Annotated in this window: 215 protein-coding genes, 1 tRNA gene and 7 pseudogenes (1 of these 223 only partly in view); 126 read left to right on the top strand and 97 right to left on the bottom strand. The window is 72.0% G+C overall.

The features are described 5' to 3' along the window. Positions 1–208: 208 nt before the first annotated feature. The 5 genes and pseudogenes from rbsK to ACIQK6_RS14350 all read right to left on the bottom strand — a co-directional run bounded on the left by rbsK (position 209) and on the right by ACIQK6_RS14350 (position 6,923). Positions 209–1,186 (bottom strand): ribokinase, encoded by a 978-nt coding sequence (rbsK, locus tag ACIQK6_RS14370; RefSeq protein ID WP_329102984.1) that lies wholly within the window; start codon positions 1,184–1,186, stop codon positions 209–211. Beyond that, positions 1,183–2,232 (bottom strand): annotated as a pseudogene (locus ACIQK6_RS14365) (ADP-ribosylglycohydrolase family protein); the annotation flags it as partial. The pseudogene ACIQK6_RS14365 and the gene rbsK, both read right to left, overlap by 4 nt. Before the next feature lie 950 nt (positions 2,233–3,182). After that, positions 3,183–4,328 carry an ADP-ribosylglycohydrolase family protein gene (locus tag ACIQK6_RS14360; protein WP_329102988.1) on the bottom strand — a complete coding sequence of 382 codons (1,146 nt, stop codon included), beginning with the start codon at positions 4,326–4,328 and terminating at the stop codon, positions 3,183–3,185. A gap of 7 nt (positions 4,329–4,335) precedes the next feature. Then, a complete protein-coding gene (locus ACIQK6_RS14355; protein WP_402694891.1) occupies positions 4,336–5,940 on the bottom strand; it encodes an ADP-ribosylglycohydrolase family protein in 1,605 nt (534 codons plus the stop codon). Beyond that, positions 5,937–6,923 carry an ADP-ribosylglycohydrolase family protein gene (locus tag ACIQK6_RS14350; RefSeq protein ID WP_329102990.1) on the bottom strand — a complete coding sequence of 329 codons (987 nt, stop codon included), beginning with the start codon at positions 6,921–6,923 and terminating at the stop codon, positions 5,937–5,939. The genes ACIQK6_RS14355 and ACIQK6_RS14350 overlap by 4 nt, the downstream gene beginning before the upstream one ends. 259 nt (positions 6,924–7,182) lie before the next feature. Between ACIQK6_RS14350 and ACIQK6_RS14345 the strand changes: the two genes are divergently transcribed. The 3 genes from ACIQK6_RS14345 (at position 7,183) to ACIQK6_RS14335 (ending at position 14,282) form a co-directional block, all read left to right on the top strand. Further along, positions 7,183–7,914 (top strand): VIT1/CCC1 transporter family protein, encoded by a 732-nt coding sequence (locus ACIQK6_RS14345; protein WP_329102992.1) that lies wholly within the window; start codon positions 7,183–7,185, stop codon positions 7,912–7,914. Between the two features lie 373 nt (positions 7,915–8,287). Then, complete coding sequence (gltB, locus tag ACIQK6_RS14340) at positions 8,288–12,829, top strand: glutamate synthase large subunit (protein WP_329108032.1); 4,542 nt, start codon at positions 8,288–8,290, stop codon at positions 12,827–12,829. Continuing rightward, positions 12,822–14,282 carry a glutamate synthase subunit beta gene (locus ACIQK6_RS14335; protein ID WP_329102994.1) on the top strand — a complete coding sequence of 487 codons (1,461 nt, stop codon included), beginning with the start codon at positions 12,822–12,824 and terminating at the stop codon, positions 14,280–14,282. Before gltB ends, ACIQK6_RS14335 begins: the two co-directional genes overlap by 8 nt. A gap of 129 nt (positions 14,283–14,411) precedes the next feature. Here ACIQK6_RS14335 and ACIQK6_RS14330 read toward each other — a convergent pair whose 3' ends face one another. Then, positions 14,412–15,194 (bottom strand): GntR family transcriptional regulator, encoded by a 783-nt coding sequence (locus ACIQK6_RS14330; protein WP_402694890.1) that lies wholly within the window; start codon positions 15,192–15,194, stop codon positions 14,412–14,414. Beyond that, entirely contained in the window at positions 15,191–15,733 is a 543-nt protein-coding gene (locus ACIQK6_RS14325; RefSeq protein ID WP_329102998.1) for a UTRA domain-containing protein, read from the bottom strand. The genes ACIQK6_RS14330 and ACIQK6_RS14325 overlap by 4 nt, the downstream gene beginning before the upstream one ends. Before the next feature lie 146 nt (positions 15,734–15,879). Between ACIQK6_RS14325 and ACIQK6_RS14320 the strand changes: the two genes are divergently transcribed. Beyond that, on the top strand, positions 15,880–16,269 hold the full coding sequence (locus ACIQK6_RS14320) for an ATP-binding protein (RefSeq protein ID WP_329103000.1): 390 nt from the start codon (positions 15,880–15,882) through the stop codon (positions 16,267–16,269). Between the two features lie 66 nt (positions 16,270–16,335). Here the strand turns inward: ACIQK6_RS14320 and ACIQK6_RS14315 are convergent, their stop codons facing one another. Continuing rightward, on the bottom strand, positions 16,336–16,767 hold the full coding sequence (locus tag ACIQK6_RS14315) for a hypothetical protein (RefSeq protein WP_329103002.1): 432 nt from the start codon (positions 16,765–16,767) through the stop codon (positions 16,336–16,338). Positions 16,768–17,021: 254 nt separating this feature from the next. On the opposite strand from ACIQK6_RS14315, the gene ACIQK6_RS14310 reads away from it, so the two are divergent. Then, complete coding sequence (locus tag ACIQK6_RS14310) at positions 17,022–17,744, top strand: dienelactone hydrolase family protein (RefSeq protein WP_402694889.1); 723 nt, start codon at positions 17,022–17,024, stop codon at positions 17,742–17,744. Positions 17,745–17,807: 63 nt separating this feature from the next. On the opposite strand, the gene ACIQK6_RS14305 is transcribed toward ACIQK6_RS14310, so the two are convergent. After that, positions 17,808–18,281: an HIT family protein gene (locus tag ACIQK6_RS14305; RefSeq protein WP_329103006.1), complete on the bottom strand. Its 474-nt coding sequence runs from the start codon at positions 18,279–18,281 to the stop codon at positions 17,808–17,810. A gap of 141 nt (positions 18,282–18,422) precedes the next feature. Between ACIQK6_RS14305 and ACIQK6_RS14300 the strand changes: the two genes are divergently transcribed. The 3 genes from ACIQK6_RS14300 to ACIQK6_RS14290 are packed head-to-tail and all read left to right on the top strand — an operon-like array spanning position 18,423 to position 20,763. Next, the gene (locus tag ACIQK6_RS14300; protein WP_402694888.1) at positions 18,423–18,836 is read left to right on the top strand and encodes a GntR family transcriptional regulator; all 414 of its coding nucleotides are present in this window, start codon (positions 18,423–18,425) and stop codon (positions 18,834–18,836) included. After that, on the top strand, positions 18,833–19,675 hold the full coding sequence (locus ACIQK6_RS14295) for an ABC transporter ATP-binding protein (protein WP_402694887.1): 843 nt from the start codon (positions 18,833–18,835) through the stop codon (positions 19,673–19,675). The genes ACIQK6_RS14300 and ACIQK6_RS14295 overlap by 4 nt, the downstream gene beginning before the upstream one ends. Positions 19,676–19,728: 53 nt before the next feature. After that, a complete protein-coding gene (locus ACIQK6_RS14290) occupies positions 19,729–20,763 on the top strand; it encodes an ABC transporter permease subunit (RefSeq protein ID WP_329103013.1) in 1,035 nt (344 codons plus the stop codon). A gap of 110 nt (positions 20,764–20,873) precedes the next feature. Here the strand turns inward: ACIQK6_RS14290 and ACIQK6_RS14285 are convergent, their stop codons facing one another. The 3 genes from ACIQK6_RS14285 to ACIQK6_RS14275 all read right to left on the bottom strand — a co-directional run bounded on the left by ACIQK6_RS14285 (position 20,874) and on the right by ACIQK6_RS14275 (position 22,868). Next, complete coding sequence (locus ACIQK6_RS14285; RefSeq protein ID WP_329103015.1) at positions 20,874–21,380, bottom strand: pyridoxamine 5'-phosphate oxidase family protein; 507 nt, start codon at positions 21,378–21,380, stop codon at positions 20,874–20,876. Positions 21,381–21,415: 35 nt separating this feature from the next. Then, the gene (locus ACIQK6_RS14280; RefSeq protein WP_329103018.1) at positions 21,416–22,144 is read right to left on the bottom strand and encodes a VWA domain-containing protein; all 729 of its coding nucleotides are present in this window, start codon (positions 22,142–22,144) and stop codon (positions 21,416–21,418) included. A gap of 139 nt (positions 22,145–22,283) precedes the next feature. Further along, on the bottom strand, positions 22,284–22,868 hold the full coding sequence (locus ACIQK6_RS14275) for a PadR family transcriptional regulator (RefSeq protein ID WP_329103021.1): 585 nt from the start codon (positions 22,866–22,868) through the stop codon (positions 22,284–22,286). A 118-nt stretch (positions 22,869–22,986) separates the two neighbouring features. Here ACIQK6_RS14275 and ACIQK6_RS14270 point away from each other — a divergent pair, with 118 nt between their 5' ends. The 3 genes from ACIQK6_RS14270 to ACIQK6_RS14260 are packed head-to-tail and all read left to right on the top strand — an operon-like array spanning position 22,987 to position 25,218. Continuing rightward, a complete protein-coding gene (locus ACIQK6_RS14270; RefSeq protein WP_402694886.1) occupies positions 22,987–23,718 on the top strand; it encodes an SDR family NAD(P)-dependent oxidoreductase in 732 nt (243 codons plus the stop codon). Continuing rightward, a complete protein-coding gene (locus ACIQK6_RS14265) occupies positions 23,715–24,662 on the top strand; it encodes an alpha/beta hydrolase (RefSeq protein ID WP_402694885.1) in 948 nt (315 codons plus the stop codon). The genes ACIQK6_RS14270 and ACIQK6_RS14265 overlap by 4 nt, the downstream gene beginning before the upstream one ends. Positions 24,663–24,669: 7 nt before the next feature. Further along, on the top strand, positions 24,670–25,218 hold the full coding sequence (locus ACIQK6_RS14260) for a hypothetical protein (protein WP_329103026.1): 549 nt from the start codon (positions 24,670–24,672) through the stop codon (positions 25,216–25,218). A 23-nt stretch (positions 25,219–25,241) separates the two neighbouring features. Here the strand turns inward: ACIQK6_RS14260 and ACIQK6_RS14255 are convergent, their stop codons facing one another. Then, the gene (locus ACIQK6_RS14255) at positions 25,242–25,658 is read right to left on the bottom strand and encodes an SMI1/KNR4 family protein (protein ID WP_329103028.1); all 417 of its coding nucleotides are present in this window, start codon (positions 25,656–25,658) and stop codon (positions 25,242–25,244) included. 212 nt (positions 25,659–25,870) lie between these two features. Here ACIQK6_RS14255 and ACIQK6_RS14250 point away from each other — a divergent pair, with 212 nt between their 5' ends. Further along, positions 25,871–26,596: a class I SAM-dependent methyltransferase gene (locus tag ACIQK6_RS14250; protein WP_329103030.1), complete on the top strand. Its 726-nt coding sequence runs from the start codon at positions 25,871–25,873 to the stop codon at positions 26,594–26,596. Here ACIQK6_RS14250 and ACIQK6_RS14245 read toward each other — a convergent pair. The 3 genes from ACIQK6_RS14245 to ACIQK6_RS14235 are packed head-to-tail and all read right to left on the bottom strand — an operon-like array spanning position 26,577 to position 28,896. After that, entirely contained in the window at positions 26,577–27,581 is a 1,005-nt protein-coding gene (locus ACIQK6_RS14245; protein ID WP_329103032.1) for an acyl-CoA dehydrogenase family protein, read from the bottom strand. The two genes, ACIQK6_RS14250 and ACIQK6_RS14245, sit on opposite strands and share 20 nt — an antisense overlap. Then, positions 27,581–28,726, bottom strand: a complete 1,146-nt coding sequence (locus tag ACIQK6_RS14240; RefSeq protein WP_329103035.1) for an acyl-CoA dehydrogenase family protein — start codon at positions 28,724–28,726, stop codon at positions 27,581–27,583. The genes ACIQK6_RS14245 and ACIQK6_RS14240 overlap by 1 nt, the downstream gene beginning before the upstream one ends. Further along, positions 28,726–28,896: a hypothetical protein gene (locus ACIQK6_RS14235; protein WP_402694884.1), complete on the bottom strand. Its 171-nt coding sequence runs from the start codon at positions 28,894–28,896 to the stop codon at positions 28,726–28,728. Before ACIQK6_RS14235 ends, ACIQK6_RS14240 begins: the two co-directional genes overlap by 1 nt. Positions 28,897–28,959: 63 nt before the next feature. Here ACIQK6_RS14235 and ACIQK6_RS14230 point away from each other — a divergent pair, with 63 nt between their 5' ends. From ACIQK6_RS14230 to ACIQK6_RS14205, 6 genes are all read left to right on the top strand, one after another. Continuing rightward, complete coding sequence (locus ACIQK6_RS14230; protein ID WP_402694938.1) at positions 28,960–29,124, top strand: hypothetical protein; 165 nt, start codon at positions 28,960–28,962, stop codon at positions 29,122–29,124. Beyond that, on the top strand, positions 29,121–29,903 hold the full coding sequence (locus ACIQK6_RS14225) for an SDR family oxidoreductase (protein WP_402694883.1): 783 nt from the start codon (positions 29,121–29,123) through the stop codon (positions 29,901–29,903). Before ACIQK6_RS14230 ends, ACIQK6_RS14225 begins: the two co-directional genes overlap by 4 nt. A gap of 47 nt (positions 29,904–29,950) precedes the next feature. Beyond that, positions 29,951–30,568 (top strand): TetR/AcrR family transcriptional regulator, encoded by a 618-nt coding sequence (locus tag ACIQK6_RS14220; protein WP_266602807.1) that lies wholly within the window; start codon positions 29,951–29,953, stop codon positions 30,566–30,568. A 27-nt stretch (positions 30,569–30,595) separates the two neighbouring features. Beyond that, the gene (locus ACIQK6_RS14215) at positions 30,596–31,753 is read left to right on the top strand and encodes an acetyl-CoA C-acetyltransferase (RefSeq protein WP_329103040.1); all 1,158 of its coding nucleotides are present in this window, start codon (positions 30,596–30,598) and stop codon (positions 31,751–31,753) included. 459 nt (positions 31,754–32,212) lie between these two features. Then, a complete protein-coding gene (locus ACIQK6_RS14210) occupies positions 32,213–32,416 on the top strand; it encodes a cold-shock protein (protein WP_030010141.1) in 204 nt (67 codons plus the stop codon). 101 nt (positions 32,417–32,517) lie between these two features. Then, a complete protein-coding gene (locus ACIQK6_RS14205) occupies positions 32,518–34,200 on the top strand; it encodes a DEAD/DEAH box helicase (RefSeq protein ID WP_402694882.1) in 1,683 nt (560 codons plus the stop codon). A 73-nt stretch (positions 34,201–34,273) separates the two neighbouring features. On the opposite strand, the gene ACIQK6_RS14200 is transcribed toward ACIQK6_RS14205, so the two are convergent. From ACIQK6_RS14200 to ACIQK6_RS14180, 5 genes are read right to left on the bottom strand one after another with little or no spacing between them, the layout of a single operon-like run. Continuing rightward, positions 34,274–35,215, bottom strand: coding sequence for a tyrosine-protein phosphatase (locus tag ACIQK6_RS14200; RefSeq protein ID WP_329103044.1), 942 nt, complete (start codon positions 35,213–35,215; stop codon positions 34,274–34,276). A gap of 30 nt (positions 35,216–35,245) precedes the next feature. Then, positions 35,246–36,328, bottom strand: coding sequence for a nitronate monooxygenase (locus ACIQK6_RS14195; protein WP_329103046.1), 1,083 nt, complete (start codon positions 36,326–36,328; stop codon positions 35,246–35,248). Positions 36,329–36,332: 4 nt separating this feature from the next. Next, positions 36,333–37,091 (bottom strand): CoA-transferase subunit beta, encoded by a 759-nt coding sequence (locus ACIQK6_RS14190; protein WP_402694881.1) that lies wholly within the window; start codon positions 37,089–37,091, stop codon positions 36,333–36,335. Beyond that, positions 37,088–37,960 (bottom strand): CoA-transferase, encoded by an 873-nt coding sequence (locus ACIQK6_RS14185; protein WP_329103048.1) that lies wholly within the window; start codon positions 37,958–37,960, stop codon positions 37,088–37,090. Before ACIQK6_RS14185 ends, ACIQK6_RS14190 begins: the two co-directional genes overlap by 4 nt. Then, positions 37,957–38,706, bottom strand: a complete 750-nt coding sequence (locus ACIQK6_RS14180) for an enoyl-CoA hydratase family protein (protein WP_329103050.1) — start codon at positions 38,704–38,706, stop codon at positions 37,957–37,959. The genes ACIQK6_RS14185 and ACIQK6_RS14180 overlap by 4 nt, the downstream gene beginning before the upstream one ends. A 56-nt stretch (positions 38,707–38,762) precedes the next feature. Between ACIQK6_RS14180 and ACIQK6_RS14175 the strand changes: the two genes are divergently transcribed. The 3 genes from ACIQK6_RS14175 to ACIQK6_RS14165 all read left to right on the top strand — a co-directional run bounded on the left by ACIQK6_RS14175 (position 38,763) and on the right by ACIQK6_RS14165 (position 40,967). Then, complete coding sequence (locus ACIQK6_RS14175; protein WP_329103052.1) at positions 38,763–39,545, top strand: SDR family oxidoreductase; 783 nt, start codon at positions 38,763–38,765, stop codon at positions 39,543–39,545. Continuing rightward, positions 39,529–40,440, top strand: a complete 912-nt coding sequence (locus ACIQK6_RS14170) for an SDR family oxidoreductase (protein WP_402694880.1) — start codon at positions 39,529–39,531, stop codon at positions 40,438–40,440. Before ACIQK6_RS14175 ends, ACIQK6_RS14170 begins: the two co-directional genes overlap by 17 nt. 80 nt (positions 40,441–40,520) lie before the next feature. Next, on the top strand, positions 40,521–40,967 hold the full coding sequence (locus ACIQK6_RS14165) for a VOC family protein (RefSeq protein ID WP_266597768.1): 447 nt from the start codon (positions 40,521–40,523) through the stop codon (positions 40,965–40,967). A gap of 119 nt (positions 40,968–41,086) precedes the next feature. Here ACIQK6_RS14165 and ACIQK6_RS14160 read toward each other — a convergent pair whose 3' ends face one another. After that, a complete protein-coding gene (locus ACIQK6_RS14160; RefSeq protein ID WP_329103056.1) occupies positions 41,087–42,277 on the bottom strand; it encodes an MFS transporter in 1,191 nt (396 codons plus the stop codon). Between the two features lie 129 nt (positions 42,278–42,406). Next, positions 42,407–43,000, bottom strand: coding sequence for a TetR/AcrR family transcriptional regulator (locus tag ACIQK6_RS14155; protein WP_402694879.1), 594 nt, complete (start codon positions 42,998–43,000; stop codon positions 42,407–42,409). 454 nt (positions 43,001–43,454) lie between these two features. On the opposite strand from ACIQK6_RS14155, the gene hsaD reads away from it, so the two are divergent. Both hsaD and ACIQK6_RS14145 read left to right on the top strand, forming a co-directional pair. Then, the gene (hsaD, locus tag ACIQK6_RS14150; protein ID WP_329103060.1) at positions 43,455–44,315 is read left to right on the top strand and encodes a 4,5:9,10-diseco-3-hydroxy-5,9,17-trioxoandrosta-1(10),2-diene-4-oate hydrolase; all 861 of its coding nucleotides are present in this window, start codon (positions 43,455–43,457) and stop codon (positions 44,313–44,315) included. After that, positions 44,312–44,455, top strand: coding sequence for a hypothetical protein (locus ACIQK6_RS14145; protein ID WP_329103061.1), 144 nt, complete (start codon positions 44,312–44,314; stop codon positions 44,453–44,455). Before hsaD ends, ACIQK6_RS14145 begins: the two co-directional genes overlap by 4 nt. Before the next feature lie 110 nt (positions 44,456–44,565). Here ACIQK6_RS14145 and ACIQK6_RS14140 read toward each other — a convergent pair whose 3' ends face one another. Together ACIQK6_RS14140 and ACIQK6_RS14135 are read right to left on the bottom strand one after the other, a co-directional pair. Next, complete coding sequence (locus tag ACIQK6_RS14140; RefSeq protein WP_329103063.1) at positions 44,566–45,255, bottom strand: HAD family acid phosphatase; 690 nt, start codon at positions 45,253–45,255, stop codon at positions 44,566–44,568. Positions 45,256–45,367: 112 nt separating this feature from the next. Next, positions 45,368–46,294, bottom strand: a pseudogene (locus ACIQK6_RS14135) (hypothetical protein). Between the two features lie 176 nt (positions 46,295–46,470). Here ACIQK6_RS14135 and ACIQK6_RS14130 point away from each other — a divergent pair. Then, positions 46,471–47,223, top strand: a complete 753-nt coding sequence (locus tag ACIQK6_RS14130; RefSeq protein ID WP_376163066.1) for a trypsin-like serine protease — start codon at positions 46,471–46,473, stop codon at positions 47,221–47,223. Positions 47,224–47,425: 202 nt separating this feature from the next. After that, positions 47,426–47,746: pseudogene (locus ACIQK6_RS14125) on the top strand (response regulator transcription factor); the annotation flags it as partial. 242 nt (positions 47,747–47,988) lie between these two features. Here the strand turns inward: ACIQK6_RS14125 and ACIQK6_RS14120 are convergent. Both ACIQK6_RS14120 and ACIQK6_RS14115 read right to left on the bottom strand, forming a co-directional pair. Then, on the bottom strand, positions 47,989–48,345 hold the full coding sequence (locus ACIQK6_RS14120) for a transcriptional regulator (protein ID WP_329103068.1): 357 nt from the start codon (positions 48,343–48,345) through the stop codon (positions 47,989–47,991). Next, positions 48,342–48,761 (bottom strand): hypothetical protein, encoded by a 420-nt coding sequence (locus ACIQK6_RS14115; RefSeq protein WP_329103071.1) that lies wholly within the window; start codon positions 48,759–48,761, stop codon positions 48,342–48,344. Before ACIQK6_RS14115 ends, ACIQK6_RS14120 begins: the two co-directional genes overlap by 4 nt. A gap of 146 nt (positions 48,762–48,907) precedes the next feature. On the opposite strand from ACIQK6_RS14115, the gene ACIQK6_RS14110 reads away from it, so the two are divergent. From ACIQK6_RS14110 to ACIQK6_RS14090, 5 genes are all read left to right on the top strand, one after another. Beyond that, positions 48,908–49,264, top strand: a complete 357-nt coding sequence (locus tag ACIQK6_RS14110; RefSeq protein ID WP_329103073.1) for a chorismate mutase — start codon at positions 48,908–48,910, stop codon at positions 49,262–49,264. A gap of 48 nt (positions 49,265–49,312) precedes the next feature. Continuing rightward, positions 49,313–51,853 (top strand): aminopeptidase N, encoded by a 2,541-nt coding sequence (gene pepN, locus ACIQK6_RS14105; protein WP_402694878.1) that lies wholly within the window; start codon positions 49,313–49,315, stop codon positions 51,851–51,853. Positions 51,854–52,684: 831 nt separating this feature from the next. Continuing rightward, positions 52,685–54,085 carry a pyridoxal phosphate-dependent decarboxylase family protein gene (locus tag ACIQK6_RS14100; RefSeq protein WP_402694877.1) on the top strand — a complete coding sequence of 467 codons (1,401 nt, stop codon included), beginning with the start codon at positions 52,685–52,687 and terminating at the stop codon, positions 54,083–54,085. After that, positions 54,082–55,491: a SidA/IucD/PvdA family monooxygenase gene (locus tag ACIQK6_RS14095; RefSeq protein ID WP_329103079.1), complete on the top strand. Its 1,410-nt coding sequence runs from the start codon at positions 54,082–54,084 to the stop codon at positions 55,489–55,491. The genes ACIQK6_RS14100 and ACIQK6_RS14095 overlap by 4 nt, the downstream gene beginning before the upstream one ends. A 138-nt stretch (positions 55,492–55,629) precedes the next feature. Beyond that, positions 55,630–56,799: an ALF repeat-containing protein gene (locus tag ACIQK6_RS14090; RefSeq protein ID WP_402694876.1), complete on the top strand. Its 1,170-nt coding sequence runs from the start codon at positions 55,630–55,632 to the stop codon at positions 56,797–56,799. A gap of 67 nt (positions 56,800–56,866) precedes the next feature. On the opposite strand, the gene ACIQK6_RS14085 is transcribed toward ACIQK6_RS14090, so the two are convergent. Beyond that, positions 56,867–58,687 carry a 5'-nucleotidase C-terminal domain-containing protein gene (locus ACIQK6_RS14085; RefSeq protein WP_329108037.1) on the bottom strand — a complete coding sequence of 607 codons (1,821 nt, stop codon included), beginning with the start codon at positions 58,685–58,687 and terminating at the stop codon, positions 56,867–56,869. Between the two features lie 127 nt (positions 58,688–58,814). On the opposite strand from ACIQK6_RS14085, the gene ACIQK6_RS14080 reads away from it, so the two are divergent. Both ACIQK6_RS14080 and pyk read left to right on the top strand, forming a co-directional pair. Beyond that, positions 58,815–59,525, top strand: coding sequence for an SIMPL domain-containing protein (locus tag ACIQK6_RS14080; RefSeq protein ID WP_329103083.1), 711 nt, complete (start codon positions 58,815–58,817; stop codon positions 59,523–59,525). Between the two features lie 145 nt (positions 59,526–59,670). Beyond that, complete coding sequence (gene pyk / locus ACIQK6_RS14075) at positions 59,671–61,098, top strand: pyruvate kinase (protein WP_329103085.1); 1,428 nt, start codon at positions 59,671–59,673, stop codon at positions 61,096–61,098. 49 nt (positions 61,099–61,147) lie between these two features. Here the strand turns inward: pyk and ACIQK6_RS14070 are convergent, their stop codons facing one another. Beyond that, complete coding sequence (locus ACIQK6_RS14070; protein ID WP_402694875.1) at positions 61,148–61,399, bottom strand: EF-hand domain-containing protein; 252 nt, start codon at positions 61,397–61,399, stop codon at positions 61,148–61,150. A 72-nt stretch (positions 61,400–61,471) separates the two neighbouring features. Between ACIQK6_RS14070 and ACIQK6_RS14065 the strand changes: the two genes are divergently transcribed. Then, complete coding sequence (locus ACIQK6_RS14065) at positions 61,472–61,936, top strand: MarR family transcriptional regulator (protein WP_329103089.1); 465 nt, start codon at positions 61,472–61,474, stop codon at positions 61,934–61,936. A gap of 10 nt (positions 61,937–61,946) precedes the next feature. On the opposite strand, the gene ACIQK6_RS14060 is transcribed toward ACIQK6_RS14065, so the two are convergent. From ACIQK6_RS14060 to ACIQK6_RS14045, 4 genes are all read right to left on the bottom strand, one after another. After that, positions 61,947–63,050 (bottom strand): hypothetical protein, encoded by a 1,104-nt coding sequence (locus ACIQK6_RS14060; protein ID WP_329103091.1) that lies wholly within the window; start codon positions 63,048–63,050, stop codon positions 61,947–61,949. 51 nt (positions 63,051–63,101) lie between these two features. Beyond that, complete coding sequence (locus ACIQK6_RS14055) at positions 63,102–63,608, bottom strand: DinB family protein (protein ID WP_329103093.1); 507 nt, start codon at positions 63,606–63,608, stop codon at positions 63,102–63,104. 74 nt (positions 63,609–63,682) lie between these two features. Then, on the bottom strand, positions 63,683–64,432 hold the full coding sequence (locus ACIQK6_RS14050) for a helix-turn-helix domain-containing protein (RefSeq protein ID WP_402694874.1): 750 nt from the start codon (positions 64,430–64,432) through the stop codon (positions 63,683–63,685). Between the two features lie 109 nt (positions 64,433–64,541). Continuing rightward, a tRNA-Leu gene (locus tag ACIQK6_RS14045) sits at positions 64,542–64,616 on the bottom strand. Positions 64,617–64,714: 98 nt separating this feature from the next. On the opposite strand from ACIQK6_RS14045, the gene ACIQK6_RS14040 reads away from it, so the two are divergent. Next, positions 64,715–65,368: an ANTAR domain-containing response regulator gene (locus tag ACIQK6_RS14040; protein WP_030008501.1), complete on the top strand. Its 654-nt coding sequence runs from the start codon at positions 64,715–64,717 to the stop codon at positions 65,366–65,368. Between the two features lie 62 nt (positions 65,369–65,430). On the opposite strand, the gene ACIQK6_RS14035 is transcribed toward ACIQK6_RS14040, so the two are convergent. From ACIQK6_RS14035 to ACIQK6_RS14010, 6 genes are all read right to left on the bottom strand, one after another. Next, positions 65,431–66,147: an ABC transporter ATP-binding protein gene (locus ACIQK6_RS14035; protein ID WP_329103097.1), complete on the bottom strand. Its 717-nt coding sequence runs from the start codon at positions 66,145–66,147 to the stop codon at positions 65,431–65,433. Then, entirely contained in the window at positions 66,144–67,175 is a 1,032-nt protein-coding gene (locus ACIQK6_RS14030; protein ID WP_329108039.1) for an ABC transporter ATP-binding protein, read from the bottom strand. Before ACIQK6_RS14030 ends, ACIQK6_RS14035 begins: the two co-directional genes overlap by 4 nt. A 5-nt stretch (positions 67,176–67,180) precedes the next feature. Further along, entirely contained in the window at positions 67,181–68,905 is a 1,725-nt protein-coding gene (locus ACIQK6_RS14025; RefSeq protein WP_329103099.1) for an ABC transporter permease subunit, read from the bottom strand. Positions 68,906–68,910: 5 nt separating this feature from the next. Continuing rightward, a complete protein-coding gene (locus ACIQK6_RS14020; protein ID WP_329103101.1) occupies positions 68,911–69,843 on the bottom strand; it encodes a branched-chain amino acid ABC transporter permease in 933 nt (310 codons plus the stop codon). A 108-nt stretch (positions 69,844–69,951) separates the two neighbouring features. Then, entirely contained in the window at positions 69,952–71,187 is a 1,236-nt protein-coding gene (locus ACIQK6_RS14015; RefSeq protein WP_329103103.1) for a branched-chain amino acid ABC transporter substrate-binding protein, read from the bottom strand. A gap of 566 nt (positions 71,188–71,753) precedes the next feature. Beyond that, positions 71,754–72,131, bottom strand: a complete 378-nt coding sequence (locus ACIQK6_RS14010) for a hypothetical protein (RefSeq protein ID WP_402694873.1) — start codon at positions 72,129–72,131, stop codon at positions 71,754–71,756. Between the two features lie 90 nt (positions 72,132–72,221). On the opposite strand from ACIQK6_RS14010, the gene ACIQK6_RS14005 reads away from it, so the two are divergent. After that, complete coding sequence (locus ACIQK6_RS14005; RefSeq protein WP_402694872.1) at positions 72,222–72,611, top strand: hypothetical protein; 390 nt, start codon at positions 72,222–72,224, stop codon at positions 72,609–72,611. 50 nt (positions 72,612–72,661) lie between these two features. Here ACIQK6_RS14005 and ACIQK6_RS14000 read toward each other — a convergent pair whose 3' ends face one another. Further along, complete coding sequence (locus ACIQK6_RS14000) at positions 72,662–73,135, bottom strand: PaaI family thioesterase (RefSeq protein ID WP_402694871.1); 474 nt, start codon at positions 73,133–73,135, stop codon at positions 72,662–72,664. 54 nt (positions 73,136–73,189) lie between these two features. Further along, the gene (locus tag ACIQK6_RS13995; RefSeq protein WP_402694870.1) at positions 73,190–75,475 is read right to left on the bottom strand and encodes an FdhF/YdeP family oxidoreductase; all 2,286 of its coding nucleotides are present in this window, start codon (positions 75,473–75,475) and stop codon (positions 73,190–73,192) included. 199 nt (positions 75,476–75,674) lie between these two features. Between ACIQK6_RS13995 and polA the strand changes: the two genes are divergently transcribed. Then, on the top strand, positions 75,675–78,395 hold the full coding sequence (gene polA, locus ACIQK6_RS13990) for a DNA polymerase I (protein ID WP_402694869.1): 2,721 nt from the start codon (positions 75,675–75,677) through the stop codon (positions 78,393–78,395). 36 nt (positions 78,396–78,431) lie between these two features. Here the strand turns inward: polA and ACIQK6_RS13985 are convergent, their stop codons facing one another. Beyond that, complete coding sequence (locus ACIQK6_RS13985; RefSeq protein WP_329103114.1) at positions 78,432–79,292, bottom strand: DUF4184 family protein; 861 nt, start codon at positions 79,290–79,292, stop codon at positions 78,432–78,434. 184 nt (positions 79,293–79,476) lie between these two features. Here ACIQK6_RS13985 and ACIQK6_RS13980 point away from each other — a divergent pair, with 184 nt between their 5' ends. Further along, positions 79,477–80,757, top strand: a complete 1,281-nt coding sequence (locus ACIQK6_RS13980; protein WP_402694868.1) for a lytic transglycosylase domain-containing protein — start codon at positions 79,477–79,479, stop codon at positions 80,755–80,757. Positions 80,758–80,840: 83 nt separating this feature from the next. Here the strand turns inward: ACIQK6_RS13980 and ACIQK6_RS13975 are convergent, their stop codons facing one another. Further along, positions 80,841–81,791 (bottom strand): right-handed parallel beta-helix repeat-containing protein, encoded by a 951-nt coding sequence (locus ACIQK6_RS13975; protein WP_402694867.1) that lies wholly within the window; start codon positions 81,789–81,791, stop codon positions 80,841–80,843. A gap of 260 nt (positions 81,792–82,051) precedes the next feature. On the opposite strand from ACIQK6_RS13975, the gene ACIQK6_RS13970 reads away from it, so the two are divergent. Together ACIQK6_RS13970 and ACIQK6_RS13965 are read left to right on the top strand one after the other, a co-directional pair. After that, positions 82,052–82,192, top strand: a complete 141-nt coding sequence (locus ACIQK6_RS13970; RefSeq protein ID WP_150256957.1) for an SPW_0924 family protein — start codon at positions 82,052–82,054, stop codon at positions 82,190–82,192. A gap of 14 nt (positions 82,193–82,206) precedes the next feature. Beyond that, the gene (locus ACIQK6_RS13965; RefSeq protein ID WP_329103121.1) at positions 82,207–83,166 is read left to right on the top strand and encodes a DUF3068 domain-containing protein; all 960 of its coding nucleotides are present in this window, start codon (positions 82,207–82,209) and stop codon (positions 83,164–83,166) included. Here the strand turns inward: ACIQK6_RS13965 and ACIQK6_RS13960 are convergent. Together ACIQK6_RS13960 and ACIQK6_RS13955 are read right to left on the bottom strand one after the other, a co-directional pair. Then, complete coding sequence (locus tag ACIQK6_RS13960; protein WP_402694866.1) at positions 83,156–85,885, bottom strand: ATP-dependent RNA helicase; 2,730 nt, start codon at positions 85,883–85,885, stop codon at positions 83,156–83,158. The genes ACIQK6_RS13965 and ACIQK6_RS13960 overlap by 11 nt on opposite strands. Before the next feature lies 1 nt (position 85,886). Continuing rightward, a complete protein-coding gene (locus tag ACIQK6_RS13955; protein ID WP_329103124.1) occupies positions 85,887–86,735 on the bottom strand; it encodes a class I SAM-dependent methyltransferase in 849 nt (282 codons plus the stop codon). A 353-nt stretch (positions 86,736–87,088) separates the two neighbouring features. On the opposite strand from ACIQK6_RS13955, the gene rpsA reads away from it, so the two are divergent. The 4 genes from rpsA (at position 87,089) to ACIQK6_RS13935 (ending at position 90,940) form a co-directional block, all read left to right on the top strand. Continuing rightward, positions 87,089–88,597, top strand: a complete 1,509-nt coding sequence (gene rpsA / locus ACIQK6_RS13950) for a 30S ribosomal protein S1 (RefSeq protein WP_030010959.1) — start codon at positions 87,089–87,091, stop codon at positions 88,595–88,597. A gap of 229 nt (positions 88,598–88,826) precedes the next feature. Further along, positions 88,827–89,765: a PAC2 family protein gene (locus tag ACIQK6_RS13945; RefSeq protein WP_329103126.1), complete on the top strand. Its 939-nt coding sequence runs from the start codon at positions 88,827–88,829 to the stop codon at positions 89,763–89,765. A 31-nt stretch (positions 89,766–89,796) separates the two neighbouring features. Then, positions 89,797–90,405 (top strand): dephospho-CoA kinase, encoded by a 609-nt coding sequence (gene coaE, locus ACIQK6_RS13940; RefSeq protein ID WP_329103129.1) that lies wholly within the window; start codon positions 89,797–89,799, stop codon positions 90,403–90,405. 118 nt (positions 90,406–90,523) lie between these two features. Then, positions 90,524–90,940 (top strand): tetratricopeptide repeat protein, encoded by a 417-nt coding sequence (locus ACIQK6_RS13935; RefSeq protein WP_329103131.1) that lies wholly within the window; start codon positions 90,524–90,526, stop codon positions 90,938–90,940. Between the two features lies 1 nt (position 90,941). On the opposite strand, the gene ACIQK6_RS13930 is transcribed toward ACIQK6_RS13935, so the two are convergent. Both ACIQK6_RS13930 and ACIQK6_RS13925 read right to left on the bottom strand, forming a co-directional pair. Continuing rightward, positions 90,942–91,202 carry a DUF6343 family protein gene (locus ACIQK6_RS13930; protein WP_327386053.1) on the bottom strand — a complete coding sequence of 87 codons (261 nt, stop codon included), beginning with the start codon at positions 91,200–91,202 and terminating at the stop codon, positions 90,942–90,944. Between the two features lie 42 nt (positions 91,203–91,244). After that, complete coding sequence (locus ACIQK6_RS13925) at positions 91,245–91,895, bottom strand: hypothetical protein (RefSeq protein ID WP_329103133.1); 651 nt, start codon at positions 91,893–91,895, stop codon at positions 91,245–91,247. Positions 91,896–92,083: 188 nt separating this feature from the next. Here ACIQK6_RS13925 and ACIQK6_RS13920 point away from each other — a divergent pair, with 188 nt between their 5' ends. The 4 genes from ACIQK6_RS13920 (at position 92,084) to ACIQK6_RS13905 (ending at position 102,708) form a co-directional block, all read left to right on the top strand. Next, a complete protein-coding gene (locus ACIQK6_RS13920) occupies positions 92,084–93,403 on the top strand; it encodes a helix-turn-helix domain-containing protein (protein ID WP_402694865.1) in 1,320 nt (439 codons plus the stop codon). A 98-nt stretch (positions 93,404–93,501) separates the two neighbouring features. Beyond that, the gene (locus ACIQK6_RS13915; RefSeq protein WP_402694864.1) at positions 93,502–96,366 is read left to right on the top strand and encodes a DEAD/DEAH box helicase; all 2,865 of its coding nucleotides are present in this window, start codon (positions 93,502–93,504) and stop codon (positions 96,364–96,366) included. Continuing rightward, entirely contained in the window at positions 96,363–97,580 is a 1,218-nt protein-coding gene (locus ACIQK6_RS13910) for an SWIM zinc finger family protein (RefSeq protein ID WP_402694863.1), read from the top strand. Before ACIQK6_RS13915 ends, ACIQK6_RS13910 begins: the two co-directional genes overlap by 4 nt. Before the next feature lie 220 nt (positions 97,581–97,800). Continuing rightward, the gene (locus ACIQK6_RS13905) at positions 97,801–102,708 is read left to right on the top strand and encodes a DUF3320 domain-containing protein (RefSeq protein WP_402694862.1); all 4,908 of its coding nucleotides are present in this window, start codon (positions 97,801–97,803) and stop codon (positions 102,706–102,708) included. On the opposite strand, the gene ACIQK6_RS13900 is transcribed toward ACIQK6_RS13905, so the two are convergent. Continuing rightward, positions 102,698–103,237 carry a hypothetical protein gene (locus ACIQK6_RS13900; RefSeq protein ID WP_329103143.1) on the bottom strand — a complete coding sequence of 180 codons (540 nt, stop codon included), beginning with the start codon at positions 103,235–103,237 and terminating at the stop codon, positions 102,698–102,700. The genes ACIQK6_RS13905 and ACIQK6_RS13900 overlap by 11 nt on opposite strands. 163 nt (positions 103,238–103,400) lie before the next feature. Between ACIQK6_RS13900 and ACIQK6_RS13895 the strand changes: the two genes are divergently transcribed. Continuing rightward, positions 103,401–104,084, top strand: a complete 684-nt coding sequence (locus ACIQK6_RS13895; RefSeq protein WP_329103145.1) for a chaplin — start codon at positions 103,401–103,403, stop codon at positions 104,082–104,084. A gap of 6 nt (positions 104,085–104,090) precedes the next feature. On the opposite strand, the gene ACIQK6_RS13890 is transcribed toward ACIQK6_RS13895, so the two are convergent. Further along, positions 104,091–104,783 carry a DUF2293 domain-containing protein gene (locus ACIQK6_RS13890; protein WP_329103147.1) on the bottom strand — a complete coding sequence of 231 codons (693 nt, stop codon included), beginning with the start codon at positions 104,781–104,783 and terminating at the stop codon, positions 104,091–104,093. A gap of 139 nt (positions 104,784–104,922) precedes the next feature. On the opposite strand from ACIQK6_RS13890, the gene ACIQK6_RS13885 reads away from it, so the two are divergent. Continuing rightward, the gene (locus ACIQK6_RS13885) at positions 104,923–105,327 is read left to right on the top strand and encodes a cupin domain-containing protein (protein WP_329103148.1); all 405 of its coding nucleotides are present in this window, start codon (positions 104,923–104,925) and stop codon (positions 105,325–105,327) included. Here ACIQK6_RS13885 and ACIQK6_RS13880 read toward each other — a convergent pair. Continuing rightward, positions 105,280–106,734: a WGR domain-containing protein gene (locus ACIQK6_RS13880; RefSeq protein ID WP_329103150.1), complete on the bottom strand. Its 1,455-nt coding sequence runs from the start codon at positions 106,732–106,734 to the stop codon at positions 105,280–105,282. The genes ACIQK6_RS13885 and ACIQK6_RS13880 overlap by 48 nt on opposite strands. Before the next feature lie 93 nt (positions 106,735–106,827). Between ACIQK6_RS13880 and ACIQK6_RS13875 the strand changes: the two genes are divergently transcribed. Then, entirely contained in the window at positions 106,828–107,475 is a 648-nt protein-coding gene (locus ACIQK6_RS13875; RefSeq protein ID WP_329103152.1) for a uridine kinase, read from the top strand. A gap of 44 nt (positions 107,476–107,519) precedes the next feature. Here ACIQK6_RS13875 and ACIQK6_RS13870 read toward each other — a convergent pair whose 3' ends face one another. Then, on the bottom strand, positions 107,520–108,419 hold the full coding sequence (locus ACIQK6_RS13870; protein ID WP_329103154.1) for a PfkB family carbohydrate kinase: 900 nt from the start codon (positions 108,417–108,419) through the stop codon (positions 107,520–107,522). Then, positions 108,416–109,348 (bottom strand): pseudouridine-5'-phosphate glycosidase, encoded by a 933-nt coding sequence (locus ACIQK6_RS13865; RefSeq protein ID WP_329103156.1) that lies wholly within the window; start codon positions 109,346–109,348, stop codon positions 108,416–108,418. The genes ACIQK6_RS13870 and ACIQK6_RS13865 overlap by 4 nt, the downstream gene beginning before the upstream one ends. A gap of 82 nt (positions 109,349–109,430) precedes the next feature. Here ACIQK6_RS13865 and ACIQK6_RS13860 point away from each other — a divergent pair, with 82 nt between their 5' ends. Both ACIQK6_RS13860 and ACIQK6_RS13855 read left to right on the top strand, forming a co-directional pair. Then, complete coding sequence (locus ACIQK6_RS13860; RefSeq protein ID WP_329103158.1) at positions 109,431–110,201, top strand: class I SAM-dependent methyltransferase; 771 nt, start codon at positions 109,431–109,433, stop codon at positions 110,199–110,201. Between the two features lie 97 nt (positions 110,202–110,298). After that, entirely contained in the window at positions 110,299–110,667 is a 369-nt protein-coding gene (locus ACIQK6_RS13855; protein ID WP_329103160.1) for a cupin domain-containing protein, read from the top strand. Here the strand turns inward: ACIQK6_RS13855 and ACIQK6_RS13850 are convergent. The 3 genes from ACIQK6_RS13850 to ACIQK6_RS13840 form a co-directional block, all read right to left on the bottom strand. After that, positions 110,657–111,994 carry an MFS transporter gene (locus ACIQK6_RS13850; protein WP_329103162.1) on the bottom strand — a complete coding sequence of 446 codons (1,338 nt, stop codon included), beginning with the start codon at positions 111,992–111,994 and terminating at the stop codon, positions 110,657–110,659. The genes ACIQK6_RS13855 and ACIQK6_RS13850 overlap by 11 nt on opposite strands. 193 nt (positions 111,995–112,187) lie before the next feature. Beyond that, entirely contained in the window at positions 112,188–112,751 is a 564-nt protein-coding gene (locus ACIQK6_RS13845; RefSeq protein ID WP_402694861.1) for a methylated-DNA--[protein]-cysteine S-methyltransferase, read from the bottom strand. A gap of 123 nt (positions 112,752–112,874) precedes the next feature. Beyond that, on the bottom strand, positions 112,875–113,819 hold the full coding sequence (locus ACIQK6_RS13840) for a glycerophosphodiester phosphodiesterase (protein WP_402694860.1): 945 nt from the start codon (positions 113,817–113,819) through the stop codon (positions 112,875–112,877). A 234-nt stretch (positions 113,820–114,053) separates the two neighbouring features. Here ACIQK6_RS13840 and uvrB point away from each other — a divergent pair, with 234 nt between their 5' ends. The 4 genes from uvrB to ACIQK6_RS13820 all read left to right on the top strand — a co-directional run bounded on the left by uvrB (position 114,054) and on the right by ACIQK6_RS13820 (position 120,103). After that, positions 114,054–116,210: an excinuclease ABC subunit UvrB gene (gene uvrB / locus ACIQK6_RS13835; RefSeq protein ID WP_329103169.1), complete on the top strand. Its 2,157-nt coding sequence runs from the start codon at positions 114,054–114,056 to the stop codon at positions 116,208–116,210. An 87-nt stretch (positions 116,211–116,297) separates the two neighbouring features. Next, positions 116,298–116,876: a TerD family protein gene (locus tag ACIQK6_RS13830; protein ID WP_329103171.1), complete on the top strand. Its 579-nt coding sequence runs from the start codon at positions 116,298–116,300 to the stop codon at positions 116,874–116,876. Between the two features lie 43 nt (positions 116,877–116,919). Next, positions 116,920–118,881: a TerD family protein gene (locus ACIQK6_RS13825; protein WP_329103173.1), complete on the top strand. Its 1,962-nt coding sequence runs from the start codon at positions 116,920–116,922 to the stop codon at positions 118,879–118,881. Positions 118,882–119,119: 238 nt separating this feature from the next. Further along, entirely contained in the window at positions 119,120–120,103 is a 984-nt protein-coding gene (locus ACIQK6_RS13820) for a TerC family protein (RefSeq protein ID WP_402694859.1), read from the top strand. A 14-nt stretch (positions 120,104–120,117) separates the two neighbouring features. Here ACIQK6_RS13820 and ACIQK6_RS13815 read toward each other — a convergent pair whose 3' ends face one another. Together ACIQK6_RS13815 and ACIQK6_RS13810 are read right to left on the bottom strand one after the other, a co-directional pair. Then, complete coding sequence (locus ACIQK6_RS13815; RefSeq protein WP_329108041.1) at positions 120,118–121,434, bottom strand: MFS transporter; 1,317 nt, start codon at positions 121,432–121,434, stop codon at positions 120,118–120,120. Between the two features lie 243 nt (positions 121,435–121,677). Next, positions 121,678–121,866 (bottom strand): annotated as a pseudogene (locus ACIQK6_RS13810) (MBL fold metallo-hydrolase); the annotation flags it as partial. Positions 121,867–121,881: 15 nt separating this feature from the next. Between ACIQK6_RS13810 and ACIQK6_RS13805 the strand changes: the two are divergent. Next, positions 121,882–123,396, top strand: coding sequence for a recombinase family protein (locus tag ACIQK6_RS13805; protein ID WP_402694858.1), 1,515 nt, complete (start codon positions 121,882–121,884; stop codon positions 123,394–123,396). Between the two features lie 86 nt (positions 123,397–123,482). Here ACIQK6_RS13805 and ACIQK6_RS13800 read toward each other — a convergent pair whose 3' ends face one another. Continuing rightward, positions 123,483–124,073, bottom strand: a complete 591-nt coding sequence (locus ACIQK6_RS13800) for a helix-turn-helix domain-containing protein (protein ID WP_402694857.1) — start codon at positions 124,071–124,073, stop codon at positions 123,483–123,485. A 146-nt stretch (positions 124,074–124,219) separates the two neighbouring features. Here ACIQK6_RS13800 and ACIQK6_RS13795 point away from each other — a divergent pair, with 146 nt between their 5' ends. The 7 genes and pseudogenes from ACIQK6_RS13795 to ACIQK6_RS13765 all read left to right on the top strand — a co-directional run. Then, positions 124,220–124,429, top strand: a complete 210-nt coding sequence (locus tag ACIQK6_RS13795) for a hypothetical protein (protein ID WP_402694856.1) — start codon at positions 124,220–124,222, stop codon at positions 124,427–124,429. Continuing rightward, a complete protein-coding gene (locus ACIQK6_RS13790) occupies positions 124,426–124,617 on the top strand; it encodes a hypothetical protein (RefSeq protein WP_402694855.1) in 192 nt (63 codons plus the stop codon). Before ACIQK6_RS13795 ends, ACIQK6_RS13790 begins: the two co-directional genes overlap by 4 nt. Before the next feature lie 273 nt (positions 124,618–124,890). Next, positions 124,891–125,667 (top strand): hypothetical protein, encoded by a 777-nt coding sequence (locus ACIQK6_RS13785; RefSeq protein WP_402694854.1) that lies wholly within the window; start codon positions 124,891–124,893, stop codon positions 125,665–125,667. A 185-nt stretch (positions 125,668–125,852) separates the two neighbouring features. Further along, the gene (locus ACIQK6_RS13780; RefSeq protein WP_402694853.1) at positions 125,853–126,548 is read left to right on the top strand and encodes a hypothetical protein; all 696 of its coding nucleotides are present in this window, start codon (positions 125,853–125,855) and stop codon (positions 126,546–126,548) included. A gap of 180 nt (positions 126,549–126,728) precedes the next feature. After that, positions 126,729–127,439 (top strand): hypothetical protein, encoded by a 711-nt coding sequence (locus tag ACIQK6_RS13775; protein WP_402694852.1) that lies wholly within the window; start codon positions 126,729–126,731, stop codon positions 127,437–127,439. Then, positions 127,436–127,765: a hypothetical protein gene (locus tag ACIQK6_RS13770; protein WP_402694851.1), complete on the top strand. Its 330-nt coding sequence runs from the start codon at positions 127,436–127,438 to the stop codon at positions 127,763–127,765. Before ACIQK6_RS13775 ends, ACIQK6_RS13770 begins: the two co-directional genes overlap by 4 nt. A gap of 39 nt (positions 127,766–127,804) precedes the next feature. After that, positions 127,805–127,879 (top strand): annotated as a pseudogene (locus tag ACIQK6_RS13765) (MBL fold metallo-hydrolase); the annotation flags it as partial. 60 nt (positions 127,880–127,939) lie between these two features. Here the strand turns inward: ACIQK6_RS13765 and ACIQK6_RS13760 are convergent. Together ACIQK6_RS13760 and ACIQK6_RS13755 are read right to left on the bottom strand one after the other, a co-directional pair. Continuing rightward, positions 127,940–129,424 carry a peptide deformylase gene (locus tag ACIQK6_RS13760; RefSeq protein ID WP_402694850.1) on the bottom strand — a complete coding sequence of 495 codons (1,485 nt, stop codon included), beginning with the start codon at positions 129,422–129,424 and terminating at the stop codon, positions 127,940–127,942. A 139-nt stretch (positions 129,425–129,563) separates the two neighbouring features. Then, positions 129,564–129,761 carry a type II toxin-antitoxin system Phd/YefM family antitoxin gene (locus tag ACIQK6_RS13755; protein ID WP_402694849.1) on the bottom strand — a complete coding sequence of 66 codons (198 nt, stop codon included), beginning with the start codon at positions 129,759–129,761 and terminating at the stop codon, positions 129,564–129,566. A 547-nt stretch (positions 129,762–130,308) separates the two neighbouring features. On the opposite strand from ACIQK6_RS13755, the gene ACIQK6_RS13750 reads away from it, so the two are divergent. The 18 genes from ACIQK6_RS13750 to ACIQK6_RS13665 all read left to right on the top strand — a co-directional run bounded on the left by ACIQK6_RS13750 (position 130,309) and on the right by ACIQK6_RS13665 (position 143,833). Next, positions 130,309–130,818 (top strand): hypothetical protein, encoded by a 510-nt coding sequence (locus ACIQK6_RS13750; RefSeq protein ID WP_402694848.1) that lies wholly within the window; start codon positions 130,309–130,311, stop codon positions 130,816–130,818. Continuing rightward, positions 130,815–131,006, top strand: coding sequence for a hypothetical protein (locus ACIQK6_RS13745; RefSeq protein ID WP_402694847.1), 192 nt, complete (start codon positions 130,815–130,817; stop codon positions 131,004–131,006). Before ACIQK6_RS13750 ends, ACIQK6_RS13745 begins: the two co-directional genes overlap by 4 nt. Before the next feature lie 130 nt (positions 131,007–131,136). After that, positions 131,137–131,319: a hypothetical protein gene (locus ACIQK6_RS13740; protein WP_402694846.1), complete on the top strand. Its 183-nt coding sequence runs from the start codon at positions 131,137–131,139 to the stop codon at positions 131,317–131,319. Positions 131,320–131,448: 129 nt separating this feature from the next. After that, a complete protein-coding gene (locus ACIQK6_RS13735; RefSeq protein WP_402694845.1) occupies positions 131,449–131,583 on the top strand; it encodes a hypothetical protein in 135 nt (44 codons plus the stop codon). Continuing rightward, a complete protein-coding gene (locus tag ACIQK6_RS13730) occupies positions 131,580–132,251 on the top strand; it encodes a hypothetical protein (protein ID WP_402694844.1) in 672 nt (223 codons plus the stop codon). The genes ACIQK6_RS13735 and ACIQK6_RS13730 overlap by 4 nt, the downstream gene beginning before the upstream one ends. Next, positions 132,248–132,577, top strand: coding sequence for a hypothetical protein (locus ACIQK6_RS13725; protein ID WP_402694843.1), 330 nt, complete (start codon positions 132,248–132,250; stop codon positions 132,575–132,577). Before ACIQK6_RS13730 ends, ACIQK6_RS13725 begins: the two co-directional genes overlap by 4 nt. Beyond that, positions 132,574–133,260, top strand: coding sequence for a hypothetical protein (locus ACIQK6_RS13720; protein ID WP_402694842.1), 687 nt, complete (start codon positions 132,574–132,576; stop codon positions 133,258–133,260). Before ACIQK6_RS13725 ends, ACIQK6_RS13720 begins: the two co-directional genes overlap by 4 nt. Positions 133,261–133,321: 61 nt before the next feature. Next, positions 133,322–134,761, top strand: coding sequence for a hypothetical protein (locus ACIQK6_RS13715; protein ID WP_402694841.1), 1,440 nt, complete (start codon positions 133,322–133,324; stop codon positions 134,759–134,761). A gap of 223 nt (positions 134,762–134,984) precedes the next feature. Beyond that, positions 134,985–135,509, top strand: a complete 525-nt coding sequence (locus ACIQK6_RS13710) for a hypothetical protein (RefSeq protein WP_402694840.1) — start codon at positions 134,985–134,987, stop codon at positions 135,507–135,509. A gap of 87 nt (positions 135,510–135,596) precedes the next feature. Then, positions 135,597–135,866 (top strand): hypothetical protein, encoded by a 270-nt coding sequence (locus ACIQK6_RS13705; protein ID WP_402694839.1) that lies wholly within the window; start codon positions 135,597–135,599, stop codon positions 135,864–135,866. 140 nt (positions 135,867–136,006) lie between these two features. Further along, complete coding sequence (locus ACIQK6_RS13700) at positions 136,007–138,556, top strand: hypothetical protein (RefSeq protein ID WP_402694838.1); 2,550 nt, start codon at positions 136,007–136,009, stop codon at positions 138,554–138,556. A 2-nt stretch (positions 138,557–138,558) separates the two neighbouring features. Continuing rightward, positions 138,559–138,975: a conjugal transfer protein TraB gene (locus ACIQK6_RS13695; protein WP_402694837.1), complete on the top strand. Its 417-nt coding sequence runs from the start codon at positions 138,559–138,561 to the stop codon at positions 138,973–138,975. Positions 138,976–139,080: 105 nt separating this feature from the next. Beyond that, positions 139,081–141,381, top strand: a complete 2,301-nt coding sequence (locus ACIQK6_RS13690) for a hypothetical protein (protein ID WP_402694836.1) — start codon at positions 139,081–139,083, stop codon at positions 141,379–141,381. Between the two features lie 93 nt (positions 141,382–141,474). Continuing rightward, positions 141,475–141,849 (top strand): hypothetical protein, encoded by a 375-nt coding sequence (locus tag ACIQK6_RS13685; RefSeq protein WP_402694835.1) that lies wholly within the window; start codon positions 141,475–141,477, stop codon positions 141,847–141,849. Between the two features lie 67 nt (positions 141,850–141,916). Then, complete coding sequence (locus ACIQK6_RS13680) at positions 141,917–142,333, top strand: NUDIX domain-containing protein (protein WP_402694834.1); 417 nt, start codon at positions 141,917–141,919, stop codon at positions 142,331–142,333. An 83-nt stretch (positions 142,334–142,416) separates the two neighbouring features. Beyond that, positions 142,417–143,001 (top strand): hypothetical protein, encoded by a 585-nt coding sequence (locus ACIQK6_RS13675; RefSeq protein WP_402694833.1) that lies wholly within the window; start codon positions 142,417–142,419, stop codon positions 142,999–143,001. 28 nt (positions 143,002–143,029) lie between these two features. Continuing rightward, positions 143,030–143,452, top strand: coding sequence for an ATPase (locus ACIQK6_RS13670; RefSeq protein WP_402694832.1), 423 nt, complete (start codon positions 143,030–143,032; stop codon positions 143,450–143,452). A 39-nt stretch (positions 143,453–143,491) separates the two neighbouring features. Continuing rightward, positions 143,492–143,833, top strand: coding sequence for a hypothetical protein (locus ACIQK6_RS13665; protein ID WP_402694831.1), 342 nt, complete (start codon positions 143,492–143,494; stop codon positions 143,831–143,833). A gap of 75 nt (positions 143,834–143,908) precedes the next feature. Here the strand turns inward: ACIQK6_RS13665 and ACIQK6_RS13660 are convergent, their stop codons facing one another. The 9 genes from ACIQK6_RS13660 to ACIQK6_RS13620 are packed head-to-tail and all read right to left on the bottom strand — an operon-like array spanning position 143,909 to position 147,597. Next, positions 143,909–144,442, bottom strand: a complete 534-nt coding sequence (locus ACIQK6_RS13660; protein WP_402694830.1) for a hypothetical protein — start codon at positions 144,440–144,442, stop codon at positions 143,909–143,911. After that, positions 144,439–144,780, bottom strand: coding sequence for a hypothetical protein (locus ACIQK6_RS13655; RefSeq protein WP_402694829.1), 342 nt, complete (start codon positions 144,778–144,780; stop codon positions 144,439–144,441). The genes ACIQK6_RS13660 and ACIQK6_RS13655 overlap by 4 nt, the downstream gene beginning before the upstream one ends. Next, entirely contained in the window at positions 144,770–145,537 is a 768-nt protein-coding gene (locus tag ACIQK6_RS13650) for a hypothetical protein (RefSeq protein ID WP_402694828.1), read from the bottom strand. Before ACIQK6_RS13650 ends, ACIQK6_RS13655 begins: the two co-directional genes overlap by 11 nt. After that, a complete protein-coding gene (locus ACIQK6_RS13645) occupies positions 145,534–145,893 on the bottom strand; it encodes a hypothetical protein (protein WP_402694827.1) in 360 nt (119 codons plus the stop codon). Before ACIQK6_RS13645 ends, ACIQK6_RS13650 begins: the two co-directional genes overlap by 4 nt. A 4-nt stretch (positions 145,894–145,897) precedes the next feature. Next, positions 145,898–146,071 carry a hypothetical protein gene (locus tag ACIQK6_RS13640; protein ID WP_402694826.1) on the bottom strand — a complete coding sequence of 58 codons (174 nt, stop codon included), beginning with the start codon at positions 146,069–146,071 and terminating at the stop codon, positions 145,898–145,900. Then, the gene (locus ACIQK6_RS13635) at positions 146,068–146,298 is read right to left on the bottom strand and encodes a hypothetical protein (protein WP_402694825.1); all 231 of its coding nucleotides are present in this window, start codon (positions 146,296–146,298) and stop codon (positions 146,068–146,070) included. The genes ACIQK6_RS13640 and ACIQK6_RS13635 overlap by 4 nt, the downstream gene beginning before the upstream one ends. Beyond that, the gene (locus ACIQK6_RS13630; protein ID WP_402694824.1) at positions 146,295–146,693 is read right to left on the bottom strand and encodes a helix-turn-helix domain-containing protein; all 399 of its coding nucleotides are present in this window, start codon (positions 146,691–146,693) and stop codon (positions 146,295–146,297) included. The genes ACIQK6_RS13635 and ACIQK6_RS13630 overlap by 4 nt, the downstream gene beginning before the upstream one ends. 52 nt (positions 146,694–146,745) lie before the next feature. Then, the gene (locus ACIQK6_RS13625; RefSeq protein WP_402694823.1) at positions 146,746–147,066 is read right to left on the bottom strand and encodes a hypothetical protein; all 321 of its coding nucleotides are present in this window, start codon (positions 147,064–147,066) and stop codon (positions 146,746–146,748) included. A gap of 36 nt (positions 147,067–147,102) precedes the next feature. Next, positions 147,103–147,597 carry a hypothetical protein gene (locus ACIQK6_RS13620; RefSeq protein ID WP_402694822.1) on the bottom strand — a complete coding sequence of 165 codons (495 nt, stop codon included), beginning with the start codon at positions 147,595–147,597 and terminating at the stop codon, positions 147,103–147,105. 251 nt (positions 147,598–147,848) lie between these two features. Between ACIQK6_RS13620 and ACIQK6_RS13615 the strand changes: the two genes are divergently transcribed. Continuing rightward, positions 147,849–148,151 (top strand): hypothetical protein, encoded by a 303-nt coding sequence (locus ACIQK6_RS13615; RefSeq protein ID WP_402694821.1) that lies wholly within the window; start codon positions 147,849–147,851, stop codon positions 148,149–148,151. 179 nt (positions 148,152–148,330) lie between these two features. On the opposite strand, the gene ACIQK6_RS13610 is transcribed toward ACIQK6_RS13615, so the two are convergent. After that, positions 148,331–148,894, bottom strand: coding sequence for a hypothetical protein (locus ACIQK6_RS13610; RefSeq protein WP_402694820.1), 564 nt, complete (start codon positions 148,892–148,894; stop codon positions 148,331–148,333). A 357-nt stretch (positions 148,895–149,251) separates the two neighbouring features. Next, positions 149,252–150,400: a zinc-ribbon domain-containing protein gene (locus ACIQK6_RS13605; protein ID WP_402694819.1), complete on the bottom strand. Its 1,149-nt coding sequence runs from the start codon at positions 150,398–150,400 to the stop codon at positions 149,252–149,254. Positions 150,401–150,593: 193 nt separating this feature from the next. Between ACIQK6_RS13605 and ACIQK6_RS13600 the strand changes: the two genes are divergently transcribed. The 4 genes from ACIQK6_RS13600 to ACIQK6_RS13585 all read left to right on the top strand — a co-directional run bounded on the left by ACIQK6_RS13600 (position 150,594) and on the right by ACIQK6_RS13585 (position 154,240). Then, a complete protein-coding gene (locus ACIQK6_RS13600) occupies positions 150,594–151,793 on the top strand; it encodes a tyrosine-type recombinase/integrase (RefSeq protein WP_402694818.1) in 1,200 nt (399 codons plus the stop codon). Further along, positions 151,790–153,397 (top strand): hypothetical protein, encoded by a 1,608-nt coding sequence (locus ACIQK6_RS13595; protein ID WP_402694817.1) that lies wholly within the window; start codon positions 151,790–151,792, stop codon positions 153,395–153,397. The genes ACIQK6_RS13600 and ACIQK6_RS13595 overlap by 4 nt, the downstream gene beginning before the upstream one ends. After that, positions 153,394–153,831 carry a hypothetical protein gene (locus tag ACIQK6_RS13590; protein WP_402694816.1) on the top strand — a complete coding sequence of 146 codons (438 nt, stop codon included), beginning with the start codon at positions 153,394–153,396 and terminating at the stop codon, positions 153,829–153,831. Before ACIQK6_RS13595 ends, ACIQK6_RS13590 begins: the two co-directional genes overlap by 4 nt. Positions 153,832–154,018: 187 nt before the next feature. Next, positions 154,019–154,240, top strand: a complete 222-nt coding sequence (locus ACIQK6_RS13585; RefSeq protein WP_402694815.1) for a hypothetical protein — start codon at positions 154,019–154,021, stop codon at positions 154,238–154,240. Between the two features lie 163 nt (positions 154,241–154,403). Here ACIQK6_RS13585 and ACIQK6_RS13580 read toward each other — a convergent pair whose 3' ends face one another. From ACIQK6_RS13580 to ACIQK6_RS13565, 4 genes and pseudogenes are all read right to left on the bottom strand, one after another. Further along, a complete protein-coding gene (locus tag ACIQK6_RS13580) occupies positions 154,404–154,802 on the bottom strand; it encodes a hypothetical protein (protein WP_402694814.1) in 399 nt (132 codons plus the stop codon). A 278-nt stretch (positions 154,803–155,080) separates the two neighbouring features. After that, positions 155,081–155,278, bottom strand: a pseudogene (locus ACIQK6_RS13575) (MBL fold metallo-hydrolase); the annotation flags it as partial. A gap of 320 nt (positions 155,279–155,598) precedes the next feature. Continuing rightward, positions 155,599–156,243, bottom strand: coding sequence for a hypothetical protein (locus tag ACIQK6_RS13570; RefSeq protein WP_402694813.1), 645 nt, complete (start codon positions 156,241–156,243; stop codon positions 155,599–155,601). Positions 156,244–156,255: 12 nt separating this feature from the next. Next, complete coding sequence (locus tag ACIQK6_RS13565) at positions 156,256–157,143, bottom strand: HAD family hydrolase (protein WP_361769456.1); 888 nt, start codon at positions 157,141–157,143, stop codon at positions 156,256–156,258. A 357-nt stretch (positions 157,144–157,500) separates the two neighbouring features. On the opposite strand from ACIQK6_RS13565, the pseudogene ACIQK6_RS13560 reads away from it, so the two are divergent. Continuing rightward, positions 157,501–157,740: pseudogene (locus tag ACIQK6_RS13560) on the top strand (UTRA domain-containing protein); the annotation flags it as partial. Positions 157,741–157,915: 175 nt separating this feature from the next. Here the strand turns inward: ACIQK6_RS13560 and ACIQK6_RS13555 are convergent. After that, the gene (locus tag ACIQK6_RS13555; RefSeq protein WP_402694812.1) at positions 157,916–158,569 is read right to left on the bottom strand and encodes an MBL fold metallo-hydrolase; all 654 of its coding nucleotides are present in this window, start codon (positions 158,567–158,569) and stop codon (positions 157,916–157,918) included. 9 nt (positions 158,570–158,578) lie between these two features. Further along, complete coding sequence (locus ACIQK6_RS13550; protein WP_329103274.1) at positions 158,579–159,271, bottom strand: maleylpyruvate isomerase family mycothiol-dependent enzyme; 693 nt, start codon at positions 159,269–159,271, stop codon at positions 158,579–158,581. Between the two features lie 197 nt (positions 159,272–159,468). Between ACIQK6_RS13550 and uvrA the strand changes: the two genes are divergently transcribed. Then, positions 159,469–162,462 (top strand): excinuclease ABC subunit UvrA, encoded by a 2,994-nt coding sequence (gene uvrA, locus ACIQK6_RS13545; RefSeq protein WP_329103276.1) that lies wholly within the window; start codon positions 159,469–159,471, stop codon positions 162,460–162,462. Positions 162,463–162,861: 399 nt separating this feature from the next. On the opposite strand, the gene ACIQK6_RS13540 is transcribed toward uvrA, so the two are convergent. Continuing rightward, complete coding sequence (locus ACIQK6_RS13540; protein ID WP_329103278.1) at positions 162,862–163,740, bottom strand: carbohydrate kinase; 879 nt, start codon at positions 163,738–163,740, stop codon at positions 162,862–162,864. 119 nt (positions 163,741–163,859) lie between these two features. On the opposite strand from ACIQK6_RS13540, the gene ACIQK6_RS13535 reads away from it, so the two are divergent. Next, a complete protein-coding gene (locus ACIQK6_RS13535) occupies positions 163,860–164,291 on the top strand; it encodes a Rieske (2Fe-2S) protein (RefSeq protein WP_329103281.1) in 432 nt (143 codons plus the stop codon). 26 nt (positions 164,292–164,317) lie between these two features. Here the strand turns inward: ACIQK6_RS13535 and ACIQK6_RS13530 are convergent, their stop codons facing one another. Continuing rightward, the gene (locus ACIQK6_RS13530; protein ID WP_329103283.1) at positions 164,318–165,250 is read right to left on the bottom strand and encodes a hypothetical protein; all 933 of its coding nucleotides are present in this window, start codon (positions 165,248–165,250) and stop codon (positions 164,318–164,320) included. A 229-nt stretch (positions 165,251–165,479) separates the two neighbouring features. On the opposite strand from ACIQK6_RS13530, the gene ACIQK6_RS13525 reads away from it, so the two are divergent. The 13 genes from ACIQK6_RS13525 (at position 165,480) to pgi (ending at position 181,303) form a co-directional block, all read left to right on the top strand. After that, positions 165,480–166,088: a papain-like cysteine protease family protein gene (locus ACIQK6_RS13525; protein ID WP_329103285.1), complete on the top strand. Its 609-nt coding sequence runs from the start codon at positions 165,480–165,482 to the stop codon at positions 166,086–166,088. Between the two features lie 5 nt (positions 166,089–166,093). Next, positions 166,094–166,897 carry a hypothetical protein gene (locus ACIQK6_RS13520; protein WP_329108045.1) on the top strand — a complete coding sequence of 268 codons (804 nt, stop codon included), beginning with the start codon at positions 166,094–166,096 and terminating at the stop codon, positions 166,895–166,897. A gap of 224 nt (positions 166,898–167,121) precedes the next feature. After that, a complete protein-coding gene (gene uvrC, locus ACIQK6_RS13515; RefSeq protein ID WP_402694811.1) occupies positions 167,122–169,155 on the top strand; it encodes an excinuclease ABC subunit UvrC in 2,034 nt (677 codons plus the stop codon). Continuing rightward, complete coding sequence (gene rapZ / locus ACIQK6_RS13510) at positions 169,152–170,099, top strand: RNase adapter RapZ (protein ID WP_329103290.1); 948 nt, start codon at positions 169,152–169,154, stop codon at positions 170,097–170,099. Before uvrC ends, rapZ begins: the two co-directional genes overlap by 4 nt. Beyond that, complete coding sequence (gene yvcK / locus ACIQK6_RS13505; RefSeq protein WP_329103292.1) at positions 170,096–171,151, top strand: uridine diphosphate-N-acetylglucosamine-binding protein YvcK; 1,056 nt, start codon at positions 170,096–170,098, stop codon at positions 171,149–171,151. The genes rapZ and yvcK overlap by 4 nt, the downstream gene beginning before the upstream one ends. Then, entirely contained in the window at positions 171,142–172,137 is a 996-nt protein-coding gene (gene whiA / locus ACIQK6_RS13500) for a DNA-binding protein WhiA (RefSeq protein ID WP_030009075.1), read from the top strand. Before yvcK ends, whiA begins: the two co-directional genes overlap by 10 nt. 138 nt (positions 172,138–172,275) lie before the next feature. Next, positions 172,276–175,236: a M14 family zinc carboxypeptidase gene (locus ACIQK6_RS13495; RefSeq protein WP_402694810.1), complete on the top strand. Its 2,961-nt coding sequence runs from the start codon at positions 172,276–172,278 to the stop codon at positions 175,234–175,236. A gap of 233 nt (positions 175,237–175,469) precedes the next feature. Then, positions 175,470–176,477 (top strand): type I glyceraldehyde-3-phosphate dehydrogenase, encoded by a 1,008-nt coding sequence (gene gap, locus ACIQK6_RS13490; protein WP_030762471.1) that lies wholly within the window; start codon positions 175,470–175,472, stop codon positions 176,475–176,477. Positions 176,478–176,608: 131 nt separating this feature from the next. Continuing rightward, complete coding sequence (locus tag ACIQK6_RS13485; protein WP_402694809.1) at positions 176,609–177,823, top strand: phosphoglycerate kinase; 1,215 nt, start codon at positions 176,609–176,611, stop codon at positions 177,821–177,823. Between the two features lie 6 nt (positions 177,824–177,829). Continuing rightward, positions 177,830–178,606: a triose-phosphate isomerase gene (gene tpiA / locus ACIQK6_RS13480; protein WP_329103299.1), complete on the top strand. Its 777-nt coding sequence runs from the start codon at positions 177,830–177,832 to the stop codon at positions 178,604–178,606. A 130-nt stretch (positions 178,607–178,736) separates the two neighbouring features. Continuing rightward, entirely contained in the window at positions 178,737–178,967 is a 231-nt protein-coding gene (gene secG / locus ACIQK6_RS13475) for a preprotein translocase subunit SecG (RefSeq protein ID WP_030720398.1), read from the top strand. A 194-nt stretch (positions 178,968–179,161) separates the two neighbouring features. Beyond that, a complete protein-coding gene (locus ACIQK6_RS13470) occupies positions 179,162–179,497 on the top strand; it encodes an RNA polymerase-binding protein RbpA (protein WP_010352468.1) in 336 nt (111 codons plus the stop codon). Positions 179,498–179,647: 150 nt separating this feature from the next. Continuing rightward, positions 179,648–181,303 (top strand): glucose-6-phosphate isomerase, encoded by a 1,656-nt coding sequence (gene pgi, locus ACIQK6_RS13465; RefSeq protein ID WP_329108047.1) that lies wholly within the window; start codon positions 179,648–179,650, stop codon positions 181,301–181,303. Between the two features lie 68 nt (positions 181,304–181,371). Here pgi and pgl read toward each other — a convergent pair whose 3' ends face one another. From pgl to tkt, 5 genes are all read right to left on the bottom strand, one after another. After that, positions 181,372–182,154 (bottom strand): 6-phosphogluconolactonase, encoded by a 783-nt coding sequence (pgl, locus tag ACIQK6_RS13460; RefSeq protein ID WP_329103301.1) that lies wholly within the window; start codon positions 182,152–182,154, stop codon positions 181,372–181,374. 231 nt (positions 182,155–182,385) lie between these two features. Then, the gene (opcA, locus tag ACIQK6_RS13455; RefSeq protein WP_329103302.1) at positions 182,386–183,417 is read right to left on the bottom strand and encodes a glucose-6-phosphate dehydrogenase assembly protein OpcA; all 1,032 of its coding nucleotides are present in this window, start codon (positions 183,415–183,417) and stop codon (positions 182,386–182,388) included. Continuing rightward, on the bottom strand, positions 183,414–184,940 hold the full coding sequence (gene zwf, locus ACIQK6_RS13450; protein ID WP_329103304.1) for a glucose-6-phosphate dehydrogenase: 1,527 nt from the start codon (positions 184,938–184,940) through the stop codon (positions 183,414–183,416). The genes opcA and zwf overlap by 4 nt, the downstream gene beginning before the upstream one ends. 5 nt (positions 184,941–184,945) lie before the next feature. Then, the gene (gene tal / locus ACIQK6_RS13445) at positions 184,946–186,064 is read right to left on the bottom strand and encodes a transaldolase (protein ID WP_402694808.1); all 1,119 of its coding nucleotides are present in this window, start codon (positions 186,062–186,064) and stop codon (positions 184,946–184,948) included. Positions 186,065–186,099: 35 nt separating this feature from the next. Beyond that, on the bottom strand, positions 186,100–188,187 hold the full coding sequence (tkt, locus tag ACIQK6_RS13440) for a transketolase (protein WP_329103308.1): 2,088 nt from the start codon (positions 188,185–188,187) through the stop codon (positions 186,100–186,102). A gap of 325 nt (positions 188,188–188,512) precedes the next feature. Between tkt and ACIQK6_RS13435 the strand changes: the two genes are divergently transcribed. The 3 genes from ACIQK6_RS13435 to ACIQK6_RS13425 all read left to right on the top strand — a co-directional run bounded on the left by ACIQK6_RS13435 (position 188,513) and on the right by ACIQK6_RS13425 (position 191,063). Continuing rightward, positions 188,513–189,460, top strand: coding sequence for a heme o synthase (locus ACIQK6_RS13435; RefSeq protein WP_329108049.1), 948 nt, complete (start codon positions 188,513–188,515; stop codon positions 189,458–189,460). 24 nt (positions 189,461–189,484) lie between these two features. Further along, complete coding sequence (locus ACIQK6_RS13430; protein ID WP_329103310.1) at positions 189,485–189,844, top strand: hypothetical protein; 360 nt, start codon at positions 189,485–189,487, stop codon at positions 189,842–189,844. A 127-nt stretch (positions 189,845–189,971) separates the two neighbouring features. Beyond that, positions 189,972–191,063, top strand: a complete 1,092-nt coding sequence (locus ACIQK6_RS13425) for an amidohydrolase (protein WP_329103312.1) — start codon at positions 189,972–189,974, stop codon at positions 191,061–191,063. Here the strand turns inward: ACIQK6_RS13425 and ACIQK6_RS13420 are convergent. From ACIQK6_RS13420 to ACIQK6_RS13405, 4 genes are all read right to left on the bottom strand, one after another. Then, a complete protein-coding gene (locus ACIQK6_RS13420) occupies positions 191,060–192,028 on the bottom strand; it encodes a heme A synthase (protein WP_402694936.1) in 969 nt (322 codons plus the stop codon). The genes ACIQK6_RS13425 and ACIQK6_RS13420 overlap by 4 nt on opposite strands. 25 nt (positions 192,029–192,053) lie before the next feature. Beyond that, a complete protein-coding gene (locus ACIQK6_RS13415; RefSeq protein ID WP_329103316.1) occupies positions 192,054–193,187 on the bottom strand; it encodes a hypothetical protein in 1,134 nt (377 codons plus the stop codon). Between the two features lie 67 nt (positions 193,188–193,254). Next, complete coding sequence (locus tag ACIQK6_RS13410) at positions 193,255–194,022, bottom strand: ABC transporter permease (protein WP_329103318.1); 768 nt, start codon at positions 194,020–194,022, stop codon at positions 193,255–193,257. After that, positions 194,019–194,945: an ABC transporter ATP-binding protein gene (locus ACIQK6_RS13405; protein ID WP_329103320.1), complete on the bottom strand. Its 927-nt coding sequence runs from the start codon at positions 194,943–194,945 to the stop codon at positions 194,019–194,021. The genes ACIQK6_RS13410 and ACIQK6_RS13405 overlap by 4 nt, the downstream gene beginning before the upstream one ends. Before the next feature lie 413 nt (positions 194,946–195,358). Between ACIQK6_RS13405 and ACIQK6_RS13400 the strand changes: the two genes are divergently transcribed. The 8 genes from ACIQK6_RS13400 to ACIQK6_RS13365 all read left to right on the top strand — a co-directional run bounded on the left by ACIQK6_RS13400 (position 195,359) and on the right by ACIQK6_RS13365 (position 201,991). Then, entirely contained in the window at positions 195,359–196,120 is a 762-nt protein-coding gene (locus tag ACIQK6_RS13400; protein ID WP_329103322.1) for a metalloregulator ArsR/SmtB family transcription factor, read from the top strand. Continuing rightward, positions 196,117–197,532 (top strand): Fe-S cluster assembly protein SufB, encoded by a 1,416-nt coding sequence (gene sufB / locus ACIQK6_RS13395; RefSeq protein WP_329103324.1) that lies wholly within the window; start codon positions 196,117–196,119, stop codon positions 197,530–197,532. Before ACIQK6_RS13400 ends, sufB begins: the two co-directional genes overlap by 4 nt. Before the next feature lie 71 nt (positions 197,533–197,603). After that, complete coding sequence (gene sufD / locus ACIQK6_RS13390; RefSeq protein WP_329103326.1) at positions 197,604–198,815, top strand: Fe-S cluster assembly protein SufD; 1,212 nt, start codon at positions 197,604–197,606, stop codon at positions 198,813–198,815. Continuing rightward, positions 198,815–199,132 (top strand): bifunctional 3-phenylpropionate/cinnamic acid dioxygenase ferredoxin subunit, encoded by a 318-nt coding sequence (locus ACIQK6_RS13385; protein WP_030388907.1) that lies wholly within the window; start codon positions 198,815–198,817, stop codon positions 199,130–199,132. Before sufD ends, ACIQK6_RS13385 begins: the two co-directional genes overlap by 1 nt. 7 nt (positions 199,133–199,139) lie before the next feature. After that, positions 199,140–199,913 (top strand): Fe-S cluster assembly ATPase SufC, encoded by a 774-nt coding sequence (gene sufC, locus ACIQK6_RS13380; RefSeq protein WP_329103328.1) that lies wholly within the window; start codon positions 199,140–199,142, stop codon positions 199,911–199,913. Further along, complete coding sequence (locus ACIQK6_RS13375; RefSeq protein WP_031149087.1) at positions 199,910–201,166, top strand: cysteine desulfurase; 1,257 nt, start codon at positions 199,910–199,912, stop codon at positions 201,164–201,166. Before sufC ends, ACIQK6_RS13375 begins: the two co-directional genes overlap by 4 nt. A 22-nt stretch (positions 201,167–201,188) precedes the next feature. Beyond that, a complete protein-coding gene (sufU, locus tag ACIQK6_RS13370; protein ID WP_150256905.1) occupies positions 201,189–201,650 on the top strand; it encodes a Fe-S cluster assembly sulfur transfer protein SufU in 462 nt (153 codons plus the stop codon). Beyond that, a complete protein-coding gene (locus ACIQK6_RS13365) occupies positions 201,647–201,991 on the top strand; it encodes a metal-sulfur cluster assembly factor (RefSeq protein WP_030009139.1) in 345 nt (114 codons plus the stop codon). Before sufU ends, ACIQK6_RS13365 begins: the two co-directional genes overlap by 4 nt. An 89-nt stretch (positions 201,992–202,080) precedes the next feature. Here ACIQK6_RS13365 and ACIQK6_RS13360 read toward each other — a convergent pair whose 3' ends face one another. Continuing rightward, complete coding sequence (locus ACIQK6_RS13360; protein WP_329103331.1) at positions 202,081–203,169, bottom strand: oxidoreductase; 1,089 nt, start codon at positions 203,167–203,169, stop codon at positions 202,081–202,083. Between the two features lie 245 nt (positions 203,170–203,414). Here ACIQK6_RS13360 and ACIQK6_RS13355 point away from each other — a divergent pair, with 245 nt between their 5' ends. Together ACIQK6_RS13355 and ACIQK6_RS13350 are read left to right on the top strand one after the other, a co-directional pair. Continuing rightward, on the top strand, positions 203,415–203,735 hold the full coding sequence (locus ACIQK6_RS13355) for a multidrug efflux SMR transporter (protein ID WP_030720338.1): 321 nt from the start codon (positions 203,415–203,417) through the stop codon (positions 203,733–203,735). Further along, on the top strand, positions 203,735–204,286 hold the full coding sequence (locus ACIQK6_RS13350; protein ID WP_329103333.1) for a TetR family transcriptional regulator: 552 nt from the start codon (positions 203,735–203,737) through the stop codon (positions 204,284–204,286). The genes ACIQK6_RS13355 and ACIQK6_RS13350 overlap by 1 nt, the downstream gene beginning before the upstream one ends. A gap of 71 nt (positions 204,287–204,357) precedes the next feature. Here ACIQK6_RS13350 and ACIQK6_RS13345 read toward each other — a convergent pair whose 3' ends face one another. Continuing rightward, a complete protein-coding gene (locus tag ACIQK6_RS13345; RefSeq protein ID WP_329103335.1) occupies positions 204,358–205,233 on the bottom strand; it encodes a winged helix-turn-helix transcriptional regulator in 876 nt (291 codons plus the stop codon). A 94-nt stretch (positions 205,234–205,327) separates the two neighbouring features. Here ACIQK6_RS13345 and ACIQK6_RS13340 point away from each other — a divergent pair, with 94 nt between their 5' ends. Both ACIQK6_RS13340 and dapD read left to right on the top strand, forming a co-directional pair. After that, entirely contained in the window at positions 205,328–206,575 is a 1,248-nt protein-coding gene (locus tag ACIQK6_RS13340) for an MFS transporter (protein ID WP_402694935.1), read from the top strand. A 9-nt stretch (positions 206,576–206,584) separates the two neighbouring features. Beyond that, on the top strand, positions 206,585–207,565 hold the full coding sequence (dapD, locus tag ACIQK6_RS13335) for a 2,3,4,5-tetrahydropyridine-2,6-dicarboxylate N-succinyltransferase (protein ID WP_329103337.1): 981 nt from the start codon (positions 206,585–206,587) through the stop codon (positions 207,563–207,565). A 228-nt stretch (positions 207,566–207,793) separates the two neighbouring features. On the opposite strand, the gene ACIQK6_RS13330 is transcribed toward dapD, so the two are convergent. From ACIQK6_RS13330 to ACIQK6_RS13320, 3 genes are all read right to left on the bottom strand, one after another. Further along, positions 207,794–208,045, bottom strand: coding sequence for a hypothetical protein (locus tag ACIQK6_RS13330; protein ID WP_329103339.1), 252 nt, complete (start codon positions 208,043–208,045; stop codon positions 207,794–207,796). Positions 208,046–208,191: 146 nt separating this feature from the next. Beyond that, positions 208,192–208,674 (bottom strand): GNAT family N-acetyltransferase, encoded by a 483-nt coding sequence (locus ACIQK6_RS13325; RefSeq protein WP_329103341.1) that lies wholly within the window; start codon positions 208,672–208,674, stop codon positions 208,192–208,194. A 69-nt stretch (positions 208,675–208,743) separates the two neighbouring features. Then, on the bottom strand, positions 208,744–210,585 hold the full coding sequence (locus ACIQK6_RS13320; protein ID WP_402694807.1) for an endonuclease/exonuclease/phosphatase family protein: 1,842 nt from the start codon (positions 210,583–210,585) through the stop codon (positions 208,744–208,746). 455 nt (positions 210,586–211,040) lie between these two features. Between ACIQK6_RS13320 and ACIQK6_RS13315 the strand changes: the two genes are divergently transcribed. After that, positions 211,041–212,519: a hypothetical protein gene (locus ACIQK6_RS13315; protein WP_329103345.1), complete on the top strand. Its 1,479-nt coding sequence runs from the start codon at positions 211,041–211,043 to the stop codon at positions 212,517–212,519. A gap of 154 nt (positions 212,520–212,673) precedes the next feature. Here the strand turns inward: ACIQK6_RS13315 and ACIQK6_RS13310 are convergent, their stop codons facing one another. Continuing rightward, positions 212,674–213,255, bottom strand: coding sequence for a hypothetical protein (locus ACIQK6_RS13310; RefSeq protein ID WP_402694806.1), 582 nt, complete (start codon positions 213,253–213,255; stop codon positions 212,674–212,676). Between the two features lie 235 nt (positions 213,256–213,490). Between ACIQK6_RS13310 and ACIQK6_RS13305 the strand changes: the two genes are divergently transcribed. Next, the gene (locus ACIQK6_RS13305; protein WP_402694805.1) at positions 213,491–214,930 is read left to right on the top strand and encodes an alkaline phosphatase PhoX; all 1,440 of its coding nucleotides are present in this window, start codon (positions 213,491–213,493) and stop codon (positions 214,928–214,930) included. A gap of 47 nt (positions 214,931–214,977) precedes the next feature. Here the strand turns inward: ACIQK6_RS13305 and ACIQK6_RS13300 are convergent, their stop codons facing one another. The 3 genes from ACIQK6_RS13300 to ACIQK6_RS13290 all read right to left on the bottom strand — a co-directional run bounded on the left by ACIQK6_RS13300 (position 214,978) and on the right by ACIQK6_RS13290 (position 218,268). Then, positions 214,978–215,154 carry a hypothetical protein gene (locus ACIQK6_RS13300; protein ID WP_329103351.1) on the bottom strand — a complete coding sequence of 59 codons (177 nt, stop codon included), beginning with the start codon at positions 215,152–215,154 and terminating at the stop codon, positions 214,978–214,980. 102 nt (positions 215,155–215,256) lie between these two features. Continuing rightward, on the bottom strand, positions 215,257–216,504 hold the full coding sequence (locus ACIQK6_RS13295; RefSeq protein ID WP_329103353.1) for a TerD family protein: 1,248 nt from the start codon (positions 216,502–216,504) through the stop codon (positions 215,257–215,259). 240 nt (positions 216,505–216,744) lie between these two features. Beyond that, the gene (locus ACIQK6_RS13290; protein WP_402694804.1) at positions 216,745–218,268 is read right to left on the bottom strand and encodes an aldehyde dehydrogenase (NADP(+)); all 1,524 of its coding nucleotides are present in this window, start codon (positions 218,266–218,268) and stop codon (positions 216,745–216,747) included. A gap of 127 nt (positions 218,269–218,395) precedes the next feature. Here ACIQK6_RS13290 and ACIQK6_RS13285 point away from each other — a divergent pair, with 127 nt between their 5' ends. The 6 genes from ACIQK6_RS13285 to ACIQK6_RS13260 form a co-directional block, all read left to right on the top strand. Beyond that, entirely contained in the window at positions 218,396–219,178 is a 783-nt protein-coding gene (locus tag ACIQK6_RS13285) for an IclR family transcriptional regulator (protein WP_030012952.1), read from the top strand. Positions 219,179–219,341: 163 nt separating this feature from the next. After that, positions 219,342–220,379 (top strand): hypothetical protein, encoded by a 1,038-nt coding sequence (locus ACIQK6_RS13280; RefSeq protein ID WP_402694803.1) that lies wholly within the window; start codon positions 219,342–219,344, stop codon positions 220,377–220,379. Beyond that, complete coding sequence (locus ACIQK6_RS13275; RefSeq protein WP_329103362.1) at positions 220,379–221,668, top strand: histidine kinase; 1,290 nt, start codon at positions 220,379–220,381, stop codon at positions 221,666–221,668. Before ACIQK6_RS13280 ends, ACIQK6_RS13275 begins: the two co-directional genes overlap by 1 nt. Positions 221,669–221,757: 89 nt before the next feature. Then, a complete protein-coding gene (locus ACIQK6_RS13270; RefSeq protein ID WP_329108053.1) occupies positions 221,758–222,408 on the top strand; it encodes a response regulator transcription factor in 651 nt (216 codons plus the stop codon). A gap of 62 nt (positions 222,409–222,470) precedes the next feature. Next, positions 222,471–223,919: a penicillin-binding protein 2 gene (locus ACIQK6_RS13265; protein WP_329103364.1), complete on the top strand. Its 1,449-nt coding sequence runs from the start codon at positions 222,471–222,473 to the stop codon at positions 223,917–223,919. A 63-nt stretch (positions 223,920–223,982) separates the two neighbouring features. After that, on the top strand, positions 223,983–224,473 hold the 5' portion of the coding sequence (locus ACIQK6_RS13260) for a GNAT family N-acetyltransferase (RefSeq protein ID WP_402694802.1). The gene runs 10 nt beyond the window's last position; the window shows 491 of its 501 coding nt (coding positions 1–491); it begins with the start codon at positions 223,983–223,985; its stop codon lies off the right edge, out of view.

Genomic DNA, 224,473 nt, shown 5'->3' with positions numbered 1-224,473 from the left:
CGATGCGGGCCTGCGTTCTGCCGCCCCGCGTTCTGCCACCCTGCGTTCTGCCGCCCTGCGGCTTCGCCGGGGGCGGCGGCTTCGGTGGGGCCGGGCGCGCGCCGGGGCGTCTCCTCGGGTGCCGAACGGTGCCCGGGGCCGGACGGTGCGGCGGCGGTGCGGTCGGCACCCTGCGGGGATCGCCCCGACACGCTCTCGTCCCCGGGGGTCACGAGGCGGCTCCGGTCACGGACTCGCCGGCGGCGGGACGGCGGTCGTCGGCGCGGCCCACCTGACCGTGCTCCGGCTCCCGCCTGGCCAGGGCGAAGGCGTCGGTTTCGGTGCGGGTCGGCATCGAGTCCTGGGCTCCCGGGCGCTGGACGGAGAGCGCGGCCGCCGCCGAGGCCCAGCGCAGGGCCTCGGGCATCGGCCGGCGCTCGCCCAGGGCCACGGCGAGGGCGCCGACGAAGGTGTCCCCGGCGGCGGTCGTGTCCATGGCCCGCACCCGGGGCGCGGGCACCGTCAGCGGCTCCATGCCGCGGGCGGCGTACAGCGCCCCGGCCGCTCCGAGGGTGATCACCACCTCGGGTACCTCGGCCAGCAGGGCTTCGGCTGCCCGGAGCGGGTCGGTGAGTCCGGTGAGGGCGGCCGCCTCGTGTTCGTTCGGGACGAGGAGGTCGGTGGCGGCGAGCAGATCGGCGGGCAGCGGCTGCGCCGGGGCCGGGGTGAGCACCGTACGGACGCCGTGCGCGCGGGCGGCGCGGGCCCCGGCGAGGACGGCGGAGAGGGGCAGTTCGAGTTGGAGGAGCAGGGATCCGGCGGCGGCGATCCGGGCCTCGTCCCCCGGCTCGAGGCCGGTGACCGCGGCGTTCGCGCCGGCGATGACGATGATGCTGTTGCCGCCCTCGTCGTCCACCGTGATGTGGGCGGTGCCGCTGGCGCCCTCGACGGTGCGCAGGCCCGCGGTGTCGACCCGGGCCGCGGTGAGCGCGGAGCGCAGCCGTACGCCGAACTCGTCGGCCCCGACCGCGCCGATCATCACCACCTCCCCGCCGGAGCGGGCGGCGGCGACGGCCTGGTTGGCGCCCTTGCCGCCGGGGACCGTGCGGAAGGCCCGGCCGGTGACGGTCTCCCCGAGGCGGGGAGCCTTGGGGACGTAGGCGACGAGGTCCATGTTCGTACTGCCGAGCACGGCAATGGCCGTCATGAGCGTGCTGCCTCCTGTGCGGTGAGGTGGGCGAGGGTGTCGAAGCCGATGCCGTCGAAGCCGGGGACGGTGGTGGCGAGGCGGTTCTTCAAGGGTGCGGTCCAGCGGTGCGGGAGCGCGTCCGGGGAGCCGGCGAGCAGCCCGGCGAGGGCGCCGGCGGTGGCTCCGTTGGAGTCGGTGTCCCAGCCGCCGGACACGGCGCGGCAGACGGAGCGGGAGAAGTCCCCGTCGGCGTGGGTGAGGGCGGCGGCGATCAGTGCGGTGTTGGGGACGGCGTGGACCCAGTGGTAGTGCCCGTAGTGGGCGTGCAGTCGGTCGACGACGAGGTCGAAGTCCGCCTCCTGCCCGGCGGCCCGGATTCCGAAGCGGACGGCCTCGGCGAGGCGCGAACGGGGCGGTACGAAGGCCAGCCCGGTCCGCAGCGCGGTGTGCACGTCCGACCGGCCGGTGGCGGCGGTGGCGGTGGCGGCCGCGACGAAGAGGGCGGCGTAGACGCCGTTGCCGGTGTGGGTCAGGGTGGCGTCCCGGTAGGCCTGGGCCGCGGCGGCGGCCGGATCGCCCGGATTGGTCCAGCCGTGGACGTCGGCGCGGATGAGGGCGCCGATCCACTCGCGGAAGGGGTTGTGGTGGGTGGCGGTGACGGGCGGCTCCAGGCCGAGAAGGAGATTGCGGTAGGCGATGCGCTCGGCGGTGAAGGTCCGCCCGGCCGGCAGCTCGTCGAGCCACAGGCGGGCCACGTCGGCGGTGGTGAAGCCCTTGCCGTGGCGCTGGAGCAGGAGCAGCCCGAGGAGGGGGTAGTTGAGGTCGTCGTCCTCGGGCATGCCGTCGATGTTCTCGGCGAGGGAGGTGGGGGCGGAGCGGCGGTTCCAGGGGTAGGCGGCCAGGACCTCCGGCAGGACGCCGCGTTCGCTGAACCAGTCGTCCAGCGGCCAGTTGCCGGCGGCGCGGGCGAGCGCCCGGATCCCCTCCAGGGGCAGCTTCTCGACGGGCTTCCCGAGCAGGCACCCGACGGCCCGCCCGAGCCAGGCGGCTTCCAGCCGGGCCCGCAGGGTGGCGTCCGGCCCGGTCTGCGGGGTGGCCTCCGGCCCGGTCTGCGGCACGGCTCCGGGCCCCGCGCCCGGCTGCCCCGCCGCGCGGGGCGGGGCAGCCCCGAGCGCGGAGGGCCGCACGTGTTCCCGCCCTGCGGGCGGTGTCCCTGCTGCGCGGTGCGGGACGCGGCCGGGGACCGGCCCCGTGCTCGTGGGCGCCTGCTCCGGGTGGGAGCGGACGTGGCCGTAGTCGCGGCCCGCGGGCCACGGCCGCTCCGCCGCGGGGGACGGTGCCGGGGCGGGCCCCGCGGGAGGCGGTCCGGGGTCCGGGGCGGTGCCCCGGACCCCGCCGCCTGCGGCCGGGCCTGCGGGCGGAGCCGCCTTCCTGCTGCCCGGATGCGGCTCGCGGGTTCGGCCGTCGGGGCGGGCGGGTGGCCGTGCCGCCGGGTGTTCGGGATCCCGATCGGGCCGAGTGCCCGCTGTGCCGTTCGGGGCAGCTCCCGGGATGGTGGGCCGCACGTGTTCCTGCCCTACCGGCGGCGCCCCTGCTGCGCCGGGCCGAGCCGTGACGTCGGGGTCGGGCCGTGGAGCCGGGGTCGGGAGTTCGACGGGTGGCTGGGAGGCTTTCGCGGCCGGGGGCCAGGTGGCCCGGATGTCGGGCCAGGATCCGGGCTCGTCGGGTGCGGAACGGGCCGGGAGCTGCGCCAGGTCGTCGAGGAGGCGGGAGGCCAGGGCGCGCAGCTCCGGCGGGACCGGGGTGGGGGAGGCGCCGGCGCGGTCGGGGGCGGGGTGGCCGCCCGCCGCGAGCCAGGCGCGGAGGGCGGCGGCCGGGTTCCGGCCGTCCTCCGCGGCCTGGCGCAGCTCGTGCCCGACGAGGTCCTCGGGCTGGGCCCAGGTCAGCCGGAGGGCTTCGCCCACCGGGTCCGGCGCGTACGTAGGTGCGGCCGGGGCGGGCCCGGTGGCGTCCGTCACCGGTCCGCCGCGATCGCGGTGAAGGCCGCCTCGTGGGAGCGGCGGCGGGAGCGGTCGAGCGCGAAGATCTCCCGGGCCACCGCGGCCAGCGCCTCGGCCGGGGCGTGCAGGTCGAGGCGGCTGGCCTCGGCGACCTGCTTGGCCCAGGCGGCCGGGACCGCGGCCTCGCCGCCCAGGGCTCCGGCGATCGCCCCCGCCATGGTGGCGATGGAGTCGCAGTCCCGGCCGTAGTTGACCGCGCCGAGCACCGCGGTCTCGTACCGTCCGTCCGCGACGAGCAGCATCCCGAGCGCGACCGGGAGTTCCTCGATGGCATGGAGGCGGGAGGGACGGCGGGCGTCGAGCGACGGGCTTCGGTAGTCCGGCCCGACCGAGTCGTACGGGGTCACCGCCGCCCGCAGCGGGGCCAGCGCCGACTCGAAGTCCCGGTGGCCGGCGGCCACTTCGCGGACGGCCGCGATCGCGTTGCGCGTGCCGTCCTTGGCCAGGGACAGGGCGGTGTCGACCACCGAGGCGGCCGTCGCCCCGGGCACGCACGCGGCCGCCACCGCCGCCGCGAACACGCCCGCAGCCTCCCGCCCGTACGAGGACTGGTGCGCACCGGCGACGTCCAGCGCCTCCGCGTACGCGCCCGCCGGATTGCCCGCGTTGGCGATCCCCACCGGGGCCATGTACATCGCCGCACCGCAGTTGACGATGTTGCCGCTGCCGGCCTCGCGGGGGTCGGCGTGCGCGTAGTGCAGCCGGGTCACGATCCACTTCTCGGCGAGGAAGATCCGCTGCAACGGCAGGGCCTCTGCCTCCAGTTCCGGGATCCAGCGGGGCGTGGACATCAGGTCGGGGACCAGGTGCTCGGCGATCGCGTAGGCGTCGAGGTGGTCCCGTACGGCCTCGTAGACCCGTACCAGCGCGTGCGTCATCAGGGTGTCGTCCGTGACGTGCCCGTCGCCCTTGTGGTACGGGGCGATGGGGCGGGCCGTGCGCCAGTCCTTGTACCAGGGGCCGACGATGCCGTGCACGCGACCGCCGTGCCGTTCCACGATCTGGTCCGGGGTCCAGCCCTCCACCGGGCCGCCGAGCGCATCGCCGACGGCGGCTCCGACGAGGGCGCCGCGGGCCCGGTCCTCCAACGTGAGCGTCATGTCCGAATCATCCCTTGGGTGAGGTGAGTTCCGTGGCCGCGAGGAGCGCGGCGAGTTCCACGAGGTCGGTGCCGGCGAGGCGGGGGAGGGCGCAGCCGGAGAGGGTGCGGCAGGCTTCGCGCCAGGCGGCGGGGATCGAGTCGCCGCCGCCGAGGACGCCGGTCAGCGCGCCGGCCAGGGCGGGGGCGGAGTCCGCGACGCGGGACAGGCAGGCGGCGGCCGGGACGGCCTCGGTCATCCTGCCGCGGGCGGCCGTGGCGAGGGCGAGGGCCACGGGGACGGTCTCGGCGGCGGCGATCCCGTAGCTGTAGACGTGGTCGACGATCTCGTGTTCGAGGGTGGGGACGATGCCGAAGGCGCCGCCGTCCTTGTGGGTACGGGCGAGGCGGACGGCGTGCCGGGCGTTGCGGCCGATCTCGGTGGCCGCGGGGAGCTGGGCGAGGGCGGCGTCCACGGCGGCGTCCACGGCGTCGGCGGCGTCGGCGGCGTCGGCGGCGGAGGGGGTGGTGAGGGCGGTGGCGATGGCGGCGGCCATGGCGCGGGCGCCGTGCACCCCGTCGCCGTCCTGGGTGTAGCGGGCGTCGAACTCGGCGAGGTCGGCGGCGGCGCGGGCGTCGCCGGGATGCACGACGGCGAGGACGCAGGCGCGGACGCAGGCGGCGTCGTCGAAGTAGTGCGGGTTGTCGTGGCCGGTGGCGGGCGGGCGCAGGCCGGTGGCGAGGTTGCCGAGGCCGGCGCGGACGGAGATCCGGGCGCGGAGGGGGAGGACGGCGGACTCGACCTCGGGCGCGCGTTCCGCTGCCGCGGCGACTTCGGAGGCCAGGGCGTTCCACGCGAGGTCGATGGCGGCGCGCATGCGACGGGACCGGGAGAGGTCACTGAGGAGGACGCCGGCGGCGGTGAGCACGGACTCGGCGACGAACGCAGCCCATTCGGCGTCGTCGGAGGGCCCGAGGCGAAGGGGTTCGGGGGGCTGGTTGAGGGCGATGGGGACGGGGAGGGTGGTGGTGGCGTTCTGCTCGGCGAAGGTGTCGAGTTCGCGGGTCAGGCGGCGGGTCCACTCGGGCATCCGGCTGGCGCGGTGGCGGGCGGCGGGCCACCCGGCCGCGTCGCCGGCGGCGAGCCCGAGGAGGAGCCCCTCGATCGGCCGCACCCCTGCCGGTTCCCCTGCGGGGGGCTCGGCGGGTCGTTCCGGGGTCCGGACCCCGGTCCCGGCCGGGGCCCTCTGCCCGGCCCGGACCACGATCCGGGACCCCGTCCCGGGGTGGGGTGCGAGGACGCTCCCCACCCCGCCGCCCTCCGCACCCGGGGGCAGCACCCCGGGCCGCTGCTCGGCCGGAGCCGGCCCGGCCCCCGTGACCAGCCGCATCGCGGGCAGCACCCGAGCCGACGCTCCGACCGGGGCCCGATCGTTCGGGGGCCGGCCTACCGGCTCGGCCGGGGCCGGGGCCGTACCGGGGGGCAGGTGCTCCAGCTCCCGGTCGGTCGGGGCCGTACCCGGGGCCGGGCAGCCGGGCTCCGGCGCGCGTGGGGCCGCACCCGGGGGCGGGCTCTCGGGGCCCCGGTCCGCCGGGGGTGGCGCCAGCGTTTGGTCGTCCGGCGAGGGGGTCATCGGACGGCCTCGCATTCCGGGGTGAGGAGGTCCGCGATGTCCAGGACGTGGTAGCCCCGCATCGAGGGGAGGCAGCTGCCGCGTACCGGGCCGATGGCCGAGGACCAGGCGGCGGGGATCGCACCGGCGCCCGACAGCGCGCCGGCCAGGGCGCCCGCCACCGCCGCGGTGGTGTCGGCGTCGCGGCCCATGTTCACGGCGGTGAGGACGGAGGACGGGAAGTCGCCCCGGCAGGCGGCGAAGGCCCCGAAGGCCAGGCCCACCGCCTCCGGGGCCAGGTCGGTCCACGGGTAGCCGCCGATGACCACCGCCGAGCGCACCGCCCGTTCGCCGCGCGGGGCGGCGGTGACCGCCCGGCGCAGGGAGCGGGCCGTCCAGGAGTCGGACGGGATGACGGACAGGGCCGCGGAGATCGCCGAGGCGGGGGAGCCGCCGGCCATGGCGGCGGCCACGCCCGCCGCGACCGCCTGGCCGCCGTAGATGCCCTCCCCGTCGTGGCTGACCGAGCCGTCGACGGCGACGAGCCGGGCCGCTTCCGCGGGCCGGCCCGCGGCGAAGACGCCGAACGGCGCGGCCCGCATGGCCAGGCCGTCCGACCACGCGTGCCGGTGTTGGGCGGAGATGGGTGCGGCCAGGCCCCGCCGGAGGTTCTCCAAGGTGCCGCGCTCGGAGAACCCGGCGCCCCGGAAGGGGCCTTCGTCGAGGTCGGCGATCCAGTGGTGCCAGGCCCGCTCCACGTGGGAGACGGTGAGCGCCGAGCCGTGCCGGGCCAGCAACAGCCCCGAGAAGATCGCGTACTCGGTGTCGTCCGTGCCCGCCGGGTCCTCCGACACGAAACCTTCGATGCGGCCCCATTTCGCCCGGATCTGCGAAGGCTTCATGTTCTCCGCGGGGGCGCCCAGCGCGTCACCCACGGCGAGTCCGAGAAGAGCGCCCCTGGCCCGTTCGAGGAGGACCTGCGGATTGCATGCAATCAGCTTCATCGGCTCCATGGCGCGCCTCTCCCACATCGGATGGGGCTCATCATGAGCCCTTGGGGGATTTGTGCCATGGCATGTGGTTTGTCGCCCACCGCGAAACACCCCGCGAACACCCCCGTCACCCGGTCGCCGACCCGCAAAAGCCCAGGTAAGTACGGCCTTCCTTGCTGGCGGGCGGCAGAAATCGTGCGTAGTTTCGAGGTGTTCAGGGGGAGCGGGGCGCGTTGTGGCGTCCGTTCGCAGATTTGGGGAGATTCCACGCATGTCCATCATCGACATCGAAGCACCGCTGCACACCGCGCACCGCGACAACCACACCCACCGCGACGTCAACGGTGGATGGCTGAGGCCGGCCGTCTTCGGCGCCATGGACGGACTCGTCTCGAACCTCGCCCTGATGACCGGTGTGGCCGGCGGCGCCGTCGCCCCGCAGACCGTCGTCATCACCGGGCTGGCGGGTCTCGCGGCCGGCGCCTTCTCGATGGCGGCCGGCGAATACACCTCCGTCGCCTCGCAGCGCGAACTGGTCCTCGCCGAACTGGACGTGGAGCGCCAGCAGTTGCGCAGGCACCCGGTCGACGAGATGGAGGAGCTCGCCGAGCTCTACGTCTCCCGCGGCGTCGAGCCGCCGCTCGCCCGCGAGGTCGCCATGCAGCTGTCGCGCGATCCCGAGCAGGCGCTGGAGATCCACGCCCGCGAGGAGCTCGGGATCGACCCCGACGACCTGCCCTCGCCGCTGGTCGCGGCGGTCTCGTCGTTCGGTTCCTTCGCGCTGGGCGCGCTGCTCCCCGTCCTGCCGTACCTGCTCGGCGCCACGACCCTGTGGCCCGCGGTGCTGCTCGCGCTGGTCGGTCTCTTCGCCTGCGGCGCGGTCGTCTCCCGGGTCACCGCCCGGTCCTGGTGGTACAGCGGCGTCCGTCAGCTGGCCCTGGGTGGCGCGGCCGCGGGTGTGACGTACATCCTGGGAACCTGGATCGGTGGAGCCGTAGGCTGACCGCGGCTGGAGTGAGACACTATGCAGTACCCAACATAAGTAGTTCATTACCCGGCGGTTTCAATTCCGTGTCCGCCGGGAATCAGACCAGGACTCCGGGCAACGATGCCCGTCCTGCATCCGGACCTCCGCCCCGCGAAGAACCCTTGGCGCGCCGCGGAAGTCCGCTCTTTCTGCCTCGTGCAGTGTCCGCATGCTGGAATGACGTATCCGCTTCTCGGGATTGTCGTCATCATGTAATCTGCACGAAATTTCGCAGAGGGCCAACGTCGTCCCTCGGCTATGCACATATGCCACGACGACGACGGGAGAGCCGATGCGTTCCGCATCCACGCACTCCGCGACCGGCTCCAGCACCACCGCCTGGTCGCCCATGGACGGTCGCCCCGCCCAGCAGGGCATGTACGACCCGCGCAACGAGAAGGACGCCTGTGGCGTCGGATTCGTGGCGAACCTCACCGGCGAGGCCACCCACACGCTCGTTGAGCAGGCCCTGACCGTATTGCGGAACCTCGAGCACCGTGGCGCGACCGGCTCCGAGCCGGACTCGGGCGACGGCGCCGGAATCCTCAGCCAGGTCCCCGACGCGTTCCTGCGCGAGGTGGCCGGCTTCGAGCTCCCCGAGGCCGGTGGCTACGCCGTCGGCATCGCCTTCCTCCCCGCCGACGGCACCGCACAGGCCGCCGCCGTGGAGCAGATCGAGGCCATCGCCGCCGAGGAGAACCTCACGGTCCTCGGCTGGCGCGGGGTCCCGGTCACCCCGGACCTGCTCGGCAACGGCGCCCGCGCCACCATGCCGGCCTTCCGCCAGCTCTTCGTCAGCAACGGGACGACCGGCATCGAGCTGGACCGCAAGGCGTTCGTGCTGCGCAAGCGCGCCGAGCGCGAGGCCGGCGTCTACTTCCCGTCGCTGTCCGCCCGCACCATCGTCTACAAGGGCATGCTGACCACCGGCCAGCTGGAGCCCTTCTTCCCGGACCTCTCCGACCGCCGCTTCGCCTCGGCCGTCGCCCTGGTCCACTCGCGCTTCTCCACGAACACCTTCCCGTCGTGGCCGCTCGCCCACCCGTACCGCTTCGTCGCGCACAACGGCGAGATCAACACGGTCAAGGGCAACCGCAACTGGATGAAGGCCCGCGAGTCCCAGCTGGCCTCCGAGGCCTTCGGCGACGGCGTGCTCGACCGGATCTTCCCGATCTGCACCCCGGACGCCTCCGACTCGGCCTCCTTCGACGAGGTCCTGGAGCTGCTCCACCTCGGCGGCCGTTCCCTCCCGCACAGCGTGCTGATGATGATCCCGGAGGCGTGGGAGAACCACACCTCCATGGACCCGGCCCGCCGCGCGTTCTACCAGTACCACTCCACGATGATGGAGCCCTGGGACGGCCCGGCCTGCGTCACCTTCACCGACGGCACCCAGGTCGGCGCGGTCCTCGACCGCAACGGTCTGCGCCCCGGCCGCTACTGGGTCACCGACGACGGCCTCGTCGTCCTCGGCTCCGAGGTCGGCGTGCTCGACATCGACCCGGCCAAGGTCGTCCGCAAGGGCCGCCTGCAGCCCGGCAAGATGTTCCTCGTCGACACCGCCCAGAAGCGGATCATCGAGGACGACGAGATCAAGAACGAGCTGGCCGCCGCCGCCCCCTACGCGGAGTGGCTGGAGACCGGCGAGATCGAACTGTCGGACCTGCCCGAGCGCGAGCACATCGTGCACACCCACGCCTCGGTCACCCGCCGCCAGCAGACCTTCGGCTACACCGAGGAAGAGCTGCGCGTCATCCTCGCGCCCATGGCCCGCACCGGCGGCGAGCCGCTCGGCTCCATGGGCACGGACTCCCCGATCGCGGCCCTGTCCGAGCGCCCGCGGCTGCTCTTCGACTACTTCACCCAGCTGTTCGCGCAGGTCACCAACCCGCCGCTGGACGCCATCCGCGAGGAGCTCGTCACCTCGCTGCTGTCCTCGATCGGCCCGCAGTCCAACCTGCTGGAGCCGACCGCCGCGTCCTGCCGCAGCGTCACCCTGACGTTCCCGGTGATCGACAACGACGAGCTGGCCAAGCTCATCCACATCAACGCCGACGGCGACATGCCCGGCATGAAGGCCGCCACGCTCTCCGGCCTCTACCGGGTCTCCGGCGGCGGCGAGGCCCTGGCCGCCCGCATCGAGGAGATCCGCGCCGAGGCCGACGCGGCCATCGCCAACGGCGCCCGCCTCATCGTCCTCTCGGACCGCCACTCGGACGCCGAGCACGCGCCGATCCCGTCGCTGCTGCTCACCTCCGCCGTGCACCACCACCTCATCGCCACCAAGCAGCGCACCCAGGTGGGTCTGCTGGTCGAGGCCGGTGACGTCCGCGAGGTCCACCACGTCGCCCTGCTCATCGGCTACGGCGCCGCCGCCGTCAACCCGTACCTGGCCATGGAGTCCGTCGAGGACCTGCTGCGCGCCGGTACCTTCCTGTCCGGCCTGGAGCCGGAGCTGGCCATCAAGAACCTGATCTACGCGCTCGGCAAGGGCGTCCTGAAGGTCATGTCCAAGATGGGCATCTCCACCGTCGCCTCCTACCGCGGCGCCCAGGTCTTCGAGGCCGTCGGCCTGAACGACGCCTTCGTCGAGACCTACTTCAACGGCACCGCCACCAAGATCGGCGGCGCCGGCCTGGACGTCATCGCCAAGGAGGTGGCCGCGCGCCACGCCAAGGCGTACCCCGCCTCCGGCATCGCGGCCACGCACCGCGCGCTGGAGATCGGCGGCGAGTACCAGTGGCGCCGCGAGGGCGAGCCGCACCTGTTCGACCCGGAGACGGTCTTCCGCCTCCAGCACGCCACCCGCAACCGCCGGTACGACATCTTCAAGCAGTACACGGCACGGGTGAACGAGCAGTCCGAGCGCCTGATGACGCTCCGCGGCCTGTTCGGCTTCACCTCCGAGCGCGAAGCCATCTCCATCGACGAGGTCGAGTCGGTCGAGGACATCGTCAAGCGCTTCTCCACCGGCGCCATGTCGTACGGCTCCATCTCCAAGGAGGCGCACGAGACCCTCGCCATCGCCATGAACCAGCTGGGCGCCAAGTCCAACACCGGTGAGGGCGGCGAGGACCCGGACCGCCTGTACGACCCGGCGCGCCGCTCGTCCATCAAGCAGGTCGCCTCCGGCCGCTTCGGTGTCACGAGCGAGTACCTGGTCAACGCGGACGACATCCAGATCAAGATGGCGCAGGGCGCCAAGCCCGGCGAGGGCGGCCAGCTGCCCGGCCACAAGGTGTACCCGTGGGTCGCCAAGACCCGCCACTCCACCCCGGGCGTCGGCCTGATCTCCCCGCCGCCGCACCACGACATCTACTCCATCGAGGACCTGGCCCAGCTGATCCACGACCTCAAGAACGCCAACCCGGTCGCCCGCATCCACGTGAAGCTGGTCTCCGAGGTCGGCGTGGGCACGGTCGCCGCCGGTGTCTCCAAGGCCCACGCGGACGTCGTCCTCATCTCCGGCCACGACGGCGGAACGGGCGCCTCCCCGCTCACCTCGCTCAAGCACGCGGGCGGCCCCTGGGAGCTCGGCCTCGCCGAGACCCAGCAGACCCTGCTGCTCAACGGGCTGCGCGACCGGATCGTCGTCCAGACCGACGGCCAGCTCAAGACCGGCCGCGACGTGGTCATCGCCGCGCTGCTCGGCGCCGAGGAGTTCGGTTTCGCGACCGCGCCGCTCGTCGTCTCCGGCTGCGTCATGATGCGCGTCTGCCACCTGGACACCTGCCCGGTCGGCATCGCCACCCAGAACCCGGTCCTGCGCGACCGCTTCTCCGGCAAGCCCGAGTTCGTCGTCAACTTCTTCGAGTACATCGCGGAGGAGGTGCGCGAGATCCTCGCCGAGCTGGGCTTCCGCACGATCGAGGAGGCCGTCGGCCACGCCGAGGTCCTCGACACCACCCAGGCCGTCACGCACTGGAAGGCGCAGGGTCTCGACCTGGAGCCGCTCTTCTACGTGCCGGAGCTGCCCGAGGGCGCGGTCCGCCACGCCCTGATCGAGCAGGACCACGGTCTGGAGAAGGCCCTCGACAACGAGCTGATCGAGCTCGCCGCCGACGCGCTGAACGCCGAGACCGCCGAGGCGGCCCAGCCGGTCCGCGCCCGGGTCGCGATCCGCAACATCAACCGGACCGTCGGCACCATGCTCGGCCACCACGTCACCAAGAAGTTCGGTGGCGCGGGCCTGCCCGACAACACCATCGACCTGACGTTCACCGGCAGCGCCGGCCAGTCCTTCGGCGCCTTCGTGCCGAAGGGCGTGACCCTCCGCCTGGAGGGCGACGCCAACGACTACGTCGGCAAGGGCCTCTCCGGCGGCCGCATCGTGGTCCGCCCGGACCGCGGCGCCGACCACCTCGCCGAGTACTCCACGATCGCGGGCAACACGATCGGCTACGGAGCCACCGGCGGCGAGATGTTCCTGCGCGGCCGCACCGGCGAGCGCTTCTGCGTCCGCAACTCCGGCGCGCTGGTCGTCTCGGAGGGCGTGGGCGACCACGGCTGCGAGTACATGACCGGCGGCCGGGCGGTCGTCCTGGGCGAGACGGGCCGCAACTTCGCGGCCGGCATGTCGGGCGGCGTCGCGTACGTCATCGACCTCGACCCGCACAACGTCAACGTCGGCAACGCGGGCGCGGTCGAGACCGTCCTGTCCGACACCGACAAGCAGTGGCTGCACGATGTGGTGCGCCGCCACGAGGAGGAGACCGGCTCGACCGTGGCCGCGAAGCTCCTGGCTGACTGGTCCGTCGCGGTGGACCGCTTCAGCAAGATCATCCCCACCACGTACAAGGCAGTGCTCGCCGCCAAGGACGCCGCTGAGCTCGCCGGACTCTCGGAATCCGAGACCACGGAGAAGATGATGGAGGCGGCGACCCATGGCTGACCCGAAGGGCTTCCTCACCACCCCGCGCGAGACCGCCTGTACCCGTCCCGTCGCCGATCGGCTGAAGGACTGGAACGAGGTCTACGTCCCGGGCTCGCTGCTGCCGATCATCAGCAAGCAGGCCGGCCGCTGCATGGACTGCGGCATCCCGTTCTGCCACAACGGGTGCCCGCTCGGGAACCTGATCCCGGAGTGGAACGACTTCTCGTACCGCGAGGACTGGACCGCCGCCTCCGAGCGCCTGCACGCGACGAACAACTTCCCGGAGTTCACCGGGCGGCTGTGCCCGGCCCCCTGCGAGTCGGCGTGCGTGCTCGGCATCAACCAGCCCGCCGTGACCATCAAGAACGTCGAAGTCTCGATCATCGACAAGGCGTGGGACAACGGCGACGTCACCCCGCAGGCGCCGGACCGGCTGTCCGGCAAGACGGCCGCCGTCATCGGCTCGGGCCCGGCCGGTCTCGCCGCCGCCCAGCAGCTGACCCGGGCCGGCCACACCGTGGTCGTGTACGAGCGCGCGGACCGCATCGGCGGCCTGCTGCGCTACGGCATCCCCGAGTTCAAGATGGAGAAGGTGCACATCAACCGCCGCATCGAGCAGATGCGCGCGGAGGGCACCAAGTTCCGCACCGGCATCGAGGTCGGCCGCGACATCACCGCCACCGACCTGCGCAAGCGGTTCGACGCGGTGGTCATCGCGGCGGGCGCGACCGTCTCCCGCGACCTGCCGGTCCCGGGCCGCGAGCTGAACGGCATCCACTTCGCGATGGAGTACCTGCCGCTCGCCAACAAGGTCCAGGAGGGCGACTTCATGGCGCCCCCCATCACGGCCGAGGGCAAGCACGTGATCGTCATCGGCGGCGGCGACACCGGCGCGGACTGCGTGGGCACCGCCCACCGCCAGGGCGCGGCCTCGGTCACGCAGCTGGAGATCATGCCCAAGCCGGGCGAGGACCGCAACGCGAACCAGCCCTGGCCGACCTTCCCGATGCTCTACAAGGTCACCTCGGCCCACGAGGAGGGCGGCGAGCGGGTCTACTCCGTCTCCACCACCCACTTCGAGGGCGACGAGGACGGCAACGTCCAGGCCCTCCACCTGGTCGAGGTCGCCTTCGAGGACGGCAAGCTCGTCCAGAAGCCCGGCACCGAGCGCGTTCTCCCCGCGCAGCTGGTCACCCTGGCGATGGGCTTCACGGGCACCGACCAGGCGAACGGCCTCACCCAGCAGTTCGGCCTGGAGATGGACGCCCGCGGCAACATCGACCGCGACGCCTCCTACGCGACCAACGTGGACGGCGTCTTCGTCGCCGGCGACGCGGGCCGCGGCCAGTCGCTCATCGTCTGGGCCATCGCGGAGGGCCGCTCGGCCGCCCGCGGCGTGGACCGCTTCCTGACCGGCAGCAGCGCCCTCCCGTACCCGGTCAAGCCGACGGACCGCTCGCTGACCGTCTGACCGCAGCAGTCCCCCTCCCCTTCGGGGGAGGGACCCCTCATACGGTCCGCACAATGACGTGCGGAACTCCCGACACCGCGCCCGCCACGTCCCCGACCAGGGGTGGCGGGCGCTGTGGCGTGTTCGGGGTCAGGTTTCGTGTGTGAACTCGTACCGAAGCTCATAGAGGTGGCCGGCCTTGACCATGACAGTGACTTCGACAGGCCGGTCGCCTTCGCCGTAGACGGTGCGGAGGGTACGCAGCACCGGCAGCTCACCGGGGAGGCGCAGGGCCGTGTACTGCTCCTGCGTCGCCACGCGGGCGGAGACCCGGTCCACGCTGTGGCGCGGCGGGAAGCCGAGTGCGGTCAGCAGGGTCGGTGTGCCACCCCGGATCCGACGCGGCTCGGCAAGTGCCGTGGCGCGCGCGATGCCCAGGGGGTAGTACGAGGCGACCAGCTCGGCCGGTTCACCGTCGATGGTGATCAGCTGTCGGCGGCGGACGGCCGTCTCCCCGCTCGGCAGGCCGAGGGCTTCGGCCACGTCGCCGGTGACCGGCACTTCCTCGACGGACAGCAGGACACTGCGCACGGAGGAGCGACGGTTCGTGACGTTCGCGAGCCACGGGTACGCCTCCCCGGAGCCCGCCGGAGTGAGGGATTCGGCCGGGCGGACGGTCCGCTGCCGGTTCGCCCGTACCGTCACTGCGGCTCCAGCCCGCCCGACCGCCAGTCCCTCGTCCTTGAGCAGCTGCACGGCCTTCTGGATGGTGGCATTGGAGGCGTCGAAGCGCTCCTTCAGCCGCGCGGTCGAGGGGAGCTTGGCACCCGCCGCCAGCTCGCCGCTCAGGATCTCCTCACGAAGATCGGCGGCGATGCGAGCATGCAGCGGCCGTGGGTCGGGTCCGTCGGCTTCGTGGCTGGGCAAGGTCATCCGATCGTGATCTCGTACCGAAGGCGCTGGCGGCCGGCGGGCATGATCATGATGTCCGCCTGGATGGCCCGATCCGTCGAGTCGTAAGTGGTACGGGCGAGTTGCAGAACCGGCTCCGTAGGGGCGAGGTCGAGCTGTGCGCACTCATGGGCGTCCGGCAGTCGTGCCGTCACGTCTTCGACGACGCGTACGCCGACGTGCCCCAGCGCGGCCAGCAGGGTGACGGCACCGCCGCGGATCTTTGCCGTGCCGGCGAGAGCGGTACCGGTGGCGATGTCCGGAGGGTAGTAGGTGTCCGTCAGCTCGGTTGCTTCGCCGTCGAGTTCGATGACCCTTCGACGCGTCACCACCGTGCTCCCGGCGGACAGGCCGAGCATCAGGGCTACGGCGTCGGGAGACGTCACCTCTCCCGCGTGCAGGACGCGCTGACCGCCCCGTCGGTCGGCTTCCCCGGCCTCGCCCGTCCAGGCGTCCGTCGCGCCGGTCGGGCGGGCCGTCAGGTACGGCATCGACCTGCTGGTCCACTTGCTGCCGCTCACAGTGCCTCCCACGCCTGAAGTCCGCTCCGTCGCTTCCACGTTATGCGACGGAGCCCGGAGCCCCCACAGTTTCCAATCTTGCTGGCTTTCGCGGAAAGCGATACGTTCTGTGCCGCCTTGGAAGCACAGAGTGAGGTGGCGGGTCCGTGTCCTCCTTCAGGGAACAGCGATTCCCGCGAGTTCGTGTTTCGGCACGTGCGGTCCGGCAGTTCGTCGGCGACACGCTTGCCGGGTGGTGCGTGTCGGAACGGCGGGACGACATACGCCTGTGCGCCTCCGAGTTGGCGGCGAACGCCGTGCTGCACGGGGCTCCGCCCGGACGTGAGTTCTCGGTGAGGCTGACGCGGGAGCGGGACGTGCTGTGGATCGAGGTGCGCGATAGCGGACCGGGATGCCCGGTGCTACGGCAGCCCGGTTCCGAGGCGGAGGGAGGGCGTGGCCTCTGGCTGGTCGGCGTGCTCGCTGACGAGCTGGAGGTCCGCGAGGAGGTGGTGGGCAAGACGGTCAGGGCCGGGTTCAGGTCGGTGCCCGCCTGACAGGAGGGCGACGCAGCACCCGCCACGTCCCCGACCAGGGGTGGCGGGCGCTGTGGCGCTTGCGGGTTACTCGGGCTGGACGACCGTGGCGCCCCAGCGGGTGGACGGGCCCGAGGCCGTCACCCAGGCCTGGAAGCCGCCCCGCAGGCCGGTGCCGAGGGGGACGGTGACGCGCGCCGGGTCGCTCTCGGGGCAGTCGACCGTGAAGGGCGCCGGGTCGCGGTCCGGGTGGTTCTCGAGGTGGAAGGCCACCTCTATGGTGCCGCCGCCCGCGCAGCCGAAGGTGATGAACGTGTCCAGCCGGGGCGAAAGGCCGCCCGAGACGAAGCCGCTGGAACCGGCCTGCTCGGGGATCCAGATCAGCCCGTCGGGTCCCGGGTAGCCGATGATCTCGTCCCCCGACGAGGCCCGGGCCGTACCGGCCGCGAGTGCCAGCGTGAGTGCGGCGGTCAGTGCGGTGACGGCGGCGGCCCGGCCGCGCCCGTGTGCCTGCTTCATGTGATCCCCCATGGTGACTTCGCTTCGGCAGAACACCGTTCACGCTAGCCAGCGGCACTGACAACGGTGCGCGAGAAATCCGTTGCGCAGACCGCCCTGGCCGCTGCTACGTTTCCGGTGGGCCGTGCGACAGCAGGAGGAGGTGGTACCCGTGAACGCAGTATCGACATGGGTGCTCCCCTTCGGGGTCACGGTCGGGCGGTAGACAGGTCGTCCGGGAGCGCCGTCAACGCGCATTCCCGAAAGGCACGACCATGCACGTCACCTCCGAACGCCGCCTCGACGACGGCGTCCTCGCCCGCGAATTCACCCTCGGCGAGATCCCCGGCACCCTGTGGACGCCCGAGTCCGCCGCCCCTGTCCCACTGATCCTGATGGCCCACAACAACGGCCTGCCCAAGAGTGCGGACCGGCTAGTGGCCCGGGCCCGGCACTGTGCGGCGGCCGGCTACGCGGTGGCGAGCATCGACGCCGCCGGGTGCGGCGACCGGCCCCGTTCCGCCGCCGACGAGCAGGTGCGCGCCGAGCTCCGCCGCGCGGTGCAGGCCGGCGAGCCGGTCGACGGGATCTTCGAGTCCCTGATCGGCCCGCTGGTCGAGAACGCGGTCCCGGAATGGCGGACCACCCTGGACGCCCTCCTCGAACTGCCCCAGATCGGCGGCCCGGTCGGGTACTCGGGGTGGACCGCCCTCGGCATCCGCCTCGCCGTGGCCGAGCCGCGCATCGCCGCCGCAGGCCTCTTCGCCGGGGGCTACGCGCCCCGCGCCCAGCGCGAGGAGGCCCGGCAGGTCACCGTACCGCTGCTGTTCCTGCTGCAGTGGGACGACGAAGGGAACCCCCGGCAACGGGCCCTGGACCTCTTCGACGCCTTCGGCACCGAGGAGAAGACGCTCCACGCGAACCTGGGCGGACACACGGGCACCCCGTGGTTCGAGGTGGAGGACGGGAACCGGTTCTTCGACCGCCACCTGAAGTAGGCGGCTTGCGCCGTCGGCCCCTGCCGGACTCCCGGCGGGGGCCGACGTGCCTTCCGTGACCGGTCACCCGGCGTTCGGGCCGCCGCGAAGCTCGGATCGCAGGGCGAGGGCCATCCGGTCCGCCTGCTCGGCCGTCACCCGTTCCCGCTCCGGTCGCCGGAGCAGCTCGAAAACGCCCGGTCCGCGATGTTCCGGGGGCAGATCGGCCATGCGCGGCACGATGTGGAAGTGGACGTGTGCGAAGCCCTTGGCTTCGGCGAACTGGACGACGTAGGTCTTGGCGCAACCCGTCACGCTCTGCAGGGCCCGGGAGAGCCGGACCTGCCACACGCCCAGGGTTGACGCCTCGGCATCGGTGAGTTCGTGAACGGCGGTGACGTGGCGCCGTGGCAGCAGCACCAGCCAGCCGGGCAACGCGGTGTTGAAGTCATGAGCCACTCGCCAATGCCGGTCCTGCACCACGCACTCGCGCGGCGGGAGGCCGTTCGACTCGGCTTCGGCTTCCTTGCCGCAGGAGTAGCAGTCGGGTGTCGTCATGAACCAAAAGCCTAGGGGCAGGTGTTGATGCTTCGAACCTCCAATTGGGCCTCGCCGTTGCGGTGTTGCGGCCCGGCTGCTTGACCTGTTGCACACCCATAGTCCTATAGTGCTAGGAAGCTAGATGAATAGAGGAGGACAGTGATCGAGTTCCACCTCGATGCCCGGTCCGGCGTCGCTCCGTACATGCAGCTCGTCCACCAGGTGCGTCAGGCCCTGCGGCTCGGGCTGCTGTCCGAGGGCGACCGGCTGCCGACCGTCAAGGACGTCGCGGCCGGCGTGGCGATCAACCCGAACACCGTGCTCAAGGCCTACCGGGAGCTGGAGTACGAGGGCCTGGTCGCGAAGAAGCCCGGGGTCGGCACCTTCATCTCCGGCACGCTCAGCGACGACTCGCTCGCCGAGCACGAGCCGCTGCGCCGGGAGCTGCAGCTGTGGCTCGACAGGGCGCGGGCCGCCGGGCTGGGCGAGGAGAGCATCGAGGCCCTGTTCCTGAGCACCTTCCGCGCCCGCACCGGCACGGACACGGATCCGCACACCGAAGAGGAGAAATGACCGCAACCGCAATATTGGAAGCCCGCGCGCTGGGCAAGCGGTACGGCCGCAAAGAGGCGCTGAGCGACTGCACCCTGAGCGTGCCGTCCGGGCGGGTCGTCGGACTGGTCGGGCCCAACGGGGCCGGCAAGTCAACCCTGCTGCAGCTGGCCTGCGGGCTGATCGGCCCGACCTCCGGCACCATCGAGGTACTCGGCGGCCGGCCCGCGTCCGGGCCCGAGCAGCTCGCCAAGGTCGGGTTCGTCGCCCAGGACACCCCCACCTACGCGGGGCTGTCCATCGCCGACCACCTGAAGCTGGGCAAGCGGCTCAACCCGGGCTGGGACGCACAGCTGGCCGAGGACCGGATCCGGCAGCTCGGCCTGGACCCCGCCCAGAAGGCGGGCAAGCTCTCCGGCGGCCAGCGCGCCCAGGTGGCCCTGACCCTCGCCGTCGCCAAACGGCCCGAGCTGCTGATCCTCGACGAGCCCGTCGCCGCCCTGGACCCGCTGGCCCGGCGGGAGTTCCTGCAGAGCCTGATGGAGGTCGTGGCAGAACACGGAACCACCGTCGTGCTCTCCTCGCACCTGGTCTCCGACCTGGAACGGGTCTGCGACCACCTGATCTCGCTGGTCGCCTCCCGGGTCCAGGTCGCGGGCGACGTCGACGACCTGCTCGCCACCCACTTCCGGCTCACCACCGCCCGCCGCGACGCGGCCACCCTGCCCCAGGGCATGCAGGTCATCCAGGAGACCCACACCGAGCGGCAGAGCACCTTCATCGTGCGCTCCGACAAGGCCGTCCAGGACACCTCCTGGGTCCTGGAGCCGCTCAACCTGGAGGACCTCGTCCTCACCTAAATGAGCCAGGCCACGGCCGGGACCGGCCCCCGACCCACCCGGGAGGACCAGCGATGATCTGGCTGACCTGGCGCCAGTACCGCGTCCAGACCCTCGCCGCGTTCGCCGTCCTGGCCGCGCTCGCAATATTCCTCGTGGTCACCGGCCTCCAGATGCGCGAGGCCTACGACACCACCGTCGCCGGCTGCGGCAGCGACTGCGAATCGGCGAAGAACGCCCTGGTCGTCGAGTACCAGACCCTGACCTACTACGTCACGAGCCTGCTGCTCGCCGCACCCGGCATCATCGGGATCTTCTGGGGCGCCCCGCTGATCGCCCGGGAACTGGAGACCGGCACCCACCGGCTCGTTTGGAACCAGAGCATCTCCCGCGGCCGCTGGCTCCTGGTCAAGCTCGGGGCCGTCGGCCTGATCGCCGTCGCCGTCACCGGCGTGCTCAGCCTCCTGGTGACCTGGTGGGCGAGTCCCATCGACCGGGTCAACCTGGACCGGTTCACCGCCCTGATGTTCAGCGGCCGCGGGGTCGTCCCCCTCGGCTACGCGGCGTTCGCCTTCACCCTCGGCGCCTCGGCCGGACTCCTGATCCGGCGCACCGTGCCCGCGATGGCCGCGACCCTCGCCGCCTTCCTCGCGGTGCAGGTCTTCGTGCCCTTCGTGATCCGCCCGCACTTCGTGGCGCCGGAGCACACCGATGTCGCGCTCAGCTCCCTCGTCATGGCGCCGGTCGGTGGCGGCGAGGAGTCCGGCGCGATGAAGGACGGCTGGAACGGGAACCACATCCAGCTGAAGGGTTCCGGAAACGACGCCCACCTGCGGATCGGGGTGCTCAAGCCCGGCGTTTGGGTCGTGTCCGACCTCGGTGCGGTGCTCGACGCCTCCGGCAAGGAGGTCCGCGGCGCCGCGGGCTGCGCGCAGCGCGAGAAGGAGCCCTTCGAGTGCTTCGCCACCTCGAAGCACCACGTAGCGGTCGACTACCAGCCCGCCGACCGCTACTGGACCTTCCAGTGGATCGAGACCGGGATCTTCCTCGCGCTCTCCGGACTGCTGGCCGGGTTCTGCTCCTGGTGGCTGCGCCGCCGGGCGGCCTGACCGGGACGAGGAGGAACGGGACGAGGAGGAAGGGGCGGCCGAAGCCAACGCAACTGGCTTCGGCCGCCCCCCTCGACCCTACTCGCCCCCGCGCGCCGGGCCCGACCCCGTCAGTCGGTGTCCTCGCGCGGCGGTTCGTCGTCGTCGCCCCTGCGCAGGGTGCGCAGGCCGTGCTCCGGGGTCCACGACCGGACCACCAGCTCCTCGCCCTGCACGCGGACGTGGACCACCTCCGTCAGATCGGCGTGGAAGAGGTGGAACGGGTGCGGGGTCTCGGTCTCTTCCGCGTACCGGTGCAGTTCGGGCGGGTCCACGAGCTCCACCGCGCGCCCGGAGATCCGTACGTCCCCGTAGGGCATCTCCTCGCCCGCGCCCGGGTTGGTGTGGAGGGCGAAGCGCGGGTCGTGCTGGAGGTCCCTGGCCTTCATCGAGCCGAACATCATGCCGAGCCACAGTTCCCCGCCCCGGATGTCGACGTTCAGCCCGGTCGCCCGGGGCGAGCCGTCCTTGCGGAGGGTGGCCAGGACGTGGTGGGGGTACTGCGCGAAGCGGGCCTGGACGGCCGCAGCGAACTCCGGTTCCGCCTTCTCGAAGACTGCCCAGCTGGTATGCGTCATGCGTCCATCAAAGCGTGGGCACCGGCGGGCGCAGGTCAGGCGCGCACGATGCCCGCACCGCGCGCCGCCGCCAGCCAGGCCGGGAACTCGCCGACAAGGCGGTCGTACAGTTCGTCGTCCGGTACCGCGCGCGGGTCCGCTCCCGCGTGGAAGTAGCCCGCGTTGTCCACGGCCCGCTGCGCCGGGACGGGCAGCTCGTCCAGCCGGCGCAGGAAGTCGAACTGCGTGCTGCGGGTGTTGCCGAAGCCGACGAACTGCCAGAAGAGCGGCAGCCGGGCCGCCTTGCACAGGTACCGCTCGGCCGCGAGCTTGTTGATCGGCCCGCCGTCGGTCTGGAAGACGACCAGGGCGGGGGCCGTCGACCCCGAGTCCAGGTAGTGGTCGATGACCGCGTCCATCGCCGCGTGGTAGGCCGTCTTGCCCATGTGGCCCAGCCGGGAGGCGATCTCGGTGACCCGGCCCTCGTGCCCGGCCAGGGAGATCTCCTCCACCGCGTCGACCTCGGTGGAGAAGAAGACCACCGGCACGCGGGCGTCGTCGTCCAGGTGCGCGGAGAGGCCCAGCACCCGGTCGGCGAGGGCCTGCACGCTGCCGTCCGCGTAGTACGGCTTCATCGACCCGGAGTAGTCCAGGACCAGGTAGACCGCGGCGCGCCCGCCCTCCATGCCGTACTTGCGCAGGGAGACCCCGGCGCTCTTGTAGAGGCTCACCAGTGCCGGAGCCGTCTCCTCCATCTTGCGGAGGCTGATCGCACTGCCCGTCATGGGGCGAGCGTACGGCAGCGCGCGGGCCCGTCGGCCCGCCGCGGTGAAACCGAGGTCGGCCGCCAGTCGCGCCCGGTGCGCGGTCGGCGCGCCGAGCGGTCGAAGTAGGCCGGCCGTTCCCGGTCCCCTTCCGACGCTCCTACGGCAGCTTGCCGCGCCCTTCGAGCTCGTTGATGTCTTCGAGCATGCGCGCCGCGAGGTCGCGCTCGGAGGCGTAGTAGCGTTCGGCCCACTTGAGGGTGAGCGTCGGGTACGCCCAGGCGCTCTCGTCCTTCGAGCCCTCCGCGTCGGCCATCGCGCGACGGCGCATGCCCTCCGCGAACTCCTGCTGCTGGACGAGGACTTCGCGCATCTGCTCCGGCTCCAGCAGGTGACCCAACCACAGGCGCAGCATCGGCCCGTGCTTGAGGACGGGCGGGTCGACTGGGGCCTCGCGGACCCATTCCCGTACGGCCGTCATGCCCTCGTCCGTGATCCGGTAGACCCGCTTGTCGCGCGTCCCGGTGTCCTGCGCGACCATCCGCGAGGACGCGTAGCCCGCCCTCTCCAGGCGCTTGAGCTCGCTGTAGATCTGACTGAACGACGGGCTCCAGTAGAAGAACCGCAGCGACCGGTCCGACCACTTCTTCAGGTCGTAACCGGAGAGCTCCTCTCCGAAGGAGAGCAGTCCGAGCACTGCCCAACTGGTCGCGGGGAGAGCGCGCTTGTTCGTCTCGTCTGCCACGCAGCGCAGTCTACGACCGGTCCGTACGGCACCCTTCCCCCTGCAAGACATGACTGCTAGAAGTATTCCTATTCGAAATGGCGATGCGAAATGCCGGGCGGACGGAGCGTGCTGAGCCGTGGGGGAGCAGCTCGACGGAAAGGTCGTCGTGATCACCGGCGCCGGGCGCGGCCAGGGCGCCGCCGAGGCCCGGCTGTGCGCGCGGGCGGGGGCCCGGGTCGTCGTCACCGATGTACGGGAGGACGAGGGCCGGGCGGTGGCCGCCGAACTCGGCGACCAAGGGCTGTACGTCCGCCACGACGTGGCCGACGCGGCGAGCTGGGCGAGCGTGATGCAGCGGTCGGTCCGCGCCTTCGGGACGGTCTCGGCGCTGGTCAACAACGCGGCCCTGTGGCGCACCGCCCACGTGGAACGGCAACGGCTGGAGGACTTCGAAGCGCTCCTGCGGGTCAACCTGCTCGGCCCGTTCCTCGGCATCCAGGCGGTCGCGCCGGTGCTGCGGGCGGGCGGGGGCGGTTCGATCGTCAACATCTCCTCCACCGCCGGACTGGTCGGAATACCGGGCCACGCCGCCTACGGATCAACCAAGTTCGGGCTGCGCGGACTGACCCGGTCGGCGGCGCTCGACCTCGCCGGGGACCGGATCCGGGTCAACTCGGTGCACCCGGGCGCCGTCGACACCCCGATGGTGGTCGGGGCGGTGGCGGGCCGGGACTGGTCGCACGTACCGCTGGGGCGCATCGGCCGCCCGGAGGAGGTCGGGGAGCTGGTCCTCTTCCTCTGCTCGGACGCGTCCTCGTACGTGACGGGCAGCGAGTTCACCGTGGACGGGGGGATGACGACGGCGTGAGCGACCACCTCCGTACACCCGATCCCCTCTCACCCCAGGCCAGGCGGCTGTGCGACGCGATGACCGCCGGCTTCCCGGGACCGGGCGACCTCCGCGCCCTCCGTGCGGCCGCGGCGTCCGGGGCGTCCGGGGCGTCCGGGGCCGGGTCCGGACGTACGGGCCCGGCCGTGGCCTCGGTGTCCGACACGCACGCGGGCGGGGTCCCGGTCCGCGTCTACGACCCCGCGCCCGGCCGCTCCGACCGCCCCCTGGTTGTCTTCCTGCACGGCGGCGGCTGGGTGATGTGCGGCCTGGACAGCCACGACGCGACGTGCCGCGCCCTGGCCGCGGCCGCGGGCGCGGTGGCCGTCTCGGCGGACTACCGGCTGGCCCCGGAACACCCCTGGCCGGCGGCGCCGGACGATGCGCTGACCGTCCTGCTCTGGGCGCGGGCGCGGGCCCGCGCGCTCGGCTGCGACCCCGGCCGGGTGGTGCTGGCGGGGGACTCCAGCGGCGGCAACCTCGCGGCCGTGACGGCCCTGCGCGCGCCCGAACTCGTAGCCGGACAGGTGCTGTTCTACCCACCGCTCGATGCCCGGATGGACTCCGCCTCCGTGGAGACGTACGCGGAGGGCTACTTCCACACCGCCGCCCACATGGCCTGGTACTGGGACAGCTACGGCGGCGACCCGGAGCACCCGCACGTCTCGCCGTTGCGCGCCCCCGACCTGTCGGGCCTGCCGCCCGCCCTGATCGTCCTCGCCGACTGCGACGTGCTGCGCGACGAGGGCCTCGCGTACGCCCGCCGGCTGGCGGCGGCCGGCGTCGACTGCACGCTCCAGCTCCACCCGGGGGTCTTCCACGGCTTCCTGGGCCTGCCGCTGCCGGCGGGCGCCACCGCGCTGCGGGCGGCCGCGGCCTGGGTGGCGGGGGCGGGAAGGGCGGGGTCGACCCCCCAGGCATGATGTGTCCATGGCTGAACTGATACGGAGACTGCCGGGCGCGACCTTGCGCAACTGCCTCCTTCTGGCAGTGGAGTTGGGTGCGATCTGGCTGCTCCGCGGACCCGGGGGAGCCTGGATCCCGGTCCTGCTGGCCGTCTTCGTCGTCGGCGCGGCGGTTCCGCACGGCACCGGCGCGGAGTTCGTCGCCCGCACCTCGGTCGCACTCCTCGCCGTCGGCATCGCCGTGGCCGGCGGGACCACCTGGGACCGGCACGCCCTCCACGAACGCGGCCGCGAGGAACGGGCGGTCGTCGCCGAACGGACCGCGGCAGGGGACGGCTCGACCTCGGTCCCCGCGCTACGGCTGCGCACGGAGGCCGGCCGGGACCTGCCCGGCCAGGTGGAGCAGGACCTCCCGGTCGGCGCCCGGCTCACCGTGACGGTGGACCCCGACGGCCCGGCCTGGGCCGTGGGCACCCGCCCGGACCGCCCCCTGTGGCCGGCGGCCGCCACCGGGGCCCTGCTCCTCCTCCAGACGATCCTCGTCGGCCGGCTCTCCCTGCGTCCCCGCACCTAGTGCCGTGCCCGCGGCTCCGGTGATCAGCGGTACCAATCCTCGCCGGGGTGGGAAAGCGCACGGTGGAGGTATCCCTCCAGATTGGCTGCCACCCAGGTGCGACTGTCGTTCTCGTGGTCCCAGACGAAGACATCGGAGCGCTGAGGGGTACGCACGAACGCGAACTGGTCCCCTCCGCCGTTGTCGCCGAAGAACATCAGCGCACCGAAGGGCATGTACAGAGCTCCGAAGTCTTCCCTGGTCCGGAATTCCGTGTTGCTCAGGCCGATGCGCGCAGCGCTCCAGACGACGTCCGTTCCGTCCTCGTCGAGGATCCCGTCGCATTCCAGGAGCAGTCCTCGCAGGGGCATCGGAAGCGGCTGCCCCAACCGGATCTCCAGGTCGCGCAGCTCCCGCTCGGACGCGGGGCTTCCCAGCCCGACATCTCCGTACTGTTCCACGAGCTCACGCCACATTCGTCCTCCAAGGCCGCATCGGTTCCGCGCCTACTTGATCGTGTAGGAGCAGCCCTTCGCGCCCCCGCGGCCGGTGAGCAGTACCGCCGCCGCGCACGCGGTCACGGCGGTCACGGCGGTCATGCAGGTCGTCGTCCTTCCCATGGTGCAAGTACCTCGATCTTGTTACCGATTGTGTGATCGAAAACAATGGACGCATGACCACACGTGCCCGTTCCTTCGACGCGGCGGCCGCTTCGTACGCGGCCCACCGCCCCAGCTACCCACCGGCCCTCTTGGACGCCGTCGAGTCCCTCACCGGGCGGCCGCTCGCCGGTGCCCGGGTGGCCGACGTGGGGGCCGGGACCGGGATCGCCACCGCGCTCCTGCACGAGCGCGGGGCCGAGGTCCTCGCCGTGGAGCCCGGGGACGGAATGGCCGCCGAGTTCCGCCGCACGCACCCCGGGATCCCGATCGTGCGCGGCGACGGGGACCGGCTGCCGCTGGCCACCGGCGCGTTCGACCTGCTCACCTACGCCCAGGCCTGGCACTGGACCGACCCGGCCCGCTCCGTGCCCGAGGCCCGCCGGGTGCTGCGGCCCGGCGGCGCGCTCGCGATCTGGTGGAACGACGCGGACGCCACCGTCCCGTGGATCGCCGAACAGGAGGAGCGGCTCCGGGTCTTCTTCGAGGTCAAGGGGGAGACCCACCGCACCCTGCCCGAAGGGCTCGGCGATTTCACCAGCCGGTCGGTGACGTGGACCCGCCGCATCACGCTGGACGACCACCTCGCCAACCTCGCCAGCCACTCCGCCTTCCTGGTCCTCGGCGAGGCCCGCACCCGCGAGTACTTCGAGGGGGAGCGCAAGCTGCTGGCCCCGCTCTTCCCGGACGGCACCGTCGAGGAGCAGTACGTCGTGAAACTCAGCGTCGCGGTGGTGTGAGGGACCGCAGGACCTCGGCCCGGCAGGCCGACGGCGTTCCCCAGGCGTCCCGCAAGGGGCGGGCCTTGCGCAGCCACAGGGACAGGTCCAGCTCCTCGGTGTAGCCCACCGCACCGTGGAACTGGAGGGCCGTCATGGCCGCCCGGTAGGACGCCTCGCCGGCCGCCAGCTTCGCCGCCGCCACCTCGCCCGGGCCCGGCGACAGCGCCGCCGCCCACACCAGCGGGCGGGCGAACTCCAGGTCGAGCAGCGTGTCCGCCAGCCGGTGCTTCACCGCCTGGAAGGCGCCTATCGGCGCCTTGAACTGCGTGCGCTGCTTCGCGTACTCCACTGTCCTGGCCAGCAGTGCCTCGCCGACGCCCAGGCACTGGGCGGCCGTCAGCAGCCGGGCCCAGCGCCCCGCCGCCCCGGCCGCCCGGACCACCGCCGGGCCCGCCGCCAGCAGTTCGCCCCCGCCGCCCGGGCCGGCCGGCGGGAGGGACAGCCGGCGTGCGGGGTCCGTCGACCGGACCGGTTCGCGCGCACCGCCCAGCAACCGAAGTTCGCCCGCCCGCGACACCGTGAAGCAGTACGTCGCCGCGTCCGCGTCCAGCGCGTAGGGGCTCCCGCCCGGCAGGGTCAGCGTGGCCGAGGTCTCGCCCCGGGCCAGCCCCGGCAGGAACCGCTCGGCGAGCGCCCCGTCCGCCAGCTCCGCCAGCAGCACCGACACCGCGGCGCTCTCCACCACCGGCCCCGGCACCCCGGCCCGGCCCAGCTCCACGAAACCGAGGGACAGCTCCAGCGGGAGCAGGCCCGCCCCCTCGTACGCCTCCGGGACGGCCAGCGCGAACAGACCCGTCCCCGCGAGCCGCGACCACAGGGCCCGACCGGGCACGGCATCGCCCGCCGCCCAGGCCCGTACCGCCGCCGGGACCTCGGCCGCGCCCAGCAGGGAGCGCAGCGTACGGGCGAAGTCCGACTGCTCGTCGGTCGGCAGGAAGCGCATCAGCGGCGGCCCTTCGGAAGACCGAGCAGCCGCTCGGCGATGATGTCGCGCTGGATCTCGTTCGTCCCGGCGTAGATCGGCCCGGCCAGGGAGAAGACCCACGGCTCGGCCCACTCGCCGTCCGCGAGCTCCGCGTCCGCGCCCAACAGGTCCAGCGCCGTCTCGTGCAGGGCGATGTCGTACTGCGACCAGAACACCTTGTTCAGGCTGGACTCGGCGCCGATCGCGGCGCCCGCAGCGAAGCGCGAGGCGTTCGCCCAGGTGAACAGCTCGTACGCGCGCGCCCCCACCACCGCGTCCGCGACCCGGTCGCGCAGCGCGGTGTCGGACGGGTCCCCGTGCGCGCGCCACAGCCCGACCAGCCGGTCCGCCGCGGCCAGGAAACGGCCGGGGGAGCGCAGGGTCAGCCCGCGCTCGTTGCCGGTCGTCGACATGGCGATCCGCCAGCCCTGCCCCGGCTCCCCGATCACGTCCTCGTCCGGTACGAAGACCCGGTCCAGGAAGAGCTCCGCGAAGGCGGGCTTGCCGTCGAGCCGGCCGATGGGCCGCACCGTCACCCCCGGCGCCCGCAGGTCGAACATCAGGTACGTCAGCCCCTGGTGGGGTTTGGGGGCGTCCGGGTCGGTGCGGAAGATCCCGAAGGCGCGGTCCGCGAAGGCCGCCCGCGAGGACCAGGTCTTCTGCCCGGTCAGCAGCCAGCCGCCCTCCGTGCGGACCGCCCGCGACGTCAGCGAGGCCAGGTCGGACCCCGACTCGGGTTCCGACCAGGCCTGCGCCCAGATCACCTCGCCGCTCGCCATCGACGGCAGCACCCGCGCCCGCTGCTGCGGGCTCGCGTGGTCGAAGAGGGTGGGGGCGAGGAGGTTGATGCCGTTCTGCGAGACCCGGCCGGGCGCGCCCGCGGCCCAGTACTCCTCCTCGAAGACCAGCCACTTGACGATGTCCACGCCCCGGCCCCCGTACTCCTCGGGCCACGAGACCACCGACCAGCGGTCCGCGTGCAGGAGCGCCTCCCACTCCCGGTGCGCCGCGAAGCCCTCGGCCGTCTCCAGGGAGGGCAGGGGCCGGGCCGGGACACGGGCGCGGAGCCAGGCGCGGGCCTCGGCCCGGAAGGCCTCCACGTCCGCCGTGTGCGCGAGTTCCATCAGGTGTTCGCCTCCTTCGGGGCGGCTGTGTCCACGCCGCCGAGCGGGTCCGCCGCCGTCTCCGCGTGGTGCGCGTGCGCCAGGTGGTGCAGGCCGAACGCCGAGTCCACGCCGGCGTGCGGGCCCTGGAGGTCCTCGGCCCGGTTGACGGCCCGCCGGTCGTCGGGCATGCGGCGCCCATCCTTCACGAGCGACGCTTCCCTAACAAGTGTTTGGTAGGTTAACGTACGGCCATGAGCAGCGTCGAGGAGTTCAACACCGAGGTCCGGGGACGGCTACGGGTCCACCTCACCGGCGAGCTCTCCCGCGCCGACACCGGCTGCGCGGGCTCGGACCAGATCCAGCGCACCCCCATCGCCGAGCGGATCCTCGGCCTTCCCAGGGAGGTACGGGCGTGACCACCCCCGACTACGTCGCCGGGCACGGACTGTTGAAGGACCGCACCGCCGTCGTCACCGCCGCCGCCGGGGCCGGGATCGGCGGAGCCACCGCCCGCCGCCTCCTGGAGGAGGGCGCCCGCATCGTCATCGGCGACGCCCACGCGCGCCGCCTGAAGGAGACCGAGGAGGCGCTCGCGGCCGAGTTCGGCGCGGACCGCGTCACCTCCCTGCCCTGCGACGTGACCGACGAGGGCCAGGTCCAGGCCCTCTTCGCGCTCGCCGAGCACACGCACGGCCGCCTCGACATCGTGGTGAACAACGCCGGCCTCGGCGGCACCGCCGCCCTCGTCGACATGACCGACACCCAGTGGTCCCGCGTCCTCGACGTCACCCTGAACGGAACCTTCCGCTGCACCCGCGCCGCCCTGCGCGCACTCAAGTCCTCCGGCGGCGGCGGAGTGATCGTCAACAACGCCTCCGTCATCGGCTGGCGCGCCCAGACCGGCCAGGCCCACTACGCCGCCGCCAAGGCGGGGGTGATGGCCCTGACCCGCTGTGCGGCCCTGGAGGCCGCGGAGTTCGGCGTGCGCGTCAACGCGGTCGCCCCGAGCCTGGCCATGCACCCGCACCTGGTGAAGGTCACCAGCGAGGAACTCCTGGCCGAACTCACCGCCCGCGAGGCCTTCGGCCGGTACGCCGAACCCTGGGAGGTCGCCAACGTCATCGTCTTCCTGGCCAGCGCCTACTCGTCCTACATGACCGGCGAGACGGTCTCCGTCAGCAGCCAGCACGCCTAAGGGGTGTCTTGGCCGAGAATGGGCGCGTGCCAACGAACAAGCCGACAGTGCCGACGACCAAGAAGAAGCCGCAGGTGACGGCCTCCCCCGAACGGCGTCGTGAACTCCTCGACACCGCCGCCGAGGTCTTCGCCGCGCAGGGCTACAACGCCACCACCGTACGCAAGATCGCCGACGCCGCCGGCATGCTCGCCGGCAGCCTCTACTACCACTTCGATTCCAAGGAATCGATGCTCGACGAGATCCTCTCGGCCTTCCTGACCGAGCTGTGGGACGGCTACGACACCGTCCTCGCCGCAGGTCTCGACCCCAGGCAGACCATCGAGGCCCTCGTCACCGAGTCCTTCCGGGAGATCGACCGGCACCGCGCCGCCGTCGCCATCTACCAGAAGGAGTCCCGCACCCTCTCCGCACAGCCCCGCTTCCACTACCTCTCCGACTCGCAGCAGAAGTTCGAGAAGGCCTGGCTCGGCACCCTGGAGCGAGGGGTCGCGGCCAAGGTCTTCCGCGCCGACCTCGACATCCGCCTCACCTACCGCTTCGTGCGCGACACGGTGTGGGTGGCGGCCTCCTGGTACCGGCCGGGCGGCCAGCACAGCCCCGAGGAGATCGCCCGCCAGTACCTGTCGATGGTGCTGGACGGGATCGCACTGCGCCCCACCTGAACCGACCCGACCGTCTGAGGAGACCCGATGCCCGAGGCCTACGTAGTCGATGCGGTACGCACCCCCGTGGGACGGCGGAACGGCGGCCTGTCCACCGTCCACCCGGCCGACCTCGGCGCACACGTCCTGAAGGCACTGATCGAGCGGTCCGGGGTGGACCCGGCCGCCGTGGAGGACGTGGTGTTCGGCTGCCTCGACACGGTGGGGCCGCAGGCCGGGGACATCGCCCGGACGGCCTGGCTGGCGGCCGGCCTGCCCGAGGAGGTGCCCGGGGTCACCGTCGACCGCCAGTGCGGGTCCTCGCAGCAGGCCGTGCACTTCGCGGCGCAGGGCGTCCTGTCCGGCACCCAGGACCTGGTGGTCGCGGGCGGCACCCAGAACATGTCGATGATCCCGATCGCCTTCGCCTCGCGGCAGGCGGCGGAGCCGCTCGGCCTCACCGAGGGGCCCTACGCGGGCTCGGCGGGCTGGCGGGCCCGGTACGGGGACGCCCCGGTGAACCAGTTCCACGGCGCCCAGCTGATCGCGCAGAAGTGGGGGATCTCCCGGCAGGACATGGAGGAGTTCGCCCTGCGCTCCCACCGGCGGGCGGTCCGGGCCATCGACGAGGGCCGCTTCGCGCGCGAGACGGTGGCGTACGGGGAGGTGCGCGTGGACGAGGGCCCGCGCCGGGACACCACCCTGGAGAAGATGGCCACCCTGAAGCCGGTGGTCGAGGGCGGCACCATCACGGCGGCCGTCTCCTCCCAGGTCTCGGACGGGGCGGCGGCCATGCTGATCGCCTCCGAGCGGGCGGTACGGGAACACGGCCTGCGGCCGCGCGCCCGCATCCACCACCTCTCCGTACGGGGCGAGGACCCCATCCGCATGCTGTCCGCGCCGATCCCCGCCACGGCGTACGCGTTGAAGAAGACCGGCATGTCGCTGGCCGACATCGACCTCGTGGAGATCAACGAGGCGTTCGCCCCGGTGGTGTTGGCCTGGCTGAAGGAGACCGGGGCCGACCCGGAGCGGGTCAACGTCAACGGCGGCGCGATCGCGCTCGGCCACCCGCTGGGGGCGACCGGGGTGAAGCTGATGACCACCCTCCTGCACGAACTGGAACGCACCGGCGGCCGCTTCGGCCTCCAGACGATGTGCGAGGGCGGCGGCCAGGCCAACGTGACGATCATCGAGCGGCTGTAGCCGCCCGGCGCCGGGCCTCGTCCCGCATGGCGGGCTTGCCCTCCACCTCGAACCGCACGGCGTCCACGCGGTTCGCGCCGGCTGTGACCGCGCCCTCACCCGCCGGCTCGGCCCGACCCGTAGGGGTGAATCTTTTCGCCGAGGGCGGAGACGGCCCGGCGGGCCGGGGCGGGTGTACGGAGGGCCCGGGAGCGGCCACGACCCAAGGGGGACGGGGGCTCCGGCCCGCTGACCGTCCCGTCGGGCCCGTCGGTACACCGCAGGTCGGCGGGGTGGAGGGCGCAGGTCACACTCCTCGCCCCGGGACTCCCCGCAGCGAGGTGTGCTAGCTTAGAGCTCGTTGCAGTTGTGGTACCCATGAACTTTATGTGCGCCTGACGGGAATGCTCCGCAGGCGCTTTTATTGTTTTGCCGGAATCTCCGGATGGGGCCCTTTGCCGCCTATTCAGGAGATTTAAAATGGCACTTGGCACCGTGAAGTGGTTCAACTCGGAAAAGGGCTTCGGCTTCATCGAGCAGGACGGTGGCGGCCCGGACGTCTTCGCCCACTACTCGAACATCGCCACCCAGGGCTTCCGTGAGCTCCAGGAGGGCCAGCGCGTGTCCTTCGACGTCACCCAGGGCCAGAAGGGCCCCCAGGCGGAGAACATCATCCCCGCCTAAGTTCTTCAGCATGCCGGGGTCCGCACCGCGAGGTGCGGGCCCCGGCTTGTCTGCTGTTTCGACCTTTGTTTTACCTGCCGGTTTCAGGAGGGCTTTCTCGCATGACCAGCTCCAGCTCCGCACGACCCAGCCGCCGCCCCACCGGGGGTCGAGGTGCGGCCCAGGGGCGTCCGAAGTCTGGCGCGGGACGGCAGAAGTCCGCGCCCGTCGCCCGGCCCCAGGAATTCACCATGCCCGAGCCGATCGCCCCGGCGCTGCCGCCGGTCGAGTCGTTCGGCGACATGGACATGCCCGAGGCGCTGCTGAAGACCCTCGCCGCCCAGGGTGTCACGGAGCCGTTCCCGATCCAGGCGGCGACGCTCCCGAACTCCCTCGCCGGCCGTGACCTGCTCGGCCGCGGCCGCACCGGCTCCGGCAAGACGCTGGCCTTCGGCCTGGCCCTGCTGGCCCGTACCGCCGGCCGCCGCGCGCAGCCGAAGGCACCGCTCGCGCTGGTCCTCGTACCGACCCGTGAGCTCGCGCAGCAGGTCACCGACGCCCTGGCCCCGTACGCCACGGCCGTCAACCTGCGCATCGCGACCGTCGTCGGTGGCATGTCGATCAACCGGCAGTCGGGCGCCCTGCGCCGCGGCGCCGAGGTGCTCGTCGCCACCCCCGGCCGCCTGAAGGACCTCATCGACCGCGGTGACGCCGACCTCTCGCAGGTCTCCATCACCGTCCTCGACGAGGCCGACCAAATGACCGACATGGGCTTCATGCCGCAGGTCACGGCGCTGCTCAAGCAGGTCGAGCCCGGCGGCCAGCGGATGCTGTTCTCGGCGACGCTGGACAAGAACATCGACAAGCTCGTCAAGATGTTCCTGACCGACCCGGTCGGCCACTCCGTCGACCCGTCGGCCGGTGCGGTTACCACCATGGAGCACCACGTCCTGTACGTCATGGACGAGACCGACAAGAAGGCCGTGGCGACGCGCATAGCCGCTCGCGACGGCCGGGTGATCATGTTCGTCGACACCAAGCGCGGGGTCGACCGCATGGTCAAGAAGCTCCTCGCCGACGGCGTGCGCGCCTCCGGCCTGCACGGCGGCCGCTCCCAGCCGCAGCGCAATCGCACCCTCGACTGGTTCAAGACGGGCGAGGTCACCGCGCTGGTCGCCACGAACGTCGCGGCGCGCGGCATCCACATCGACGACCTCGACCTCGTCGTCAACGTGGACCCGCCCACCGACCACAAGGACTACCTGCACCGCGGCGGCCGTACCGCCCGTGCCGGCGAGTCCGGCAGCGTGGTCACCCTGGTCCTCCCCGACCAGAAGCGGGACATGAGCCGTCTGATGTCGGACGCCGGTATCTCCCCGCGCACCGCGCAGATCAAGTCCTCCGACGAGGAACTGGCCCGGCTGACCGGCGCCAAGGAGCCCTCGGGCATCCCGGTCGTGCTGGAGGTTCCGCAGCCGACCGCGCCCAAGCCGCGCACCGGCTCCGGTTCGGGCTCCGGCTCGCGCCGCCGCTCGGGCGGCGGTCCGCGCACCGGTTCCGCCACGGGCGGCGCTCCGGCGGCCGGCGGTCGCGGCCGTCGTTCCGGTGGGGGCGCCTCCGGGCAGGCCCCGGCGGCCTCCGGTTCGGGCCAGGCCCGGCGCGGCGGCCAGGGCGGCGCGGCGGCCGGTGGCTCCGGCGAGCGCAGCCGGCGCACCGGTGGCGGTGCCCCCTCCGGCGGTGCGGCCGCGGCCTCGGCGCGCAGCCGCGTCGGAACGGGCGGCCAGGGCCGCCGCCGGTCGGTCTGACCGCACACGGTGACCACTACGCCGGGCAGTGCTTCACGCACTGCCCGGCGCAGTGCTGTCCGCCCCGCCTCCGTCAGCGGACCATCTTGTCCTGGAGCTTCGCCAGCGTCCGCAGATCCAGGCCGAGGCCCTGGGTCAGGTAGCCGTAGAAGCTCCCGTAGTCCGCTTCCAGTTGCGCCGTGGCCGAGTCCAGGTAGTCCTGGCGGACCTCCTGGAGCGGGATCAGCAGGTCCGGGTTCTGCATCCGGCCCGACTGCTTGAGGCCCGCCCGCACCCGGGCGTCGTAGGCGGCGCGGAAGGCGTTCGAAGCCAGGTAGTCGCGCTCCGCGGTGTCCTCGGGGACGGCGAGGGCGCGCAGCAGGACGTAACTCATCCAGCCGGTCCGGTCCTTGCCGGACGTGCAGTGGTACAGGACCGGGCCCTGCCGGCCGTCGGCGATCTCCCGCAGGGTCGCCGCGAACTGCGCCCGGTTCTCGGGGCTGCTCACGAAGGTGCGGTAGATGTCGCGCATGTAGGCCTCGGCTCGGCCACCGCCGAGCATCTGCTCCTGGACGACGGGATCGCCGCTGCCGATCGCGCCGACGAGGGTTCCGTAGAGGCCGAGGTCACTGACGGGGCGCGAAGTGGGGGAGAGCCCGGTGGGCAGCCGGTCGGCGCCGTCGTACTGGAGCTCCATCGGGATGCGGAAATCGACGACCTTCGTGAGGCCGAGACCGGAGACGGTGGTGACGTCGGCGTCGGTCAGCTTGCTCAGTGCGTCGGAGCGGTAGACCAGTCCCTGGCGGACCTGGCCGCCGGTCCACGAGCGGTAGCCGCCGATGTCCCGGAGGTTGACGGCGCCCTGGAGGGGGATCTGGCGAATCGTTTCGGCCTGCTGCTGCAGGTGGTGCTGGTGGTGCCGGGCACTGACCCCGGCTCCGGGCGCCGCCGACGCGTACGCGGCGGCGGGCAGGGTTCCGACGGCGAGGGCGGCGGCGGTCGCCGCGGTCACCAGGCGGATGCGGGCACGGCTCATGGGGGCGACTCCTGTGACGGAGAAGGGGGATCACCCTGGTGGTGGCAGGGTGCGGAGCGAGTGCAGTGCTTCGAGTGATTCCAGTGCCTGTTGTGCTTCGGCCATGACGCGGGAGACGAGCTCCGCACAGGACGGAAGATCGTCGATCACCCCCGCGACCTGGCCCGATGCCATGACGCCGAGGTCCGTACGGCCCTCGACCATGGACGCCTTGAGGAGCATCGGGGTGTTCGCGGCGAGCAGGACCTGGCTCCAGGACAGGTCCTTGCCGTGTTTCATCGCGAGGCCGTCGCGGACCATCTGCGGCCAGCTCAGCCCGGACAGCTTCCGGAAGGCGGCCGCGTGCCGCACCGCCCGGACCAGCGCCCGGGTACGGCCCGCCCGTTCCAGGGCATCGACCAGCTCCGTACGGAGCATGCGGTGCGGCAACCCGTCGACGGCCGTGGTGACGGTGACGTCCTTGACCGTGGCCTTCAGGTACTCGGCCTTCACGACGTCCGGAACGGTGGAGTCGGAGGTCAGCAGGAACCGGGTGCCCATGGCGATGCCCGCGGCCCCGTACGACAGCGCCGCGACCAGGCCGCGCCCGTCGCTGAAGCCGCCGGCCGCGATCACCGGGATGTCCACGGCGTCCACGACCTGCGGCAACAGCACCGTCGTGGCCACGTCACCCGTGTGACCGCCGCCCTCGCCGCCCTGCACGATCACCGCGTCGGCGCCCCACGCGGCCACCTTCTCGGCGTGCCGCCGGGCCCCGATCGACGGGATGACGACCACGCCCGCGTCCTTGAGCCGCCCGATCAGCTCCTTGGAGGGCGCCAACGCGAACGAGGCGACCCGCACCCCCTCGTCGATGATCAGTTGGGCGCGCTCGGCCGCGTCTGTGGCGTCGGCCCGCAGATTGACCCCGAAGGGGGTCCCGTCCGGGATGCGGGACGTGACCTCGCGGACCGCCGAACGCAGCTGGTCCAGCGTCATCGTGGCCGAGGCCAGGATGCCCAGTGCCCCCGCGTTGGCCGCGCCCGACACCAGGCGGGGTCCGGCGACCCAGCCCATGCCCGTCTGCACGACGGGGTGTTCGACGCCGACCAGCGCGGTGAAGGCCGTCTCCATCGGATCAGCCCCGCACTTCGCGGTCGCGCAGCCCCGCGGGGTCGATCACCTCGCGGATCAGCCGCAGCTCGTCGGGGGTCGGCTCCCGCGTGTACGGGACCTCCTCGGCGACGGTCAGCTCGAACCCGGTGGCCGCCCGGACCTCCCCGACGGTGACCCCGGGGTGCACGGAGACCAGCCGCATCGCGTGGCAGGGGCCGCCGAAGTCGAAGACGCCGAGATCACTGACCACCCGGGGAAGGTGGTGGAAGCGGGTCACTCCCGCCGCCTCCGCGCGGTCGTAACCGACGCCGCTGACCATGTCCACGCGCTCGACGAAGACCCGGGTGGAGTGCTTGGGGATCCAATAGCTCACCGGATTGTTCAGGGTGTTGACGGGAGCACCGCGCACCCCGAGGAGCTGGCGCGCCGGCCGCTCCCAGTCGCCGATGCAGGAGATGTTCTGGTTGCCGAAGCGGTCGATCTGGCTGGCGCCCATCATCACGTGCCGCCGGCCGCCGGTGACCATGGTCAGGTGGCGCCGGTACGGGAGCCAACCCTCGGCCGTGCCGTCCAGCCCGACGAGCAGCGCCTCGCCGTCGGTCAGCAGCAGGTCGGGGGAGAAGGTCCGCTTCGCGAGCCGGGCCCCGAAGGAAGGGATCAGGCCCATCGGGCTGGCGAGCACCTCGCCGTTGTCGCGCCAGGCCTCGGCGCAGGCGATCACGCAGTACTCGGCGCGCGTGACGGTCGCGGTGGTCGGTGTGCTGGCCGGTGTCGTGGTCACGGCTGCTGCTCCTCGTGCCAGGTCCGTACGGCGGACTGGTAGTCGTGCTCGCCCGCTCCGGAGAGGAAGCGCGCCGAGAACTCGGGCCAGGGGGTGGTCGCGTAGAGCTTCTGGAAGGGCTCGTCGCGGTCGTAGTCGGGGACGCAGGAGGTGAAGTGCGCGCCGTTCGGGGTCTCCACGACCCCGGTCACGGAGTGCCGGCTGACGAGGAGGGATTGCGGGGGGCCGGCCTTGGTGAGCTCGGCGGTCTCGACGAGGTGCTCGCAGGAGACGTAGGCGGCGTCGGCGGCCTCGCAGAAGAGGTCGTCGAAGTACGGGTCGGGCCCCAGGTACTGGGCGTTGCCGAGGCGGTCGGCGCGGTTGAGGTGCACCAGGGCCGCGTCCATGCGCAGGGCGGGGACGGCGACGAGCTCCTCGCCGTCGTCGTAGGGGGAGGTGACCGTGCGCAGCTCCGGGTTGACCCGCATGACGTCGGAGCCGAGGCCCGCGCGGACGGGGAGGAAGGGGAGCCGGTTGGCGGCGGCGTGCAGGCCCCACATGAACATGGCCTCGTCGAGCTCGGTGAGGGTGAAGGCGGCGCGCTCGCGGGCGGCCCGGAAGTGGGGCTCCAGCGGGACGGAGTCGAGGGTGACGAAGGGGGCGACCAGCTTGCGGATCCGGCCGGCGGCGGCCAGCAGGCCGACGTCGGGGCCACCGTACGAGATCACGGTGAGATCGGTGATCTCGGACCGGAGCAGTGCCCGCACCAGGGCCATGGGTTTGCGCCGGGACCCCCAGCCGCCGATGCCGATGGTCATCCCGCTGTGCAGCTGCCCGACCACCTCCTCGGGCGACAGGGTCTTGTCCGTCCTGTCCGTCCTGCCGGTCATGCGCGTTCTCCCTTCCCGAAGGTGTCGCGGACCCGGTCGGCCACCCCGCTGAGGTTGGCCTCGAAGGTGAAGCCCTGCTCGAAGCGGTAGCTGCGGCGCACGTCCACGGGGTCGATCCCGTTGATGGCCGCCTTGGCGAGCCGGATCAGATGGCCGTCCTTCTTCGCGATCTCGGCGGCCAGCTCCAGGGCGGCGGCGCGCAGCTCCGCGCGCGGGACCACCTTCCAAACCGAGCCGTGGGCGTGCAGTTCGGCGGCGGTCGCGGTGCGCGAGGTGTAGTACAGCGCGCGCATCAGGTGCTGCGGGACCAGCCGCGCCAGGTGGGTGGCGGCGCCGAGCGCACCCCGGTCCAGTTCGGGCAGCCCGAAGGTGGCGTCCTCGGAGGCGACGATCGCGTCGGCGTTGCCGACGAGCCCGATGCCGCCGCCCAGGCAGAACCCGTGCACGGCCGCGACGACCGGCACCTCGCACTCGTACACGGCGGCGAAGGCCTCGTAGCAGCCCCGGTTGGCGCCGACGAGCGCGGCGTGTCCGCTGTCGCGCTGCATCTCCTTGATGTCGACGCCGGCGTTGAAGCCGCGGCCCTCGGCGGCGAGGACGACGCACCGGACCTCGGGGTCGCGGCCGGCCGCCCGCAGGGCGTCGGCGAGTTCGTACCAGCCCTGCACCGGGAGCGCGTTGACGGGTGGGAAGTCGACTGTGACGAGTGCGATGCCCTTGTCGGGGCTTGAGGTGGAGACACCCATGAGCGGATCAGCTACCTTTCCACCAAACATTTGTTAGGTGAGGAAGGTAGCAGCCCATGGAGCTCGACGGGAGGGTGGTCGTCGTCACCGGAGGAACCCGGGGCGTCGGCGCCGGGATCGCCCGGTCGTTCCTCGCGGCCGGCGCGGACGTGGTCGTCTGCGCCCGGCGGCCACCGGAGCAGGAGGTGGTGGCGGACGGTCGGACGGCCGCGTTCACCCCGGTCGACCTGCGCGATCCCGCCGCCGTGCACGCGTTCTTCGGCGCGGTCGCGGCCCGGTACGGGCGACTCGACTGCCTGGTCAACAACGCGGGCGGCACCCCGTACCGGCTGCTGAGCGAGGGCGAGGCGCAGCGCCACGCGCGCGTCGTCGAGCTCAACCTGATCGCGCCGATGGCCGCCTCGCTCGCGGCGTATCCCTGGCTGCGGGAAGCGCGGGGCTCGGTGGTCATGATCGGCAGCGTCAGCGGGACCCGTCCCTCGCCGGGGACGGCCGCGTACGGCGCAGCCAAGGCGGGGCTGGAGAACCTGGCCCGGTCCATGGCCGTCGAATGGGCCCCCGAAGTGCGGGTCAACTCCCTGGTCCTCGGCATGGTGCGGACCGAACTGGCCCACCTGCACTACGGCGACGAGACCGGCATCGCCGCGGTCGGCGCCACCGTCCCGTTGGGGCGCCTCGCGGACCCCTCGGACGTGGGGGCGGCGGCGGTGTTCCTGGCCTCGGACCGGGCGGCGTACGTGAGCGGGGCGAGCCTGCTGGTGCACGGGGGCGGCGAGCGCCCGGCGTTCTTGGATGCGGCAACTGTCAACAAGGAGGACCGAGATGGCGGGACTGTGTGAAGGTCGGGTCGTGATCGTGACGGGCGCGGGGCGGGGGTTGGGGCGCGCCCATGCGCTGGCCTTCGCGGCGGAAGGGGCGAAGGTCGTCGTCAACGACCTCGGGGTCGGCCTCGACGGGTTGCCGGGGCCGGACGGCCCGGCGGCCCGGGTGGTCGCCGAGATCGAGGCGCTGGGCGGCGAGGCGGTCGCGCACGGCGGGGACGTCGCCACGTCGAAGGGCGCGGCCTCGCTGGTGGCGGCGGCCGTGGACGCCTTCGGGCGCCTGGACACCCTCGTCAACAACGCGGGCTTCCTGCGGGACCGGATGCTGGTCAACCTGGACGAGGACGACTGGGACGCGGTCATGCGGGTCCACCTCAAGGGCCACTTCCTGCCGCTGCGGTCGGCGGCCGCGTGGTGGCGGGCGGAGGCGAAGGCGGGCCGGCCGGTGGTCGCCCGGGTGGTCAACACCTCCTCCGGGGCCGGCCTGCTGGGCTCGGTCGGCCAGGGCAACTACAGTGCGGCCAAGGCCGGGATCCTCGCCCTCACGGCGGTCGCGGCGCAGGAGATGGGCCCCTACGGGGTCCAGGTCAACGCGATCGCCCCGGCGGCACGGACCCGGATGACGGAGCGGACCTTCGCCGAGACCATGGCCGCTCCCGCGGCGGGCGACTTCGACGCGATGGCCCCCGAGAACGTCTCCCCGCTGGTGGTGTGGCTGGGGGCGGAGGCTTCGGCGGGGGTCACGGGCCGGGTCTTCGAGACGGAGGGCGGCCGGATCACGGTGATGGAGGGCTGGCGGCCGGGCCCCACGGCGGACCGGGGCGCGCGCCGGACCCCGGCGGAGGCGGGGGAGGCGGCCCGGGAACTCCTCGCGGCGGCGCAGGCTCCGCTGCCGGTGTACGGCGCGCGGTAGCGGGCCCCGGTCCGGCCCCGGCGGCGGGGTCGGAGGCTAAGGTTCCTGGTCCGGGACAAGAGCCGAAGGGACACGAACCGATGATGGCCGTCACGCCGACCCCGCAGAAGATCACCACGTTCCTGATGTTCGAGGGGCGGGCGGAGGAGGCGATGACCTTCTACCTCTCGCTGTTCGACGACGCGGAGGTGGTCGCCATCAGCCGCTACGGCCCCGACGAGACCGGACCCGGAGCCGGACCCGAGGGGACCGTGCGCCACGCGACCTTCTCCCTGGCCGGACAGCAGTTCATGTGCATCGACAGCCCGGCCCAGCACGCGTTCGGCTTCACGCCCGCCGTGTCGCTGTACGTCCAGTGCGAGGACGAGGCCGAGATCGAACGCCTCTACGGAGCCCTCGCCGAGCAGGGCACCGAGCTGATGCCCCTGGGCTCGTACGGGTTCAGCCATCGGTTCGGCTGGGTGAACGACCGCTTCGGCGTCTCCTGGCAGCTGAACGTCGCGGCCCCGCCCAGCGCGGGCGGGTGACGCGCCGGCCCGGACCGGATTGTCCCGGACCGGATTGTCCCGGACCGGATTGGCCCGGCCCGGGCCGGTTCCTTTCGTGCCCTCCCCGTGGGGGCCGGGTGCAGGGGACGGGAGCGGGCTCAGGCCGCGGCGGGCGCTCGCTCGGGGGCGGCCGTGGCGCTGCCGCCGTCCTTCTCGGCCCGCAGGTCCGGCAGGAGGGTGAACAGGCCGAGGAAGGCCATGACCACGCCGAGGACGAGCGGGGCCCGGAGCCCGTATGCGTTGATGCCGACGCCGCCGAGCCAGGAGCCGATGACGATGCCGAGCGTGATGAAGGAGGAGTGCACGGTGTTGACCAGCGGGCGGGCGTTCGCGGTGCGCTGGACCCGGGTGATCATGCAGGGGTTCATCGTGACGCCGACCAGACCGATGCCCATCATGAAGATCAGCGCGGGTGCGGTGACCTCGGCGAAGACGGCGAAGCCGGCGAGGAAGACCATGTTGAGCCCGAGCCCGACGAGCTGGGTCACGATCGTGTGCCGGTCGGCGAAGCGGCCCACGACGTGGTTGCCGACGACGGTCGCTGCTCCGTAGGCGACCAGCAGCCACGGCACCGAGCCCTCGCTGAAGCCGGTGAGCTCGGTGAGGATCGGCGTGAAGTAGCTGAAGGCGGAGAAGGTGGCGCCGATGATCAGCGTGGAGGTGGAGAACACCAGCCACAGCCGCGGGTTCTCGAAGACGCGCACCTCCTCCTTGACGGAGGGTCCGCCCTCCCCCTCGGCGCCGGTCACGGAAGGGACGCCGACGATCGTGGCGAGGGCCGCGAGCACGGTCAGCCCCGAGATCGCCCAGAAGGCGGCCCGCCAGCCGAACTGGCCGCCGACGAAGGTGGAGAGGGGCAGCCCGAGCAGGGTGCCGAGCATCAGCCCGTTCATGGCGGCGCCGATCGCCTTGCCGCGCACCTCCGGCTCGGTGATCTCGGCGACGACCGAGAGCGAGACGCCGAAGAAGGCGGAGGAGGCGACACCCGTGACGACGCGCCCGATGGCCATCGTCACGTAGTCGGTGGACAGCGCGGCCACGACGTTGCCGCCGAGGAAGACCGCGAAGAGCACCATCAGGGCGCTCTTGTGCGGGAGTTTGAGCACGGCGGTGGCCAGGAAGGGCCCGCCGAGAGCCATGGCGACGGCGAACGCGGTGATCAGGTAGCCGACTCGGGGGACGGTGACCCCGAGCCCTTCGGAGATCTGGGGCATCAGGCCGGCCACCACGAATTCACTGGTGACCATGGCGAAGATGCCGAGGGCGAGGACGTACACGGCCTTGGGCACGGCCGTCACCACCTTTCTATAAGAAAACGATCGTTCCAGAATGCGGGTGGGCGGGACCCCGCCCCGGGTCAAGGGGATTGAGGGTCGGTCAGTGGGCCCGAGGGGTCGGAGCCGGACGTCGAGCGGGCGTCAGCCGGTACGCGACAGGCCCGTGAGGGCCTGGTCGACGACCTGGGTCAGGTAGTCCCGGTCCGCCGTCCGCTCCATGACGCGCAGCCCCTGGGTGAGGGTGACGAGGAACCGGGCGGTGATGCGCACGTCGACGCCGGGCGCCAGCTCCCCGGCCACCTCCGCGCGCAGCAGGAGGTAGGCGAAGGCCTCCTCCAGGGACCCCAGTGCCCCGCCGAGCCGTTCGGCGGCCTTCGCGTCCCCCGGTAGCCGCTCCAGCACGCCGTGGGTGACCATGCACCCGCCGCGGAGCGGATCGGCCAGCGCTGATTCGACGTAGGAGAGGAGGAAGGCGCGCAGGACCGGCAGGGTGGGGCCCTCGTCGGAAGGGGCGAGGGCCGTCCGGGCGCGGTCCGCCTCGACGGCGCAGTACAGGTCCAGCGCCTTGAGGTAGAGGTCGTGCTTGGAGCCGTAGGCGGCGTACATGCTGGAGCGGTTGATGCCCAGCGCGTCCACGAGGTCCTGGATCGAGGTGGCCTCGTACCCCTGGTGGCGGAACAGCTCCATGGCCTTCACCAGGGCGGACTGCGGGTCGAACTCCTTGGGCCTCGCCATGGACCTGAGGCTACCCCATTTCCAACCGATCGTTTCAGAAAGGAGGTGCAGTGGTCCGGCGTTCGCCGAAATTCGGCGGGAACCGTCCCGCACCCACACCTCCCGGCGTGCGGACCAGCAGCGGCTTCGCCATGTGCGGATCACCTGCGAGGGCTGAAACGGAAGCGGGCCCGGCCCCCTGGCGAGGGGTCGGGTCCGAGTCTTCAGCGGTGCGTTGTCCTATGACTACCCGCTACATCCACTCGCTGAACCGCAACCGGCCCATCATGTTGCCCATTTCCTGTTCCGAGACCTTCGGCCGCGGATCCCGCGGGTCCCGGGGGGCCTTGCGGTCCCGGCGGGCCTGGCACGCCGTTCGCGCCGGCCGTGGCCGCGCCACCGACGACCCCGAGCGGACGCCGGTCCCTTTCGGCCAGGGTGCGATCGGCCTCGACATGCAGGCCACGATGTTGTGATGATCACTTACGAGAGCACCTCGCGCACGGCCAAGGCTGGAAACCTCAACCTCCACTTCCACGAGGCAGGACCGGACCGCACCGACGCCCCCGTCCTCGTCCTCCTCCACGGCGGCGGACCCGGCGCCTCGGCCTGGTCCAACTTCGGGCCCAACATGCCCTTCCTCGCCGAGCGGTTCCGCACCCTGCTCATCGACCAGCCCTGCTACGGCCGCTCCGACAAGCCCGAACCCGACCGCGACTACTTCAGCTTCAGCGCCGCTGCGACCGCCGCCCTCATGAACGAACTCGGCATCGAGAAGGCCCACTTCATCGGCAACTCCCTCGGCGGCGGCACCGCCGTCCGGATGTCGCTGAACCACCCGGACAAGGTGGGCAAGCTGCTGCTCATGAGCCCCGGTGGAATTTCGGTCAATCTCTTCTCGGCCGACCCCACCGAAGGCATCCGGCGGCTCTTCGCGTTCGCCGCGGCCGCCGAGCCCACCCGCGAGCAGATGCGCGCCTTCCTCACGACGCTCGTCCACGACCCCTCGCTCATCACCGACGAACTCGTCGAAGAGCGCTACGCCCGGGCCATGGACCCGGACGCGCGGATCGGAAGCGCCCGCATGGGCGCCTCCTTCGCCAACCCCGCCTGGCAGCAGGACACCCTGCTCTGGCGCGAGGCCCACCGCATCAGCCACCCCACCCTGCTCACCTGGGGGCGCGAGGACCGGGTCAACCCGCTCGACGGCGCGCTGTTCGCCCTCAAGGCCGTCCCCGACGCTCGCCTGCACGTCTTCCCGCGCTGCGGCCACTGGGCGCAGACCGAGGCCTTCGACGACTTCAACCGCCTCGCCGCGGACTTCTTCGCACATTGACGCCGAACCTCGCACCGGTCGGCGAGGGCTGCTCGGCGGCGGTGACGGGGGAGGCCTACCCCGGACCGGGCGCGACGATCGGCCCGGCCGCGGCCTTCGGCCGGGCGGCCAGGGGCGCCATCGCCGCGGGGCTCGGCTGACGGAGGCGGGGCCCCGGCGGTGCGGTGGGGCGGCGGGCTCGCACTGCCCGCCGCCCCGGGGCAGATCGGGTCGGGTCAGGTCGGGTCAGGTCGGATCGGCTCGGCTCGGTTCAGGAGAGCTTGCCGTTGTAGTCCGGCAGCTTGACGGTGCGCTCCGCGTGACCGCCGACGAGGTCGGTCGGGCTGTTGCCGATGTTGGCGATGATCGTGTAGCCGCGCGCCTCGATCTCCGCCCGCTTGCCCGTCTTGTAGGCGCTGACCTCATCGAACAGGTCGGGCAGGTCGCGGACGTAGAGCCCCGAGATCGGGTAGCCCACGGCCTTGAGGTTGCGCTCGGTGAGGGAGTGGATGATCCCGGGGCGGGCGGTGACGAAGAAGATCGCGACGCCGCGCTCGTGCGCGTACTGGGTCAGCGCGCGGACCTTGGCGATCGCGGGGGTCGGGAAGGTCCAGAACCAGTGGAAGTCCGTCTCCAACGAGGTGTTGTCGATGTCCAGGACGAGGGCGGGCTTCTCGCCGGCGGGCGAGGCGGCGATGCGGGCCTCGATGGCGGGCCGGGCCGCGTCGATCACGGCGGCGACGTCCCGCTGCCAGGTGGCGTAGTCGATGCCGAGGATCGCGGCGTTGCCGCCGGGCGCGGAGGCGGCCGGAGCCGCGGCCGCGGCCACGGGTGCGGGAGCCGGTGCCGGGACGGGCGCGGCCTGGGCCGCGGTGGCCGGAACCAGCGTCAGGACGGCGGCGGCCGCGGCCACGCCGATGGCGGCGGTACGGGGCGTACGGGTGCGGCGGGTGCTGCGCATGGGGGGCGCTCCCTCGGTCACGGAGTTGGCATGTACGTGACCAGAGTTGGCGAGAACCGACCCTATGTCTACTGGCCGGTAGGAAACTTTTTGTGGCCGCGTGATGAATGATCTACGTGGTGCAGTCGAGCACGGTGCGGCACAGCCCGCAACGGGCCCGCAGCCGCCCGCGCACCGGCACCCGCAGTCGCTGCGCGCACACCGGACACGGGAAGCTCACCCGCAACCCGGCGCCGGTCCCCTCCGGTTCGAAGCGGTAGGCGGAGCCGTCGGCGGGACCCGCACCGGCGGGACCCGCACCGGCGGGACCCGCACCGGCGCGGCGCGCCTTCGCGTACCGCCGCCGCGCCAGTGGCCCGGCGGCCGTCAGTGGGGCCCTGCGGTGGTCGCGCTCGGCCAGCGCGCGCCCGTGCACGTAGGCCTCGTACGCCTGCGGGCTGGTGAACCAGGGGGCGGGGTCCTCGCCGAACAGGGCGCCGCGCTTGGCGAGGACGTAACCGAACTCCTCCGGCGTGAGGTAGCCGAACCTCTGGTGGGTCAGGGCGTCCTCGCGGTACGCGTTCAGGAGCAGCCAGCCCGCCCCCAGGTAGGCGGCGGTGGTGTCGGTCAGGATCTCGTTCTCCGCGGTGCCGGGGAAGCGCAGGTCCAGCCGGTGCAGGAGGACGTGGGCCACCTCGTGCGCGAGGGCGGCCGCCAGGTCGCGGCGGTGGGTGCGGAAGCGGTCGTTGACCTCGACGAAGTACTCGGGGCCCGCGACCAGTTCCACGGTGGCGGCCTGCTCCATCGCCCGGAAGGAGACCACCATGCGCGCGTCGGGCAGTCGGAGCGTGCGCACCGTCGCGGCGGCCACCCGTTGTGCGCCCAGGTGGAGGTCATCGGCGTCGTCGAAAGCGGCGTCGACGGGGGCGAAGCTCGTGTCTTAGGCCCGGATCCCGTCGGCCGACAGTCGGCGGAAGAGCGCGGTGATCGAGGCGCGGACGGTCGCCAGATGCGGAAATCCGTGCTCGACGGGGCTGCGCGACCCCCTGTTCTCCGTCATCGGGCCCTCCTTACCGCAATCTCTGCCGCCGCGGCGGGAGTTGGCCGAAATTGCCTTCTTGATGTCCACCACACGCCTGTTGTGTCATGGACCCGTCATTCACCCGATGACGCGCACGCACAGCCCAACCCCCCACGAAAGGCAGTGTGTTGACTGTGACCACCCTTGTGCAGTTGATGAAGCGCACCCTCGCCGTCGGCGCGGTCGCCCTCGCCGCCGTCAGCCTCCAGCCCGGCACCGCCACCGCCGGCCCGGCACCCGTCGTCGGCGGCACCCGCGCCGCCCAGGGCGAGTTCCCCTTCATGGTGCGCCTCTCCATGGGCTGCGGCGGAGCCCTCTACACCCAGCAGATCGTCCTTACCGCCGCCCACTGCGTGAGCGGCTCCGGCAACAACACCTCCATCACCGCCACCGCCGGGGTCGTCGACCTCAACAGCTCCAGCGCCATCAAGGTCAAGTCCACCAAGGTCCTCCAGGCCCCCGGCTACAACGGCAAGGGCAAGGACTGGGCCCTCATCAAGCTCGCCAAGCCCATCAACCTGCCCACCCTCAAGATCGCCGACACCAAGGCCTACGACAGCGGCACCTTCACCGTCGCAGGCTGGGGAGCCGCCCGCGAGGGCGGCGGCCAGCAGCGCTACCTCCTGAAGGCCAACGTCCCCTTCGTCTCCGACGCCAGCTGCCAGAGCTCGTACGGCAGCGACCTCGTCCCCGGCGAGGAGATCTGCGCCGGCCTGCCGCAGGGCGGCGTCGACACCTGTCAGGGCGACTCCGGCGGCCCCATGTTCCGCCGCGACAACAACAACGCCTGGATCCAGGTCGGCATCGTCAGCTGGGGCGAGGGCTGCGCCCGACCGAACTACCCCGGCGTCTACACCGAGGTCTCCACCTTCGCCGCCGCGATCAAGAGCGCCGCGGCCGGCATGTAGCTCGCCCTGCTCCGCCCGCTCCTCCCGCCCACCCTTCCGGCCGGTCACGCACCGGCCGGAAGGGCGGTCTCCGGTTCCACGGCGGGCGACGGGTGGCGGCAGCGGGCGAGCGGTCACCGCTGGCGACCGTGGCACGGCCGGAACCTGCTTCCGGACGACCCTCGAAAGCCGGCCGGACACCGAGGTCGTCACCGCCGCCGCCTTCACCGCCACCGCCGCCGGACACCGGCCGGACCTCCTGCTCCTCGACGTCCGCATGCCGGGACTCGACGGCCTCGAAGTCACCCGCCGCCTCTCCGGCAACCCGGCCACGACCGACACACCGCACATCGTCATCGGCATCGTCACCACCTTCGACCTCGACGAGTACGCCCATGCGGCGCTCCGCGGCGGAGCGCCCGCCTTCCTCCTGAAGGACACCGGCCCCGCCGTGCTGGTTGAAGCGGTCCGGGCGGCAGTCGCCGGAGCCCCCTCGTCCCGCCCGCCGCCCGCCGCCCGCCGCCCGCCGCCCGCCGCCCGGTGATCGTGCCGGGCCCGGGCGATCCAGCGCTGCCGGGGGCGCCACCCAGTGGTAGCCGGAGGAGTTCGAGGCGCGGGGTCGGGGTCGGGATCGGGCCGGCTGCCCCGGGAGGTCCCGGCGCAGCCGGCCCGATCCCGATCCCGATCCCGATCCCGAGCTCGAGCCCGATTCCGCGCCCGGGCGCCCTCGCCCGCCAGCGCCGGCGGCCAGAGGTCACCGGGGCCACCCGCCGGCCCCTGGGCGTCCTAGCCCAGCGCGATGGCCCGCAGTGCGGCCAGGTGTCGCTCGTAGACCGCCCGCCCCTCGGCGGTCAGCGAGACCCAGGTGCGCGGACGCCGCCCGACCCGGCCCTTCTGGACCTGCACCCAGCCCGCCTCCTCCAGCGCCGCCACCTGTTTCGACAGTACCGAGTCCGAGACCTCGACCAGGTCCCGTACGAAAGCGAACTCGGCCTTGTCCAGCGGAGCCAGCGCCGCCACCACCGAAAGCCGTACGGGGGCGTTCAGCAGCGGCGCGAGGTCGTGCCGCGGATGCCCGCCCCGCTTCACGTCCGCCCCGGTGTCCGCGTCCGCCCCGGTGTCCGGGGTCGGCCCGTCCGTCATGCCGTCCTCCGCATCTCGGTCCAGGCGCCGACGGCCAGGGGCAGCGCACACACCGCCGCGGCCACCGCCGCGAACGGCACGCCGTGCCCGAACAGCGCGGTGCCGAGGGTGACCGTCAGGGCGAACAACGTCGCCCAGGACGCCACCAGCAGCACGTGCTTCTTCCCGAACCCCCGCCGCATCGCGCGCTGCCGCGCCGCGTACACGCTCAGCCCGGCCACCAGCAGCCCATTGGTCACCGAGAACGTCACCGCCGAGATCGGCCCGTGCCACAGCACGGCCATCGGTACGAGCACCAGCTGCCCGGCCGCGAACACCCACAGGTAGCGCGCGTACCAGCCGCTGCGCTGCCGCGCCGCCCGCTCCAGACCGGCCGCCCGACCCAACGCCCCGACCGCCTTCGCCGTCTCCTCCATGGTTCCCCCTCGCTCGCACACGGATGATCGCTCCTAGTCGATTTCCACTATGGCGAGTACTTTCCACTCTGGCAAGTGTCTGGCGGCCGTCTCACAGGCCGATTGCCCGAGGAACCGACGGCCGCCGCCACGTATTCTCGGGAACCATGAACATCAGCGACCTCGACAACGGCACCGGCACGGGCGCGGCCGACGACTCCGCAGGCATCGACGAGAGCGTCACCGCCGAACTCGCCCGCCTGCGCGACAGCATCGACAACATCGACGCCGCCGTCGTCCACATGCTCGCCGAACGCTTCAAGTGCACCCAGCAGGTCGGCCACCTCAAGGCCAGGCACCAGCTGCCCCCCGCCGACCCGGGCCGCGAAGCCAGCCAGATCGCCCGCCTGCGCCAGCTCGCCGAGAACGCCAAACTCGACCCCGCCTTCGCCGAGAAGCTCCTCAACTTCATCATCGCCGAGGTCATCCGCCACCACGAGACGATCGCTGCGGGCGAAGAGTAGAAGGGAGAAGCCGGGGGTCCGGCCGCCCACTGGGGCAGCATGGGCCCCATGTCCGCACTGACGCGCAACGAAGCGCAGCTCCGAGCCCAGCTCCTCGACGTCCAGCACTACGCCGTCACCCTCGACCTCACCGGCGACGACGAGACCTTCGACTCCGCCACCGTCGTCCGGTTCACCGCACGCACCGCCGCAGACACCTTCATCGAGCTGAAGCCCGCCGAATTGCGCTCGGCCACCCTCGACGGCATCCCCCTCGACCTGGCCACCCTCGCCGACGACCGGCTGCCGCTCACCGGCCTCACCGAAGGCCCCCACGAGCTGCACCTCGACACCCGCATGCGCTACTCGCGCACCGGCGAGGGCCTGCACCGCTTCACCGACCCGGCCGACAACCAGACGTACGTCTACAGCCAGATGTTCCTGGACGACGTCCAGCGGGTCTTCCCGGCCTTCGACCAGCCCGACCTCAAGGCCGTCTTCGAATTCACCGTCACCGCCCCCGCCCACTGGACCGTCCTCGCCAACGGCATCACCACCCGCACCGGCGCCGCCCCCGACAACAGCGGCGCAGCCATCTGGCAGTCCGCCCCCACCCCCCTCATCTCCACCTACCTCGCCGCCGTCGCCGCCGGCCCCTGGCACAGCATCCGCACCGAACACGCCGGACTGCCCTTCGGCATCCACTGCCGCCAGTCCCTCGCACCCCACATGGACGTCGACGCCGAAGAAATCCTTTCCATCACCAAGGCCTGCTTCGACCGGTACCAGGAGAAGTTCACCGAGCCCTACCCCTTCGACTCCTACGACCAGGCCTTCGTGCCCGAGTTCAACGCCGGCGCCATGGAGAACCCCGGACTCGTCACCTTCCGCGACGAGTTCATCTTCCGATCCGCCGTCACCGACACCGAACGCCAGTCCCGCGCCATGGTCATCGCCCACGAGATGGCCCACATGTGGTTCGGCGACCTCGTCACCCTCGCCTGGTTCGACGACATCTGGCTCAACGAATCCTTCGCCGAATACATGGGCTACCAGACCCTCACCGAAGCCACCCGCTTCACCGACACCTGGACCGACTTCGGCGTCACCCGCAAGCCCTGGGGCTACGACGCCGACCAGCGCCCCTCCACCCACCCCGTCGCCCCCGCCCCCGAAGACGTCCCCGACACCGCCTCCGCCCTCCTCAACTTCGACGGCATCTCCTACGCCAAGGGCGCCTCCGCCCTGCGCCAGCTCGTCGCCTGGCTCGGCGAGAAGGACTTCCTGGCCGGCATCAACACCCACTTCGCCCGCCACAAGTTCGCCAACGCCTCCCTCGCCGACTTCATCGACTCCCTCGCCGCCCACACCGAACGCGACATCCGCGCCTGGGCCGACATCTGGCTGCGCACCACCGGCATCGACACCCTCACCTCCCGCATCGAGGAATCCGAGGGCCGCCCCGACACCGCCACCGGCTGGACCCTCGCCGTCGACCGCCGCGGCAGCCGCCCCCACCACATCGCCGTCGGCGTCTACGACCGCGACCCCGCCGACGACCGCTTCCTCGAACTGCGCGAACTCCTCGACCTCGACGTCCCCTCCGACGAGATCATCTCCGTGACCGGAGCCCGCCCGGCCCTCCTCGTCCTCAACGACGTCGACCTCACCTACGCCAAGGTCCGGCTCGACGAAACCTCCGTCGAAACGGTCCTGCGCAGCCTCTCCGGCATCCCCGAGGCACTCACCCGCGCCGTCGTCTGGAACGCCCTGCGCGACATGGTCCGCGACGGCGAACTCGACCCCCACGCCTACCTGGCCACCGCCGCCGCGCACCTGCCCGAAGAGGACGACCTCGCCATCGTCCAAGGCGTCCTCGCCTTCGCCCGCACCCAGGTTGCCGTGCGCTACCTCGCCCCCGAAGAGCAGACCGCGGCCCTCGCCACCCTCACCACCATCGCCCGCGACCTGCTCCGGCGCACCGAGGACGGCTCCGAGCCCGGCATGCGGCTGACCGCCGTACGCACCCTCGTCGACAGCGCCACCCAGCCCGACACCATCGCCGCCTGGCTCACCGACGACACCGTCCCCGGCGGCCCCGCACTCGACCCCGAACTGCGCTGGCGCATCCTCGGCCGCCTCGCCGTCCTCGGCGCCGTCGGGGAAGCCGAGATCGACGCCGCCCTCGCCGCAGACACCAGCGCCACCGGCCAGGAAGGCGCCGCCCGCTGCCGCGCCGCCCTCCCCACCATCGAGGCCAAGGCCGCCGCCTGGGACCGCCTCTTCCACGACGACAGCCTGTCCAACTACCTCTTCAGCGCCACCGCCCAGGGCTTCTGGCAGCCCGAACAGGCCGAACTGCTCACGCCGTACGTCACCCGCTACTACCCGGAGGCCGTCGCCCTCGGCGCCCGCCGCGGCCCGGCCATCGGCGAAGCCGCTGGCCGCTGGGCGTTCCCCGCGTACGCCGTCGACGAGTCCAACCTCCAGGCCGGCCACACCTGCCTCACGAACCCGGACGTCATCCCCCTCCTGCGCCGCAAACTGGTCGACCAACTCGACGACCTCGCCCGCGCCCTCAAGGTCCGCCGAGCCTCTGCCGAGAGCTAGCCGGAAGCCGGCGAACGGGGCCCGAGCCAGGCCCGGGCCCCCGACCGGCCCCTTGGCCCAGGCCGGCCCCGCAGCCCCCGACCCGGCCCCGGGCCCCGGCTGTGGTTCCCGACCCGGGCCCCGGGCTCGGGCCCCCGACCCGGTCCCTGGCCCGGTCACGGGCTCGGCCCCCGAGCCGGCCCCGGGCTCGGCCCCTGGTCCCGGCTGTGGCCGCCGGCCTGGCCTCTGGTCCCGTTCCAGCCTCTGGTCCCTGCCCAGCTCCTGGTTCCGTTCCGGCCCGTGGCCCCGCCCCCGGCTGAACCCGGGCTCGGCCCCTGGTCCCGGCTGTGGCCCCCAGCCTGGCCTCCGGTCCCGTTCCGGCTCCCGGTCCCGGCACTCCCTCCGGCTGTGCCCGGGCTCCGGCCCTTGGTCTCGGGCTCTGGCCCCGGGCCCGGCCCCTGTCCGGCTCCTGGTCCCGTCCCGGCGCCTGGCCCGACCTCTGGCCCCTGGACCCGTTCCGGCCCATAACGCCGGCCCCCGCCACCGGGCCCCGGCTTCCGGGGCTGGGCCCCCGGGCTCCGGCCCGGGTCCGGTCCCCGGCTTGGCCTCTGGTCCCGTTCCGGCTCCCGGTCCCGGCACCCCCGGCTGCGCCCGGGCTCCGGCCCCCCCCGGGCCCCGCCCCTGCCCCCGCTCCGGCCGGCCCTCGGCCGGGGCTTGGTCGGGGCTTGGTCGGTCGGTTTCTCGACTCCGGACAAACCCCGGCGGTTACCCCATTCGGGTCTGATCGTTGTACCGGCCGGGTGCGGTGCCCGCCCCGCCCGCCCCGCACCCGGCCAGCCCCGGAGGACCCCGATGACCGCGCCGCCCGGCCCACGCGCAACACCCCCGCTCGCCGGAGGCCCCGACGGGCCCACCGCCCTGCGCCCCCTCCTCGACACCGTCCTCGACGCCCTCACCACCGGCGCCCACGACCGCGGCGGCCCCCTCCCCGCCGGCGGCCCGACCACCGTCACCGCCCGCGTCCACGCCGCCCTCGGCGACGCCGGCGTACTCCCCGCCCACGGCACCGGCGCCCACGAAGCCCTCCGCACCCTCGTCCACACCCTGGCCGCCGGCGCCGCCGACCCCGCCGACCCCCTCTGCGCAGCCCACCTGCACTGCCCCCCGCTCGCCGTCGCGGCCGCCGCCGACCTCGCCGCCTCCGCCCTGAACCCCTCCCTCGACTCCTGGGACCAGGCCCCCGCCGCCTCCGCCGTCGAAGCCCTCCTCACCCGCACGCTCGCCGCCGAGTTCTACGACACCCCCCACGCCGACGCCCTCGTCACCACCGGCGGCACCGAAGCCAACCAACTCGCCGTCCTCCTCGCCCGCGAACGCCACGGCCCCGCCCTCACCGTCCTCCACGGAGCCAACGCCCACCACTCCGTACCCCGCGCCGCCTGGCTCCTCGGCCTGCCCCCGGCCACCGAACTCCCCACCCCCGCCGGCACCCTCGACCCCGCCCGCCTCGCCGAAGCCCTCGCCGCCACCCCCGGCCCCACCCTCGTCACCGCCACCGCCGGCACCACCGACGCAGGCCTCATCGACCCGCTCCACCGCATCGCCGACCTCTGCGACCGCTACGGCGCCGACCTCCACATCGACGCCGCCTACGGCGGCCTCCTCGCCCTCAGCCCCCGTCACCGCGACCAACTCGCCGGACTCGGCCGCGCCCACTCCCTCACCATCGACCTGCACAAACTCGGCTGGCAGCCCGTCGCCGCAGGCCTCCTCGCCGTCCCCGACACCGCCCTCCTGGCCCCCCTCGCCCACCAGGCCGACTACCTCAACGCCACCGACGACACCGAAGCGGGCCTGCCCGACCTCCTCGGCCGCTCCCTGCGCACCACCCGCCGCCCCGACGCCCTCAAGATCGCCACCACCCTCCGCGCCCTCGGCCGCGACGGCCTCACCGCGCTCATCGACCGCACCGTCGACACCGCACACCACCTCGCCCGACTCCTCGACGCCCACCCCGGCTTCGAACTCCACGCACCCCCCACCCTCACCACCGTCCTCTTCCGGCCCACCCACGCCGACGACGACCACCTCGCCACCCTGCGCCGCACCCTCCTGCACCAAGGCCGCGCCGTCCTCGGCCGCACCCACGCCGACGGCCGCCTCTGGCTCAAAGCCACCCTGCTCAACCCGCACACCACAGCGGGGGACCTGGACCAGCTCATTTCCCTCCTGGAAGGCAGCACCCACCGATGACCGCCCAGCTCGACGCCCCCCACGACCTCGTCGGAATCGGGATCGGCCCCTTCAACCTGTCCCTCGCAGCGCTCGCCCACGGCCTGCCCCAACAAGGAGCCGGCGAACTCGCCACCGCCTTCTACGACCAGCGCCGCGACTTCCGCTGGCACCCCGGACTCCTCATCGAAGGAGCCACCCTCCAGGTCCCCTTCCTCGCCGACCTGGTCACCCTCGCCGACCCGGCCAGCCCCTGGAGCTTCCTCAGCTACCTCAGGCACAAGGAACGGCTCTTCCCCTTCTACTTCGCCGAGCAGTTCCACATCCACCGCGCCGAATACGACGCCTACTGCCGCTGGGTCGCCGGCCGCGTCCCCGGACTCCACTTCGGCCACCAGGTCGACGCCGTCCGCTGGAACCCCGAACGCGACCTCTTCGAAGTCGACTTCACCCAACTCGACGCCACCGGCGAAGCCGAAGCCCTCGGCCGCACCCACGCCCGTAACCTCGCCCTCGGCATCGGCACCGCCCCCTACGTCCCCGAACCCCTGCGCCCCCTCGCCGACGCCCCCACCGTCCCCGTCATCCACTCCGCCGACTACCTCGACAACCGCCAACGCATCCTCGGCGCCGAACACGTCACCGTCATCGGATCGGGCCAGTCCGGCGCCGAAGTCTTCCTCGACCTCCTGCGCGCCCGCCCCGCCGGCCGCGAACGCCTCACCTGGCTCGCCCGCACCCCCTCCTTCGCCCCCATGGAGTACTCCAAGCTCGGCCTCGAACACTTCACCCCCGACTACACCCGCTACTTCCACTCCCTCCCCGAACCCGTACGCGACCAACTCGTCCCCACCCAATGGCAACTCCACAAGGGCATCGACACCGACACCATCGCCGCCATCCACTCCGAGCTCTACCGCCGCACCCTCCACGGAGGCTGGCCCGACGCCGTCCTCACCCCCGGAGTCAGCGTCCGCACCGCCGGTCGCGTCGCCACCACCAAGGTCGAACTCCACCTCGAACACGTCGAGCAGGGCACCCGCTCCCGCCTCACCACCGACGCCGTCGTCCTCGCCACCGGATACCGGGAGCGACCGCTGGGCAGCCTCCTCGCCGGCCTCGACCCGTACCTGCGCAAGGACTCCTCCGGCCGCCCCCGCATCGACGACCGCTACCGGATGATCCTCGACCCCACCGTCACCGGCAGCGTCTTCGTCCAGAACGGCGAACGCCACTCCCACGGTGTCGGCGCCCCCGACCTCGGCCTCGCCGCCTGGCGCAGCGCCGCCATCCTCAACACCCTCACCGGCAAGGAGCCCTACCCCCAGCCGGCCCGCACCGCCTTCACGACCTTCGGCCTCGACCAGCGCGAACACAGCCGACCCCGCCCCGCCGGCGAACTCCGCCCCCTCGTCGACCACCCCTGAGAGGTCCGCGTCCGGTGATCGAGATCCCGCCCCCACCGCCCCGGGCCGCCACGAGGGGCGGGAACGTGACCGGATACAACTATCTGCGCAGACCGAACGTCCCTTCTGTCGAAGAAACGTTTCCAGGGGGTTTTGTCTGTGAAGTTTTCCCGGATCGCCGCAGCGGTGACCACCGCTGCCCTTGCTCCGGCCGTCCTCATCGCGTCACCGGCCTTCGCCGCCGGCCACGACGCCCCGGCCACCGGCAACCAGCCGGCACCGACCACGCCGGACCAGGCCGTGCCCGACCAGGCCGCGCCCGACCGGGCCGAAGAGGACCGCAAGACCATCCTCGCGATCATCGCCCACCCGATGGCCAGCGAGTTCATGAAGGAAGCCGGCCGCAAGGCCATCGCCGACGGCCCCAAGGCCATGCGCAAGTTCATCGAAGTCGACCAGCACAACATCCGCATGGACGACTACCGCATCGCGATCCTGCGCCTCCTCCCGGGCGCCGGCCCCGGCCTGAAGGAAGGCGTCAACAAGGTCCTCAGCAGCAACCCGACCATCGACCAGCTCCGCCACTTCTACGACGCCACCCAGCACGAGCTGCGCGACGACGACAACAAGGTCGAGATCTCCCGGCTCATCAGCACCGGCGGCACCGGCGTGAAGGAAGCCGGCAAGAAGGCCCTGAAGGGCACCCCCGCCGACCGCGCGGAGTTCCTCAAGACCGGCCGCCACCACGCCCAGGCCCAGGACGATCTGGTCGAACTGGCCCGCATCGACGAGGGCTGGGACGGCCCGATCCTCACCGAGGCGATCGGCAAGCTCATGAACGGATCGCCGACCCCGGCCGAGTTGCGCCACTTCCTGGAAGTGACCCAGTACCAGCTCCGCGACCAGGACAACCGCGTCGCCATCGCGAAGACCATCGACGGCGGCGGCCCGGAACTCGTCAAGGCCGGCCGCGCCGCCCTCGCCGGCACCCCCGCCGACCGGACCGAGTTCCTCAAGACGGGCCAGCACGAGGCCCGCGCCAAGGACCAGGCCGCCAAGGACAAGGAAAAGCCCGCCCCCGACAAGGACGGTCAGGAACAGGGCAACGGCGCCGGCACGGGCTCCGGTACCGACAACACGAACACCGGCACCGGCACCGGCAACATCGCCGTCACCGCCCAGGGCCACAACGGATCCCCCCTCGCCACCACCGGCGCGGGCGACCACACCACCCTGATCGCCGGCGGCGCGGGCACCGCGATCGCCGCGGGCGCCGGACTGCTCCTCGCCGCCCGCATGCGCCGCGCCGGCGCCGGCGCCGCACGCTGACCGAACCCGCACCACCAGGGGTGGCCGACCGCAGCACACCACGGCCGGCCACCCCACCGGGCCCCGCCTAGAACACCGCGACCCCGGCCCGCGTCAGCCGCCAGTCCACCGAAGCGAACTGCGCCGGATCCACCGTCCCCTTCGCCTTCACCCACTGGATGATCGTGTTGCGGATCTCGTCCGAGTTCGCCCACACCTGCTTCGCCTGCGGAACGTGCGGGAAGTTACCGCCACCCGAAGCCCGGTAGTTGTTCACCGCCAACACGAACTGCCCGGCCGGATCCACCGGCTTCCCCTGGAACGACAACCCCGTGATCCGCGAACCCACCGGCTGCGCGATGTCGATGTCGTACACCAACCCGTACACCGCGTCGTAGTTGTAGTCCGGCACGCCCTCCGCGTTCGTCAGCTTCGCCGGATCCACCGGAGCACCCGGAGCCGTCTGCACGTAGTACCGCGCCGAGTACTCCAGGTAGTCCTTCACCTGCGCACCCGTCAGCAGCCGCGCCTCCATCGTGTTCTCGAACGGATACAGACCCGCCGCATCCCTGATCGTCACCTGACCCGACGGGATCGCCGCCGTCCGCGAGAAGCACGACGCCTGCGACAACACCGGCAGCGCCGCCCACTCCGAACCGGCCAACGCCCCCTTCACCGTCTCCGCCTGCACATGGTTGATCAGATCGATGATCGCGACGTCCTTGACCGGCCCCTCCGCCGACGACATCGCCTGCGTCGACGTACCGATCACCTGGTTCACGTACGCCACGACCTTGCGGTGCTCGTCCGACAACAACCCCGTGATCTTCGGGTCCTCCGCTACCGTGTTCGAGTTCAGCACCTTCGCCGCGACCTTCGCCACCGACCAACGGCCCTTCACCCACGCCAGCTCGAAGTCGAACAGCGTCAGCCGCTGCCCCCACTTCAGCGGCTCCGACAGCACCACGTCCTTGCCGGTCGCCTTGTTCTTCACCCGGTACTCCGGGATCTCCGTGTGCGCGTGCCCCACCAGGATCGCGTCGATCCCCGGCACCTGCTCCGCCACCAGCGCCGCCGCGTTCTCGACGTACGGCAACTGGTCACCGTACGACGACGTACCGCTCGACCCCGAGTGCGCCGACACGATCACCACGTCCGCACCCATCGACCGCAGCTTCGGCACGTACTTCGCCGCCTGCTCCTCCAACCCCGGGAACGTCATCTTCCCCTGCACGTTCGCCTTGTCCCACAACGCGATCCCCGGGTTCGTCAGCCCCAGCACCGCCACCTTCACGTCCCGCCCGCAGGGCGTGCGCAACTTGTGCATGCTGTACGGCGCGAACGCCGGCCGCAGCGTCCGCGCATCCAGCGCGTTCGCCCCCAACAGCGGGAAACGACACTGCTCCTCGAACTTCCGCAGCACCGGTATCCCGTAATTGAACTCGTGGTTCCCCAGCGCCGCCGCGTCATAACCGATCGCGTTCATCGCCTGCGCCATCGGGTGCACCGGACCCCGCCGCGCAGTGATCGGATCCACCTTCGCGTAGTAGTACGACAACTGCGTGCCCTGGATCGTGTCACCCGCGTCTATCAGCAGCGTGTTGCGCCGCCCCTTCTCCGCCCGCACCTGCTCCACCAACGTCGAAATCTTCGCCAGACCGACGTCGTTGTGCGCCTTGTCGTCGAACTCCTTGTCCGTGAAGTAGTCCCAGTTGAAGACGTTCCCGTGCAAGTCGGTCGTACCCATCACCGTGAACGCGTACGTCCGCGCCCCGGAACCGGACCCGGACCCGGCCCCCTTCACCTCCTGCACGGCCGCCGCGGCCGGGGAGCCCGCGGCCCCCGCCAACGCCACGGCCGCACCCGTCGCCGCCGTGCTACCCAGGAAAGTCCTACGGTCGAACGCCATGCCATCTCCCTTTTGAGGCCTGAACAACGCGCGTAGATTCTGACCCACCAGTAACAAGCCGCAACACCCCCACCAGGTTTCGATCCGATGACCGCACCCGAACGAGCGACAGTGCGACAGTGAAACCATGACCCAGGACGCAGCGCACGCATCCCACCAGCCCTACGGAACCCCCGAAGTACCCCGCGTAGCAGTCCGCGGCGAAGCCCGCATCGAAGTCGACCCCGAGATCGCCCGCATCGGAATCACCGTCAGCGCCCGCGGCACCGACCGCCGCGCCGCACTCGAAGACCTCACCCGGCGCAACAACACCGCCCTCGACCTCATCAAGAGCTACGGCGACCCCGTCGAAAAGCTCGAAACCGGCGCCTTCTCCATCACCCCCGAACTCACCCGCCACGGCCGCGCCGAACGCATCCGCGCCTACCACGGCCGCGTCCACATCACCGCCGAACTCAGCGACTTCACCACCCTCGGCGAACTCACCACCCGCCTCGCCGACCTCGAACTCACCCAGATCGACGGCCCCTGGTGGGCCCTGCGCCCCACCTCACCCGCCCACGGTCAAGCCCGCCGCCAAGCCGTGCTCGAAGCCGTCCAACGCGCCCGCGAATACGCCGAAGCCCTCGGCGCGAACCTCGCGGCCCTCGTCGAACTCGCCGACCTCGGCGCCGAGAACGCCGCCCCCTTCACCGCCGCCCCCGGCGCCGGCATGCGCACCATGGCCTTCAGCGCCAACGAAGACGCCGGCCCCCCGCCCCTCGACCTCGAACCCCAGCGCCAGACCGTCTACGCACAGGTGAACGCCCGCTTCACCATGACCCCTCCACAACTCTGAAGAACCCACAAATGCCGCCCCGGGGGTGCTCATCAGAGCACCCCCGTGCACATTCAACAGTTGTCAACAACCTTTTGCCCAACGGTTGTTGATTGGACATCCGGAAGCGATTACCTACCCGCAGGTAGGGGAATACGCTCGCCTCATGCGCCGAGCGAAAATCGTATGTACCCTGGGCCCCGCCACCGACTCATACGACCAGATCAAAGCACTGGTCGAAGCCGGAATGGACATCGCCCGCCTCAACCTCAGCCACGGCACCACCGCCGAACACGAGGAGCGCTACCAACGCGTACGCAAGGCCTCCGACGAGACCGGCCGCAGCGTCGGCATCCTCGCCGACCTTCAAGGCCCGAAGATCCGACTCGGCCGATTCCACGAAGGCCCCGTACTCCTTGAACGCGGCGACGAATTCACCATCACCGTCGAAGACCACCAAGGCGACCGCCACACCTGCGGCACCACCTACAAAGGCCTCGCCACCGACGTCACCACCGGCGAACTCATCCTCGTCGACGACGGCCGCGTCACCCTCGAAGTCACCGCAGTCGACGGCCCCCGCGTCCACACCCGCGTCATCGAAGGCGGCATGGTCTCCGACCACAAAGGCCTCAACCTCCCCGGCGTAGCCGTCTCCGTCCCCGCCCTCTCCGAAAAGGACATCGAAGACCTCCGCTGGGCCCTGCGCACCGGCGCCGACGTCATCGCCCTCTCCTTCGTCCGCAGCGGCCGCGACATCGAAGACGTCCACCGCATCATGGACGAAGAAGGCCGACGCCTCCCCGTCATCGCCAAGATCGAAAAGCCCCAAGCCGTCGAAAACATCGACGACATCGTCGCCGCCTTCGACGGCATCATGGTCGCCCGCGGCGACCTCGGCGTCGAAATGCCCCTCGAACAAGTCCCCATCGTCCAAAAGCGCGCCATCAAACTCGCCAAGCGCAACGCCAAACCCGTCATCGTCGCCACCCAAATGCTCGACTCGATGATCGACAACTCCCGCCCCACCCGAGCCGAAGCCAGCGACGTCGCCAACGCCATCATCGACGGCACCGACGCCGTCATGCTCTCCGGCGAAACCAGCGTCGGCAAATACCCCATCGAAACCGTCCGCACCATGTCACGCATCGTCGAAGCAGCCGAAGAAGACATCCTCGCCAAGGGCCTCCCCCCACTCACCGACCGCAACAAACCCCGCACCCAAGGCGGAGCCGTCGCCCGCGCAGCCGCCGAAATGGGCGACTTCCTCGACGCCAAATTCCTCGTCGCCTTCACCCAGAGCGGCGACACCGTCCGCCGACTCTCCCGCTACCGCTCACCCATCCCCCTCCTCGCCTTCACCCCCGACCCCGCCACCCGCTCCCAACTCAACCTCACCTGGGGCGTCGAAACCTTCCTCGGCCCCCACGTCGGCTCCACCGACGCCATGATCGCCCAAGTCGAAGAAGAACTCCTGCGCATCGGCCGCTGCGTACCCGGCGACACCGTCGTCATCACCGCCGGCTCACCCCCCGGCGTCACCGGCTCCACCAACCTCGTCCGCATCCACCACATCGGCGACGCGGTCCACTGACCCACACACCACACCGCGTCGGGCGCCGCGCCCGACGCGGCCACCCGCACTACCAGCCGAACCGCCGATCCACCACGGCCGCGAACTCCTCGAACGTCAACACCGCATCCCCGGCCGCATCAGCCTCATCGAACAACGCCGACGACGCCTCCGCATCCCCCACACCCCAGAACGGCAGATCCCCCCGCGCCGCCAAGGTCGGCCCCTTCGACCGCAGGGCCGAGATCACCTCCGCCCGCGTCAGCTCCCCGTCCTCATCCAGGTCGAGCGCACCGAACAACTGCCGGGCCTTCTCACTCATCGCGCACTCCCTCGTCGAACCAGCACAACCAGCGCTTGACCTCAACCTAACCTGAGGTCATACGGTCACCACATGACCACCGAGGAATACACACAGCAGCAGCTCGCCGCCCAGCCCATCGGCTACTGGACCCGCGAAGCCGCACACCTCGTCATCGGCGGCCTCCGCACCGCCCTCGCCGAGGAACACCTCACCCAGCCCCACTGGTGGACCCTGAACCACATAGCCGGCGCCCCCGGCACGTGGACCCGCGAGGCCCTCACCGCGAAGCTCGCCCCCTTCGACGACCAGCACACCGACTTCGAGGCCCTCTACGCCGACCTCACCACCCGCGGCTGGCTCACCGAAGCCGACGACCACCTCACCCTCACCCTCACCGAAGCCGGAGAGGCCGGCCGCCTCCGCGCCCACGACCGCAACGCGAAGGTCCACACCCGGATGCGCGAGGGCATCGACGACGCCACCTACGCCGCCACGATCGACACCCTCCGCCGCCTGGTCGCCAACCTCGGCGGCAACGGCGACCTCCCCGCCTAGGACACGCACCTCACCCGTCGAAGCGGGACCAGCGGAACCCGTGCGCCAGCAGCGGTGTGAGGGTCGCACGGTGCAGAGCGCCGAAGCACGCGGTCGCCTCGTCCTCATCAGCACTGATCATGGCCAGCAATCCCGGAGCCACGAAGAACCTGTTGGCCGAGTAGGTCGGGAGGAACGGACTCAAGGGCACCGGACGCAACACGCTCCACAAGCCGTCGAGGCTCGCGACCGGCATGCAGAAGGTCGCCGCCTTGTAGGGAGAGGCGAGCAAGGCTCCGTGCAGCGTGAACTGCAGGAGGAAACGGCTCAGCGGCTCACGCTCGACGATCGTCTCCGGGGCCTCGCGGGGGTCCTCGGTGTGCCACACGAGAGGATCCGCCGCACCCCCACCCCCCGGCGGCCACGGGACGGACCAGTCCATGGAGCCCTCGTTCCACTCGGCGAAGACCAGCCGGTCGCCGAGCGGCCCGGCAGCACGCTCGGGCCGCCGCAACACGGGATCGTGGAACCGGTGGATCGCCGGACGGCGGCGGGCCAGACGGTGGAAGGAAGCCAACGCCTCCGGCAGATCACCCGGTTCCTCCGCCGACCCCGCCGCCTCGTCCTCGCCATCGCCCTCGGCAGGGAACCAGCCGAGGACGAACGACTCCAGGGCCCGGACCGGGTCCCCCTCCACGCCGTCCACCCAGTCCACCCCCGGCACCGGCCCGGGCGCCGGAACCGGCCGTACGGCATCCAGCATCACGCGGCTCATCGGACGGTCCAGCTCCAACTTGGCGTGGTCGAAGTGGGCCGCGGCCCAGCTCCTCCCCCTGCACCACGCCCTCCCGAGCGGCAGGTGGCCCTGCTCCAAACGGGCGAACACATGGATGGGCGGGGAATCATGGAAGTCGAACCGCGAGTGGAGCTCCGGAATCCTGTCCCCGCGGAGCAGCACCTGGGTGGAATCCTGCACCCCGCTGCCCCCGGGATCGTCCCCGGGCACGACCACGACCACGGTCGCCTCCGACCCCACCCCGATCAGCGCCGGACCCATCTCGTACCGCCGAACCAGAGCCCCCGCGACGGACAGCGCCGCCGCCTCGGTGACCAGGGGCGGAAGCATGTGCGACATGCGGCCACCCTATCCAGCAGGCACCCAGGGCCAGTCCGGCCCGCTCCGGCTCTAGTCGCCGGTCGTGCCGTCGAGCATCTCGCGCAGGATGTCCAAGTGACCGTTGTGGCGCGCCGTCTCCTCCGTGAGGTGAAGGAGGATCCAGCGCAGGTCGACGTGCAGGCCGTCGCGGACCGCCCGCTTCGCCCGGTCGCCCAGGCCGCTCCCGGCGACCAGCTCGCGGTACCCGGCACTCTGCTCGGCGTACTCGTCGAGCAACTGCGCGAGCGGGAAGTCGACGGCCACGCGCATCTCGCGGTCGGGGTCCTCCTCCGTCCAGGGTCCCCGGTCCTCCTCACCGAGGAAGACCACCTGGAACCAGTAGTACTCGACCCAGCGGAGGTGGTTGATCAAACCGCTCATCGTCATCAGCGGTGAGCCCGGCAGGAGCGCCTTGCGGGCGTTCTCCGCGGAGACGCCGTCGCACTTGGCGCGGGCGGTGTCACGGGCATAGTCGAGGAACGTGGTGAGCTGCGTGCGCTCGTCCCACGCGGGCGGTGTGTCGTCGATTCTGGTCATCACGCGAAGCGTCCCCGATGAACACGACCGCTGTCGAGGCGTTTTACCGTCCGGCGGGGTCCGCCGGACGGGCCCTAGTACTTCGGCCCGATGTGGGCGTCCATGAGGGCGACGGAGTCCTTCCGCGCGACGGAGACGTTTAACGGATCGCTGCCCCGGGCCAACACGGTCCACCGGACCCCGACCTTGGTGAGGGTGTCGGTACAGAGCCTGCGGATGTCGTCGGACTTGTTGGTGAAGAAGTACCGCGGGTACTCGTAGCGCTTGCCGTTGCGGACCGTCCAGTTGGTGATCCGACACCCGTCGGAGTGGATCAGCCCCCGCAGGAAGTCCCACGGATGGGCGTCCACGATCTCCTGCTGCCAGCCCTCAAGGATGATCCGCCGCTCGTGTTTCCGTCCGGGCCCGTGCTGCGGAAACAGGCATGTCCAGTGCCGCCCGTAGCTGGTGACGGCCACGCAGCCCTGGCGCTGCAGGACGTAGACCTTGTCCCCTGGGCGGACGGCCAGGATCGCTGCACGGCACAGCTCGATGAGGCCGGGCCATGCGTCCGCACACGCGATGCGGAGGTACTGGCCGCCACGCGGGTGGGGGCTGATGCAGCCGTCGCCGAGATAGAGGCCGAGGAGGTACGCGTACGAGGCGGTGTCGGCGGGTCCTGCGCAGGGTGCGGCCTGATTAAGCAAGCGGGGTAGTGGCTCCACCCGGGAACGCCACGCACGGATGGCGGACCGGGATATCCCGGTTTCCTTGCTGACGGAGTTCACGCTGCGCCCGTTGGCGAGCAGGTCCAGGGCGCGCATGCGCGTGTCCACGTCGTACATGTGGCCGATGCTGCCGGGCGAAATCGGCGCACGTAGTGCAATTCGCTGGGCTTCGCCGAAACGAGTCATGGTCACGCGAAGATCGCGTGACCATGGAATCCAAGATATGTGCCCCAGGTGGGATTCGAACCCACACTGTCCGCTGTTTGAGAGCGGCCTCTCTGACCAGTTGGAGTACTGGGGCCTAAGAAACGAAGGCCCGGAGGAGCCCTACGCGAGACCACCATACCGTAGCTAGGTAGGCTCAGGGGAGCTTGTTATGCCCCGTAAAGAGGAGCCTTCGTGACCGCCGAGCACGAGTCGACGCCCACGCCCGACGCCGACCAGTCGCACGTTCCGCCGCTGACGACCCGGGTCGTCATCGCCGAGGACGAGGCGCTCATCCGTCTCGATCTCAAAGAGATGCTCGAAGAAGAGGGCTATTCCGTCGTCGGCGAGGCCGGCGACGGCCAGACGGCGGTCGAGCTCGCGCGCGAGCACCGTCCCGACCTGGTGATCCTCGACGTGAAGATGCCCGTCCTGGACGGGATCTCCGCGGCCGAGAAGATCGCGGAGGAGTCCATCGCCCCCGTCCTGATGCTCACCGCGTTCTCGCAGCGCGACCTCGTCGAGCGGGCCCGGGACGCCGGGGCCATGGCCTACCTCGTGAAGCCGTTCAGCAAGAGCGACGTGGTGCCGGCCATCGAGATGGCCGTCTCCCGCTTCGCGGAGCTGCGCGCCCTGGAGCAGGAGGTCGCCGACCTCTCGCAGCGGCTGGAGACCCGCAAGCTGGTGGACCGGGCGAAGAGCATCCTGCAGACGCAGTACGGGCTGACCGAGCCCGCCGCCTTCCGCTGGATCCAGAAGTCGTCCATGGACCGCCGGATGTCCATGCAGCAGGTCGCCGAGGTGGTCATCGAGGACGCCGAGGCGAAGAAGAAGGAGAGCGGCAAGTAGCCGCCCCCGGACATGCGTGAGGCCCGCCTCCCCCCGAGGGGAGGCGGGCCTCACACGTTGTGTCAGTCCTCGCCGAGGTAGGCCTTGCGGACGTCCTCGTTGTGGAGGAGGTCGCGGCCGGTGCCCGAGAGAACGATCTTGCCGATCTCCATCACGTGCGCGCTGTCGGAGAGCGAGAGCGCCGCCTGGGCGTTCTGCTCGACGAGCAGGATGGTCATGCCCGAAGCCTTGAGCTCCTTGATGGTCGCCATGATCTTCTGCATCATCAGCGGGGACAGGCCCATGGAGGGCTCGTCCAGCATCAGGAGCTTGGGGCGGGACATGAGCGCGCGGCCCATGGCGAGCATCTGCTGCTCACCGCCCGAGAGGGTGCCGGCGGCCTGCTTGCGACGCTCGCCCAGGATGGGGAACATCTCGTAGGCGCGCTGGACGTCCTGCTCGATGCCCTCCTTGTCGGTGCGCAGGAAGGCGCCGAGCTGGAGGTTTTCGGCGATCGTCAGCCGGGGGAAGATGTGGCGCCCCTCGGGGGAGTGGGCGAGGCCCAGGGAGACGATCTTGTGGGCGGGGACGGTGCCGAGGGGCTGGCCGTCGAAGGTGACGCTGCCGCTCTTGGGCTTGATGAGCCCGGAGAGGGTGCGCAGGGTGGTCGTCTTGCCGGCGCCGTTGGTGCCGACGAGGCAGACGATTTCGCCTTCGTTGACTTCGAAGGAGATTCCCTTGACGGCTTCGATCTTGCCGTAGGCGACCTTGAGGTCTTCGACCTTGAGCAGTGCGGTCACTTGGCCTCTCCTTCCGTGCTGGTGGTGCTGGTGGTGCTGTCCGAGTCGGTGTCGGCCGGGGCGTCGGTGTCGCCGTCGGCGTCCGCCTCCGCGTCGGGCGCGGCGTCGGCCTCGGTGGCTTCGGCTTCGACGGCCTCCGTCTCGGCTTCGGCCTCAGCCTCGGCCTCGGCCGGTGCTGCGGCTTCGGCGGCGGCTTCGGCAGCCTCGACCGCGGCGTCGTCGGCGGCGCCCGGGTCGCCCTCGAAGGGCTCGCCGAGGTAGGCGGCGATGACGCGCTCGTCGCCCTGGACCTCGGACGCGGTGCCTTCGATGAGCTTTTCGCCCTGGACGAGGCAGGCGACGCGGTCGCAGAGGTTGAAGATGAAGCGCATGTCGTGCTCGATGACGAGGACGGCGATGCCCATGTCGCGGATGGCGAAGATGAGTTCTTCGGCAGCGCGGGTTTCCTGCGGGTTCATGCCGGCGGTGGGCTCGTCCAGGAGGATGAGGCCGGGGTCGCTGGCGAGGGCGCGGGCGATTTCCAGCTTGCGCTGTTCGCCGTAGGGGAGGTTCTTGGCCAGGTGCTGGGCCTTGTTCTCCAGGCCGATGAACTCGAGGAGTTCCATGGCGCGCGCTTCGCTGGCGGCTTCGGCCTTCTTGAAGCCGGGGCCGCGCAGCAGTGCGGACCAGAGGCCTTCCTTGGTGCGGGTGTGGCGTCCGACGAGGACGTTCTCCAGCACGGTCATGTTGTGGAAGAGCCGGATGTTCTGGAAGGTGCGGGCGATGCCGGCCTCGGTGACCTTGTGGGGCTTGGGAGGCAGGACGGTGCCCTTGTAGCTGACGGATCCCTCGGTGGGGACGTACAGCCCGGTGAGGCAGTTGAAGAAGGTGGTCTTGCCGGCGCCGTTGGGGCCGATGAGTCCGACGATCTCGCCCGAGTTGACCTGGAGGTCGACGTTCTTGACGGCGGTGAGGCCGCCGAAGCGCATCGTGACGCCCTTGGCTTCGAGAACCGTGGTCTTGGTGGTGGTGTCCGTGGTGGTCGTCATGTTGTTCACGCCCCCGCCTTGGCGGTGGCCAGGTCCGCGGGGGCCTGGTCAGCGGTGTCGTCGTGGAACTCGAGCTGCGCGCGCTTGTTGGCGATGAGGCCTTCGGGGCGGAAGCGCATGAGCAGGATGAGGGCGATGCCGAACGCGAGGAGCTGGTAGTCCTGGAGGAAGGCCAGCTTCGCGGGGATCAGGAAGAGCAGTGCGGCGCCGAGGATGGGGCCGCGGATGGTGCCCATGCCGCCGAGGATGACGGCGGCGAGGAGGAACGCGGAGTTCGGCGGGACGGGCCCGGCGAAGACGTAGTTCTCGGGGACCACCGTGCTGTTGACGTGTGCCTGGACGGTGCCGGCGAGGCCGGCGAGGGTGGCACCGAGGGCGAAGGCGATGAGCTTGACCTTGAAGCCGTTGATGCCCATGGCTTCGGCGGCGGTCTCGTCCTCGCGGATGGCGACCCAGGCGCGGCCGATGCGGCTGCTGCCGGCGCGGGCGAAGACCACGACGACGAGGGCCATGACGAGCAGCATCAGGAAGTAGTAGTTGGCGTAGGCGCCGAGGGTGATGCCGCCGACCACGTGGGATTCCCCGAAGTTCCACCCGAAGAGTTCGAGGTGGGGGATGTTGGGGATGCCGTTGGGGCCGTTGGTGATGTCGGGGCCGGAGGTGCCGTCGAGGTTGCCCATGGCGATGCGGAAGATTTCTCCGAAGCCGAGGGTGACGATGGCGAGGTAGTCGCCGCGCAGGCGCAGGGTCGGGGCTCCGATGACCACGCCGAAGATGAGTGAGGCGAGGGCGCCGACGATGACCGCTGCCCAGAAGGGCAGGTGGATGCCGAAGGCGGATGCGGTGCTTCCGGAGACCAGGGCGGCGGCGTAGGCGCCGACGCCGAGGAAGGCGACGTAGCCGAGGTCGAGGAGGCCGGCGAGGCCGACGACGACGTTGAGGCCGAGGGCGACGGTCGCGAAGATCAGGATGTTGACCGCGATCAGCGTGTAGGTGTCGCCGCTCTGCTGGATGAACGGGAAGGCGATGGCGGCGGCCGCGGTGCCGATCAGGGTGACCTGGCGGTACTTGGCGGTGAGGCCGCCGAGGCGGGCGAAGAGGCCGGACTTGTTCAGCGCGAAGGCCGCGAGGCCGACGGTGATCAGGTAGGCGACGAAGAGCTGCGGTTCCTTGTCATCGGTGTCGATGCCGTAGGTGATGACGAAGAGGCCGATGGCGAAGACGGCGGTGATGATGAGGATTTCGGCCCAGGAGGGCAGCTGCTTGGCGGGGGCCGCCTTGCGGGTGTCGTCGGGGAGCTTGTTCACGGCGAGGGCCGGGATGAGCGAGCCGACGAGGGCGACGTAGGCGCCGGGTTCCAGGTTGACGACTCCGCCGAGGACGACGGTGATGGCGATGACCGTGAACCAGGTGGCGGCGAGGTTGCCGAGGGTGAGGAAGAAGAGGGCCTTGCGGGAGCCGTTGGGGGTGAGCCAGCCGAGGCCCTTGACGCCGAGTGCGGAGAGCGCGTGGGCGAGGGTGAGGGCGGCTCCGGCGAGGGTGACGTACTGGAGGCCCGCGGGGCTGCCGTAGTAGGTCAGGTCGCCGGGGAAGTCGGCGGTCCAGGTCCACGCGAGGAAGGCGCTGACGATGGTCAGGAGGCTGCCTGCGATGACCGCGTAGAGGAGGGTGGTGGGCGCGGGGCCCTGCTTCACCGTGTCTGCGGTCTGCGGGGTGGTGTTGGTGGTCATGGTTCTCACGCCCGATCCGCGACGCGCTCGCCGAGCAGGCCTTGTGGCCGCACGAGGAGGACGACGATGAGGAGTACGAAGGCCCAGACGTTGGACCAGGCGCCACCGCCGAGCTGCGACATGCCGGGGATGTCTTCGATGTAGGCGATCGAGAGGGCTTCGGCGAGTCCGAGGACGACGCCGCCGACCATGGCTCCGTAGATGTTGCCGATGCCGCCGAGGACGGCTGCGGTGAAGGCCTTGAGGCCGAGGATGAAGCCCATCTCGAAGTTGATCTGGCCCTTGTCGAGGCCGTAGGCGACGGCGGCAACGGCGGCGAACGCGGCACCGATGGCGAAGGCCATGACGATGATGCGGTCGGTGTTGATGCCCATCAGCTTCGCGGTGTCGGGGTCCTGCGCGGTGGCCTGCATGGCGCGGCCGCTGCGGCTCTTCTGGACGAAGACGCCGAGGGCGAGCATGCAGAGCGGGGCGAGGATGAGGACGAAGAGGTCCGCGCGCTGGATGGAGAGGCTGTCGGTGAGCTTGAAGGCGGCGCCCTTGAACTCAGGGAAGCTGACGGCCTTCTTGGCGTCCGGGTAGAACTGCCAGACGAGCTGCTGGAGCGCGATCGAGAGGCCGATTGCGGTGATGAGGGGTGCGAGCCGGGGGGCGCTGCGCAGTGGGCGGTAGGCGAAGCGTTCGGCTGCGCAGGCCACGGCGACGGAGGTGGCGGCACCTCCGATGATCATGACGGGTATCGCGATCAGCAGGGAGGTGCCGGTCGGGAGGATGGCGTAGGCGCTGAGCGCGCCGAAGCCGCCGATCATGAAGATCTCGCCGTGGGCGAAGTTGATGAGCTGGACGATGCCGTAGACCATGGTGTACCCGATGGCGATGAGACCATAGAGAGCACCGAGGGCCAGGCCGTTGGCCAGCTGTTGCGGCAGTTCGTGCACCGCAGGGCCTCCGATGAGCGTGTCGGATAAGACTCCGCGCGAGGGCGCTGTTTGCGCCCTCGCGCGGCGTTGGTTCAGGTGGTACGGGTGTTGCTGGGGACTACGGGCTTACTGGTTGAAGGTGTCGCTCTTGACGTCGACCCACTTGCCGCCCTCGACCTTGTAGACGGTGAGCTGCTTGTTGGTGGTGTCGCCGTACTCGTCGAAGGCGACCTTGCCGGTCACGCCCTCGAAGGAGACCTTGCCGAGTGCCTCGACGACCTTGGCGCGGGCGTCGGTGGGCAGCTTGCCGTTGTTGGCGGCGGCGACGGCCTTGACGGCCTGGATGACGGCCCAGCCGGCGTCGTAGGAGTAGCCACCGTAGGCGGCGTACGGGTCCTTGTAGCCCTCGGTCTTGTAGTCCTCGATGAACTTCTTGGCGGTGTCCAGCTTCTCGACCGGGTAGCCGATGGAGGTGGCGAGGTCGCCCTCGTTGGCCTCACCGGAGGCGCTGATGAAGGCCGGGTCCTGGATGCCGTCGCCGCCCATGAGGGGGACGACCGCGCCGGTCTTCTTGATCTGGTCGGCGAGCAGGCCGCCCTCGGGGTACTGGCCGCCGAAGTAGACGGAGTCGGCGCCGGAGGACTTGACCTTGTCGGCGGTGGAGGAGAAGTCGGTCTCCTTCACGGTGACGTGGTCGGTGCCGACGACCTCGCCGCCGAGCTTCTTGAACTCGTCGGCGAAGATGGCGGCGAGGCCGGCGCCGTAGGTCTGCTTGTCGTCGACGATGAAGACCTTCTTCTTGCCGGCGTCGCGGAAGAGGTACTGGGCGGCGAACTTGCCCTGGACCACGTCGGTGGCGGCGGTGCGGAAGTAGGTCTTGAAGCCGCGCTTGAACTCGCCCTTGCCCCAGTTGTCGCCCTGGCTGAGCGCGGGGTTGGTGTTGGCGGGGGAGACCTGCGCCAGGTTGGCGGAGTTGAAGACGCCCTGCATCTGCTGGGCGACGCCGGAGTTCAGCGGGCCGACGACGCCGAGGACGTCCTTGTTGCCGACGAGCTTGGTGGCGTTGGCCTGGCCGGAGGCGGGGACGGCCTGGTCGTCGAGGGCCTCGACCTTGAACTCGATGCCCGGGACCTCGTTGTTCTTGTTGGCCGTCTTGGCCGCGAGGTCGACGGAGTTCTTGATGCCCTGACCGAGCGCGGAGAGCGAGCCGGTGAGCGGGGCGTCCACACCGATGACGACGGTGGTCTTCTTGCCGCCGCCGTTGTCCTTGGAGTCTCCGCCGTCGCGCGATCCGCAAGCGGTGAGGGTCAGTGCTCCCGTGGTGATCACGGTGGTGAGGACGAGCAAAGAACGGTGTCGCACGATTCTTCCTTTCCCTGGCGCGGCTCTCTCGTGGAGAGGTGCCGTTAGGTCGCCGGGCCGCACTGGGAGGTCCACGGCCGTGCTGATTGCGCCCTGCGGCGCGGTGACTGGCCGTGACTCTAGGCCCGAGGTGGCGAGCACGGGGAGCAGGGAAAGGAGGATGTGACGCTCTTGTTATGCCAAGGCCAAGAATGTGTAGCGGGAGTGTGGACAAATCGGACGTTTTCTTACCTTAGGGGGTGTCCGCATCCTGAGAATTGCCTGCTCTCCTAAGGGGCTTGAGGCCTTCATGCTCCTGTCTTAGATCATTTTCGGCCGAATGTGGCTGCGCGTGCCCAAAGGAACCCTCCGAGTGGTCTTTCTTAAGGGAAAAGGCGGATTCCAACCCTTGCGTGCATTACGCAGGGTGACCGTCAAGAGGGCACTTTCGAATCCGGATGGATCTTGTTCGGATGGCGGCACGGCCTTTCACCTGCGCTTCGGTCCTACGGGGGGATGTGCCCGGAAGCCGGACAGTGCGCTCGGGAATGCGGTGACCTCGGTCACGTCGGCGGGCGCCAGTTCTCCTAACTGCGCATCGCGCCGCCCTCGTCGGCGCAGCGCTGGGCCACGAACCGGTCGATCAACTCAAGTACCTTGTCCCGCCCGGCAGTTCGCTCCTCGGTGCGCCCTGCGGCCACGGCGTCCTCGTGGATCGCGTACTGGTCGTTGGACAGGCCCTTCTGCTCCCAGTCGAGACCGGACCACTTCGTGCCCATGAGGGTCTCCTTCGCCCAGTAGGACACGAGGCTCGTGCACACCTGTACGGGCGAGGGGGGAGCGGTGGTGGAAGGGCTCGCGGAGCCCGCCGCGGGGGGTGGCGCGGAGGATGAGCATCCGGTCAGGGCGAGCGCCGCGAGGAGGATGTGGGCGGCGTACCGGGCCGTGCGCGGCATGGTCCCCATGGGGGGACGGTAGGCCGTGACCATCGGTGACACAACAGATGTCACCGCCAAGCGTGCGGACTGGCGGATTCCGGGCGGTTGGCGGGCGCGGTGCCGTCCGGGAACGCGCGCAGACCCGGGTCCGCCGCCGCAGCGCAGGACGACGCGGTATGGGTCGTCGAGCGCCTCGTCGCGGTCGCGGTCGCGCTCTCGGTCGAGGGGTACGAGCTGCGGGAGTCCGCGCTGCACGCCATCTGCACGGCCGCCGCGTCCTACGAGCTCCCCCATCGGGTGGTCGCGCCGCTCGCTGCCGCGGACGGCATGGAACCCGTCCTGCTGGAGTACGTCCTGGGCGTCCTCGGTGCCACGGGCGACCGGGCGGCGCTCCCGGCCGTCGGGCGCTTCCTGCGCCACCACGATTCGGGGGTGCGCCGGGAGGCGGCGGACGCGGTGAAGGAGCTGCGCTGGCGCCTGCATCCCGCCCGGGAAGGGACCGCCTGAGCCCCGGGGCCCGGGCGGTCCTGCGTCACGGCACCCAAACCGGTCGGGGGTCAGGCCCCCGCGGCCACCTGGTCGGCGTCGCGCAGCAGGCAGGTCAGGCGGGCGGTGCAGATCCGCTTGTCCTGCTCGTCGGTGATGACGATCTCGAAGGTGGTGGTCGAGCGGCCGCGGTGCACCGGGGTGGCGACGCCGGTGACGATGCCGGAGCGGGCGCCCCGGTGGTGGGTGCAGTTCAGGTCCACGCCGACGGCGATCTTGGTGATGCCGCCGTGCATCATGGCGCCGACCGAGCCGAGGGTTTCCGCCAGCACGGCCGAGGCCCCGCCGTGCAGCAGCCCGTACGGCTGGGTGTTGCCCTCGACGGGCATGGTGCCGACGACGCGGTCGGCCGAGGCCTCCAGGATGCGGATGTCCATCCGCTCGCCCAGGTGTCCCGCCGAGAACAGCGAGGGCAGGTCGATGCCCAGGGCCGCGTACTCGTCGAGCACCTCCTGCGGGAACTTCACTGCGTGCCGCTCGCCCATGGTCAGGCTCCGTTCGTCAACGATCGTTAACCATCTTGTCCTGAGGTCGTTCTATCAGGCCGGTTCGAAGCGCACGACGACGGACTTGCTGGCCGGGGTGTTGCTGATGTCGGCGGTCGAGTCAAGCGGGACCAGCACGTTGGTCTCCGGGTAGTACGCGGCCGCACAGCCGCGGGCGGTCGGGTAGTGCACGACGCGGAAGCCGGGCGCGCGCCGTTCCACGCCGTCCTTCCACTCGCTCACCAGGTCCGTGTACGAACCGTCGGCCAGACCCAGCTCGGCCGCGTCGGCCGGGTTCACCATGACCACGCGGCGGCCGCCGGTGATGCCGCGGTAGCGGTCGTCGAGGCCGTAGATCGTGGTGTTGTACTGGTCGTGGCTGCGCAGGGTCTGCAGGAGCAGCCGGCCCGCCGGGACCCGCGGGTACTCGACGGGCGCGGCGGTGAAATTGGCCTTGCCGGTCTTCGTCGGGAAGCGGCGCTCGTCGCGCGGGGCGTGCGGGAGCTGGAAGCCGCCGGGGTGGGCGACGCGGGCGTTGAAGTCCTCGAAGCCGGGGATCACGCGGGAGATCCGCTCGCGGATCGAGGCGTAGTCGCGCTCGAACTCCTCCCACGGGGTGGCGGAGGCCGCTCCGAGGACCGCGCGGGCCATGCGGGCCACGATGGCGGGCTCGGACAGCAGGTGCGGGGAGGCGGGGGCGAGGTTGCCGCGGGAGGCGTGGACCATGCCCATGGAGTCCTCGACGGTCACGAACTGCTTGCCGCTCGCCTGTACGTCCTTGTCGGTACGGCCGAGGGTGGGCAGGATCAGGGCCCGCCGGCCGGTGACCGCGTGGGAGCGGTTGAGTTTGGTGGAGACGTGCACGGTCAGGGAGGCCCTCCGGATGGCGGCCTCGGTGACCTCGGTGTCGGGGGTGGCGCCGACGAAGTTGCCGCCCATCGCGAAGAGGACCTTGGCCTTGCCGTCGCGCAGGGCCTGGATGGAGCGGACCACGTCGTAGCCGTGCCCGCGCGGCGAGGTGATCTGGAATTCGCGGTCGAGTGCGTCGAGGAAGGCGGGCGCGGGACGTTCGAAGATGCCCATGGTGCGGTCGCCCTGGACGTTGGAGTGGCCGCGGACGGGGCAGACACCGGCGCCGGGGCGGCCGATGTTGCCGCGCAGCAGGAGGAGGTTGACGACCTCGCGGATGGTGGCGACGGCGTGCTTGTGCTGGGTGAGGCCCATGGCCCAGCAGACGATGGTGCGCTGGGAGGCCAGGACCATGGCCAGGGCCTGCTCGATCTCGGGGCGGGTCAGGCCCGTCGCGGTGAGGGTCTCGTCCCAGTCGGCTTCCTTCGCGGCGGCCGCGAGTTCCTCGTAGCCGTGGGTGTGCTCGCGTATGAAGGCCTCGTCGGTGGCGCCCTCCGTCTCGATGACGAGCTTGTTGAGGAGCCGGAAGAGGGCCTGGTCGCCGCCGATGCGGATCTGTAGGAAGAGGTCGGTGAGGGCGGTGCCCTTGAACATGCCGATGGGGGTCTGCGGGTTCTTGAACCGTTCCGTGCCGGCCTCGGGCAGCGGGTTCACCGAGATGATCTTCGCGCCGGACGTCTTGGCCTTCTCCAGGGCGGAGAGCATGCGCGGGTGGTTGGTGCCCGGGTTCTGTCCGGCGACGATGATCAGGTCGGCCTGGTGGAGGTCTTCGAGGGAGACGCTGCCCTTGCCGATGCCGATGGTCTCGGTCAGTGCGGAGCCCGAGGACTCGTGGCACATGTTGGAGCAGTCGGGCAGGTTGTTGGTGCCGAACTCGCGGGCGAAGAGCTGGAAGAGGAACGCGGCCTCGTTGCTGGTGCGGCCCGAGGTGTAGAAGAGGGCCTCGTCGGGGGAGTCGAGGGCGGTCAGCTCTTCGGCGATGATCGCGAAGGCTCGTTCCCAGCTGACCGGCTCGTACCGGTCGTCGCCGCCGGGCGCGGCCCCGGTCTCCAGGAGCATGGGCTGCGTGATGCGGCCCTGCTGGCCCAGCCAGTAGCCGGAACGCGTGGCGAGGTCGGCCAGCGGGTGCGCGGCGAAGAACTCGGGGGTGACCCGGCGCAGCGTGGCCTCCTCCGCGACGGCCTTGGCGCCGTTCTCGCAGAATTCGGCCGTGTGCCGCTTGTCGCCCTCGGGCCAGGCGCAGCCCGGGCAGTCGAAGCCGTCCTTCTGGTTGACCTTGAGGAGGGTGCGGGCGGTCCGGGCCACGCCCATCTGCTGCTGGGCGATCCGCAGGGTGTGGCCGATCGCCGGCAGCCCTGCGGCCGCGTGCTTGGGCGGTGTGACCTGCGGTGCGTCCTGTACCGGATCACCTGTGGGCGGCTTGGTCGCCATCGCGCTCCCCTTCGAGCGTACGTACGTATGCAGCACAAGTAGCCGCGTCCTTCGATCCTTGCACGGACCACGGAATCAGGGGAGGGCGGTCCGGTGCTCACCGCACCCCGGTCGGGTGCGCCGGGGGCGTCCGGTGGGGAGGATGCGCCGGGGGAGGCGACGGGCCGGAATTGTCGGTGGGGGCGCCTAGGATCGGTGCGTGGCAGATTCAGCATCGAAGAAGACGGACCAGACGACCGCAGGGGACCGCCCCCGCCTGATGCTCATGGACGGGCACTCCCTGGCCTACCGGGCGTTCTTCGCGCTGCCCGCGGAGAACTTCACGACCGCGACGGGGCAGCCGACCAACGCAATCTACGGTTTCGCGTCGATGCTGGCGAACACGCTGCGCGACGAGGCCCCTACGCATTTCGCGGTGGCGTTCGACGTCTCCCGCAAGACGTGGCGTTCGACGGAGTTCCCCGAGTACAAGGCGAACCGCTCCAAGACCCCCGACGAGTTCAAGGGGCAGGTCGAGCTGATCGGCGAGCTGCTCGACACGATGCACGTGCCGCGGTTCGCGGTCGACGGCTTCGAGGCCGACGACGTGATCGCGACGCTGGCGACGCAGGCCGAGGCGGCCGGCTTCGACGTGCTGATCGTCACCGGCGACCGCGACTCCTTCCAGCTCGTCTCCGAGCACACCACCGTGCTCTACCCGACCAAGGGCGTCTCCGAGCTCACCCGGTTCACCCCGGAGAAGGTCGAGGAGAAGTACGGCCTCACCCCGCAGCAGTACCCGGACTTCGCGGCGCTGCGCGGCGACCCGTCCGACAACCTGCCGGGCATTCCGGGCGTCGGCGAGAAGACCGCAGCCAAGTGGATCACCCAGTTCGGGTCGTTCGCGGAGCTCGTGGAGCGCGCCGACGAGGTCAAGGGCAAGGCCGGGCAGAACTTCCGGGACCACCTGGAAGCCGTCAAGCTCAACCGGGTCCTGACCGAGATGGTCAAGGACGTCGAGCTGCCCAAGACCCCGGCCGACCTGGTCCGCGCCCCCTACGACCGGACCGCGATGCTCGGCGTGCTGGACGTGCTGGAGATCCGCAACGCCTCGCTGCGCGAGCGGCTGCTCGCCGTGGACCCGGGCGCGGCCGTGGAAGAGGCCCCGGCTCCGGCGGCCGGCGTGGAACTGGACGCGTCCGTGCTGGGTACGGGCGAGCTCGCGCCGTGGCTGGAGGGCCACGCGGGCGGCCCGCTGGGCATCGCGACCGTCGACAGCTGGGCGCTGGGCCAGGGCAACGTCACCGAGATCGCGCTGGCCGCGGCCGGCGGCGCCGCCGCCTGGTTCACGCCCGCCGAGCTGGACGAGGCCGACGAGCGGGCCTTCGCGGCCTGGGCCGCCGACGCGACGAAGCCCAAGGTCGTGCACAACGCCAAGGGCCTGATGCGGGTCTTCCCCGAGCACGGCTGGACCCTCGCCGGCGTCTCCATGGACACCGCGCTCGCCGCCTACCTGGTCAAGCCGGGCCGCCGGTCCTTCGCCCTGGACGCCCTGTCCATGGAGTACCTGCACCGTGAGCTGGCGCCCGCCGCCGCCGACGGGCAGCTGGCCTTCGGCGCCGACGAGACCGCCGAGGCCGAGGCCCTGATGGCGCAGGCCCGCGCGGTCCTGGACCTGGGCGACGCCTTCACCGACAAGCTCGCCGAGGTCGGCGCCGCGGAGCTGCTCCACGACATGGAGCTGCCCACCTCCGAACTCCTCGCCCGGATGGAGCGCTCCGGCATCGCCGCCGACCGCGACCACCTGGAGGCCATGGAGCAGCAGTTCGCCGGGGCCGTGCAGCAGGCCGTCAAGGAAGCGCACGCCACCGTCGGCCACGAGTTCAACCTCGGCTCGCCCAAGCAGCTCCAGGAGGTCTTCTTCGGCGAGCTGGACCTGCCGAAGACGAAGAAGACCAAGACCGGCTACACGACGGACGCGGACGCGCTGGCCTGGCTGGCCACGCAGACCGACCACGAACTCCCGGTGATCATGCTGCGGCACCGGGAGCAGGCCAAGCTGCGCGTCACCGTCGAGGGCCTGGTCAAGACCATCGCCGCCGACGGCCGGGTGCACACCAGCTTCAGCCAGACCGTCGCCGCGACCGGCCGGCTGTCCTCCACCGACCCCAACCTGCAGAACGTGCCGGTGCGCACCGACGAAGGCCGTGCCATCCGCCGCGGCTTCGTCGTCGGCGAGGGCTTCGAGTCCCTGATGACGGCCGACTACAGCCAGATCGAGCTGCGCGTCATGGCCCACCTCTCCGAGGACGAGGGCCTGATCGAGGCGTTCGCGACCGGCGAGGACCTGCACACCACCGTCGCCTCCCAGGTGTTCGGGGTGGAGCGGTCCGAGGTCGACGCCGAGATGCGCCGCAAGATCAAGGCCATGTCGTACGGACTCGCCTACGGGCTCTCCGCGTTCGGCCTCGCCCAGCAGCTGAACATCGAGCCCGCCGAGGCGCGCGGCCTGATGGAGACCTTCTTCGAGCGGTTCGGCGGGGTCCGCGACTACCTCGGCCGGGTCGTCGACGAGGCCCGCGCCACCGGATACACGGCGACGATCTTCGGCCGCCGCCGGTACCTGCCCGACCTCAACAGCGACAACCGCCAGCGCCGCGAGGCCGCCGAGCGGATGGCGCTCAACGCCCCCATCCAGGGCACCGCCGCCGACATCGTCAAGGTCGCGATGCTGCGCGTGGACAAGGCGATCGCCGGGGCCGGTCTGCGCTCGCGGATGCTGCTCCAGGTCCACGACGAAATCGTGCTGGAGATCGCCCCGGGCGAGCGCGAGCAGGTCGAGGAGCTGGTGCGGCGCGAGATGGGCGCCGCCGTCGAGCTCCGGGCCCCGCTGGACGTGTCGGTGGGCGTCGGCCCGGACTGGGAGTCCGCCGCGCACTGATCGCCGTACGGCCCGCCCGGCGCCCGTCCCCGCTGCTCAGGCGGTGGGGACGGGCGTCCGCGTTTCCTCGTCCGCGGGGCGCCCGGTCCGGTCGCGGCGCTGCCGCAGCCGCACGAGGACCCCGTAGACCAGCAGCGCGACGGTCAGTCCGGCGCCCGCGCCGAAGCAGATGGTCGGGATGATGTCGAGCGGCGTACGGATCCGGTCGAAGAAGTCGAAGAAGCGCAGCACGCGCCGGGTGACCCCGGCCGCCACGCACACCACGAGCAGGGCGAGGGCACCCCAGAGCTCCGCGCGGGAGAGCACCGGCACGGACGCGGGGGCCGGGAGCGTGGGAAGCCGGCGCAGGGCGGTCACCGCGAACCAGAGCAGGGCGCATGCGGCGACGGCCGAAGTGCCGTACTGGAGGAAGGAGTAGCCCGGCAGGCCGTAGGCGAGCGGCTCGGCGAGATCGGGCAGCGCGTTCGTGCCCCAGCGGTCGTGGTGCGTGAAGCTGTCCCAGAGCACGTGGGTGAGGGACCCGAGGGCCGCCGAGACGTAGAACCAGCCGACGAGCACGGCCGGCCGGGGACGCTCGCGCCATGCCTCGCCCCGCACGAAGGCGTACGCCCTGCCCCGCCAGGCGCGCGGCAGGAGCGCGATCAGCGGCTCGCGCAGCAGGAGCCAGAACCCCACCAGGACGGCCGTCAGCACGGCGTCCAGCGTGAGGACGCCCGGCAGCGAGTGCGTGAAGGCCCCGTACGTCAGGACGCCTTCGACGATCGCGTCCGTGAAGTAGAAGGTGTCCGGCGCGAACGACCCGAGGACGAGCGCCGAGGCGACGAGGGGGCCCCGCGCACGCCCGGTCCGACGGATGGCCGGAAGTACGGCGGCCGCGTGGCTGAGAGTGAACGGCATGACACCTCTCCTGTGACGTGCTGTGGACGTTCCTTACTTCGGGCCAATGCTCCCGAAGGGTCCAGACAGTATCCGTGACCTGCCTCGGAACGTGGGGATGTGGTGAATTCCCGCCCTCCTTGCGTGCTGTGTGCAGGGAGTTGACGTAGGGTCACGCGGACGTCGAGGGGGAGGGGTCCGGCTCATGTCGGCTCGAATAATCGGACGCAGGCTGCGCAGGGGAACGACGGCCGCCTTGGTCTCCGCTCTGGTGGTCGCCGCGGTGACGGCGTCCCAGGGCCCGGCGGGCGGGAGCACCGACCGGCTCTCCGCCGCCGGGGAGTCAGCCGCGCAGCCGAGGCCGCAGTCGCCGCCGGCCGCGGACACGGCCGGCGGCGACTCCGCGTACTTCACCGAACTCCCGCCGCTGGTGAGCCCGCAGCCACCGGACGTACTGCTGCCGGAGGAGGGGGCGGCGCCGCAGCCACAACCACAGGCCCAGGCCCCGACGGGCCCGCAGGCCGCACCGGCGTCGGTCGTGACCGGGCCGGCGGAAGGGGCGCAGGGGATACCGGCGAGCGTGCTCGCGGCGTACCAGGGCGCGGAGCAGAAGGTCGGGCGGAGCGCCCCGGGCTGCGGACTGCGCTGGCAACTCCTCGCGGCGATCGGCAAGGTGGAGTCCGGGCAGGCGCGGGGCGGGCAGGTCGACGCGGCCGGGACCACGCTGCGGCCGATCCTGGGGCCGGTGCTCGACGGCAACGGCTTCGCGAACATCTCGGACACGGACGGCGGAGCGTACGACGGGGACTCCCGCTACGACCGGGCGGTCGGGCCGATGCAGTTCATCCCCTCCACGTGGGCGGCGTGGGGCCAGGACGCGGACGGCGACGGCCGGCGCAACCCGAACAACGTGCACGACGCGGCCCTGGCGGCCGCCCGTTACCTGTGCGCGGGCAGCCGCGACCTGCGGGTGGACGCGGACCTGGACCGGGCCGTGCTCTCCTACAACCGCTCCACGGAGTACCTGCGCACGGTGCGGTCCTGGTTCACGTACTACCTGAAGGGGACGCACGAAGTCCCGGACCGGCCCGCTACGGGACCGGGCACACCCACGACGCAGCCCCCGAGCCCCACGCCGAAGCCGACGCCGACTCCCACGCCGAAGCCCACGCCGACGCCGACGCCGACGCCGAGCCCCACCCCGACGCCGGACCCGAAGCCGACCCCGACCCCGACGCCGGACCCGAAGCCCACCCCGACTCCCACCCCTACGCCTACGCCTACACCCACGCCGACGCCGACACCTACCCCGGACCCGAAGCCCTCGCCGACCCCGACGCCCACACCCACGCCGACCCCGACCCCGAAGCCTTCGCCGACCCCGACGGCCAGCCCGACGCCCAGCTCGTCACGCACGCCGAAGCCCACCGCGTCTCCGGCCTCCGCTCCGACGGTGCCCCGGCCGACCCCGGGGCAACACACGTAGTGCTGTGACCGGGAAGGTTCCCCGGGTCACAGCACCAGGCCGCGCCTTGTGGATCAAGCCGGGCTCGCGGATCGAGTCTGGGGTCAGTTCGTGCAGCCGGGAACCGCCCCGACGGGCCGGCAGTTGTTGGGCGTGTTCTCGACGATCCGGCTCCTGACGAGGGTCAGGGAGCCGCCAGAGGGTCCTTGCCAGACGCCGCCGCCGTTGAGCGCGATGTTGCGCCGCACCTTTGTGTCCGTCAGCGTGGTGGTGCCGTCATTGGCGATGCCGCCACCCGTTTGGCCCGCGCGGTTGTCCGCGATGGTCGTCGAGGAGATGTCCATCGGAGAGCGGTCGTTGTAGATTCCGCCGCCCTGCTGGAAGGCGCGGTTGCCTTCGATGTGCGAGTTCTTGATGGTCAGGGAGACCCCGGCGGTGAAGATGCCGCCTCCCAGCTCCGTGGCCTGGTTCCGCACCACTTTGGTCTTCTTCAGCAGGGTGGTGCTTCCCGGCCCGTTGTAGATGGCGCCACCCCGCTGGGCAGCACTGTCCCGCACGACGCTGTCGTGGATCTCAAGGGTGCTGCTCTGGTTCACATAGATGGCGCCCCCCTGGTTCGCCGTGCTGTTGGTCACGGTGCTGTGCTTGAGGATGAGCGTCCCGCCGTCCGTGGGCAGGTAGGTGCCGGCGTAGTCGAGATAGCCGCCACCGGTCGCGGTGATGCCCTCGACCGTCAGGCGCCCGCCGGGGCCGTCGATCTCCGCGATGCGGAAGCCCTCGGTCGCGTCGGGATCCCGTCGGATGGTGGTCTTGTCTCCCAGCAGCGTGACGGTGCCCGTGATCCTGGGCAGGGCGTTGGGGCCGAGGCCGCCGGTCGACGCGGGAAGTGAGGACGTTGTAGACGCATTTGGGTGCGAGCCGGATGGTGTGCGGTCCGGTGTTGTTGTTCGCGGCGTCGATCGCGTTGTTGAGTGCGGTGACGTCGCAGGGAATGGCCGCCAGGGAGGTCGCGTCCGCGGTGTTGCCGAGACTGAGCGCGGCCACGACCGGTACAACCAGGGCCGCTGCCTTGAGTCGACGTCTCTGCATCACTTCTCCGATCATCGTGTGCAATCGTTTGATTACTTTCCGTTGATGATCAGTGTTCCATGGGGTGGGTGTCCCGCCGCGTGCAACGCGGGGGCGGGCGTGCCGGCGGGCGCCGAGATCCCCCGGGCGGCCCAGTGGTGATCTGTGGCCCGAACGGTTCTCATCTCGCCCCCGCGTTGCTACGGTGCCCCATCTCTGACGCCTCATCAGATTTCGGAGCCCCGGCATGCGCGCATTCGTCGCCGCCGCCATCGGCCTCGCGGCCGCGCTGGCCCTCGTGTTCGCCATCACGGCGTTCGGGGTGCCCGAAGGCGAGACCTCACCCAAGCCCCTGCTCACCACCGCGCCCCCCGCGCCCGGAAAGTAGAGGAGGGCCCGGCCGTGCGACGCAGAGCGAGCCTTGTCCTGCTGGCCCTCGCCGTGTTCTGCGCGGCCCTCGCGCCGCTGCTGCGCTGGTACGCGTACCCCCGCCTCGCCAAGATCCCGCCGAACCAGTACCAGGAGATGGTCCTGGAGGCGAAGGACGCCACGCTCCTCGACTACACCGGCGGCATGCAGCCGAAGAAGGTCGACAAGGTCACCATCGTCCAAACCCTCAAGGGCAACGTCGAGGCGTCGAAGGAGATAGAGGCGAGCGCGGGCAAGGACGTCGTCGTCTGGGACACCCTGTCCTACATCATCGGCCCGGACGGGAAGATGGTCTCCCAGATCCCCGAGCGCTACATCTTCGACGCGCACACCCAGGACCCGGTCCACGCCACCGGGGAGACGGTCGACGGGGACCCGGTCAAGCGCGAGGGCATCGAGTTCAAGTGGCCCTTCTTCACCGAGCCGCGCGACTACCTCTACTTCGACGCGCAGACCCGCACCTCCTCGCCGATCCACTACGTCGGGCCGCGCACGTTCAAGGGCATGGACGTCTACTACTTCGAGCAGACCGTCCCGTGGACCAAGGTCCCCATGCCCAAGAAGATGCCGATCGAGGGCATCGACCCGTCGACGATCGAGGCGGCCACCGGCACCACCCTCTGGTACACGGTCAAGGCGAGGTTCTGGGTCGACCCGGTGACCGGCGCGCCCGTCAACGCCGAGCAGGACATCCAGCAGGAGATGCGCGGCGGCATCGCGGCCGGCGGCCCCGACGGCAAGCTGACCGCCTTCGCCGGACACGTCACCATGCGCGAGGACTACTCCGACTACACGGTCGACCTCGTCAGGTCGAACCGTACGAAGGTCCTCGCCCTGCATACCTACGCGCCGATCGGCCTGGCCGCCGGCGGGCTCGTACTGCTCGGCGTGGCGCTGTGGCTGGAGGCCCGCGGCCGCCGCGTCAGCGCCTGAGCCGGGCGTTCGTGTGCCGGGTGGGCTCGGCGGTGGCCGGGTCCTCGGGCCAGGGGTGCTTGGGATAGCGCCCGCGCAGTTCCGCGCGCACGGCCCGGTAGCCGCCCTGCCAGAAGGAGGCGAGGTCGGCGGTGACCGCGGCGGGCCGGCCGGCCGGCGACAGCAGGTGCACCAGCACCGGTACGCCCGCCACCCGCGGGGTCTCGGCCAGCCCGAACAGCTCCTGCAGCTTCACCGCGAGCACCGGCTGGCCGTGTTCGGCGGCGTAGTCCACCCGGATCCGGGATCCGCTGGGCACCTCCAGGCGTTCCGGAGCCAGCTCGTCCAGTCGGACGGCCTCCCCGGTGGCCCACGGCAGCAGCCGGTTCAGGGCCTGCCCGGCGTCGATCCGCCCGAGGTCGGCGCGGCGCCGGGCCCGGGACAGTTCGGGCTCCAACCAGTCGTCGGCCCGCTCCAGCAGGGCCCGGTCGTCGGCCACGTCGGGCCAGGCTCCGCCGAGCGTGCGGTGCAGGAAGCCGAGGCGGGCCCGGAGGGTCAGCGCGTCCGGGGACCAGCGCAGCAGGCCGAGTCCCTCGGCGCGCAGCCCGTCGAGGAGAGCGGCCCGGACGAGCGCGGGGTCGGGGGTGCGCAGCGGACGTGCGGACAGTTCGATCGCCCCGAGGCGCTCGGCGGCGCGGGCGATGAGGTCGCCGTCCTCCCAGCGGACCTCTTCCCCCGCGGTGAGCAGGTGCGAGGCGGCGGCGCGGGCGGTGTCCTCGTCGATGACGGCGCCGAGCCGGACCCGGGCGGACGCGGCATGCGGGGGCCTGTCGGCGACGGCGACGGCCAGCCAGGGCGCGCTGCGCAGCCGGGAGCCGTCGCCGAGCTCGGCCGCGGTGCCGTTGGCCATGAGGAGGGCCCCCTCGCCCCTGGCTTTCGCCACCCGCTCGGGGAACCCGAGGGCGGCGATGAGCCCGGCGGCGAGGTCATCGGGTGCGGCTGCGCCGCCGGGGCTCCGCCCCGCACCCCGCGCCTCAAACGCAGGCGAGGCTGAAAGATCGGGGCTCCGCCCCGGACCCCGCGGCTCGGACGCCGGAGGGGCTGAAGAATCAGCCTCGCCGGCGTTTGAGGCGCGGGGGTCCGGGGGCTGGCCCCCGGCAGCGGTGCCGCACCCGAGCGGGGTGCGGGGTGCAGCCCCGGCCCCGGTTCCGGCGGTGCGCCCCGCAGGGGAAACGGCGCGCTCCAGGCGGCGGGCCTCCGCGCGCCAGCGGGCCGCGTAGCCGTCGCCGCCCGCCCGGGCCCGCCGCCAGGCGCCGGCCAGGTCGTCCCCGTACTCCCGCGGCGGCTCCTCGCTCAGCAGGGCCACCACCTCCGCCGCCCGGCGGGCACCGAGCGCGGCGGAGCCGTCCAGCAGGGCCCGGGCCAGCCGCGGGTGCAGTCCGAGCCGGGCCATCCGCTGCCCGCGCGCGGTGACCGCACCGGCCGGGGACACCGCGCCGACGGCCACCAGCACCTCCCGCGCCGCGGCCATGGCCCCGGCCGGCGGCGGATCCAGCAGGGCCAGCCCGGTCGCGTCCGGGTCGCCCCAGCAGGCGGCCTGCAGGGCGAACTGCGCCAGGTCGGCGATGCGGATCTCCGGCGAGGGGAACGCGGCCAGCCGGCCGTCCTCCGCCTCGGCCCAGCAGCGGTACACCGTGCCCGGCGCCTCGCGCCCGGCCCGGCCCGCCCGCTGGCGCCCCGCCGCGCGGGACGCCCGTACGGTCGCCAGTGCGCCCAGCCCCCGCGCGTGGTCCACGCGGGGCTCGCGGGCCAGCCCGGAGTCCACCACCACGCGCACCCCGGGAACGGTCAGGCTCGACTCCGCCACGGCGGTGGAAAGGATCACCCTGCGGTGATCGGCGACGGAGAGCGCCGCGTCCTGGACCGCAGCCGGGGCCCGGCCGTGGATCTGGAGCACCTCGGCGTCCACTCCGGCCAGCTGCCCGGCGACCCGGGCGATCTCGCCGACCCCGGGCAGGAAGCACAGGACGTCGCCGTCGCGCTCGGCCAGCGCCCGCCGCACCACCGAGGCCACGTGCGCCAGCTGCGCCGGGTCCACCCGCATTCCGTGCGGGGGCCGCACCGGCTTGGCCGGCGGGGCCCAGACCGTCTCCACGGGGTACGAGACACCCGCCGCCTCCACCACCGGCGCACCGCCCGGGCCTCCCTGGCCGAGAACGTGCGCCCAGCCGGCCGAGTCCGTCGTCGCCGAGGCCGCCACCAGCCGCAGCTCCGGGCGCAGGGTCTCCCGTACGTCGAGGAGGAAGGCGGCGACCGTGTCGGCGTCCAGGTGCCGCTCGTGGCACTCGTCCAGGACCACCACGTCCACCCCGGTCAGCTCCTGGTCGCGCTGGAGGCGCTGGAGCAGCACTCCGGTGGTCACCACCTCCACCACGGTGTCCGGACCCGCCACCCGTTCCCCGCGCACGGTGAAGCCGACCGCGCCGCCGACCTGCTCGCCCAGCAGCCAGGCCATCCGGCGCGCCGCGGCCCGGGCGGCGATCCGCCGGGGCTCGGCGACGACCACCCGGCGCCGCGGGCCGCCGCCCACCAGTCCGGCCAGCACCAGCGGCACCAGCGTGGTCTTGCCGGTGCCGGGCGGGGCGCAGAGCACCGCAGTGCCGTGGCCGTCCAGCGCTGAGACGAGCGCGGGCACGGCCTCCCGCACGGGCAGGGAGTCGAGGGCGGCGGTACGGATCACGTCAGTCGCGCTCGCAGACGAAGATCGCGGTGCCCGGGATCAGGTTGCCGCGCAGCGGGGACCAGCCGCCCCACTCCTGGCTGTTCCACTCCGGCCACTCGGGCTCGACCAGGTCGAGCAGGCGGAAGCCGCCCGCCACCACGTCGCGCACCCGGTCGCCGATCGTGCGGTGGTGCTCCACGTATACGGCGCGGCCCTGCTCGTCCTGTTCCACGTACGCGGTGCGGTCGAAGTAGGAGGCGGCGACGGACAGCCCCTCGGGTCCGGGCTCGTCGGGGAAGGCCCAGCGGACGGGGTGGGTCACGGAGAACACCCAGCGGCCGCCGGGGCGCAGCACGCGGTGCACCTCGCGCATGACGTTGACCGGGTCGGCGACGAAGGGCACGGCTCCGTAGGCGGAGCAGGCCAGGTCGAAGGAGCCGGCGCGGAAGGGCAGCCGTCCGGCGTCGGCCTCGACCAGGGGGACGTCGTCGCCGATGCGCAGGGCGTGCTGGAGCTGGCGGTGGGAGAGGTCGAGGGCGACCGGGCGGGCGCCCTGGGCGGCCAGCCAGCGCGAGCACTGGGCGGCGCCGGCGCCGATCTCCAGGACGTCCTTGTCCCTGAGGGAGGCGGCGGGGCCGAGGAGGGCCGCCTCCGCCTCGTCCAGCCCCTCGGGTCCCCACACGAAGCGGTCGTCGCCGAGGAAGGCGCCGTGGTCGCTCTGGTACTCGTCGGCGTTGCGGTCCCACCAGCTGCGGCTCGCCCGGCTGCTCTCCGCTTCCCCCGCGTCACGCCGTGTGGCCTCGGGGTCTTCCACGGAGACCGGATCGGCCTCGGACGCTACTTCGGAGGCGTAGTCCTCTTGGTTCATGGGGCCCGTCGTCGTAGTCTGCGAATGTCTTCTGAATGTGGCAGGAAGCGCCAGGAGGGGCTTCCCGCCCATGAATTGTGCCGGTTGTGCGGCGATCCGCCCGGGGTGTGCGCCTTCGCGCATTGACCCTGTCCGGCTGCCCCCGTATGCTACAAGTTGCGCTGCGAGCCTGTGCTCCTCAGACCTAGCAGGCTGCGCTTGCATCTGTTGATGTCCCCTCGGTTTTCGAGGCCCCGCCGCTCTTCGCGGAAGGGGGTCTCCTTGGCTGTCCGGCTTCTTCGGCAGATGCCGATAAGGGCTCCCGGCGTAGCAGTACCTACGACTTTCTGTCCGTAACCGGAGCCCTTTCCCACATGACGAGCAGCACCGAGACCACCTCTACCACTCCGCAGGTAGCGGTCAACGACATCGGTAACGAGGAAGCCTTCCTCGCCGCGATCGACGAGACGATCAAGTACTTCAACGACGGCGACATCGTCGACGGCGTCATCGTGAAGGTCGACCGGGACGAGGTCCTGCTCGACATCGGTTACAAGACCGAAGGCGTGATCCCGAGCCGTGAGCTCTCGATCAAGCACGACGTCGACCCGAACGAGGTCGTCAAGGTCGGCGACGAGATCGAGGCCCTGGTTCTCCAGAAGGAGGACAAGGAAGGCCGTCTGATCCTGTCCAAGAAGCGCGCTCAGTACGAGCGTGCCTGGGGCACGATCGAGAAGATCAAGGAAGAAGACGGCATCGTCACCGGTACCGTCATCGAGGTCGTCAAGGGTGGTCTCATCCTCGACATCGGCCTCCGCGGCTTCCTGCCGGCCTCTCTCGTCGAGATGCGTCGTGTCCGCGACCTCCAGCCCTACGTGGGCAAGGAGCTCGAGGCGAAGATCATCGAGCTGGACAAGAACCGCAACAACGTGGTCCTGTCCCGCCGTGCCTGGCTGGAGCAGACCCAGTCCGAGGTCCGCCAGACGTTCCTCACCACCCTGCAGAAGGGTCAGGTCCGCTCCGGCGTCGTTTCCTCGATCGTCAACTTCGGTGCCTTCGTGGACCTGGGTGGCGTCGACGGTCTCGTCCACGTTTCCGAGCTGTCCTGGAAGCACATCGACCACCCGTCCGAGGTCGTCGAGGTCGGTCAGGAAGTCACCGTCGAGGTCCTCGACGTGGACATGGACCGCGAGCGCGTCTCCCTGTCGCTGAAGGCGACGCAGGAGGACCCGTGGCAGCAGTTCGCCCGGACCCACCAGATCGGTCAGGTCGTCCCGGGTAAGGTCACCAAGCTGGTTCCGTTCGGTGCGTTCGTCCGCGTGGACGAGGGCATCGAGGGTCTGGTCCACATCTCCGAGCTGGCCGAGCGCCACGTGGAGATCCCGGAGCAGGTCGTCCAGGTCAACGACGAGATCTTCGTCAAGGTCATCGACATCGACCTCGAGCGTCGCCGGATCTCGCTGTCCCTGAAGCAGGCCAACGAGTCCTTCGGTGCCGACCCGGCGTCGGTCGAGTTCGACCCGACCCTGTACGGCATGGCCGCGTCTTACGACGACCAGGGCAACTACATCTACCCCGAGGGCTTCGACCCCGAGACCAACGACTGGCTCGAGGGCTTCGACAAGCAGCGCGAGGCCTGGGAGACCCAGTACGCCGAGGCGCAGCAGCGCTTCGAGCAGCACCAGGCTCAGGTCATCAAGAGCCGCGAGGCCGACGAGGCCGCTGCCGCCGAGGGCGCTGCCGCCCCGGCCGCCGGTGGCAACGCCGGTGCGGGCATCTCGGGTGGTTCGTACTCCTCGGAGTCGGACGAGACCTCCGGCGCCCTGGCGTCGGACGAGGCCCTGGCCGCGCTCCGCGAGAAGCTGGCCGGCGGCCAGAGCTGATCGCAGCGCGCATCACACTCCGGTGTGAGCCGAGCTGAACTGCGTTGAACGGTAAGGCCCGTCCCCTTCGGGGGCGGGCCTTACCGCGTTTCCCGCCGCGTTCCCCACGGCCGCTCCCCGTCCGGTCCCCTCGTGATCCGTTGCGTTCCTGTGAATGCGGCCAACTGGGGAATGGCCGGACCGCCTTGGACGTTCTTGGCTGAGAACGAGGCGAGGAGGAGTGGTGACGGTGCTTGATCCACAGGGTTTGTACGAATGGGACGCCAAGGGCCTGGCGGTGGCCGACCTGGCGGTCGCCCAGGACTCGGCCGGGCTGGTCATGCTGTACCACTTCGAGGGGTACATCGACGCGGGTGAGGCCGGCGAGCAGATCGTCGAGAGGCTGCTGGACACCCTGCCCCACCAGGTGGTCGCCCGGTTCGACGCGGACCGGCTGGTGGACTACCGGGCGCGGCGCCCGCTGCTGACCTTCCAGCGCGACCACTGGACGGAGTTCGAGGAGCCGCGACTGGAGGTCCGGCTGGTCCAGGACGCCACCGGAGCGCCCTTCCTGCTGCTGTCCGGCCCGGAGCCGGACGTGGAGTGGGAGCGCTTCGCCGTCGCCGTCCGGCAGATCGTCGAGCGCCTCGGCGTGCGGCTCTCGGTCAACTTCCACGGCATCCCGATGGGCGTCCCCCACACCCGGCCGGTGGGCATCACCCCGCACGGCAACCGCACCGACCTCATGCCGGGCCACCGCAGCCCCTTCGACGAGGCCCAGGTACCGGGCAGCGCGGAGTCCCTGGTGGAGTTCCGCCTGAGCCAGGCCGGGCACGACGTACTGGGTGTGGCCGCGCACGTACCGCACTACGTCGCGCGCTCCGCGTACCCGGACGCCGCGCTGACGGTGCTGGAGGCGATCACGGCGGCGACCGGGCTGGTGCTCCCGGCCGTGGCGCACGCCCTGCGGACCGAGGCGCACCGCACGCAGACGGAGATCGACCGGCAGATCAGGGAGGGCGACGAGGAGCTGGTCAGCCTGGTGCAGGGGCTGGAGCACCAGTACGACGCGGCCGCCGGGGCCGAGACCCGGGGCAACATGATCGCCGAGCCGGCGGAGCTGCCGTCGGCGGACGAGATCGGCCGCGAGTTCGAGCGGTTCCTGGCGGAGCGCGAGGGCGAGAACTGACGTACGGGCGGGGCCCCCTATGCTGCGGGGCATGCTGAAAGTAGGCCTGACGGGCGGAATCGGTGCCGGCAAGAGCGAGGTCTCGCGACTGCTGGCGGGGTACGGGGCGATCGTCGTCGACGCCGATCGGATCGCGCGCGAGGTCGTGGAGCCCGGTACGCCGGGGCTCGCGGCCGTCGTGGCGGCCTTCGGGGAGTCGGTGCTGACCGCGGAGGGGACGCTGGACCGGCCGAAGCTGGGGTCCATCGTGTTCGCGGACCCGGCGAAGCTCCAGACCCTCAACGCGATCGTGCACCCCCTGGTGGGGGCCCGGTCGGCGGAGCTGGAAGCCGCCGCGGGGACCGACGCGATCGTGGTGCACGACGTACCGCTGCTCGCCGAGAACGGCCTGGCACCCCTCTACGACCTGGTCGTGGTCGTGGACGCGGCCCCGGCGACCCAGCTGGCACGGCTGACCGCGCTGCGCGGGATGGTCGAGGAGGAAGCGCGGGCCCGGATGGCCGCACAGGCGACCCGGGAGCAGCGGCTCGCGGTGGCGACCCTCGTGATCGACAACGACGGGCCGCTGGAGGCGTTGGAGCCGCAGGTGCGCACGGTGTGGGACGAGCTCAGGGCGCGGGCGGCGGGCGGGGCCGCCTGACGGGTCCTGCTGACGGGTCCTGCTGACGTGTCCGCCTGACGTGTGCTTCTGACGTGTGCATGGAATAGCGGGTGGGGCGGGGGCGTTGAACGCGCCCGGAGAGGGAAGGATTTCGAACGTGTCCGAGACCACGCGCCCCACCCCGTCCAGCCCGGAAACCCACGTCATCGACTACAGGGCCGCCGAGCAGCTGCTCGCCGCCCGGGACCCGCGCGGCGCGGTCAAGCTGCTCGACTCGGTCATAGCCGCCCACCCGGAGAACACGGCGGCGCGGCTGCTGCGCGCCCGGGCCTTCTTCGCGGCCGCGCAACTGCGGCCGGCCGAGCTGGAGTTCGAGCTGGTCCTGGAGCGTGAGCCGGACAACGCCTTCGCCCACTTCGCGCTGGCCCGTACGTTCGAACGCTCGGGCCGGCCCGAGCAGGCGCGCAAGCACTTCCGCCTCGCCGCGGCCCTCGACCCGCGGCCCGACTACCTGGCGGCGGCCCGGTTCGACGGCCCGGCCGCAGAGGGCCCGGCCGGAGCCGACCCGGCCTGAGTCACCGGCTGCGAGGCGGCACGTACGGAGGGATGTCCGGGCCGGGCTGGTAGTGGGGCCCCTGGTGGATGTGGCGCACGATCATGCACAGGTCCACGACCACGACCACCGCCAGCGCCCCGCAGGCGGCCGCCCATCCGGGACGGCCCACCAGCGAGAACAGGGCCGTGCCGGCGGCAGCCCAGACCAGGCCCCAGACACCCAGCCAGAACCGCAGCCGCAGCGGACTGCGCGCGGTCACCGGCTCATTCCCGGAACGCATGGCCATCGCCTCTCCTCCGTCCATGGTCCCACCCCGGCCCGGTCAGGGGTTGAGCTTGTTCACGGCCTTGGTGGTCGTCTTCTTGAAGGCGGCGACCGGGGCGTGGGACAGGTCGCCCATCTCGCCCCACTGCACGACGGTCACGGTGGAGCCGTCGCGCCCGATCCCGTACAGGTGCACGCCCGGCTCGGATTCGGGGATCGAGGTGTGGACCCCGTAGACGTGCGCGCCCTCCTCGACGGGGAGGGCGCCGTAGTCCTGCCAGGAGGCGGTGCCGCCCGGAGTCGCCCGCAGCCAGTCGGCGGCGCAGGCGGCGACCTTGCGCTCCAGGACGCCGGCGAGCTTGGCCGCCGCGGAGGGCGAGGAGGACCGTACGGAGACCTGCACGGCGCCGGTGTCGTACTCGGTGCCGAAGACGCGGTGCCAGCTGCCCGCGGCCGGGAGCACGCCCTCCAGGCAGAACGGCGCGGACTCGGGCAGCCCCGCGGTGACCGCCCCGGGGTACCAGGGCGAGGTGGGGTGCGGCGGAAGGTCGGTGCCGGCCAGGAAACCGGGCGCGGTGGCGGCCGCGGCGGAGGTGGAGGTGGAGGCGGTCAGGACGAGTGCGGCTGCCGCCGCGACGAGTGCGGTGGTGAGCGCGGTGGCGGTGGCGGTGGCGGTGGCGGTGCCGGAACGTCGGACACGTCGGAACATGGTCGGTTCTCCCCGTGAGTGCCGTGGTGGTGTGTGCCTGACGAGCCTGTTCCCCGGACGGCGTGGCGGGCGACGGATCACGGCGAATCCGGGACGCTGGAACGGCCGTACGCGCCGTCACCTGGGGGAACACCTCATGCATGGAACGCGGTCGCGGGACGCGGTACGCGCAATGGGGGGGAGAGAGCGTGAGCGAGGCCGAGGATTTCGCACGGCTGATGCGGGAGCTGAAGGAGCGTGCCGGGCTCAGCTACGGCGCCTTGGCGCGCCGGCTCCACACGAGTACGTCGACGCTGCACCGGTACTGCAAGGGGGAGGCGCTGCCGGCGGAGTTCGCGGTGGTGGACCGCTTCGCGCGGGCCTGCGGGGCGACGCGGGAGGAGGCACTGGACCTGCACCGGGCGTGGCTGCTGGCGGACGCGCGGCGGCGCGCGGGGGCCGGGCCGGTGGCGGAGCCGCAGCCGGTCCCTGAGCCCGTGCCGGAATCGGAGTCGGAGCCGGAGCCGGAGCCGACCGTGGTGGTGACGCCGGACCCCGAGCCGGGGCCGGTGGCCCGGGGTGCCTGGTACCGGCGGCGGGCGGCCGTGGTCACCGCCGCGGGGATGACGGCCGGGGCGGTGGCGGTGGCGCTGCTGGCCGCGGCCGGCCCCGGTCCCGGCGCACCGCATGCGGGCGGGAGCACGGGGACGGGCTCGGGTACGAGTGCGCGTACGAGTGCGCCGCCGTCCGCGGGATCGGGGTCCGCCCCAGCACCGGCATCGACGGGGGAACCGGAACCGACACCACCGGCTGAGGCGGCAGGGGCGGCAGGGGCGACCGATTCGGCCGGGGCGACGGCCGCGGCGCCCGGCCAGTCCTCCGCGTCACCGCCGGCGTCCGCCCCGGGCCGGGGCCCGGTCGTGCCCCTCAAGGCGGCGGTGCGGTCGCACGTGTGGACCGCGGGCTGTGATCACGCCTACCTCTCCGAGCGCGGTCCGGGATCGGTGCCCCCGCCACCCGTGGAGGCGGACGCACCCGCCTGGGCGACGGCGCAGCACGCCGTGCACGCCGGGACGCAGATCGTCGAGGTCACCCTGCACGGTACGGGCGGGGGCGCCGTGGTCCTGGAGGACCTGGAAGTACGGGTGGCCGCCCGTCGCAAGCCGCCGGCCTGGAACGTCTACCAGATGTCGCAGGGCTGCGGCGGCGGGCTCACCCCTGCCGCGTTCGCCGTCAATCTGGACGCGCCGCGCCCGCAGGCCCGGCCCGTCGCCGGGAACGACGGCGGCAACACGCTGCCCGCCCCCTCCTTCCCCCTGCGCGTCTCGGCGGCCGAACCGGCCGTCCTGCGGGTGGCGGCGGCCACCACGGGATGCGACTGCGACTGGTACCTCGACCTGCGGTGGACCGGCCCGTCCGGGTCGGGCACCCTGCGGATCGACGAGGGCGGGCGGCCGCTGCGCACGAGCGCCGCCACCGGCCGGCCCGTGTACGGGTACGCGCTGGAACAGGGCCGCTGGGCCCGCTGAACCGCAGGTCAGGGGCCGTTGTCGGTGGTCGCGCCTAAACTCGTCGGCAGAGGGGACCGGCAGATGTGCAGGGACACCGACGGGGAGGGGGACGCACCATGACACCGCAGCCGCAGCCGCAGCCGCAGCCGCAGCGCCCGTTGCTGCCGCAGGCCATCGCGTTGCTCCGCCATGCCGCGGTCTTCCTGCCCGCCGCCGTCCCCCGCGAAGGGCGGGTCGCCTTCTGGGCGCCCGACGGGGACGCCCTGCCCGAGGCGGGAGCGGCGGCGGCGCTCACCGTCGTACGCCCGCACGGTGACGGGGTCCGCAGCCGGACCGTGCCCGCGGTGACCTTCTCGGTCGCCGCCGCCCTGCCCCTGCTCGCACGGGCGCCCCACAGCCCCGCCGCGCATCCCGCCACCCGCGCCTGGGGCACCGCCGCCCGGCAGGCGCTCGCCCTCGCCGCCCGTGGCCGGCTCCTCCCCGGGCTCACCCCCGAGGGCGTCGACGCCTGGCGGGCCGGACCGCTCGACGCCGCCGACGTCGATCACCTCCGCGCGGTCGCCGCCGCACTGCCGCACGAGGGGTACGCGACGCCCCTGGCCGGCCGCCGTCCGCTCCAGCTGCCCGAACCGGAGGCACTGGTCCGGGCGTTCCTCGACGCCGTCGCCGACGGCCTGCCGCGCACCCCGGCCGCGGCCGTGGCCGCCGGGCGGCCGTTCGCCGCGCAGGAACCGCAGCCGGTGCCGGGGATACAGGACTGGGCCGCGCAGGTCGCGGCCGGCTCCGACACCGGCGTCGGGATCTCGCTCCGCCTCGACCTGTCCTCCTTCCGGCTCTTCGACGAGGCCGAAGAAGCCGACACCCGGCGCGCCGGAGCCGCCGTCGTCCAGGTGCACAGCCTCGCCGACCCGACCCTGATCACCGACGCCGGGCAGCTGTGGGCGGGCGCGGCGGCGGCCGGGTTCGGCCCGCGCGCCCGGATCGACGCCGTGCTCGCGCTGCGCCGGGCCGCGCGGGTCTGGCCCCCGCTGCTGCGCCTACTGGACCAGCCCGTGCCCGATGCGCTGGCCCTGTCCGACCCGGAACTGGAGGACCTGCTGGGGGTGGCCGGGAGCCGGCTGGCCGCCGCCGGGGTCCTGGTCCACTGGCCGCGCGAGCTGGCCCGCACGCTGTCGGCGACCGCCGTCGTACGGTCCACCGCCCCGGGTTCGGCGATCGACGGGACCGCCTTCTTCGACGCCGAGCACCTCTTCGCCTTCTCCTGGGAACTGGCGCTGGGCGGCGACCGGCTCACCCCGGGGGAGATGGACGCGCTGGCCCTGGCGCACCGGCCCGTCGTCCGGCTGCGCGACCAGTGGGTGCGGGTCGATCCGGAGCTGGTGCGCAAGGCGCGCAAGCGGGAGCTGGGCGTCCTGGACCCGGTCGACGCGCTGGCCACCGTACTGTCCGGGACGGCCGAGATCGACGGTGCGACGGTCGAGGCGGTGCCCGTGGGAGCGCTCGCCGCCCTGCGGGACCGACTGACGGGGGAGCAGACCCCGCTGCCGCAGCCCGCCGCCCTCAAGGCCACCCTGCGCGACTACCAGGCGCGCGGCCTGGCCTGGCTGGACCTGATGACCTCGCTCGGTCTCGGCGGCTGCCTCGCCGACGACATGGGCCTCGGCAAGACGGTCACGTTGATCGCGCTGCACCTGCACCGGGACCGGCCGGAGCCCACCCTCGTGGTGTGTCCTGCGTCCCTCCTCGGCAACTGGCAGCGGGAGATCGAGAAGTTCGCCCCCGGCACGCCCGTCCGCCGTTTCCACGGCAACAGCCGCGGCATCGAGGACCTGACGTCCTGCGCCGGCGGGTTCGTCCTCACCACGTACGGGACGATGCGCGCCAGCGCCGCCCTGCTCGCCGAACAGAGCTGGGGCCTGGTCGTCGCCGATGAGGCACAGCACGTCAAGAACCCGCATTCGGCGACCGCGAAGGCACTGCGCACGGTGCCCGCGCCGGCCCGGGTGGCGCTGACCGGAACGCCGGTGGAGAACAACCTCTCCGAGCTGTGGGCGCTCCTCGACTGGACCACGCCGGGGCTGCTGGGCCCGCTCACGACCTTCCGGGCCCGCCACGCCCGCCCGGTGGAGCACCAGCAGGAGGAGGACGGCGGCAACGAAGCGGCGGTCGCCCGGCTGTCCGCGCTGGTGCGGCCGTTCCTGCTGCGCCGCAAGAAGTCCGACCCCGGCATCGCGCCCGAGCTGCCGCCGAAGACGGAGACCGACCATCCGGTCTCCCTCACCCGGGAGCAGGCCTCGCTCTACCGGGCGGCGGTGGACGAGGCGATGGCCGTGATCGAGTCGAGCGAGGGCATGGAACGGCGCGGAATGATCATGAAGCTGTTGGCCTCGCTCAAGCAGATCTGCAACCACCCCGCGCAGTACCTGAAGGAGGAGCAGCCCCGGATCCCGCACCGCTCGGGCAAGCTCGCGCTGCTGGACGAGCTGCTGGACACGATCCTGGCCGAGGGCGGTTCGGTGCTGGTCTTCACCCAGTACGTGACGATGGCCCGCCTGATCGAACGGCACCTGCAAGCCCGTGGGATCAGCTCGCAGCTGCTGCACGGCGGGACGCCGGTGCCGCGCCGCGAGGAGCTCGTCGACCGCTTCCAGGCGGGCGAGGTCCCCGTCTTCCTGCTGTCCCTGAAGGCGGCGGGCACCGGGCTGAACCTCACCCGGGCCGGACACGTCATCCACTTCGACCGTTGGTGGAACCCGGCCGTCGAGGAACAGGCCACCGACCGCGCCTACCGCATCGGCCAGACCCAGCCCGTACAGGTCCACCGGATCATCGCCGAGGGCACCGTCGAGGACCGGATCGCCGAGATGCTGGAGGCGAAGCGGGCCCTGGCCGACGCCGTCCTGGGCTCCGGCGAGTCGGCGCTGACCGAGCTGACCGACCGCGAGCTGGCCGACCTCGTTTCCCTGCGGAGGCCCGGATGATCACCGCGCGGGACGACCGCCGTCGCACCTTCGAGACCGTGCCCGCCGGGGCCGAGGCGGTGAGTTGGTGGGGCCGGGCCTGGGTTTCGGCGCTGGAGGAGGTCTCCCACGACCCGGCCCGCCTGGCCCGGGGACGTACGTACGCCGACGGAGGACGCGTCAGCGCGGTCACCGTCACCCCCGGTCGGATCGTGGCGTACGTCCGGGGCAGCCGGCCCCGCCCGTACCGCACCGAGCTGACCCTGCCCGCCTTCGCCGACCCGGAGTGGGAGGACCTGCTGGAGACGGTCGCGGCCGACCCCGCGGCGCTCGCCGCCCTGCTGGAACGAGAGGTCCCGCAGTCGCTCGCGGGGGCCGTCCTGCCCGGCGCCGGCGAGCTGGTCCCGCACTGCTCCTGCCCGGACTTCGGGCGTCCGCCGTGCAAGCACGCGGCGGCCCTGTGCTACCGGGCGGCCCGGCTCCTGGACGAGGACCCCTTCGTCCTGCTGCTCCTGCGCGGCCGGGGGGAGCGGGAGCTGCTCGACGAACTCTCCCGTCGCAACGCCGCCCACGCCGCGCGCGAACAGCCCGACACGGCACCCGGCTTCCCCGGGGTTCCGGCCCGGGCGGCGCTCGCCCGCCCGAGCCTGCCTCCGCTGCCCGCGCCGCTGCCCGTGCCCGCCGCCGTGGGCCTTCCGCCCGCCTACCCGGCCGACCCGGCGGCGCCGGACCCGCTGGCCCTCGACCAGCTCGCCTCCGACGCGGCCGCCCGCGCCCTGGCCCTGCTGGCCACCGGCGAGGATCCGATCGCCGGGCTCACCCTGTGGCAGGACGCCGTCCGGTTGGCCTCCGCGCACCCCACGGCGGGGCTGACGGGCGCGGCCCGCGTCCTGTACCGGGACCTGGCCCGCGCCACCGGCCGCAGCACCACCGATCTCGCCCGGGCCGCGGCGGCCTGGCGCCAGGGCGGGCGCCCGGCCCTCGACGCCCTCGAAGAACCCTGGGACCCGCCGGCAGGGCCCTTCGACCGGGCCCGCCCGGCCCTCCTCGCCGCAGGCCAGGGTTCCTCCCGCCCCGACCGCAACCGCCTGACGATCCACACCCGGCAATTGCGCCTCGGCCGCGACGGCCTTTGGTACTCCTACGAGGACCGCCACGGCGATCAGGACTGGTGGCCGGTGGGCCGCCCCTCCACGGATCCCGTCGCCGCTCTCGCCCCGCGTGCAGATGCGTGAGCGGCTCCGGAACGGTCCGGACGTGCGGGGCCGAACGACCTGATCCGTGAGATCAGGACGTTCCGCGTGCCGGGGTGTGATTGGGTGATCCGGAACGTGACAAGCGCCGGGCTCTTCTGCCCGGTCCTGTCGATTTCTGCCCCGGAGGTACCCCCAGATGCACGGCCGGACGGCGCATGCCCAGCCTTTCGACACAGGTGCCGACCCGGGACAGGAGAGGTTGAGGGCCGTACTGGGTGGCTGGCGCGAGTCGCTCATCGACCTGGGCGGCCGCAACCGGCTGCTGAACTTCCGCCACACCAGGTCCTCCACGTTGGAGATCACCGCGCCCAGCGCCGGCCCCCTGTTGGCGCAGTTGGACCGCGGGTGGGACTTCGCTCCCGTCGAGGACGCCGAGGACGCCGAGCGGTTCGGGGAAGGGCCGTCCGGCGTCACCCTGGACAAGGCGCCGCGGGGGTCGGCCCGAGCCCGGTCGGCGGGCGGGATCCTCACGCAGAAGCAGACCCAGCAGGCCCTGGACAGTGTCCTGCGGCAGCTGCGCCAGAAGTCGAACCAGACCTTCAACGACTTCGGGCTGTGGGTGCTCTGGGTCGGCGTCGGAATGCTCGACTGGCGTGAAGAGGGAGCCCACGAGAGCAGCTCGGCGCCCCTCGTGCTGGTCCCGGTGCAGCTCGTGCGCGACCGGACGGGCAAGATCCGGCTGCAGGAAGCCGAGGAGCAGGACGCGGTGCACAATCCGGCGCTCGCCGTGAAGCTCGCCCAGCTCGGCGTCGACTGGACGCCCGTGGCGGACACCGACTGCCTCGACGCGGCCGCCGTGCTGGCCCGGGCCCGGACGGCCGCCGCGGGCCAGACCGGCTGGGTGGTCCGTGACAGCGTCGTCCTATCCATGTTCGCCGCTCACAAGGAGGCCATGTACCAGGACCTCAAGGAGAACGAGGCGGCGATCCTCGCCAGCCCGCTCATCCGGGCGATCGGGCTGGGACCGGATTCGGGCCTCCCGGACGACGTCATCGGTTTTGATCCGCCCGCGATCGAGCGGATCGACGAGGTCCAGCTGCCCGAGCGGACCCCGCTGGTCCTGGACGCCGACGCCTCGCAGCGCCAGTGCATCGCGGCCGCCATGGCGAACCGGTCGTTCGTGATGAGCGGCCCGCCCGGTACCGGCAAGAGCCAGACGATCACCAACATGATCGCGGCCCTGATGCACTCCGGCCGCACCGTCCTGTTCGTCAGTGAGAAGGCCGCGGCCCTGGACGTCGTACGCAACCGGCTGACCGACGTCGGCCTCGGGGACTTCGTCCTGGCCCTGCACAGCAGCGACACCAGCAAGAAGGCCGTGGCCCAAGAACTGGACCGTGCGCTGACGACCGAAGTGCGGGCCTCCGGGGCAGCCGAACACGAGCTCGACGAGGCCAGGCGGCTGCGCGAGGAACTGTCCGCCTACGCCGCCGCGATGAACGAGGAGCGGCAGCCGCTCGGCCGGACGCTGCACGACGTGTTGGGCCGGCTCGCACTGCTCGGCCAGCAGGAGGTTCCGCAGCTGACGCTCACCTCCGGGGTGGCCGCCGTCACCGACACGCTCAGCGCCGCCGCACTGCACGAGGTGCTCGCGGCCGCCCGCTCGGTCGCCCGGTCCTGGCGGCCCGTCGCGGAAGGCGACTCCTTCGCCTGGTGGGGGCTGCGTGACCCCGAGGCGACGGGAGGAGGCTCGGCGACCACGGCGCTCGCCGCTGCCGACGATGCCCTGCAGTCGCTCCGGGCGGCCGCGGAGCACAGGCCCCTCGCTGCCGACACACCCCTTCCCAAGACGGTCCGGGACGTCCGGCGGATCGCGGACGGCCTCCGCGCGGGGCTGCCCGTACGCACCTCGGGCTCGACGAACGCTCCGTTCGAGGACCACTCGCCCGTCATCGCACAGCTCGCCGAGGGCTTCGGCCTGGGTGCACCGCGGGACATCGGGTCCCTGCTCGCGCTGTTCGAGCTCATCGACCTGGAGGGTGCCGAGCACCGGCCCCTGCCGCACTGGTTCGACGCGGCGAACCTGCGTCAGGCGCAGGCCGCGGCGGAGCAGCTCAAGGCGGCTCTCGACGAGGAGGACGTGGCGCGCGGCGCGGCGCAGGACGTGTTCGGACCCCAGGTCCTGACCTACGGGGCCCTCGCCGATCTGGTGCGCCGGTTCGCCGAGGACCACCACGGGCTCACCGCCCGCTTCAAGGGGCAGTACCGGGCAGACCGGGAGGCGGCGACCGCCCTCACGGTGACCGGGGCCTGGGACAAGCGCCTGCCCGGCAGACTGGCAGAGGCGCTCGCCTGGCAGCAGGCACGTGACCGGGTGCTGCTGCTGACCGAGGAGCACCGGGAGCTGCTGGGCCCCTACCTGCCCGGTGGCGCCGACGGATTCGCGGCGCTCGACGAGGCTCTGGCCAACGCCGCCCGGATCGCGGAGCTCACCGCGGAAAGCAACGAACGCGGCGCCGTGTCCGACCGCCTCGCGCACGGAGCGGACACGGAGCACGGATACGCCGGGCTACAGGTCCAGGCCGTCCGCGGTGCCCTCGCCGACTGGTGCGATGCCGTGGACCTGCGCGCAGCACGGTGGACCGAGACTTCGGCGCGGCTCGCCGCGATGTTCGAGGACGGGCGCCGGCTGAAGCTGTTGCCGGCCCTGGGCGGCACGTTGGAGGAGGCCGCCCGCGCCCTCGCCGTCCTGGCGGCGGATCCGTCGGGCCCGGGGGAATGGCAGACGTACCGCAGTGCACTCTCGGTGCTGAGGGGCCGCGGGCTCGACGACCTCGTCTCCCGGGCCGCGGAGCGGGGCATCGACGCGGAGGACTTCCCCCCGGTCGTGGAGCGCGCCCTGCTCCAGCTCTGGGCCGACACGCTGCTCGCCGCCGACGGCAGGCTGCGTACGGCGCGTGCCGCGGAGCTCGACGCCCGGGTACGGAGCTTCCGCGAGGCCGACCGGATGCTGGTGGCCGCGGCGAGCGGCGCCGTCATCGCGTCGTGCAACAGCCGCAAGCCCAAGGCCTTTGGTGCGGGCGGGGCCTCGCTGATCCGCCGTGAGGCGGAGAAGAAGACCCGCCACCTGGCCGTGCGGGAACTCCTCGGCAAGGCACGGGAGGTGGTCCAGGCGGTCAAGCCCTGTTTCATGATGAACCCGCTCTCGGTGAGCCAGTACCTGCCGGCCGACTACCGCTTCGACGTGGTGATCTTCGATGAGGCTTCGCAGGTCAGGCCCGGTGACGCGGTCAACTGCGTGTACCGGGGCCGCTCCTTGGTCGTCGCCGGCGACGAGAAGCAGCTGCCGCCCACCTCGTTCTTCGACTCGGCCGTCGGCGACGAGGGCGATGAGTACGACGAGGAACTGCCGGACGCCTTCGAATCGCTGCTCCATGCGTGCAAGGCGGGCGCGATGCGCGAGCTTGCGCTGCGCTGGCACTATCGGAGCCGCCACGAGGACCTGATCGCCTTCAGCAACCGGTCCTTCTACGGCAACAGCATGGTGACCTTCCCGGGGGCGCTGGAACGCGGCCCCGACATCGGCGTGGAGTTCTTCAAGGCGGACGGCTGCTACGACAGGGGCGGGCGCCGGGACAACCGGCGTGAGGCGGAGGCCGTGGCGCAGCGCGTGCTGCACCACTTCGACACCCGGCCGGGCCGCAGCCTCGGTGTGGTGGCGCTCTCCCAGGCCCAGGCGACCGCGATCGACGAATGCGTGCAGCAGGCCCGGCTGGCCCGCCCGGACCTCGATCACTGCTTCACCGAGGACCGCCTCGACGGATTCTTCGTGAAGAACCTTGAGTCGGTCCAGGGCGACGAGCGGGACGTCATGATCATGTCGCTCGGTTACGGGCCGGACGAGCGGGGGGTGCTGGGGCTCAACTTCGGCCCCATCAACAAGGAAGGCGGCTGGCGACGACTCAACGTCGCCGTCACCCGCGCCCGGTTCCGCGTGGAGGTGGTCGCCTCGTTCCACGGATCCCAGCTCAAGGACGGCCCCAACGAGAGCGTGCAGCACCTCAAGCGCTACCTCGAATACGCGGAGAACGGGCCCGCGGTCCTCGCCAGGGACACCGTGGTGGCGGACGCCGAGCCGGACAGCCCCTTCGAGGAGTCGGTGCTGGCGGTGCTGCGCGACTGGGGGTACGAGGTGCAGCCGCAGGTGGGCGTCGCGGGCTACCGGATCGACCTGGGCCTGCGGCACCCGGCGGCGCAGGGCTCGTTCGCGCTCGGCATCGAGTGCGACGGGGCGATGTACCACTCGTCACGTGCGGCCCGCGACCGCGACCGGCTGCGCCAGCAGGTACTGGAAGGCCTCGGCTGGACCCTGCACCGGATCTGGGGCACCGACTGGTACCGCAACCGTCCGGAGGCGGAGCGCAGGCTGAAGGAAGCGGTCGATGCGGCGGTGGCGATCGACCCCTTCGCACGACCGGAGGCGGTTCGGGTACCTCAGGGCGGCACCCTCGGCGCGGAGGCGACGCCCGCGGTGACGGCGCCCGCGGAGACGCGAATCCCGGTACCCCGACCGGAGCCGGAGCGGATCTTCTTGGTGGACCGGGCGCCGGTGCGCGACTGGAGCACGCGGTACGTGCTCGCGGAGGTCCGCGTGGACGCCTGGGCGGTTCCGGAGTTTCACACGCCGGAAGCGCGTCCCGTACTGCGGAGGGTGCTGGCGCAGATCATCGAGGTGGAGGGGCCCATCCATCAGGACCTCCTGGTCCAGCGTGCGCGGGAGGCCTGGGGGCTCGGCAAGTCGGGCAGGCGGATGGTGGAGAACGCCCAGCAGGTGCTGGAGGCCCTGGTACGTGCCGGGATCGCGGAGTACGAGAGCGGCTTCGCGGACGTCGTCGGTCGGCAGCTGCGGGGTGCCCGCACACCGCTGGACGACCAACCGCGCAAGATCGCCCATGTTTCACCGGCCGAGCGGCAGCTGGCGATGAGGGAGCTGGCCCTGGAATGCCCGGGGATGACCACGGAGGAACTGCTCCAGCAGACTCGGGAGCTCTTCGGCTGGAAGCGCATGGGGTCCGACATCCGCAGCGCGCTCGAAGCGGACGTCAGGGACCTCCTCACCGGCGGCGGGCTCACGGGGACGCCGGACCGGCTGGTCGCTACGCGCTGAGCCCGGCGGCCCAGCGGGTCAGGGTGGTGAAGTCCCGGTCGCGCAGTCCGTGGCGCGGGTGGATGCGCAGCAGCAGGGCGGGGGCCGGATGGTGTGCGGCGACCCAGGCGCGGTCGCGCGGGGTGATCATGTCGTCGACCCAGGCGAAGGGCCGGCCGGCCGCCCAGTCGCGGAGGTGTCGGGTCTTCCACGAGAGGCCGTCGGGGTCATCGGCGAAGAGTTCGGGCCACTCGACGACGGTGAGGTCACCCGGCAACCCGATGTGCGGGGAGATCATCGTATTGGCCTGGTGGGTCCAGGCGGTGGCCCAGGTGAGCTCGAACGGCAGGGCCAGCAGCCGGGCGCCGTGGGACGGGTGGAGGCGCACCCGGGCACCGCGCCGGGCCCTGCGGGACTCCGGGTCGCGGTAGGAGAGCCAGACGTCGGGCCACATCCGGTGGCTCCGGTATCCGCGCAAACCGGCGAGGGGCGAGCGGAACGGGTTGAGGGGGCCGTCCACGTCGAGGAGGAGCAGCGGGCGATCGGTCATGAAGTGACCATTACCCAGTACACGATTGAGTGAAATGTCTACTGCCCCTATAACTCGAATGGGGTCAGAGCGTTGTTTCCGGTGCGGGGGCATTACCCGCGAACTCATCCGGAAGGCAGGGAAACTGATGCGTCACAGTCGTCGGAATGGCTTCATCGCGGCAGTGGTTGCGGGAGGCGGACTGGCGGTCGCGGGTGTGGGCGGGTTCGCCCACGCCGACGCGGACGCGAGTGGCGGGGCGGAGCGCTCGCCGGGACTGCTGTCCGGAAACCTCGTGCAACTGCCGGTGAACCTCCCGGTGAACGCGTGCGGGAACACCGTGAACGTGGTCGGCCTGCTCAACCCGGCCGCCGGGAACCGCTGTAGCAACGCGTCGTCGGGGGGCGGTGGTGGCCGGCAGTCCGGCGCCAGCTCGACGCATTCTTCGAAACCGGCAGGCGCCAACGGGGGCGGGGCGCACGCCCAGGGAAGCGGAAAGGATTCTCCCGGAGTGCTCTCCGGCAACGGGCTCCAGCTTCCGGTCGACCTCCCGCTGAACGTCAGCGGCAACTCCGTGAACGTGGTCGGCATCGGCAACCCCTCGCTGGGCAACACGTCCGTCAACGGCGAGCAGCCCACGGGCGGCAAGCCCGTCCAGCCGCCCGTCGTCGAGAAGCCGGTGACCCCGGTCGTCCCGGCCGTGCCCACCAAGCCGGTCACGCAGGTCACGCGGGTCACCCCGCCCGAGGCCCCGCGGCACGAGGCTCTCGCCCACACCGGGGCCGATGGCGTCGGATACCTGGTCCCCGGCGCGGGCGCGCTCCTCCTCGGCGGAGTACTCCTCTACCGCCGCTTCCGCCTCAACTGACCGGGGTCAGGCCGACAGGTCCGGATCCGGCGGGGCCGCGGGCCCCGGGGGCGGCGTACGCCACCCGTCCAGGATGGCGTCGATCCGCGGGGCCAGCCGGGCCCGGGCCGCGAACCGGTGGACACCCGCCATCAGCAGGGCGTCGTACTCGGTGTCGGTGTGCCGCACCGCCGCCCGGACCGCGACGGACACCGCCAGTTCGTTGAGGGCGCGGCCGGCCGCGGTGCGGCCCACCCGGCCGCTGCCGCGCACCGAGGCGTGGGTGGCGATCGCCACGGCCCGGTCGGCCGGACAACCGGGGAACAGCCGTACGATCTCGGCGGCGAAGGCCGCAGTGAAGCGGATGTCCTCGGCCGAACGCCGCCGCCGGTCGCGCTCCCGGCGGCGCGCCCGCGCCTCGGAGTCCGCGAGGCAGGCGCGCTCCGCGCGCGCCAGCGCGGCCTCCTCGACGAGGAGGCCCAGGCGCTCGTAGCGGTGCCGGCGCTTGTTGAAGCGCACGACGACGGCGCAGAGCGAACTGGCCTCGCGGGAGCGGCGGGTGAGCGCCGTGTCCCCCCGCGGGAGATAGACGAGATGGCCGAGATCCGTGCAGTCCAGGCAGCGGGGTACACCGGACTCGCGGACGAGGTGCCGGAGTGGGCCCTGCCGGCAGTCGGCGCAGTGGATCTGCTTCAGCGACTCAAAAACCACCAGGCTCATGGAGGTGTGATACCGCTGTATGACCCTCATATCACCTGGTGAAGAAGGTATGTTGATGTTTCGTTGACCGTTCCTGGATGCCCGGCGGCCCTTTTGCCGTGGGGCGGTGGACCGCAGGCGGTCCGTAGAGGGGGGTCACATGGGTGGGCAGCTGAAGATGACGGCACGTCCGGGCGGAGCAAGCGTCGCCACGGCCGCGACTGGCCGGGAGATAGTCATACCGCCGGGCGGCTGCACCGGCTGGCACTTCCACCGGGTCAGACTCGAGGCGGTGGTCATAGCCGGGACCCTGACCCGGGTCCTGCACGACCGCACCGTCGTGGTGCACACGACCGGGACCACCTTCGTGGAGCCCGCGGGCATAGGCCACCTCCACCTGGGCCACAACCTCGGCACCGAGCCGGTCGTGCTCCACGTCACGCCCGCGCTCCCGGTGGGGGTTCCCTTCGCGATACCCACCCCGGCACCGGCCGGTGCCACGCAGGCGGCCTGTCGCTCACACAAGCCGACGTATTTCTCCGCGGACCCGGTAGAAGCCCCCTGAGGCGGCGTGCAGCCCCTCGACCACGTACCGGGCGCCGGGCTCCCGTATCCCGCGCGGGAACTGGACGTTCCAGGAGGACTCAAAGCCCTCCGACACCACCTGCACCCGCATCCGGCCGCCCTGCTGGACGCACTCCACCACCACACCGCCAGCCGGTGAAGCGGCCACCGAGGCCATCGAAACCGTCGCCACCGCCGAGGCCGACGCGGCCGGGGTGAACACCGGGAGCGCCGCCGCCGACTTCACGTCCATGGGCGCGGGCACCGAGCCCTGCTGGGCCGCCGCGATCGCCTGCTCGGTCGCGTCCACGCAGACCAGCGACCCGTCCGTGGTGACGAGGTACAGCCGCCCGTCCAGGTACTGCATGGACAGCGCCGACCCGCCGCCCGTCCCCAGCTTCCACAGCCGTCGGCCGTCGGCGTCGAAGCAGTAGACCGAGGAGGAGGAGTCGCCGGCGAAGACGTGCCGCCCGTCGGGCGAGGTCGCACACGAGTACACCGCGGCGTCGCACGCGTAGGAGGCCTCCACCGCCCCCGTCGCCTTCGAGAGCCGCTGCACCGTGTTGCGGGCCGTACCCGCGTACACCGCCTGCTCCTCCTGCCAGCCGAACAGCACCCCGCCGGGGGTCTTGGTGTGCCACAACTGCCCGCTGCCGTCGGCCGCGTACGCCGTCACACCACCGCTGTGCCCGTGGAAGACCGCCCGCTCGTCCGCCCGGACCATCCAGGCGCCCGTCCCGCCGGACTTCCGCGACCACTGGTGCTCGTCCTCGTGGTCGATGACGGTCAGGCCGCCGTTCGCATCGGAGACGTTGAGCACGCCCTCGTGGATGTCGAGCCAGTAGATGTCCACGTCCGCCGCGATCGCGTAGGCCCCGAAGGGCACCTTCGACGACAGGTCGTACACCGTGCCGTCGTCACAGCCCGCGTATATCCAGAACTCGTCCGCCACCAGGCACTTCACCCCGTCCGGAAGCGAATACCGGGCGAGCACCTCACCGCCGTGGCTCAGCGTGTACACGTCGCCCGCCTGGTTGCCCACCCAGCAGCGGTCCTCGTCCACATGGATGCCGAAGGCCGACGAACCGGTCCGGAAGCGCCACAGCACCGGAGCCACCGCGCGCGCCGTCGAGGGCGCCGAGGCCACCTGGCGGCGGGTCACCGACCGGGCGGCGCGCTGCCCCTGCACGGCCGGGGCGTACCCCTTGCGCACCTTCTCCCCGATCTTCTTCGCAGCGGCCGCGCGGGCCTTCTCGGCGCTCGGGAAACCGGAGGTCTGCAGCTGGCCGTCCGCGCCGATGCGCCCGTACCGCACGGACACGGACGCGCCGTCGACCGTCACCTCGTAGAACTTGTGTGCCGCGCCGTCGTCCTGCGACAGCTCCAGATACGTCGTCTCCCGAGCCATGACAAACCCCTCCCCAAAGGCAGCGCCGCCGGCTCCCTTTCGGCCGGTGATCCCTCGTGAAAAACTCTAAGGCCCACCACTGACAATGGGCCCGTGCAGTGGGAAGCGATCACATGGCAGCGGATGGCCGAGCGGCTCGCCGGTCACCTCGACGACCCCGGCCGGGCCCCCGCGCCGGGCAGTTGGCAGCGGGTGGGCATCGACGGCGCCCCCGCCGCCGGGACCGGCGTGCTCGCCGGCGAGCTCGCCGAAGCACTGCGCCTGCGCGGCCACCCGTCCCTGGTGGTGCCGGCCGACGGTTTCCTGCGACCGGCCTCCCTCCGCTTCGAGTTCGGCCGGCAGGACGTGGACTCCTACCTCGGCGCCTGGTACGACACGGCCGCGCTCTGGCGGGAGGTCTTCGGCCCGACCGACCCCGGCGGCAGCGGGCGGGTCCTCCCGGACCTCTGGGACCCGGTGACCGACCGGGCGACCCGCAGTCCCTACGTGACCCTCCCGCCCGGCGGCGTGCTGCTCGTACACGGCCCGCTGCTGCTGGGCCACTGGTTCCCCTTCGACCTGAGCGTCCACATCCGGCTCTCCGCCGGCGCGCTCGCCCGCCGCACCGAGGAATCCGCGCGCTGGACACTGCCCGCCTTCGCGCGCTACGAGGCCGACACCGACCCGGGGTCGGCCGCCGACGCGGCGGTCCGGGCCGACGACCCCCGCCACCCCGCCTGGACCGGCATCCGGAGCCGCTGACGGGCCGGGACGGGCCGACCGACGGGCCGACCGGCGGGACGCCCCTACGGCCGACCGCCCGGCCGGGTCACCGCCAGGGCCGCCGCCCGGCATCCGGCACGGGCGGCCCCGGCCGGGTCCGCGCCCTCCAGCCGGGCCGCGAGGAAGCCCCCGGTGAAGGCGTCGCCGGCGCCCGTGGAGTCCACCGCCAGGGCCGGCTCCGCCGCGACCTCTGCGGTGACCCGGCCGCGTTCGGCGATCAGCGCCCCGGCCGCGCCGCGGGTCACCACCACCAGCGGCACCCGCCGGCTGAGCTCCGCGGCCGCCCGGGCCACCCCCGTCGGCTCCGGCAATCCGGCCAGCAGTCGGGCCTCGTCCTCGTTCGGCAGCAGCACGTCCACCCCCGCCACGGCGTCCAGGAAGCGCTGCGGCCCCAGCGCCGCCAGGAATCCGGCCGAGGCGGGGTCCACGCTCACCTGCACCCCCCGGGTCCGGGCCGCCCGCAGCGCGATCACGGCCAGCTCCCGGCTGCTGTCGGCGAAGAACAGGTAACCGGACAGGTGGAGATGGGCCGCCCCGTCCAGCAGGGAGGGGCTCCAGTCGGCCGGACACAGCCGCAGCGAGGCCCCGCTGTCGGTCAGGAACGTCCGCTCCGCGTCCTTGCCGACCAGCGCGATCACCGTCCCGGTCGGCTCCTGCGCGTCGACCACCAGCCTCGGCCGCACCCCCGCGTCCACCAGTGCCCGCTCGTGCCAGCGCGCCGACTCGGCGCCCACCCGCGCCAGGAGCCGTACCTCGGCGGTCCCCGTACGGGCCGCCCAGCAGGCCGCGTTGGCCCCGGCCCCGCCCGGCAGGGTCCGGATGCGGGCAGCCGTGTCGGTGGCCGGAGCAAGTGGCTCCGGATGTATGGCCACCACGTCCGTCACCACGTCCCCGACGACGAGCAGCGCCCCCGGCCCGGTCACGCCCGTGCCGCCCAGGCCCCCGCGATCCGGGCACCGAGCCGCACGTTGCCGCGCACCGCCGCCAGGTTCGCCTCCAGCGAGGCCCCGGCCGTCGCCCGTGCCAAGAACCCCAGCAGGAACGGCGTCACCGCCTGACCCGTGATCCCGCGCTCGTGGCACTCGGCGAGCGCCTGCGCCAGTACCCGGTCGTGCAGCTCGGGATCCAGCTGCTCCTCCCGCGCCACCGGATTGGCCACCAGCAGCGCCGAATCCGCACCGCCCAGCGCGTCCTGAGCGGCCATCACCGCGGCGACCTCCTCGGGCCCGTGCACCGTCCAGTCCACCGGCTCGCCGGAGTCGGCCAGATAGAACCCGGGGAAGCGGTCCGTTCCGTAGCCGAGCACCCCCACCCCCAGCGTCTCCAGCCGCTGCAACGTGCCCGGCACGTCCAGGATCGACTTCACCCCCGCGCACACCACGGTGATCCGCGTCCGCGCCAGCAGCGCCAGGTCCGCCGACTCGTCCTGCGTCTGCGCCCACTCCCGGTGCACGCCGCCCAGCCCGCCTGTCGCGAAGACCCGCAGGCCCGCCCGGGCGGCGAGGAAGGCCGTCGCGGACACCGTCGTCGCACCGGTCGCCCCCGTCGCCAGCGCGGGAGCCAGATCCCGGTGGCCGAGCTTGCGTACGCCCTCGCCGCCCGCGATCCGCTCCAGCTGCGCCTTGTCCAGGCCCGCGTGCGCCACCCCTTCCAGGACCGCGATCGTCGCCGGAACCGCGCCTTCCGCGCGCACCAGGGCCTCCAGTTCGAGGCCCACCGCCAGGTTGCGGGGGCGGGGCAGACCGTGCGCGATGATCGTCGACTCCAGGGCCACCACGGGCCTACCCCGGGCCAGCGCCTCGCGTACCTCTGCCGACAGGACCGGGATCTCAGATGCTCTGTGCTGTGACATGTCCCCATCCATGGCACGGGATTGGCGCCCCCAAACTCTCACCCGTCACACCCGTCCCAACCTGTCCGAGTAGCGTTCCCCCATGGACACGCGCGCCTTCTACGACGAGCTGGCCGACCGCTACGACCTCATCTACGCCGACTGGGAGGCGAGCACCGCCCGCCAGGGCCGGGCCCTCGACGCCCTGCTCACCGCCGCACTGGGGCCGGGACCGCACACCGTGCTCGACAACGCCTGCGGCATCGGAACCCAATCGCTGGGCCTTGCGGCGCTGGGCCATCGGGTCACCGGGACCGACCTCAGCCCCGCCTCCGTCGCCCGTGCCGCCCGCGAGGCCGCACAGCGTTCGCTCACGCTCCCCGCGGCCGTCGCCGACATGCGGGCCCTCCCCTTCGCGGACGCCTCCTTCGACGCCGTGGTCTGCGCCGACAACGCGCTGCCGCACCTGCTCACCGCCGAGGACGTGCGCGCCGCACTGGCCGAAACCCGGCGGGTGCTGCGGCCCGGCGGGCTGCTGCTGCTCTCCACCCGTCCGTACGGCGAGCTGCTCCGGGCCCGCCCGCAGAGCGAGGCCCCACGCGTCCGCACCGGCCCCGACGGGCGGACCATCACCTTCCAGCTGTGGCACTGGCACGCCGACGGGGAGCGGTACGACGTGGAGCTCTTCCAGCTCCTGCCGACAGGCGACACCTGGACCGCGCGGACGTCGAGCGCCACGTACTGGGCGCTGCCGGAGGAGGAGACGACCGGGTACGTCCGACGGTCCGGGTTCGCCGACCCGCTCTGGCACGCACCGGCGGACACCGGCTTCCACCAGCCGGTACTCGCCGCCAGGCGCCCGGCAGGGCCGTGAACGGGGCGGGCGCTGGACACGATGACTCTTCCGGCGGGCCGTTCCTGGACGCTGTGGTCACCGCTTCGCGCGGCGGGCCGCACTAGGCTGGCGCGGCATGAGCACCAGTGATCACCCCACCGCCCCCGCCTCCTTCTCCGTCTCCGTCGCGGACGTCGAACTGGAGGCGGACGACCTCGACCCCGAGCAGATCGTCTCCGGCGACCCCGTCGTGACGGGCAAGGTCCTGTGGGAGTCGGCCGACGGCAAGCAGGTGCGCGGGATCTGGCAGATCACCCCCGGTGTCGTCACCGACATCGAGGCGAACGAGCTCTTCGTGGTGGTCAGCGGCCGCGCCACCGTCGAGGTCGAGGGCGGCGGGACCCTGGAGGTTGGCCCCGGCTCCGCCTGCGTGCTCCGGGAGGGCGACCGGACCACCTGGACCGTGCACGAGACGCTGCGCAAGGCCTACCACATCAGCTACTGACGCCCTTCGCGGACGCGGACCCGGACGCGGGCGCGGGCGTGGACGCGGCCCCGGGCAGGGGGTGGCGGCGCGCGGTGAACAGTGCGAGCGCCGCCATCGGCAACAGCAGCGCGGCGCCGACGGCGTTCAGCCAGCCGTAGCCCGCCCCGGACATGATGAGCCCGGCGGCCGCTCCGCCCACGCCGGCGGCCGCGTTCATCGTGAGGTCGCTCAGCCCCTGTACGGCGGCCCGCGCGGGCTGCGGCACCGAGTCCGTCAGCAGGGCCGAGCCGGACACCATCCCGGCGGACCAGCCGAGGCCGAGCAGGAAGAGGCCGAGCGCGCTCCGGCCGTGGCTGGGCCCGGCCGTTCCGGCGAGCAGCGCGGCGACGGACAGGAGCCCGGCGGCCAGTCCGATCACGGAGAGCCGACCGAGCCGGTCCGCGAGCCAGCCCATCACGGGGGAGAAGGCGAACATGCCCGCGATGTGACCGCTGATCACCAGCCCGATGAGCTCCAGGCCGGCCCCGTGGTGACCCAGGTCCATCGGGGTCATCACCATGATCGAGACCATGGTGGTGTGCGACACGGCGACGGTGAGCAGGGCGAGCCGGGCCCGCGGCGAGGCCTTCACTGCGGCGAAGCCGGCCCGCAGCGAGCGCCCTTCGCGGGTCTGCTCCTCGGGCGCGGCCAGCGCCCGGGCCGTCAGCAGCGGGTCGGGGCGCAGGAGCACGCCGATCAGCGTGCCGGTGAGCAGGAAGACGACGGCGGCCCAGACGAACGGGCCGGCCGTCTCGGGTATCGCGGTGCCGGCGAAGCTGTGGCTGGCCGGTGCGGACAGGTTGGGCCCGAGCACCGCGCCGACGGTCGACGCCCAGACCACGACCGAGATGGCGCGGGCGCGGTGGTCCGGGGCCGCGAGGTCCGCAGCGGCGAACCGGGCCTGCAGGTTGGCGGAGGAGGCGGCGCCGAAGGCGGCCATGCCGAGCAGCAGCAGCGGGAAGCTCGCGATCGTGGCGGCGAGGACGACCAGTCCCGCGCCGACGGCGCCGATCCCGTAGGCCAGGACCAGCCCGGGGCGCCGGCCGCGCGCGTTCATCAGCGCGGCGAGCGGCAGCGAGACGAGGGCGGTACCGATCACCGCGGCGGTGGAGGCGACGCCGGACAGTGCCTCGGTACCACTGACCTCGGTGGCGAGTACGGGGGCCAGGGCGATGCTGATCGGCACGCCGAGGCCGCCGAGGACCTGGCCGGCCATGAGCACCCGGGAGGTGCGGCGCTGCAGCCGGGCCAGCTCGGGCGGGCCGAGGGGACGCACGGGCCGGTCGGTGTCGGGCGAGGCGGTCACGGCGTACACCGGCCGCGCGGGTGCGTGGCACGGGGCGCGGGGGACGCGGGGAGGCCGGGTGCGGCGGCAGGAGTAGTCACCGCCGCAGTGTGCCAGCCCTTACCGTCCGGCGGAACCGTGCCGGAGCCCGGCCGGTCCGCGGTCCGGTCCGCAGCCCGCTCCGCGAGCCAGATCCGCAGCTCAGGGCCCCGCATCAGAACAGCGGCTGCGGGAGCACGCCCTCCAGTGCGAGCAGCTGCCGCTTGGTCTCCACCCCGCCGCCGAATCCGCCGATGCCCCCGTCGTTCTCCACGACCCGGTGGCAGGCCACCACCAGCGGCAGCGGGTTCGAGCCCATGGCGTTGCCCACGGCCTGGGCGGCGCCGGGCTGTCCGGCGCGGGCGGCCAGCTCCCCGTATCCGACGACCGCTCCGTAGGGCACGGAGCGGTCCAGCTCCTGGAGCACCTGTCGGTTGAAGCCGGAGCTCAGGCGCCAGTCCAGTGGCAGCTCGAAGCGGCGCAGCGACCCCGCGAAGTATGCGGTGAGCTGGCGTATCGGTTCGGCCAGCAGCACTTCCTCGCTCGGCGCGGGACGCCGGGCGTCGGCGCCGAGCCGGGAGACGAGCGAGCGGATCATCCTGTCGACCCGGTCCGGCTCGGCATGGAATTCGACCCGGACCAGCCCTTCCGGGGTCGCGGCCAGGAGCAGGGGCCCGATGTCGCTGGCGACGACGGTCCATTCGAGGTGCGGCCCGCGGGGCCGCTCGGTGCTGTCCACGCTTTTACGGTACGACCACGCACCGACGGAGCGGTCACGGTTGTGGATGTTGGCCACATCGCCTGTCCGCGCGCCCGTCCGTCCGCCCGCCTGCCCGTCCGTCCGTCCGGACGGGGCCTGGGGTCAGAACCCGCCGACCGCGTCCTGGACCACGTCCGGGGCGTTGGTGATGATCCCGTCCACCCCCATGGCCTGCACCTTCCGGGCGGTGGCCGCGTCGTCCACGATCCAGGTGTCCACCTCCATGGCCTTGCCGTGGGCGCCGCGCAGGTCGTGCACGGCCGAGACCCAGTCGGCCGAGATCGTCGTGTGCCACGGATTGATGCGGTCGGTGAACTCCGCGTAGCGCGGCAGGTCCGCCACGGTGGGGGTGCCCAGGAAGGCCGTCACCAGGTCCGGTCGCAGCCCGTGCACGATGCGCACGGAGTCCGCGCTGAAGCTCTGCACCACCAGGCGCTGCGCGACGTGGCGCGCGTCGAGCCAGCCGGCTTCGTCCAACACCTTCAGGATCTGCTCCTCGATCCCCGGGTACAGCTCCGGCTTCTTGATCTCCAGCAGCAGCCGCTGCCGGTTGCGCTGTACCCGGTCGAGGTACTGCCGCAGGCTGGGCACGGAGGCGCCCGCGTACTCGTCGCCGAACCAGCGGCCCGCGTCCAGCACGGAGATCTCGGCCCAGGTGAAGTCCTTGACCTTCCAGGGCGCCCGGTCCGGGAACCGCTGCTCGACGTCGGTGGTCCGGGCCAGGGTGTCGTCGTGGATCACCACCAGCACGCCGTCCTTGGTGCGCTGCACGTCGTTCTCGACCCAGTCGAAGCCCATCTGCATCGCCAGGTCGATCGCGTCGAGGGTGTTCTCCGGGGCGTACGCGGAGGCCCCCCGGTGGGCGTACACGACGGGACCCCCCAGCGCGGCGCGGCCGGCTCCGGCGCCGGTGTCGATTCCCGTGCCGGTGCCGGTGCCGGTGCCGGTGGCGGGTCCGGCGGCGGCGTACGAAGCCGTCCCGCCCAGCAGGGTGAGGGTGAAGCCCAGGAATGCGGCGGCGGCCGCGGCGGCGGGTCGGACGTACATGTGCGTTCTCCTCGGGTCGTGAGCCCTGTTCCTGCGTCAGACGGGTGCGGAGCGGCAGACGTTGTGGCGATGCACTTCACGGCGATCATGGGGTTGAAGATCACCGAGCCGCCACCGAACTACGACAAACGGACCAGAACGAATGACAGCGGTTCGGGCGGCCGGCAGCGGCCGGAGCGCGCCGCCGACCCGCGGGGGCGCGTGAGTGTCAGTGGGGGGTCGTACGGTTGACCCATGCGGCCCGTATCGAAGATCGAACGCACGGTGGCGCCTTTCGAGGTCGTCAGCCCCTACCAGCCCAGCGGCGACCAGCCGGCGGCCATCGCCGAGCTGGAAAAGCGCATCCGTGCAGGTGAGAAGGACGTCGTCCTGCTGGGTGCGACCGGCACCGGTAAGTCGGCGACGACCGCCTGGATGATCGAGAAGCTCCAGCGCCCCACCTTGGTCATGGCGCCGAACAAGACGCTCGCCGCCCAGCTGGCGAACGAGTTCCGCGAGCTCCTGCCGAACAACGCCGTCGAGTACTTCGTCTCGTACTACGACTACTACCAGCCCGAGGCCTACGTACCGCAGTCGGACACGTACATCGAGAAGGACTCCTCGATCAACGAAGAGGTGGAGCGGCTGCGCCACTCCGCGACCAACTCGTTGCTGACCCGGCGCGACGTGATCGTCGTCGCCTCCGTGTCCTGCATCTACGGTCTCGGTACCCCGCAGGAGTACGTCGACCGGATGGTCTCCCTCAAGGTGGGCGAGGAGATTGACCGGGACCAGCTGCTGCGCCGTTTCGTGGACATCCAGTACACGCGCAACGACGTCGCCTTCACCCGCGGCACCTTCCGGGTGCGCGGGGACACGATCGAGATCTTCCCGGTCTACGAGGAACTGGCCGTCCGCATCGAAATGTTCGGCGACGAGATCGAGGCCCTCTCCACCCTGCACCCGCTGACCGGCGAGGTCATCAGCGAGGACCGCGAGCTGTACGTCTTCCCCGCCAGCCACTACGTCGCCGGCCCCGAGCGCATGGAGAAGGCGGTCCGCGGCATCGAGGCGGAGCTGACCGAGCGCCTAGCCGAGCTGGAGAAGCAGGGCAAGATGCTGGAGGCGCAGCGCTTGCGCATGCGCACCACGTACGACCTGGAGATGATGCGCCAGATCGGGTCCTGCTCCGGCATCGAGAACTACTCGCTGCACATGGACGACCGCGAGCGCGGCTCCGCGCCCAACACCCTCATCGACTACTTCCCGGAGGACTTCCTCCTGGTCATCGACGAGTCGCACGTCACCGTGCCGCAGATCGGCGCCATGTACGAGGGCGACGCCTCCCGCAAGCGCACCCTGGTCGACCACGGGTTCCGGTTGCCGTCCGCGCTGGACAACCGGCCGCTGAAGTGGGAGGAGTTCCAGGAGCGCATCGGCCAGACCGTCTACCTGTCGGCGACCCCCGGAAAGTACGAGCTCTCGCGCGGCGACGGCTTCGTCGAACAGATCATCCGCCCCACCGGCCTCATCGATCCCGAGGTCGTGGTCAAGCCCACCGAGGGGCAGATCGACGACCTGGTCCACGAGATTCGGCAGCGGGTCGAGAAGGACGAGCGGATCCTCGTCACCACCCTCACCAAGAAGATGGCCGAGGACCTCACGGACTACTTCCTGGAGCTCGGCATCCAGGTGCGGTACCTGCACAGCGACGTGGACACCCTGCGCCGCATCGAGCTGCTGCGCGAGCTGCGGGCCGGCGAGTACGACGTGCTGGTCGGCATCAACCTGCTCCGCGAGGGCCTCGACCTGCCCGAGGTGTCGCTGGTGGCGATCCTCGACGCCGACAAGGAGGGCTTCCTGCGCTCCGGGACCTCCCTGATCCAGACCATCGGCCGTGCCGCGCGCAACGTGTCCGGCCAGGTCCACATGTACGCGGACAAGATGACCCCGGCGATGGAGAAGGCCATCGAGGAGACCAACCGGCGCCGCGAGAAGCAGATCGCCTACAACACGGCGAACGGGATCGATCCGCAGCCGCTGCGCAAGAAGATCAACGACATCGTCGCCACCATCGCCCGCGAGGAACTGGACACCGAGGAGCTGCTCGGCACCGGATACCGGCAGGCGAAGGACGGCAAGGGCGCCAAGGCCCCGGTGCCGGCGCTCGGCGGCCGGTCGGCCGCGGGCAAGACGGGTGGAAAGGGTGCGAAGGGCGCGAAGGGGGCGGCGGGCGCCGAGGTGCTCACCGACCGGCCCGCAGCCGAACTGGCCGCCCTCATCGAGCAGATGACCGAACGCATGCGCGGGGCCGCCGCCGAGCTCCAGTTCGAGGTCGCCGCCCGGATCCGGGACGAGGTGGGCGAGCTGAAGAAGGAGTTGCGGCAGATGAAGGAAGCGGGCCTCGCCTGACCGGGGGCCGGTCAGTAGGGTTGGGTCACAGCCACAGGTACATGCTGCACACCCGTCATCGGGCGGGCCAGGGAGAGGGGACAGTACGTGACGGTCAACATGACCAAGGGTCAGGCCATCAGTCTGCAGAAGGCGGACGGAGGCACGCTGACCGCGGTCCGGATGGGCCTCGGCTGGCAGGCGGCGAAGCGTCGCGGACTGTTCGGCTCGCGGACGCGGGAGATCGACCTCGACGCCTCGGCGGTGCTCTTCGCCGACAAGCAGCCCGTCGACGTGGTCTTCTTCCGGCACCTGCAGAGCGACGACGGCTCGGTGCGCCACACCGGTGACAACCTCGTCGGCGGCGTCGGCCAGGGCGGGGACGACGAGGCGATCCTCGTCGACCTCCAGCGCGTGCCGGTGCACATCGACCAGATCGTCTTCACGGTGAACTCCTTCACCGGCCAGACGTTCCAGGAAGTGCAGAACGCGTTCTGCCGCATCGTCGACGAGACCAACGGCCAGGAGCTGGCCCGCTACACCCTCGACGGCGGCGGTCAGTACACCGCGCAGATCATGGCCAAGGTGTCCCGCGTGGGCTCCGGCTGGCAGATGACGGCCCTCGGGAACCCGGCCAACGGCCGCACCTTCCAGGACCTCATGCCGGCGATCCTGCCGCACCTGTAGCAGTACCGGACAAGAGAAGAAGGCACGGGGGAGGGGCTGCACGATGACGGCCGAACTGGTCCGGGGGCAGAACCACCCCGTGTCCCAGAGTCGGGTGGAGATCAGGGTTTCGGCGGGCACGCCCGTGCTCGCCCTGGCCTCTCTCGCCGACGAGCAGGGCCGGTTCGCCGGCAACGGGACACTCGCCCACCCGGGCGCCAGGTCCCTTCCCGGCGTCGAATCGCCGGGCGAGCTCGCCGAGCGGCACACCTTCGCCGTTGACCTCGACGAGGTCGCGGCGGACGTCCACCGGCTCGGCGTACTCCTCGTCCTCCCGCCCGGCGGCCCGGTCCGCTTCGGCGCGGTACCGGCCTCCTACGTGGCCGTGGCCGACCCGGACGGCGGCGAGCTCGCCGGCTACACCCTGACGGGGCTCGACGCCGAGACGGCCGTCGTCGCCCTGGAGCTGTACCGGCGCCAGGGTGCCTGGAAGGTCCGCGCCGTGGGCCAGGGCTACGCCGAGGGCCTCGGCGCCCTGCTCGCCGACGGCGGGCTGTCCGCCCCGGCCGCCGCGGAGCTGGCAGCCGCCGTGCTTGGCACGACCCCGCGCACCGCGGGGGCCGACGCCACCCTGGCGACCATGCCGACCCACGTCGGCGACCTGTGCGCCCCGCAGACCCCGCCGCAGGCCCCCGCGCCCGCCCCCGAACCGCCGGACCCCGTTCCGGTCACCGGACACCCGTACGCCGGTGCGCCCGGACCAGCGTCCGGTGGCGACACCGCGGGCTCCCCGCCCACCATCAGCTACGCCCACCCGCGCCGCCGCCGCACCAGTGCCGAGCCGCCCGAGCCCGCGCCGCGGGCCGCCGCACCGGAGGAACCCGGACAGCACCCGCGGCCCGTCGCCGGCGACGCCAGCGGCTGGTCCATGGAGGAGCGGCTCTACAACCAGGTCTGGGGGATGTTCGAGGACCTGGCCCGCACGGTCGCCGCCTACCGCAGCGCCGTCGAGTTCGCCGACTCCCGCATGGACCGCGAGCTCGACGAGGCTCTGTCCGACCCGCGCCACCGCCTCGGCGGCTCCGGGAACGCGGCCCGCGACACCGCGCGGGCCCGCCGCGACGAGCTCGTCGCCCAGGCCCAAGCCGTCCTCGACCGGGACCTGGCCCAGCTGATCGCCGAGTCGGAGGTGGTCGAGCCCGCACTGCCGGCCGCGTACGCCCGCTGGGACAACCCCGTCTGGCACGGTCACCGCGCGCCCGAGGAGAGCCCGCTGGCCCTGCGCCTGGGGGACCTGCACCTGCCCGAGCGGCCCGATCTGCGCGTCCCCATGCTGACCCGGGTCCCGCTGGAGCGCGGGCTCTGGATCGACAACGGCCGCACCGGATCCGAGGCCGCGATGACCATGGACACCGACCGGTTGCGCCGGGCCGCCATGGACATGGCCGTCGCCTTGGCGGTCCGCTTGCTCGCCGTCCATCCCGCGGACCGGTTCTCCGTGCACGTCATCGATGCGGCCGGGGCCGGAACCGCCTCCCTGGCGCCGCTCGTACGCGCCGGGGTGCTGGCCGGCCCGCCCGCCGCCGGGGCCACCGGGGTCACCCAGACCCTGGCGCTGCTGACCCGACGGGTGGACCTCGTACAGATGGCGCTGCGGGCCGGCGCCCCCGAGGACCTGCCGCCGGACGTGGACACGTCCGACCAGCTGCTGATCGTGCACGACTTCCCGCACGGCTTCGACGACCGCGCCGTCACTCAGCTGCGCTACCTCGCCGACGAGGGCGCGGCGGTCGGCGTGCACCTGCTGATGGTCGCGGACCGCGACGAGGCTTCGGCCTACGGGCCGCTGCTCGATCCATTGTGGCGCTCCCTGATGCGGCTCTCGCCGGTGCCCGACAACCACCTCGCCGACCCCTGGGTCCATCACGCCTGGACCTTCGAACCGGACCTGCCCCCGCAGGGCAGCAGGGTCCTCGACCAGGCACTGGACCGGGTGGCGGAGGCCCGGCGCACTACCCGTCCGTGACCATTCTTTGGTGTTCCCTTTACCTTTACCGCTTCCGGCGGGTAAGCTCGTACGTGCGGAGGGGAGTATTCCTGCTTTCCTGCTACGACGTACCCGTCAATACGGACCACTGCGGCCACACGTGCGCAGTCGGTCCCGGGGCGTCGGCCCACGGCCTCCAGGCCGTCCGGGTGGAAGAGACCTCCGGCAGCGATGACGCTGACGAAGTGCTGAGCCATCCGCCGGAGGCGTGTTCACCATGGAAGTTTCCTGGGCCCTTTGGGTCGCGACCATTCTTGGTCTGTCCCTCCTCATCGGTGCCGATTTCTTCATCGGCCGCAAGCCGCACGACGTGTCGATCAAGGAGGCCGGCACCTGGACGGTCGTCTGGATCGTCCTCGCCGCACTCTTCGGCCTCGGCCTGTGGTTCTTCGGCAACCCCCAGGCGTCCCAGGAGTTCTTCGCGGGCTTCATCACCGAGAAGTCGCTGAGCGTCGACAACCTCTTCGTCTTCGTCCTGATCATGGCGAAGTTCGCGGTGCCGTCCCACCTCCAGCAGCGCGTGCTGCTCATCGGCGTTCTGATCGCCCTGGTCCTGCGCGCGGTCTTCATCGCCGCCGGCGCCGCGATCATCGCCAGCTTCTCCTGGGTCTTCTACATCTTCGGCGCGTTCCTGATCTACACCGCTTGGAAGCTGATCCAGGAGGCCCGCAAGGACGAGGACGACGAGGAGTTCGAGGAGAACCGTCTCCTCAAGTCCGTCGAGAAGAAGTTCGGCGTCGCCGACCAGTACCACGGCACCAAGCTCTTCATCGTCAACAACGGCAAGCGCGTGCTGACCCCCCTGATGGTCGTCATGCTCGCCATCGGCACCACCGACGTGCTGTTCGCCCTGGACTCCATCCCGGCGATCTTCGGCCTCACCCAGGACCCGTACATCGTCTTCACGGCCAACGCCTTCGCCCTCATGGGCCTGCGCCAGCTGTACTTCCTCATCGGCGGCCTGCTGAAGAAGCTGGTCCACCTCAGCTACGGCCTCTCCATCATCCTGGGCTTCATCGGCATCAAGCTGGTGCTGCACGCCCTGCACGAGAGCGGCGTCCACGTTCCGGTGATCTCGATCCCGGTCTCCCTCGGCGTCATCTGCGGTGTCCTGGTCATCACCACGATCACCAGCCTGATCGCCTCCAAGAAGCAGGCGGCGGCCGAGGCCGCCGCCCGCCCGGAGAACGTCGACGCGTAACCTGATCGAAGGACCTAAGCGGGGGCGGCCGTTTCGGCCGCCCCCGTTTCCGTTGCCCGACCCGCGGCCGTCCGCTTCGACACGGCCGCCGGACCGGTCTCCGGCAGCACCGCGAAACAGACCAGGCTCACCAGGGCGATCCCGGTCAGGTACAGCGCGACGCCCCACGGCGGACCGGAACCGTCCGCCAGCGCCGTCGCCACGATCGGGGTCAGCGCCCCGCCCAGTACCCCGCCCAGGTTGTAGCCGACGGCCGCGCCCGTGCAGCGGATCCGCGGCGCGTACAGCTCGGGCAGGTACGCGGCCACCACCGAGAACATCGTCACCATGCCCACCAGAGCACCGACGAAGCCCACCGTCATCAGCAGCGGATCGGCCGTCCGCAACAGCGCCACCAGCGGGAACATCCACACCACGCAGATCGTGCACCCGATCAGGCACAGCGGCCGCCGTCCGTAACGGTCGCCGAGCACCGCGACCACCGGGGTCACCAGACCCATCACCGCGACCGCGACCATGATGCAGGCCAGCATCGCCGTGCGGCCCACCGCGAGGTGATCGGCTGCATAGGCGAGGGACCAGGTGGTGACCGCGTAGAAGACGGCGTACCCGATCGCGAGCGCCCCGCCGGTCAGCAGGAGCAACCGCCAGTGGCCTCGGAAGACCTCGGCCAGTGGGGCCTCGGCCCGCCGGTCCGTCGCGGCGAGCGCCCGGAACTGCGGGGTCTCCTCCACCGAGCGGCGCAGCCACAGCCCGGCCAGCGCCAGCACCCCGGCCGCCCAGAACGGCACCCGCCACCCCCAGGCGGTGAACTGGGCATCGGTCAGTGACGCGGACAGCCCCAGCATCAGGCCGTTGGCGAGCAGGAAGCCCACCGGCGGGCCCATCTGCGGGAAGCTCGACCACAGTCCGCGCCGCTGCTCAGGGGCGTGTTCGGCGGTCAGCAGGACGGCGCCGCCCCACTCCCCGCCCAGTCCGAGGCCCTGCAGGAAGCGCAGCAGGAGCAGGAGTACCGGCGCGGCCGTGCCGATCGAGCCATACGAGGGCACGCAGCCGACGGCCACCGTGGCGAGGCCGGTGAGCAGGAGGGAGGCGAGCAGCACCGGGCGCCTGCCGTAGCGGTCGCCGATGTGGCCGAAGACCACCGAGCCGAGCGGGCGGGCCAGGAAGCCGACGCCGAAGGTGCCGAAGGCGGCGAGGGTACCGGCGAGCGGGGAGAAGGAGGGGAAGAAGAGCGGGCCGAGCACGAGGGCGGCGGCCGTCCCGTACACGAAGAAGTCGTAGAACTCGATCGCCGTCCCGGCGAGCGAGGCCGTGGCCAGGCGCAGCATGCCGGGCCCGGCGGAGTCGTCGGCCACGGCGGGCGGGGGCTCCGGCCGCGTGGCGGAGGAAGGCACGGAGGGAGGTGCGGGGGAAGGGGTGGGGGAGGCCTCGGGGGCGGCGGAGGCCAGGGGCGGGGACGGGTCGTGTGGCATGCCGCACCAGATACCCGTTCCCCGCCGCTCAGGGCGTGGGTTCGGCCGCAAGCGACCGGAAGGAGTGCGTCGCGCCGGGAAGTTGGCGCGTTGCGGTGCCTACCAGCCCCGCTCGCGCCATTCGGCCAGGTGCGGGCGCTCGGCGCCGAGGGCGGTGTCGTTGCCGTGGCCCGGGTAGACCCAGGTCTCGTCCGGCAGCTGCTCGAAGAGCTTGTGCTGCACGTCGTCGATCAGGCTCGCGAAGGCCTTCGGGTCGTCGTGGGTGTTGCCCACGCCGCCCGGGAACCCATAGGGTTCTCTACCGTGAACACTCAGACGCTCCCGCGCCGTACCGTTGCCTTCCTGTACGCGCGGATCTCCGAGGATCCGCGCGACCGCCGACGGGGCGTCAACCGGCAGATGAGCGACCTCAGGACGTTCTCCGAGGAGAACGCCTGGGAGGTCGGCGGCGAGTACGTCGAGAACGATGTCTCCGCCCACTCGGGTGAGGAACGCCCCGAGTATGACCGGCTGATGGCCGACGCTATCGAGGCCGCCCGGGAGCCGGGGGTTCGCGTCATCGTGGTCGGATACCACCCGTCTCGCGTCTGGCGGCGCCGCGTCGAGCGCGCCCAGGCGATCGAGGACCTGCGTCACGCGAAGTGCTGGGTCGCCTTCGAGTCCGGCGGCCTGTTCAACATGGCGAAGGCGTCGGACCGGTCGCAGCTCGCCAACCTCGGGGAGTCGGACACCGCCGAGTCAGAAGTGAAGTCGGAACGCGTCGCCCGCGCCGCCCTGGAGCGCGCGCAGGAGGGCCGGGCGAACGGGCCGGTTGCATACGGGTGGAGGCGTCAGTACGAGTACGACGCCCGCGGCCAGGTCGACGGGTTCCATGACGTCGAGGACCCCGAACAGGCCGCCGTCGTCCGCGACATCGTCACCCGCCTGTTGTCCGGGGCGAGCCTGATCGGCATCACGGCCGACCTGAACGCGCGCGGGGTGCCGGCGCCCGGTGCGGGGATGCGACTCAAGCGGCGGGCGGTCGGGCAGAACGCTGACGGGTCGCTGTGGAACAAGACCTCCGTCAAGAAATTGGCGCTGCGCCCGGCGAACGTGGGGCTGCGCGTCCACCAGGGCGTGGAGTACAAGGCGGCTTGGCCGGCGCTCGTCACGGACGAGCAGCACGCGCAGCTGCGAAACCTGTTCGCGGAGCGGGCCGTCGTGCGGGAACTGCCGGGGGCGAGGAAACACCTGCTGACGTGGGGTGAGGTCGCGACGTGCGGGCCGTGCGGGTCGGTGCTCCGGGTCGCGATGAAGGGGAACGCGTCGCGGGGCCGGAAGCAGCCGACGTACGTCTGTGACGCGGGTGGCTGCGTCGGCCGGAATGAGGAGGCTCTCGACCGCTACGTGGGGCGCGTCGTCGTGGGGGTGCTGACCCGGCCGGAGGCGGCGGAGGTGTTCCGCGGGGACGACTCGGCGGCCCTGGCGGCCCTGGAGCGGGCGGAGGGGTTGAAGGCACGTCAGGAGGCGGCGGCGGACGATTACGCGGACGGGATCATCACCCGCGAGCAGTTGCGGCGGATCACGGCGAAGCTGGCGAAGCGGATCACGGAGGCACAGACCGAGGCGCGGCGGTTGCGGCCGGCCTTCGACCTCGGCGCGTTCGACGGCCTCGTGGGCCCGAAGGCCGGGGAGGCATGGGAGGCACTCGCGGTGCCGCAGCAGAGGCGGGTCCTGGACGGCTTGGGGCTGCGGGTGAAGGTCCACCCGGCGGCGCGGCGCGGCCCGGGGTTCGACGAGACCACCATTGCACTCCGTTGGGAGCGCGCGGGCGTCTGACCCGGGCGGGGCACGGGTGCGGCCTCCGGGGTGTCCCGGGGGCCGCATTGCCGTTCCGGCGGGCGCGGGGAGGGTGGTCGGGCCGGTCAGTCGTCGTGGTTGCCGTGCTGGTCGAATTCGACCGGCTCACCGGTGCCGACCTCGACCAGCTTCCCGTCCGGGCCGCGCTGGTAGTACCCGCGGCCGCCGGAGTCCTCGATGTGCGCCGCCCTGCTGGCCGCTGACCGGCTGTAGCTCCGGATCCCAAGGGGCCGGGCGTAGCGCTGGAAGTCGGCGTTCGCGGTCCCGTCGTCGCCCTCGGGGACGGTGAGCGGGCGCCGGCCCTCGGCCCACCCCCATACGAACGTCGCGTCGACCGTGCCGGCGCCCGTCAGGCTGATGCTCCCGGATCCCTGGTGGGGGAGCAGCAGGGCGTTCGGGTTCACGCCCAGCGCCGCGGCGAGGGCGGTCAGGTCGTCGACGTCGATACGGCGGACGTTCTTCGGTGGCTCGGCGCCGGCCTCGGGGGTCCGCCCGTTCTCGATCTTGTTGAGGGCGTCGGCGCTGAGGCTGTGCCCGCGCCGCTTGAGGTCGGCTGAGAGTGCGCGGAGGCTCAGCCCTCGCGCCTCGCGCAGCCTGCGGAGATTGTCCGCGACGGCCCGGGAGGTCGGGCCGAGGTCCATGGGTCCTGTCGCCATAACCGCGACAGTAGCTGTCGAGATTTCCGAGACACACGCTTGCGTTGTTGCGACACATCAAGATCGCCGCTAATGTCGCCGACGTTACGACACTTACCGGTTCTACCGAGTGAGCTGTCTTGATTACGTCGACAGGAGTCTCGGAAATGTCGCAGCTTCCCACGCCTCAGGCGCTCCGGTCCGGCGAGTGGATGACGCCCCGCCAGGTGTCGGTGGTGACCCACTACGCCCTCCAGACGCTCGCGAACAACCGCAACCTCGGGATCGGCCTGCCGTACGTCAAGCTCCTGACCGGCCGCATCTGGTACCGGCGCGCGGACGTCGAGGCCCTCATCAGCGGGGCGGCCGCCGCGTGAACACCGACCCGGACGGCTGGTGCTCACCGGCCGCAGGACAGGGCGTCGAGGCATTCATCGCCGAGTTCGTCGCGTCTCGGCCGCCGCTCACCGGAGCGGAGATCGCCGAGCTGCGCACCGTCTTCCGTCCCGCCGTGGTCGAGGCCGCGCGCCGGGCGGTCCCTGAGGCGAGCACCGATGCCGCCTAACCGCCTCCAGACATGCGAAAGACCCGGCTCCCTCTCACAGTCGCCGGGCCTCTCTCAGCACCCCACAGGAGCGCCTTCGATGCGCCACACCCTAGCGGGCCCTGCGGCCCGCGCCAACACTCCGGGCTGGTTCTGGGCCGCCGGGTCGCACGCCGCCCGGCCTCGTGCCGCCAGCACGCCGGGCGTTCTCCACACGGAGGCCATGGTGCCCCACCTGTCCGCTCCCCGTCCCGCCGCGCGCCACGCCGGCATCCCCGCCGCCGGGGGTGCCCGATGAGCCGTCGGCCCTCGAACACCCACCGCCCGACCGTCAGCCGCCCCGGCGCGGGCGGCCTCCGCTGGGGCATGGTCGCCACCTGCGTGGTCCGGGATTCCGACCCCGTCCTGAACGCGGGGAAGGGGAAGGCCCTCTATCCGCTGCTGATGACCTACGCGGATGTCAGCTCCCGCGACACGGAGCAGGGCTACCCGTACCGGGCCGCCCTCGCCGACTCGCTCGACTGCACGAAGGACACCGTGGACAACGCCACGAAGTGCCTTGAGCGCGGGCTGGGACTGATCACCGTTACCCGCCGGAAGGTGGACGGAAGGCCCGATGAGAACGACGCGAACCTGTACGTCATCCATGACGCGTGGCTGATCCACGGGATTGTGCCGCCGGCCGACACCCCGCCGCAGCTTGTGGCCCGGTACGGGGCGACGCTCCCCGGCTTCGACATCGACCGGTGGGTGGCCGAGCACGCGCCGGCCTTCGACCTGGCGGCGTGGCGCGACGCGCGGGAGGCGACGATCAGCGCTCAGGAGGCGAAGCGGGAAGCGCAGCGCCGGAAGGAGCGGGAGCGCCGGAAGCCGAAGAAGAAGGAGGGTAGCGGAACTGATTCCGCCACCCCTGAGAGTGAGGCGTCCGAGGGGGGTAGCGGAACTGATTCCGCCACCCGTAGCGGAATGGGTGCCGCCATCGGTAGCGGAATGGGTGCCGCCCTTTCTACAGCCGTAACTCCAGACCCCTCTTCAACAGAGAACAAGCCCCCCGTCCGTCCGTATCTGTAGGTAGTAGCGAGCGCGCGGAAGAAACGGATGGACGGACGGACGGAAGCGGCGGAGTCATCGAGGGGGAGCCGGTGCGGCCGCGGGCCGTCGAGGCGGAACCGGCAGCGGCTGACGCCGCGCCGGACAACAGCGCAGCAGCAGCGGAGGCCGTCCCGGGCGGAGGTCCGGCCGCTGACAGCCCGCCGGTGTCGGACACCCATGGGGAGAGGCTGCTCCGCGAGATCGGCGCATGGCACCCGGAGTTCTTGTTGACCGGCAAGACCTTTACCGATCAGGGCCGGATGGTGACCGGCATGCTCGCCAGCGGCTGGAAGGAGGCCACCCTCCGACAGGTCATCGTCGGGCGGCCGCTTCCGGAACCGCTGACCCACACCGTCGGCGCGATCGTCTCCGGACGCCTCAAGGAGGCCGCGAAGAACCTGCCGCCGTCGCCCACGGCCACGTGGGGCCCCGTCCCGGCACAGAGCCGCGCGGAGGACAGCCCGGTGGATCACTACAGCACCGCCGTGGCCGGCCGCACCGTCGAGGAGGCCGTGAACCTCCGGGTGCACTACGAGTGCGCCGTGTGCTCCCGTCCGCCTGTCCCCGGGTGGGACCTGTGCGAGGACTGCGCCGAGCTGCCGGGCTGCGCCACCGGTTGCGGACGCCGCGTCCCCGACGAGGGCGAGATGTGCGACTCCTGCACCGAGGCACGCACCGCCGCCGGGGTCAATAGGTGGCCCACAGCGGACGGCAAGTGCCCCGGCCGCAGGGACGCGCCGTGCGACGGCCGGGCACAGCCCGGGACCGCCCTCGGCCTGTGCGGCCGGTGCCGGATCGCCGCAGAGAAGGAACGCCGGGCCGTAGCCGCCGGCGAAATCGTGGACCTCGGCTACTTCTAACCCGCCCCTAGTCCACCCCGCCCGGCACCCCCCGGCCGGAGGTGCCGGGCGCCCTCGCCCCGTAACCACTCGTAGGCGGCCGCACACGGCCCGCACGGCGACGATCACCCCGCCCTGGACCCCGAAGACTCACCCACCCCTGCGCGGCCCGCACGCGGCCGTTCAACGAAGGAGCATCACGTGGCCATCCCGACCCCTACCGCCGACCTGCACCGCTGGCAGGCCCGCGCGCACCAACTCCTGGGCGAGCTGCTCGCCGCCGGCCGCCGCGCCGACCTCCCGCCGCTGGTCTGGACGCTGGCCACCAGCGGGGCCCTGACCGGCGAGGCGGACAACCTGAGTTACAGCGGCGCCGAGCAGCAGGAGGCCGTGCGTCGATGGGCGGCGCACCTCGACGCCGAGGTGGACGCCCGCACCGACGCGGACGGCGCCCTGCACCTGTACGCCGGGTGGAAGGCCGGCGCGGACGGCCTCGTGCGCGGGTGCCTCCGCGCCACTGTCCGCCCCGCCCTGGCCGCCGAAGAGCCGCGGCCGGCCTCCGCCCCCGCGCCGGTCGTACGGCCCGAGGCCGCGCGGTACGCCGAGGAACTCCGGGCGAACCCCGGCACTGCCTCCAGCGACGGCCACGCCGGGTGGGAGTGCACGGCGGGCGCCTCGCTGCATGTGGAGGCGACAACGCCCGGGCCCGGCTGCCTCGGGACGCTGCACGGCGTGATCTACGTGTGCCCCGAGCACCGGGCCGCGGCGGAGGAGCGGGTGCAGGCCGGCGGGTACGGGCCGGAGGTGAACCCGGCACCGCCGTCCCACCGGTGGGACCCGTGGCCGTGCGGACACGTCACCGCGTACAAGACGGCGGCCCTGACCGCCCTCACCGCCCAGGAGCAGCGATGACCGACCCCACCCGTGACGACCTCCTCGCCGAGATTGAGCGGCTCAAGGCCGAGTTGGCGCGGGCCAGGGAACTGGCGGCCGGGGCCACCGAATACCGCATCCCCGTACCGGAGGGCGGAGGAACGAACCTCGTCCTCCGGCGCCAGGCCCTCGTCCATGGCACCGGATGGGCCGCCAGCACCACCGGATACGGCGGCGGACTCGCCTTCACCACCGAGGGGTTGCAGGACGCAATCGGCGCCATGTCCGTGGACCGCCTGTTCTGCTGGCCAGACGCCGCCACCGCCCTGGCCGCGGCCCGGACCGCCCTCGCCGACAGCTCCTGAAACCCGTCCGTGAAGCCGCAGCATGGCAGCGCCCCCGTCCCGGGCCACGGCAACGCCATCACCCTCGGCGCCGAGCGCCCCCACCTCGTCGAATGGCGTGCAAGGGGCTGGTAGGCGCCAACGACAGGGCCCCTCGTTCCACTGCGGAGCGAGGGGCCCTGTCGTTGCCGGGCTCTACCTCTCGTCGCCAGCCCGGTACTGCCAGCTGCTGCCGGTACCGCGGTACTCCGACACGGGGATGGGCTGGACGCCGTCCCGCATACGCGAGCGGTACAGGAGGCCGTGGAGGTGGTCGACCTCGTGGGCGACGAGCCGGGCCATGCCTCGCTCGAAGATGGTGATGCGCTGCGTGCCGTCGACGTCCTGGTGCTCGACGCTGATCGCGAGCGGCCGGGGCACCTTGCCTCGGACGTCGAAGAACGACAAGCAGCCCTCGTACTGCTCGTCCGTCTCGGGCGACTCCTCCACGATGCTGGGGTTGAACAGGGTGATCAGCTCGCCCTCGGGTGAGCGGACGATGGCCGCGGCGCGGTCGATGCCGATCTGTGGAGCGGCTACTCCCATTCCCTTGCCGAAGACGTGGACGGCGGAGGCGCGCTCGGCGGCGGACAGCAGCTCGGCGACGACACGGCGCGCGTCTTCGGCCTCGTCGGGCAGGGCGAACGGGCGCGCGGCCTTGATCAGGATCGGGTCGCCCTCCTGAACGATGCCGATCGAGCGCATCCTGTCGCTGGCGGTCTGCATGGCGTGCGGGTTCTCCTCGTCGTGTCGGGCGCGGAACTTCCACTCCAGGCGGAAGCGGGTATGCAGGGGCGGATCTTCCGTGGACCAGGAGTAGATGCGCCGGCCTTCTTCCTCGCTGCGCCGAATCGCTGTACGGAACGGCAGGGCGGCGGCGGTCATGGACGTCTCAAGGCCCCACACGGTGGGGTTCATCTCGGCCGGGAAGTCCAGGCGGACGCTCATCCGGCGGGTGGGTAGGCGCACCGCGCGCTGGAACCAGGTGCCCCACTTCGTGTCGTCGACAGAGTAGGTGTACTCCAGCCATGCCGACTCGCCCGGGTAGAGCGGGTATTGCGCGTCCTCGTTCTCGAACAGCAGCCACAGTTCCTTGAACGCGTCCCGGTCGTGCTGCACCCGCCAGGTCAGGGGCTCGCCGTCGAGGTTCGCCCGCAGGCTGATCTCGTGCCACGTGAGCGGGTTCCGCCGATAGTGCTGGTTGGAGCGCTCGGGGTCACCCGGGTAGCGATCGACGCTGATGCGGATCAGGTATCGGGTGACCGGGTCGGGGCTGTCGTTCCTGAGCTTGCGCCGCTGCGTGGCCCGGTAGACGTTGCCGTCGTAGTAGAGGGTCGTGTCCTCGTGATCAACCAGCAGGCTCGCGGCGTGAGGCTCGTCAGGGGCCGGCTGGTGCGGGACGTCGGGGCGGCCTGCGGCCTCGAGGTCACGGTACGCCCGGACGATGGCGCCGCCGGCGCGAAGGACGTCGTCGGCTAAGCGGCCGAACGACGCCGAGGGCATGAGCTGCCCACCCTCGACCTTGGACACGTACGACGGTGTGTAGCCGACCCGGAGGGCGAGGGCGGACTGAGAGAAGCCGCGGACGTCGCGCCAGCGTTTCAGCTCCGCCACGAAGGCCTCGCCCGGCTCGGTGGTCATCGTTCTCCCTGTGCGTCGCTGTGATCTGTGAGTGATCGGGATTCACGCTCCCGTCATGCCCTGAGCCCGCGGTTTGGTCGTGGCGACAACCCACCAAACCGAAGGGGGTGGAGCGATGTTCGAACTTAGTCGCTGCTGGCTACTGGCCGGTCCCCATCTCGGCGAGGGCGGCGAGCATCCGCTCCCACATGTCAGCCGGGACGAGCACAGCGACCGGCTTCCCGTAGCGGGTGATGGCGGTCTCCTCGCCCTTGACCTCGGCGTTGTTCAGCAGCTCGCGGAACTTCTCCCGCGCGGCCTGTGCGCTGACCTGCGGCATCTGCTCGATCTCCTTCATGCGCGAAGCGTACGGGGCGTAAGGGCTGTCGGTTTTGGTAGGTCGACGGTACGTCAAACCTTACAGAACTAGCAATCCTTGCAAACCTTACAAACCTCCGCTAATGTCGTTCCCGTACCGAAGGAACAGGCCCGCAAGGGCCGGTCTCGGGAGAGCCCGGACGGCGCCCACGCCCCGCGTGGATCACGTCGAAAGGAAGCGGTCGTTCCTTGAGAACTCCATATGCGTGCAGCCCAACCCGACACCCGGCCTTACCGGTCGTGGCACCGCTCACCGCAAGGTGCGTGGACGTGAGGGACGTAGGGAGGAAGGCGTGCACGAGAACGGCACCTGCGACAAGCCGGCCCCCGCACCGCCTGACGGTGATGGGGCGAACATCGCGCTTGACCTTTGATTCGACGGCGCCGAGCCGTCGCCTTCCAGCACCCCCCGGCTTCACGCGGCGGGTGCCGGTCGGCGGCCCCTCGGCCACCAGGCCCCCGACGGCGCTACCAACGCCCCGGGGGCCTTCGCACGCACCAGGCACAGCGCAACCACGGAGGCCCGCATGTTCCGTACCGCTCTCCAGCTCGCCCGCCTCGCCACCGCCGCCGTCACCGGCGTCGTGGAGGCCACCGTCTCCACCATCACCGGCACCACCACCACCGACGAGGCGCCCACCGTGGCCGACCCGGCGGACGTCTTCGCCGAGGACGAGATGCCGGCCGCCGAGGACATCGCCGCGGCGGCCGCACAGTACGCCGCCGCCGCCGACCTGGCCCGTGCCGGCGCCCGGGGGAAGAACGCCGCCAAGAAGGTTCTCTCCCGCCTCCCCGCTGGCCGGTACGGCCTGTGGCTGGTGGAGCGGGTGGCCACCAGCCGCGAGACCGTCGACCTCGACGGGGTGAGGGCGCTCCTCAAGGCCCACGGCTACACGGGCCCGGTGCCCATGAAGTCCGTCGCCCCGTCGTTGAAGGTCTCGAAGGCGCCGGCCGACATGGCCGACCTCGGCCCGGCCGCTGACGCCCACATGACCGCGCTCGCCGCCGAGCACCCCGCCGCCCTGGTCGCGGCGTGACGGCCGCCCGGCCCGCCCTTGGCGGGAACGACGGCGAGCAGCGCCCGGTGCTCGTGATCCGGGTCTCCCGAGACGGCGGCGCCTCGTACGGGCCGCCGGTCACGGTCGACCCCGACCGGGACGTGGTCCCCGAGATCAAGTCGGCGTGGCCGCCCTGCCGGTGCCCGCTGCACTGCCCGGCCCCCTGACCCTCCAGAGCTCCACCGTGCAAGAGGAAGGCCCGTCCGGAGGCGCTACCAACGCCTTAAGCCCGGACGGGCCTTCCTACGCACGCGCACAGCCCCCTCGACGACATCACCCGCACGAGAGGACCAGCACGTGAGCGACCGTACCAGCGCCCGCCCGGCGCCCCGCACCTACCCCGCCGACCCCTGCATGGACGAGATGCTGCGCCGGGTCCGCGCGTTCGACGCCACACGGAAGACGGCCGCCGTGCCGGCCTCCCGGCCCGCCGACCCCTGCATGGACGAGGCCCTGCGCCGCGTGAGGGCGGGCCGGTAGCGGCCTCCGCCCCCCTGGCCATCCCGCCCCGGCCCCGCCCTGACCCGGCGGCGGCCGGGGCGTTCCTTCGCCCCCATTCACCCGCCCCGCCCGCGCGGCGGGGCGACCTCGAGAACGGGAAACCGACGCATGGACGCGAACAGCAGCCCGGAAGAGATCCAGGCCGCGTTGGTCAAGCAGATGGAGGAGCTGGCCGCGGCCTCGCAGCGGCTCGCCGAGACGATCGCCACCCCGCCGCCCGCGAGCACGGGTGGCCAGCAGTGAGCGCCCGTACCGCGCTCCGCACCGCCGGGGCCCGAGTCGAGGACGGCGTCACGGTCGCCCTGACCTCCCCGGTGTCCCCGGCCCTCGCGGCCGTCGTCGCCGTCGGCTGCATGGTCACCGGCAGGCACCTCGACGGGGCGGCCGCGCTGATGACCGCGGCCGGCCTGACCGGCACGTGGGCCTCTGAGCGGCTCGGCCGCCGCCGGGACGCCCAGGACCGCCCCGCGGGCGGCTTCCCGGCCTCCGGGGCGGTCCCGTTGCCCCGGGCCCTCACCGGGCCACTGAGGGGCCCGGACGGGCGGCCGGTGTCCATCCCGCAACAGCGGACCGTGCCCGGCCCTGTGACCGCTACCCCGGGCGGCCCGGGCGGGCGCCTGTTCCTGCGCCCCGCCCTGAACGGCCCGACCCCCACCACCCCGGAGGAACCGCCCGTGTCCCGCTGGACCCTGACCGCCTGCCACATCGACGTCGACACGTGGGGTTGGGAGTTGGAGGGCGACGCCTACGGCTGTCACACCACGTTCGACGAGGCCGACGCCGACGCGGACATCTCGGCCGCCCTGCACTGGGCGGAGGGCGTCATCGGCCGCGGCCTCCTGCCATGGGTCCACACCCGCGTCGAGGGCTTCGACCGGTGGGACGCCTCCGCCCCGGACCGGCCGGAGTGACGACCCGCTACCTGCCGCACCCCGACTCGACCGCCCCGGCCTCGGCGAACGCCGTGTTCGGGGCGGTCGTCCGCCGTCAGGGCCGTCTCTGCCGCGCCGCCCCGGCGTGCTGGGAGCTCGCGACGGCCCTGGTCCCGGCGGACCCGGCCGTGCGTCTTGCTGACGCCGTCCGCCTCGCCCCGGCCGACCTGCTCGCCGTCTGCGGCCCGCACGCCGACGCCGCCGACCGGGCCGGCCGCCGGATCCGCGAGGAGGCCGCCGCGGCCGCCCTCGCCTCCGCACAGCTCGGCCTGTTCACCACCCGACCCGAGGGAGACACCCCGTGATCCGCATCATCACCGCCAGCACGCACGCCGCCCTGATCTCCGACCGCGACGAGCTCGGCCGGACCCGTGCCGCCCTGGACACCGCCCGCCGGGCCACGGACGAGGCGGAGGCGTTTGTCGAGGACCACCGGAGGACGAACCTGTTCCTCGCCCAGGAGCTGCGCGACCCCCAGCGAGACACCGCCGGGCAGCTCCTGGACGTCGAGAAGGTCGTGCGGCAGCTGACCGACGACCGGGACACCGCCTGCGAGGAGGCCGGCGCGCTGGACGAGGTCCGGCAGGACGTGATCCGCCTCCGGGACCACGCCGCCGACCCCGCCAACGGCAACGCGGTCCGCGGCGCCATCGCGTACGGGGTCCTGCGGGACCTGATCACCCGGGCCCGCCAGGAGCGGGCGGCGGCCGGCGAGACCGGCGGTCTCCCGCGCCCCTTCGACGTCGTCGCCCTGGTCCTCGGCCTCGACGTTGACCAGGACGACGCGGACGCCTCCGCCCCGGTCCGGGAGGACACGGCCGCGGACTGCATGGGCGGCACCTGCTCCTGCGCCGACCGCAGCGACGAGGAGGCGGCCGCCCCGGCCGGCACCCGGGAGTGCGCCGCGTGCGGGGCCCGGCGCCCCGCCCAGGACTTCAACCACGGCGCCATCTGCCGGAACTGCCCGGCGATGACCGCCAGCCACTGACCCCGCCCCTCCGGCTCCGCTCCTCCCCGGCGGGGCCGGCCTGCATGACCAGGAGGACCCTGTGACGCTCACGGATCCCGACATGACCACCCGCACCTACTACAGCCCCGGGGACGTCCCGGGCCCGTCCGGCCGCCGCCAGGAACGGCGCCTCGACCGTCGCGAGGACCGGCAGCAGGACCGCGAGGACAAGCGCGAGACCCGGGAGCAGGACCGGGAGGACCGCCGGGCGGCGGCCGCGCAGAAGCGTCTCGACATCGAGACCGAGGAGGCCCGCCGGGCCGCGCGGAAGGAGGCAGCCGCAGCGGCCCGCACAGCGCGCCGGGAGGGACGCCGGAAGGCGTGGGCCGACCGGCGCGCCGCGTTCCACACGGCGGTCACGGCGCACATGCCCGCGACCGGTATCCCCGTGGTCGCCGTCTCCCTCGCGATGGGAGCCACCGGCCAGATCGACGCCGCCCAGCACCAGGGCATGGGGTTCTGGTCGCTCGGCGTCCCGGTCCTCACCGAGGGCATGACGCTGACCCTGGCCACGCTCACCGCGGCCGCCCTGGCCGCCGGGCAGCCGCACCGATTCCTCCTCCGCGCCACCTGGGCGTCGGCCCTGTTCGCCGCCGGGGTGAACGCTTATGGCCACTACGCCGAGGCCCCCGGCGCGGCTGGCCTGTACCGCGCGCTGATCTTCGCCGTGGCGTCCCTGGCCGGGCTGGTCATGTGGGCGATCATCCTGCGCCGTCAGCGGCAGGCACGGGGCGACGACGCGAGCACCCTCGCCCGGCGGCGTCGCCTCACCCGCCGTTTCCCGCTGATCGCCGCGCAGGCCCGGCTGCACCGGGACGTCACCGGCTGCTCCTGGGAGGAGGGGTGGGAGACCGCGTGGGAGCGCCGGCACGGGGCGCCCACGCATGAGCTGTCCATCCGGGACATCAGGCGCGAGCGGCGCACGGCACACAAGCGGCGCGAGGCCGAGGCGTGGGACGGGCGGCGCCGCCTCGACCGGTTCCGCGGTGTCGACGCTGCGGGCGTCGAGGTCGTCGACGCCGAGGTGGTCGACGACGTGGAGGAGGCACTCGACGTCGAGCCGGAGCCGGTCCTCGACGTGGCTCCCGCACCGGCTCCCGAGGTGACCGCCGGGCCCGCCTTCCTGCCCTCCACGCTGCTGGTCCCCACCGGCCGCTACGGGTGGGCGGAACGCCCCGTTCCCGCCCTCCCCGCAACCGGTTCCCAGACCCCGATGGAACCGGCCCCGGAACCGCCTACAACCCGCTTCCCGCAAGGGCGGGGCCCGCTTCCCGAACTCCCCCGGGAAGCGGTCGCAGACGAGCGTCTGGAGGCCGTCCGGAGCATGGTCACCGCCGTCGTCGCGAAGGGCGGGAACCTCCTCCGGGAACCGTCGGTCAGGGCGGTCCGCAAGCACCTGTCGTGCCGGAGCGAGACCGCCAGTGAACTCCTCGACGTCGCCCTCGCCGAGCACGGCGTGAAGCGGTCGGGAACCGCGTAACCCTCCCCGCACCGGCACGCACAACGGCCCGCCCCCGAACGAAGCGGGGGCGGGCCTGCTGCTGACCGTACCGCCAACCACACCCCGGGCGGGGGCGACCGGCACAACCGGCCGCCCCCGCCTCGCGTCTGGCGCTCGCCCTGCCGGCCCCGGCCTCTCCGCCGGGTCCGTTGCGTGACCACCAGCCCGCCCCACCACTCCCCCCGAGCACGAGGAGCCCGCCGTGGACCGTACGCCCGCCCCCAACAACAACACCGACACCGTCAACCGCGTCGAGGCGTACGCCCGCCTCCTGACCGTCCCGGCGGTCACCTCCTGGACCGCCGACCGGGAGGCCGTGCACGGCGGCGACGCCTTCGAGTACCGGGCGTTCCTCGCCGCCATGGAGGGCGAGTTGCGGTCGCAGCACGTGTCCGGTGACGGCCGGTGGGCCGCCGGACGCCGCACCCGCCGCGCCACCCGGGGACTCAAGAAGATGGTCAAGGGGTCCGACCTCGCCGCCGAGGGGGCCCGGGAGCTCCGGCAGGAGTTCGCCGACCACGTCCGGCACGTCAACGCCCTGCCCGGCCAGCGCCAGGCCAAGGCCGCCCGCAGCGCGGACCGGCGCGCGTCGGTCGGCGCGTTCACCGCCAAGGCCCTGAACAAGTCGGTGACGGCGGCCGCCCCGGCCCCGGAGGCACCGGCCGCCGAGCAGCAGGGCGCGCAGGTACGCGGGATCACCGAGCTGTGGGACCGCCGCGGCGCCTGACCCGTCCCGGCCGGGCCGACCTCGCACTGGACGCCCCCGTGCGCGGCCGGTCCGGCCCTTACCCCGAGCATCCGGAAGGACACCGACATGAGCGAGGACCTGACGCCCGAGGAGCGCCGGGCCGAGAACAGGGCGCGGCACTGGGCGCAGCGCCAGCAGGCGAACGTCGACCGCGGCCCCAGCGGGGTCACGGCGACGTGGTGGGACCACGCTCGCGCCCTCGCGCGGGACGTCGACCGCGACGGGTACCCGGCGATCTGGGAGGAGCTGACCGCCGCTCTCCAGGGCTGGTGTGCCGCCGTCGAGCAGCGCCGCCAGGAGGCCGACGACCAGCGCGACGCCGCTGACGTTGCGTAGCCGAATTCATCATCATCACCAGCGGCCCGGCCGGGCCCCTCGCGCATGCGCAAATGCGGGCGCACGACGTGTGCGCCCGCGGGCGCGCGAGGATGCCCGGCTCGGTGACTGTCTGTCAACCCTGGAAAGGGCCCTCGACCATGGCCGATGACGACACGAACGTGATCCAACTCCGGCCGGGGCAGCAGTCGCCGCCCTCGCCGCCGACCCCCGCACTGCCTCCGCTCCCGCCCCGCCGCCGGGGCCGGGCAACTCCTCCGCCGCCGGCCTCGACGCCCTCGCCGCCCACCGCGGCGAACCCGCCCTCGACCCCCGCGCCCCCGTCGACTCCGGCGGGGGCGCCGGCGTCCCCGCCCCCGGCCGCGGCGCCGGCGCAGGTGTCGCCCGCCCGCCCCCGGCGGTCCGCCGCCGAGTCCCTCGCCGCTGCCGCTCCGCCCGCCCCGGCGCTGCCTCCGCTCCCGCCCCGCTCCGCGACCGCCGCCGTCCCGGCCACGTTCCGGGCGGAGGGCAACGACGACCAGGGCGACGGGCTCGGGGCGCTGTCGCTCTCGGCGGTCCTCGCCATCGCCCTGGCCGCGCTGCGCGGCACGGTCACCGTGGTCGCCGACTGGAAACAGCGCCGGATGGAGCGCGCCGCCGAGGAGGCGGTGTGGCGCGAGGCGAAGGTGAAGCGGAAGGCCGCCGAGGAGGACGCCCGGGCTCGCCTCACGAAGGTGCCGACCACGGCGGAGTTCGGGAAGGCCGCCGCGGGCGGTGGCTCCAGCGGCGGCCACTCCTCGTCGGGCGGTGGCTCCGGTGGCGGAGGCGGGTCCCGCAGGAGCGGAGGCACGGGCGGCGGGACGTCGTCCGGCGGCGGCCGCGGCGGTACCGGCACCGGGCCGGGGAGCAGCGGCGGCGGGAAGCCCGGCCCGCAGCGCACCGGCAACGGCAGTACCGGCACCGGAGGGAGCGGCGGGAAGCCGTCCGGCGGTACCGGCTCCGGCGGGCCGGGGAAGGCCGGCCCCACCGGCAGCGGGAAGGGCGGCGCCGGGTCCTCCGGGTCGGGCGCAGGGTCCGGCTCGGGCTCGTCCGGCGGGAAGCCGTCGGCGGGCGTCCAGTCGCCGAGCCGGGGCAAGACCCCCGGCGCCGGGGGCGGGTCCGGCAGCGGCACCCTCCAGAAGATCCGCGACCGCAAGAACGGCGGCGGCGGGTCGGGAGGAGGCACCGGTAACGGGTCGGCCGGCGGCGGCTCGGGCGGAGGCAAGGGCAAGGGGAAGGGGAAGGGCGGCGGCGCGCAGCCCTCCGGCAGGTCCGGGCCGACCGGCAACGGCGGCGGGGCCACCGGTCAGGGCGGTCGGCAGACCCCGCAGCGCCCGGGCCGCCAGCGCAAGCCGCGACAGCAGCAGCCGGGGCAGCCCGGCCAGCCGCAGCCGCAGGCGCCCGGCACCGGCCCGCAGCAGCAGTCGACCGGCTCGAACCCGGCGGCGCCGAAGAACCGGCGGCGCCGGATGAGGAGGAGGCGTCAGCAGCCGGGGCAGGGACCGCAGCAGCCCGGGCAGCAGCAGACCCCGCAGACGCAGGGCCAGGGCCCGCAGCAGCCGACCGGCACCGGACCCGGCAACCCGCCGGCGGCCGGGCCGACCACGCCCCCGTCGAAGCCGCGTCGGCGGTGGCGGTGGAGGAAGCGCCGGAGCCAGACCGTGCCGCAGCCGCAGCAGCCGACAGCGCCGCCGAGGCCGAACTACCCGCCCCCGCCGAACTACCCGCCGAGGCCGCCGCACCCGCCGACGCCCCCGACGGGAACTCCGCCGGGCGGTCAGCAGCAGACGCCCCAGAGCGGCCCCCAGGGCCCGCAGGGCGGACCGCAGCAACCCCCGCCGTCCGGAGGCCCGCAGGCACCGCCCGGCGGCCCGCAGGGCCATCCCCACCCGCCCGGGCAGGGGCCGGGCCAGACCGGCCCCGGGAGCCGGCGCGGGACCTGGAGGCGCCGCTCCACCCCCGGCGGGCAGCAGCAGCCGCCCCCGAGGACGGGCGGCCCGTGGCGCACCCACGGCCACGGCACCACCGCCCCGCCGGGGGCCGGCCGTACCCGCCGCTCCGCCGCCGACTCCGCGCAGCACGTCATGGACGAGCAGGAGCGGGTGACGGTCACGTACGAGTGGCTCGCCCGACCGGCCCGCCCGCCCCGTATGCCCGCCGGTTCGCTCCCCGCGGCCGGCACCGCCAGCACCACCGTGAAGGAGCCGCCCGTGAAGTCCTCCGCGCCCGCCCGATCCTCGACCGGATCCGCGCTCCCCAGCTACGCCCGGCCGCCGCAGCCCTCCGCCCGGCACATGACGGAGGTCACCCTCGACGACGTCCTGAACGGCCTCGGGAAGTCCCGGCGCCGGTGCTTCGCCACCTACGACGAGTGCAGCGTCCTCGCCGGGAACGCCCGCAAACTGCGGGACGCCCTCGCGGACCTGGCCGACGACCTCGCCGAGTACAACAACGTGATCGGCCGCCGGACGTCGGCCGGGATGGCGCGGCTGTCCGAGTTCATGGACACCCTCGCCCGCCGGGCGGACGCCATGCAGACCGAGTCACTGACCGCGGCCGAGCTCGTCGAGTCCGCCCACGACGAGATGCATGACGCGTACAAGCCGCTCCAGCAGGCCACGGCAGACGCCGGCCTTTCCACGCCCTCCGCCCGCGCCCACAACGAGGACTGACCGTGACCGAACTCGTGCCCCGTACCGCCTCCCTGCCCGCCACCCGAGGGGCCGGCGTCCCCGGGTTCCTCGCCCTCGCCGGACGCGTCGCCGCGCTCGCCGCGTCCGCCGCGCACCTCGCCGAGGGCCTGTGGCGGCTGCGCCGTCAGATGGACCAGGACGCCAATCACGCTGACCTCCTCGCCGAGTTGTGCGCGAAGGCCGAGGTGGAACCCCGGTACACCACGATGATCCGCAACGCGGCGACCGCGCTGCGCAACGTCGCCAAGGCGGCCGCCGACGTCGCCCGGACCGCGTCCGAGATGAGCACCGCCGCCGACAACCTCAACAGCGAGCACCGCGCCGAGTACGGCGGGATCTACGAGACCTCCCGCAACGGCCCGCAGCAGGCCATCCCGGGGTTCTACCGCACCCGCTGACATCGCATCACCCTGTACGGCCCTGTGAGGGGCCCGGCCGCCGCGCCGGGCCCCTCACCCCTTCCCGCCCCCCGAACGCCCGCACCGTCCGCCATGGAGGCCCCCGTGACCACTGCCGCGCTCCCGCCCGCAGCCCCCGCCGAACCGGCCGCGTCGACCGCCACGCACGCCGGCCTCGCCCCCGCGACCGCACGGCGCCTCGCCACTGCCGAGCGCGTGCTGTACGGCGCGGGCGGGGTCCTCACCGCCGTGGGCCCGCAGACCGACGTCGCCGGGCTGCACGTCGCCGTCCTCGCCGCCGGGGCCGGAGCGATCGGCGTGCTGTGGCGGCGCACCCGCACGGGCGGGGCCGGCCTCCTCCTCGCCTGCACCCGCGCCCTTCCCCTCCTCGGGTTGTCCGGCACGTACGCGGCCGCGCTGATCGCCCCGGGCTACTCCTGGTGGGAGACCGTCGCGCCCGTCGCCGTGGCAGCCGCCGCCGGTCTCGCCGCCCCGATGACCCGGGCCGCCGGGATCAGCCGGGCGATCGAGAACCTGCCCGCCGTCGTCGAGGCCCCCGTGCAGCAGGACGCCGGGGACTACCTGTCCGGGGTACGCGTCCTCTGGACGGCCGCCGCTGTGACGAACGGGACCGACCTGACCGCCCTCCACCAGCCCGACCCGAACCGCCCGGCCTTCGCCGCCGTGATCCTCGCCGCGCCCGGTGAGGCGGTCTCCTCCCGCCTCGACACCCGCGCGGTCGCCGCGGTCTTCGACGTCCCGGAGGCGGCCGTGACCCTGACCTCCATCCCGGGCAGCGGGCCCGGGCGCCTGGCGCTCCTCGTCGACCCCGCCCGGGCCGAGGAACAGGCCGCCCTGGACCAGGACCCCGTACGGCTCTGGTGGGGACAGAAGGTGTCCGGGCCGGGCGGAGCCGCCCCCGGAATGAACCTCGCCGCCTACCGGATCGAGGCCGAGGAAGGCCGGGCGACGTTCCGCGTCGAGGCCGCCGAGGACGTGGAACTCGTCCTGCCCCGCCGCAAGCTGGCCCGGGCACTCGGCATCGAGGACCCCGACCTCCTGATGATCGGGGCCGCCGGGCTGTCCGGCGCGGTCATCACGATCTACCGGGACCACCCGCTGATCCACGTCCGCGAGGCGACCGCCGAGGACCTTACGATGCGCGAGGACGGCACGATCGCCCTCGGCCTCCGCCACGACGGCCGCCCCGCCCGCATGCCGCTGTACGACACCGACCTCGGCGGCCTGACCGACCTGTTCGTGGGCGCCCCCGGCTCCGGGAAGTCCGTCGCCCTGCTGCACGTCATCACCGCTGAACGGCTGTCCGGCATCGTCAGCATCGTCGCGGACGCGCAGGGCGGCATGAGCCTGCCGGAGGCGAAGGGCAGGGTGTACGCCTTCGGGGCCGGCCTGGCCGAGTTCGGGGCAACCCTCGCCGGGGCCTGCGCCCTCGCCGACTACCGGGAGCAGATCAGCACAGCCAACGGCTGGGGGTCCTTCGCCCTCGGCGACCCGTGGGCCCTGGTGAACATCAGCCTTGACGAGATCAACCGCGTGATCGCCAACGACGCGGAGGCACCCGACGACTTCAAGGCGTGGGTCGTCGCGATGATCACCCGGGCGCAGCTCACGTTCCGCAAGCTCGGCATGGGCATCAGGTACGCCGGTCAGTCCGTGCACCTCGAAGACCTCGGCGACGCCGAGAAGATCCGCGCCAACGCCAAGCAGGGCAGCGTCTGGCTCGGCCGGGTCAACAGCACCATGACCAAGCGCCTCGCCTCCGACATGACGTCAGGGGAGGTCGAGATCACCCCCATTCCCCGGCACTTCGGCGGCGGCGGTGACGCCGAGGTCGAGGCCGCGTGGAACGGGGAGGAGGCCCCGACCGGCCCGGTGACCGCAGGCGTCGCCTGGCACATCTGCGGCGGCATCCCCGCCCTGATGCGCGTCTGGCTCGCCGTCAAGGAGAACCGGACGTACCCGAACCTCATCCGGCTCATGGAGTCCGCGGTCATGCCGGTGCTGACCCCCGCAGAGGACGCCGCGTTCCGCGCCGGGTACGCGGAGGCCCTTCCCCTCGCCATGGACCTCCTCGCCGGAGGGGACGGCAGCGGCGGCGCCGACGGCCACCAGGAGCACGACGGCGAGGCCGGGGCCGTCGCGGTGCGGATCCCTCGCCCCGCGGTCAAGGCCAAGCCCGCCAACCTGGAGGCCCAGATCCTGACCGTCCTCGCCGCCGGAGTCATGCGTAACCGGGACATCAGGGCCGCGCTCGGCGCCGACACCCCCGGCGGCCCGAAAGCCGGTTCCGTCGACAACGCCCTGTCGGCTCTGTTCGACGCCGGAAAGGTGATCAAGCCGGGCCACGGCAAGTGGGCGCCCCTGGGCTGGACCCCCGAGGACTGACCGGCCCGACCCGTACAGCACCCGTCCTCGAGGTCGGCCCCGCCCGGGGCCGGCCTTTCCCCTTGCATGACGACCACGACCAGGAGCACCGCCATGACGACGTCGAACCTCGACCCCGCCCGCCTCTACCGGCACGCCCCCGACATCCTCGTGGAGGCCCACGAACTGCTGACGCTCTCCTCCCAGTTCCTGGCGCAGACCCTCGCCGGTGAGCAGAACGACCCCGAGGAGCTGCGCGCCTACCTGCTGCGCCGCGCCGTCCAGTCGGACCGGGTGGAGGCCGGCGCGATGTTCGGCGAGGCGGCATCGCGGGCGCAGGCCGAGGAGTCGTTCCGGCTCCTCGCCGACCTCGACCGCGCGCACTCCTGGCTCGTCCCGGCCGGGCTGACGACCCCCGCCGCCGCAGCGCCGTACGAGGAGCTGCGCGCCTACGTCCGCGAGTGCTACGACGCCGCCCCCTGGACCTGACCGCCCCCGGGCTGCTGCACCCCGCGGCGGTCCGCCCCTGCTCACCGGAACCCGAGAGGACCCTGCCATGACCGACATCGAGACCTTCGAGACGATCCGCTACGCCGCCGACGTCGTGTGCATCCGAGGCGGTGACGTCCTCCTGATCGAACGTGGATGGGACCCGCACAAGGGCCTCCTTGCCCTCCCCGGCGGGCACGTGGACCCGGGCGAGACGTCCCGCGCCGCCGCGGCGAGGGAGCTGGAGGAGGAGACCGGGGTACGCGTGGACCCGGCGGCCCTGGTCCTCGTCGGCGTGTACGACGAGCCCGGCCGGGACGCGCGCGGCCGGTACGTCAGCGCCGCGTACCGGGTGACCGTGCCGGAGGGCACCGAGGCCTGCGCCGGGGACGACGCCACCGCCGTGCGCTGGGTGCCGCTCGCCGAGCCGGGCGTCCTCGCCTTCGACCACGGCGCGATCCTCGCCGACGCCCGCCGGTCCTGACCCCGAGCCCGGACATGACGGCGGGGGCCGGCACGCCCGCCGACCCCCGCCACCTGACCCGCCCCCGAAGGAGCACGCCCAGCATGCACCAGCACCCCGCCCGGCACGCTGAACCCGCCCCGGCCTACACCGTCCAGGCACCCGCCGCCGCGCCCCTCGTTCACCAGCCCCGCCCCTGCGCCGCCGAGGTGCTGCTCCCCGCGCCGGCCGCCGAGCGCCGCGCCCTGGTCCAGCTCGATGACGGGTCGTGGGTCGCCGCGTACGTACCGGCCGCGCCTCCGGTCATAGTGCCCGCGGCCCCCGAGGCCGCCCCCGCCCGCCGGGGCCTGACCCCCTTCGAGCGGACCGCCGTCACCCTCGTCGGGAGCATCTGCGCCCTGACCCTCTGCACCGGGGGAGCCCTCGCCATGGCCGGACCCGCCGCCCTCGCCGCCGCCGCCGAACTCGCGATCGGCGCCGCCGCGCTCCTGGGGACCGCCGCCGTCGGGTGGGTCGTCCTCCGGTTCACCGGCGCCCTGTCCCGCGCCTCCGGGGAGCAGGCCGCGGCCGCACCCGCCCCGGCGCCCGTCACGGTCAACGTCACCGGGACCGGCGGACAGGGCGGCCGGTGGGGCTCCCGCAGCGGCACGGGCGTCCACATCGACCGAATCAACATCAGCCAGCGCTGACCGCCTCGACCACGACCAGGAGCAGCAGATGACCCACACCGCCCCGGCCTCCGGCCCCGCGCTCACGATCACCTCCTTCGGGTACAGCCACCAGCCCGGCGAGGTCGCCCCGGCCGCGCACCTGACGCTCGACCTCCGGGCGCACTTCCGGGATCCGCACGTGGACCCCTCGATGCGGGAGCTGACCGGCCGGGACCAGGAGGTGATCACGGCGGTGCTCAGCACCCCGGGGATCCCGGCCCTGATCGCCGCCACCGTCGCGGCCGCCCGGGCGTTCTGCAGCGGCCCGTCCGCCGGCCCGCTGCACATCGCGGCGGGGTGCGTCGGAGGCCGGCACCGCTCATACGTCGTCGCCTCCGCCCTCGCCACCCTGCTCGCCGACCTCGACCCCGCCGTGGTCCACCTCCACGTCGACCGGCCCGTGATCCGCCGCCCCGCACCCCGGAACTGACCGCCCGTCCTGCCCGACCCGCACCATTGGAGGATCCCCATGGACCCGCTCGCCCGTACCGGCGCCGACCACCTCGCCGCCGTGCTGCGCCTCGCCTTCCCCGAGGCCATCGCCGCCTATCACCGCATGCTCGGCGTCCGCCTCCGGCACGCCACCCTCCCCGGCCCGCTCGTCGACGGACTGCGGTGGCTCCACCAGGAGGACCAGGAGGCCGCGCTCCGCGTCACCGCGGCCGTCCTCGCGGACGTCGGCGCCCAGCGCAACGGGCCGCCCGTCGACTACGCGGCCCGCGCCCTGGCCCTCTCCCTGCACCTGACCGAACCGGCATGGACCGAGGCGGACGCCGACGCGTTCGTGGCGGCCGCGATGCCCGCCGCCTGACCCGCACGACCAGGCCCCGGCCGCCCCTCGCTTCGGTGAGCAGGGTGGCCGGGGCCTTTTTGCGTTCCGGGCCGGTCAGCCAGCGGCGGCGGTGATCTCCTCCACCAGGGCGTCGACGTCCTCACCGGCCGTCACCGCGGCCAGGAGCTGACCGAGGAGGAGATCCCGCTCATACAGCACCGTGAACGCGGCCCCGGCCGGGAGCGCCGGCCCAGGGAACACGGCGATGCCGTACCCGTCGAGGACCTGCATGTGGGTGCGCACCGTGTGCCCACCCTCCGGGTCCCGTTCCGCGGTCCGCATGTCCTCGCGCATGGTCGCGGCGAGGTGCCGGCGAACGAGGTTGGAGGACACCGACAGGAACCCGCCGGCGCTACTGACGTCGATGATCAGCTCATGGGTGAGGTGCGTCGGGTCGAGGCGGTGCGTGCGGACCGGGCGGCCGCATCGCTGCTGGAGCGCGGAGGCCGCGGCCGAGATCTGGACCGTCTGCGGGGCCCCGGCGCGGGCCTCACCGGCCAGGGTCAGCAGGCGGGCGAGGAGCGGCCCGGTGGGCACGCCCTGGGCGACGTCCAGCGGGGTACGGGCCACGGTCGTGGTGGGGGTCATCGTGAGTTCCTCTCAGTGGGACGGGTCTTGGGTTGGTCAGCGGTGAGGCAACAGCCACAGGTGCGCAGCAGCACCTCGACCCCGCCGACGCGGGCTTTCGTCAGCCCGGCGCGGGCCGGGTGCTCGCACATCAGGCACCAGAACGTGAGCAGCAGGTCCCGGGCCGCCTCGTCGCCGCAGCCGGGGCACCACACCCCGGCGGCCGGGTAGAGCGCGGAGACGAACGAGGCGTCGGGGTGGCCGCAGGTGCCGGCCGGGAACGCCTCCACGGCGGCGGCCTCGGCCCGGGCCCGGATGAGCTGGCCGAGGCGTACGGCCGTGATCCGCTCACCGGCCACGGGCCCGCGTCCGGGGCCGCCGCGCCCGCTGATGCGCCGAGGCCCGGGCGATCACCTGCGCGGCCGTCATCTCCGGTGTCAGCCACTCTTCCGCGCCCTGGGCGAACGCCTCCGCCTGCGTCTCGTCCCGGCACCGGACGGCGTCCGCCCACGCCTCCGGCCCGCCGGCCGCCCGCAGCCGGGCGATCTCGTCCGCGACGTGCGCCAGTTCATGCCTGACGGTTCGGACCGGGGTCGGGCCGGTCGCCGTGGTGTCGACGGTGACGACCGCCCACAGGTCCCCGTCGGGGGACCGGCGGAGCACCATCTCGCCGACGTCGCCGCCGCACGGTCCGGGCCGGGCGTGCAGGGACCGCAGGCCGCCCGCGGCCGCCAGACCGAGGGCGAGGCGCCCCCACGTGTCGCCGCCGAGCCCGGGTTCCACCAGCGCCCAGCACCAGCGGCCGCCGGGGTCCACGGCCCACGTCGCGCCGGGCGGGGCTTGCGGGGGCCATTCCGCCGCCGCCGCGGCCTCCCGGGCCCGGCGCACCGCCCCGACGTTGAGCGTCCGCGTACGGGGCGCCTCCGCCTGCACAGGGGCCCGCCGGTCAGTGTCGGCCTGCGCTCGGGCGGCGGCCCGCTGCGCCCGGACCGGGGCGAGGTTCAGCGGCGGGCGTACGGGCGGCCGCCAATCCGGGTCGAGGGAGGCGAGCAGCCGGGCGTGCCCGGCGTCCGAGGTCCTGGCGGCGTAGGCGCGGGCCGCCGCAAAGTCGATCACCGTCCAGCCTCCGCCCTGTCGGGGTTCGCCCGGATCATGCGCATCAGGTCCTCCGCCGTGACCGTGCCGCCGGTCTCCTCCTGCGCGGCCCGGGTGAGGCCGAGGAGGTCGGCCTGACGGTCCAGGAGGCGCACGGCCAGCCCGGCCGCCGCGACGTCGCCCCCCATCGCCTTCGGCCACACCCGGGCGAGCAGGGCCTCCAGCCGGGCGTTCATCAGCGCGCGTTGCTCGGTGTCGGTCGCGTCCGGGGCGTCCATCAGCGCGCCGAGCGTCGCCATCTCCGGCAACGGTGGGAGGTCGGTACAGCCCGGGGCGCCGGCCTCCAGCCGGTTCAGCCGGGCGGGGATACGGGACATAGCGTCAGGTCCTCTCAGGGGTGGGAGTGATGGGGGGCAGGCTGGCCAGGAACGCGGCGAACCCGGCCGGGTCATCGCGCTCGTACGCGTCCAGGAGTTCCAGCACCTCGGCGCCGAGGGCAGCCGCCTCCGCGTGCCTGCGCTCCAGCCGCGCCAGCCGGGCGGACAGGCCGCTCACACCAGGGCCCGCCCGTCGACCCCGGTCACGACGTACGTGACGGGCCCGCCCCGGGTGATGGCGGTCAGCTCCAGCCGCTCGGGGCCGAGCCACGCGTACGCCCGGTACAGGGCGTTCCCCGGGCCGAGGGGCTCGCCGTACCGGGCCGCCTCCGCCGCCGGGTCGAAGGACGCCCGGGCGGGGGCGGTGACGCGCTCCAGCCGCAGCACGCGGCGCCCGAGGCTCACGACGTCGTCCCGCCCTCGTCGCGGCATGCGGTCGCCGCCTCCAGCAGTGCCACCCGCTCCTCCAGCTCGACGTGTTCGGCGATGCGCGGCAGGAGGGAGAGGACCCCGAGCGCGGCCCGCACGCGGACGGTGGCCCCGGCGTTGTCGTCGGTCAGGACCCGGCCGAGGACGCCGACGGCGGACCGGCTGACGGTCTCCAGCGCCCGCAGGGTCTCGCCCAGCGCGGTGCGGCGCAGCTCCTGCACCTGCTCCGCGTACGCGGGATCTTCGAGCCAGCGGCGGACCGTGCGGCCGGTGACGTCGACCTGCCGGGCAACGTGCTCGGCAGGCAGGCCACGGGCGAGGAGGACCGCGGCGCGGGCCTTCCTGCCCTCAGCTAGGACATTCGCGGGCATGCGCGGACACCTCCAGCGGCAGAGCGGGCGGGGGCGCTGCGGGACGGCACGGCTACAGCCCCCGGCCGGATCGGACGACCCCGGCCTCCTCCAGCACCCGCAGGTGCTCCAGCGCCCGGGCGCGGCCCGGCTCGGGCATGCGGGCGACGACGGCGCCGAGGGTGTCGTCCTTCTCCGTGAAATACGGGCCGGCCTCCAGGCGCACGCCCTCCCACGCCGCCCGGAGCCGCAACGTCTCCTGGCGTTCGGTGTCGAGGACGTCCAGGACGGCCTGAACCGTCGCGGCGTCCGCGGCGAGCAGCTGCTCCGCCGCATCCATCGGGTGGTCCGCGGCAAGGATCGCGTCCACCAGGGCACGGCTCGGGCTGGTCATCGGGGGCTCCTGTCAGGGGCGGGTCGGGTACGCGGGTCAGGGCGAGGAGATGCGCCGGCCGTACCGGAGCGCGGCACGTGCGGCGGCCGCGTGCGCGGCGGGATCAGCGGCGGGCGGTCCGGCCGCGGCGGTCGCGCACCGTATGCAGACCGGGCGGGGCCACCGTGAGGAGGCATGGACGACCGAACCGGCCCGCCCGCACCGGGCGCAGCGTGACGTGGACGTGTCTGTGCTCCTGGCCGTCGCCGTCGAGGGGGCGGCCGCACGGGTCCGGGTGGGGAGCCGGCGGATCCGCGCGGCCAGCACTGCCTCGTGCGAGCGGATCCCGTCTGGCCAGGAGGTCAACAGGTCACGCAGGTCGGGGCCGAGGGTCCAGCCGCGGGCGCGGGCGGTGTCCCGCAGGGCCGGGGCGAGGGCCCATGCGGTGCCGGGCTGCGGCGCCCACGGCTCGGGGAGGGTGCGCAGGAACGTTGCGGCGGCGGTGAGGGTGGCACCGGGGGTGATGTCACAGTGGGGGCGGCTGGTCGGCATGACGGGGCCTCCGCACGAATGCGTGAGCTGCCCCGGCCCATAACCAGCGAGCGGCGGGTGAGACCACCCGCGCCCGTAACGGTACCTGTACCGGACGGCGGGCGGACATGTGTGGACACAGAGGGACGTCCGAGCTGTACCCTGCCGGCAGTTCAGGGAACGGCATGGCGCGGAACGGTGTTGCGCGGGGACGGGCGTCCCCACTTCTGAACGGTGCAGCGCCCATTCCCCCATGCACCGAAGGACTTCCCGTGAATCGACTTCCGTCCGCAGCTGAGACCGAGACCGTGAGCGCTCTGCGCGCGGGCGCCGGCAAGTGGCTGTCCGCTCGTGACGTCCATGCCCGGACGTCGACCATTGCCCCGCGCACGGTCCGTATGGGCCTGGCCCGCCTCGTCCGGCTCGGCATCATCGAGTGCGTGACGTTGCGTTCCGCCCATCACTACCGGCTGACGGCTGCGGCCATCGAGCAGCACGCCTCCTACTTCGCCCGCGTCGACCAGGCGGCCGAGGTGCTCGCCGAGCGGATGCCGGTGCCGGACCCAACCGTCTGACCGTCGGCGGCCTCGTCCAACCCATCGTGCGGGACGAGGCCGCCGGGCGGGTCCCCGACGGCCGCAACCGTCTCGCCGCCTGCGAGCTGGCCAGCGTCGAGCCCGAGTTCACCACCTACGACGGCGACGACCGCGACGGCTACGCCCTCGCGGTGAACGTCTCCCGCCGCCACCTGACTCTAATCACGCCAGAACGCGAGCCGCGCCCACCCTGTTCGCTTGATCCTCTTGAACTTGGCTTCCGCCTTGATCGCGTCAGCTAGTGCCTTGTCGGCCTCGTTGGCAGCCTTCGACAGCCCCTCGACCACTTCCCAATACTGGCGGGCGTCTTCCACTTCCTCCGGGATGGTCTGCGCCATCTGGTTGCTCCGCTCCCACGTTCCCCACGCCTTAACCCAGAGGGCGAACGTGGCAAACGCCTCGTTCTTGAGCTGGATCACTGTGAGAGAGCCGAACATGGCTACCTTGGCCGAGAGCAGGTTTTCCAGCGACGATTCGAACTTGGCGTAGGTGCCGTCAGGGAGCCTCTGCTTCGACTGTGCCTCGCTGCGAACCATCGCCACGTCGCGTGTCGCTTTGAGTACCTCGGCGTACGTGTCCATCCGGCGGTCCCACAGACGGTGGCGTCGGTCGCGCGACAGGGTCAGCCGGTGGGTGATGACCACGGCGATCGTGGACACGGTGGCCGTGATCGACGTAGCTATGAGGGTTGCCTGCACGGGTGTCAAGGTTGAGAGGTCCATGGCGGCAGAGCCTAGGGCTGGGGCAGACCGCGGACTACCTCCACGACCTCTTGGCCGACCTGCACCGGCGTCTCTTCCGTGGGGCCCCCAGCCCAGGGACCCGGCGGAGGCGTTCCGGGCCGCGTACTTCCGGGAGAAGCCGGAGACGGAGCCAGAGGCGCCGGCCGGACGCGCCGAGCGCGGCGCCATGAAGGTTCAGGTGGGCTCCACGATCCGGCTCATGCACGCGATGACTGCGGCCCGGCCGAGGGTCCATCCCATCGGGCGGCCGTTCTACGCCCTCGACGAGCCGTTCCCCGCGCCTTGACTGTGCCGGGGTGGCCTGGCTCGCCTGGAGACCCGGCCACCGACGGCGGGTCAGCCGCGCGCCGTCAGGGGATGGACGAGCGCGCGGGCGTCCACGACGGCCACCCCGTCGATGTCCTCCACCGGCCCGGAACCGAACCGCACCCACACCGGGACCGCGCCCGCGTCCCGGGCGAACGTCAGCTTGCGCACGGATGACGGGTTCGGCCGTGAGTCGATCTCCACCACGAAGGGCGGGAACCCTTCCGGTCGCCATCCCAACAGGTCCACGCGCCCGTACCGGCCTTTGCCGTCGGGCACGACCGGGACCCGCACCTCGGCGTAGACCCTCGCCCCCTCACCCATCGCGCACTGGAGGCACTCCCGGACTTCCTCGGTCAGTGCCCGGGTCACCTCGGCCGTGGTGACCGGTGCCGGTTGCTCCTCCGGCCAGTGCTCCGCCCACCCCTCCAGCGCCCCGAGGAATGAGGCGGAAAGGACTGCCAGCTGCTCGCCGGTCAGCGGCGGGCGGGTCTCGCCGCCGAGTGCGTACCACCAGCCCTCGGCCCAGTAGGCCCGGCCGAAGATGTTCAGCACTCCGTCCCGGAGGGCGGCGGCCGCGCAGGCCTCCAGGGACGGGACGGCCCGCTCGGCGGCCACGGTGACCCGCTCCAGGCTCCGGCTGGTTTCGCCGGCCTTCCCGAGGACCTGCTCACCGGCGATGGCGTACTGGAGGTGCTTCGCCGCCCAGTAGCGCCACTCCACCGCCAAGCCCTCGGGCATCCCGTCCGGCAGGCGCACCGCGCCGAGGAGTTCCCCGGCGCGGCCGGCCGCCGCCTTCGCCGCGGCGGACAGCTCCACCTTGACCCTCGGGGCGTTCTCCTCGAACTCCCGGGTCCGGCACGCGTAGCACCGAGCGTGCTCGGCCTCACGGGTGCCGATGCGGACCGTCTTCACGCACCCGCACCCCGGGAACACCCGCCGGGTCTTGAACCCGACACACTCCTTGCACGCCGCGACGTCGCCAGCCTTCCACTTCGGCAGGGACCGGCGGCTGATCACGGTCTCCTCCCACTCGTGGCCGGCCGGGCAAAGCCACCACATCATCGGGCCGCCCGTCCCGACCCGGTCCGGGGTGAGGGAGCCGTTCCGGGTGGGGTGCCACGTCGCGGCCACCGACGGGAACGCCTCGGCGAGGGACACGGGGAAGGTGCGCGGCATGTGGCGGCTCCGGTGCTCGGGGATCGGTCGTCAGCAGTCCCCAGCGTTCCGTACCGGAGGGCCGCGCGCAGCCCTGCCCACCCCATCCACGCAATCCGTGTCATGGGCCGTCGCGAGGGGGAGGTTCGCTGGTCTGGGTGACCCGAACCTGAAAGAGCGCGGATAACGTGTGTTATCGGCTAGCGTCTAACGCATGGTCAACAAACCCACGAGACGCCCCGGTTCGCAGCTCGCGACGGCTCCGACCCGCGCCGAGGACGCGTACGCACGCATCCGCGCGCAGCTCGGCGCCGTCCGTCCCGCCGGCACCCCGCGCACCGCTCCTCAGGTCGACCGGCTCGCCCTCCTGGCCGAGGCGTGCGACGAGGAGGCGTTCCGGCTCGTCATGGACTGGCTCGCCTCCGAGGCGGCGAGCACTCCGGCCACGATGCGTGCCTACGCCGACGACGTCCGCCACTGGGCCGGCGTCACCGGCGAGCAGGGGCAGCGCTTCACTCTCGACGCGATCACTCCCGGAGTCCTCACCACCTGGCGCCTGTCCGAGGAGGAGCGCGGCCGCGCCGCCCGCACCATCAATCGCCGCCTGTCCTCGTTGCAGTCCCTCTTCGACTTCCGGGCGCACCGGGAAGGCCGGCACCCGGTCAGGCTCGTGACCCGGTTCGACCGCCCGAAGGTGGACCGGTCCGCCGCCGCCGTGCGCTCCACGCCCGTCCTGGAGGCGGACGAGCTCCAGCGGCTCATGGACGCGTGCGCCGACCGGCACGAAGCCCTCGTGGTGCTCCTCGCGTACACGATCGCCGGACGCGTCGCCGAGCTGTGCAACGCCACCCTGTCCGCGCTGGAGGACCGCGGCCGCACCTGTCGGCTGAACCTCACCCGCAAGGGCGGGAAGATCCGCGTGTTCACCATCCCGCCCGAGCTGTGCGAGCTGCTGGACGAAGTGCTCGCCGGCCGGACCTCCGGCCGCCTGCTGCTGCGCGCCGACGGCCGCCCGTACGACCCGGACAGCGTGGACCGGATGCTCACCCGCCTCGGCCGTCAGGCCCGCGTCCTTACCTGCCGCTCCGCCTACACCGGCCGCGGCCGACGGCCGACGGGCCAGGAAGGCCAGCCGCGGCACTCCTTCCGCACCTGCACCCGGTGCCGGGACGTCACCCCCCACGTGCTCCGCGCCTCCAAGCTGACGCACATGCACGACGACGGCGTGCCGCTGGAGGAGATCCAGCAGTTCGCCGACCACGCCGACCCGGCCACCACCCTCGGGTACATCCGCCAGCGCGACGACGAGGGAATCAAGGCCCGCAACGCGGCCGCCTCCGTCGACCTGTACCGGCACGTCCTCGACCGCTGGACCAGCATCCCCACGACCCACCAGCAGGAGGCGACAGCATGACCGACATGCAGACCGTCCAGGCCACCGCGACCGGCGCGGTTTATGCCCTCGTCGACCCGCGCGTCTACGAGGTGCGCTATGTGGGCCAGACGGTCAAGCCCCTCGCGGAGCGGCTTGCCGGGCATCTGGTGGACCCGGCTCCCCGGGTGCGCGAGTGGATCGCTTCCCTTGCCGTGGACGGCGTCGCCCCGGACATCATCCCTCTCATGGAGGGGGTTCCGCTCGCCGACCTTGACCGTGTCGAGCGTGATGAGATCGAGGCCCACAGCGCGCGCGGTGATCTCCTCAATACGGCGAACAACCGGGTGTTCACAGACCGCCGGCGGAAGGAGAACCGTGCGGAGAGGAAGCGCCGGGAGGCCGCCGAGAAGGAGACGACCGAGCGGTGGAACCGTGCAGTGTGGCGGAAGGTCGCCGACCAGGTGCGCGAGGCCACCGGCGGCCCTCTCTCGCCGGCGGATGTCCCTGTGCGGCCTATCCCTGCATCGATCTGGGCGACGTACCGGGTCTACCGGGTTACGCACGAGACGTTGAAGGCGAAGTTCGCCGCCGCATACCCGAAGATCAACGCGGAAACGGCAGTGCAAGTCGGCGTCGAATGCTTCCGTGAGTCGGGTCAACCCCACCCGGACCCTGAGATGGCCGTTCTCCAGCCCCGTCGTACGGTGACGGCGTCCGTTCTGGAGAGCTACTGCCGTGCCTACACCGGTGCGTTCGCCGCTGTGGACGAGGGGGGCCGGTACGGGACGGAGGGGAACGTCTCCGGCCGCGGTGGATCCGCGTATGAGACCGAATTCCGCGACGGTGATCACATGGCCCGGTACATGTCGCTGATCGCATGGGCGGGGCGTGCGCTCGATCCCTGGGTTGCGCTCGCACGGAAGGCGGGCATGGACGTTACCTCGGCGGAGTTCACGGAGTGGGTGTCCGATGATGCCGACGTGCGGTCGGCCGTCGCGATGTACCAGGCGACTGCCCCGGGGTGGCTCGGCACCTTCAGGCAGACGTGGGACTTCTCCCTTCCTGACTACGCCCTCGCTCTCGGTAGTGCGCACATCCCGGGGTTCGTCGTCCCCGGCCTGCTATCCGACACGGCCAGCGAGGCGCTGTCCAAGGCGGCGTCCGACCGGCAGGCCACGACGGCCATGTGTGGTGCGCTGCTACGCCTGGCTCCCGGAGCCCTGGACGCGGTGTACGGCAGGGACGAACTGGCCGAGGCAGACGCGGCCTTGGGGCTGCCAGCGGGTACGTCTGCGCAGGTAGCCCGCCGCCTCTACGGGGACAACCTTGAAGACCCGAAGGACCGAACCTCGCGGCTTCTCCAGCGTCATACGGGCACCTTCGACGCGGTCACGATCCCCACCTACAGCGGCTGGTCCGGGCCATCGGTCCCGGGGTGGAGGTTGCTCGCGGCGTCGTTCTACAGCGCCGGACTGCTCCCCCGTGCCGACCCGGGGGACGGCGAAGCCCTCGTGGCCAAGGTCAAGAACACGTGGAAACCCACCGCGTCAGGCATCGCCTACCTCGATGAACGCGAATCCGTCCTACTGGCTGACGACACGGAACTGCCCTACCCCACGACGCCGACCGGGAGCAGCGCGTGACCGCCATCCGCACCGCCGCCGAACACGCGGGCCGCTGGAAGGCCGAGCGGGGCCAGGCTCCGCACTACTCGACCGGACACGCCCAGTGGTGGACGTGCCTCGCCTGCCCGCTGGACGGCTGCGAGTGGCACCACGACGACCGACACGACGCCCCGGCGGACCCGACCGCGCTGGAGACCCTCGTGCACGAGCACGTCGCCGGGCACGCCCTGGTCGACGTCCTCGCCGCGCTCACCGCCGCGCGGGACGCCACGGCCGCGGTGAACGCGTCGAATGACCGGGCGTGGGACGTCGTCCGCCTCCGCCGCCAGGAGGCCGCTGCGCGGGGCGAGGACCCGTACGGCGACCCGCTGTCCCGGATGGTGTCCGCCGCCCTCGTCGGCAGTGAGGAGCGCCAGGCGGTGCGCGCCGCCCTGACCGCCTCCCACGGCTGACCCGCCCGCGCGTTCAGTTTCTAAACAGCCCGCCACGCCCCCATTCCCAGCCACTGGAACGGGGGGCGCAGTCATGCGCGGAGCTCAGGACGCCACACGACGGCGATTCCCGTGCACCGGTCGCGGGCCGCTGCCCCGACGGGTTGGCGCAGGTGCGGAGGGTCGGGAGCGGTCCGAGGCTGGAGGCATGGACTCCACCGCGAAGCTGATCGTGTACCCGCCCGATGAGAACGGCTGGCGCCGCGTCCGCTACGACGGCGTGGCTATCGGCGTGGCGCACCGACCAGCCGACATCAGGGTGTTTCTCGCCGCGGCCGGCCTTGAGGACGCCGAGGACGCGGACCTGACCGACCCCGGGTTTGTGGAGTGGAGGGGCGGCGGTCCGGAGGAGTGGGACCCCGCCTCGTAGAGGCAGGTAGGCGGGTGGCGAGGAGCCCGCGCTCCCGCCGTGCCACGGCACTGGGCCTGACGGCCCGGTCCCACACCAAGGACGGCATCTCTGTTCCAGACGACTGGAGCAGAGATGCTGCCTGTGTGGGGTGAGGTGATGGAGCCGACAGGTTCCCCTCGGTTCAACCGGCGTTGGCGGTCCCGGCGGGAGCTTGCGCCTGTGCCGTCGAGGCCGGGATCACCTCGACGACGACCCCTGTCCTCCACCCCTCGTCGTCGACGTGGCCGGCCCCTCGTTCCCACCGGAACTCGGATGAGTGAGTGACGCTGCCGCGGGTGGCGAGGAAGAGCGGCTCCACACAGGTTCGGCGGGCGCCGCCCCGGTACATCGCGTCAACCAGAGCCCAGCCGATCAGCGGGAAAACCTCACGCGGGTCGTCTGCGGTCTCCTTCGTCTTCGTGTTGAAGTTCTGCACCTGGGTGCTGACGGTCCAGCCTTCGGGCGCAGGGATCAGGGAGAGGATCGTGCCACCGTATTGGATCCCGGCCTCGTGGTCGCGAACGGTGTCGTGGCTGCTCATTGAGCGGCTCCTCCAGGGGTTGACGGTCGCGCACGGCCGTGGGCCCGGGAAGGGCCGGCCCGCGCAGCGCCCTACGGGACGTGTGCGGCCGAGTATGGGCGGTTACGGGGGGAGCCCGCCCTCATTCCGTGGAAGAAGTGCGAGCGACGGTCGGGCGGCGACGGGGGTGCCGGACAGGGAGGCGGCCGAGGTCGGGTGCCGAGCGGGTCAGGCATGCCGGAGGCCCCCTCACGCCGTGCGCCGAGGGGGCCTCCGGTCAGTGGTGGGCCTTGGTATGGTCACCAGCCGCGAGCGCGCCACTCCGCAAGGTGGGGGCGCTCGGCGCCGAGGGTGGTGTCGTTCCCGTGGCCCGGGTAGACCCAGGTCTCATCCGGGAGGACGCCGAACACCTTGGCCTCCAGGCCGTCCATCAGGGAGTCGAACTCCGCCGGTTGTGTCGTCCGGCCGGGACCGCCCGGGAAGCCGTAGGAGCCTGTCCCCTCGACCGGTACGCGGGCGTGTGGTCGTGGGGGTGCTTCCCGGCAGGACGCGACCGAGGTATTCCGCGGGGACGAGTCGGCGGCCCTGGCGGCCCCGGAGCGCGCGGAAGGGTTCGCGCCCACGGCCGTGATGTGGGAGTTCGTGGGGCGGTCGTGACTGCGCGCCGGGCCGGGTACTTGAGCCTTCTCTCCGACCTGCCCGGCGAAGTCCGGCCCCTGCGCGCCCCTGACGCTGCCGAGGCGGCCGGGAGCCGTCCTGTGCGGCAGCACCGTCCCTGACGAAGCCTTCCCCCGGGCCCGGACCGCCGGACAGCCCGTCAGCGCGGGATGGTCCAGCTCGTGAGGAGGCTGCGGGCGGCTCCGCTGTTGCCGAGCCGGTAGACGGCGACGGCGTCCGGGTGGACGTCAAAGGCATCGAACGGCTCCGCCTCGATGGCCTCCAGGGCGTCGAGGCCGGCGAACCCGACGGTGACGTGCGCCGTGTACTTTGCGGGCCCGATCTGGGCGGGCACGTAGTGCTCGACCCAGTCGAGGGTGCTCTGGCTGATGTCCTCGCCCGGATCGGTGACGAAGGCCGCGGACGTGCCGCCGGACTCGGTGAAGGGGGTGATGGCGGTGAGCAGGGCGGCCTGGAAGTCGAGCACCTGCTCGCTGGGCCGGACGAGGATGACCGCGAGGCCCTGGCCGGGCTCACCGAAGTCGGCGTGCTTGATCGCCACCGCCCGGTAGGAGAGCGCGCCCATGTCGGTCGCGGCCAAGGTGTCACCGATGGCGGCGTGGACGTCGTCCAGCTCGGCGGTGCGCACGTAGCGCTGGAGGGTGGTGATGTGCGGTTGGTGGGTGGCGTCCAGGGCGAAGCCGCCTGGGACGCTCTCGCGCATCCGGGCGTTCAAGGCGCGGGCCCGCCGGAGGGTGTGCTCGTCCGGGTTCACGAGTACGTCGATGGCGGTCAGGTCGCTCACGGGTCCTCCTGGTCAGAACACGGTGGTCCAGTCGTTCTTCATGCTCACGACGGTCCAGCCGAGCTCTGCGGCCTTCGCGAGCGAGGTCTCGGCGCCCTTGGTGTAGGCGAACTCGCGCTGTTCGTCGTCGTGGTTGACGAGCAGCGCGAAGCGGGCGCTCTGGAGCATCTGGATGTCCACGTCGGCGTTGCCGCCCGCGAGGACGGGCAGCCGGCCGGTGTGGGCGAAGATGTGCTCGGGTTTGCCCGCCCCCAGGTCCAGGTCGCCGAGCAGCTCGCGGGAGCGGACGAGTCTGCCGTCGGCGTAGGTGTACGCGGCTGCCGAGCCGATGACGTTCTCTTTGGGGATCCCCCAGGTCTCCTCCGCGAAGACGCGCATGAAGTCGCGGCCGCCGCCCGAGCACACGAACACCCGGAATTCGTTGGCGTACAGGAGGTCGAACAGCTCCAGCATCGGGCGGTAGACCAGGTCGATGTACGGGACACCGAGCTTCGGCTGCTTCACCGTCCTCATCCACTCGCGCACCTGCGCGTCGAACTCCTCCGGTGTCGTGCCCGCCCACGAGCGGGCGAACGCCTCCACCAGGGTCGACACCACCTGCGGCGCCTGCGTCGCCAGACCCTCGAAGAACGCCTGGTCCCGTTCGATCAGCGCCTTGTACGGCTGCTGGCCGGCGAGCTGCGGCTCGGCCTCCACCTCCTTCCCCCACGTGCGGAACACGAAGTCGAACTGCGGGGGCAGCGGCTGTTCGACCCACAGCGTGCCGTCGTTGTCGAACGTGGCGATCCGGTCGGCCACCTCGACGAATGTCGCCCCCGGTGTCGTCGTCGCTCGGACGAAATCCAAGATCGCTTGCCGGGCCGGGCCGTCCTTCCAGCTCGCCAGCACCTGCTCGGTCACGGGCACTCCTCGGCTCGACGGTCGCACCACCAGCAGATGCGGCACTCAAGCAGTGATCTTGCCAGCTTTTCGACGTTTCGCAACGAATAGTGTTATTTGGTCAGATTTTACATGCGATCTCCGGGGGTGAGGAGAGGATCGTCGGCAGCGCTCCAGCCCTGCGGTGGGGGATCCCGTGTGGTGGTGCCGGGTGGCTGGGTCGAGCCGCGGTGTTTCCTCGCCCAGCAGCCGGCCTCGCCGACGACTGCTCCACCACACGGCCGTCCACGAGCCGTCGTGAGGCGCCCGGGCACAGCGGGCAACGTCCGGCCGCAGACGATGCGCCCGTGAGCCGGCCTGCGGCCGGCGCACCGGCCGATGTTCAGCGGGTGCGCAGTTCGGCGCGGACGTTCCTCGGCGAGGGCGATCGCGGTGACGGTGGCGCAGGGCCTCGACGGGCGAATGTCCGTTGAACCATCCGAGGAGACCACGCTGCCGGCCGACATCGCGGAAGCCCTCGGCTTCGAGGCCGGCGCGACCGTGGTGCGCCCGCGGCGGCGCGCGCTGATCGAGGATGAGGTGATCCGAATTCAGGACGCGTGGTACCCGCTCGACGCGGTGCGGGCGGCCGGCCTGGAACGCTCCGGGAAGATCCGGCGGCATCCTGGATGCTTCGGCCTCGGCGGGCCTGCTGCCGGACGAGGCGGACCGCCGGGTGACTGCGTGGGTACCGACGGCCGGGCAATGACCGCCCCACGCTCGTTTCGAGCGGAGGCGGCCGTCGGTGCTACGGTCACCAGCCTCGTGCGCGCCACTCCGCGAGGTGCGGGCGCTCGGCGCCAAGTGTCGTGTCGTTGCCGTGGCCCGGATAGACCCAGGTCTCATCCGGGAGGACGCCGAACACCTTGGCCTCCAGGCCGTCCATCAGGGAGTCGAACTCCGCCGGTTGTGTCGTCCGGCCGGGACCGCCCGGGAAGAGGCAGTCCCCGGTGAAGACGTGCGGGTGCCCGTGCGGGTCGTCGTAGATCAGGGCGATCGAGCCGGGGGTGTGACCGACCAGGTGGCGGGCGGTCAGGCTGACCCGTCCGACCGTGACGGTGTCCCCGTCGGCCACGAGCACGTCGGTCGCCACCGGGATGCCCTCGGCGTCGTGGGCACCCGCGTAGGTGCGCGCGCCGGTCGCCTCGACGACGTCCGCGAGGGCGCCCCAGTGGTCGCCGTGCCGGTGGGTGGTGACCACCGACGTGATGCCGTCGTCGCCGATCAGCCTGAGCAGGGTCTCCGGCTCGGCGGCCGCGTCGATGAGCAGCTGCTCGTCGGTGGCGCGGCAGCGCAGCAGATAGGCGTTGTTGTTCATCGGGCCCACCGCGACCTTGGAAATCATCAGGTCCGCAAGTTCGTGCACGTCGGCGGGACCGCCGACCTTGACCTCTCCGGTGTACGTCATGTCTTGATCCTAGAGCGGGGGGAGCTCGGGCAGGCCGTCGCCGGCGATGACCGCGAGGTGTGCGCCCCGCAGGCCGCGCCCCGCCAGCCAGCCGAGCAGTTCGTCCTCGGGGCCTTCCAGGACGACCGGGGTGCCCTCCGTGCCGCCGGTCCGCCAGACCCTGTCGGGCCGGGCCCGCAGGGTCACCGGCGGCACGTCCGGACGGCCCGACCAGCGGTCGCTGAGGAAGGCGATCTCGCGGTCGGTGAACTCGTCCGGGAGGTGGGAGAGCTCGTAGCCGACGTTCAGGTCGACGTGGTGCAGATCGACCTCGACCCAGCGGCGGAAGGGCACGTTGGCGGCGAGGTCGGTGACGCCGTTGCGCAGCTCGACCGTGCGGGACCAGTCCTGGTCGTGCTCGGTGGTGGCCATGAAGCGGGCCGCGGAATCACGGAGGTCCGTCAGGTGTTCTTCGAGGGGCCGGCCGGCGTCGCGCTCGATGTCCGCGTCGCGGGCGGTGGCGCTCTCGTACATCGGGCGTCCCTCGAAGACGTTGACGAGCGCGTCGGCGTTGCGTGCGAGGTGGGCCAGGATGTGGCCGCGGGTCCAGCCCGGAAGGTGTGACTCCTCGGCGAGGGCCGCGTTGTCCAGTTTCGCGACAGCGGTCAGCAGCCGGTCCGTGGCTTCACGTACAGATCGCAGGTCGCGCACATGATCAGTCATGGCGGCGAGCCTAGTGGTTCACCGGGCACCGCCACACGATTGGGTGAAGCGGTCTGCGGAGTGCCGTAAATCGAATGTGCGTGCTATACGCTCGGAAGTCCAAGGACCCAGTCCATCGCAGAGGCGCCCCCCAGCCCCCATACCCTGGATAGTCGGGGGCCCGTGCCCCCGCTCTCTCAAGAAAGGTGCGGACCGGCGTGACCGACCGTCTCATCGTTCGTGGCGCTCGCGAGCACAACCTGAAGAACGTCTCGCTCGATCTGCCCCGCGACTCACTCATCGTCTTCACCGGACTCTCCGGGTCGGGCAAGTCCTCCCTGGCCTTCGACACGATCTTCGCCGAGGGGCAGCGCCGCTACGTCGAGTCGCTCTCGTCGTACGCCCGCCAGTTCCTCGGGCAGATGGACAAGCCCGACGTCGACTTCATCGAGGGCCTCTCCCCGGCCGTCTCGATCGACCAGAAGTCGACCTCGCGCAACCCGCGCTCGACCGTGGGCACCATCACCGAGGTCTACGACTACCTCCGCCTCCTCTTCGCCCGCATCGGCAAGCCGCACTGCCCCGAGTGTCGCCGTCCCATTTCGCGCCAGTCGCCGCAGGCGATCGTCGACAAGGTGCTCGCGCTCCCCGAGGGCAGCCGATTCCAGGTGCTCTCGCCGCTGGTGCGCGAGCGCAAGGGCGAGTTCGTCGACCTCTTCTCCGACCTCCAGACCAAGGGCTACAGCCGGGCGCGGGTGGACGGGGAGACCATCCAGCTCTCCGAGCCGCCCACGCTGAAGAAGCAGGAGAAGCACACCATCGAGGTGGTCATCGACCGCCTCACCGTCAAGGAGAGCGCCAAGCGCCGGCTCACCGACTCCGTGGAGACCGCCCTCGGTCTCTCCGGCGGCATGGTGATCCTGGACTTCGTCGACCTCGCCGAGGACGACCCCGAGCGTGAGCGGATGTATTCCGAGCACCTCTACTGCCCCTACGACGACCTGTCCTTCGAGGAGCTGGAGCCGCGCTCCTTCTCCTTCAACTCGCCCTTCGGCGCCTGTCCCGAGTGCACGGGTATCGGTACGCGCATGGAGGTGGACCCGGAGCTGATCGTTCCGGACGAGGACAAGTCCCTGGACGAGGGCGCGGTCTCGCCGTGGTCGCTCGGCCACACCAAGGACTACTTCCAGCGGCTGATCGGCGCGCTCGCCCAGGAGCTGGGCTTCCGCACCGACATCGCGTGGGCGGGGCTGCCGGCCCGCGCGAAGAAGGCGCTGTTGTACGGACACAAGACGCAGATCGAGGTCCGCTACCGCAACCGGTACGGGCGGGAGCGGGCGTACACGACGGCCTTCGAGGGCGCCGTGCCGTTCGTCAAGCGGCGGCACGCGGAGTCGGAGAGCGACGCCAGCCGCGAGCGCTTCGAGGGCTACATGCGCGAGGTGCCCTGCCCGACCTGTGAGGGCACCCGCCTCAAGCCGATCGTGCTCGCCGTGACGGTGATGGAGAAGTCCATCGCCGAGGTCGCCGCCATGTCGATCAGCGAGTGCGCGGACTTCCTGGGACGGATGCGCCTCGACGCCCGCGACAAGAAGATCGCCGAGCGGGTCCTCAAGGAGGTCAACGAGCGGCTCCGGTTCCTCGTGGACGTCGGTCTTGACTACCTCTCGCTCAACCGGGCGGCCGGTACGCTGTCGGGCGGCGAGGCACAGCGCATCCGGCTCGCCACCCAGATCGGCTCCGGTCTGGTCGGCGTGCTCTACGTGCTGGACGAGCCGTCCATCGGTCTGCACCAGCGGGACAACCACCGGCTGATCGAGACCCTGGTGCGGCTGCGGGACATGGGCAACACGCTCATCGTGGTCGAGCACGACGAGGACACCATCAAGGTGGCCGACTGGGTCGTGGACATCGGTCCGGGCGCGGGCGAGCACGGCGGCAAGGTGGTGCACAGCGGTTCGCTCAAGGAGCTGCTGAAGAACACCGAGTCGATGACCGGGCAGTACCTGTCGGGCAAGAGGGCCATCGCGATCCCGGAGGTGCGCCGGCCCGTGAACGGTGAGCGCAAGCTGACCGTCCACGGCGCCAAGGAGAACAACCTGCGGGACATCGACGTGTCCTTCCCGCTGGGTGTGCTGACGGCCGTCACCGGTGTTTCGGGCTCGGGCAAGTCGACGCTGGTCAACGACATCCTCTACACGCACCTGGCGCGCGAGCTGAACGGCGCCCGCTCGGTGCCGGGCCGGCACACGCGGGTCGACGGCGACGACCTCGTCGACAAGGTCGTGCACGTCGATCAGTCGCCGATCGGCCGCACCCCGCGGTCCAACCCGGCCACGTACACCGGTGTCTTCGACCACGTCCGCAAGCTGTTCGCGGAGACGATGGAGGCGAAGGTGCGCGGCTACCTGCCGGGCCGCTTCTCCTTCAACGTGAAGGGCGGCCGGTGCGAGAACTGCTCCGGTGACGGCACGATCAAGATCGAGATGAACTTCCTGCCGGACGTCTACGTCCCGTGCGAGGTCTGCCACGGCGACCGCTACAACCGCGAGACGCTGGAGGTCCACTACAAGGGCAAGTCCATCGCGGAAGTCCTGAACATGCCGATCGAGGAGGCGCTGGGCTTCTTCGAGGCGGTGCCGACGATCGCGCGTCACCTCAAGACGCTCAACGAGGTCGGGCTGGGCTACGTCCGCCTCGGCCAGTCCGCCCCGACCCTGTCGGGCGGTGAGGCACAGCGCGTGAAGCTGGCCTCCGAGCTGCAGAAGCGGTCGACGGGCCGGACGGTCTACGTGCTGGACGAGCCGACCACGGGTCTGCACTTCGAGGACATCTCGAAGCTGATCAAGGTGCTGTCGGGGCTGGTGGACAAGGGGAACTCGGTGATCGTCATCGAGCACAACCTGGACGTCATCAAGACCGCGGACTGGGTCATCGACATGGGACCGGAAGGCGGCTACGGCGGCGGTCTGGTGGTGGCCGAAGGCACGCCGGAGGCGGTGGCCTCGGTGGGTGCCAGCCACACGGGCAAGTTCCTGCGGGACATCCTGGGCGCGGACCGGGTGTCGGACGGGGCGCCCGTGGCGCGGCCGGTGGCCAAGAAGGCCCCGGTGAAGAAGGCCCCGGTGAAGAAGGCTGCGGCCACCAAGGCCGTCGCCGCGAAGAAGACGGCTCCGGCCAAGAAGACGACGGCCCGGGCGCGCAAGGCGTAGCAGCCGAGCCGCGTTCGAGTTCGCGTTCGAGTTCGCGTGCGGGGGAGGGTCCGGCCCATGGCCGGGCCCTCCTTCGTTCGCCCGGCTCAGGTGGCGACGCCCACCGCGCGACCGGCGCAGGCCGGGTCCGTCAGGACGGCGAGGAGGGCGTCCGCGACGTCCGCGCGCGGAATGGATCGGCCGCCGGGCACGTTGGCGCCGATCGCGCGGCGGTAGGTTCCGGTCCGGCGCCCACGTGGTCCAGCCCGTCGAGGAGTTCGCCCCGGCCGTGGCCCGCACCGTCTGGGCTGCGCTGAGGTGAGCTGAGCCGAGGAGATCCGAGCCGAAGAGACCCGAGCAGAACCAGTCAGAACCGGGCAGAACCGGGCAGCATGGAGCGGATAGGGCCGCACCGACCCGTCAGCGCAGCTCCGCCGCGTACGGCGGCTCCGCGCCCGCCCGCGTGCAGGTCAGGGCCGCCGCGTGGGCGGCGTGGGCCAGCACCTCCGGCCAGTCCACCGGGCCGCCCGGCAGGGCGGCGAGCCGGTGCAGCAGGGCGGCGTTGACGGTGTCGCCCGCTCCGATCGTGTCCACCACCGGCACCGGGCGGGCCACGGCCGAGTACTCCCCGCCCTCCCGCGTCCAGGCCGTCAGGCCCGCCGCGCCCCGGGTCAGCACCACTGCCGACGGTCCGGCCGCCAGCCAGTCCTCGACCCGGCCGCCCAACCAGGCCGCGTCCTCCTCCGACAGCTTGAGGACGCTCGTGTGCGGCAGCAGCCGCTCCAGGAAGCGCGCGCGGTACGCGGCCGGGTCCGCGATCAGCGCCGGCCGGATGTTCGGGTCCAGCAGGGTCAGCACCCCGCGCCGCGACTCCCGGCGCAGCAAGGCCTCGTACGCGCTCGCGCCCGGTTCCAGGACCAGCGAGCAGGTGCCGAGCGCGAGGGCCCGCACCCCGTCCGGGAGGGCCGGCGGCAGCGCGAAGAGCCGGTCCGCCGTGCCCTCGACGTAGAAGCCGTACGAGGCCGAGCCGTCCGGGGCCAGCGAGGGCACGGCGAGCGTGGTCGGCTCCGGCCCGCGCTGGACCAGCGACAGGTCCACCCCCGCGGCCCGCAGCCCGGCCAGCAGGCCCTCCCCGAAGCCGTCCGAAGAGACCCGGGAGCAGAAGGCCACCTCGGCGCCGAGCCGCCCGAGCGCGAGCGCGGTGTTGTACGGTCCGCCGCCCGGCCGGGGCAGCAGCGCCCCGGGCGGCCGTGCAACGGGCACCAGGTCGATGAGGGCTTCTCCGCCGACGACGATCACGCGGGGGAAGCTACCTCATGGGACGGAGGTATCGTCGGGTGGGCCGGTGCCCCGGCCGGGTTCCGGCCCGCGCCCCGCCCGGCACCCCGCCCCCCGCGCCCGCACCCCAGGAGAACCGCATGCCCGCGCCGCAGTCGCCCGCCCGCCGTACCGTCCTCAAGGGCGCCGCCGCGCTCGCCGGGGCCGCGGGCGCCGGAGCGACCCTCGCGGCCTGCTCCACCGAAACCAACAGCGGCGGCAACACCCCCGCCACGCCCACCGCGCCGGTGGACCTGGGCGCCGCGGCCGACGTCCCGGTGGGCGGCGCGAAGCTCTACAGGGAGAACAAGCTGATCGTCAGTTGCTCGGCGGAGGGCCAGTACAAGGCCTTCAGCGCCCAGTGCACGCACGCCGGCTGCGTCCTGGACAAGATCGTCGAGGGCGAGGGGAACTGCCCCTGCCACGGCAGCCGATTCGACGTGAAGACCGGCCAGGTCCTGCGCGGTCCGGCCGCCGCCCCGCTGCCCGCCGTCCCGGTCCGGGCCGAGAACGGCAAGCTCGTCGCGGGCTGACCGGCGCCCGCACCCGCGACCGAGCCTCAGTCCCAGTCCCAGGCGATCCCGAGGATCCCGCGCCGCACCGACTGCTCCACCAGGTGGACCGCCCGGTGCCGGCCGCTGGGCGTCAGGTCCACGAGGCCGGTGCGCGGAGCCCGGGGCCCGCCCCGGGCGAAGCGTCGGCAGCGCACCGGCAGGGCCGCCTCGTCGAAGCTGACCTGGAGCATGTACTGACCGCCGGCGTAGCTGAACCCGCGCACGTACTCGCCGCTGCGGGCTCCGGTGCCGTCCTCGATCCCGTAGCCGAAGACATGGGTGTCCCCGCGCCGCAGCCGCGCGTCGAAGAGCAGCTCGGCGACCACCACCCCGGACTCGGGGTGGCACCGCACCCGGCCCGTGCGGCAGTTCTCGTACGCCGTCACGCGCATCCGGGACACGTCACAGCCGGGGTCGCCGTGGTGGACGGCCAGGTAGCGGTCGACGCCGTCGCGGTGCGCCCGGACGATCTGCTGCGACTCGCGGACCCGTAGCTCCCCCGCCGGCCCGATGCGGACCCGCTCGTGGTGCCCGATCGAGTGCAGCCCGCCGTCCGGCGGGAGGTCCATCCCGTCCAGCAGCTGCTCCACCGTCCCGCCCAAGCTGAACAGGGCCCGGTACGAGCGGGTGGGCGGACGCGCGGACCCCGGCCCGGGATCCTGGGCGGCCAGCAGGCGCAGGAGGGCGCCGTCGGGCAGTTCCAGGATCCGCTCCAGGGCGGTGACCGCCCGCAGCGACTCCGGGTGACGGGGCCGCCGCGCGCCCTGCTGCCAGTAACTGAGGCTGGTGACGCCGACCTTGATGCCCTGGGTCGCGAGCCGGTGCTGCACCCGGTGCAGGGGCAGACCGCGCGCGGCGAGGGCGGCGCGCAGGGCGAGGTGGAAGGGGCCGCCGCGCAGCAACTGGCCGAGTTCCGTCGGGTCCTCGGTCGGTCGCACGGCGACTCCTTCGTGAACGTTCACACGGGCCGGCGCGGGGGATCGCGGCGGCGGCTCCGGGGGACCAGGTGACACGGCAGCAACCGTTCACACCGTAGCCCCACCGTTCACACAGCAATGTCACCGCGTATTGAAGCGTGTTGACCTGATCGCGACAACTGTCCGATGCTCCTGAACAGCGTCCGGACGCGCTCCTCCACCCCCCACACCCCACACCGGGAGGAACGCGATGCGCAACCGAAACCGGCGGCATTCCCCGGCCGCCTGCTTCACCGCCGTGTTCACCGCTCTGCTGTTCGCCCTGCCCCTCGGCGCCGGCACCGCCGCCGCTGCCGAGGTCGGCACCGATTCCGCCCTCGCCGCCAAGCGCCTGAACATCACCATGCAGGCCCAGACGAAGACCAACTGGTGCTGGGCCGCAGGCGGGAACACCATCGCCACCTGGTTCGGCCGGAACTACAGCCAGAACCAGTTCTGCAACGCCGCCTTCAACCGCCAGCAGGGCAGTGAATGCCCCAACAACCAGGCCACCCTGGGCAACGTCCAGACCGGCCTGCGCTGGGCCGGCATCAACCCCGGCTCGTACGTGAGCGGCTGGCTCCAGTACTCCACCGTCCAGACCGAGATCAACGCGGACCGGCCGATCGAGACCCGCATCCAGTGGTCGAACGGTGGCGGCCACATGCACGTCGTCTACGGCTACGACACCGCGAACAACTGGGTCTACTGGGGCGACCCCTGGCCCTCCAGCGACCGCTACAACTGGGCCTCGCACGCCTGGTACGTCAACAACAACACCTTCTCCTGGACCCACTCCCTCTACCGGATCGGGGCGTGACCGCCATGACCCTGCGCGCCGCCACCGCCGCTGCAGCCGCGGTCCTCGCCACCACCGCCCTCCTCGGCCTCGCCCCGCAGGCCACCGCGGCGCCCGGCGGCCCGGTGCCGCAGCCCCGAGCCGCCACCGCCGAGAACAAGGCCGCCGCCGCGCAGGCGGCCACCGCCCCCGACACCCTGGCCACCCTCTCCCGCTTCTTCGCCCGGGACGGCAAGGTCTCCGTCACGGCCGCGCAGCCCCGGATCGAGGGCGAGGCGATACCGGTCAACCACCTCTCCCCGGAGTTCGTCGCGGGCAGAGCGGGCGCACCCGTCGCCCGCCTGGAATTCCTCGCCAGCAAGGCCGTCTCCTCCGACGGGCAGCAGGCCGCGCTGTGGACCGCGCGGACGGAGGCCGGCTGGCAGGTCGTGAACATCGCCACCGGCGACGACGAGTTCCGCTACGCGCAGCTGGGCGCGGCGAAACTGCCCGGGGGGACGGTGTTCCGCGAGCCGCAGATCGACGCCTGGTACGTGACCCGGGGCAGCAGGGTGCTGCCGCTGGACGAGGACGCCGTGCGAGCCGTGGGCGCGGGCGGTGCGACGTTGAGCGCCTACCGGGCGCGGGTCGTCCAGGCCTACGGGGACAAGCTCCCCGGCTCCCCGTACGCCGAGCGCGGCGCGGCCGGCGGTTATGCGGATGCCGATGCCGGGCCGGCTGCTGCCGAGGGTGCGGAAGCGCCATGGGCGGCGGGGGCCGGTGCTGTGGCGCTCGGGGCGCTGGGCGTGGCCGCCGTGCGGCGATCGCGCCGGGCGGGCGCGCGGGCCTGAGCGGCCGAGCCCCGACCGCAGGGCCCGGCCCGACCCCCACCCCGGGGCCGGGCCCTGCGGGCGGCCCTCCCCGCCCCGCCCTTTCGCCGTTTCCCGGGGCTCCGCCCCGGACCCCGCGCCTCAAACGCCGGCGGGGCTGGAGGGGGGCAGTGGACCGGCCGGATCCGCAGACCGGGCCGGAGGCGTACGGTCGGTTGTCGGTGCGCGCCAGTAGGGTGGTTGGCATGGCCGACCCTTCCAGTTACCGCCCCGAGCCGGGACAGGTCCCGGACTCTCCCGGGGTCTACAAGTTCCGCGACGAGCACCGCCGGGTGATCTACGTCGGGAAGGCCAAGAGCCTGCGCCAGCGCCTGGCCAGCTACTTCCAGGACATCGCCGGCTTGCACCCCCGTACCGCCACCATGGTGACCACGGCCGCCTCCGTCGAGTGGACCGTGGTGTCCACCGAGGTCGAGGCGCTCCAGTTGGAGTACTCGTGGATCAAGGAGTTCGACCCCCGGTTCAACGTCAAGTACCGGGACGACAAGAGCTACCCCTCCCTCGCCGTCACCCTCAATGAGGAGTACCCGCGGGTCCAGGTCATGCGCGGGCCCAAGAAGAAGGGCGTGCGCTACTTCGGTCCGTACGGGCACGCCTGGGCGATCCGCGAGACCGTCGACCTGATGCTCCGGGTGTTCCCGGTGCGGACCTGCTCGGCGGGCGTGTTCAAGCGCTCCGCCCAGATCGGCCGCCCCTGCCTGCTCGGCTACATCGGCAAGTGTTCGGCCCCCTGCGTCGGCAAGGTCACCCCCGAGGAGCACCGCGAACTGGCCGAGGACTTCTGCGACTTCATGGCCGGCCGCACCGGCACCTACCTCTCGCGGCTGGAGAAGGAGATGCACGCGGCGGCCGAGGAGATGGAGTACGAGAAGGCCGCCCGGCTGCGCGACGACATCGGGGCGCTGCGCCGGGCGATGGAGAAGAACGCCGTGGTGCTCGCCGACGCCACCGACGCCGACCTGATCGCCGTGGCCGAGGACGAGCTCGAAGCCGCGGTGCAGATCTTCCACGTCCGCGGCGGCCGGGTCCGCGGCCAGCGCGGCTGGGTCACCGACAAGGTCGAGGCCGTCGACACGGCCGGGCTCGTCAAGCACGCCCTCCAGCAGCTGTACGGCGAGGAGAAGGGCGAGGCCGTGCCCAGGGAGGTGCTGGTGCCGGCCCTCCCCGAGGACACGCCGACACTGAACCAGTGGCTCGCCGAGCGCCGGGGGTCCCAGGTCAGCCTTCGGATACCGCAGCGCGGCGACAAGAAGGCCCTGATGGAGACCGTCCACCGCAACGCGCTGCAGTCCCTCGCCCTGCACAAGACCAAGCGCGCCAGCGACCTCACCACCCGTTCCCGGGCCCTGGAGGAGATCGCGGAGGCGCTGGACCTCGACAGCGCCCCGCTGCGCATCGAGTGCTTCGACATCTCGCACCTGCAGGGCGACGACGTCGTCGCATCGATGGTCGTCTTCGAGGACGGGCTGGCCCGCAAGAGCGAGTACCGGCGCTTCCAGATCAAGTCCTTCGAGGGGCAGGACGACGTCCGCTCCATGCACGAGGTGGTGTCCCGGCGCTTCCGCCGCTACCTCCAGGAGAAGCTCAAGACGGGCGAGTGGACCCCCGAGGACGCGGAGGACGCCGAGGACGTGGCCGCGGCCCGGGAGGTGTCCGAGGACGACGGGCGGCCCAAGCGGTTCGCGTACCCGCCCCAGCTCGTCGTGGTCGACGGTGGTCAGCCGCAGGTCGCCGCCGCCAAGCGGGCCCTGGAGGAGCTCGGGATCGACGACGTCGCGGTGTGCGGTCTGGCCAAGCGGCTGGAGGAGGTCTGGCTGCCCGGCGAGGACGACCCGGTCGTGCTGCCGCGCACCAGCGAGGGCCTCTACCTGCTCCAGCGGGTCCGTGACGAAGCCCACCGCTTCGCCATCCAGTACCAGCGCAACAAGCGCGGCAAGCGCCTGAAATCCGGGCCCCTGGACGAGGTGCCCGGCCTCGGCGAGAGCCGCAAGCAGGCCCTGGTCAAACACTTCGGTTCGGTGAAGAAGCTGAAACAGGCGACAATCGACCAGATCTGCGAGGTCCCGGGCATAGGTCGGAAGACGGCCGAGACCGTGGCCGCGGCCCTCGCCCAGGCGGTTCCCGCTGGTCCTGCCGTCAATACGGCCACAGGAGAGATCATTGAGGATGAGACCCCCGCGCCCGCGGGAGCATCGTCCGAACGGGGGACCGAGCAATGACAGAGCACGCGACCGCGCACGACCGAGACGGAGCACAGGTGAGTACGGGCACGACAGTGGAGCCCGGCGAGACCGCCGAGGCGGCCATCCCCGAGCTGGTGATCATCTCCGGCATGTCCGGGGCCGGCCGCAGTACGGCGGCGAAGTGTCTGGAGGACCTCGGCTGGTTCGTCGTCGACAACCTCCCGCCGGCCCTGATCCCGACCATGGTCGAGCTCGGAGCCCGCTCCCAGGGCAACGTGGCGCGCATCGCCGTCGTCGTCGACGTCCGCGGCCGCCAGTTCTTCGACGCCCTGCGCGAGTCCCTCGCCGACCTTGACAACAAGGGCGTCACCCGCCGCATCGTCTTCCTGGAGTCCTCCGACGACGCACTGGTCCGCCGCTTCGAGTCGGTCCGCCGCCCGCACCCGCTCCAGGGCGACGGACGCATCACCGACGGCATCGCCGCCGAGCGCGACCTGCTGCGCGAGCTGCGCGGCGACGCCGACCTGGTGATCGACACCTCCAGCCTGAACGTGCACGAGCTGCGCGCGAAGATGGACGCCCAGTTCGCCGGGGACGAGGAGCCCGAGCTGCGGGCCACCGTCATGTCCTTCGGCTACAAGTACGGCCTCCCCGTCGACGCCGACCTCGTCGTCGACTGCCGCTTCATCCCCAACCCGCACTGGGTCCCGGAGCTGCGCCCCTTCACCGGGCTCAACGAGGAGGTGTCGGGGTACGTCTTCAGCCAGCCCGGCGCCAAGGAGTTCCTCGACCGCTACACCGAGCTGCTGCAGCTCATCGCCACCGGCTACCGCCGCGAGGGCAAGCGGTACGTGACCATCGCGGTCGGTTGCACCGGCGGCAAGCACCGCAGCGTGGCCATGTCCGAGAAGCTCGCCGCCCGCCTCGCCTCCGAGGGAGTCGAGACCGTCGTAGTCCACCGGGACATGGGGCGCGAGTGACCGCACGGACCCCGCGGCTGAGCCGCCTGCGCCGCCTCACCCCGGGCCGGGGCGAAGACGGCGCGGGCCGCTCCGGCCGCCGGCGCGGCGCCACGCCCAAGGTGGTGGCGCTCGGCGGCGGCCAGGGCCTGTCGGCCTCCCTCGCCGCGCTGCGCCGGATCACCGGTGACCTCACCGCCGTGGTCACCGTGGCCGACGACGGCGGTTCCAGCGGCCGGCTCCGGGAGGAGCTCGACGTGCTCCCGCCCGGCGACCTGCGCAAGGCGCTGGCCGCGCTGTGCGGTGACGACGACTGGGGCCAGACCTGGGCCCGGGTGATCCAGCACCGCTTCCAGTCCGAGGGCGATCTGCACGGGCACGCGGTCGGCAACCTGCTGATCGTCGCCCTGTGGGAACAGCTCGGCGACCCCGTACAGGCCCTCGACCTGGTCGGCAAGCTGCTCGGGGCCCAGGGCCGCGTCCTGCCGATGTCGGCCGTGCCGTTGGAGCTGCAAGCCCTGGTCCGGGGGCACGACCCGGCCCGCCCCGAGCACGTGGACACCGTCCGCGGGCAGGCCACGGTGGCGCTGACACCGGGCGAGGTGCTCTCCGTGCAGGTGGTGCCGAGCGACCCGCCGGCCGTACCGGAGGCCGTGGCCGCGGTCCTGGACGCCGACTGGGTGGTGCTCGGTCCGGGGTCCTGGTTCTCCTCGGTCATTCCACACCTGCTGGTGCCGGAACTGCTGGACGCGCTGATGGAGACGAAGGCCCGGCGGGTCCTCTCGCTGAACCTCGCGCCGCAGCCCGGCGAAACAGAGGGCTTCTCTCCGCAGCGTCATTTGGAGGTTTTGGCCCGACACGCCCCTAAACTCGCCCTGGACGTGGTGCTGGCCGACGAGGCCGCCGTGCCCGACCGCGAGTCCCTCGCCGATGCCGCGAAACGGTTCGGGGCAGCGGTCGAGCTGGCGCCCGTGGCCAGGCAGGACGGCTCTCCGAAGCACGACCCGGAGCTGCTGGCCGCCGCGTACGACCGTATTTTTCGGATGCATGGAAGGATCGGCCCATGGCGATGACGCCTGCGGTGAAGGATGAGATCTCCCGCCTGCCCGTCACCCGGACCTGCTGCAGGAAGGCGGAGGTCTCGGCGATCCTTCGGTTCGCGGGCGGGCTGCACCTGGTGAGCGGCCGCATCGTCATCGAGGCGGAGCTGGACACGGGAATCGCCGCCAGACGCCTACGCAAGGACATCCTGGAGATCTTCGGCCATTCTTCGGACCTGGTGGTGATGGCCCCCGGCGGACTGCGCCGCGGCAGCCGCTACGTGGTCCGCGTCGTGGCCGGCGGTGACCAGCTGGCGCGCCAGACGGGCCTCGTGGACGGCCGCGGACGCCCCATTCGGGGTCTTCCCCCGCAGGTGGTCTCCGGGGCCACCTGCGACGCGGAGGCGGCCTGGCGCGGCGCCTTCCTGGCCCACGGCTCGCTGACCGAGCCGGGCCGGTCCTCCTCCCTGGAGGTCACCTGCCCCGGCCCGGAGGCCGCCCTGGCCCTGGTGGGCGCCGCCCGCAGGCTGTCCATCGCCGCCAAGGCGCGCGAGGTGCGCGGAGTGGACCGGGTCGTGGTCCGCGACGGCGACGCGATCGGGGCGCTGCTGACCCGGCTCGGCGCGCACGAGTCGGTACTGGCCTGGGAGGAGCGGCGGATGCGGCGCGAGGTGCGCGCCACCGCCAACCGCCTGGCCAACTTCGACGACGCCAACCTGCGCCGCTCGGCGCGGGCCGCGGTGGCCGCCGGAGCCCGCGTGCAGCGCGCGCTGGAGATCCTCGGCGAGGAGGTCCCCGAGCACCTGGCCGCGGCGGGCCGGCTGCGCATGGAACACAAGCAGGCCTCCCTGGAGGAGCTGGGCGCGCTCGCTGACCCCCCGCTGACCAAGGACGCGGTCGCCGGCCGGATCCGACGGCTACTCGCGATGGCCGACAAGCGGGCCCAGGACCTCGGCATCCCGGGCACCGAGTCGAACCTCGACCTCAGCGAGGAGATGGCCGACAACATGGCCGGTTAGGCCGTCCCGTACGGCTGAAGGGGCTCGCGCGATCACTCGTGCGGGCCCCTTTGCCGCACGCCCCATTGACATGAGCATGGGCCGGTCTCGAGTCTGGCGTCCGAACGCTTTCGTGGCAGACGACGCCCAGGGGGGCACATGAGTCACCGCGCGAGATCGATCCTCGCCGCAAGCGCACTCGTCTTCGGAACCACGCTCGCCGTCCTACCCGCCGCGGCGCAGGCCCAGCCGGGACCCGGCACCGCATCCGGCGCAGACGAGGTACGCGTCTACGACGCCGACATCACCCGGGAACAGGTCCCGCTGGTCCTCGCCGCGGGGCAGGACGCGCACGAGCTCACCGAGCGGGCCCCGGAGACCGGCACCGCCCGGGTCGAGCTCTTCCTCAGCGGCGGCCAGGCCGAGGAACTCGCGGCCCAGGGCGTCAAGCTCGCCGAGCGCAAGGTCCCCGCCCAGGGCCTGGCCCGCGCCAAGGCCGCCGGGGACGGGGTGTTCCGCCCGTACAGCGGCAAGGGCGGCCTCCAGGAGGAGATCCTGCGGACCGCGCAGGAGAACCCGGGGCTCACCAAGGTCGTCTCCATCGGCAAGACCGTCCAGGGCAAGGACATCCTCGCCCTGAAGGTCAGCAAGAACGCCAAGAAGACCAAGGACGGTGACAAGCCGTCGGTCCTCTACATGTCCAACCAGCACGCCCGTGAGTGGATCACCCCCGAGATGACCCGGCGGCTGATGCACCACACCCTCGACAACTACGGCAAGGACCCGCGGATCACCAAACTGGTGGACTCCAGCGAGCTGTGGTTCCTGCTCTCCGCCAACCCGGACGGATACGACTACACGCACGCCGCCGACGGCCAGCGGCTGTGGCGCAAGAACCTGCGCGACAACAACGGCGACGGGAAGACCGGCCCCGGCGACGGGGTCGACCTCAACCGGAACTTCGCCTTCAAGTGGGGCTACGACAACGAGGGCTCCTCGCCGAACCAGTCGAGCGAGACCTACCGCGGCCCGAGCGCCTCCTCCGAACCCGAGACCGTCGCCCTCGACCGCTTCGAGAAGCGCATCGGTTTCGACTACGCGATCAACTACCACTCCGCCGCCGAACTGATCCTCTACGGCGTGGGCTGGCAGGTCGCCACCCCCACCCCCGACGACGTCGCCTACAAGGCGCTCGCCGGCACCCCGGAGAACCCCGCCGTCCCGGGCTACTACCCGCAGGTCTCCTCCGAGCTCTACACCACCAACGGCGAGGCCGACGGCCACGCCTCCAACGTCAACGGCATCATGATGTTCACGCCGGAGATGACCACCTGCCAGACCGCCTCGGCGAGCGACCCGAACGACCAGTGGAAGCCCGAGGACTGCGCCTCCGGCTTCAACTTCCCGGACGACGAGAAGCTCATCCAGGCGGAGTTCTCCAAGAACGTCCCCTTCGCCCTCTCCGTCGGCGAGAGCGCCGCGCACCCGGACCGGCCGTCCTCCTCGGTCGGCCTGAGCGCCGCGGACTTCACCGTGGACGCCTTCGCCACCTCCTACGCCGCCCGCGGCGAGGGCCAGACGGTCTCCGTCACGGCCCGCAAGGCGCTGAAGGACAAGGAGCTCAACTTCCGGATCAACGGCGGCCGCACGCACGACGAGGACCTCAAGGCCTGGAAGGGCGGCGAGGTCTACGGCGGCGACGACAACAACTGGTTCGACGAGTACCGCGCCGAGGTCGACGGCGCGAAGCCCGGCGACAAGGTCGAGGTCTGGTTCACCGGCCGAGACCGCTCCGGCAAGCAGGTCTCCAGCGAGCACTTCACGTACACGGTGGCCGAGCGGCCGCGCGCGGACGTCCTGGTGATCGCGGAAGAGGGGGCCAAGGCCCAGCACGCCCAGACCTACGTCGACGCCCTGCGCGCGAACGGAAAGTCCGCGGCGGTCTGGGACGTCGCCGTCCAGGGCGCCCCGCACCACCTCGGCGTCCTCTCCCACTTCGGTACGGCCGTCCACTACACGGGGGCCAAGATCCCGGGCGGCGACACCCAGTTGGCGGTCCGCGACTTCCTGAACGAGGGCGGCAAGCTGATCGAGGCCGGTGAGCTGGCGGGCGGCAACGCCCAGGTCGGCCGCGCCGTGACCAACGACTTCAGCCAGTACTGGCTCGGCGCGTACAGCCGGACGAGCACCGCCGGAGCCACCGGCTTCGCCGGCGCCGGGGCCCTGAACGGCGCCCGGGGCACCGTCGGGGACGCCGCGGGCAACCCGCTGAACGCCCCCGGCGGGTACACCGTGACCTCCGAGACCCTGGCGCCCGCACAGTTCCCGCAGTTCAAGAGCGCCCAGGCGGGGGCCTTCACCGGGGTCGTGAACCCGTACGCCCCCTATGCCGGCGCCGGCATGGCCGCGGCCCTGCACGCCGACGACGACTGGAAGCGCCTCGTCCGTACGATCGACCTGACCGGGGTCACCGCGGCCGACCAGCCCCAACTGAAGCTGGCGCTCAACTGGAACGTCGAGGAGGGCTACGACCACGCCGCACTGGAGGCCCGGACCGCCGGCGGCGACGACTGGACCACCCTGCCGGACGCGGGCGGCCTGAGCAGCACCACCGTCCCGGAGGAATGTGCGGCCGGGTTCTTCGTCAACGGGCACCCGTTCCTGCGCCGCTACCTCACGCTCGACGCCGCCGGCTGCACCCCGCAGGGCACCAGCGGCAAGTGGAACAGCTTCACCGGTTCCTCCGGCGGCTGGAAGCAGGTCGCCTTCGACCTGAGCGCCTACGCCGGCAAGACCGTTGAGCTCTCGCTCTCCTACATCACCGACCCGGGCTCGGGCGGCCGCGGCGTCTTCGCGGACGAGGCCCGCCTCTCCGTCAAGGGCGCGGACCAGCCCGTGGAGGGATTCGAGACGTCCCTCGGAGCCTGGACGGCACAGGCCGCACCGGCCGGCAGCCCCGAGGTTCCCGGCGAATGGGCCCGGTCCGGGGAACTGTTCAAGTCCTACGCTGCGGTGACCACGCGTGACACGGTGTTGCTGGGCTTCGGCCTGGAGCACATGCCCACCGCAGCGGACCGTGCCCTACTCATCGGTAAGGCACTGCGCACACTGCACCGCTGATCCGAGCCCCGGTCGTCACTCACCCTGAGTGACGAGGGGTCGAAGTCCGAGGTCCCGTTCCGGAGTGTCCGGAACGGGACCCTCGCGGGAGTGCCCCCGGGAAGTAGGGGGAGTGTCAGGCCCCGACCGATGTCACCCAAAAGCTCACGGAGAGGTAGGGTCGTAAGCGGTCGGGGACATCCCATTTCAACTCGCCGGCGCTCTTACCGGCGCACCAACGAGGAGATCGGTTCGTGACGATCCGCGTAGGCATCAATGGTTTTGGCCGAATTGGCCGTAACTACTTTCGGGCGCTTCTGGAGCAGGGAGCGGACATCGAGATCGTCGGTGTCAACGACCTGACTGACAACGCCACCCTGGTGCACCTTCTCAAGTACGACACGATCCTGGGCCGCCTCAAGGCCGAGGTCTCCCACACCGACGACACGATCACGGTCGGTGGCAACACGTTCAAGACCTTTGCCGAGCGCGACCCCGCGAACCTGCCCTGGGGCGAGCTGGGCGCCGACATCGTCATCGAGTCGACTGGCATCTTCACGAAGAAGGCCGACGCCGCCAAGCACATCGCCGCGGGCGCGAAGAAGGTCCTCATCTCGGCTCCGGCCAAGGACGAGGACATCACCATCGTGATGGGCGTCAACCAGGACAAGTACGACGCGGCCAACCACCACGTCATCTCCAACGCCTCCTGCACCACCAACTGCGTGGCGCCGATGGCCAAGGTCCTCGACGAGAACTTCGGCATCGTCAAGGGCATGATGACGACGGTCCACGCGTACACGAACGACCAGCGCATCCTGGACTTCCCGCACTCGGACCTGCGTCGCGCCCGCGCCGCCGCCGAGAACATCATCCCGACCTCCACCGGTGCCGCGAAGGCGACCGCGCTGGTCCTCCCGCAGCTCAAGGGCAAGCTGGACGGCATCGCCATGCGCGTCCCGGTCCCGACCGGCTCGGTGACCGACCTGGTGCTGGAGCTCTCCCGCGAGACCACGGTGGAAGAGATCAACGCGGCCTTCCAGAAGGCTTCGGAGGGGCAGCTCAAGGGCATCCTCGACTACACCGAGGACGCGATCGTCTCTTCCGACATCGTGAACTGGCCCGCGTCCTGCACCTTCGACTCCTCGCTGACCATGGTTCAGGACGGTACGCAGGTGAAGGTCGTCGGTTGGTACGACAACGAGTGGGGCTACTCCAACCGTCTCGTCGACCTCACCGTCTTCGTCGGCGGTCAGCTCTAAAAACGTAGGGCAAGGCACCACGATGTGAAGCACAGGGTCCGAGCAGCGCGACGATGCGCCGCACGGGCCCTGTTGCTTGCCTCGTTATCCTTCCTCGCCCTTCGAGTGAAGGCTCAAAGGAGTAGAAATACATGAAGACGATCGATGAACTGCTCGCCGAAGGCGTCAAGGGCAAGCGGGTCTTCGTCCGCGCGGACCTGAACGTCCCGCTGGTCGAGGGCACCATCACCGACGACGGCCGCATCCGCGCCGTCCAGCCCACGATCGCGAAGCTCGCCGAAGCCGGCGCCCGCGTCATCGTGGCCTCGCACCTGGGCCGCCCCAAGGGCACCGGCGTCGAGCCGGCGTTCTCGCTGGCCCCGGCCGCCACGCGCCTCGGCGAACTGCTCGGTGCGGACGTGGCGTTCGCCACCGACACCGTCGGCTCCTCCGCCAAGGAGACCGTCGCGGCCCTCGCCGACGGCCAGGTTGCCGTGATCGAGAACCTGCGCTTCAACGCCGGTGAGACCTCGAAGGACGACGCCGAGCGCGGCGCCTTCGCGGACCAGCTCGCGGAGCTCGCCGACCTCTACGTGGGCGACGGCTTCGGCGCCGTGCACCGCAAGCACGCCTCGGTCTTCGACCTCCCGGCCCGCCTCCCGCACGGGGCCGGCTACCTCATCGCCACCGAGGTCGGCGTCCTGAAGAAGCTGACCGCCGAGGTCGAGCGCCCGTACGTGGTGGTCCTGGGCGGTGCCAAGGTCTCCGACAAGCTCGCCGTCATCGACGAGCTGCTCGGCAAGGCCGACCGCATCCTCATCGGCGGCGGCATGGCCTACACCTTCCTCTACGCCAAGGGCTACGAGGTCGGCATCTCCCTGCTCCAGAAGGACCAGGTGGACAAGGTCAAGGAGTACATGGAGCGCGCCGAGAAGACCGGCGTCGAGCTGGTCCTCCCGGTCGACGTGCTGGTCTCCGCGGAGTTCCCGGACCTCAAGGGCAAGACCCCGGCCACCTTCGAGACCGTCGACGCGGACAAGATCCCCGCCGACCAGGAGGGCCTGGACATCGGCCCCAAGACGCGCGAGCTGTACGCGTCGAAGATCGCCGACGCGAAGACCGTCTTCTGGAACGGTCCCGTGGGCGTCTTCGAGCACCCCGACTACGCCGGGGGCACCACGGCCATCGCCCAGGGCCTGCTCGACAGCAGCGCCTTCACCGTCGTCGGAGGTGGCGACAGTGCCGCCGCGGTCCGCATCCTGGGCTTCGACGAGAATGCATTCGGCCACATCTCGACCGGTGGCGGCGCCTCCCTCGAATACCTCGAGGGCAAGACGCTCCCCGGCCTCGCCGCCCTGGAGGGCTGAACCCGTATGACCACGCGCACCCCGCTCATGGCGGGCAACTGGAAGATGAACCTCAACCACCTCGAGGCCATCGCCCACGTCCAGAAGCTCGCCTTCGCCCTCACCGACAAGGACTACGACGCCGTCGAGGTCGCGGTCCTGCCGCCCTTCGTCGACCTGCGCTCGGTCCAGACCCTGGTCGACGGCGACAAGCTGAAGATCAAGTACGGCGCCCAGGACATCTCCGCGCACGACTCCGGTGCCTACACCGGCGAGATCTCCGGCCCGATGCTGTCGAAGCTGAAGTGCACGTACGTGGCCGTCGGCCACAGCGAGCGCCGCCAGTACCACGCCGAGAGCGACGAGATCTGCAACGCCAAGGTCAAGGCCGCCTTCCGGCACGGGATCACCCCGATCCTGTGCGTCGGGGAGGGCCTGGACGTCCGCAAGGCCGGCCAGCAGGTCCCCTACACGCTGAGCCAGCTCGACGGCGGCCTGGAAGGCGTCCCGGCCGACCAGGTCGAGTCCATCGTGATCGCCTACGAGCCCGTCTGGGCCATCGGGACCGGCGAGGTCGCCACCCCCGACGACGCCCAGGAGGTCTGCGGGGCGATCCGCGGCCGCCTCGCCGAGCTGTACTCGCAGGAGCTGGCCGACAAGGTCCGCATCCAGTACGGCGGCTCCGTGAAGTCCGGGAACATCGCGGCGATCATGGCCCAGCCCGACGTCGACGGCGCCCTGATCGGCGGCGCGGCACTGGACGCTGACGAGTTCGTCAAGATCGTCCGCTTCCGCGACCAGTGAGTATGCGGTAGGGCGGATCCGTCGTACCCTTGCGGGGGCCAGAGGCTGATGCATCAGCCCCTGGCCCCCGTGCACATCTCGCAATGCCGGAAAGCCCGAAAAAGCCAGAAAGTAGGAATCAGCCGTGATTATGGGGTTCTCGATCGCCCTGATCGTCTTCAGCGCCCTGCTGATGCTGCTCGTGCTGATGCACAAGGGCAAGGGCGGCGGCCTCTCCGACATGTTCGGCGGCGGTATGCAGTCGTCGGTCGGCGGTTCCTCCGTCGCGGAGCGCAACCTCGACCGCATCACCGTGGTCGTCGGTCTGCTGTGGTTCGCGTGCATCGTCGCGCTCGGTCTGCTGACGAAGTCGAGCACCTGACCGTTCTGGCCATTCCGGCAGTCCGGTCGGCGCCGCCCGGCCTATCATGAGGTCCTGCGCCCTGGTTGCGGAACGAGTTATTCTGCTCCCCCACCCGAGGGGATGATCCCGTGAGTTGGGCTCTACGTACCCGGGGCGTTTCAGCAGGAACATCCTCACGCTTGGCGGCACCATCACGCAGGGGAGTTACGACCGTGGCAAGTGGCAACGCGATCCGTGGTAGCCGGGTCGGAGCGGGGCCGATGGGTGAGGCGGAGCGCGGCGAGTCCGCGCCCCGTCTGCGCATCTCCTTCTGGTGCTCGAACGGGCACGAGACGCAGCCGAGCTTCGCCAGCGATGCGCAGGTGCCGGACACCTGGGACTGCCCGCGCTGCGGGTTCCCGGCCGGCCAGGACCGGGACAACCCGCCCGCGCCGCCGCGCACCGAGCCGTACAAGACGCACCTGGCGTACGTACGGGAACGGCGCTCGGACGCCGACGGCGAGGCGATCCTCGCCGAAGCGCTCGCCAAGCTCCGCGGCGAGATCTGAGACGGCTCGAAGCACGTGACACGAGGCCCGGTGACACAGGAACATCTCCTGCGTCACCGGGCCTCTTTGTGTGCGTTCTGCCGCTTGTGATCCCTTAGGTTGGTGAACGGCGGGGCACGACAGGACGGAAGAAGTGGGTTGATGTCCGAGATGAACGCAGGCACGCGTACGAAGCTGAACCGGACGACGGAGTGGCTTGCCCTGGGCAAGCACCGGGAGGAGTTCGGGCAGACGCATCTGCGGGAACTGTTCGAGCAGAATCCCGGCCGCGGCGCCGGCTACACCCTGCAGGTCGGTGACCTGCACATCGACTACTCGAAGCACCTCGTCACCGACGAGACGCTCGCACTGCTGCGCGAGCTGGCCGAGGCCACGGGCGTGGCCGAGCTGCGCGAGGCGATGTTCCGCGGCGAGAAGATCAACACGACCGAGGACCGGGCGGTGCTGCACACCGCCCTGCGCGCACCGGCGGACACCGTCGTCGAGGTCGACGGCGAGGACGTCGTCCCGGGCGTGCACGCCGTCCTCGACAAGATGGCGGACTTCGCCGACCGGATCAGGTCGGGAGCGTGGACCGGCTCCACGGGCCAGCGCATCAAGAACGTTGTCAACATCGGCATCGGCGGCTCCGACCTCGGTCCGGCCATGGCGTACGAGGCCCTGCGCGCCTTCACCGACCGCGATCTGACGGTGCGCTTCGTCTCCAACGTCGACGGTGCGGACCTGCACGAGGCCGTGCGGGACCTGGACCCGGCCGAGACGCTGTTCATCATCGCCTCCAAGACCTTCACCACCATCGAGACCATCACCAACGCCACCTCGGCGCGCGGTTGGCTGCTCGCCGGACTGGGCGGCGACCAGGCCGCCGTGGCCCGGCACTTCGTGGCGCTGTCCACCAACGCCGAGAAGGTCACCGACTTCGGCATCGATCCGGCCAACATGTTCGGGTTCTGGGACTGGGTCGGCGGACGCTACTCCTTCGACTCCGCCATCGGCCTCTCGCTGATGATCGCGATCGGCCCGGCCGCCTTCCGCGAGATGCTCGGCGGCTTCCACGCCATGGACGAGCACTTCCGCACGGCGCCCGCGCACGAGAACGCGCCGCTCCTGATGGGCCTGTTGGGGATCTGGTACGGCGCCTTCTTCGACGCCCAGTCCCACGCGGTGCTCCCGTACAGCCACTACCTCTCGCGCTTCACGGCCTACTTGCAGCAGCTGGACATGGAGTCCAACGGCAAGTCGGTGGACCGCGACGGCAATCCGGTGGAATGGCAGACGGGCCCGGTGGTCTGGGGCACGCCCGGCACCAACGGGCAGCACGCCTACTACCAGCTGATCCACCAGGGGACGAAGGTGATCCCCGCGGACTTCATCGGCTTCGCCCGGCCGGTGGCGGAGCTGGAGGCGGCCCCGGCGGCCCAGCACGACCTGCTGATGGCGAACTTCTTCGCGCAGACCCAGGCGCTGGCCTTCGGCAAGACGGCGGACGAGGTGCGGGCCGAAGGCGCTCCCGAGTCGCTGGTCCCGCACAAGACCTTCCACGGGAACCACCCGACGACCACCATCCTGGCGGGGGAGCTCACCCCGGCGGTGCTGGGCCAGCTGATCGCGCTCTACGAGCACAAGGTGTTCGTCCAGGGCGCGGTGTGGAACATCGACTCCTTCGACCAGTGGGGCGTCGAACTCGGCAAGGTGCTCGCCAAGCGCGTAGAGCCCGCGCTGACCGAGGGCGCCGACGTACCGGGGCTGGACGCCTCGACCAAGGCGCTGGTGGCCACGTACCGGAAGCTGCGCGGCCGTAGCTGACGCCGGGAAACGGCGATGGGCCCGCCCCCCGAGGGGGGCGGGCCCATCGCCGTTCGGACCGGCCCCGGTCAGGAAGAGGCCGGGGGGTACATGCCGCTCGGGAGCTTGGCCGCCGCCGCGCGGTCCAAGAGCCACAGGGTGCGGGAGCGGCCGTACGCCGCCGCGGCTGGGGCCTGGACCTCGCCCGCGCCGCCGAGGGCCAGGGAGACCGCCCCGGCCTTGTCCTCGCCCGCGGCCAGCAGCCAGACCTCACGGGCCGCCCGGATCGCCGGGAGCGTGAGCGAGATCCGCGTGGGCGGGGGCTTCGGGGCGCCGTGCACGCCGACCACCGTTCGCTCGGTCTCGCGGGCCGCCGGGTGTTCCGGGAACAGCGAGGCCACGTGCGTGTCCGGGCCGACGCCGAGCATCAGCACGTCGAACCGGGGGACCGGACCGTGGTCCTCCGGGCCGGCCGCCTTCGCCAGCTCGGCGGCGTAAGCGGCCGCCGCGGCGTCCACGTCGCCGCCGTACGGACCGTCCGAGGCGGGCATCACGTGCACGCGGGCGGGGTCCACCGGGACCGAGTCCAGGAGGGCCTCGCGGGCCTGGGTGTGGTTGCGCTCGGGGTCGGCGGCGGGGACGTACCGCTCGTCACCCCACCACAGGTCCAGCCGGGACCAGTCGATCGCGTCCCGCGCCGGGGCGGCGGCCAGCGCCGCGAGCAGGCCGTTGCCGTTGCGTCCGCCGGTGAGGACGACGGACGCGGTGCCGCGGGCCGTCTGCGCGTCCACGATCTTCGTGATGAGCCGGGCCGCGGTGGCCTGGGCCATCAGTTCCTTGTCCCGGTGGACGACTACCTGGGGAGTCGTCATACCCATGTGCTGCCGCCTTGTCGGTAGATCGGGGGGTGCGGATGCCGCTGCGCGGAGCAGTGCCCCACCCCGCCCCTTCCCGAAACCGGGGCTCCGCCCCGGACCCTGGTCCTCAAACGCCGGACGGGCTGAAGATTCAGCCTCGCCGGCGATTGAGGCGCGGGGTCTGGGGCGGAGCCCCAGGAAACGGAGAAGGGGCGGGGTGGGGTCGGCTCCGCGCAGCGGCTCCGGCTACTTGGCTGCGTTCTTCTTCGACGGCTTGGCCGCCGGCTTCGAGGCCTCGGCCTTGGCCGGAGCATCGGCATCGGTCGCCGCCGGGGCCTCCGGCTCCGGGGCCGACGCCTCCAGCCTCGCCACGCCGAACTTCAGCGAGGCCTCGTACGTGTTGTCCGGGTCCAGCCGGCGCAGCTCCTCCGCCAGGAGCTCGGCCGTGTCGCGGCGCTTGAGCGCCACCGCACGGTCGGGCTGCCCCGGCATGCACAGCGTGGCCAGTGAGCCGTCCGCCCGGTCCAGGACGATGTCGCCGTCCTTGGTGGACAGGCGTACCGCCGTCAGGCCCGGGCCCGACGACAGCGTGCGCTTGACGGGTACCTGGAGCCGGTCAGCCAGCCACATGGCCAGCAGTTCGCAGCTCGGGTTCTCGTCCTCGCCCTCGACGGTCGCCGAGGCGACCGTCAGGGCCTGCTGGTCCAGTGCGGCCGCCAGCATGGAGCGCCACGGGGTGATCCGGGTCCACGACAGGTCTGTGTCCCCGGGGGCGTACGCCCCCGCACGGCCGCTGAGCGCCCTGATCGGGTCCTCGCAGGAGTACGTGTCCGTGATCCGGCGCTGTCCCAGTGCACCCAGCGGGTCGCCCGCCAGGTCCATGGGGGCACCGTCCGGCCACCAGACGACCACGGGGGCGTCGGGCAGGAGCAGCGGGAGAACCACCGACTGGGCGTGGTCGACCAGTTCGCCGTGAAGGCGGAGCACAACCGTTTCACCGCTGCCGGAGTCCGCCCCGACGCGGACTTCTGCGTCGAGCCGGGCGTCGCGGCGGCTGCGGGGCGAGCGGCTGGCCCGCTTGATGACGACGACGATCCGCGAGGGGTGTTCGTGGGACGCGTCGTTCGCCGACTTGAGCGCGTCGTACGCGTTCTCCTCGTCGGTCACGATCACCAGCGTGAGGACCATGCCGATGGCCGGCGTGCCGATGTCCCGGCGTGCCTGCACCATCGCGGCATTGATCTTGCTGGAGTTGGTCTCCGTGAGGTCGATCTTCATGGCCGGCGCCAGCTCCGTCCGTCTCGTGCGAGCATCTCGTCCGCCTCGACCGGCCCCCAGGTGCCCGACGGGTACTGCGCGGGCTTGCCGTGCTTGTCCCAGTACTCCTCGATCGGGTCGAGGATGTTCCAGGACAGTTCGACTTCCTGGTGGCGCGGGAAGAGGTTCGCGTCGCCGAGGAGCACGTCGAGGATGAGTCGCTCGTACGCTTCGGGGCTGGACTCCGTGAAGGACTCGCCGTAGGCGAAGTCCATCGTGACGTCCCGGACCTCCATGGAGGTGCCCGGGACCTTGGAGCCGAAGCGGACCGTCACGCCCTCGTCCGGCTGGACCCGGATGACCAGGGCGTTCTGCCCCAGCTCCTCGGTCGCGCCCGACTCGAACGGCAGGTACGGGGCCCGCTTGAAGACGACCGCGATCTCGGTCACCCGGCGGCCCAGGCGCTTGCCCGTCCGCAGGTAGAACGGGACGCCCGCCCAGCGGCGGTTGTTGATCTCCAGGCGGATGGCCGCGTAGGTGTCGGTCTTCGACTTGGGGTCGATGCCGTCCTCTTCGAGGTACCCGACGACCTTCTCGCCGCCCTGCCACGCCGCCGCGTACTGGCCGCGCACGGTGTGCTTGCCCAGGTCCTCCGGCAGCTGCACCGCGGTGAGCACCTTGAGCTTCTCGGCCACCAGCGCCTTGGGGTGGAAGGAGCCGGGCTCCTCCATCGCGGTCAGCGCGAGCAGTTGGAGCAGGTGGTTCTGGATGACGTCACGGGCGGCGCCGATGCCGTCGTAGTACCCGGCCCGGCCGCCGATGCCGATGTCCTCGGCCATGGTGATCTGCACGTGGTCGACGTACGACCGGTTCCAGATCGGCTCGAACATCGTGTTGGCGAAGCGGAGCGCCAGGATGTTCTGGACGGTCTCCTTGCCGAGGTAGTGGTCGATCCGGAAGACCTCGTCCCGCGGGAAGACCTCGTGGACGACCTTGTTGAGCTCCTCGGCGCTCTTCAGGTCGTGTCCGAAGGGCTTCTCGATGACGGCACGCCGCCAGGAGCCTTCCTTCTGCGCCAGCCCGTGGTCCTTGAGCTGCTGGACCACCTTGGGGAAGAACTTGGGCGGGACGGACAGGTAGAAGGCGAAGTTGCCGCCCGTGCCCTGCGCCTTGTCCAGCTCTTCTATGGTCGCCTTCAGCGTCTCGAAGGCGGCGTCGTCGCCGAAGTCGCCCGAGACGAAGCGGCAGCCCTGCACGAGCTGCTGCCACACTTCCTCGCGGAAGGGCGTCCGGGAGTGCTCCTTGACGGCGTCGTGGACCACCTGCGCGAAGTCCTCGTCCTGCCACTCGCGGCGGGCGAACCCGATCAGCGAGAAGCCCGGCGGAAGCAGGCCTCTGTTGGCCAGGTCGTAGACGGCAGGCATTAGCTTCTTGCGCGACAGGTCACCCGTAACGCCGAAAATGACCAGGCCGGACGGCCCCGCGATGCGCGGGAGCCGCCGGTCCTGTGCGTCACGAAGCGGGTTCGCTCCGTTTACAGACAAGGTGTTCAGGCCTCCGTGGGGGCAAGGCGCTCAAGCTCCGCCTCGGTCGACTTGAGCAGGTCGTTCCAGGACGCCTCGAACTTCTCGACGCCCTCGTCCTCGAGCAGCTGCACCACATCGTCGTACGAGATGCCCAGCTTCGCGACCGCGTCGAGCTCGGCGCGCGCCTGCCCGTAGGTGCCGCGCACGGTGTCACCCGTGATCTGCCCGTGGTCGGCGGTGGCCTCCAGGGTGGCCTCCGGCATGGTGTTCACCGTGTTCGGGGCGACCAGGTCGTCCACGTACAGGGTGTCCTTGTACGCCGGGTCCTTGACGCCCGTCGAGGCCCACAGCGCACGCTGCTTGTTGGCGCCGAGACGCTCCAGGGCGACCCAGCGGTCGCTGGCGAAGACCTCCTCGTAGGCCTCGTAGGCCAGACGGGCATTGGCGAGAGCCGCCTTGCCCTTGAGGGCCTTCGCCTCGTCGGTGCCGACCGCGTCCAGGCGCTTGTCGATCTCCGAGTCCACGCGGGACACGAAGAAGGAGGCGACCGAGTGGATCAGGGAGAGGTCCAGGCCGGCGGCCTTGGCCTTCTCCAGACCCGCCAGGTACGCGTCCATGACCTCGCGGTAGCGCTCCAGCGAGAAGATCAGCGTGACGTTGACGCTGATGCCCTTGCCGATGACCTCGGTGATCGCCGGCAGGCCGGCCTTGGTCGCCGGGATCTTGATGAGCGTGTTCGGGCGGTCCACCAGCCAGGCAAGCTGCTTGGCCTCGGCGATGGTCGCCGGGGTGTTGTGCGCCAGGCGCGGGTCGACCTCGATCGACACCCGGCCGTCCTGGCCGTCGGTGCGGTCGTAGACCGGGCGCAGGATGTCGGCGGCGTCCCTGACGTCCGCCGTCGTGATCATGCGCAGGGCCTCTTCCACGGTGACCTTGCGGGTCGCGAGGTCGGTGAGCTGCTGCTCGTAGCCCTCGCCGCCGCTGATGGCCTTCTGGAAGATCGCCGGGTTGGTGGTGACACCGACCACGTGCGACTGGTCGATGAGCTCGGCCAGGTTGCCGGACGTGATGCGCTTGCGGGACAGGTCGTCCAGCCAGATCGCGACGCCTTCGTCGGAGAGGCGCTTGAGTGCGTCTGTCATGGGATTACATCTCCTACTTGGGTTGCGTACCGGCGTCAGCGCGCGGCGGCGGCGATGGATTCCTGGGCGGCGGCCGCCACGTTCTCGGCGGTGAAGCCGAACTCGCGGAAGAGCACCTTCGCGTCCGCCGAGGCACCGAAGTGCTCCAGCGAGACGATCCGGCCTGCGTTACCGACGTAGCGGTGCCAGGTCAGGCCGATGCCCGCCTCGACCGCGACGCGGGCCTTCACCGACGGCGGCAGGACGCTGTCCTTGTACTCCTGGTCCTGCTCCTCGAACCACTCGACCGACGGCATCGAGACGACCCGGGTGGGGACGCCCTGGGCCTGGAGCTGCTCACGGGCCTCGACGGCCAGGTGAACCTCGGAGCCGGTACCGATGAGGAGGACCTGCGCCGGGCCGCCCTCGGCCTCGAACAGGACGTACCCGCCCTTGGCGGCGGCCTCGTTGCGCTCGTAGGTCGGCACGCCCTGGCGGGTCAGCGCGAGGCCGTGCGGGGCACCCTTGCCGAAGACCTTGGTGTGTCGGCGCAGGATCTCGCGCCAGGCGATGGCGGTCTCGTTGGCGTCGGCCGGGCGGACGACGTTCAGGCCCGGGATGGCGCGCAGCGAGGCGAGGTGCTCGACCGGCTGGTGGGTCGGGCCGTCCTCGCCCAGACCGATGGAGTCGTGCGTCCACACGTACGTCACCGGCAGGTGCATGAGCGCGGAGAGGCGGACGGCGTTGCGCATGTAGTCGGAGAACACCAGGAAGGTGCCGCCGTAGATGCGGGTGTGGCCGTGCAGCGCGATGCCGTTCATGGACGCGGCCATGGCGTGCTCGCGGATGCCGAAGTGGATGGTGCGGCCGTACGGGTCGGCCTCCGGCAGCGGGTTCCCCACCGGCAGGAACGAGGAGTCCTTGTCGATGGTGGTGTTGTTGGAGCCGGCCAGGTCGGCCGAGCCGCCCCACAGCTCCGGGATGACCGCGCCCAGCGCGCCGAGGACCTTGCCGGAGGCGGCGCGGGTGGCGACGCCCTTGCCTGCCTCGAAGACGGGGAGCTCGTCCTCCCAGCCCGCGGGCAGCTCGTTGGCGTTGATGCGGTCGAACTCGGCGGCGCGCTCCGGGTTGGCGGTGCGCCAGGCGGAGAACTCCTTCTCCCACTCGGCCTTGGCCTCGCGGCCGCGGTCGCCGAGGGCGCGGGTGTGGGCGATGACCTCGTCGGAGACCTCGAAGGTCTGCTCCGGGTCGAAGCCGAGCACGCGCTTGGTGGCCGCGACCTCGTCGTCGCCGAGCGCCGAGCCGTGGGCGGCCTCGGTGTTCTGGGCGTGCGGGGCGGGCCAGGCGATGATCGAGCGGGCCGCGATGAAGGACGGCCGGCCGGTCTCGGCCTTGGCGGCCTGGAGGGCGGCGAACAGCGCCTTCGGGTCGAGGTCGCCGTTCTCCTGCTGCTCGACGCGCTGGACGTGCCAGCCGTACGCCTCGTAGCGCTTCAGGGTGTCCTCGGAGACGGCCGTCTCCGTGTCGCCCTCGATGGAGATGTGGTTGTCGTCCCACAGCAGGACGAGGTTGCCGAGCTTCTGGTGGCCGGCCAGCGCGGACGCCTCGTGGGAGATGCCCTCCTGGAGGCAGCCGTCGCCCGCGATCGCGTAGACCATGTGGTCGAACGGGGAGGCGCCCTGGGCGGCCTCCGGGTCGAACAGGCCGCGCTCGTAGCGGGCGGCCATGGCCATGCCCACCGCGTTGGCGATGCCCTGGCCGAGGGGACCGGTGGTGGTCTCCACGCCGGCCGTGTGGCCGTACTCCGGGTGGCCGGGGGTCTTCGAGCCCCAGGTGCGGAACGCCTTCAGGTCGTCCAGCTCCAGCCCGAACCCGCCCAGGTACAGCTGGGTGTAGAGGGTCAGGGACGAGTGCCCCGCGGAGAGCACGAAACGGTCGCGGCCCACCCACTCGGGGTCCGCCGGGTCGTGTCGCATCACCTTCTGGAAGAGGGTGTACGCGGCGGGGGCCAGGCTCATCGCCGTACCGGGGTGGCCGTTCCCGACTCTCTGGACCGCATCAGCGGCCAGGATGCGGGCGGTGTCGACGGCCCGCTGGTCCAGTTCGGTCCACTCGAGCTCTGTGGTGGTCGGCTTGGTGCTCACCGTGAGTCAGGGCTCCTCTCCACATGTTTGTATCCCGGTGACGAACGGTGCACCGGCGATTCTGAGCCTACCCCCGCAACGGCGTGCAGCTATTCGAGTGCAGGCGGTCCGTCACCGCGCCGCCGCCGCTCGTTCACCCGCACACCGGCGTCCGGCGGGGCCCGTCCCCCGTATGTATGCACGGCCCGATCGGCTCAACACGAGGCGACCCCGGCGCGGGGCGACGTAAGTGCAACGTCTACAGTGGCGTGGTACGCGCAAGCCCCAACCGGGCCTTCATGTCGTGAATGGTCCGAGTCGGAGCTTGCTGGATTCTCTCTCAGGGGTGTGCGTGACGGCCGTCGAATCCCGTCCAGCGGGGGTGCTCGGGACGAGCCCCGGTCACCGGCCGCTCGGGACCCGCGTCATGGCTTTCGTGGCATTGACCAAGCCGCGGATCATCGAACTTCTGCTGATCACCACAGTGCCGGTGATGTTCCTGGCAGAGCAGGGCGTTCCGTCGCTGCAGCTGGTTCTGGTGACCTGCTTCGGCGGCTACTTGTCCGCGGGCGGCGCCAACGCGCTGAACATGTACATCGACCGCGACATCGACGCGCTGATGGACCGGACCTCGCAGCGCCCGCTGGTGACCGGCATGGTCAGCCCGCGGGAGTGCCTGGCCTTCGGCCTCACCCTCGCGGTCGTCTCCACCCTCTTCTTCGGCCTGCTCGTCAACTGGCTGTCGGCGGCGCTGTCGCTCGGCGCGCTCCTCTTCTACGTCGTGATCTACACGATGCTGCTGAAGCGGCGCACCGCGCAGAACATCGTCTGGGGCGGCATCGCGGGCTGCATGCCGGTACTGATCGGCTGGTCGGCCGTCAAGAACGAGGTCTCCTGGGCCGCGGTCATCCTCTTCCTCGTCATCTTCTTCTGGACGCCGCCGCACTACTGGCCGCTGTCGATGAAGGTCAAGGACGACTACGCGCGGGCCGGCGTGCCGATGCTCCCGGTCGTGGCGGGCAACAAGGTCGTGTCGCGCCAGATCGTCCTCTACAGCTGGGTGATGGTGGCGGTCTCGCTGCTGCTGACCCCGCTGGAGTACACCGGCTGGTTCTACACCTCGGTCGCGCTGGCGGCGGGTGGCTGGTGGCTGTGGGAGGCGCACGCACTGCACGCGCGGGCCAAGGCGGGCGTCACGGGCGCGAAGCTCAAGGAGATGCGCCTGTTCCACTGGTCCATCACCTACGTGTCGCTGCTGTTCGTGGCGGTGGCCGTGGATCCCTTCCTCCGTTGATTACTCGCCGGTAGCATGACTTCCATGGGAGACACCGCAGACACGGCGGCCGCCGCAGGCGCCGCGGACAAGAAGCAGGACCGTAAGGCCGCGAAGCTGGCCAAGCAGATCGGCGCGTTCGCCAAGCAGCACGGCGGCGTCGAGGGCCAGCTCGCCCACATCGGCCAGGCCGGCACCCGGATCGTGCTCGTGGGTACGGACGGCGGCTGGGGCGACCTGGTCGCCCCCAGCTTCGAGGTGGCCCAGCTGGCCGCGGAGAAGGCCGCGCTGACCCTCCACGACGAGTTCGACGGAGAGTTCGCAGCGCGCGTGCGCACGGGCCCGTACGAGTGGACGCGGATGGCCGGCATCCAGATCGGCGGACCCGAGAACCCGGCGGCCTGACCCCGGGAGAACGTCCGGGGGACCCGGGAGTGCCGTCTCGGTCAACAGCCCGAGCAACACCTCACACCCCGCTCACCCGTTAGGACGTGTGGAAGCCCCTTCCTCACGTCCGCAACGGGATGACCGGATGATCGAAACGCCGCCCCTGGTGGACCAGTACTGCCACGGAGTACTCCGTACGGAGCTGGGCCTGGGCACCTTCGAGGCCCAATTGGTGCGTTCGGCCGGCCCGCCCGCCGCGGGCACCACCTCCTTCGACACGCAGACCGGCTTCGCGGTGCGCCGCTGGTGCCCACCGCTGCTGGGGCTGGAGCCGCACGCCACCCCCGCCCGCTATCTGGCGCGGCGGCGCGAGCTGGGCGTGGCGGAGACCACCCGGCGGTTGCTGACGGGATCCGGAGTGGCCGCCTACCTGGTCGACACCGGGGTGCCCGGAGACCTCACCGGGCCCAAGGAACTGGCGCTCGCCGGGGACGCCGAAGCCTTCGAGTCGGTCCGGCTGGAGTTGCTGGCCGAGCAGGTCGCCGACACGTCCGGCACGGTGGGCTCCTTCCTCGCCAATCTCGCCGGGGCGGTCCACCACGCAGCCACCGGGGCCGCGGCCTTCACCTGTGCCACGGCCTTCACCCGCGGGGACACCCCGGCCGTCGAACCCGAGCCGCCCGGTCCCGGCGCCGTGCGCGGTGCGGCCGGCAGGTGGCTGGCCCGGCGGCCGCGGGGCGGAGCCGTGCGGGACCCCGTGCTCCTGGCCCACCTGTTGTGGAGCGCGGTGGCGTCGGGGCGGCCGCTCCAGCTGCACACGGACGAGGCCGACCCCGCCGCGCTGACCGGGTTCGTACGGGCCACCGCGGGCCTCGGGACGCGCCTGGTGCTGCTCGGCGGATATCCGCACCACCGCCGCACCGCCCAGCTCGCGGCGGCCTTCCCGCACGTCTACGCCGATACGGGCGCGGCGCTCGGGCGGACCGGGGCGCGGGCCGCGGCGGTCCTGGCGGAGCTGCTGGAGACCGCGCCGTTCGGCAAGGTGCTGTTCTCCAGCGGTGGCCGGCAGCTGCCCGAACTGCACGCGGTGGGAGCCCTGGTGTTCCGCGAGGCGCTGGGCCGGGTGCTGGGCGGCTGGGCGGCCGAGGGTTCCTGGTCCTGGCGGGACGCGGAACGGGTGGCCGCCCTGGTGGCGGCCGGCAACGCCCGCCGCGTCTACCGCCTGGATCGTGCTTAGGCCGCGGAGAGCTGCGGGTCGGCCTGGGCGGGGATCTCCGCCTGTTCGACGGGCCGCTCGCGCAGGCTCAGCGCGACCCGGACCACGGCGATCCACACCAGGCAGGAGCCGAGCATGTGGGCGCCGACCAGGACCTCGGGGACCTGGGTGGCGTACTGCACGTAGCCGATCGCGCCCTGGGCGAGCAGGACGATCAGCAGGTCGCGGGCGCGGGCCCGGGTGTCGGCGGGAGCGTCGACGACGCGCAGGACCAGCCACATCGCGATGCCGAGCGCGCACACCAGCCAGGCGGCGGCGGCGTGCACGTGGACGGTGGTGTCCCAGTCGAAGGGCATGCGCTTGATCTCGCTGCTGTCACCGGCGTGCGGACCGGAGCCGGTCACGACGGTGCCCGCCGCGATCAGTACGAGGGTGGTCGCGAGCAACGCCCACGACAGCTTGCGCACCGGGCCGGGCACGCGCGGCCGGGGGGCGCCGTCGCCCTCGCGGGTGCGCTGCCAGGTGACCGTCGTCACCGCGATCAGGGCGGTGGCGAGGAGGAAGTGTCCGGCCACGCTGTACGGGTTGAGTCCGGTGCGGACGGTGATCCCACCGAGCACGGCGTTCGACATCACGACTGCGAACTGGACCCAGCCGAGCTTCGTCAGGGAGTGCCGCCAGGGCTTGGCCGAGCGGGCGGCGACGATCCCCCAGCCGACCGCCGCGCTGAGCACGTAGGTCAGCATCCGGTTGCCGAATTCGATGATGCCGTGGAAGCCCTGCTCCTGCGTCACGATCAGACTGTCGTCGGTGCACTTGGGCCAGGTGTCGCAGCCGAGGCCGGACCCGGTCAGCCGTACCGCGCCGCCGGTGACGACGATGGCCACGCTCATGACGAGTGCGGCGAGTGCGGCCCGCTGGACGATCCGGGGTGACGGGGTCCAGCGGCTGGCGATGTGGGCGAGGGGGTTCAGCACGCCCCATATCGTAGGCGACCACTTGTGCAAAGTTTCACGAGGGGGTGGCCAGGGGGGCGTCCGGGCCGACGGCCAGCCGGTACTTCGCCCCCGCGGGGTCGCCCTCCTCCTGCCACCACAGGAGGAGGCGCCAATGGGCAGCGGCGCCCGGGTGGTCCGTCGAGGCGACGAACCCCCGCAGTAACTCGCCCGCTACGTCCTTCGCCGTCCTGTTCCTTACTTCTGTGGTGCTGTGCCAGGGATGTTCCAATGCGCTCCACAGGCCGTCGGGCCCGCGCACCTCGAAGCGCCACACCGCGAGCCAGGGGGTGACCTCCAGCATCGTGCGCACCTGCTCGACGTCGAGACCCAGCCCGGTCGCGATCCCCGGCTCCGCCACCCCCTGGATGCGGGCGGCCACCACGGCCCGGGGCAGCAGCCGCTCGGGCAGCAGCCCCTGCGTGCGCAGGCTGACCAGCGAGCCGAAGGTCAGGAAGCGCAGCCGCAGTTCCAGCTGGCGGCCGATGTGGTCGAGGGCCTCCTCCGCCTCCCCGGACTCCTCCGTGGCCGGGTCCCCGAGCAACAGCTGCCGGAAGTCGGACTCGGCGGCCACGGCCCAGGCCACGGCCTCCTCGGCGAACCCCAGCTCGGCGAGGCGGTCCCCGAGGAACACCTTGGCCTGGGCCAGACCCAGCCGGTTGACCGGATCCCGCTGGTCCAGGCCCGCCCACACCTCCACCGCGGTCCGGGTCAGATCGCGGGCGCGCTCACCGGCCGCGCGCTCCATGGCGCTCGGCCCTGTTCCCGCGGCCGGGCCCAGCGGGTGCTTGGGCAGCCGGGCCCCGTCGCTGAGCGGCCAGGACAGCCAGACCCCGTGGTTGATCAGCCCGCGGGCGTACCAGCGGGCGAATTCGGGGGAGTGTCCGGCCGCGCGCTCGGAGCTGCGCAGCCCCTCCTCGATCGTGGCGAGGGCGCTGGCGCGGTCTCCCGCGGCGAACCGCGCGGCGGCCCGATCGGCGAGGCGCAGCCCGAGCAGTGCGGTGCACCGAGGGTCGTCCGTGAACGGGCGCAGTGCGCCGATCAGCTCGTCGAGGAGCCGGTCGCGCTCCCCGGGCTCCGTGTGCTCCGCCCCCGACCGCACCCGTGTCCATTGATCGTCCAGCCGTAGAACGGCTTCCCGCTGCACCATGTCCGCCCCCCGGCTTCATGTGTGAGGGGCCCATCCTCGCGGCATCGCCGCCGCGAGGGGAAGGATTTCATTCCCAGCGGAAGAGCCGCGCGGCGGCGCCCAGACCGAGTACGGCCCAGCCCGCCAGTACGGCCGCGTCGCCCCACGGGAGCGAAGCACCGTGCTGGAGCACCTCGCGCAGCCCGTCGGACAGGGCCGAGATGGGCAGCAGCCCGAGGACCGACCGCACGGCGTCGGGGAACTTCTCCAGCGGCACGATCACCCCGCCGCCGACCAGCAGCAGCAGGAAGACCAGGTTGGCGGCGGCCAGGGTCATCTCGGCCTTGAGGGTGCCCGCCATCAGCAGCCCGAGGCCGGAGAAGGCGGCGGTGCCCAGCAGGATCAGCGCGGCCACCGACAGCGGGTCGCCCTGCGGTGACCAGCCCAGCGCGAGGGCGATCACCGTCAGCAGGGCGATCTGCAGTACCTCGGTGACCAGCACCGACAGGGTCTTGGCGGCCATCAGGGCCCAGCGGGGCAGCGGGGAGGCCCCGAGCCGCTTGAGGACCCCGTAGCGGCGGTCGAAGCCGGTGGCGATGGCCTGGCCGGTGAAGGCGGTGGACATCACGGCGAGCGCCAGGATCCCGGGCGCGAGGAAGTCCACGGACCTCTCGGTGCCGGTGTCCACGATGTCGACCGCGGAGAAGAGGGTCAGCAGCAACGCCGGGATGATCACGGTGAGCAGCAGCTGCTCCCCGTTGCGCAGCAGCATCCGGGTCTCCAGCGCCGTCTGCGCGAGGATCATGCGGGACACGGGCGCGGCCCCCGGGCGGGGGGCGAACGTACCGGCGCTCATGCGCGCAGCTCCTTGCCTGTCAGTTCGAGGAAGACGTCCTCGAGGGTGTGCCGCTCGACCGTGAGGCTGCTCGGCATCACGCCGTGCTGCGCGCACCAGGAGGCGACGGTGGCCAGCAGCTGCGGGTGGACGTCGCCGGTGACCCGGTAGACGCCCGGGGTGAGCTCGGCGGCCTCGGTGCCGTCGGGCAGCGCCTTCAGGAGCGAGGCGAGGTCGAGGGCGGGGCGGCCGGTGAAGCGCAGGGTGTTCTCGGCGCCGCCGCGGCACAGCTGCTCGGGGCTGCCGTGGACGATGACCTTGCCCGCGTCCACGATGGCGACCTCGTCGGCGAGCTGCTCGGCCTCGTCCATGTGGTGGGTGGTGAGGACGACGGTGACCCCGTCGGTGCGCAGCTCCCGTACGAGGTCCCAGGTCGCGCGGCGGGCCTGCGGGTCCAGGCCGGCGGTGGGTTCGTCGAGGAAGACCAGCTCGGGGCGGCCCACCACGGCCATGGCCAGGGCCAGGCGCTGCTGCTGGCCGCCGGAGAGCCGGCGGTAGGGGGTGCGGCCGCAACCGCCGAGGCCGAGGCGTTCCACCAGGGTGTCGACGTCGAGCGGGTCGGCGTAGAGCTTGGCCATGTGGCGGAGCATCTCGACGGCGCGGGCTCCGGAGTAGACGCCTCCGGACTGCAGCATCACGCCGATCCGCGGGCGCAGGGCCTCGGCCTGGGCGACCGGGTCGAGGCCGAGGACGCGGACGGTGCCGGCGTCCGGGCGGAGGTAGCCCTCGCAGGTCTCCACCGTGGTCGTCTTGCCCGCGCCGTTGGGACCGAGGACAGCGGTGACGGAGCCGCTCCGGACGGTGAGGTCCAGGCCGTCCACCGCGGTCTTGGCGCCGTACCGCTTCACCAGTCCGCGGATCTCCACGGCGGGGTCGTTGCTCATGGGGGGTGAGTCTACGGAGCCGGGGGAGGGGCCGTGGGTCCCGGGGTCAGGGCCCCCGTCGCCCCCTCCGGATCCCCCTTCGCCTTCGGTTCCTCCCCGGTTCGTCTCCGGAGATTCGAACGTCGCGTCGCGAATGCGGTTCTTTTCAGTCGGTCGGTCCTGGAAGCGTCGGCATGTTTCAGTGATCTTTTCCGGAGGTCGGCTTTTCGCGGTGCCGGGGAGCCGTCGCGGGTGCAGATGCGCTGGTGGGGGGCGGTGTGTGGGCTCATCGAGGGCGTCCGGGAAGATAGCGGAATACCTTCATCCGAATAACTCTCCGTCGATAAATAAGGTAACCCTTAGTGATGGAGGCCACCAGGGGTGGCGTCCATCACGGCTTGTCGCCGCTCGGTTAATTACGCAACAATGGCGTTGTGAAATACGGCGAACGGCAGATCGACACCCCCCAGGGGGAGCTCGGCACCGGGGAGCGGTCAACCCGCAACCGGGTGGCGCGCTCGATCCTGGACCACGGTCCGTCCACCGTCGCCGACCTCGCCCAGCGCCTCGGCCTCACCCAGGCCGCCGTCCGCCGCCACCTCGACACGCTCGTCACCGACGACGTGGTCGAACCCCGTGAGCAGCGTGTGTACGGCGCGCGCACCCGGGGTCGGCCCGCCAAGGTCTTCGCGCTCACCGACTGCGGCCGCGACGCCTTCGACCAGTCCTACGACACGCTCGCCGCGGACGCCCTGCGCTGGATCGCGCAGTCGGTCGGCGGCGGCGAACAGGGCGAGGTGGCCGTCGCCGCCTTCGCCAAGTCGCGGATGGAAGCGCAGGCGCGGGCCTACCGGGAGGCCGTCGAGGCCGCCGCCCCGCAGGAGCGCACGGAGGCCCTTGCCAGGGCGTTGACCGTGGACGGGTACGCTGCTACGGCGAAGAGCGCTCCAGGTCCGCACAGCGGTGAACAGCTCTGCCAGCACCACTGCCCGGTCGCACACGTCGCCGAGCAGTTCCCGCAGCTCTGCGAGGCGGAGACCGAGGTCTTCTCCCGTCTGCTGGGGACCCATGTGCAGCGCCTCGCCACGATCGCCCATGGCGACGGGGTGTGCACGACGTTCATTCCGCGTGGCGCGAGCACCACACAGACCGACACATCAGTATCTGCAAGTACGGCCGGGAGGAACCCCGCATGACCACGGAGATCGCTCACCCTGAGCTCGATGGCCTGGGCACTTACGAATACGGCTGGGCCGACTCCGACGCGGCCGGTGCCGCTGCCAAGCGGGGTCTGTCCGAAGATGTCGTCCGCGACATCTCGGCGAAGAAGTCCGAGCCGGAGTGGATGCTCAAGCTCCGCCTCAAGGGCCTGAAGCTGTTCGACAAGAAGCCCATGCCGAACTGGGGTTCCGACCTCTCGGGCATCGACTTCGACAACATCAAGTACTTCGTGCGTTCCACCGAGAAGCAGGCCGCTTCGTGGGAGGACCTGCCCGAGGACATCAAGAACACGTACGACAAGCTCGGCATCCCGGAGGCGGAGAAGCAGCGCCTCGTCGCCGGTGTCGCGGCCCAGTACGAGTCCGAGGTCGTCTACCACCAGATCCGCGAGGACCTGGAGGAGCAGGGCGTCATCTTCCTCGACACGGACACCGCGCTCAAGGAGCACCCGGAGCTCTTCCAGGAGTACTTCGGCACGGTCATCCCGGTGGGCGACAACAAGTTCGCGTCGCTGAACACCGCGGTGTGGTCCGGCGGCTCCTTCATCTACGTCCCCAAGGGTGTCCACGTGGACATCCCGCTCCAGGCCTACTTCCGCATCAACACGGAGAACATGGGCCAGTTCGAGCGGACGCTGATCATCGTCGACGAGGACGCCTACGTCCACTACGTCGAGGGCTGCACGGCCCCGATCTACTCCTCGGACTCGCTGCACAGCGCCGTGGTCGAGATCATCGTCAAGAAGGGCGGCCGCTGCCGCTACACGACGATCCAGAACTGGTCGAACAACGTCTACAACCTGGTCACCAAGCGCGCCGTGGCGTACGAGGGCGCGACCATGGAGTGGATCGACGGCAACATCGGTTCCAAGGTCACCATGAAGTACCCGGCCGTCTACCTGATGGGCGAGCACGCCAAGGGCGAGACCCTGTCCATCGCCTTCGCGGGCGAGGGCCAGCACCAGGACGCCGGCTCCAAGATGGTCCACATGGCGCCGAACACCTCCTCGAACATCGTCTCCAAGTCGGTGGCCCGAGGCGGCGGCCGCACCTCTTACCGAGGTCTGGTCGAGATCGGCGAGGGCGCTGCCGGCTCGAAGTCCAACGTGCTCTGCGACGCACTGCTCGTGGACACCATCTCCCGCTCGGACACGTACCCGTACGTGGACGTCCGCGAGGACGACGTGACCATGGGCCACGAGGCCACCGTCTCCAAGGTCTCCGACGACCAGCTCTTCTACCTGATGCAGCGCGGCCTCACCGAGTTCGAGGCCATGGCCATGATCGTGCGCGGCTTCGTCGAGCCGATCGCGAAGGAGCTGCCGATGGAGTACGCGCTGGAGCTCAACCGGCTGATCGAGCTGCAGATGGAGGGTTCGGTCGGCTAGTCCGGCCCCGCCCCGCAGCACATTCACAGACGTAGACGTGTTCTTTTAAGAGAGCGAGCAAGACGACAGCCATGGCTGAGGCTCAGAACGCCCCCAAGAACCTGACGGTTCAGGGCGGTACCCCCGCGGCGGGCTCCACCACCGCCGGCGCGATCGCGGTGGCCGCCGAGTCCACCGTCGCCACCCGGATGAGTGCGCCCCCGTCCTTCGACGTGGCCGACTTCCCGGTCCCGCACGGCCGCGAGGAGGAGTGGCGGTTCACCCCGCTCGCCCGCCTCAAGGGCCTGCACGACGGCACCGCTGTCGCGGACGGCACCATGAAGGCCCAGATCGACGCGCCCGAGGGCGTCACGGTGGAGTCCGTGGAGCGCGGCGACGAGCGGATCGGCAAGGCCGGCACCCCCGTCGACCGGGTCGCGGCCCAGGCCTTCTCCTCCTTCGCCAAGGCCACGGTCGTCACCGTGCCCAAGGAGACCGTGCTTGCCGAGCCGATCCGGGTCGCCCTGCACGGCGAGGGCGGCACGACCTTCGGGCACACCGTCTTCGACATCAAGCCGTTCGCCGAGGCGATCATCGTGATCGACCACACCGGTGACGGCGTGCGCGCCGCCAACGTCGACGTCCTCGTCGGCGACGGCGCCAAGGTGACCTTCGTGTCCGTCCAGGACTGGGACGACACCGCGGTCCACACCTCGCAGCACAACGCCCTGATCGGCCGCGACGCCAGCTTCAAGTCCGTGGTCATCACCTTCGGCGGCGACCTGGTCCGTCTGCACCCGCGCGTCACCTACGCGGGCCCCGGCGGCGAGAGCGAGATGCTCGGCCTGTACTTCACGGACGCCGGCCAGCACCAGGAGCACCGCCTCCTGGTGACGCACGACGCCCCGCACTGCAAGTCGAACGTGGTCTACAAGGGCGCGCTCCAGGGCCAGGACGCCCACGCCGTCTGGATCGGTGACGTGCTCATCGAGAAGACCGCCGAGGGCACCGACACCTACGAGATGAACCGCAACCTCGTCCTCACGGACGGCGCGCGGGTCGACTCGGTGCCGAACCTGGAGATCGAGACCGGCGAGATCGTCGGTGCCGGCCACGCCTCCGCGACCGGCCGCTTCGACGACGAGCAGCTCTTCTACCTGCAGGCCCGTGGCATCCCGGCCGACGAGGCCCGCCGTCTGGTCGTCCGCGGCTTCTTCGCGGAGCTCGTCCAGCAGATCGGTGTCGACGACATCGAGGAGCGTCTGCTCGCCAAGATCGAGACCGAGCTCCAGGGTTCCGTCTGATGAATTACGTCAAGGCCTGCGCGCTCAGCGAGCTGGAGGAGGACACCCCGAAACGGGTGGAACTCGACGGCACGCCGGTCTCCATCGTCTCCACCGAGGGGGAGGTGTTCGCGATCAACGACATCTGCTCGCACGCGAACGTCTCGCTCTCGGAGGGCGAGGTCGAAGACTGCATGATCGAGTGCTGGCTGCACGGGTCGGCCTTCGACCTGCGCACCGGCAAGCCCTCGGGTCTGCCCGCGACGCGCCCCGTACCCGTATACCCCGTCAAGATCGAAGGGGACGACGTGCTCGTCTCCCTCACCCAGGAGTCCTGAGGTATCCATGGCAACGCTTGAAATCCACGACCTGCACGTCTCCGTCGAGACCGGCGACTCGGCGAGTGGCTCCCGCGAGATCCTCAAGGGCGTCGACCTCACCGTCAAGCAGGGTGAGACGCACGCCATCATGGGTCCGAACGGCTCCGGCAAGTCCACCCTGGCGTACTCGCTCGCCGGTCACCCGAAGTACACCATCACCGGTGGCACCGTGACCCTCGACGGCGAGGACGTCCTCGAGATGTCCGTCGACGAGCGCGCCCGCGCCGGCCTCTTCCTCGCCATGCAGTACCCGGTCGAGGTCCCCGGCGTCTCGGTCTCCAACTTCCTGCGCACCTCCGCCACCGCCATCCGCGGTGAGGCCCCCAAGCTGCGCACCTGGGTGAAGGAGGTCAAGTCCGCGATGGAGCAGCTCCAGATGGACCCGGCCTTCGCCGAGCGCAACGTCAACGAGGGCTTTTCCGGCGGCGAGAAGAAGCGCCACGAGATCCTTCAGCTGGAGCTCCTCAAGCCGAAGATCGCGATCCTCGACGAGACCGACTCCGGCCTCGACGTCGACGCGCTGCGGATCGTCTCCGAGGGCGTCAACCGCGTCCGCGAGACCGGTGAGGTCGGCACCCTGCTGATCACCCACTACACGCGCATCCTGCGCTACATCAAGCCCGACTTCGTGCACGTGTTCGCGAACGGCCGCATCGCCGAGTCCGGTGGCGCCGAGCTCGCCGACCAGCTGGAGGCCGAGGGCTACGACAAGTACGTGAAGGGTGGCGCGACCGCGTGACACAGCTGCCTGGCCTCCTCGACATCGAGGCGATCCGCAAGGACTTCCCCCTGCTGGATCGTGTGGTCCACGACGGGAAGAAGATCGTTTACCTGGACAACGCGGCGACCTCGCAGAAGCCGCGCCAGGTGCTCGACGCGCTGAACGAGTACTACGAGCAGCACAACGCCAACGTCCACCGTGGCGTGCACGTGCTCGCCGAGGAGGCCACGGCGCTGTACGAGGGCGCCCGCGACAAGGTCGCCGCCTTCATCAACGCACCGAGCCGCGACGAGGTGATCTTCACCAAGAACGCCTCCGAGTCGCTCAACCTGGTCGCGAACATGCTCGGTTGGGCGGACGAGCCCTACCGGGTCGACCGCGAGACCGAGATCGCCATCACGGAGATGGAGCACCACTCCAACATCGTGCCGTGGCAGCTGCTGGCGCAGCGCACCGGCGCGAAGCTGAAGTGGTTCGGCCTCACCGACGACGGCCGGCTCGACCTGTCCAACATCGAAGAGGTCATCACGGAGAAGACGAAGATCGTCTCCTTCACGCTGGTCTCCAACATTATGGGCACGGTCAACCCGGTCGAGGCGATCGTCCGGCGCGCCCAGGACGTCGGCGCACTCGTACTGATCGACGCCTCCCAGGCCGCCCCGCACATGCCGCTGGACGTGCAGGCGCTCGGCGCCGACTTCGTGGCCTTCACCGGCCACAAGATGTGCGGCCCGACCGGCATCGGCGTCCTCTGGGGCCGCCAGGAGCTCCTGGAGGACCTGCCTCCGTTCCTCGGCGGCGGCGAGATGATCGAGACCGTGTCGATGCACGCCTCGACCTACGCCCCGGCACCCCACAAGTTCGAGGCGGGTACGCCCCCGATCGCCCAGGCCGTCGGCCTCGGCGCGGCCGTGGACTACCTGACCGCGATCGGCATGGACAAGATCGCAGCGCACGAGCACGCGATCACCGAGTACGCGATCAAGCGCCTCGCAGAGGTGCCCGACCTGCGGATCATCGGCCCCACCACGGCCGAGGACCGCGGCGCCGCGATCTCCTTCGTCCTGGGTGACATCCACCCGCACGACGTCGGTCAGGTACTGGACGAGCAGGGCATCGCGGTCCGCGTGGGACACCACTGCGCGCGCCCCGTCTGCCTGCGCTACGGAATTCCTGCGACGACGCGAGCGTCTTTCTACCTGTACTCCTCTCCGGCCGATGTCGATGCGCTGATCGACGGGCTGGAGCACGTACGGAACTTCTTCGGCTGACGGACGAGGCGACGAGGACGCAGTGAAGCTGGATTCGATGTACCAGGAACTGATCCTGGACCACTACAAGCACCCGCACGGGCGCGGCCTGCGCGACGGCGACGCCGAGGTGCACCACGTCAACCCGACGTGCGGTGACGAGATCACGCTGCGCGTGAAGTACGACGGCGAGACGTTGACCGACGTCTCCTACGAGGGCCAGGGCTGCTCCATCAGCCAGGCCAGCGCGTCCGTACTGAACGAGCTGCTCGTGGGCAAGGAACTGGCCGAGGCGCAGAAGATCCAGGCAGTCTTCCTGGAGATGATGCAGTCCAAGGGCAAGATCGAGCCCGACGAGGCCATGGAGGAGGTGCTGGAGGACGCGGTCGCGTTCGTCGGCGTCTCGAAGTACCCGGCTCGTGTGAAGTGTGCTCTGCTGAGCTGGATGGCGTGGAAGGACGCGACGGCCCAGGCTCTGGGCGGCGCGGAGAGGGAGACGGCATGACCGAGAACGCGACGCCCGAGGCGTCGATCAAGCCGGCCACCGAGGAGGAGGTCCGCGAGGCCCTCTACGACGTGGTCGACCCCGAGCTGGGCATCGACGTCGTCAACCTGGGCCTGATCTACGGCATCCACATCGACGACGCGAACATCGCCACCCTCGACATGACCCTGACCTCGGCGGCCTGCCCGCTGACGGACGTCATCGAGGACCAGGCGAAGTCGGCGACGGACGGCATCGTCAGCGAACTTCGCATCAACTGGGTCTGGATGCCGCCGTGGGGCCCGGACAAGATCACGGACGACGGCCGCGAGCAGCTCCGCGCGCTCGGCTTCAACGTCTGAGCCGTCGTGAACGAGGAAGGGCCCCCGGCATCGTGCCGGGGGCCCTTCCTCGTGTGGTCCGGCCGGGACCGGAGGCTTCGTCCGGCTGCTCAGGTGTCCGCCTGACCGTTCGGCCGCGGGTCCGGATGGGCCGGGTGCGTGTCCGCGGGTGCGGGTCCGGGTGCCGGTGCGGGGGCGGCCGTGGGGACGGTGCCGGGGGTCTGCGCGGCGGCCTCGGCGAGGATGGCGGAGGCGAGGTCCTCACGCCGGATCCGCTGGTCCACGTAGAGCAGATCGTTGACCAGCTGGGTGTACCCGGTCTGGAACATCTGGCTCACGCCGCCGCCGACCAGCAGGCACGCGAAGCAGAACACGAGGCCGACGATCGTGCCTGCCGACGGGGTGGCTCCCTCGCCCCCCTCGACCATGAGCGGGAGCATCCCGAACATGCCGATGAGCTGGAAGGGCATCTGGATCAGGTAGGCGACGCTCATCCCGATCATGCTGCCGACCAGGGAGATGCCGAAGATCCGCCACCACTGGCCCTTGACCAGTGCGGCCGAGCGGCGCAGCGCGATGACCGGGCCGGCCTCCTCCATGACCGCCGCGGCGGGGGCGAGGCTGAGCCGGGTGCCGAGCCACACGGCCACCGGCAGGGCGAGCAGCATGAGCACGGGCAGGAGGAGCATCGCCCCGGGTGACGGGTCGCCGCCGGAGGTGGAGGCGATCATCACCGGGATCCACACCGCGAGGGCGGCGAGCACCGGGGCGCCGGCGATCAGCCCCGTGAGCGCCAGCGCGCCCAGGACGGCGGGCGTCCGCCGCAGGGCCGTGTCCCACATCGCGCGGAAGGTCGTGGGCCGGCCCCTGACCGCCTCGCGGAGGACCGCCGGGCACAGGGCGGTGAGCATCGCCATGCCCAGCAGCCCCACGGCGAGCAGCAGCACGAACAGCGTGACCGCCGCGACGAGGAACGGTGTGAGGTGCTCGGCCGACGGGGGCCGGCCGTAGGGCGGGTCGAGAACCGGCTCGATGTGGTCGTACACCGCGGCGACGGCGATGCCCGCCAGCAGGGCCATGGCCAGCAGGCAGATGCCCTGCACGGCCAGCATCACGCCGAGCAGCTGCTTCCAGTGGCGGCCGAGCGTGGCGAACGAGGCGCTCACGATGTCCCCGAGGCCCAGGGGCCGCAGGGGCATCACCCCGGGCTGCGGCGGGGGCGGCGGAGCCCATCCTCCCCACTGCGGCGTGCCACCCGGGCCTCCTGGCCATCTTGACCCCGGTGCCCCCGTGGATCCCCACCCTGCGCTCTGCGTCATGCGTCCGCTCCGTCTGCTCGTTCCCCCATGGAACGCACACCGTATCCCAGCATGTCAGGGGCATGACGGGCCATATCCGGTTCGCTTGTGTACGCGCGTACGCATTGATGTGTACAGTTGTACGCATGCCTTACGTCATGCTTGCCGCGGCCATTGCCGCAGAGGTCGCCGGAACCACCGCCATGAAGTACAGCGACGGCTTCACGAAGCTGTGGCCGTCGCTGGGCACACTGCTGGGCTATGCCATCGCCTTCACCCTGCTCGCGCAGACGCTGAAGTCGATGTCGGTCGGCACGGCGTACGCCATATGGGCGGGCGTCGGCACCGCCGCGATCGCCGCCATAGGCATGGTGTTCCTGGGGGAGGCGGCCACCGCCGCCAAGATCGCCGGCATCGCCCTGGTGATCGGCGGCGTGGTCCTGCTGAACCTCGGCGGGGCCCACTGATGAGCCCCGGTGTGCGGCGCTACGACCCGGACCGGCGGCAGCGGATCGTCGACGCGGCGCTGCGGGTGGTCGGAGATCGGGGCATCGCGGGGCTGACCCACCGCAGCGTCGCCGCGGAGGCCGACGTGCCGCTCGGGTCGACGACGTACCACTTCAAGACGCTGGACGACCTGCTGGTCGCCGCCCTGCGCCAGGCCAACGAGGGCTTCGCCCAGGCGGTGGCGCGCTCGGCCGCGCTGGCCGACCCCGACGCGGACCTCGCCGGGGTCCTGGCCCGCCTGCTCGGGGAGTTCCTGGCGGGGGACCGGGGCCGGGTCGAGCTGGAGTACGAGCTCTACCTCGCGGCCCTGCGCCGCCCGGCACTGCGACCAGTGGCGGCGCAGTGGTGCGAGGCGGTGTCTGCGGCGCTGACCCCGCGGACCGATCCGGTGACCGCGCGGGCGCTGGTGGCGGCCATGGACGGGATCGGCTTGCAGGCCCTGCTGACGGGGGCCGCGTACGACGAGGAGTACGCCCGCGAGGTCCTGGGGCGGGTGCTGCGGCCGTCGTAGGCGCGCCGTTGCCGTTCGGCTCCTCCGAATGCCCGAGCTCGGCCCGGCTGTCCGGCCCCGGCCCGGCCCGTTCAGCCCGCGGAGCGTACCGCCGCGAGAGCGGTCTGCACGCTCGCCTCGATGTCCTGGATCGGGTAGATCACCTCGCGGACCGTGCGGTCGCGGTCGATGACGAGCGTCAGCCGCTTGATCCGGCTCGTGCCCGCCGCGCGGAACGTCGGAAGGCGCAGCGCGGCCGTCAGCGCCAGATCCGCGTCCGACAGGAGCGGGAACCGCAGCCGCTCCTGCTCCGCGAACTCCCGCTGCTCGTCCGGGCGCTGGGTCGACACCCCGTGCACGGTGGCGCCGGCCGCGGTGAATTCCGCGAGCTGGTCGCGGTAGGTGCACGACTCGAACGTGCAGCCCCGGGCACCCGGGATCCCGGCCCAGCCGGGCGGGTAGGACTCGGCGCGCGCGTACGCACCCGGGAAGCAGTACAGGACCGTGAACGGGGTGTCCGCCACCGGGTCGCTCAGCTCGCCGAAACGGTCCGGCAGCAGCAGCGGGGGCACCTGCGCGCCGCGCAGCGCGTGCACGCGTTCCGCCTCGCGCGAGGCCTCGTCGGTCGTCGCCGTCATCTCTCCCTCTCCCAGGACCCAGGTGTCTCCCCAGTCCTGGAGGGCCACCAGGACGGGCAGTAGCCCCCGCCCGCGCGGGGTCAGCCGGTACTCGTGCCGCACCGGGCGTTCCTGGTACGGCTCGCGCGACAGCACCCCGGCCTCGACGAGCAGTTTCAGCCGTTCCGCCAGCACCTTGCGGGACATCCCCAACTCGCGCTGGAGCTCGTCGAAGCGGTGCAGACCCCGCGCGGCGTCCCGCACGATCAGCAGCGTCCACCAGTCGCCCACCACATCGAGGGCCTGGGCGATGGCGCAGTCCGCGTCGCCGAGGTGTGTGCGCTGGGCCATGGGAACTCCTTCGTCCGTTGACCCAAGGCTGCCATGCTGACATAGTCCGTTCCCAAAGGGAACTTACTCATGGGATCAGGGGGACACAGGTGTGCTGCAGGGGTTCAAGGACATACCGAAGGTCGTGTGGCTGCTGGCTGCGGGGGGCTTCGTCAACGCCGTCGTCAGCTTCACGTTCGTCTTCGTCTTCCTCTACCTGACCGGCCCGCGCGAACTCGGCGCCGCCCAGGCGGGCCTCGTCACCGGAATCGCGGGCATCGGCCTGGTCGCCGGCAATTTCACCGGCGGCTGGTACGGCGACCGCTTCGGCCACCGCCGGGTGCTCCTCGCCGCATCCGCCCTCGGGGGTTTGGTGCTCGTGGCCCTCCCCCTGCTCCCGCTGCCGCTCCTCTACGCGGCCCTGCCCGTGGCCCAGTACGCCTCCGGCGTGGTCCGGGCCGCCAACTCCGCGCTCGTCGCGGTCACCGTCCCGGAGGGAGCCCGCCGCCAGGCCTTCGCCCTCGTGCGCTGCGCCTCCAACGGCGGATTCACCCTCGGGCCGCCGCTGGGTGCCCTGATCGCCACCGGCCTCTCCTACGACTGGCTCTTCGTCGGCGACGGCGTCGGCACGCTCGTCTTCGCCCTCTGGACCGCGCGGGTCGTCCCGGCCCGCGGCGCTCCCCGCTCACTCGCCGCAGCCCAGGACGGGGGTCCGGGCCGCGGCGAACGGGGCCTGTGGCACGAACTGCGCGCCCGCCCCACCGTGCTGGTGCTGCTCGGCGCGATCATGGTGACCGACGTCGTCTACCGCCAGCAGTACTCCACCTTCGCCGTCTTCCTCGGCGACCACGGCCTGGACGCCCGCGCCTTCGGGCTCGTCATCGCCCTGAACGGAGGGGTGATCCTGCTGCTGGAACTGCCCGCCGCCGTCGCCCTGCGCGAGCGGCCGGCCCTGCCCGTCATCGGCACCGGCATGCTGCTCGTCGGGGCCGCCTACGCGGCGCTGCTGTTCGGGGCCGGGGTCGCGAGCGCCGTGGCGATGATGGTCCTGCTGAGCCTCGGGGAGATCCTCTACAAGACCACCGCCACCGCCCACATGGCCGACCAGGCACCCGAGCACGCCATCGGGCGGTTCCAGAGCCTGTACGCGGGCGTCTCGGTCAGCGGGGTCGTCCTCGGCCCACCGCTCGGCGGAGCCCTGTACTCGGCGGCGCCATGGCTGCTGTGGCCGCTCTGCGCGGTGCTGGCGGCAGGGGCGGGCGCGGCGCTGCTGGGGGCGCACGCCCGCCAGGCCCGGCACGCGGCGCGACCCGCACGACCGGCACATGAGACCGGTTCGCAACCGAAGGCCGTCGCCGGTTAGGTTTCGGATATGACTGCTACGCGTACCACCGGCGCCGTCGCCGCCGGACTTGCCACCCTCACCGCCGACGGCACCGTCCTCGACACCTGGTTCCCCGCCCCCGAGCTGGTCGCCGAGCCCGGCCCGGCCGGCACCGAGCGCCTCACCGCCGACCAGGCCGTGGAGCTGCTGGGCGCCGCCGCGGCCAAGGCGATCCGCACGGACGCGGTCCGTGGCGTCGAGGTCGTAGCCGTCCGCACGGTCATCTCCTCCCTGGAGGACAAGCCGCTGGACGCGCACGACGCGTACCTGCGCCTGCACCTGCTCAGCCACCGCCTGGTCAAGCCGCACGGCCAGAACCTCGACGGCGTCTTCGGGCTGCTGGCCAACGTCGCCTGGACCTCGCTGGGCCCGGTCGCGATCGACCAGGTCGAGACCGTCCGCCTCAACGCGCGCGCCGAGGGCCTGCACCTCCAGGTCACCTCGATCGACAAGTTCCCGCGGATGACGGACTACGTCGCCCCCAAGGGCGTGCGCATCGCCGACGCGGACCGCGTCCGCCTCGGCGCGCACCTCGCCGAGGGCACCACCGTCATGCACGAGGGCTTCGTCAACTTCAACGCCGGTACCCTCGGCACCTCCATGGTCGAGGGCCGCATCTCCGCGGGAGTGGTGGTCGGCGACGGCTCCGACATCGGCGGCGGCGCCTCCACCATGGGCACCCTCTCGGGCGGCGGCAAGCAGATCATCTCGATCGGCGAGCGCACCCTGATCGGCGCCGAGGCGGGCGTGGGCATCGCGCTGGGCGACGAGTGCGTCGTGGAGGCCGGCCTCTACGTGACCGCGGGCACCCGCGTGACCCTGCCGGACGGCCAGATCGTCAAGGCCCTGGAGCTCTCCGGCGCCAACAACATCCTCTTCCGCCGCAACTCGGTGACCGGCGCCGTCGAGGCCCGCCCGTACAAGGCGGCCTGGGGCGGCCTGAACGAGGTCCTGCACAGCCACAACTGACGCCCTGCCACGGTGTCACGTCGAAGAGCGCCCTCCCACGGTTCGGGGAGGGCGCTCTTCGCGTTCTGCGGGCCACGAGTCGGGTCGCCGGCAGCCGGCCGCCGGCACGTCGTCAGGGGCCGAGGCCCTCGACGACCTCGGGTACGCGCCGCACCGCCGTGGAAGCCCACCGCACGCGGACCGGCGCCAACTCTGCCACCGCCGCGCCCAGCCCGTTCCCGCGGGCGCTCAGGGCAGGGAGATCGTGCGGACCAGGCCCGCAAAGGCCTGCTTCTCCGCCTCGGTCAGCTCCACCGACTCCATCGGGTGCGCGGCGGAGCCGCGCTGGGTCGGGATCATCGGCAGGCCCCCGGCGGCGGGACCCGAGCGGGGGAAACTGCTGTTCTCCCGCATGTGGCGGAGGCCGGTGAACCAGACGATCGCGCCCATGAGCAGGACGGCGAGGCCGATTTCCTGAGCGAGGGGGATGGAGGGCAACACGAGGATCCTCCGGGAGTGCGTTCGGTACGGGCCGGTAACAAGATCGTGCGTGGAAATACTCAACCACCACAACCGGCCGATTCGGTACGGATGTGTCGAGCGTCACGCCAGGGTCGAAAGTCCCTAGCTTGTCCGGGAAGGCGCGGTTACGGCTCCAGGTGCAGCTTGAAGCCCTCGTGGCTGCGTGCGAAGCCCAGTCGCTCGTAGAACCGGTGCGCGGCCGTCCGACGCTTGTTGCTGGTCAGCTGGACCAGGCCGCAGCCGCGCCCGCGGGCCCGCTCGACGGCGAGCCGTACCAGTTCGGCGCCGAGTCCCGCGCCCCGCCGGTCCGCGCGGATCCGTACCGCTTCCACCAGTGCCCGTTCCTGCCCGTCCTGGCCCAGGCCCGGGACGTAGGTGAGCTGGAGGCAGCCGAGGACGACCTCGCCCGCCTCGCGCGCTCCGTCCGCCCCGTCCGCCCCGTCCGTGAGGACCAGCATCTCGTTGCGCGGGTCCGCCCCTATCGCGGCGAAGGCCCGCTCGTGCGCCTCGCCGATCACGATCTGGGCCGGGTCGAGGACCGAGTCCTCGTCGGCGAGCAGGGCGAGTACGGCGGGCAGGTCCTGGCGGGTGGCCTCACGGAAGATCATGGCGGGATTGTGGCAGGGGGCCCGGCCGGGACAGCGGCCGGACCCCCTACGCCTGCGGACCCCGAAGGGCTACGGGCGGAAGCGCAGCACCTGCGGGTCGTGGTCGCTGTTCTGCGCCGCGAACTCCGCGTTGATGTGCACGCTGTCGTACGTGAACTTCTTGATCGCCGGGCTGGTCAGGATCTGGTCCAGCACCTGCGCGTTGCCCTGGTAGACGTACGAGTAGCGCTCGGCCTTCGGTAGCGACTTGATCGCCGGGTACAGCGCCCCGCCGTCCGCCAGCGCGTCCGTCGTCGCCGAGAACTCGAAGTCGTTGATGTCGCCGAGGACGAGGACGTTGGCGTTCTTGTCCTCCGCGAGGATCTGCTTCACGAAACCGTTCACGGCCTGCGCCTGGAGCAGTCGCTTGGTCTCCGAGGAACGGACCGGCGGCTGGTGGTGCGAGGTCAGGCCCTCGTCGCCGCCCTTGGAGCCGAAGTGGTTGGCGATCACGAAGACCGTCTTGCCGCGGAAGACGAACTCGCCCGCCAGCGGCTTGCGGCTGTCCGCCCACGCCGGGTTGGCCGGGTCGACGCGGCCGGGGGAGTGGGTCAGGGCGACCTTGCCGTTCACCTTGGTCACGCCGGTCGCGGTCACCGCGTCACCCGGGGCGCGCTCGGTGAAGGAGACCCGCGCCGGGTTGAAGAGGAACACCTGCCGGATGTTGCCGCCGGGCTCGCCGCCGTCCTTCTTGTCCTCCGGGTTGACGGTCCGCCACTGGTAGGCCGGGCCGCCGGCGGCCGAGATCGCCGAGGTGAACTTGGTGAGGGTCTGCTCGGCCGAGACGGTGCCGTCGTTCTTGGCGCCGTTGTCGTCCTGGATCTCCTCCAGGGCGAGGACGTCGGGGGAAGCCAGGTTCTCCACGACCGCCTTCGCCAGCGCGTCGAACTTCTCCTGGGGGTCGGTCGGGTCGAGGTTCTCGACGTTGTACGTGGCCACCGCGAGCTCCTGCTCGGCCTGCGGCTTGGTCTTCTCGGGGGCGAGGGTGCCCGCCTTGACGGTACCGAGGGTGCGGGCCACCAGCGTGTAGCCGCCGAACTGGTTGAAGTCCAGCGGGCCTTCGGTGGTGCCGGTCAGCCGGTCGCCGACATTGGCCACCGGGAAGGGCTGCTGCGCGATGGGCGCGAGCTGCTGGATCTGCAGGCGGCCGGTGTTCTGGGACTCGTAGGAGCCGTAGATGGTGCCGCCGCGCTTGGCGGTGTTCTCCCAGCCCTTCACCGTGACCCACAGCTCCGAGTACGGGTCGGTGGCGCCGACCACGCGGGAGGTGCCGATCTTGACGTTCATGCCCTCCAGCGACTCGTAGTGGTCGAGTGCGTAGCGCGAGGGCTCCAGGGTCAGGCCGTTGATGCTGCCGGCGGCGGCCGGGTCGCCGGCCGGGGCGTACTCGGCGGGCACCGAGTACTCGTTGATCGCGGTGGCCTCGGGCAGCGCGTTGCCGGAGGAGACCACGGTCACCGTCGGCTTGGAGATCTGGGTCACCGACTGGTTGCCGGAGTTCACGCCGCCGGGGACGTACTCGCCGACGGTGCCGGAGACCTTGACCGCGTCGCCCGCGGCGACGGTCGGGACGGCGTTGGTGAAGACGAAGACGCCCTCGCTGGTGGCGTCGTTGTCATCGGCGTTCGGGTCCTGGATCCAGAAGCCGCGCGAGCCGTACGCGCGCACGCCCGTCACGATGCCCTCGACGTCCGTGACCTGCTTGCCGTTGAGCGGGGATATCCGGGTGGTGCCCTGAATGTCGTGGATGCGTATCGGATCGGCGGACACGGCGCCTTCGGCCGCGTCGGCGGAGCCCGCGAGCAGGCCGGTGGCCAGTGCGGTGGCGACGAGGGCCGCGACGGCGGCGGAACGGGGATGCGAGGAGCGCATGGGCGGGAACTCCGGTGTGGGAGAGGGAAATGGTGGGGGGTGCGGCAGTGAGATCTGCGGGAGGCATGCCGCTCCCTGTACATCTACGCGCGTCAATTTCCTGTGTGGCCAGCAAAGTTGTCAAGCCCTCCAGGGAAGACGACAGCTGACTGTGGGATGAACCAAAGGGGATGGCCCGCCGGACGCGCCCGAAATGCGTCTAGGCTGGAGCGCCGTACGAAGGCCACGCCTGTCATCTGCGCCACATCCGCGTGCCCGCACTGCCCCGTCATGTCGGCCATGTCAGCGAAATCCGGGCGCACATGACGGTCCGACCGGCAGCGCGGCCCGTGTCACCAACGCCACACTCCGCCGTACCCCGTCCCACCCCGTTTCGCCCCGAGTCCCACCCCGTTTCATCCCGAGTCCCACGCCGTCTCACCCCGCCCCACCGCGTCCGCGAGGAGAACCGCCCCATGTCCGCTGACTCGCACCCCACGCTGCCGCCCGTACGGCTGCACTCCGATGCGGAGCTGGCCCGCGACGCCCTCGGCGCCCCGCTGTTCGCGCGCGCCGTACGGCTCGCCCGCTGGGCCGGACCCGACACCCGCATCGGCGTCGGCGGAGAGCTCGCCACCGACCAGCTGCCCGGGGCCGCCGCAGTGCTCGGCCTCGACGCCGCCGACGCGGACTCCGTCGGGTACGCGAGCCAGGCCTGGCGGGTGGCCGTGGACACCGGTCTGGTCGACGTGACCGAGCCGGAGGACGGCGGCGGGGAGGGCGACGAGGAGCGCTTCGGCACGGCCGCGCCGGGTGAGGACCTCGCGCTGGTGACGAGCGGTGCGCCCGGCGACGTACTCGACCTCTGGCTGGCGGCGCTGGACACGGTGCTCGCCGACGCGGCGGTGCCCGACCTGGACGACCTGGTCGACGCGCTGGACGCGGGCGGCGAGATCGACTTCGACCGGCTGGACTGGAACCCGGGGCGCGAGGCGGACCTCCTCGACGAGGTCCTCGCCAACCTCTACCTGCTCACCGTTACCGAGGAGAGGGCCGCGGACGAGCCGGTTCCGCTGCCGGTGCTCGCCGCGTCGATGGTCGTGCCCGACGGCATGGGCGAGCCCACCGACGCCGTACTGGAACAGGTCTCGGACGCGATGATGCGCCTCGACGACCAGTTCCGGCAGTTGGAGCCGATCGGGCTGGTGGAGTTCCGGCCCGTCGACGAGGCGCTCATGGCGGAGGTCGACGGACCGCTGGAGCCGGCGACCGCGAGCGCCGTGGACGACGAGGAGGTCTCCCGCTACGGGATGGTCCGCCTGACCCCCCTCGGCCTGTACGGGATCCGGGCCCGGATGCTGGAGGCCGGGGTCGATGCCCCCGCCGTCGGCGAACTGGCCGAGAAGGGCGCCGACGCACTCCTCGACGCGGTCTCCGCCTACTCCGAGAACGCCGCCCAGGCCGAGATCGAGCACTGGCTGGCCGGCCGGGAACTGCCCGCCGCGGCCGCCGAGCTGCTGGCCGCCGCCCGCGGGGACGACGAGGGCGGCCCGCTGCGCCGGCTCCGGTGCCAGCAGGCACTGGCCCCCGCCGGAGCGGAGGCCGAGCCCGCGTTCCGCTCGGTGCTGGACGACCCGGAGCTCGGCGGACTCGCCCGGGTCTGGCTGGCGGAGCGCGGGGTGAGCGACGTACCGGCGCCGGACCCGGAGATGGTGTTCTGGCTCACCGTGGACACGATTGCGGCGCAGCTCGCCGCCGACGGGGAGACGGAGGAGTTGCCGCTCCTGATGGCGGGTCTGACCGCTCATCACGCGGGCTTCTTCGAGGAGGTGTGGCGGGTGGAACACCCGGCGACGGCGTACGTCCTGGAGGCGATGGGCCGGCTGCACCCGGACAAGAAGTCGGCCAAGGAAGCCCGCAAGGCCGCCTTCAAGGCCCGCTCCCGTCCGTCCTGATCGCCGGGTGCCCGGGTGCCCGGGTGCCCGGGTGCCCGGGTCGTCGGGTTCCCGGGTTCCCGGGTCGTCGGGTTCCCGCGTGGTCGGGTCCCCGGGTCGTCGCCGTCGGATCCGGCCGGGCCCGCACCGCCCGGCACGGTCCGGCAGGGACGACTCAGACCGTCGTGTGCCAGCCGCCGCCCGCAACGCCCCAGCCGGTGAGTTCGGGCTGGACCGGGGGGAGCGCCCAGGGATCCAGGGTTCCGTCGCAGAGCTCCGCCAGGAACTGGACCATTCCGGCCTCGTAGTGCCACCAGGCGCTGTTGTGCGAGCTGATGGTGACGGGCCAACGGTCCGGATCGTCCCCGAGCACGCTCCAGAAGAAGTCGTCGCCTTCCTTCGAGTCCCCCCAGAGCATCAGGACCGTCGAGGCGAGCTCGGCGGGACGCAGCTCGGGTCCCTCTCCTTCGAGCTCCCTGGCCCACGCCGTGGCGCGGGCGTTTTCCGTCCCGGGCAAAGGGGAGGAAAGACCCAGGAAGTCGCCCAGTTCAAAGGCCGGATACCACTCGGCGAGCGCCTTGAAGTCGGACGGCAGAGCCGTTCCGATCCTCTCCTCGACCGTGTGCCAGTCGAAAACCGCCCGTTCCCTCCGACGGAGCTCCACCAACCCGGGAACGGCGCGCTCCAGGGCGGCGATCGCCTCGTCGGGGTCAAGGATCCTGCGTACCGGCTTCTGCGTTCCTATGAGTTCTTCCACGTGCGCAGCCTGGCAGAACCAGGGCCCCTGACCGCAGACCGGGGCGGGCGCCCGGGAGGATGCCCGGGGGGTGGTGACAATGCGCCGTTCCTGGGGCCGGAGTTGGCCATTCCGGGGCTGGGCAAGGGGTCGGTTCCTCTTGGTGGGTAGTTCAGCCGCCGTTCACGTGCGGGCGAGAGCGTGTGCGCCGACGACCGCACGACAGGCGCACCACCTCCCCACCCCAGGAGCCCCGATGCCGCTCAGCCGTAGAGACTTCACCGCTCGTACCGTCATCGCCGGAGCGGGAGTCGCGCTCACCGGGACGGTCGGCGCCCTCGCCACCGCCCCGGGGGCGCTCGCCGCCGAGGACGGCACCGGACGCGACGAGCAGGGACGGCCCTGCGAGCCCGGCTACGGCCCGCTCGTCCCCGACCCGGCCGGACTGCTGGCCCTGCCCGCAGGGTTCACGTACCGCGTCATCACGCACAGCGGGGTCACCGAGCTGGACTCCGGTGAGACCACCCCGTCCAACCACGACGGGACCGCCGCCTTCGAGGGCCACCGCGGGGTCACCCTCCTCGTCAACAACCACGAGCTCAAGGGCAAGAGGGAGAACTGGGCCCGCCCGGTCCCGCTCACCGAGGGCCTCGTCTACGATCCGGCCGCGGCCGGCGGGTGCACGGTCGTGGAGGTCCGGCGCGGCGGCGAGGTCGCCGAATGGGTGGGCATCGCCGGTACGTCGACCAACTGTGCGGGCGGTGCCACCCCCTGGGGCACCTGGCTGACCTGTGAGGAGAACTCGGACCTGGCAGGCAAGAACGGCATGACGAAGGACCACGGCTACGTCTTCGAGGTCGACCCGCACGACCGGCGCGCCAACCGTGACCCGCGGCCGGTCAAGGCCTTCGGGCGCTACGACCACGAGGCCGTGGTCATCGACCCGCGCCAGGGCCACGCCTACCTCACCGAGGACGCCTCCGGCCCCAACGGGCTGCTCTACCGCTGGACCCCGCCCCGCGGCTTCCACCACGGGCGCGGCAAGCTCCGTACGCTCGCGGCCGACGCAGGCGTGCTCCAGGCCGCCAAGTGCATCGACAGTTCCGGCCGGTTCGTCGACGACTTCTCGCGCGCCACGAAGATCGGCACCGTGTACGGGGTCGACTGGGTGGACGTCCCCGACCGCGATGCCCGGACCGTACCGGTGCGCAAGCAGTTCGCGGACGGTGTGGTGACGCGCGGGCGCAAGCTGGAGGGCATGTGGTGGGCGGACGGCGGCGCGTACTTCGTCTCGTCCTACGCCCGTGAGGAGAGCCCGGGCGCGGCCCACGACGGTCAGGTCTGGTTCTACGACCCCAAGCGGCGCACGGTCCGGCTCACCGTCCTCATCGGGATTAACGCCGATCCGTCGGTCGACGGCGGCTACGACGGCCCCGACAACATCACCGTGTCCCCGTACGGCGGCCTGATCATCGCGGAGGACGGCTCGGGGCTGCAGCACCTGTTCGGCGCGACGGCCTCGGGACGCACCTACCCGCTGGCGCGCAACGAGCTGAACAACGGGTCGGCCGAGGAGCCGGAGTACTCCGAATTCACCGGTGTCTGCTTCTCCCCGGACGGGCGCACGCTGTACGCCAACATCCAGGACCCGGGCATCATGCTGGCCATTACCGGGCCGTGGCGGCGCGGGCACTGACGTAGACGTCGGCGTCTACGTCGGCGGCGCGAGGGCGCACGTGGCGCCTACAGGGCCGGGGAAATCTCAGCGCGCGAGGCCTCGGCCCACTCGGCGAGCAGAAACTCGTACGCCTCCGAGGGCCACTCGCCGTCCACCTGGGTCTCGACGAGGCGCCGGATCGCCTCGTTCGCCTCGGCGGCGGACGGGCGGGCGGGCCCCGCGGGATTGAGTGACTCGTGCATGGTTTCAAGGCTACGGGCGGGCACTGACAGCCACCTACGGATTACGCGTGGCATCCATCACCCGGAACGCGTACCGGTGGCCGCACGTGCCCGCCCACCTGCTCAGAGTGCCTGTGCGGCGGGCTTGACCATGCCGCGCACTGTGCGCGACTTCACAAAGTCGCCCATGGCGGTCATCTCCCACTCGCCGGAGAACTGCTTGATCAGCTTGGCCATCATCACGCCGGTCTGGGGTTCGGCGCTCGTCAGGTCGAAGCGCACCAGCTCTTCGCCGCTCGCCGCGTCGATGAGACGGCAGTAGGCCTTGGCCACCTCGGTGAACTTCTGGCCGGAGAAGGAATTGACCGTGAACACCAGACCGGTGGCGTCGGCGGGGATCCGGCCGAGGTCCACGACGATCACCTCGTCGTCGCCCGCGCCCTCACCGGTGAGGTTGTCACCGGAGTGCTTGACGGCACCGCCGAGGATGGACAGCTTGCCGAAGTAGCAGCTGTCGATGTGGTTGCGCTGGGGGCCGTACACGATGACGGAGGCGTCGAGGTCGATGTCCTTGCCGCGGAAGGCCGGCTCCCAGCCCAGCCCCATCTTGACCTGGGAGAGCAGCGGGCGGCCGCCCTTGACGAGGGAAACGGTCTGGTTCTTCTGGAGGCTGACCCGCCCTTTGTCGAGGTTGATCTTCCCGGAGCCGGGCGCGGCCGCCGCGGGTGCGGGAGGGGCCACGGGGGCGGCCGGGGCGGGAGCCGCGGGCGTGGTGGCGCCGCCGAGCCAGGGGGAGGCCGGGTAGGAGACCGGCGGGGCCGGGGGCGCGGGGGGCGCCGGGGGCGCGGGCGGGGTCACGGCCTGGGGCGCCGCGGGCTCCTCGTCCACGGAGACCCCGAAGTCGGTGGCGATGCCCGCGAGGCCGTTGGCGTACCCCTGGCCGACCGCGCGCACCTTCCACACGCCGCCGCGCTGGTAGACCTCGACCACGACGAGCGCGGTTTCGGTGCCCAGCCGCGGCGGGGTGAAGGAGGCAATCACCGCGCCGCCGTCGGCGTTGCGCACGGTGCCGGTGGGTTCGATGCCCTGGAAGGACTGCCCGGCGGCGTCGGGGCTGGCGGTGACCACGATCCGCTCGATGCCCGGGGGCAGCGCGGCCGTGTCCACGGTGATCGAGTCCGGTGCCGCACCCCCGCCGGACCGGTAGCTGACACCGGGACCGGAGGGCTGGTTGAAGAAGATGAAGTCGGCGTCGGAGCGCACCTTGCCGTCCGCCGTCAGGAGCAGGGCCGATACGTCGAGCCGTACCGGCGCAGCCACGTCGACCGTCACGCGGACGGCGTTGAGCGGCAGGTTGGATCCAGGGGTCATAGCGGTCATGCCCGGAGAACGACCGGAGGTGCTTTGCCGTTCCCTTACCCTCGCGGGATATTTCGGGGCGCTTCAGTCCTGATTGCGCGGGTGGCTGCGCGCGACGCGCTCCTTGCCGAACTTGTCGGGCGGTCGGGCGGTCGGGTGTTCCGGCGGTCCCGGCGATCCGGCGGCGGTCCGGTGTTCCGGCGGGGCGTGGGGCATGCCGCCCGCCGGCATACCGGACCGCCCGGTGCCCGCTCAGCCCCCGGTGACCTGACGCGGCAGCCCCAGCGGGTTGGACTCGCGCAGCTCCGCCGGAAGGAGGGCGTCCGGCACGGACTGGTAGGCCACCGGCCGCAGCCAGCGCTCGATCGCGGTCCCGCCCACCGAAGTGGAGTGCGAGGTGGCCGCCGGGTAGGGGCCGCCGTGGTGCTGGGCCGGTGCCACCGCGACCCCGGTCGGCCAGCCGTTGACCACGATCCGCCCCGCCAGCCCGGTGACCTGCCCGATCAGTTCGGCGGCCGGGCCGGGCGCGCCCTCGGTCTCGGCGGCCGACAGCTGGAGGGTGGCGCTCAGGTTCCCGCCGAGGAGCCCCAGGACCGCGCCCGCCTCGGCCTGGTCGGCGTACCGCACGACGACGGTGACCGGACCGAAGCACTCCTCCAGCAGGACGTCGTAGGCGCCGCCCTCCAGGAGGTGTCCGGCCGGTACGGTCAGGTAGCCCGCCCCGACGGTGTGCTCGCCGCCGGACCCCGGGGTCACGGGCGCGTCGACGCCGGGCAGCGCGGCCCGCTCGCGCACCCCGGCGACGAAGTTCTCCCGCATCCGGTGGTCGAGCAGCACCCCGGGCTCGGTCTCCCCGAGCGCCTTGGTGAGCTCGCCGGTGACCCGGTCGCCGTCCGCGCCCTCGGGGACCAGCACCAGGCCGGGCTTCACGCAGAACTGGCCGACGCCGAGGGTGACCGAGCCCGCGAGCCCGGCGCCGATCTCCTCGGCGCGTTCGGCGGCCGCGGCCGGCGTGACCACGACCGGGTTGAGGGAGCCCAGTTCACCGTGGAAGGGGATGGGTACGGGCCGGGCGGCCGCCGCGTCGAACAGGGCCCGCCCGCCCCGGATGGAACCGGTGAATCCGGCGGCCGCCACCAGCGGGTGGCGGATCAGTTCCAGACCGGCGTCGAACCCGTGGACCACGCTCACCACCTCGGCCGGGAGCCCGGTCAGGGCCGCGGCCCGGCGCAGCAGCGAGGCGCACAGCTCGGAGGTGGCGGGGTGGTCGGGGTGAGCCTTGACGACCACCGGGCAGCCGGCGGCCAGCGCGCTCGCGGTGTCCCCGCCGGGGACGGAGAAGGCGAGCGGGAAGTTGGAGGCGGCGTAGACCGCGACCACGCCCAGCGGGACCTTGTAGCGGCGCAGTTCGGGGCGCGGCGGGCTGAGGGAGGGGTCGGCGCGGTCGATCCGGATGTCGAGGTAGGCCCCGGCGTCCACGGCGTCGGCGAAGGCGCGCAGTTGGCCGGTGGTGCGGGCCAGTTCACCGGTGAGCCGGCCCGGACCGAGCGCGGTCTCGGCGTCGGCGGCCTCGATCACGTGGGCGGCGGCCTCGTCCAGCAGCGCGGCGGCGGCGCGCAGGAAGGCGGCGCGCACGGTGGGGTCGGCGAGCGGGCCGCGGGCGGCGTGGGCGGCCCGTACGGCTTCGTCCACCTCGCCGGGTGTGGCCTCCACCGCAACCTGTTCGCGCTGCTTCCCGGTGCGGGGGTCCACACTCCAGACTGGTGTCGTTGTCATGGCCCACTGCCTCCTGGATCGTTCAGTATTCTGAACGCGGTTCCGGTGGATGAATGATCACATCTGCTGTGGACTCTATTTCCGCGTCCTCGGCGTGACAAGAGGCGATCAGAGGGGAAGCAGGCGTATGACGACGACCGAGTCGGGGATCCCCGCCCAGGCGGCGCCGGTCAAATCGGCGGTGCGGACCGTCCTGCTGCTGGAGCACTTCGCGGCGCGGCCGGGGCTGCACAGCCTGGCCGACATCCAGAACGACCTCTCCCTGCCGAAGTCCAGCCTCTACATGCTGCTGCGTACGCTGGTGAACCTGGGGTGGGTGGAGACGGACGCGACGGGCACCCGGTACGGCATCGGCGTACGGGCCCTGCTGGTCGGCAGTTCGTACATCGACGGCGACGAGGTGGTCGCCGCGGCCCGGCCCACCCTGGACCGGCTCTCCGACGACACGACGGAGACCATTCACCTGGCCAGGCTGGACGGGACGAGCGTGGTCTACCTCGCCACCCGGCAGTCCCAGCACTACCTGCGGCCCTTCACCCGGGTCGGGCGGCGGCTGCCCGTGCACTCGACGGCACTCGGCAAGGCGCTGCTCGCCACGCACTCGGACGCGGAGGTACGGGCGCTGCTGCCGCGGCGGCTGGAGGCGGTCACCGAGCACACCATCACCGACCGGGAGCAGCTCATCGAGGAGTTGGCGCTGGTGCGGGAGCAGGGGTACGCGCTGGACCGGGAGGAGAACACGCTCGGGCTGCGCTGCTTCGGGGTGGCCGTGCCGTACCGGACGCCGGCGCGGGACGCGGTGAGCTGCTCGGTGCCGGTGGCCCGGTTGACGGGGGAGCACGAGCAGGTCATCAAGGCGGCGCTGTTCGAGGCGCGGGACCGACTGTCGGTGGTCACGCGCCGGATGTGACGGTGCGTGGTGCGTGGTGCGTGGTGCGTGGTACGGCGCGTGCGGGAGTGCGCGCGGGAGTGCGTGCGGTGCCGCGGGGACGGCTGTTTCCTCCCCCACGTGGGGGAGGCGGTTCCCCATTGAGGGGGAGGTGGCGGGCCGCCGCGCACGGGACCGTTGGGGCATGACCACACGAGACGCTCAAGCGAAGAACGCACCGCAGTCCTCCGCCCCGACACCCTCCCCCGGGGCCGCCCCCACCCCCACCCCCGCCCCCGCCCCCGGCCCCGTGCCCGGGGCCTGGAGGCACGTCCTCGCGGCGGTGGCCCTGGTGGCCACGGCGCCGTATCTGGTGCTCAAGGCCGCCTGGCTGTCCGGCAGCCGGATCGGGATACCGGACGGCAGCGTGCTGCTGGAGGCCGGCCCGTTCCTCACGGTGGCCAATGCCGTCACGCTGGCCATGGACGCGTGCGTGATCCTGCTCGTCCTGGTGCTCACCAGACCCTGGGGGCTGAGAACGCCCGCCTGGATGCTGACCGTTCCGGTGTTCACCGCCACGGGCCTGCTGACCCCGATACTCCTCGGATTTCCGGGCCAACTGCTCGTACGGGCACTGGGCTTCGGGGACGGCCCGGAGGTGGTGGCCGCGCGGGAGCCCTTCCTGGACTCCTGGGTCTTCGTCGTCGTGTACACGGGATTCACCGTCCAAGGACTCGCCCTGGCCGCGCTGTTCGTCCCCTATGCGCGTCGGCGCTGGGGCCGGCGGTGGCAGGGCGTGGTGGGAGAGCGGCTGCCGTCGCCCACGGGGGTGGTGGCGGCAGCCGCGGCCTCGGGCGCCCTGGTGCTGACCGCGTTGTTCCTCTACTGGGCCTTCGGTGGCACCGCCGGGTTGAGCGCAGAGCGGGCCGAGTCGTATTCGGCGGAGAGCGCCGTCGGGTCCGTGGCCCACGCGATCTGCGCGCTCGCCGCGGGAGCGGGAGCACTGCTCCTGGCCCGTGGCGGGGCGCTCCGGGCACGGTGGCCGCTCGGGCTCACCTGGGTCGGTGCCGCCGCGACCCTGGCGTGGGGGGCCTGGATGCTGAACGCTTCGCTGGGGCCGCAGCTGGGCCACGGTGAAGGACCGTCCACCGCCGTGCAGTTGATCTACGCTGGCCAGATGGTCACGGGAATGCTCGCCACCGCCGTTCTCACCCGGTTCCTCATATCCCGACGCGAGAGCTGATGCGCGTCGGCCCGGGCCGGCTGCTGGGGGCGCGGGCCCGGCTGCGGTGGGTCCACCAGATCCTCGGCGGCGCCCTGCTGATGCCGTACTTCCTCTTGGCCTCGGTGGGAGTCGGCTCGGCGGCCGGCGGAACCAACGCCCTCTCCTCTCTGCCCCTGTCCCTCGCCGCCTACGCGGCGGCCCTGCCCATGGCCGCCGCCACCGGGATCTACGGGCTGGTCCGGCCGCTGTCGGTGACCGCCGTCCGGGCCATGTGCGGGGTGCCGGGGGAGCGGCTCGCCGAAGGGCCGGCGCGGTCCTGGGCCGCGCGGGGTCGGGCATCGGCCTGGTGGACCCTGCACCTGGGGGTCGGAGCGCTGGTCAGCGGGATGACCCTGGCGGTGCCGCCCATGGCGCTGGTGCTGATCGTGCTGCCGTTCGTGAGCGGCCTGCGCGAAGTCCGGCTGGGCTTCGGGTGGTTCAACACGGGCGTCGAGACGTACATGGCCCCCCTGCTCGGGATCGGCCTGCTGGCCGGGCTCACCCTGTGTGCGGTCGGGGCCGGGGAGCTGCTGGCCAGGGTGGCGCCCGTACTGCTGGGGCCCACGGCGGCGGACCGGTTGGCCGCGGCCGAGGAGCGGGCCGCCGATCTGGTCCTGCGCAACCGGCTGGCCCGGGAGCTGCACGACGCGGTCGGTCACGCCCTGAGCGCCGTCACCCTCCAGGCCGCCGCCGCCCGGCGGATGCTGGAGCGCGACCCCGACTTCGTACGGGAGGCGCTGGCCGCGATCGAGGACACCACGCGGCGGACGGTGGGCGAGCTCGACGCCGTACTGGGCCTGCTGCGGGACGGGAACCCGGACCGGGCGGACGCCGCACCCGCGCCCACCCTCGCCGCCGACCTGGACGGACTACTGGCCCGCACCCGGGTCGCCGGCACCACTGTCACCGCGCACCAGGACCCCGGACCCGCCGGGGACTGGACCGCCCTCCCGGCGATCGCCTCCCGCGAGGCGTACCGGATCGTCCAGGAGGGACTCACCAACGCCCTGCGGCACGGCGCGGGCCCGGTGGATCTGAGGATCCGTATCCAGGCCGGCCCGGACCCCGCACACCGTGAACTGGAGATCACCATGACCAATCCACCGGCGGCACCCGCCGAGGACCGGGAGGCCCGCACCACCGGGGGCCGCGGACTGCGCGGCGCCGCGGAACGGGCCGCTCTGCTCGGCGGCAGCGTCGAGGCAGGCCCGCACGGGGACCGGTGGCGCCTGCGGGCCGTCCTCCCGTTCGCCGGGGAAGCCCGATGACCGTGCCCGTGCCCGTGCCCGTGCCCGTGCCTGCCCCTGCCCCCGTGCCTGCCCCTGCCCCCGTGTCCGCTCCCGCGCCTCGGCCGTCGCTGCGCATCGTGCTCTGCGACGACGAGCGGATGGTCCGCACCGCGCTGCGGGTGATCCTGGAGGCCGAAGCCGACCTGGAGGTCGTCGGTGAGGCGGCCACCGGGGCCGAGGCGGTTCCGCTGGTCCGCTCACTGGCCCCCGACGTGGTGCTCATGGACGTGCGGATGCCCGAGATCGACGGCATCCGGGCCACCGAACAGATCCTCGCCACCATGGCCGAGCCGCCCCGGATCGTGGTCGTCACCACCTTCGAGAACGACGCCTACGTCTACGACGCGCTGCGCGCCGGAGCCGCCGGCTTCCTCCTCAAACGGGCCGACCCGGACGAGCTGATCGGCGCGGTCCGACTCGTCGCCCGCGGTGACTCGCTGCTCTTCCCGGCCGCCGTACGCTCCCTGGCCGCCGCCCACGCGGCCGGCGTCCCGACCGCCGGCGCGCCCTGGGTGGCCCGACTCACCGAGCGCGAGGCCGACGTCCTGCGCCTGATGGCCACCGGACTGTCCAACCACGAGATGAGCGAGCGCCTCGGCGTCGGACCGCAGACCATCAAGACCCATGTCGGGTCGGTCCTCACCAAGACCGGCTCCCGCGACCGCACCCAGGCGGTCATCGCGGCCTACGAGGGAGGTTTCATCATGAAGAAACACTGAGAACCCCGCCACAATCGGGGCAGAGCGGAACGGCTGGGACCGCCGGGACGTCCTTCTGGGGGATGAACAAGACGATCAGGCGTGCGTCGGTCTTCTGTCTGCTCCTGGTGCTGGCCCTGCTGGTCCGCGTCACCTGGGTGCAGGCATACCAAGGCCAGGCCCTCGCAGACGACAAGCACAACCGCCGGAATCTCATCGGGCAGTACGAGAACCCGCTGGGGAACATCATCGTGGGTGGGGAGGCGATCACCGGCTCGGTGAAGACGGGCGGCAAGGACTTCGGCTACAAGCGGACGTACGTCGACGGTCCCCTCTACGCCCCCATCACGGGCTACAGCTCCCAGGCCTACGGCAGCACCATGCTGGAGGGCATCTACAGGAACGTCCTCAACGGCTCCGACAGCCGACTGAAGACGGTCATGGACATGCTCACCAATAAGCGGGCTTCCCCCGGCAACGTCCTGACCACCATCGACAAGGACGTCCAGAAGGCCACCTATGACGCGCTCCAGGGCAAGCAGGGCGCGGCCGTGGCCCTGGACCCCGGAACCGGCGAGATCCTCGCCGTGGTGAACAATCCCTCCTTCGACCCGGGCACCATCGCCGGCGCCAACGACGAGAAGGCCTGGACGGAGCTCTCCGCGGACAAGGGCAAGGCCATGGAGAACGTGGCGCTGCGCAAGCCCCAGGCACCCGGCTCCACCTTCAAGCTGGTCACCCTCGCCGCGGCGATCGAGAACGGCCTCGTCACCGACATCGACCGGCAGACCGGCATCGCCGACCCGTACACGATTCCCGGCACCCGTACCCCGCTGCCCAGCGAGGCGGGCTCCGCGGCCTGCAACAACGTCTCGGTGCGCACCGCCCTGAGGCTGTCCTGCAACAACGTCTTCGCCGAGCTCGCTTCCAAGCTGGGCCAGGACAAGATGCGGGCGACGGCCGAGAAGCTCGGATTCAACGTGCAGATCGACACGCCGGTGCGCACCAACCCGCCCAGCAAGTACCCGTCGAAGAAGATGTCGATCGACCAGGTCGCGCAGACGGGTATCGGCCAGTTCGACGTGCAGGCCACCCCGCTCCAGATGGCGATGGTGACCGCCGCGATCGAGAACGGCGGCAAGCTCGTCGCCCCGCACGTCGTATCCGAGGTCACCGACGCGGGCGGCAACGTGCTGGAGAGCTTCAAGGACGCGAAGTCCCAGCGGGTCATGGGGGAGAAGACCGCCTCGATGATCCGCGACGCCATGCGCACGGTCGCCACCGAAGGCGGCGGCAAGCCGGCCCAGGTGTCCGGCGCCGAGGTGGGCGGCAAGACCGGTACCGCCCAGCGCGGTGTCAACAACAGCCTCGCTCCGCTGGCCTGGTTCACCTCGTACGGCAAGTCGAACGGCAAGCAGATCGCGGTGGCCGTGGTGATCGAGAACTCCGACACCGACCGTTCCGAGATCGGCGGCGGGAAGCTGGCCGCGCCCATCGCCCAGAAGATGATGGAGGCGTGGCTGAAGAAGTAGCCGCGGAGGCCGCGCGGACGGAGCGCCGGGAACCGTCGGGGTTCCCGGCGCGTTCCCCCTCCCATGATCAGAGCCGCGCACCCCGACGACCTCCCTGCGATCGCCGCCCTGCACACCCGGGCCCGCGCCACCTACTACCAGGGCCACATCCCCGAGCAGGCCTACCTGGGCGACGCCGAGCTCCAGCGGACCCGCGAGGGCTGGTCGCGGGCCATCGCCCGGGACGCGGCCGAGGGCGAGGTGCTCTGCGCCGAGCAGGACGGCGAGCTCACCGGGGTCGCCGCGTTCCGCACGCAGGACGGCGAGACCACCCTCACCCAGCTCCACGTCGACCCCGTCCACTGGCGCGGCGGCACCGGGGCCGCCCTGCACGCCGCCTGCCTGGACGCCTGGCGGCGGGCCGGAATCCGCCGGGTCCGCCTGGAGGTCTACGAACACAACCTCCGCGCCCAGGCCTTCTACGCCACCCAGGGGTGGCTCGCGGATCCCTCGGCCCCGCGCTCGGGCACCCACCGCACCCTCTGGCTCCAGGTGGGCCGGGCATCTGCCCCGTC

Source organism: Streptomyces sp. NPDC091682, assembly GCF_044756625.1.
In the GTDB taxonomy this organism is placed as follows: domain Bacteria; phylum Actinomycetota; class Actinomycetes; order Streptomycetales; family Streptomycetaceae; genus Streptomyces.
The sequence above is the reverse complement of the archived record's forward strand: the minus strand, read 5'-3'. Positions and strand labels throughout refer to the sequence as shown.

Bases quoted from the DNA above. Each gene is read 5' to 3' on its own strand.
- rbsK (WP_329102984.1), bottom strand. From the start codon at position 1,186: ATGACGGCCATTGCCGTGCTCGGCAGTACGAACATGGACCTCGTCGCC.
- ACIQK6_RS14360 (WP_329102988.1), bottom strand. From the start codon at position 4,328: ATGACGCTCACGTTGGAGGACCGGGCCCGCGGCGCCCTCGTCGGAGCC.
- ACIQK6_RS14355 (WP_402694891.1), bottom strand. From the start codon at position 5,940: ATGACCCCCTCGCCGGACGACCAAACGCTGGCGCCACCCCCGGCGGAC.
- ACIQK6_RS14350 (WP_329102990.1), bottom strand. From the start codon at position 6,923: ATGAAGCTGATTGCATGCAATCCGCAGGTCCTCCTCGAACGGGCCAGG.
- ACIQK6_RS14345 (WP_329102992.1), top strand. From the start codon at position 7,183: ATGTCCATCATCGACATCGAAGCACCGCTGCACACCGCGCACCGCGAC.
- gltB (WP_329108032.1), top strand. From the start codon at position 8,288: ATGGACGGTCGCCCCGCCCAGCAGGGCATGTACGACCCGCGCAACGAG.
- ACIQK6_RS14335 (WP_329102994.1), top strand. From the start codon at position 12,822: ATGGCTGACCCGAAGGGCTTCCTCACCACCCCGCGCGAGACCGCCTGT.
- ACIQK6_RS14330 (WP_402694890.1), bottom strand. From the start codon at position 15,194: ATGACCTTGCCCAGCCACGAAGCCGACGGACCCGACCCACGGCCGCTG.
- ACIQK6_RS14315 (WP_329103002.1), bottom strand. From the start codon at position 16,767: ATGAAGCAGGCACACGGGCGCGGCCGGGCCGCCGCCGTCACCGCACTG.
- ACIQK6_RS14310 (WP_402694889.1), top strand. From the start codon at position 17,022: ATGCACGTCACCTCCGAACGCCGCCTCGACGACGGCGTCCTCGCCCGC.
- ACIQK6_RS14305 (WP_329103006.1), bottom strand. From the start codon at position 18,281: ATGACGACACCCGACTGCTACTCCTGCGGCAAGGAAGCCGAAGCCGAG.
- ACIQK6_RS14295 (WP_402694887.1), top strand. From the start codon at position 18,833: ATGACCGCAACCGCAATATTGGAAGCCCGCGCGCTGGGCAAGCGGTAC.
- ACIQK6_RS14290 (WP_329103013.1), top strand. From the start codon at position 19,729: ATGATCTGGCTGACCTGGCGCCAGTACCGCGTCCAGACCCTCGCCGCG.
- ACIQK6_RS14285 (WP_329103015.1), bottom strand. From the start codon at position 21,380: ATGACGCATACCAGCTGGGCAGTCTTCGAGAAGGCGGAACCGGAGTTC.
- ACIQK6_RS14280 (WP_329103018.1), bottom strand. From the start codon at position 22,144: ATGACGGGCAGTGCGATCAGCCTCCGCAAGATGGAGGAGACGGCTCCG.
- ACIQK6_RS14260 (WP_329103026.1), top strand. From the start codon at position 24,670: ATGGCTGAACTGATACGGAGACTGCCGGGCGCGACCTTGCGCAACTGC.
- ACIQK6_RS14250 (WP_329103030.1), top strand. From the start codon at position 25,871: ATGACCACACGTGCCCGTTCCTTCGACGCGGCGGCCGCTTCGTACGCG.
- ACIQK6_RS14245 (WP_329103032.1), bottom strand. From the start codon at position 27,581: ATGCGCTTCCTGCCGACCGACGAGCAGTCGGACTTCGCCCGTACGCTG.
- ACIQK6_RS14240 (WP_329103035.1), bottom strand. From the start codon at position 28,726: ATGGAACTCGCGCACACGGCGGACGTGGAGGCCTTCCGGGCCGAGGCC.
- ACIQK6_RS14235 (WP_402694884.1), bottom strand. From the start codon at position 28,896: ATGCCCGACGACCGGCGGGCCGTCAACCGGGCCGAGGACCTCCAGGGC.
- ACIQK6_RS14230 (WP_402694938.1), top strand. From the start codon at position 28,960: ATGAGCAGCGTCGAGGAGTTCAACACCGAGGTCCGGGGACGGCTACGG.
- ACIQK6_RS14215 (WP_329103040.1), top strand. From the start codon at position 30,596: ATGCCCGAGGCCTACGTAGTCGATGCGGTACGCACCCCCGTGGGACGG.
- ACIQK6_RS14210 (WP_030010141.1), top strand. From the start codon at position 32,213: ATGGCACTTGGCACCGTGAAGTGGTTCAACTCGGAAAAGGGCTTCGGC.
- ACIQK6_RS14205 (WP_402694882.1), top strand. From the start codon at position 32,518: ATGACCAGCTCCAGCTCCGCACGACCCAGCCGCCGCCCCACCGGGGGT.
- ACIQK6_RS14200 (WP_329103044.1), bottom strand. From the start codon at position 35,215: ATGAGCCGTGCCCGCATCCGCCTGGTGACCGCGGCGACCGCCGCCGCC.
- ACIQK6_RS14195 (WP_329103046.1), bottom strand. From the start codon at position 36,328: ATGGAGACGGCCTTCACCGCGCTGGTCGGCGTCGAACACCCCGTCGTG.
- ACIQK6_RS14185 (WP_329103048.1), bottom strand. From the start codon at position 37,960: ATGACCGGCAGGACGGACAGGACGGACAAGACCCTGTCGCCCGAGGAG.
- ACIQK6_RS14180 (WP_329103050.1), bottom strand. From the start codon at position 38,706: ATGGGTGTCTCCACCTCAAGCCCCGACAAGGGCATCGCACTCGTCACA.
- ACIQK6_RS14175 (WP_329103052.1), top strand. From the start codon at position 38,763: ATGGAGCTCGACGGGAGGGTGGTCGTCGTCACCGGAGGAACCCGGGGC.
- ACIQK6_RS14170 (WP_402694880.1), top strand. From the start codon at position 39,529: ATGGCGGGACTGTGTGAAGGTCGGGTCGTGATCGTGACGGGCGCGGGG.
- ACIQK6_RS14165 (WP_266597768.1), top strand. From the start codon at position 40,521: ATGATGGCCGTCACGCCGACCCCGCAGAAGATCACCACGTTCCTGATG.
- ACIQK6_RS14155 (WP_402694879.1), bottom strand. From the start codon at position 43,000: ATGGCGAGGCCCAAGGAGTTCGACCCGCAGTCCGCCCTGGTGAAGGCC.
- hsaD (WP_329103060.1), top strand. From the start codon at position 43,455: ATGATCACTTACGAGAGCACCTCGCGCACGGCCAAGGCTGGAAACCTC.
- ACIQK6_RS14140 (WP_329103063.1), bottom strand. From the start codon at position 45,255: ATGCGCAGCACCCGCCGCACCCGTACGCCCCGTACCGCCGCCATCGGC.
- ACIQK6_RS14130 (WP_376163066.1), top strand. From the start codon at position 46,471: ATGAAGCGCACCCTCGCCGTCGGCGCGGTCGCCCTCGCCGCCGTCAGC.
- ACIQK6_RS14120 (WP_329103068.1), bottom strand. From the start codon at position 48,345: ATGACGGACGGGCCGACCCCGGACACCGGGGCGGACGCGGACACCGGG.
- ACIQK6_RS14115 (WP_329103071.1), bottom strand. From the start codon at position 48,761: ATGGAGGAGACGGCGAAGGCGGTCGGGGCGTTGGGTCGGGCGGCCGGT.
- ACIQK6_RS14110 (WP_329103073.1), top strand. From the start codon at position 48,908: ATGAACATCAGCGACCTCGACAACGGCACCGGCACGGGCGCGGCCGAC.
- pepN (WP_402694878.1), top strand. From the start codon at position 49,313: ATGTCCGCACTGACGCGCAACGAAGCGCAGCTCCGAGCCCAGCTCCTC.
- ACIQK6_RS14100 (WP_402694877.1), top strand. From the start codon at position 52,685: ATGACCGCGCCGCCCGGCCCACGCGCAACACCCCCGCTCGCCGGAGGC.
- ACIQK6_RS14095 (WP_329103079.1), top strand. From the start codon at position 54,082: ATGACCGCCCAGCTCGACGCCCCCCACGACCTCGTCGGAATCGGGATC.
- ACIQK6_RS14085 (WP_329108037.1), bottom strand. From the start codon at position 58,687: ATGGCGTTCGACCGTAGGACTTTCCTGGGTAGCACGGCGGCGACGGGT.
- ACIQK6_RS14080 (WP_329103083.1), top strand. From the start codon at position 58,815: ATGACCCAGGACGCAGCGCACGCATCCCACCAGCCCTACGGAACCCCC.
- pyk (WP_329103085.1), top strand. From the start codon at position 59,671: ATGCGCCGAGCGAAAATCGTATGTACCCTGGGCCCCGCCACCGACTCA.
- ACIQK6_RS14070 (WP_402694875.1), bottom strand. From the start codon at position 61,399: ATGAGTGAGAAGGCCCGGCAGTTGTTCGGTGCGCTCGACCTGGATGAG.
- ACIQK6_RS14065 (WP_329103089.1), top strand. From the start codon at position 61,472: ATGACCACCGAGGAATACACACAGCAGCAGCTCGCCGCCCAGCCCATC.
- ACIQK6_RS14060 (WP_329103091.1), bottom strand. From the start codon at position 63,050: ATGTCGCACATGCTTCCGCCCCTGGTCACCGAGGCGGCGGCGCTGTCC.
- ACIQK6_RS14055 (WP_329103093.1), bottom strand. From the start codon at position 63,608: ATGACCAGAATCGACGACACACCGCCCGCGTGGGACGAGCGCACGCAG.
- ACIQK6_RS14050 (WP_402694874.1), bottom strand. From the start codon at position 64,432: ATGTACGACGTGGACACGCGCATGCGCGCCCTGGACCTGCTCGCCAAC.
- ACIQK6_RS14030 (WP_329108039.1), bottom strand. From the start codon at position 67,175: ATGACGACCACCACGGACACCACCACCAAGACCACGGTTCTCGAAGCC.
- ACIQK6_RS14025 (WP_329103099.1), bottom strand. From the start codon at position 68,905: ATGACCACCAACACCACCCCGCAGACCGCAGACACGGTGAAGCAGGGC.
- ACIQK6_RS14010 (WP_402694873.1), bottom strand. From the start codon at position 72,131: ATGGGGACCATGCCGCGCACGGCCCGGTACGCCGCCCACATCCTCCTC.
- ACIQK6_RS14000 (WP_402694871.1), bottom strand. From the start codon at position 73,135: ATGGGCGAGCGGCACGCAGTGAAGTTCCCGCAGGAGGTGCTCGACGAG.
- ACIQK6_RS13995 (WP_402694870.1), bottom strand. From the start codon at position 75,475: ATGGCGACCAAGCCGCCCACAGGTGATCCGGTACAGGACGCACCGCAG.
- ACIQK6_RS13985 (WP_329103114.1), bottom strand. From the start codon at position 79,292: ATGCCGTTCACTCTCAGCCACGCGGCCGCCGTACTTCCGGCCATCCGT.
- ACIQK6_RS13980 (WP_402694868.1), top strand. From the start codon at position 79,477: ATGTCGGCTCGAATAATCGGACGCAGGCTGCGCAGGGGAACGACGGCC.
- ACIQK6_RS13970 (WP_150256957.1), top strand. From the start codon at position 82,052: ATGCGCGCATTCGTCGCCGCCGCCATCGGCCTCGCGGCCGCGCTGGCC.
- ACIQK6_RS13955 (WP_329103124.1), bottom strand. From the start codon at position 86,735: ATGAACCAAGAGGACTACGCCTCCGAAGTAGCGTCCGAGGCCGATCCG.
- rpsA (WP_030010959.1), top strand. From the start codon at position 87,089: ATGACGAGCAGCACCGAGACCACCTCTACCACTCCGCAGGTAGCGGTC.
- coaE (WP_329103129.1), top strand. From the start codon at position 89,797: ATGCTGAAAGTAGGCCTGACGGGCGGAATCGGTGCCGGCAAGAGCGAG.
- ACIQK6_RS13930 (WP_327386053.1), bottom strand. From the start codon at position 91,202: ATGCGTTCCGGGAATGAGCCGGTGACCGCGCGCAGTCCGCTGCGGCTG.
- ACIQK6_RS13925 (WP_329103133.1), bottom strand. From the start codon at position 91,895: ATGTTCCGACGTGTCCGACGTTCCGGCACCGCCACCGCCACCGCCACC.
- ACIQK6_RS13915 (WP_402694864.1), top strand. From the start codon at position 93,502: ATGACACCGCAGCCGCAGCCGCAGCCGCAGCCGCAGCGCCCGTTGCTG.
- ACIQK6_RS13910 (WP_402694863.1), top strand. From the start codon at position 96,363: ATGATCACCGCGCGGGACGACCGCCGTCGCACCTTCGAGACCGTGCCC.
- ACIQK6_RS13900 (WP_329103143.1), bottom strand. From the start codon at position 103,237: ATGACCGATCGCCCGCTGCTCCTCCTCGACGTGGACGGCCCCCTCAAC.
- ACIQK6_RS13890 (WP_329103147.1), bottom strand. From the start codon at position 104,783: ATGAGCCTGGTGGTTTTTGAGTCGCTGAAGCAGATCCACTGCGCCGAC.
- ACIQK6_RS13885 (WP_329103148.1), top strand. From the start codon at position 104,923: ATGGGTGGGCAGCTGAAGATGACGGCACGTCCGGGCGGAGCAAGCGTC.
- ACIQK6_RS13880 (WP_329103150.1), bottom strand. From the start codon at position 106,734: ATGGCTCGGGAGACGACGTATCTGGAGCTGTCGCAGGACGACGGCGCG.
- ACIQK6_RS13865 (WP_329103156.1), bottom strand. From the start codon at position 109,348: ATGTCACAGCACAGAGCATCTGAGATCCCGGTCCTGTCGGCAGAGGTA.
- ACIQK6_RS13860 (WP_329103158.1), top strand. From the start codon at position 109,431: ATGGACACGCGCGCCTTCTACGACGAGCTGGCCGACCGCTACGACCTC.
- ACIQK6_RS13855 (WP_329103160.1), top strand. From the start codon at position 110,299: ATGAGCACCAGTGATCACCCCACCGCCCCCGCCTCCTTCTCCGTCTCC.
- ACIQK6_RS13840 (WP_402694860.1), bottom strand. From the start codon at position 113,819: ATGTACGTCCGACCCGCCGCCGCGGCCGCCGCCGCATTCCTGGGCTTC.
- uvrB (WP_329103169.1), top strand. From the start codon at position 114,054: ATGCGGCCCGTATCGAAGATCGAACGCACGGTGGCGCCTTTCGAGGTC.
- ACIQK6_RS13825 (WP_329103173.1), top strand. From the start codon at position 116,920: ATGACGGCCGAACTGGTCCGGGGGCAGAACCACCCCGTGTCCCAGAGT.
- ACIQK6_RS13820 (WP_402694859.1), top strand. From the start codon at position 119,120: ATGGAAGTTTCCTGGGCCCTTTGGGTCGCGACCATTCTTGGTCTGTCC.
- ACIQK6_RS13815 (WP_329108041.1), bottom strand. From the start codon at position 121,434: ATGCTGCGCCTGGCCACGGCCTCGCTCGCCGGGACGGCGATCGAGTTC.
- ACIQK6_RS13800 (WP_402694857.1), bottom strand. From the start codon at position 124,073: ATGGCGACAGGACCCATGGACCTCGGCCCGACCTCCCGGGCCGTCGCG.
- ACIQK6_RS13795 (WP_402694856.1), top strand. From the start codon at position 124,220: ATGTCGCAGCTTCCCACGCCTCAGGCGCTCCGGTCCGGCGAGTGGATG.
- ACIQK6_RS13785 (WP_402694854.1), top strand. From the start codon at position 124,891: ATGAGCCGTCGGCCCTCGAACACCCACCGCCCGACCGTCAGCCGCCCC.
- ACIQK6_RS13770 (WP_402694851.1), top strand. From the start codon at position 127,436: ATGACCGACCCCACCCGTGACGACCTCCTCGCCGAGATTGAGCGGCTC.
- ACIQK6_RS13760 (WP_402694850.1), bottom strand. From the start codon at position 129,424: ATGACCACCGAGCCGGGCGAGGCCTTCGTGGCGGAGCTGAAACGCTGG.
- ACIQK6_RS13755 (WP_402694849.1), bottom strand. From the start codon at position 129,761: ATGAAGGAGATCGAGCAGATGCCGCAGGTCAGCGCACAGGCCGCGCGG.
- ACIQK6_RS13750 (WP_402694848.1), top strand. From the start codon at position 130,309: ATGTTCCGTACCGCTCTCCAGCTCGCCCGCCTCGCCACCGCCGCCGTC.
- ACIQK6_RS13735 (WP_402694845.1), top strand. From the start codon at position 131,449: ATGGACGCGAACAGCAGCCCGGAAGAGATCCAGGCCGCGTTGGTCAAG.
- ACIQK6_RS13705 (WP_402694839.1), top strand. From the start codon at position 135,597: ATGAGCGAGGACCTGACGCCCGAGGAGCGCCGGGCCGAGAACAGGGCG.
- ACIQK6_RS13700 (WP_402694838.1), top strand. From the start codon at position 136,007: ATGGCCGATGACGACACGAACGTGATCCAACTCCGGCCGGGGCAGCAG.
- ACIQK6_RS13685 (WP_402694835.1), top strand. From the start codon at position 141,475: ATGACGACGTCGAACCTCGACCCCGCCCGCCTCTACCGGCACGCCCCC.
- ACIQK6_RS13680 (WP_402694834.1), top strand. From the start codon at position 141,917: ATGACCGACATCGAGACCTTCGAGACGATCCGCTACGCCGCCGACGTC.
- ACIQK6_RS13675 (WP_402694833.1), top strand. From the start codon at position 142,417: ATGCACCAGCACCCCGCCCGGCACGCTGAACCCGCCCCGGCCTACACC.
- ACIQK6_RS13670 (WP_402694832.1), top strand. From the start codon at position 143,030: ATGACCCACACCGCCCCGGCCTCCGGCCCCGCGCTCACGATCACCTCC.
- ACIQK6_RS13665 (WP_402694831.1), top strand. From the start codon at position 143,492: ATGGACCCGCTCGCCCGTACCGGCGCCGACCACCTCGCCGCCGTGCTG.
- ACIQK6_RS13660 (WP_402694830.1), bottom strand. From the start codon at position 144,442: ATGACCCCCACCACGACCGTGGCCCGTACCCCGCTGGACGTCGCCCAG.
- ACIQK6_RS13645 (WP_402694827.1), bottom strand. From the start codon at position 145,893: ATGTCCCGTATCCCCGCCCGGCTGAACCGGCTGGAGGCCGGCGCCCCG.
- ACIQK6_RS13630 (WP_402694824.1), bottom strand. From the start codon at position 146,693: ATGCCCGCGAATGTCCTAGCTGAGGGCAGGAAGGCCCGCGCCGCGGTC.
- ACIQK6_RS13625 (WP_402694823.1), bottom strand. From the start codon at position 147,066: ATGACCAGCCCGAGCCGTGCCCTGGTGGACGCGATCCTTGCCGCGGAC.
- ACIQK6_RS13620 (WP_402694822.1), bottom strand. From the start codon at position 147,597: ATGCCGACCAGCCGCCCCCACTGTGACATCACCCCCGGTGCCACCCTC.
- ACIQK6_RS13610 (WP_402694820.1), bottom strand. From the start codon at position 148,894: ATGGACCTCTCAACCTTGACACCCGTGCAGGCAACCCTCATAGCTACG.
- ACIQK6_RS13605 (WP_402694819.1), bottom strand. From the start codon at position 150,400: ATGCCGCGCACCTTCCCCGTGTCCCTCGCCGAGGCGTTCCCGTCGGTG.
- ACIQK6_RS13600 (WP_402694818.1), top strand. From the start codon at position 150,594: ATGGTCAACAAACCCACGAGACGCCCCGGTTCGCAGCTCGCGACGGCT.
- ACIQK6_RS13595 (WP_402694817.1), top strand. From the start codon at position 151,790: ATGACCGACATGCAGACCGTCCAGGCCACCGCGACCGGCGCGGTTTAT.
- ACIQK6_RS13585 (WP_402694815.1), top strand. From the start codon at position 154,019: ATGGACTCCACCGCGAAGCTGATCGTGTACCCGCCCGATGAGAACGGC.
- ACIQK6_RS13580 (WP_402694814.1), bottom strand. From the start codon at position 154,802: ATGAGCAGCCACGACACCGTTCGCGACCACGAGGCCGGGATCCAATAC.
- ACIQK6_RS13555 (WP_402694812.1), bottom strand. From the start codon at position 158,569: ATGACGTACACCGGAGAGGTCAAGGTCGGCGGTCCCGCCGACGTGCAC.
- ACIQK6_RS13550 (WP_329103274.1), bottom strand. From the start codon at position 159,271: ATGACTGATCATGTGCGCGACCTGCGATCTGTACGTGAAGCCACGGAC.
- ACIQK6_RS13535 (WP_329103281.1), top strand. From the start codon at position 163,860: ATGCCCGCGCCGCAGTCGCCCGCCCGCCGTACCGTCCTCAAGGGCGCC.
- ACIQK6_RS13525 (WP_329103285.1), top strand. From the start codon at position 165,480: ATGCGCAACCGAAACCGGCGGCATTCCCCGGCCGCCTGCTTCACCGCC.
- ACIQK6_RS13520 (WP_329108045.1), top strand. From the start codon at position 166,094: ATGACCCTGCGCGCCGCCACCGCCGCTGCAGCCGCGGTCCTCGCCACC.
- uvrC (WP_402694811.1), top strand. From the start codon at position 167,122: ATGGCCGACCCTTCCAGTTACCGCCCCGAGCCGGGACAGGTCCCGGAC.
- rapZ (WP_329103290.1), top strand. From the start codon at position 169,152: ATGACAGAGCACGCGACCGCGCACGACCGAGACGGAGCACAGGTGAGT.
- whiA (WP_030009075.1), top strand. From the start codon at position 171,142: ATGGCGATGACGCCTGCGGTGAAGGATGAGATCTCCCGCCTGCCCGTC.
- ACIQK6_RS13495 (WP_402694810.1), top strand. From the start codon at position 172,276: ATGAGTCACCGCGCGAGATCGATCCTCGCCGCAAGCGCACTCGTCTTC.
- ACIQK6_RS13485 (WP_402694809.1), top strand. From the start codon at position 176,609: ATGAAGACGATCGATGAACTGCTCGCCGAAGGCGTCAAGGGCAAGCGG.
- tpiA (WP_329103299.1), top strand. From the start codon at position 177,830: ATGACCACGCGCACCCCGCTCATGGCGGGCAACTGGAAGATGAACCTC.
- secG (WP_030720398.1), top strand. From the start codon at position 178,737: ATGGGGTTCTCGATCGCCCTGATCGTCTTCAGCGCCCTGCTGATGCTG.
- pgi (WP_329108047.1), top strand. From the start codon at position 179,648: ATGAACGCAGGCACGCGTACGAAGCTGAACCGGACGACGGAGTGGCTT.
- pgl (WP_329103301.1), bottom strand. From the start codon at position 182,154: ATGACGACTCCCCAGGTAGTCGTCCACCGGGACAAGGAACTGATGGCC.
- opcA (WP_329103302.1), bottom strand. From the start codon at position 183,417: ATGAAGATCGACCTCACGGAGACCAACTCCAGCAAGATCAATGCCGCG.
- tal (WP_402694808.1), bottom strand. From the start codon at position 186,064: ATGACAGACGCACTCAAGCGCCTCTCCGACGAAGGCGTCGCGATCTGG.
- ACIQK6_RS13430 (WP_329103310.1), top strand. From the start codon at position 189,485: ATGGGAGACACCGCAGACACGGCGGCCGCCGCAGGCGCCGCGGACAAG.
- ACIQK6_RS13425 (WP_329103312.1), top strand. From the start codon at position 189,972: ATGATCGAAACGCCGCCCCTGGTGGACCAGTACTGCCACGGAGTACTC.
- ACIQK6_RS13415 (WP_329103316.1), bottom strand. From the start codon at position 193,187: ATGGTGCAGCGGGAAGCCGTTCTACGGCTGGACGATCAATGGACACGG.
- ACIQK6_RS13410 (WP_329103318.1), bottom strand. From the start codon at position 194,022: ATGAGCGCCGGTACGTTCGCCCCCCGCCCGGGGGCCGCGCCCGTGTCC.
- ACIQK6_RS13405 (WP_329103320.1), bottom strand. From the start codon at position 194,945: ATGAGCAACGACCCCGCCGTGGAGATCCGCGGACTGGTGAAGCGGTAC.
- sufB (WP_329103324.1), top strand. From the start codon at position 196,117: ATGACCACGGAGATCGCTCACCCTGAGCTCGATGGCCTGGGCACTTAC.
- sufD (WP_329103326.1), top strand. From the start codon at position 197,604: ATGGCTGAGGCTCAGAACGCCCCCAAGAACCTGACGGTTCAGGGCGGT.
- ACIQK6_RS13385 (WP_030388907.1), top strand. From the start codon at position 198,815: ATGAATTACGTCAAGGCCTGCGCGCTCAGCGAGCTGGAGGAGGACACC.
- sufC (WP_329103328.1), top strand. From the start codon at position 199,140: ATGGCAACGCTTGAAATCCACGACCTGCACGTCTCCGTCGAGACCGGC.
- ACIQK6_RS13365 (WP_030009139.1), top strand. From the start codon at position 201,647: ATGACCGAGAACGCGACGCCCGAGGCGTCGATCAAGCCGGCCACCGAG.
- ACIQK6_RS13360 (WP_329103331.1), bottom strand. From the start codon at position 203,169: ATGCCCCTGCGGCCCCTGGGCCTCGGGGACATCGTGAGCGCCTCGTTC.
- ACIQK6_RS13355 (WP_030720338.1), top strand. From the start codon at position 203,415: ATGCCTTACGTCATGCTTGCCGCGGCCATTGCCGCAGAGGTCGCCGGA.
- ACIQK6_RS13350 (WP_329103333.1), top strand. From the start codon at position 203,735: ATGAGCCCCGGTGTGCGGCGCTACGACCCGGACCGGCGGCAGCGGATC.
- ACIQK6_RS13345 (WP_329103335.1), bottom strand. From the start codon at position 205,233: ATGGCCCAGCGCACACACCTCGGCGACGCGGACTGCGCCATCGCCCAG.
- dapD (WP_329103337.1), top strand. From the start codon at position 206,585: ATGACTGCTACGCGTACCACCGGCGCCGTCGCCGCCGGACTTGCCACC.
- ACIQK6_RS13325 (WP_329103341.1), bottom strand. From the start codon at position 208,674: ATGATCTTCCGTGAGGCCACCCGCCAGGACCTGCCCGCCGTACTCGCC.
- ACIQK6_RS13320 (WP_402694807.1), bottom strand. From the start codon at position 210,585: ATGCGCTCCTCGCATCCCCGTTCCGCCGCCGTCGCGGCCCTCGTCGCC.
- ACIQK6_RS13315 (WP_329103345.1), top strand. From the start codon at position 211,041: ATGTCCGCTGACTCGCACCCCACGCTGCCGCCCGTACGGCTGCACTCC.
- ACIQK6_RS13305 (WP_402694805.1), top strand. From the start codon at position 213,491: ATGCCGCTCAGCCGTAGAGACTTCACCGCTCGTACCGTCATCGCCGGA.
- ACIQK6_RS13300 (WP_329103351.1), bottom strand. From the start codon at position 215,154: ATGCACGAGTCACTCAATCCCGCGGGGCCCGCCCGCCCGTCCGCCGCC.
- ACIQK6_RS13295 (WP_329103353.1), bottom strand. From the start codon at position 216,504: ATGACCCCTGGATCCAACCTGCCGCTCAACGCCGTCCGCGTGACGGTC.
- ACIQK6_RS13290 (WP_402694804.1), bottom strand. From the start codon at position 218,268: ATGACAACGACACCAGTCTGGAGTGTGGACCCCCGCACCGGGAAGCAG.
- ACIQK6_RS13285 (WP_030012952.1), top strand. From the start codon at position 218,396: ATGACGACGACCGAGTCGGGGATCCCCGCCCAGGCGGCGCCGGTCAAA.
- ACIQK6_RS13280 (WP_402694803.1), top strand. From the start codon at position 219,342: ATGACCACACGAGACGCTCAAGCGAAGAACGCACCGCAGTCCTCCGCC.
- ACIQK6_RS13275 (WP_329103362.1), top strand. From the start codon at position 220,379: ATGCGCGTCGGCCCGGGCCGGCTGCTGGGGGCGCGGGCCCGGCTGCGG.
- ACIQK6_RS13265 (WP_329103364.1), top strand. From the start codon at position 222,471: ATGAACAAGACGATCAGGCGTGCGTCGGTCTTCTGTCTGCTCCTGGTG.